Genomic DNA, 221,223 nt, shown 5'->3' on the forward strand with positions numbered 1-221,223 from the left:
CGCCGGGCCCCGGCAGGCCAGGCAGCGCCTCATCAAGCTCGGGGAACTGGAAGTGGACCTCGAACGCCGGGTGGCTGTGCTCGACAAGCAGGATCTTCCCCTGACAGCTACGGAATTCGACCTGCTCGCACTCCTGGCAAGCCATGCGGGTTCAGTGGTGACCCGGGAACAGATCCTGGATTCGTTGTGGGGCGACGCATTCGTGGCCTCCTCGCGGGCCCTCGATGTGCATCTGACCGGTCTCCGGGCCAAACTCAGGAAGCCCGGTTTCATCATCAACGTCCGCGGCGTGGGGTACCGGATTGAGGCGGACTCTTCGTGAGGCTGCGTGTCCTCGGGGTCCTGAGCGTCCTGGCAGTCCTTTTGGTCCTCGTCGCCTCTAACACCATCCTGGCTTCCGCGAGCAGGGAACTTACCCAGGAACTCCAGATCAGCAGGGCGGCTTCCCTGAACCGGCTCGCCCAGGTCGCGTTCGACGCCGGAGCCGAGGGCGGCGACGCCACGCAACTGCAGGCTGAGATGGACAGATACTCCGAGCTCTACGGCGAAGGGGTCCTGATCAGGCTGCAGCAAGGCACCCTGCGCTCCGGCGGCCTCAGCGAAGACAGGGCGGACGTCTGCGATGCCCTGGCCAGGGCCAGCCTGAACCTCAATGACACCGCCCTGGCGCCGCTCCAACCCTTCGGCGCTGGCACCGAGGTAATTTCCCGATCCTTCGGAAGTGCCAGCCAGGTGCTTGGGGCGGCAGTCCTTGAAGTCAACCCCGACGCTGCCCGCCAGAAACTGCGCGAGCGGTGGCTCGCCGTCGGACTCGCTGCCGCCGCCCTCGCCGCCATCCTCCTCATCGCCGCCTCCCGGGTGACGGGCTGGGTGCTGCGCCCCGTGCACCGGCTCAATGCCGCCGTCGCCGAACTCGAAACCACCGGCCGCAGCGGCAGGCTGCCGGAGGAAGGCCCGCCCGAGCTGAGGGAGCTGAGCCGTTCGTTCACTGCCATGGCGCAAAGCGTCAGTGACAGCATCGAAGCCCAGCGACAGCTCATCGCAGACACCTCCCATGAACTCCGCAACCCGGTGGGAGCCCTGCGGCTGCGGATCGACCTGCTGCAGCTGCAACTGAAGACAGCCGAGGGGCGGGCTGCTGCCGCCGCGGTTGTGGCGGAACTCGAACGGGTGGAGGAGATCCTCGACGACGTGCTGCGGCTTGCCGCCGCCGAGCACCGCGCCTCGCAGGACACCCTTGGCACTTCGATCCCCGGCGCGGACGTGACCCCCATCGATCCTTTCCCCATCCTGCAGGAGGAGACCGAACGCGCGGAACCTGCCGCGCAGCTCGCCGGCGCCTCCATCTCCCTCAGCGCCCCACCCCAATCGCCGGCGCTTATCGCCTGCCGCCCTGACGACCTGGCCCACATGGTGGGGGAACTGCTGGGCAACGCCATCAAATACGCCGGTCGGGCCAATATTTCCGTTGCCGCCCGGACACGCGGCAACAATGTAATCATCGAAGTGTCCGACGACGGGCCGGGGCTTTCACCCGAAGAACGGGCCCGTGCCGCCCAGCGTTTTTGGCGCTCACCGCGGCACGGAGCCGTGGCTGGCAATGGCCTGGGCATGACCATCGTGGACAAGCTGGCCGTAGCGAATGGCGGACGCCTCCTGCTTTCCGGAGCACAGCCCCATGGCCTGCGCGCCTGCCTGGAATTCCAGCGTGCCGCCGGCCTGCGCGGCGGGGGAGTTTCGGAGGAGGCGCCGCATGCGTGAGCTTTCCACCTCATCGACCGGGCGCTCCGTGTCCAGGCGGGGTGTCATTAGGGCCGGTATTGCGGCCGGGCTGGCCGGGGTGCTTCTGCCCTCCTTGGGAAGCTGCACTCCGGAAGACAAGGTTGATTCCCTCATCGTTGCCGGGGGCGAGCCGGGCGGGTTTTACCTCGAGTTTGCAACCCTGCTTGCCGCGTCGCTCCAGCGCAATGGCGTGTCCCGGCAGGCCACCGCGCTGCCCACTGGCGGCAGCCTGGACAACCTCGAGTACCTCCTCAACGGGCGGACCACGTTCGCCGTGGCCCTCGCGGATGCTGCAGCACAGGCGGCACGGGGAAGAAGCGCCTCCGAGGCGGGTATCGCAGCCCTCGGACGGGTCTACGAGAATTACGTCCACTGTGCCGTGCGGAAAGACAGCGGCATTTCCAGTATTTCCGGCCTTGCGGGCAGGACGGTGGCGGTGGGCGAGCCGGGTTCGGGAACGTCACTGACCACGCCGCGCCTGCTCGAGGCAGCCAGGCTCACCTCCATCAACGCACGTGAAAGTCCGGCCGGCAGTGGGGGACAAGCCGTGACCGTCCTGAATCTTGGACTTAACGACGGGCTGTCAGCACTCCGGGACGGATCGGTGGACGCCCTGTTCTGGTCCGGCGGTGTTCCCACCGCGGCCATCGCAGCCACCCATCACGACGTGGGGCTGAACTTCCTGGATCTTTCCGTGCTGCTTCCGGTGCTGCGTGCGGAGTACGGCGCCTTCTACGACCGGGTACTGATCCCGGCCGGAGCCTACGAAGGGCTTCCCGCCGTCTGGACGGTTGGGGCGACCAACCTTCTGTTGTGCCGGAGCGACTTGGCAGACATCACGGTGAAGCGGACTGTTGAGCTGCTGGTGGGCCATGCGCAGGAGCTCATTCCGCAGTCCAGCCTCGGGGTCCAGTTCCTCAGCCCCGAGTCCCTCATCAACACTGCGGGCCTGCCGCTGCACCCCGCCGCAGCCGCCGCCTACCGGGAGCTCCACGGGTAACCCCACGCCCCATCACCTCCCGCAGGAAAATCCCGAACGCACCATCACGTACTGCAGGAAAGCGGAAACGCTGTCCCACAGATTGAGAGGGCGCTCAGGACGCCGAGTGCGCCTGCAGGAAGCTGTACACCTCGGTTTCGTCCACGCCGGGGAATGCCCCTGGCGGCATGGCGGCCAGCAGGTGCGAGTGGGCCCGGGCGGACGGCCAGGCGTTCCCGGCCCATTCTGATGTCAAGGACTCCGGCGGGCGCTTGCAGCACGTGGGATCCGGACAGTTGGACGTAGCCCGCGCCGTCGTCTCCCGTCCGCGGAACCACTTCACGTGCTGGTACGGCACTCCGATGCTGAGCGAGAATTCCCCGCTTGCCGAGCGTTCGGTGCGGGCGGTGCACCAGTACGTGCCGGACGGCGTGTCCGTGTACTGGCTGTAGGCACTGAACTTGTCCGGCACATCGAACACCGCCCTGGAGGTCCAGGCCTTGCACGACGGCTGGCCCTCGATGGCGCCGGTGTGGTCCTGGGGGAAGTTCACACCGTCGTTCTCATACGCCTTGTAGATGATCCCGCTCTGGTGCGTCTTCTGGAAATGGGTTGTGATGCCCAGGTGCTTGGTGGCCAGGTTGGTGAAGCGGTGGGCAGCGGTTTCGTAGGATACGGCGAACGCGTCCCGGATATCCTCGACAGCGATTTCCTTCGCCGTCTTGGCTTTCTGCAAAAATTCCACAGTTGCCTGCTCTGGGAGGAGCAGCGCCGCGGCGAAATAGTTGGTGGCCACCCGCTGGGCCAGGAAGTCGCCGTAGTTCCGCGGCGTTTCATGCCCCAGGACGTAGTGGCCCAGGGCCTGCAGGAGCACTGAGCGAGGGTCGTGGTCCTGGCGCTGGCTTTGCGTGAGATAAATTCTGCGGTTCTTCAAATCCGTCACCGAGCGGGTGGAATGCGGCAAATCGCCCACGTGGTGCAGGGTGAAACCGAGGTGCGCAGCGATGTCCGCGATCACGTGCTGGCTCAGCGGCCCGGTGGTGTAGCCCACCTCCTTGAGGACCTTCTGCGCCTCGGCCTCGTACTCCGGAAAATAGTTGCCGCGCTCCCGCATCATCGCCCGAAGTTCACCGTTGGCGCGGCGGGCTTCCTCGGGGGTGGCCACCTGTTCGTTCATCTTCCGTTCAAGCTCGTGCAGCAGCCCCACCTGGGCCTCAAGCACATCCAGCGGAAGCCGCGAGCTGATGCGGATTTTGGGCAGGTCCAGGGACTCGTAGAGCGGGCCGCGCTGGTACCGTTCCAGCTCGATTTCCAGGGCGGCGCGGCGGCTGGGCGGCTCGGCCCCGAGTAGCTGGTCAATGCTGACGTTGAGTGCCGCCGCGAGGTGCTGGAGCAGGGTCAGTTTCGGTTCGCGCTTACCGTTTTCAATCAGGCTCAGCTGGCTTGGGGCGGTTCCGACGGCGGCGCTCAGGTCGTCGAGCGTCTGTCCAGCCTGCTTGCGCAGATGGCGGACGCGGCGGCCCAGGGAAATGACATCAAGGTCCGTGGACGAAGCGGACGATGGCTGGGAAACGTCCCTGTTCCAGCTTGAAGGCGGCATTTCTGAAGAATACGCGAAGAACTGCCTTTCTTTCCACCCTTTTAATCTGGAAAGGGGGTTGAAAGTGCTGAAAAGTAGTTCACACGGAAAGAAACACCGCACCGGACAAGCCGGTGGGAACCTCAACGACGCGGTTCCCACCTACCACCTCCGGAGCTCAATCAAGGAGATCAACGATGACTGCAGCATTTGAGCCCAACCAGCAGACGCCCGGCCAGGACGCAACACAGCAGGCCGCCGCCCTGGAGCTCGAGTGGGCCGCCAACCCCCGCTGGGAAGGTGTGACCCGGGACTACTCAGCCTCCGACGTCGTCCGCCTCCGCGGCCGCGTCTCCGAAGAACACACCCTGGCCCGCCGCGGCGCCGAGAAGCTCTGGAAGCAGCTCACCGAGGAGCACAAGACCGGCGGCTACACCAACGCCTTGGGCGCGCTGACGGGCAACCAGGCAGTGCAGCAGGTCAAGGCCGGGCTCCGGGCCATCTACCTTTCCGGCTGGCAGGTCGCGGCGGATGCCAACAACTCCGGCCACACCTACCCCGACCAGTCCCTCTACCCGGCCAATTCTGTGCCCACGGTGGTGCGCCGGATCAACAACGCCCTGCTCCGGGCCGACCAGATCGAATTCTCCGAAGGTGCCCAGACCGTTGAGGACTGGCTGGTCCCGATCGTCGCCGACGCCGAAGCCGGCTTCGGCGGCCCCCTGAACGCCTACGAACTCATGAAATCCATGATCCAGGCCGGCGCCTCCGGTGTTCACTGGGAGGACCAGCTCGCCTCGGAGAAGAAGTGCGGACACCTGGGCGGGAAGGTCCTGATCCCCACCCAGCAGCACGTCCGCACCCTGAACGCCGCCCGGCTCGCGGCCGACGTCGCCGGCACCCCGTCGGTGGTCATCGCCCGTACGGACGCCGAGGCAGCCACCCTGATCACCTCCGACGTCGACGAACGGGACCAGGAATTCATCACGGGCGAGCGTACGGCCGAGGGCTTCTACAAGGTCCGCAACGGCATCGAACCCTGCATCGCCCGCGCCAAGGCCTACGCCCCCTACTCGGACCTGATCTGGATGGAAACGGGCACCCCGGACCTGGAGCTCGCCCGCAAGTTCGCCGAAGCCGTCAAGGCCGAGTTCCCGGATCAGATGCTCTCCTACAACTGCTCACCGTCGTTCAACTGGCGCAAACACCTGGATGACGCCACCATCGCGAAGTTCCAGCGTGAACTTGGCGCCATGGGCTTTACGTTCCAGTTCATTACTCTGGCCGGTTTCCACGCCCTGAACTACTCGATGTTCGACCTCGCCCACGGTTACGCCCGGGAAGGCATGAGCGCCTACGTCGAACTCCAGGAAAAGGAATTCGCCTCCGAATCCCGCGGCTACACCGCAACCAAGCACCAGCGCGAAGTCGGCACCGGCTACTTCGACACCATCTCCACCGCGCTCAACCCGAACGCGTCCACCCTCGCTCTCGTGGGATCCACCGAAGAGGGCCAGTTCCACTAACAACTTACGACGGCGATCGGTCACCTTCGCCTTCGGAGCGGCAATGCTCTGCCTGCTATCCCCATGCCCGCCCCATGACCTCGTAGAACTCGGTCGGGGGCGGGCACAGGGCCCCTTTACGCAGGCTGCCGCATCACCGCTCCTTCTGCTTTGCGCGTTCCTCGCCCTTGGTGCCGCTTACCGCCGTCGAACTTCCCTTTCGTCTTTAAGGAGACTGAAATGAACAGCTTTACTGACAGCTTCACGATCAATGGCATTACTTTGACTGCCCAGCCCATTTGCCGGCAAAACGAGGTGCTGACTCCGGACGCCCTGGAGTTCATTGCCAGGCTGCACCGGGCAACGGCCGAGCGGAGGCAGGAACTGCTGCAGGCACGCCGGACCCGGCGGGCCGAAATCGCCGGCGGCGCTGATCCCCGCTTCCTGGCGGAAACTGAGCACATCCGCAATGACCCGTCCTGGCGGGTCGCTCCCCCGGCACCGGGCCTGGAGGACCGCCGGGTGGAAATCACCGGACCGGTGGATAAGAAGATGACCATCAACGCCCTGAACTCCGGCGCGAAGGTGTGGCTGGCGGACATGGAGGACTCCTCCACCCCCACGTGGCGGAACGTGATCAAGGGCCAGTTGAACCTCACCGACGCCCTGGAGCGCCGGATCGATTTCACCACCGAAGAGGGCAAGGAATACAAGCTCCGCCCCGCCGGCGAGCTGCCCACCATCGTGGTCCGCCCCCGCGGCTGGCACCTGCCCGAAAAGCACATGCTCATCGACGGCGCACCCGTCGCCGGCGGCATCGTGGACTTCGGCCTGTTCTTCTTCCACAACGCCCGCCGCCTCCTGGCCCAAGGCAAGGGCCCGTACTTCTACCTGCCCAAGATCGAAAACCACCTCGAAGCCCGGCTCTGGAACGACATCTTCATCCAGGCCCAGGACCTGCTCGGCATCCCCCAGGGCACCATCCGCGCCACCGTGCTGATCGAAACCATCACCGCAGCCTTCGAAATGGAGGAAATCCTCTACGAACTGCGCGACCACGCCGCCGGCCTTAACGCCGGCCGCTGGGACTACATCTTCTCCCTGATCAAAAACTTCCGCACCCGCGGGCCCCGTTTCGTCCTCCCCGACCGGGCCCAGGTCACCATGACCCAGCCCTTCATGCGCGCCTACACCGAACAACTGGTCCGGGCCTGCCACAAGCGCGGTGCCATGGCGATCGGCGGCATGGCAGCAGCCGTGCCCAACCGCAAGGATCCCGAAGCCAACGCCAACGCCTTCGACAAGGTCCGCGCGGACAAAACCCGAGAGGCCAACGACGGCTTCGACGGCTCCTGGGTGGCCCACCCCGACTTGGTGCCCGTCTGCCGTGAGGTGTTCGACGGCGTCCTCGGCGAACGTCCCAACCAGCTGGACCGGCTCCGCGACGACGTCACCCCGGATGACCGCGCCCTGATCAACGTCGCCGCGACCCAAGGCACCATCACCGAGCAGGGCATCCGGAACAACATCGAAGTCGGGATCCGCTACATCGAATCCTGGCTCCGCGGCAACGGCGCGGTGGCCATCCACAACCTGATGGAAGACGCCGCGACCGCCGAAATCTCCCGCTCCCAGCTCTGGCAGTGGATCTACGCCCGGGCCATCACCGACCACGGCGAAATCGTCACCCGTGAATGGGTGGAGGAACTTTTGGATGAGGAATTCGCCCGGCTGGAACGCTTCGACGGCGACCGCTTCGAAGACGCCCGCGACATCTTCGAAGAAGTCACCCTGGCACAGGATTTCCCGTCCTTCCTCACCCTCCCCGCCTACGCCCGCTACCTCACCGAAGCCCGCGAAAAAGCAACGGTGGAGGAACTGGCCGCGGCCTGAGTACCGCAAAAAACTTCCGTTTGCCGGGCCGGCACGCCCTTTCGCAACAAGCACCTCCGAAATCCGGAGGGCCGGCCCGGCAACGGAGCATATTCACCCCCTCATCCAGCGTTACCCAGCCTTCCCGCCTTAACGCCCTTTCGGCACCCGCCGCACGGACAGGGTGGAAGCGACGAAGAACGTCAGGACGGACGCCAGGATCACCAGCAAGGCCGGCGTCCAGGAACCCGAAACGTCGTGCACAAAGCCCACCAGCGGAGGTGCCACAGCACCGAAGCAGTACCCCAGTCCCTGGACGGTGGCGGACATCCGCCCCGCGGAAACCTGGTCCCGGGCCAGCTTGATGATGGCGATGAAGATCAGGGTGATCCCGCCGCCCTGGGCAACCCCGCCAAAAACGCACCACAGCCACCAGAGCCCTGGCGCCAGCAGGAGGCCGGCGGGCACCGAGGTCCACAACACGCCTAAGGTGACAGCCGCCGTCGTCGTACTGAAATACTTGGCCGCAAAGGGCACACCCAGCCCGCCTAGAATGGCGAACACCTGGAACAGCGAAGACCCGGCCCCCGCTGCCGAAGCGGACATGCCGAGTTCATCGTTGAGGTAGCTGGGCAGCCACGCCGTGACGGCGTAGTAGGAGAAGGCCTGGCCTGCGAATGCCGCTGTCAGCCCGGCGGTAGTCCATGCCGAACCGGCAACAGCCGCCGGCCGCTGCCCATCCGGGACCGGAGCGGAGGACGGCACAAAGGCGGAACGAAGTCCGATGGCGAGCACCCAGCACACGATGGCCGCGACTGCCAGGAGCGCTGTGGAGGCGAGCGCGAGCTGCCAGCCTGCGAGCTCGGCCAACGGTGCCGTGAGCATCGATGTCAGGAACGACCCTACGTTCAGGGCCGCCGTGTAAACGCCCATCGCCGTTCCCTGCCGCAACGGCGGAAAGTCCCGGCGGATGATGAGGGGTGCGGCGATGTTGCCGATGGTGATCGCCAGGCCGATGACCACTGTTCCGGCAAGCACCAGCACCGGGCCTCCGGCGGACCGGATGATGACGCCGGCCAGCACGCCCAGGATAGTGAGGGTCACCGCGAATTCGGCGCCGTAGCCGCGGGCCACCATGGAGGCAAGGGGTGCGGCCAGTGCGAAGCACAGCACGGGAATACTGGTGAGCAGGCCCAGCACCACCGGGGTGAACCCGAGGTCCGCCTGCATCACGTCCACCACAGGGGCAACGGCGACGAACGGGCCCCGAAGGTTCAGCGCCAGCAGCCCAATACAGGCCAGCAGGATCCAGGTGTTCGGAAAACGGGCGAGGAAACGGGCGCTCACCAGCGCGGTGCGGGGGTTGGATCTTTTTTCATTACCCCCATTGCTATCACGGGCGTTACGCGGCGCCGTCGCTCCCTGCCGTGCCGTCCTGCCATACGATGAACATCACTGCCGCGGAACGGGACGAAGGACACAAATATGCAGCACCGGCTTGCCATCCTCGACGACTACCAGGACGTGGCACACGGATTCGCCGACTGGTCCTCGGTGGAGGCCGACGGCGTCACGGTCACCTCGTACCGGGAGCCGTTCCCTTCCGCGGAAGCGCTCGAGTCAGCGCTGTCCGACGCCACGATCATCATTGCCATGCGGGAACGGACCGCCTTCCCCCGCGGGGTGCTCGAAAGGCTCCCTGCCCTGCGGCTCCTGGTAACCACCGGTATGGCGAACGCCTCCATCGACATCGCGGCCGCGGCAGAGCTTGGCATCACGGTCTGCGGCACGCCCGGGTCCCCCACGGCTGCCCCGGAACTCACGTGGGCACTGCTCCTGGCCATCGCCCGAAACATCCCTGCCGAGGAAAGTTCGGTCCGCGCCGGGGGTTGGCAAAGCACGGTGGGGTTCGAGCTGGCCGGCAAGACACTCGGGGTGGTGGGCCTGGGCAAGATCGGCAGCAGGATCGCCGCCTACGGCCAGGCCTTCGGTATGGACGTGCTCGCATGGAGCCAGAACCTGAGTGATGAGGCCGCCGCCGGGGCCGGGGTGCGGAAGGTATCCAAGGAGGAGCTTTTCAGGGATTCCGACGTCGTCACGCTCCACCTGCGGTTGTCTCCGCGTTCGGAAGGCATCGTGGGCGAGCCGGAACTGCGGATGCTGGGCCCGGACGGCGTCCTGGTGAACACTGCCCGCGGGCCGTTGGTTGACCAGGACGCCCTGGTCCGGGCGCTGGCGGAAGGCTGGATTGCCGGAGCCGCGCTGGACGTCTTCGACCACGAACCCCTCCCGGCGGGCCATCCCCTCCTGACCGCCCCCAACACCGTGCTCTCCCCACACCTTGGCTATGTAACCCGGGAGAGCTACCGGCAGTTTTATGGCGGGGCGATGGAGGACGTCAAGGCCTGGCTTGCGGGCTCACCGTTACGGGTCATTTCAGCCTAAGATCCAGGCTCAGCGTGGGCCGGGCTACAGGTGTGAGGCTAGCCGGTTGCCAGCAGGTTGGCTTCGATAGCCGCCGGAGACAATACGTGCTGCGTCACCATCTGACTGGCGCCCAGGATGGCAGCCCGGTCACCGGCCACGGACAGCGCAATCCGAAGGTGGGCCGTGGCCAGGGGCAGCGAGCGCCGGTAGACCACTTCCCGCACGCCGGCCATCAGGTGTTCACCGGCCTGGCCCAGGCTCCCGCCGATCACGATGACCGAGGGGTTGAGCAGGTTAACCACTGTGGCCAGGACGTCGCCCACGTCGCGTCCGGCCTGGCGCAGCACCTGGATGGCCTGCAGGTTCCCCTGTGCTACCAGCCGCAGCACGTCGCTGCCCTTACCAGCCGGCACTCCCTGCCGCTGCAGTTCCGCCGCAAGGGCCGGGCCTGACGCCAACGCCTCCAGGCAGCCGTAGTTGCCGCAACGGCACAGCACGTCATCGCCGCGCGGGACCCGCACATGGCCCAGGTCCCCGGCCGTGCCGTTGGCGCCACGCTGCAGCGTTCCGCTGCTGATGATCCCCGAACCCACTCCCGTAGCCACCTTGATAAACAGGAAATTCTCGTGTTCGGGCCAGTGCGCGGTCCGCTCCCCCAGCGCCATGATGTTCACATCGTTGTCCACCAGCACGGGCACCGGCAGCGAGCGCTGGACGTACGCGGCGACGTCGAACCCATCCCAGCCCGGCATGATAGGCGGCTTAACCGGCCGCCCGGTTGCGTGCTCCACGGGTCCCGGCAGGCCGATGCCGATTCCGGCCACGTCATCCACCGCCCGTCCCGTCGCAGCCAGGAGCTTCAGTCCTTCCGTCACCACGCGGTCCAGCACGGCCTCGGGCCCGTCCGCCACGTCCTGCACCAGGCGCTGCTCGGCGAGGACCTCGCCGCGGAGGTCCGTGACGGCGACGATCACATGCGTGGCCCCGACGTCGACCGCCAACACCACGCGGACGGCCGGGTTGAAGGCAAAGCGCGACGGCGGCCTTCCGCCGCTTGAGGTGGCCTCTCCGGCAGGGCCAACCAAACCGGAGGCCAGGAGCGCCTCGATCCGGGATGCCACGGTGGACCGTGCCAGCCCGGTGGTCAATGCGAGCTCAGCGCGGGTGCGGGCCTTGCCGTCGCGGAGCAGCTGGAAGAGCATCCCGGCTCCACCCTGGGCCAGGGCAGGCTCAGGGATGGCGTTGCTGCCCGCTGTCTGGCTCATAGGACATAGATAGCACGGCCACTTCTGCATGTCACGCCGCTAACTTTTGCTTGACCGGCAGCAAAAGTCACCCTAGCGTTGCAGTAGCCGAAAAATTGTGGCCGAGCCCACTCCCCGCCCTGGTCCGGATACCAAAGCCGCGTCCGGAACCGGGCACAGAACCCAGGAGACGCCAATGTCCTACTCGCTCCAGCTCTACACCTTGCGCAACGCCATCCAGGAGGATCTGCCGGGCACTATCCGGAAGGTCGCAGAGATCGGCTTCACCCAGGTGGAGCCGTATAACTTTGTTGCTACCGCGCAGGAACTTGACGAGGCGCTGCGGGCGAACGGACTGGCGGCACCGTCCGGCCATGCCCCGCTGCTGAGCCAGGACCAGGACCAGATCTTCGCCGCCGCCAGGGAACTGGGCGTCACTACCGTCATCGAGCCGTACATCCCGGCCGAGCGCTGGCAGACGGCGGAGGACGTGCAGTCCACAGCCGCAAAGCTGAACGAGGCGGCAAAGAAGGGTGCCGGGTACGGCATCCGCGTGGGGTACCACAACCACCAGTGGGAACTGGAGTCCATCATCGAGGGACGCACGGCGCTGGAGTACTTCGCGGACCTGCTGGATCCCGAACTGGTCCTGGAAGTGGACACGTACTGGGTGGCTGTGGGCGGACAGGACCCGGTGGACATCCTGGGCAAGCTCGGTGACAGGGTGAAGTTCATCCACATCAAGGACGGCCCCCTCACCACCGACACCAAAGCCCAGGTTCCGGCCGGCCAAGGGAAGGTGGCCGTACTGGACGTCATCGCCGCGGCCACGTCGCTGGAAGTGGGCGTGGTGGAATTTGATGATTACTCCCGCGACATCTTCGAGGGCATCAACGAGAGCCTTTCGTTCCTGACCGCATCAGGCGAAGGGATCAAGGCATGAGCACCCCTTCGTCCGCACCCGCAGCATCCGCTCACCGGGCAACAGGCAGCGGCCCGGTCGGCGTTGGGGTCATCGGCGCGGGAAACATCAGCAAGCAGTACCTGGACAACCTCACCGTCTTCCCCGACCTGAAAGTCCACGTCATCGCCGACCTCTTCGAAGAGGCCGCCGAGGCCCGCGCCAAGGAATACGGCATCCCGGAATGGGGCGGGCCCGGGAAGGCACTGAACCACCCCGACGTCGACATCATCGTCAACCTCACCATCCCCGCAGCCCACGTGGAAGTGGCCACCGCTGCCGTCAACGCCGGCAAGCACGTCTGGACCGAGAAACCCTTCAGCCTCGACCGGGAATCCGGCCTGGGACTGCTCAAGACAGCAGACGCGGCGGGACTGCGCCTGGGCTGCGCACCGGACACCTTCCTCGGCGCCGGTTTGCAGACCGCGCTGCGGCTCATCCAACGCGGTGATATCGGCACCCCGCTGACGGCCATCACCACGTTCCAGACCCCCGGCCCGGAATCCTGGCACCCCAACCCGGCCTTCCTCTTCCAGCACGGCGCCGGCCCCCTGTTCGACATGGGCCCGTACTACCTCACCACCCTCATCCAGGCCTTCGGCTCCATCCGCAAGGTGGCCGCCGTCGGCTCCAAATCCAAGGAAGTCCGCGTCATCGGCTCCGGACCCAAGGCCGGCGAAAAATTCACCGTGGAAGTCCCCACGCACGTCTCCGCGATGGCCCAATTCGAAAGCGGCGCCTCGTCCCACAGCGTCTTCTCCTTCGAATCCCCCCGCGCACGGATGGGCTTCGTGGAAATCACCGGCACCGAGGCCACCATCTCCCTGCCGGACCCCAACTACTTCACCGGCGACATCAAGCTCTGGCGGGCCGGGGACGAAGACTGGACCAGCATCCCCGCCACCGGCCCGGCCAACGGCCGCGGCATGGGCGTCCTGGACATGGCACGTTCCATCCGGGCCGGTGCCCCCCACCGCGCCACCGGAGAACTCGCCTACCACGTCCTTGACGCCATGGTCTCCATCAACGAGTCCATCGACTCCGGAACCTTCGTGGACGTGGCAAGCTCCGCGCCGGCCTCAGCCCCCCTCCCCGAGGACTGGGCACCGGAAACCTTGACGCTGGGAGAAGGCGCATGAGCAACGAACCAACACGACAGGCCCCCTTGGGCGTGGCCATGATCGGCTACGCCTTTATGGGCAAGGCACACTCGAACGCGTGGCGGAACGTTGCCAGCTACTTCGACGTCCCCGCGGTTGAGCAGAAGGTCCTGGTGGGCCGGGACGCCGCCGCCGTATCGGAAGCCGCCGCCAGGTACGGCTGGAAGGAAACGGCCACCGACTGGCGCACGGTACTGGACCGGGACGACATCCACATCGTTGATATCTGTGCCCCGGGCTGGATGCATGCCGAAATTGCCATCGCCGCCCTCGAAGCAGGCAAGCATGTGCTGCTGGAGAAGCCGCTGGCCAACACCCTGGCCGAAGCCGAAGCCATCACCGCCGCCGCACACAAAGCCCGGGCACAAGGCGTGCAGTCGATGGTGGGTTTCAATTACCGCCGCGTCCCGGCCCTGGCCCTGGCGAAGGAGCTGGTCAGTGAAGGCAGGCTGGGGTCGGTGCGGCAGGTCCGTGCGGCCTACCTCCAGGACTGGCTCGCCGATGAGTCCGCGCCGATGACCTGGCGGCTGAAGAAGGAGACCGCCGGTTCCGGGGCACTGGGCGACATCGCCTCCCACGCCATCGACCAGGTCCTCTTCCTGCTGGGCGACCAGGTCACCGAAGTCTCAGGCCGCCTCCAGACGTTCGTGAGCCGCCGCCCCGGTGCCGAGGGGATGGAGGACGTCACAGTGGATGACGCCGCCTGGGCAATACTGACGCTCGCCTCCGGCGCGATCGCCTCCGTGGAAGCTTCCCGGGTGGCCACCGGCCGGAAGAACTCCCTGCAGATCGAAATCTACGGCGATAAGGGCGCGCTCCGGTTCGACCTCGAGAACCTCAACGAACTCGCGTTCAGCGACGCCACCCTGCCCCCGCGCGAGCAGGGCTTCCGGCGCATCGTGGTCACCGAACCGGAGCACCCGTACCTGGACGCGTGGTGGCCGCCGGGCCACATCATCGGCTGGGAGCACACCTTCACGCACCAGATCCGGGACTTCCTGCTCGCCATCGACGGCGGAACAGCACCCTCGCCGTCGTTCGAGGACGGGCTGGAGGTCCAGCGCATCCTGGCAGCCTTGGAGGAGTCCGCCGCCGCCAAGAGTGCCCTCATCCAGCTGTCCAGCACTGAAGGAGCCTGACATGCCCCGCCCCTACACCCTGTTCACCGGCCAGTGGGCCGACCTGCCCTTCGAGGAAGTCGCCAGACTGGCGTCCGGCTGGGGCTTCGATGGCCTGGAAATCGCAATCTCCGGCGACCACCTCGATGCCTGGCGCTGGGACGAACCCGGCTATGTCGAGTCCAAACTCGCCGTCCTGGAAAAGTACAACCTCGAGGTCTGGGCCATTTCCAACCACCTCAAGGGCCAGGCCGTCTGCGATAACCCCATCGACTTCCGCCACGAAGCCATCGTTGGGCCCAAGGTCTGGGGCGACGGCGACCCTGAAGGCGTGCGCACCCGTGCTGCTGAGGAAATGAAGCACACCGCCCGGCTCGCCAAGGCACTCGGCGTAGACACGGTTGTGGGCTTCACCGGCTCCTCCATCTGGCAATACGTGGCCATGTTCCCGCCCGTCCCCGAAAAGGTCATCGAGGCCGGGTACCAGGACTTCGCCGACCGCTGGAACCCCATCCTGGACGTCTTCGACGAATGCGGCGTCCGCTTCGCCCACGAAGTCCACCCCTCAGAAATCGCCTACGACTACTGGACCACCGTCCGCACCCTCGAAGCGATCAACCACCGGCCCGCGTTCGGCTTGAACTGGGACCCGTCGCACATGATGTGGCAGGGCATCGACCCCGTCTCCTTCATCTGGGACTTCAAGGACCGGATCTACCACGTGGACTGCAAGGACACCAAGGTCCGCCAGACCGGCCGCAACACGGTCCTCGGCTCCCACCTCGCTTGGGGCGATCCGCGCCGCGGCTGGGACTTCGTCTCCGCCGGCCGCGGCGACGTCCCCTGGGAAGCGTCCTTCCGTGCCCTGTCCGCGATCGGCTACGACGGCCCTATCTCGGTGGAATGGGAAGACGCCGGGATGGACCGCCTCCACGGCGCCCCCGAAGCCCTCGCCAACCTCAAAAAGTACGACTTCCCGGCGTCGAACACCTCCTTCGACGCCGCGTTCAAACAGTGACCCGAGGGCGAACGTAGAATCCCTGCATGCCGCATTCCATCCGCACAGCAACAACGGACGACGCCGAAGCGCTTGCTGCCCTGGCGGCCGTCACATTTCCGCTGGCGTGCCCGCCGTCGGCGTCGTCTAAGGACATTGCTGCCCACCTGGCGAACACACTCAGCGAACGGCATTTCCAGGCCTACCTCGCCGACAGCGATGTGACGGTCCTTGTGATCGATGCCGACGGCGGACTGCGCGGGTACAGCCTGCTGGTCAACCGTCCGGCCGCCGACCCGGATGTGGTTTCCGCCCTGGAAATCCTGCCGTCGGTGGAACTGAGCAAATGCTACGTGCACCCGGAACACCACGGGCTCGGTGCCGCCGCCGAACTGATGCACGCCAGCCTGGCGGCGGCTGCCGGGGCCGGCGGGAAGGGCGTCTGGCTCGGGGTCAACAGCCAGAACGCCCGGGCCATCCGCTTCTACGAGAAGTCAGGGTTCCGGAAGGTGGGCACCAAGTCGTTCCGGCTGGGCAGCACCGTGGAGCACGACTTCCTGCTGGAGCGCGCCGTCCGCTGACGCCCTACGCCCCGGGTGGATGCAGTCCTGCAAGGCCTTGCCCGGCTACCAGGCTTTCCGGTGGATAGGCCAACGGTGGACGGGGTTCGTCGAGGTGCCTCAGCCCTGGCGGAAGCCCTTCGATAGACCCCTCCGTTCCGTGCGCCCGGATCGTGACGCGCGACGAATCCAGGAGCACGTTTTCCGCCCGGAATTCACCCAGGCTCTCGGGCAGGATCGGAGCAAGGTGCACCACCCCACGGGTGAAAACGGGGTCGAAACGAAGCAGGATCCGGGCCAGCTGCACCGGCGCCGCTGCAGCCCACGCCTGCGGCGAGCAGGCCGTGGGATAAGGCACCGGGCCCGGGAGCTCGCCGCGGTCAAAACCGCAGAACAGTTCAGGCAGGCGGCCGTCGAAATGCTCGGCGGCTTCGAAGATACCCACGGCCACCTGCCTGGCCTCTTCCACGAAGCCGTACCTCATCAACCCGGTGGCCACCAGGGCGGTATCGTGCGGCCAGACGGAGCCGTTGTGGTAGCTCACGGGGTTGTAGGCACCCATATCCGAGGCCAGGGTCCGGATGCCCCATCCTGTGAACATCTGGGGGGACATCAGGTGCTCCATGACGGACTGCGCCTTGTCCTCGTCCGCGATGCCCGTCCACAGGCAGTGGCCGATATTGGAGGTCAGCGCGTCAACCGGGCGCTTGTCCTTGTCCAGGGCCACGGCAAAGTAGCCCTTGTCGGGCAGCCAGAATTTCCGGTTGAACTCCTCCTTGAAGGCCGCTGCCCTGTCCTCCCAGTGATGCTCCAACGCAGTGTCACCGGTCCAGCGCGCAAGCAAGGACCTGCCCAGGTAAGCGGCGTAGACGTAGGCCTGAACCTCGCAGAGGGCGATGGGGGCCTCGGCTATGGTCCCGTCGGCAAAATTAATGCCGTCCCAGGAGTCCTTCCAGCCCTGGTTAATCAGCCCGTGGTCGTTGGGACGGAGATATTCCACGAATCCGTCCCCGTCACGGTCGCCGTAGTTTTGGATCCAGTCCAGGGCGCGGTCAGCGTGCGGGAGCAGTGGCTGGATGACATCACGGGACAGTCCCCAGCGGCTGAGCTCGCCCAGGACCGCCACGAAGAGGGGCGTGGCGTCAACGGAGCCGTAATAGGCTGAGCCGCCCAGGGACAGGCCCGCCGTGACACCGAGCCTTACTTCATGCGGGATGCGGCCCGGTTCTTCCTCCGAGTCCGGGTCCACCTTTTTGCCTTGGATGCCGGCCAGGGTCTGCAGCGTCCCTGCCGCCAGGTGGGGACTGACCATGAGGCTCATATAAGAGGTAATCAGGGAATCCCGTCCGAACAAAGCCATAAACCATGGGGCGCCGGCCGCAACCGCAGCCCTGTCCGGGTGGTGTGCGTCGAAAATCCGAAGGGCACCGAGATCACTTTGGCTGCGGTTGAGCAGGTGCTGGAGGCCGGCGTCTTCAATACTGAGGCGCGGGACGGCTTCCTCCCAGTCCAGGTGCCGGCGCACGCCTTCGCGGTGCCGCGGGAGCTGCCCTTCCTGGAAGGGCTTCTCAGGAGCCTGCCCATTCACCAACGGCACCACGATCACACTGGTGCCCCACTTCCCGCGGGCCGGGACAGTGATGTTGAAGCGCAGCCCGTCCGTGCTCACCTCTGCGTCACGGGCCCCGATCGCCGATCCGCGCTGTTGTCCGTGCCTGGCGGCCTCGATGATCAGTTTGCCGTCCACCACTTTGCGGAGCGCGTCATCGGGCCCGGTGGTGCGTCCACCTTTGACGTCGAAAAGATCCGCCTGGTCCGCGTCGACGAGAAGCTCGATCTGGCACTGCACGGGTTCGCCCGCGTAGTTCTCCAGGGTGATGTCATCCTGCAGCCCGGGACCGATGTGGCGGACCTGCCGGACCACCAGAGGGCTGTCGAACCTGCCGTCCGGCCACTTCGCCCGGCCCACAAACGTGGCCTCGAAGGGTTGGGGGCGCTGGGCCACCAGGGGTTCGCGCAGCGTTCCGTTGACACGCAGGGTCCAGCGGGAAACTATCCTGGTGTCCTGGAAGAAGGCGCCGTGCGTGCCGCCGTCGGGACTGATATCGCCGCTTCCGGAGGAAATGCAAAATGAGGAACCTTCCAGCACGGTCACGGAGCCGGTGTCGGACACGGAAGCCTCGTTGTCTGCGTTCCAGGCGGTCATTGAAAGGACTCCCTTCCCGGCAGCGGCGGGAAGCTGCAGGGGATTCGAAAACGGCCCGCCCTAATGATTCTGGTGCACGCGGGCGGCATCCGGAACCCCTGCGGGCAAGTCCCCTGCCACCAGTTTCCGGAAAAGCCGGAGGTGTTCGTCCACCATGCGTTCCTCACTGAAGCGGTCCCCGGCAACCTGGCGGCAGGTTGCACGGCTCAGGCCGGCCGCCTCGTGGACAAAGCCCGCAAGCTGCTCCGTGCGTCCCAGGAATCCTGTCCGGCCATGGTCAATGATTTCGGGGGCGGAACCTATCGGAGTGCCGATCACGGGCGTTCCTGTTGCCAGTGCCTCGATCATGACCAGCCCGAAGGGCTCCGACCACTGGATGGGGTTCAGGAAGGCGAGCGCCTCGCCCATCAGCCGGTACTTGATGGCATCATTCACTTCGCCGACAAAGTCCTCATTGGGCCCCAGCATGGGCTCGATGACTTCACGGAAATAGCGGATTTCATCGGGCTGGCGCATCTTGACCGCTATCCGCAGCGGAATCTCTGCCTCCCTGGCGATCATAATGGCCTCGAGAAGTCCCTTGTCCGGGCAGGCCCGGCCGACGAAGCACAGGTAGCCGCCCCTCCCCGAGCCCACCGGCACGGAGGCGACGTCCATGCCGTGATGGATGACCCGGGTCACCGGCACGTCAGGCGCGCGCGAGCACTGGTCCCGCGAGATGGCGATGACAGCTGCCGTCCGGCCAATGGCACGGTAAATGTCCACAGCTTCGGCGTTGAGCGGGCCGTGGATCGTCGTCACCACAGGAACGCCATTGGGACGCTGCAGGTACAACGGGCCGGCAAGGGTGTGGTCATGGATGACGTCCACTTCCCCCATGGCCTCGTAGGCCCGGGCCACCTGGCTCAGCTCGGAGATGGTGAACCCGAGCTCGTCGATTTGGGCCGGCCGCATGCCCGGAACCCGGGGCACAGGGCAGGTGCTGTCCGACGGCGCCGCCAGCACAACGTCATGCCCTGCCGCAACAAACCCCCTGGCCAGGCTGTCCACTACTCTTTCAATGCCGCCGTAAGTCACCGGCGGAACCGGAATCCATGGTCCGGCTACCAGTCCTATCCGCATGCCTGCCTCGCGAAGAATACAGGCCTGGCTCCCCAGTTCGCCGGGCAGTTCGGTCCACGGAACGATGCTTCGGACCGCGGTGTAATTCGGAATTGTTCCAACCGACGGCCGCTGCTTAACCGCCATTCCGACTATGGCCCAGGAACCATCCGTGATCAATACCCAGTGCGGACAGGAGCGCATGTGCGGCAACTAACACCCCGTTCCGGAATGGCGCGGCATGCCCCGCCGTTACGTCCAGCATGAAGATTGAGATCTGGTCCGATGTCGCCTGCCCGTGGTGCTATATCGGCAAGCGCCGGTTCGAGACTGCCCTGGCCGGCTTTGAGCACCGCGATTCGGTGGAAGTAAAGTGGCGCAGCTACCAGCTGGATCCCACCCTGCCCGGGCACTATGACGGGACCGAGCTGGAGTACCTGAGCACCCGCAAGGGTATTCCGGAGCAGCAGGTCGCGCAGATGTTCCAGCACGTCGCAGAGCAGGCCAAGGGTGAGGGCCTGGATTACCGCTTCGATGCGGTGGTGGTGGCGAACAGTTTTACCGCCCACCGCCTGATCCATCTTGCAGCCGGCCACGGCAAGCAGGACGACGCCAAGGAGCGCCTGCTCAGCGACCACTTCGAGCACGGCAAGGACATCGGGAGCCCCGAGTACCTGACCTCCCTTGCCCTGGACCTGGGCATCAACAAGGTAGAGGTGGAGGAACTGTTCACCACGGACAAGTACGCCGACGACGTCCGCTCAGACTTCGAGGAAGGCCGTGCGTTGGGCATCAACGGCGTGCCGTTCTTCGTTCTTGACCGCAAATTCGGCCTTTCCGGTGCCCAGCCTGCCGCGACGTTCACCGCCGCTCTCAACCAGGCGTGGGAGGCCGCCAATCCACTGGTGCTGGTCAACTCAGTGGACTGCGACGCCTGCGGCGCTGACGGCTGCCCGGTCTAACAGTCAGGCTCCAGCGGTCAGCGGCCTTTACTGACACATAGCGGTAAAGTGTCTACATGCCCAGGATTACAGCGGCCAGCAACGCCGAGCAGCGCGCCGAGACGCAGCGGCGCATCCTCACCGCGTTCGGCGAGCTCCTCTTTTCCCACGGACTGCCCGGGCTGACGATGACCGACGTGGCCCGCCATGCAGGGGTGGGCCGCACGGCCGTCTACAACTACTACGCGGACATCGAAGAGCTCCTCATTTCGTACGCGCTCGATGAGACCGAAAAGTTCCTGTCCGAGCTTCGCGAGGCACTGGGCCAACTGGACAATCCGGTGGAGCGGCTGGCGCTGTACGTCCGTGCCCAGGTGGTGGACCTCAGCCGCCGCCACCTCCCGCCGGGGCCAGCGATGGGGGCTGTACTGTCGCCGTCGTCCTTCGCCAAACTCGCGGACCACGTGGGCGAGCTGAGCGTCCTGCTGCAGGGCATCCTGCGCGACGGGATGGAGCAGGGCTATCTTCCCGTGGCTGATGTGGGCCAGCAGGCGCAACTGATCCTGGGCACCTTGTCCTCCAGTGCCGCCCGGGGCAGCGATGAGCCGGCGGAACTTGAAGCGCGTGTGGGCAGGACGGTGCGTTTCATCCAGCTGGGCGCCGGAGCAAGGTTCGACGACGCCGGCCGCCCTCTCCGCGTGGCTCCGCTTCCCGCCGTGGCCGGCTGAGGACTTTTCAGCGGGTAGGCGCCGCCGACGGCTTGACCGGCCGCTTGTCGTCGTCGGCCACGCGCCGGCTTTCACGGGGGCAGCTGAGCTTTCCCGGCGTCTGGTCAACGAGTTCCGGCGGAGCCAAAGCCTTGTAGTCCTGAGCCAGGATGACGTCCACGCTGCCGTCCGTCCTGCCGTCCTGGAAGTAGTCCGAGCCCGGCAGGTTGCGCTGGACGCTGAACGCAGCCGACTGTCCGGCAGGGCCAGAGATCACAGCGGCAGTACCCCGGTAGCCGGCCTCCACATTTGCCACGGCGCCCACCACGAACTTCCGGGCCAGGAATTCGTCGGCCACTGACCGCGCCAAGCCCGGCCTGCTCGTGGAGTTGTAGACGTTGAGGTTGATCTTGTCGTTCGGGGTGTAGTCGAAGGTGCCGGCCGGGCAAGTGGAAACGGTCTTCTCTGCCGATTCCGCGGCGGGGATCTTCAGGCGCCCGTCGATGACGGCCAGGGCAATGATGATGGCCGCGATGATCAGTGCGATGAGGAGCACCAGCACCACGCCGTGGAGCACCCGGCGGCGCACCTTGGCCGTGTCATCGGCGTCGCGCTCCGCTTCAAAGGCGGCCCGAAGCTCCGCGCCGGAAATAACGTGGTGGCCGTGGAGGACGCTCGCGTCCTGCTGCTTCTTCCTAGCCATCTATGACCAGCACACGGGCGTGGATCGCCGTGCGCTGGTGCAGGGCGGTCCGTACGGCGCGGTGCAGGCCATCCTCCAGGTACATGGTTCCCTGGTACTGCACCACATGCGGGAAAAGGTCACCGAAGAAGGTGGAATCCTCGGCGAGGAGCGCCTCGAGGTCCAGGGTGCGCTTGGTGGTCACCAGCTCGTCCAGCCTGACCGGACGCGGCGGGAGCGCAGCCCATTCCTTGGGAGTGTTGTAACCATGGTCAGGGTAAGGGCGGCCCTCGCCCACAGCTTTGAATATCACCATGCCACCCTAGGCACCCAACGGGCCCAGCGAAAGTATCCGGCCCGCCCGGGGGCAGGTTGTAGCCAAACAGTGACCAAGTGTCATCTGCGCCGATCCGGACCGCTCCGAGGCGGCAGTTCGCGGCCGTGCTGACAGAATGGAGCCATGACAGCAACCGAGCTCCCTGCTTCCCCCGCCACAGGCCTGCACCGGGCCGCCACGCCTCCCCTCGCGCTGCTGCTGGACGTGGACGGGCCGGTGGCAAGCCCCGTGACCCGCGACGTGAAACAGGAAATCATCCTTGACCTCGTGGCCCTGGCCGCTGCGGGAATTCCAGTCATTTTCAACACCGGCCGCTCTGACGCCTTTATCCGCGAACAGGTCATGGAGCCCATGATTGCGGCCGGGATTCCGGCCGGAACCCTCATCCATGCCATCTGCGAAAAGGGCGCCGTCTGGTTCAGCTACACGGCAGCCGGCCCCGGCCCCATCCACGTGGACCGTGAACTCGCCGTGCCCGCAGCCTACGGCGATGACATCCGGCGGATGGTGGCCGAGGACTACTCCGCGCACATGTTCTTCGACGAAACCAAGCGGGCAATGGTGTCCGTGGAACAGCACATCGAGGTCCCCAACGCCGAATACCTGGCCGAACAAAGGCTTTTCGACGCCGACGCCATGGACCTGATGGGCCGCCACGGCCTGGGCGTCGTCCGCCTGGACCACCACGCCCCCAACTCCGACGACGAAGTGGACTACCGGGTGGATCCCACCATCATTTCCACCGACATTGAGTCCGTGCGGCTGGGCAAGGACCTGGGCGCCAGCCGGGCTGTGGAACTGCTGGCGGCGCAGGGCATCACGCCGCAGGCCTGGCGGACCGTGGGCGACTCGCGGACGGACTACGCCATGGCCGACTGGCTCCACCACAACGACCACCAGGTAAAGCACGTGGACGTCCGTCCGGCGGATGGTGTTCCGGACAAGCCCTATGACATCCTGACCGCCGTGGACCTGGGACTGGAGGCCTCAGTGATCCATGACGACGCCGGCGGCGCATTCCTGCGCAGCTGGCGGGACGGGCTGGCGGCCTAACCCCTTTTCCTACCCCGGTTTGCCCTGCCCGAAACCTGCCGTTTCCACTGCGCGGCTATCATGCAGGTAGACATGCTTACTTTGACCAGCTCGGAGACCACCATTACAGAAGCACCGGTACAGGACGAGGTCTACTACGGCACCCAGGCGTCCGTAGAAGAACAATTCCACGCAGAGGTTACGTCTGCGGCGGCAGAACAGCGGCTCAGGCACCGCCCCGATGTGCTCAGGCACAAGGGCCGATACGCCCTGATCAACTACAACAGGACTCCCTACCAGGCCATGGTTGAGGACCTGCTGTTCCTGCGCAACGTCCTGGTCAGTGCAGGCATTGCCTACCTCCTGGTCCGCGGCAACAACGACCGGCCCGTCATCGCCCTGGACTGGAAGGATCGGAAGAAGCTTCGCGCTGCCTTGGTGGAAGCCTGCCGGGACGAGCCGTTCTACTCCATGACCGTGGATGCCAAAAAGAAGACCTCCGTACTGGTGGCCGACGGTGAGCTCTCCTCCAACCGGCAGGCACGCATCTTTCGCCTGTACCGCCCCCGGGTTGAGCCGGTAGGCGGCTTCGAGTTCGGGGCCTCGGCAGGGGTGCAGATCGAGCTGTGGTCCTTTGAAGGGGAGCAGCTGATCCTGCCGATCGAGAACTCCCTCACCCGCCGCACCCTGCTGCGGCAGGACGCGGTCCGCGGCACAGTGGAACGCTATGGCCACACCTGGCCAACCATCGAGAACATGTTCGCCGACCACGCCAGCGACATCAGCTTCGACATCGACCTCGTGTTCTCCTGGGTGGACGGCAGCTCCCCCGAATACATTGCAGCCCGCCGCTCACAGCAGCAGGGCGTGGTCCTGGGTGAAGGCGACGACCACGAAGCCCGGTTCCGCCAGATCAACGAACTGAAGTACGCGCTCCGCTCCGTGTACATGTTTGCGCCGTGGATCCGGCGCATCTTCATCGCTACTGACTCCCCCGCGCCTGCCTGGCTGGCGGACCACCCAGCGGTCACCATTGTCCGCAGCGAAGAGTTCTTCTCCGATCCGTCCGTGCTGCCCACGCACAACTCCCAGGCGGTGGAGTGCCAGCTGCACAACATCGACGGCCTGTCCGAGCACTTCCTGTATTCGAACGACGACATGTTCTTTGGCCGCCCCGTGGCCCCGGACATGTTCTTCACGCCGGGCGGCATCACCAAATTCATTGAAGCGGAAACCCGGATCGGGTTGGGCGAGAACGCGGTCGAGCGGAGCGGCTTCGAGAACGCGGCACGCGTCAACCGGAAACTGCTGTGGAACCGGTTCGGCCGGATCACCACCCGCCACCTGGAGCACACCGCGGCGCCGCTAAGGCGCAGCCTGGTGGCGCAGATGGAAGAGGAGTTCCCCGAAGAGTTCCGGAAGACGGCCGCGAGCCGGTTCCGCGCGGCGGACAACATCTCCGTCACCAACTCGTTCTACCACTACTACGCACTGCTCACGGGCCGCGCGGTCACCCAGACGGCCGCCAAGGTCCGGTACGTGGACACCACCATGCGCGCCGGGCTGAACTACCTGCCCAAGCTGCTGTCCAAGCGGAACATGGACTTCTTCTGCCTGAACGACGGCAGCTTCCCGGAAGTCGATGCGGACGAGCGGGCCGAACTGGTGACGGATTTCCTGGAAAAGTACTTCCCCATCAAGGCGCCCTGGGAGAAATAGGCGGAGGCGCGGTCCTACCGGCCCAGGCGCAGGCCGGGCTTCACACTGTTCCGCTGCTTCGCCTTCTCCGGGATCCGGATCCCGGCGGCTGCCAGCCGCCGCTCCGTCTCTTCCGGGGAAACATACTCTCCCACCGTCGTCGAACTTCCCAACGGGACCACCGAGTGCACGATTGTGTGCTCGTAGACGTGCACCAGGTTGAACGACTGTCCTCCGTCCTGCCCCCGCGTCCCACCCGCCGGAACGTTCAGGTCCTGGGTGTAGCAGCTGGCGGAGGCCACGGAGACGGGGACTCCGGCGAAGCTCGCCGTGGTGGAGTAGTGCAGATGGCCGGCGAGGATGGTCCGCACATCCGAGTTCCGGACCACTGCGGCCAAGGCTGCCTGGTCCCGCAGCTCCACCAGGACCGAAAGATCCAGGACGGAGGGAACGGGCGGGTGGTGGAGCGCCAGGATGGTCCCGTCCGGGGCCGGAGTCTCCAGTTCCTGCGCCAGCCACTCGAGCTGGGAGTCATCCAGCTCGCCGTGGTGGAAGCCCGGGACTGACGTGTCCAGGGTGATGACGCGCAGGCCTTTGACGAAGTAGCTGTGGTCCAGGGGGTCGTCATTGCCGGCCTGGTCCAGCAGGCCCTTCCGGAAGTTCGCCCTGTTGTCGTGGTTTCCCATCGCCCAGATGACTTCCGCCCCCAGTTCTAGGCAGGCCGGCTCAACGATGGCGCGAAGCTTCACGTAGGCTTCCGGGTCGCCTTTATCGGCGAGGTCCCCGGTAAAGATCACAGCCTCCGGCCGCGCCCCGGATGCCTTCACCTCTTCGAAGAGTTGGATGAGACGGGCTTCGCTGTCTACGACGCCGTAGAGGGGATCCGGACCTCCCAACAAGTGGGGATCGCTCAGGTGGAGTAGGAAGTGGCGTGGCCGGGGATGTTCGGCCTCGATGTGTTCCATTGCTACCTCTGTGGTCGGTGGGAAGCGGCTCTTCCCTTGTACCCTTCAGTAATCTTTATCCAATCAGACATTTGGCAAACTTTGGGTGAATCGCCCAAGCCCGTGTGGAAAAAGCTAAAAGAACTGCGTATTCCTCGAAATAATTCGGGAAAGCGCAGCCTCACCCCAAAGCGTCCTCGATGGCGTCGATGACTTCGGCCGATTCGGGCTCCACCGTCGGGGCGAAGCGGGCCACCACTTCCCCGTCCCGGTTCACCAGGAACTTCTCGAAGTTCCACTTCACCAGTCCAGGCAGCAGGCCAGTCCTGAACTTGGTCAGCTCGGCGTAGAGCGGGTGCTGGTCCTTGCCCCGGACGTCGGCCTTGACCGTCAGTGGAAAGCTCACGCCATAATTCCGCTCGCAGAACTCCGCGATTTCGCTGTCGCTGCCCGGCTCCTGGCCGGCGAACTGGTTACATGGGACGCCCAGGACCTCGAACCCGCGGTCGCGGAATTTTTCGTACAGCGCCTCAAGCCCGGCGTACTGGGGTGTCAGGCCGCAGTTGGAGGCAACGTTGACCACCATCACCACTTTCCCCTTGAACCGGCCCAAGTCAGTCTCGGTTCCATCGTTCAGGGTCAGCGGGATCGGGTACAAGGGTGTCACAGGCTGTGTCCTCAGGAAGTTGTTCATACGCGGGATTCGTTGCTGATGGATCAGGGTACTGGTCCGGGCTGAACGTTTCCTGTATCTGATTCCTGAGGCAGCGCTCCGGCCGCCTGGAGTCAGCGGCTTGTTGGCCGCGGTCATCGCCTGCAGGCCTGGAAAGTTCCTTCGCCGACGAGGGTGTGGCCGACGGCCGCGCAGCAGTGGCGGGGGTCGTCTCGGCCGGCGGGGTGGACGGCGACGGCGCAGCTTTCGTCGGTGCCGCATCCTTGGGAGAGGCTTCCTTGGGTGCCATTTCCTTGGGTGCCGCGTCCTTGGGTGCCGCATCCTTTGGAGACGCTTCCTTAGGTGCCGTTTCCTTGGGTGCCGCTTCCTTGGACGCTGCTTCCCTGGGTGCCGCGTCCTTGGGTGCGGCAGTCCGACTGGACGGCTGCCCCGGTGGCTGTTCGGGCTGTTGTGCCGCCGGCGCACTGGGCGTCGGCGAGGAGGCGGGCTCATCCTTATCCGGTGTCGGCGGGGACGGCCGGCTGGGTGGCGGTGAGCCGATCGGTTGAGCTGGCGTGAGGGACGGCTCACCCGTTGAGGGTGAGGAAGGCTGCTTACCCGGCGGCATCGTCGTCGGAGTCGGCGTCGGTGCCGGCTCACTCAGCGACGGGGACGGCGTCGGCTCACTCGGCGTCGGCTCAGGCGGTGCCGGGGACGGCGTCGGCTCAGGCGGTGCCGGGGACGGCGTCGGCTCACTCGGCGTCGTCGTCGGAGTCGGTGCCGGCTCACTCAGCGACGGGGACGGCGTCGGCTCACTCGGCACACGCACGCCCGCGGCCAAAGTCAGGGAGGGCGGCGGCGCAGGCTTCCCCGCAGCGATTTCGTCCTCGTGATGGTCCGGATCAAAGTCCACGGGAATGAGCCACGGCAGCCACCCCAGCGCGGAACCGTTGCCGGGCACGTAGCTTCGCAGCTCTTCGGCGCCCTTGCTGGCAAGGGGCCGCGCCGGCAGGATTCCCCACGTGAGTGGGCTGACGTGCCGTCCATTGAGGATGGTCTCGAAGTGCAGGTGGCACCCGGTGGACCATCCTGTGCTACCCACCTCCGCGATGAACTGTCCAACATCGATCTTGTCGCCCGTGCGCACCACAAGGGCTTCCAAGTGGTTGTAGGTGGTAACCAGGCCGTTGCCGTGGTCGATCTCAATCCGGTTGCCCCCGCCCCAGGGGTGCCAGCCGGCGGCCCGGACCACTCCCGAGTCGGCCGCGTAAACTTTCGTTCCGCACGGCGCGGCATAGTCCTGGCCGAGGTGGAAGTCGCCGGCGCCACCCGTCAGGGGGCTCACCCGGAAGCCGAAGGGTGAGCTGGGCAAAAGCAGCTCCAGCGGCGCCCTCAGGAACCCTGTGGCAGGCCTGCCCAGCCCGGCGGATCCCACGGACATGGGCGGGGAATTTTCGCTGCCGTAACTGCCCAGCGCCGGATGGGGAAAGGCAATCAGGGCCTGTGGATCGGTGACGATTGCTTCCTGCAAAGTGCCGGCACCAACGCTGTCCGACTGGACATCTTCTGGCGCCCCGGACAACTTCGCAGGCACATCAGGGCCGAACGGTAGTGAAGTCCTGCTGGCCAAGCCGGCTGCAGCTGACCATTCCTGCGGGGTTTCAGGGAGATTCAGTGCCCAGACCGAAAGTGCAAGGACTCCCGTAGCTGCCAAGGCGCGCATCAGGGAACCATGGGGACGGCGCAGCTCTGTGTGCTTGTCCGGTCTCTGATGAATCGCCAAAAGACTGACTCCAGAACATGATCAACCGCCCGCTGTCATGACGGTATCTCCCATGGGACCACACGGCACGAAGGCCTGGGAACCCCGTAATGCCCCCGTCCTCAAATAATTGAGCAAACCTTGCGGTACATGCCCGCTCCGGCTTCACCCGGGCCACAATGGGATATGCGCAGTTTCCTTCGCACATGGCAGGACGAGCTCAAAAAGACGTTCACTGGCAGGGCCGATACGGTGCCCGACTGGGTAATGAAGCTGGCAGAAGGCGCCGACCCCGGCTACCACCTTCCCGGCTCTGCAGTGTGGGCGGTGCACGGTTCCATGCCCGCCATCGTGGCCGGAATCCGGACGCTGCTGATGCAGTCCCTCCACCCCGGCGCCCTTGCGGGCGTGCACGAGCACTCGAACTTCCGCGAAGATCCCCTCGCCCGCTTGGCAGCGACCATCCGCTGGATCTTTACCGTGACGTACGGGTCCAAGGCCGCCGCCGAGGAAGCCTCCCGGCGCGTCCAGCGCCTCCACGAGCCCGTACAGGGCAGCTACGTGGACAACCAGGGGGAGTCCCGCAACTACAGCGCCAACGATCCCGAACTGGCCAACTGGATCCACATTGCCTTTACGGACGCGTTCCTCACAGCCCACAAATTGTGGGGCCGGGCCATCCCCGGCGGCCCGGATGCCTACGTCCGGGAATGGGCGCAAGCCGGAAAGCTGATGGGCGTGGAGGATCCGCCACTCAGCGAAGCTGAGATGCGGGCGCAGCTTGAACGGTGGCGCCAAAACGGCGAGCTGCGGGTGGATGACCGGGTTGCAGAGACGGTGGAATTTGTCCGCAATCCGCCACTGAGTCCCATGCTTCGGCCCGGATACCGTGTTTTGTTTGCCGGAGCGGTTTACAGCCTCGACCCAACGTACCGCCGGATGCTCGGCCTGTCCGTGCCACGGCTGGGCCCCCTTCCGCTGCCGGTAAGGCTGGCCACGAAGGTGGTGCTCGGCGTCGTCCGCCTTGCATTAGGCCGGCGCGGGCCGAGCGAGCTTGCAGCAAGGGAACGGCTTCGCCGGCTGGGCTTCGAAGCGTAAGCCGGGCGGACGGGAGCTCGGGGGCAAACGAAAGAACCCGGTCCCGGCGATGCGGGACCGGGTTCCAACCGGCGGAGAATGGGGGATTTGAACCCCCGAGGGCGTTAACCCAACACGCGTTCCAGGCGTGCGCCATAGGCCGCTAGGCGAATTCTCCAACTGCTTCTGAATCAAAAGCAGGTACTAGACTACCTGAAGTTTTCCGCTTCGCCCAATTGGCGGCTCGTCCCCTGATCTGGCGGCATTTCCAGCTGCTTCTGGAGATACCGCCCGGGGCTTAACCCAGAAATGGACGCCCCCAACGCGCCCATTCCATTGGGACACCGTTGAGCTGCCGGGTCCGGCCCCGTTCAGCCAGGCCTCGCAGCTCACAATCTTGAGATTGCCCCAATCGGTGTACATACCCATAATCGTGGTTTGCGCGCGGATAAGCAATGGATTTGCAGGCCTGCCTTGGCCGGATGGGGAACCATGGAAGGCATGAACGAACTGCACGCCCTGGTGTTCTACGTGCCGGCCACCCACACCGAACAGGTCCTGACGGCAGTTGGTGACGCCGGAGCGGGCCGGATCGGCAGCTACTCGCACTGCTCTTTCACATCACGGGGAACAGGCCGCTTCACTCCACAGGACGGTGCTGACCCCTACCTGGGCCGGGTGGGCGCGCCGGAAGAAGTGGCCGAGGACCGGGTTGAATGCGTGGTTGAACAGCCGCTGCTTGAGGCGGTGGTTGACGCGTTGCGGGCCGCGCACCCGTACGAGGAACCCGCACTGATGAGCTGGAAGGTTGAGGGCTGGCGCCCTTCGACGGCCGATTCGAGTCGCGCCTGAACTTCGGGTAAAGTAACTGGCGGCCCCTCATGTGGCGTCATCCTGTTGAACTCCCCCAGGACCGGAAGGTAGCAAGGGTAAATGGGCTCTGGCGGGTGCATGGGGGGTCTTTACTATTCCCCCACAGGGCGGCAGGATGTCAGCCCGGATTGGTAGGGTTTTCTCTGTGACAGTTACTACCGCCCTCTACCGCAGATACCGTCCGGACTCGTTCGCTGACGTCATCGGCCAGGAGCATGTCACCGAGCCCCTCATGACGGCCTTGCGGAAAAACCGCGTCAACCATGCTTACCTGTTTTCCGGGCCCAGGGGTTGCGGCAAAACCACCTCGGCCCGCATTCTGGCACGCTGCCTGAACTGCGCCAAAGGCCCCACGGACACCCCCTGCGGCACGTGCCCCAGCTGCGTTGAACTGGCCCGCGGCGGATCCGGATCGCTGGATGTCATCGAGATTGACGCCGCCAGCCATGGTGGTGTGGACGATGCACGGGACCTGCGCGAGCGGGCCACCTACGCTCCTGTCCGGGACCGCTACAAAATCTTCATCATTGACGAAGCCCACATGGTGACGTCCGCCGGGTTCAACGCGCTGCTGAAGATCGTTGAAGAACCCCCGGAACATATCAAGTTCATCTTCGCCACCACCGAGCCGGACAAGGTCATCGGCACCATCCGTTCCCGGACCCACCACTATCCCTTCCGGTTGGTGCCGCCGGAGCCTTTGATGGCTTACCTGGAACTTCTCTGCAACCAGGAGAACGTCCCGGTGGCACCGGGCGTGCTCTCGCTGGTGATCCGGGCCGGCGGCGGTTCCGTCCGTGATTCCCTTTCCGTCCTGGACCAGCTGATGGCTGGCGCCGGGCCTAATGGGCTGGATTACGAGCTTGCCGTTGCGCTGCTCGGATACACCCACGCTTCCTTGCTGGATGATGTTGTAGAGGCTGTCGCCGCATCAGACGCCGCCACCGTTTTCCGCGCCGTGGACAGGGTCATCCAGACCGGCCATGACCCCCGCCGGTTCGTCGAAGACCTCCTGGAACGCTTCCGCGACCTCATCATCGTGCAGGCCATGCCTGAAAGCGCGCAGACCATCCTTCGGGGTATGCCTGCCGACCAGATCGCCCGCCTGAAGAACCAGGCACACAACCTGGGCGCCGCCGAGTTGTCGCGTGCCGCAGACGTCACCAACACGGCCTTGACTGAAATGACCGGTGCCACCTCCCCCCGGCTGCACCTGGAACTCCTGTGCGCCCGGATCCTGCTGCCCAGTTCCGAGCAGAACGAGCGCGGCATGGCGGCACGGATCGACCGCGTGGAACGCCGGCTTAATTACTCCGGCAACGACGTCGGTGCTCCCGCCCCCATGGCGGCGGAACAGCAGAGTGCGGTACCGCCTGCAGTTCCTGCAGCAGCCAAGCCCGCCGCCGTGGCTGCTTCGTCCGAGGGCGAAAGCCCCGCTCCGCTGACCGCTCCTCGCGTGAGCACCAGTGACTGGCCGGTGGAAGCCTCCGCCGGGAATCGTCCCACCGCCGCTGGTCCGCGTCCTGAAACGACGGCTGCCGCCAGCGCCGCGCCCCCAACAACACCGTCAGCAACACCGTCCAAGCCAGCAGTACGCAACCCAGCAGCGCCCGGCACGGGAATCCCCCACGCCACTGCTCCTGCGGCCATCCAAAGCCATGATGCGCCGGAAACTGGCGCAAGGCAGGCGGCAACCAACGCAAGGGAAACTGCAGCTCCGGACCTCAGGAGAACTCCTGACGCCCAGACCGGCCCCTCCACTAGCCTGCGCCCGCAATCTGCTGCCGCTTCCGCCAGTCCCGGGGCTTCCGCTTCCGGCATGCCCGGGGGTCCTGCGGCTGCCATGGGGGATGTCGAAGTGTTGCGCCGCGCATGGCCGGACGTCCTGCAGACACTGGCAAAGATCAAACGGAGCACCTGGGCCCTTGTTGAGCCGAATGCCCAAGTGAGCGCCTTCGACGGCCAGACCCTCACCCTGTCGTTCACCACGTCCGGCCTCGCGGGCGCCTTTGGCCGGGCAGACCATTCGGAGAACCTGCGCCAAGCAATCCACAAGACTGTGGGTATTGACTGCCAGATCACTGCGGTCTCCGGCGGCGGCGGTCCTGCGAGCTCTGAGCCAAACCCAAAAGCACCCGCTAGCCGGCCCTCTCCGGCAACGCCGGCTGACGTTGCGTGGGGGCTGGCGTCCACACCGTCAGCTCCGCCTCAGGAAGCGGCCACCCCGTCCCCCGCTGACGCGGCTTCAACCGATGGGTCCACATTAGGACGCACCACCTCCGGCGACCGCAGCGCCCCGTCCTCTGCCGAACTCCCCCCGGGGAGTAATGCTCCCGGTCCAACTACGGCCTCCGATCCCGCTGCCCGGACGGCACCAGCCGCGCCGTCCCAGGCGCATCGAACAGCCACGGCTCCGGCGTCCCCTTCGGTTCAGGACCCGTCAGTCAAACCGGAAGCAGCCGCTCCCACGGCCCCGCCAGCTGAAGTTCCGTCAGCCCACGTTGTGTCAGCCCAGGTGCCAACAGTCCAGGTTCAATCGCCACGGGCTGCTTCGGCCAAGGTTCCTTCGGCAGAAGTTCCATCGGCCGAGCCCGAGCCCTACAGCAGCGCGGCCAGCGACTATTCATACTCCGATGACGACTGGGGCCCGCCCCGGGACGAGGACGCTCCTCCGCTGGATGAAGAGCCTCCCCTGGATTGGGACCCGTCCACGCGCGCCCAGAAGGGCTCCGCCGGGTCAAGCCGCAGTGGCCGGCAGAACGCCGGAGATTCCGGGGCATCCGGAATGGCCGGCCCGTCCGGCACTGGCGGTGCGCCGGCCACACCTACTGAATCCCCGGCAAACACCGGACAGCAGGCAAATGCCGGAAACGTATCCACTCACCCTGCAACAGGCGTGGGTAAGCCGCACGACCCATGGACCCGTGCCGTGGAGCAGGCGCCGGGCGTCTGGGTAGTTGGCGAGGAAAGCAATGTTGGCAAATTTGCAGGTCCGAGCCTTCCGGGGGAAACGGCCGCCCCGGTTCCGACCCCATCGGTACCAACGCCGTCGGTTCCCACTCACCACTACGAACCAGCGGCTGCGCAGATTCCTCCTTCCATCCCCGTTACCAGCGGGGCCTCCGCGGTGGACGCCGAATGGGGCCTGGCAGCACCTGCATCTTCAACGGCCGGACCGGGAGGCCAGGACATGCAACCTGTGCCCTCCGCTCCGCGCGGCATGGATGCACCTGCTTCCGATGCAGACCCCTTAAGCCCGGATCCCTCCGGATCCGCTCCAGCTCGGGTCCGCGAGTACGCCATGGCGTCGTCCGCCCCCGCTGCCGCCGCAGCTCCTGCAGTCTTGCCAGCTCCGGTTACCCGGCCGGCACACGTTCCTCCGGCCCCGTCCCCGTCCGCGGCCCCACCCCCGTCCGCTGCGCCGGCCCCGTCCGCTCCGCCGGCACAGGTGGAGGCTGCTCCGGCGGCATCCCCTGGCACGAACGGCGCACGGCAGAGTCTTTACCAGCGCCTGTCCAACAGTCCGGAGGCTGAGGCCGGCCGGGCCAAAGCTCCTGCCCGGGCCGTCCCGGCTGCAGCCACGTACGTCCAGGACATCCCGAGCCCGGACGATGAGACCATTGAGGCGTCCGGGGTATTCGGCCGCGCCGCGGTGGAACGCATCCTTGGCGGGAAGCTGATCGAGGAGCGTTCTCTCGATGGCAGCCCGGTCACGCCCCGCTACTGATCCAACCACTATCCACCCCTAGCTAAAGAGGAAAACGTGTACGAAGGTGCTGTCCAGGAGCTGATTGACGAGCTCGGACGCCTTCCCGGCGTGGGCCCCAAATCCGCACAGCGGCTGGCGTTCCACATCCTCGAAGCGGACCCGCAGGACATGAAGCGGCTGGTGGACGCCATCACTATGGTGAAGGAGCGGGTCAAGTTCTGCACCGTCTGCGGCAACGTCACCGAGCAGGAGCTCTGCAACATCTGCCGTGACCCCCGGCGCGACCCCGCCGTGATCTGTGTGGTGGAAGAATCCAAGGACGTACTTGCGGTGGAACGCACGCGGTCATTCCGCGGCCGGTACCACGTACTGGGCGGCGCCATCAATCCGATTGCCGGCATTGGCCCGGAACAACTGCGGATCCGCGAACTCCTCACCCGGCTGAACGACGGCGCCATCCAGGAAGTCATCATCGCCACCGACCCCAACCTCGAGGGAGAGGCAACGGCCACCTACCTCGCCAGGATGCTGAAAACCATTGGGATCGCGGTGACCAGGCTCGCCTCCGGCCTGCCTGTGGGCGGGGACCTGGAGTACGCGGACGAGGTTACGCTGGGGCGGGCCTTCGAGGGCCGCCGCAACGCCCTCACCTGAGCCTGGGTAAGAAAACCCGCCGCGCGGGGTTACGTCCGGGCGCCACATTCTGCGAACCGTTCGTCGCCAGCCACAGTTCAAGCCCCCCAGCCTCCGGAAACAGGCCCAGCCCCGGCGGGCCGGTCAACCCATCGTGACCCCACCGCGCCGGGCCTGTCCACGGGGCAGCTAAGCTATGCGGGTTCCCCGCGCCAGCCTGCGGGCAGGTGTGCGGAGTGCACGCCAACCCAGCCACATCAGCAGCGCGGCAACCAGGACCTGCAGCCCCAGGCCCAACGGCCACAGTGGGGTGGACTGTGCCAGGTACCGCGGCTTTACCTCTCCGTTGGCGCACGGAACCGTGCCCTCAGGACCGGCCATGGCATAACGCGCGCCCTGGCTGATGCCCTCGATTGCCCCCACCGATGAGTAGTTCCGCTCCTGCGAACGGTCCCTGTACGGAATCGCGTCGGCCACCACAACGTAAGGGTTCATGGCCAGCAGCCAGGCTACCCGTTCGGTCCGCATCGCCCTTTGCTCCAGCAATGGTCCGGAACACGTGTACTCGGGTTCCATGGGTCCCTGCTGTGACGCTTCGCCGGAGAGCGGCTCATACGCGCGGTACTGCGACTGGTTGGCCATAACGGTGCCTTGGGTTAGCCCCGTGCCGAGCCCAAAGGCAATCAGCGTGCCCACTGCAAGCCCGGCCACGGCCAGGTACGTGACCACGATGGAGAACAGCGGCCGCCCGGCGAGCGCAGAGATGCCAACACCGATGGCACAGACAACCCCCACCTCAACAGCGAGCATCAGCAGCGCCACCATCACGTGGCCCGGAGTCATTCCGCCCAGCGCCACACCGGTCACCAGGAAGGGTGTGCTGGCCACGAGGAAGGCCAGCGCTGCCGCCCACGCGGCAACGAACTTGCCCCACAGGATCTGGCCGGGCTGCAGCAGCGTCACCTGGAGGATGGCCAGCGTGCCGCCGGCCCGGTCTCCGTTGACGGCGTTGGCGGACAGTGCCGGGGCAACCAGCAGTGCAAACAGCAGGACAAAGGCCAGGACCACCTCAAAGATCATGGAACCCGGGCCGGTGGACTCTGGCGGCATATAGCCGCCATAGGCCTGCTGCGCCGCTTGGGAAGCGTTCCAGCTGGCCCAGGTCAGCCAGGTCACCAGCCCGGTCAGGGCAAACCAGATGGCCAGCATGATGTACCAGCCGCGGGACCGCAGCCGTTGCTTCAGCTCAAGCACCACCACGTCGCGGATGCCTGCCAGGTAGGCGCCCTTGGTCCTGCCGCGTACATCCTGGCGGTGTTCTGTCGCATGGGTCATTGCCGCTCCCCCTCAAGGCTCATGTACGTCTCTTCCAGGGCGCCTGTGGCGGGAGCGAAGGAGTTAACCCCGACGCCGGCAAGCACCAGGTCACGCAGCAGCCGTTCGGCGTCGCTGTCGCTGCCGAGCATCAGGCTGACCGCCTGGCGGCGTCCGTCCTCATGGCGGAAAGCCAGCCCCAGCTCAGCCAGTTTGGCGGCAAGGGCCGCCATGTCGGATGCGGTGACGGCGTATCTCCTTCCCGCTGCGGCAGCCTGCTCAGTGGTTTGCTGCCTGACGGTACGCCCCTTGTTAACGAACACCGCGCCGTCGGCAATCTCATCAAGTTCACTCAGCACGTGGGACGAAACCACCACGGCTTTGCCCTCGGCCGCGAGTTGCCGCAGCATGAGGCGGAGCTCCACGCGGGAGCCGGGATCCAGGCCTGACGCCGGTTCATCGAGCAGGAGGACGGACGGGTCGTGGATCAGGGCCCGGGCAAGGCTGAGCCGCTGCTGCTGCCCACGCGAAAGTACCCGGGCCGGCTGGTCCGCAAGATCATCCAGCCGGACCCTTTCGAGCAGCTCAGCAACGCGGCCGCCGATGGCCGGCGCGGGAAGGCGGTAGAACCGGGCCATCTGGGTGAGGATCTCACGCGCGGTCAGCGACTCCCACACCCCCAAAGTGTCCGGCATCCAGCCCAGCCGGCTGCGCACCTCTGCCCTGTCCCGGTTCGGATCCAGGCCACCCACACTGATACTGCCCTCGTCCGGCGCCAGCAGTGAAGCCAGCATCAGCAGCAGCGTCGTTTTGCCCGCCCCGTTGGGCCCGATCAGCGCCGTCACCTTGCCGGCCGGCGCGTGGAAGTCCATCTGTTCGACGGCGCGCACGGCGCCGAAGCTGCGGCTCACCGCCCGGGCCGTAATGCCGCCGTCGGGTTCCCGCCCGGCCGTGCCGTCGGGTAACTCAGAAATCATTGCCATGTAGTGCGCACCTGTCCCCCACAGTCTTGGATGCATGCTGACAGTTCGAGCGTACGCCCGCGGATCCCGCCGGCAGCGGCCCAGGTGGCGGAGATTCGGTCACAATTCAACCCCTGGCCGCGGGCGGCGATAAACTGGTGCGAAGAAGCCGCGCCAACAATGGCGTTAGTTCGCAGTGCCAGGGCCAATACAGCAGGACGGCTGCCTGGCCGGACTCCATTTTGATCCAGTGAAGGTTCGCGCATGAGTACGCCCACTAGAGAAGTGCACAACGCAACGCAGCAGCAGGAGCTGCCCGCCGGCGGCGCCGTCACCAAACAGCTCATTGTGCAGAAATTTGGCGGGTCCTCCGTGGCGGATGCCGATGGCATCAAGAGGGTGGCCGCGCGCGTGGTGGACGCCCATGCTGCCGGCCATGAAGTGGTTGTTGTGGTCTCTGCCATGGGTGACACCACGGACGAACTCCTGGACCTTGCCGCCCAGGTCACAGACTCGGCGCCCGCCCGCGAGATGGACATGCTGCTCTCCGCCGGTGAGCGGATCTCCATGGCCCTGCTGGCCATGGCCATTAACAAGCTTGGCGCCTCTGCGCAGTCCTTCACCGGTTCCCAGGCGGGCATGATCACCGACGGCATCCACGGCAAAGCCCGGATCATCGACGTCGATCCCCACCGCATCCGCACGGCCCTCGATAAGGGAAACATCGCCATCGTTGCGGGATTCCAGGGCATGAGCCGCGCCACGAACGAGATCACCACCCTTGGCCGCGGCGGTTCCGACACCACCGCTGTGGCGCTGGCGGCGGCACTTGAGGCCGACGTCTGCGAGATCTACACGGACGTGGACGGTATCTACACGGCTGATCCGCGCGTTGTCCCCTCGGCCCAGAAGATCGACACGATTTCCAGCGAGGAAATGCTTGAACTCGCAGCCTCGGGCGCCAAGATCCTGCACCTTCGCTGCGTCGAATACGCGCGCAGGTTCGGTGTCCCGCTGCACGTCCGCTCGTCATTCAGCCAGCATGAAGGCACGTGGGTCATCCCCAGCGCCGAAGACAAGATCACCACACAAGAGGGAGTTGCCTTGGAGCAGCCAATCATCTCCGGCGTCGCGCACGACCGATCCGAAGCCAAGGTCACCGTCGTTGGTGTTCCGGACATCCCCGGCAAGGCTGCCGCCATCTTCCAGGTCATTGCCGATGCCCACTCGAACATCGACATGATCGTGCAGAACGTGTCCACCCACGGCACCGGCCGCACGGACATCTCCTTCACGCTGCCCATCGTCGAAGGTGCCGACGCACTGGCGGCCCTGCACGCAGCGCAGGACCAGATCGGCTTTGAAACCATTGAATACAACGAGCAGATCGGCAAGCTGTCCCTGATCGGCGCCGGCATGCGCTCGCACCCCGGCGTCTCCGCCACCTTCTTCAAGGCGCTCTCGGACGCCGGCATCAACATCAACATGATCTCCACGTCGGAGATCCGCATCTCCGTTGTCACCCATGCCGACCTGTTGGACGAGGCCGTACGGGTGATCCACCGGGCCTTTGAACTGGACAGCGAGAGCGAAGCCACGGTGTATGGCGGCACCGGCCGCTGACTGCGCCCCCGGACACGAAAATGCACTGGTGAAGGACTCTGTCCGTCACCAGTGCATTTTTTTGTCTGCAGCAACCAACAACCACACCGCCGTCGGCTCTGGCTTCGCTCAAACCTCCTTTTCGAGGTCCTCGCGGCGTACAGCGTAGTGGTGGCCGGAGGAATCGGTCTCCACCACAAAGTGTGCGAGTTCCTCCTCCGAGGCCTGCTCGAACTCGTCATGCTTGTGCACCACCGGCAGATCAGAGTCCACCCGGGTGGCCGGTCCAAAAACGAAGCGGAGCCTGTCGGTTACGTTCATGAACCCGCTCAGTACATGTGCCACTGTTTTCCACCCCCTCCCTGTATTCAGGGAAAGAAGAGCCATAAGAAATAAGGCAACTGCCCCTTCCGGGGCCAGTGCCCTTATTTTACGCCCGGAGCCCTGAAAAGGATCGTGCCGGACGGCGCACCAGGGGCGCGGGCTGGGCTTGGGACGCTGCCCGCCACCGGGACTGCGGCAGGGTCAGCGGAGGGACTTGTCGTCGGGGTTGCGGGGCACCACGTAGGTGCTGCCGTCGGGGCGTGTGATGGTTTCCCACTGTTGGGTTTCAGCCTGGCGCTGGGCAAGGAGCCGGCGGTTTTCCTCTGTCATGTCATGAGCCAGTGAGGACCGGTTGGCAGGACCGAAAATGGCACGGAGTTTACCGGTTGCCCGCATGAAGCGCTGCGAAGCATTTTCCTTGCCTTCCGAGCTGGCCTTGCGCATGAATTGTTCCTTTCAGTAACCCCTTGACCAGCAACAGTGTACGCTAATTATTAGTACACTAACTATTGGAGGTCTCGATGAACCCTGCCACCGGCACTTCCGGCACAGCGAATTCCGCCACGGCCGGCGGAGCCTCTCCGGAGGAGAATGACCTGCTGCTCGAGCACCAGCTCTGTTTCGCCCTGACTGTCGCTTCCCGCAGCGTGGTAGGCGCCTATAAGCCTGTCCTGGAACGGTTGAACCTCACCCACCCGCAGTACCTGGTGATGCTGTGCCTCTGGGAATCCAGTCCTCGGACAGTGCGTAACATCAGCGATGCCCTGGCACAGGAACCAGCCACCATCTCTCCCCTGCTGCGCCGCCTGGAGGTGTCAGGACTGATCTCGCGACGCCGGATGGACGGCAACGAACGGGCCCTCGCCGTTGAGCTGACCCCGGCGGGTGCAGCCCTCCGGCAGGAGGCGCTTAAGGTCCCGGGGACCATGATGGAGCGGCTGGGACTGACCCGGGACCAGGTGGGTGAATTGCACGCGTCCATGATGGGACTCATCGCAGCCACCTCCCAGGGCCGGCAGGTTTAGCCGGCCCGGCAGGGATGCGGCAGTAGAATGGCACCATGACGGACAGGCCCGGGCGCAGGCACCATGAGCATGCCGGCAAGGTGCATTCAACGGCGCTGCTGCTGGCGGCGCTCCTGCTGTTGCCCGCCTGCTCGCCGGGCCAGGGCGGAGGCACTCCGTCCGGTGGCGCCTCTGCCGGCCCGCCGGCTTCACCGTCATCGCCGGCTTCGCAGGGTTCACCTTCCCCCTCCGGCAGCACCGCCCCCGATGCTGAATCAACCGTTCCTGCCCCCTCCCCGGAGCCACCCGCAGGGCTGCCGTCCGGCCCCGGGCAGGGCAATGCTGAACTGGCGGTCACCTTTACGCCATCGGCTGGCGAGCCGGAGGTCCATTACACGCTCGTGTGCGTCGACGGTGTCCCCGCCGCCGAAAGCCAGCACCCCGCCGCCGATGCCGCCTGCGCGGCCCTGAAAGACAACCCGGCCCTCCTGGCCTCCCCGTCCCTCCGCACTGACCAGGCGTGTACCGAGCAGTACGGCGGGCCCCAGGAAGCGACGGTTACCGGAGTGGTGGACGGTGTCCCCGTCGATGCCGCGTTCAAACGCACGAACGGTTGCGAAATCAGCGCCTGGAACGCCGCGAAGGACGTCATTGGTGCCACCGGTGGAGCAGCTTAGGGTCCTCGCGGCGGACGAATGGCTGGTGAGGGAGGAAGCCCACCAGCAGCGCGTCAGCCGCTATGCGGATCCCTACCTTGCCCGGCGGTCTGCGGGGCAAAAGCACCCGGTGGAGGATTTCCTCTTCACGTACTACACGCAGAAACCAGGCCAGCTGCGACGCTGGCACCCAGGTGCCGGCGTCGTCCTTTCCGGCAAGGAAGTGGCCGCCCGGCGGGGCTGGAAACACTACCGAATGCTCGACGACGGCGAGCTGGCGTCCCTGGGGCTGCCGGCGGGGAGTACGGCGGTCACCTTCGACCGTGCCGCTTTTCTTGCCGACCGCCAGGATGCTGTGGCCTTTGCCGGGATCATCCTGCGCGGCACAGCCGCCCGGCCCGCACAATTTGGCTGCTTTGGCCTGCACGAATGGGCCATGGTCTACCACCAGGACAGGTTCGACCTGCGGCACGAGTACCTGCAGCTGCGGCTCGGTTCTGCGGGGACGGACAAGGTGGTGGAGGACAACCGGATCCGCTGCACGCACTTCGACGCGTTCCGCTTTTACACCCCGGATGCCATCCCGCTCAATGAGCTGGCACCGAGCCGGGAGTCCCAGCGGCACCTGGAACAGCCGGGGTGCCTTCACGCCAACATGGACCTGTACAAATGGGCCTACAAGCTGTTGCCGGCCCTCCCCAGTGAACTGGTGATGGACTGCTTTGAACTGTCCTGGCGGATCCGGGTCATGGATATGCAGGCGTCTCCTTATGACCTTGCCGAGTGGGGCTACCCGGCCATTCCCATCGAAACTCCCCAGGGCAAGGCCGCCTACGTGGAACACCAGCGGTCCTTCGCGGCCGAGGCGGCCGGGCTGCGGGAAAAGCTTGCCCTGGAATTGGGCACCCTCTCCGGGAGCAGCGCAGCATGATCGCCCTGACCATCAGGCTGCGGGAGAACCCCGACGCAGATGAATACCTCTTCCGGCTCGTGAGCGTGGACGACGGCGTTTCGGTCGAGAGCAATCTGCCGGACCCGGACGCTGCCCTGGGCGCAGTACGGGAGCACGGAGAGGACGTCTTCTTCCCGAAGCCCGGCCCGCCCAAACTGTGCACCCAGCAGTATGGTGGCCCGCAGGTTGCCGTGGTCACCGGGACGTTCCACGGGCGCCCTGTTGAGTCGGTTTTCACGCGGATCGACGGCTGCGAAATTGCGAGGTGGAATGCCGTGGCACCCCTCCTTGGCAGCACGGGTGGCGCCTGGGGCAGCAACAGCTAAGGCATACCAGCAAAAAGCAGGATCCCCGGCGGTACAAGCCACCGGGGATCCTGCTTCTTGAAAACGCGGGCTGCTAGGCCGCGGGTACACCGTCCGCGAGGGCTACCTGCGGCGCACCGGACGGGGCATCCGAAGCTCCGCCCACCTGCACATTGACCCAGGTCCTGATGCCGTTATCGCCCAGGCTCAGGCGGGACAGGTATGCCCCTTCGAACAGGCCGCTCCAGGACAGCGTTGCCGAGGTGGCGGTGCCGTTGGGAGCCACGATCGGATTGGGATCCACGCTGAGGTTGCCGGCATCGCCGGCAAACGTTACGGCCTGGACCGTAGCTGTGGCCGCCCCGTTGTCCGGAGTGGAGTAGAGGTTGGCCACAATGTAGTAGGTGCCGGCCCGCGGCGCCTCGAGATCCAGGAACTCGCTGGCCGAAGCCGTCGCCACCTGCGTGGCCGTCAGTCCCCCCGCCCCATTGGGTCCGTAGACCACCATGTCCCAGTCAACGTCGTCGGACTGTGCCTGGACACCCAGGCGGGTGAAGGACGCCCCTTCCGGCACTGTCACCCGGAGGAGTGCGTTGTGCGCATCGTTGGCCGGTGCATACTCGCCCGGGGTCTTGGTGATGGCAGTCTGGCTCAGCGGAGCAAGACCTTCCACCCCTACCTTGATGGGGTTATCCGACCCGGAGACCAGCTCCATGGTCCCGCTGCCGGTTCCGGTGGCCGAGCTGAAGGAGAACGATGGTGCGATCTGGGCGTCCACCGGCCGGATGGCAATGGGCGAACTGACGGTGCGCGGGCCCTTCCAGGTCAGGCTGCCGGTGCTGAACTTGCCTACCGGGGCGCTGACGTTCCTGATGGTCAGGGTAACTTCGCGCGTCTGGCCGGCCTTGGCGAAATTCAGTGCTTTCGGTTCCACCTGGACGTTGAAGCCCGGGAGGTTTACTTCGGGCCGGTACATGCCCGGGACCAGTGCGGTCAGCTGGCGCTTGACCTGGACCTCGCCCACCAGGCTGCCGAGCGCGATGGAGGGCAGGTTCAGGTCCCGTGCAGCGATGGTGCCGGCCTGTGGAGCGCCGGTGTCTACGCCCTGGCCGTTGAGGAAGCCCAGCCAGTCCTTGATGCCGGAGTTGTAGACCAGGCCCGGATCCAGGACGCGGCTGGAGTCGATGTGTCCGGCCCCGCCCTGGAACGGATCTGTATTGGGCGAGCCGTCGGCGTTCACCAAGGGGTAGGCCGTGGTCATCATGGCCGACTTGACCATGGCCGGGGTCCACTGGGGCTGCTTGCTGAACACCAGTGCGCCGAATCCGGCAATGTGCGGTGCGGCCATGGAGGTGCCGGACATAAAGCCGAACTGGTCGCCGTGGTTGCCGATGGTGGAAACACCGGCCAGGACGTTGACGCCGGGCGCCGCGATGTCTGGCTTGAGCAGGTCGCCGCCGGAGGCAAGGCTGGGTCCCCGGGAGGAGAAGCCGGCAACCTGGGGTGCGGGGGCCGGGGGTTCACCGGTCAGGTCTCCCTTGACCAGGCTGACGGTCAGCGCCGGTTTGGCTTCCAGCTTGGACTTCAGTTCCAGGCTCTTCGGGGCGTTCACATGCACGGTGGGCAGGACGTGGTTGTCCGCGTCTTCGGAACTGCTGGTGAGGTTCACCAGGATCATGCCGACTCCGCCCTTGTCCTGGACCTCCTGGCTCTTGGCCGTCCTGTCCACAACGCCGCGGTCGCAGACCACCACCTTGCCCGCCACTTTCGCGGCATCAAGCGAACCGGGACCGCAGAGGTTCGGATTGGCGGCGCCGGCTGCGGCCGCGGCGGCGGCGACAACAACGGGCTTGTCGGCCACTTCGGACTTCATGATCGAAGCTCCGCGGTACAGCGAGCCGTCGGAGACCTTGACGGTTCCGAGCAGGTCACTGGGGAAGGTGGATGCGGCCACAGTGGTCAGCCAGGGTGAGGCGTGGTTGACGGTGGAAACAGTGGGGCCGGAGTTTCCTGCGGAGCCAGAGACGAACACCCCGGCGGCGGCGGCATTCAGGAAAGCCAGCGCTACGGGGTCAGTGGTGCTGTTGTTGTTGCCGGAGATGGAGTAGTTCAGGACGTCCACGCCGTCCTTGATGGCGGCGTCCACGGCTTCCACCGACGCGGACGAGTAGCAGCCACCGGTGTCAGGATTGGTGTCCTCCCAGCAGACCTTGTAGACGGAAACCTTTGCATTGGGGGCGACGCCGGAGCTCTTACCGAAGCCTGCGCCGTCGATGACCTGCTCCACGTTCGCATTGCCAGCTGCCGTGGTGGCGGTGTGGGTGCCGTGGCTGCCCACGTCCACGGGGGAAATGAGTTCTTCAGGGGCGCGGTTCTCCGGCGCTACGTACTGCAGGAAGGAATCTGCGAAGTACCTGGCCCCAATGACCTTTGAGTTGCACAGGCTTCCGTCGAACGACGCCCCGGTCCCCTGGCCCTTCTGGCATTCGCCCTCGAAGGTGGTGCCGTCGGATTTAAGCATGGCGATGGTGCCCTGCGCGGTGCGGTAAGGGACGCCCACCCGTGCCTTACCGGTCAGGGGCTGGACGGGTTCGCCCTGCAGGAAGGGGTTGTCGGGGGCGTAGCCGGAGTCGATGACGCCAACCACCACGCCCTTGCCGGCATTGGCTTCCCCGCCGAACTGCCTGGCCCAGGCGCCGTCGGGCCCGGTCAGCTTGAGGAAGTCCGTGGTGGTGTAGTCCGGGGCGTTCTCCACGTCCGGCGTCACCGCCAGAACCCTGCTGTCCTTGGACAGCTCCGTGGCTTGCCCTGCTGTCAGTTGCGCGGTGAAGCCGTTGAGGGCGGCGGTGAACTGCTTCCCGGGCGTGACGCCCTGGCTTGCGGCGACGTCCCGCTGCTGCTTGCGCAGGTGTGCGTCGTAGGCCTTGTAGTTGGGGCTTCCGGCGTCCAGTTTTCGTCCGTTCTGCGGCTTGGTGGCACCAAGTCCGGGGGTTTCGCCCTCATAGGCGGCAGCCGCTGCGCCGGCGAGGACCACGATGTACCGGCCGTCCTTGAACTCGGACGGCGCAGTCCTGTTGGAAGCCATGGCTTTGTCCTGGATGGCCGGCGCCGCGGTGGCGGGGCTTATGGCCATCTGTGTGAGGAGAAGCGGCAGTCCCACGGCCAGTGCCACGGCCTTCCGGAGTCCCCCGCCCCGGGTGGGGCTTTTACCAGTTGATATCACGTGCAACCCTTTCACGATGTACCGGCCCAACCACGTTTGGGGGCCGGAAACGACAGGCCTGGCACGCATAATTACAGATTCTGTCATTACGTGAGACCAGCCGGTTCATAGAGTACAGACTGATAGCCGAATATGACATAGGCCACAAATTGACAGTTTTAGCCAGTCACGTGGCCGGGCCCAAAGAGTGGCCGGGGCAGGAAAAGGGGCGCCCCATAGGGCGCCCCGATCACATCAGAGCTGAGGAGGAGCCGGTGCTATTGCCGTGGAGTGCGGACCACCTCGCTGATCCACTGCCGGGTCTTCTCATCAACCGGTCCGGCCACCCGGTGGTCCCGCGCGAGCCGGTCCGCCTTGATCTTCTGGAGCACCATGCGTCCCAGCCCGGCAAACACTGCAGCAGCAACTATGGGCAACAGCACGGATTTCGAGTTCTCAGCCATCCAGCAATCCTAGTGACGCCGCAGGTTCAACTCCAGAGCCCGCGCGGGAGCGTCCGCTGCGCCCCTTAGAACACCGGATTTTGGAACGGAATGTGCCTGGGATGGTCCGAATACAAGGTGGGGCGCTCCGGCCGGTAGAATGGACTAGCAAGCTCGCGGAGCGCCCGTCCACCATGTACAAAGCATGTCCCCCACTCGGTACGGCGTGAGACGGCACCACTCCGCTGCGCCCTTACCCAAGCTCACGCACAGGAGTTACCGGATGCCCCGGATCGTTGTTGACGTCATGCCCAAGCCCGAGATTCTGGACCCGCAGGGGAAGGCTATCGTCGGCGCTCTGCCCCGGCTGGGCTTCACCAGCTTCAGCTCTGTCCGCCAGGGCAAGCGGTTCGAACTGACGGTCGACGGCGAGGTGACCGAGGAGATCCTGGCCCAGGCACGCGATGCCGCAGAGACCCTCCTGTCCAACCCCGTGATCGAGGACGTCGTCAACGTCGAGGTCGTCGAGGCCTGACATGACTGAACTTCCCCTGATCGGCGAGCCAATCGCCGTCGCCGCAGACGCTTCTGGTGTTCGCGGGCTCACAGGCGCCCGGATCGGCGTCGTCACTTTCCCCGGGACCCTCGACGACCGCGACGCCGCCCGCGCCGTCCGCCTAGCCGGCGGCACCGCCGTCGAACTCTGGCACGCCGACACCGAACTTGGCGACGTGGACGCCGTCGTTATTCCCGGCGGTTTCTCCTACGGCGATTACCTCCGCGCCGGAGCCATCGCCCGGTTCGCCCCGCTGATGTCCAAAATCATCGACGCAGCCAACAGCGACGCCAAACTGCCCGTGCTCGGCATCTGCAACGGCTTCCAGATCCTCACCGAGTCGCACCTGCTGCCCGGCTCGATGATCAAGAACGACCACCTGAAGTTCATGTGCCGCGACCAGGTGCTGCGCGTCGAGAACAGCAACACCGCCTGGACGCTGGACTACCAGGCAGGCCAGGAAATCACTGTGCCGCTGAAGAACCAGGATGGCCAGTACATCGCGGACGAGAAGACGCTGGACGCGCTGGAGGCCGAGGGCCGCGTGGTGTTCCGCTACGTCGGGTTCAACCCGAACGGCTCGCGCCGCGACATCGCCGGCATCTCCAACGCCGCCGGCAATGTGGTGGGCCTCATGCCGCACCCCGAGCACGCCGTGGAGGCCGGATTCGGCCCCGAGTCACTGGATGGCATCGGCGGGTCCGACACCGACGGGCTGGGCTTCTTCACCTCCGTTTTGACCAAGATTGTGGGAGGCGACAAGTGAGCATCGAAACCACCAAGAAGTTCAACATCGACACTGTCGAGAACGCCGCCAAGACCCCGGACACCGAGTTGCCCTGGGCCGAGCTGGGCCTGAAGCAGAACGAGTTCGACGAGATCGTCAAGGTCCTGGGCCGCCGCCCCACCGGCGCCGAGCTCGCCATGTACTCGGTGATGTGGAGCGAGCACTGCTCCTACAAGTCCTCCAAGAACCACCTGCGCCAGTTCGGCGAAAAGGTGACCCCGGAGATGAAGAAGGACATGCTGGTGGGCATCGGCGAAAACGCCGGCGTGACCAACCTCGGGGACGGCTGGGCCGTGACCTTCAAGATCGAGTCGCACAACTCGCCGTCGTTCGTTGAGCCTTACCAGGGCGCCGCAACCGGCATCGGCGGCATTGTCCGCGACATCATCTCCATGGGCGCCCGCCCCGTTGCCGTGATGGACCCGCTGCGGTTCGGCGCCATCGACCACCCGGATACCGCGCGCGTGATGCACGGAGCCGTGGCGGGTATCGGCGGCTACGGCAACTCGCTGGGCCTGCCGAACATCGGCGGCGAAATGGTGTTCGACTCTGTATACCAGGGCAACCCGCTGGTGAACGCCCTCGCTGTGGGCGTGATGCGGCACGAGGACATCCGCCTGGCCAACGCCTCCGGCAAGGGCAACAAAGTGGTCCTGTTCGGTGCCCGCACCGGCGGCGACGGCATCGGCGGCGCGTCCGTGCTGGCTTCGGAGTCCTTCGACGACACCAAGCCGTCCAAGCGCCCCGCGGTCCAGGTGGGCGACCCCTTCGCCGAAAAGGTCCTCATCGAGTGCTGCCTTGAGCTGTTCAAGGGCTCCCTGGTGGAAGGCATCCAGGACCTCGGCGCTGCCGGCATCTCCTGCGCCACCTCCGAACTGGCGTCCAACGGCGACGGCGGCATGCAGGTTGAACTGACCTCCGTGCTGCTGCGCGACCCCACGCTGACCCCGGGCGAGATCCTGATGTCCGAGTCGCAGGAACGCATGATGGCCGTTGTCACCCCGGAGAACGTCGCGGCGTTCGAAGCCGTGATGGACAAGTGGGCCGTTGAGTATGCCTGGCTGGGCGAGGTGACCGATACCGGCCGCCTCATCATCACCTGGGAAGGCGAGGTGATTGTCGACGTCGATCCCCGCACCGTGGCACACGACGGTCCGGTCTACGACCGTCCGTTCGCCCGTCCCGAGTGGCAGGACGCGGTGCAGGCCGACACCTTCACCGGCTCCGTGCAGGACGCCGGCCGGCCCTCCGCCCCGGCTGAGCTCGCTGCCGCTGTGACTGAACTTGTGGCATCGCCGAACATGTGCTCCAAGTCCTGGATAACCAACCAGTACGACCGGTACGTGGGCGGCAACACCTCCATGGCGTTCCCTGATGACGCCGGCGTGGTACGCGTCGACGAGGAAACGGGACTGGGCGTAGCCCTGGCCACCGACGCCAACGGCCGCTACACCTACCTCGACCCGTACCACGGTGCGCAGCTGGCCCTGGCCGAGGCCTACCGGAACGTTGCCACCTCCGGCGCCGTTCCCATGGCTGTCAGCGACTGCCTGAACTTCGGTTCCCCCGAGGACCCGGACGTGATGTGGCAGCTGGCAGAGGCCATCCGCGGCCTGTCCGACGCCTGCCAGGTGCTCGGTGTGCCGGTCACCGGCGGCAACGTCTCGCTGTACAACCAGACCGGCACCACGCCGATCCACCCCTCCCCCGTGGTGGCAGTGTTGGGCAAGCTCGACGACGTCGCCCGGCGCACGCCGTCGGGCTGGCGTGAAGATGGCCAGGCGATTTATCTGCTGGGCACCACGGCTGCCGAGCTGGACGGCTCCGAGTGGGCCAACATGCGCGGCCACCTCGGCGGCCAGCCGCCCAAGGTGGACCTCGACGCCGAACGTGCCCTGGGCGAGATCCTGATCAATGCCTCACGCGACGGCATGATCGACTCCGCCCACGACCTCTCCGAAGGCGGCCTCGCGGCTGCCCTGGTCGAGTCCTCGCTGCGCTACGGCGTGGGTGCCCGGATTGCGCTGCAGGATGTCCTGGACCGGGACGGCGTGGACCTCTTCACGGCGCTCTTCTCCGAATCCCAGGGCCGCGCCGTCGTCGGCGTTCCCCGGTCCGAGGAAGTGCGCTTCACCGACATGTGCACCGCCCGCGGCTTCGCCCACACCCGGATCGGTGTGGTGGACGCGGCCAGCGGAACCGTGGACATCAACGGGGTGGAGAGCCTGTCCCTGGACGCCCTCCGCGAAGCCCATGAGGGTACCCTGCCGAAGTACTTCGGCTGACGGCCCCACCCCACCGCGATCCCGCGGCGGATTCGGACAAAAGCACCCTGTTTAGGGTGGGAATGTCCGGAACCGCCGCGGTTCGGCTTTAATCGTCCTATGGGCAAGGTGGCAAGGTGGCAAGGTTCCTGGCTCTGCTGCTGTTGCCGGTCCTGGTCATGCTTGCCGCCGCACCCACCCCGCCTCCAGCGGCAGAAGAGGCCTACCCACGCAGTATGGCGGCCCTGGGTGACTCCATCACGCAAGCCAACAACGCATGCTGCAGTCAGGGCGACCAACCGGAAAAATCCTGGGCAACAGGAGACGATACGGGGGACGGGGTGTCCAGCCACTACGAGCGGCTGCTGCAGCTGGCGCCAGGCATTCGGGAAAGGAACTTCAACCATTCCGTGAGCGGGGCGAAGGTCTCCGACCTTGCTCGGCAAGCGGCCAAGGCAGCCGAACAGCGGGTTGAATACGTCACCGTCCTGATCGGCGCCAACGATCTGTGTACGGCTTCCGTGGAAACCATGACCCCAGTGGAAGATTTCCGCTCGCATGTGGTCCAGGCACTGCAGACCTTGGAACAGATGCAGCCGCGACCGCAGGTCCTGGTCGCGAGCATTCCCAACATTTATCAGCTGTGGAATGTCCTGCATACCGATCCAGCCGCCCAGTCGGCCTGGTCTGACGGGAGTACCTGTCCTCCAATGCTGGGCGTCACTGCTACCGATGAGACGCGCCGGCGGGTGGTCCAGCGCCAGCTGGCCTTCAACGCTGTGCTGGCAGAAACCTGCGGGGAGCACGCCAGCTGCCGGACTGATGGGGGAGCTGTTTCTGCGCACGTGCCCGCCCCTGCCGAGGTGAGCACGCTGGACTACTTCCACCCAAGCCTTCGGGGCCAGTCCGTGCTGGCGGATATCACCTGGCAAGCGGCCTGTCAGCGCGGCTGGTTGGTCAGTCCTCGCTGTGCAGCTCCCGCTGCCTGGCGCTGAGCAGTTCGATTTCCGGGTGCCCGGCCACAAGGCGTTCGACGGCGGCCAGCACCTCCACGAGGTGCGCGCGGTCTGCTGCCACGAGGCCTACGCCCAGCTGGGTGCGCCGGTACTGGTCATGACCGCCCACCTCCGCGACGGAGACATCGAAACGGCGCTTGACGTCAGCTATCAGGGGCCGGACGACGGACCGCTTCTCCTTCAGGCTCTGAACGTCGCCCAGGAGGATATCGAATTCAATCCAGCCGATCCACATCAGATGGTGAGCTCCCCCATCATGTCCCAGCTGTCGCCGTCGAGCTGGCGGCTGATGATCCGCGGTGTTTCGGCCAGGGCCTGGGGCATGTCCTCCATGGCCTGCTTGAAGTGCCTGCTGTTGACGTGGTCGCCGGCGGCATCGTCCTTAAAGGCTTCCACCAGGACGTACTCGTTCGGGTCCTCGAGGCTGCGGGACCAGTCGAACCAGAGGTTTCCAGGCTCCTGCCGCGTGGCCTCGGTGAAGCCGGCCACCAGGCCGGGCCAGTCCTCCGACCATTCCGGCTTGACCTTGAACTTGACGACGATAAAAATCACGGGCGCAGTCCTTCCGCGGCGAGTTGGCGAGCACCTTCAATGTACCGGGACGTAACGTGGCGCTGCGCCGCCCGGGTCACCAGGCTGCCGGCCGCGTAGAACCAGTTGGCCGGTTTGCTGAACGCGCGGATCCGCAAATGCACGTCGGCCTCGCCGTTGATCTCCACTTCAAAGGATTCCTCTCCGCGCGCCGGGTGTCCGGGCAACGCTCCGTACCCAAAGCCTGCCGATTGCGGCACATCCGCCGGCAGTGGCTTGTGGACCCACACCACCTCACAGGGTGCATTCAATCGAAGAGGCCCGACGCCGAAGCCGCTCACCACCCGCGCCCCCGGCACCACCCGCGGTGAGTCCGTGCGTACGCGGAGGCCGGCACGCCGCTGCAGCTCCCAGGAAAAAATGCCGGCAGCCACCCGCCGGTATACCGCAAAGCCGGTGCCCAGGTGGACCTCTTCCAGGACGCAAACGTACCCCTCGGGCGCAAGACCCTGTTCCGTGCCGCCGATGCCCGGATAGTCCAGCTGCTCCAGCCTGCCCGGCGGTGACCCGCTGGCCTTCACTTGTTGATACCCCGGGAGCCTGCCAAGCGGGCCCAGCCAAGCTGCTCCTGCTGTTTCCTGGTCAGGCCCGCCACCACCAGGTCGTACGAGTCCTCCACCATGTCCCGGACCATGTCGTCCGGGAGGGTCCCGTCCAGGCGGACACCGTTCCAGTGGGTCTTGTTCATGTGCCATGCCCCGGTGATCTCCGGGTGCGCGGCACGGAGCTGGACGGCAAGCGTCGGCTCACACTTGAGGTTCACGTACCAGTCCCGGGGGTCCATGGTGGACAGCGCGAAGAGCTTGGCTTCGTGCCGGGCACCGCCGGCGATGTTGGCCCGGACCTTGAATACGGCGGTTTCCGGTCCGAAGGGGTAATCCTCATATGCGCCGGGAAACGAGAGGCAGATCTTCCTGAGTGCTGCGGGGTCCATGCAGGAAGCCTATAAAGCCGGCTGCCGCGGTGCTAGTCTGCGAGGATGTCACACGATCAGGGGGCCATTCCTGTTCTGGACCTGGGCACTGCCCGGCAGGCCGACGGTACATTCAGCCCGGACTTCATTGAGCAGCTGCGCCATGCGACCCATCATGTGGGTTTCTTCCAAATCACCGGTTACGGTGCGTCCCCCGGCCAGCCCGAACGCCTGCTGGACCTCATACGCCGGTTCTTTGCCCTGCCACTGGAGGAAAGGATGAAGCTGGACAATCGGCTCTCACCGCACTTCCGCGGTTACACCCGGATGGGCACCGAAGTGACCCAGGGACGCGCGGATGCCCGGGAGCAGATCGACTATTCGCCGGACCGCGAGCCGGTCACAGATTATCCGGAGGACCAGCCGTACTGGCTGCTCCAGGGCCCCAATCTGTGGCCGGATGACTCGTTCCCCGAGCTCAAGCCGGCCGCCATGGAATGGGCGGAGCTGATGTCCCGGGTAGGAATGGAGCTGCTCCGGGCCATCGCGGTCTCACTCAAACTGCCGGAAGACTATTTCGACGAGCCGTTCCAGGGTTCCCCCGCCTGGATGGGGAAGCTTGTTCACTACGTGGGCGGAGTTGTGGAGGCTGCCGGCGACCAAGGCGTGGGATCCCATGCGGACTACGGGTTCGTCACCCTCCTGCTGCAGGACAGTATTGGCGGGTTGGAGGTTCTTCCGCCCGGGGCAAACGACTGGGCGCCGGTAGAACCGATCCCGGGGGCCCTGGTGGTGAACCTTGGCGAGATGCTGGAAGTGGCCACCGAAGGTTACCTCGTGGCCACCATCCATCGGGTCCAGGCGCCACCGCCGAGAGTGGACAGGTACTCGGTTCCGTTCTTCTGGTCACCGCGCCTCGACGCCGTGATCGACCCCGTACCGCTTCCGCCCGAACTGAAGGCCGACGCGAGGGGCATCTCGGACGATCCCGCCAACCCGTTGTTGGCTTCCTACGGGATGAATATGCTCAAAGGCAGGATGCGCGCCCACCCGGACGTCACGGAACGGCACTATCCGGAACTCCTCGGGCGCTCACGCTAGAAAGCCCGGTCAGAGATTGTATTTCCAGGCCTGCTGGGCGGGACAGGTGTCCATCACCACGTCCAGCCCGGCGACTTTGGCACGCTCTGCGGCCGCCTCGTCGATGACGCCCAGTTGCAACCAGACTGCCTTCGCTCCCACTGCGATGGCTTCGTCGACTACGGCCCCCACCTTCTGCGAGTTCACAAAGCAGTCCACGACGTCGATGGGGTGCTTCTCCGCCGGAATGTCAGCAAGGCTCCGGTAGCCCGCTTCCCCGTGCACCGGTTCGCCCGGAAGGTTGACGGGGATGATCTCCATGCCGAGCCGGTCCCGGATGAAGAGTGACGTGTCGTAGGCAGCGCGCCACTCATTAGTGGTGAGGCCGACGATGGCCCAGCGGCCTTTGGTCCGCATCAGGCGTTCGACAACAGCAGGATCATTTTTGTGCCCCATGCGCTAAGCCTACGTTGCACGCACGTCACGCCGGCGCTGCAATCACCCTGCGGCTACCGGCTGAACTTCTGCAGCCATTTCGCCCCGGGTGCGGCCTTAGCGGCAGCCCCGGTATTATCCGCACCGTCCCTCAGGACTTCCGGCACTGGATCCGCCCGTACCCCCGGCAGCACTTCAGCCACAGCGTTTTCCTCGCGCTGATCGACAGTGCCGGCCGGACGGGCCGCCTGCCCGGGCAGTCCCCCGGCTGCCACCCCGTTTTTGCCCTCACCGGCCCCAGTGCCGGGAGCAACGTCCTGCCCGCCGTCCCATTGCGCCTCCCTGTTTCCTTGCATCCGTTGCCCGGGGGCGCCTGGTACCGGGACTTCCGGAGCCGGCCGCGGAACCGACGGATCCTCACCAGCGGAAGGGACGGCGACGCCACTGGCAGTGGTGCCGGCAACGCCAGGTTCCGGTGTGCCCTGCACCTCTGTACCCGAGTTGTGCCCGTTCACTCCGTCCGGCCCGGCCGAAACATGCAGCACGGGCAGAGTCCACGCCGGAGCCCAGTCTTCGAGCATGTGCCGGATTGAGGAACTGCCGACGTGTCCAGGGGCGGAGGAACTTGCCGCAACCCCTCCCACGCCAAGTCCCATTCCGGCTATCAGGGCAAGGCCCACAACCGTGGGCCGCTGTGCCCGAAGACGTCGGCGCCTGGCCAGTTCGTCCGGTCCGCTTACCGAGGTGCCGTCCGTGTCCCGTACGTCGGCAGCGGATCGGTTGCCACCTTCGGCCAGCAGCGCTGCAAGTTCGCCGGACGGAACCGGGGCGGGCAGTGATGCCAGGGACCCCAAGGACAGGAGTGCGGTGCGAAGCCCGTCGTCCTGGGCTAGTGCTGCGTCGAGGAGCATCTCCTCCACAAGGTCCGGCAATACATTGGCGTGAGGTGTCATGACCTCAGGTACTCCTCTACTGCCGAAATTTCGCGGAGTCTACCCAGCGCGCGACGCTGCAGCTGCTTCACCGCGCCGGGGCTTTTGCCCATGGCCTCCGCTGCCTGCTCCACCGTGAGCCCGGCCACGAGCCGCAGCGACAGGACGTCGCGCTGGTCCTGGGGCAACCCGTTAAGCAGTTGAAGGACCTCCTGCGGTGAGATGCGTTCGAGGGCCGCAGCCTCGGCTGAGGTGTCTTCCCGCTGGTCCAGTTCGGGCTCGAAGGGGAGCTTGGCGGGCGTCCGGCTTTGTCGCCGGTGGTCGTCAACCATCCTGGCGTGGGCCACGGAGAAGATCAACGTCCGGAGCCCGGCGGTGCCCCCATGAATGGCTCCAAGCCGAGGCAGCACGGAGAGGAACACTTCCTGCATGGCCGCCTCCGGATCCTCGACTCCCCGGGCGGTGAGATAGCCCAGGACCTGTGATGCATAGGTCCGGTAGACGATGCTGAAGACAGATGATCCCGCGGCCTGGTCTCCCAGGTCCCGGCCTGTCAGTGCATCGGTCACGGACGGAGTGCTTTCAGTCAAAGAAAGTGGCGGACGGGTAAGGGTGGATCCGACATGGAATGCCTTTTCCCCGCACTACTTTACCCCTCGGTAACCACTGCCCCGGTGCGCCACGCGTTACTTCGGTGGCAGGTGCGGCAGTGCCCGAAACTGAAAGAGCCGGCCTGGAACGTGATGGGGGACAAGTTCCAGACCGGCGCTACATAGAGGTAATCGTTGGGGGCAGGCAAAGGGTTACGCCCAGGAGCGAAAAATCTTGAAGAATCTGTGCGGCTCTCTAGCGGGCCGCTGCCGTGACCCAGCGGGGCCGGCTTCGCGGCACCTTGGCCAGGCTGAAAGTGTGCGCGGCGGCCGGCACGCGCCTGGCCTCGCAGTCGTCCTGGACGGCTGAAGCGGCCGACGCCGGAACCACCACAGGTGCCTGGCGCGCCACAGTGCCGGCGGGACAGAGATCGGTTACCAACCCCGTGCCTGCGCATTCCCGCACTGCAGCGATGCCGGCGGCGAGGGCGGACTTGCTGTCGAAGGGGCCGGAGACGGCCATGATGGTACCGTCCGGGGCAAGGAGGCGGAACCTGAAAAAGGAATCGCGGTCAACAAACGCTTCGAACTTTCCGGCCATAACAAATCCTTCCGTTCTGCGGGTCCTTCTCCGGGGGCGCCATTGCCACCGGCCGGTCCGGGCGCATCACTGCCCCTTATTCCCGCGGGTCTGGTCGAACGATTGGTGATCGTGTCACCGGGTGTACCAAGAAGTCTCGCCCGTAGGCCTGCAGCCCCGCAAGACCCGAGGCGTTAACCGTTTGTAAAATGCTGTAATTTCTTGGCAATTTTCTGGGAAACGCCAGCGGCGGGCCACCCGTAAAGGTGACCCGCCGCCGTCGCAATTCCTGCATCAGTCGTTGATGAGGTCGTTGACCACAATGGTCTGGTCCCGGTCCGGGCCAACTCCGATGGCGGAGAAACGGGTACCGGAGAGCTTTTCGAGGGCCAGCACGTAGTTGCGGGCGTTCTCCGGCAGGTCCGCCAGGGTGCGGGCCCCGGTGATGTCCTCGGTCCAACCGTCGAAGTACTCGAAAATCGGCACGGCGTGGTGGAATTCGGTCTGCGTCATGGGCATTTCATCGTGGCGGACGCCGTCCACGTCGTAGGCCACGCACACCGGGATCTGCTCGATCCCGGTTAGTACGTCCAGCTTGGTGACGAAGTAGTCCGTGAAGCCGTTGACGCGGGAAGCGTGCCGGGCCAGAACGGCGTCATACCAGCCGCAGCGGCGCGGCCGGCCGGTGTTCACGCCGAATTCGCCGCCGGTCTTTTGCAGGTACACGCCCATTTCGTCGAACAGTTCGGTGGGGAACGGTCCGGCGCCAACGCGGGTGGTGTATGCCTTGATGATGCCGATGGAGCGGGAGATGCGGGTGGGGCCGATGCCGGAGCCCACCGAGGCGCCGCCAGCGGTGGGGTTGGAGGAGGTCACGAACGGGTAGGTGCCGTGGTCCACGTCCAGGAAGGTGGCCTGGCCGCCTTCCATGAGCACTACCTTGCCTTCGTCCAGCGCGGTGTTCAGGACCAGCGTGCTGTCAATGACCAGCGGGCGGAGCCGCTCGGCGAAGGACAGGAAGTACTGCACGATCTCATCCACCACCACACCCCGGCGGTTGTAGATCTTGACCAGGAGTTCGTTCTTTTGCCGCAGCGAGCCTTCCACCTTCTGGCGCAGGATCGACTCGTCAAAAACGTCCTGGACGCGGATGCCCAGGCGGGCCACCTTGTCCATGTAGGCCGGACCGATGCCGCGCCCGGTGGTGCCGATGGCGCGGCTGCCAAGGTAACGCTCGGTTACTTTGTCCAGCACCTGGTGGTACGGGGCCACGAGGTGGGCGTTGGCGGAGACGCGGAGCTTTGAGGTGTCGGCGCCGCGTGCCTGCAGTCCCTCGATCTCCTGGAAGAGTGCCTCGAGGTTCACCACGCAGCCGTTGCCGATGATCGGGACTGCGTTGGGGCTGAGGATGCCTGCGGGAAGCAGCTTGAGTTCGTATTTTTCACCGCCTACGACGACGGTGTGCCCGGCGTTGTTCCCGCCGTTCGGTTTGACGACGTAGTCAACGCGTCCGCCCAGCAGGTCGGTCGCCTTGCCTTTTCCTTCGTCGCCCCACTGGGCTCCTACGATCACAATTGCTGGCATGGGATCCTCCCCCATTCGTTCGGGCTGCCCGCGCCCGGCCACCGAGTGGCAGGGCTTTGTACAGCGCCGTTCATGAGAATGCCCCGAATCGACCGGCCTTCGCTGGTCCGTGGGGGCACAGCGATGCAAGAGTTCCGGGGCTCTTACCACCCAAGTTTAGCCGATAGGGGACTTTATCCACCCGTTAGCCCGCCGCGGCCGCTCTTGCGGAGTAAACAGGACCCGCAACGGACGCGGCGGGCTGCCAGTAGCTGCCGGCAGGGGATTCCTGCGGTCCCCCGCCCGGCGTTTCGTTTCCCCGGGCTTGCTAAACTGGGAAAGGCCGACCCGGAATCGGCCCACCCCATTTCAACCACCTCGGATGTGTCGCGCCATCGTGCGCCCGTTTTCGCGGTGGCAGCAACACCAATCCCCGCAGGAGACCCAGCACTACATGACCGCCTTGGCACCCGAATCCTTCCATGAGCAGCTTCTGAGCCGCCGCTACGAACCCAATGTTGCCGCCGTCAACGAGCTGTGCGATTCCCTGCAGGAGGCAAAGCCGGGCACGCTGGTGCCCTATGTCGACCCGCTGCACGACGTCGAGGAGTGCCGGATCATCAGCCTGTACTCGAACATCGGCGAGGCCGACAAGTCCGGTTTCATCACGGCAGGGGACGCTGACGCGGCCACCCGCATGCTCGGCATCCAGTGGAAGCTGGGGCTCCGCCCCGAGTACGTCATGCCCTGGAACGTCCACCCGTGGCACATTCCCGGCGAGCCGAACGGAAAGTTCACTCCGGACCAGATCGCCGCCGGTCTGAAGCCGCTGCTGAAGTTCCTGGCCCTGGTCCCCCGCGCTTCGGTAATCGTGGCCCATGGCACCGAAGCCAACCGCCTGGCAAACCTGCTGCTGAAAACCGAAGTTCCGCTGCTCTGGCGCCGCGGCCTGAAGACCTACAAGGTCCGCTCCCTCAGCGGCCGCGCCTTCGCGGGTTCGCCCGCCCGCCAGGAGGAGTACCTCGAGGCCATGCGTGTGGCCTACGCCGATGCGATGGCACGCACGGGGCTCCAAAAGGCATAGAGGCCCCTAACCCCGCAAGTCCGCGCTGGCTTCCTGCCGACGTGGGCCCCTGCCACAGGGCTCACCGCTTACGACGGCGGTCGGCCACCTTTCCATTGAAAAGGTGGCCGACCGCCGTCGTTCGTTGCTGTTACTTCGCTTCGATGGCTGCTTTCGCCGCGGGGTCGGAGTCGTTCAGGAACTTCTCGATCCGCTCCGGCTCCTCAGCTTCGCCAATGGCCGATGCAGCGCGGCCGAGCGAATACAGTGCCCGGAGGAAGCCGCGGTTGGGCTCGTGCTCCCAGGGAATGGGACCCACGCCGCGCCAGCCGTTCCGGCGCAGCGAGTCCAGACCGCGGTGGTAGCCCACGCGCGAGTAGGCGTACGAATCAATGGTCCGCCCCTCCGCCCAGGCCTCTTCGGCAAGTATGGCCCACAGCAATGACGACGTGGGGTGCTTTGCCACGAGATCCAGGGGTTCCTGGCCCGCTTCGAGCTGCTGGTTGACCTCGGTCTCGGCAGGCAGGAGCGTGGGCTCCGGGCCCATGAGGTTCCGGCGGAACTCGTCCGACATTTAGAAGGTCTTCCCTGCCGAACCGAGCTGCTTGGTGGCTTCCACCACGCGGGCTGCCAGGCCGGCTTCGGCGGAGGCGCCCCAGACCCGGGGATCGTAGGTCTTCTTGTTGCCCACTTCGCCATCCACCTTGAGGACGCCGTCGTAGTTACGGAACATGTGGTCCGCCACCGGGCGCGTGTAGGCGTACTGGGTGTCGGTGTCGATGTTCATCTTGATGGTGCCGTAGGAGACGGCGTCCGCGATTTCCTGGTCCGAGGAGCCGGAGCCGCCGTGGAAGACGAGGTCGAAGGGGCTGTCCTTGCCGATCTTGGCACCCACCTGCGCTTGGATGTCCTTCAGGATCTCCGGGCGGAGCTTGACGCCGCCGGGCTTGTAGACGCCGTGGACGTTGCCGAAGGTCAGTGCGGTGATGTAGCGGCCGTTCTCGCCTGCACCGAGCGCCTCAATGGTGGCCAGGGCGTCCTCGACGGTGGTGTAGAGCTTTTCGTTGATCTCGTTTTCAACGCCGTCTTCTTCGCCGCCCACGGTACCGATTTCGACCTCGAGGATCATCTTCGCGGCAGCGGTGCGCTCCAGCAGTTCGCGGGCAATGCGCAGGTTCTCCTGCAGGGTCTCCGCAGAGCCGTCCCACATATGGGAGTTGAAGAGCGGGTTGCGGCCAGCCTTCACCTCAGCCTCCGAAGCTGCGAGCAGGGGCAGGACGAAGCCGTCCAGCTTGTCCTTGGGGCAGTGGTCCGTGTGCAGCGCAATGTTGACGTTGTAATTCTTCGCCACCTCGCGGGCGAAGGCCGCGAAGCCCAGGGAACCGGCAACCATGTCCTTGGTGGAGGCGCCGGACCAGTAAGCCGCACCGCCGGTGGAGACCTGGACGATGCCGTCGGACTCAGCTTCGGCGAAGCCGCGGAGGGCAGCGTTCAGCGTCTGCGAGGACGTCACGTTTACGGCAGGGAATGCGAAGCCGCCCGCCTTTGCGCGGTCGATCATCTCGGAGTAGATCTCTGGGGTTGCAATGGGCATGCTGACTCCTATGCTGAGGTTCGTCTGTGGGCTGGTAACCCTGGAGTACCGCTTACGGCTAGCACCATCCTAGTCATTTCCGCGCAGGGAGTGCTGTGGGTTACGCCCCACCGCCCGCACGCCGCATCACTCGCGAAGCTACACGTGCTGGTCGAAGACGTGGCGGCGGACCCACGCGTGCATCGCGATCGCCGCGGCCGAGGCTGCGTTGATGGACCTGGTGGACCCGAACTGCTCAATGGACAGGGTGGCGACGGCGGCCTCGTGGACTTCAGGAGTCAGGCCCGGCCCTTCCTGGCCGAACACCAGCACGCAGTCCCTGGGCAGTTCGTAGGTTTCCAGCGGCACGGAATCGGGGAAGATATCTATCCCGATGATCGCCAGCCCCTCCCCCTGCGCCCACGCCACGAAGTCATCAACAGTGGGATGGTGGCGGACGTGCTGGTAGCGGTCGGTGACCATCGCACCCCGGCGGTTCCACCGCCGTCGGCCGATGATGTGCACCTCTTTGGCCAGGAAGGCATTGGCGGTGCGGACCACCGTGCCGATGTTGAGGTCGTGCTGCCAGTTCTCGATGGCGACGTGGAAGTTGTGGCGCCGGGAGTCCAGCTCGGCCACGATCGCGTCGTGCTTCCAGTAGCGGTATTTATCCAGCACGTTGCGCCGGTCACCGTCGGCGAGCAGGTCGGGATCCCAATGGTCGCCTTCGGGCAATTCGCCTTCCCAGGGTCCGACGCCGACCTCGGCCTTCTCGGGCGTGGCCTCCTCCGGCGGTGCTTCCCCGGGCAACGGGAGCGGTTCGGAGGGCATACCGGGGGTTTGGTTCACCCCTCAACACTAGACTGGACCACTGGAGCATTTACACCGGTGGAGGAACACGTGGCAGAAGCAGACCAGGTAGCAGGCAATCCGGCGGTATACCGCAGCGGCCAGGAGATCGAGTGCTGGCTGACGGACATGGACGGCGTCCTGGTCCACGAGAACCAGGCAGTGCCCGGCGCGGCCGAGCTGATCCAGCGCTGGGTGGACACGTCCAAGCGCTTCCTGGTGCTCACCAACAACTCCATCTTCACGCCGCGGGACCTCGCCGCCCGCCTGAAAGCCTCCGGCCTGGAGGTTCCCGAGGAGAACATCTGGACCTCCGCCCTGGCCACCGCCCAGTTCCTCAAGGACCAGGTGCAGGGCTCCGGATCGGGCAACCGCGCCTACACCATTGGTGAGGCAGGACTGACGACGGCGCTGCACGAGGCAGGCTTCATCCTCACCGACCAGGACCCGGACTTTGTGGTCCTGGGTGAGACGCGCACGTATTCCTTCGAGGCCATCACCACGGCGATCCGCCTCATTCTCGCGGGTGCACGGTTCATTGCCACGAACCCGGACGCCACCGGACCGTCCAAGGACGGCCCCATGCCGGCCACCGGAGCTATAGCGGCACTCATCACCAAGGCCACGGACCGCGAGCCGTATATCGTGGGCAAGCCCAACCCGATGATGTTCCGCTCCGCCATGAACCAGATCGACGCTCACTCCGAAACAACCGCCATGATCGGTGACCGGATGGACACGGACATCATTGCCGGCATGGAAGCCGGCCTGCACACGGTCCTGGTCCTGAGTGGCATCACGCAGCGCGACGAGATCGGTTCCTACCCGTTCCGGCCCAACCAGGTGCTGAACTCCGTCGCGGACTTGAAGAACCAGGTCTAGGCCCTAGAAGACCGTTACCCGGGATCCGCCGCGGGGCAACGGGAAGTTTTCGTCCAGCAACTGCTGCAGGATGGGCCGGTAGACGCCGGGGTTCCAGCCGGGGCTGGCATGGGCCGGGGCGGCACCTTCGGTCTGCAGGTTGCTGGAGACCATATTGGCCTTGAATGCCACCGCCCAGGCCTCAACTGCAGTCTGGTAGCGGACGGTGCGGTCCCGGGGATTGCCGATGTAGGCCATCTTGGTGCCGCCCAGTCTGTCCGCGAACTGCATACCGTCGAAATGGTAGATGTACGCGGATTCCGACTGGATGAGCAGGTTGGACGGGGCAATGGGCGAGAGCTGCTCGAGCGTCTGGTCGACGATCTGGCGCCAGGTCCGTTCGTCCTTGTGGATGACCCGCTCCCCCAGTTCGTATCCGCCCCGGAGCGTGGACGGGAACCGGACGCCATGCTCGAAAAGGAACACTACGCCGTCGAACCAGCTCTGATCCAGCACGTCATGCTTGCTGTAAGGGGTGGAGTCCAGCACGATGAACTCCACCTCCACGCCGTGGACCTCCAGGAGCCTGGCAGCCACCTGGGTAGCCACCATCCCGCCGAAACTGTGCCCGTAAAAGTACAGCTTGGTGAGCTCCTGGGCGCGGACGTACTCCACCAGGGCAACGGCCAGCGCACCGATGTCCAGCCCTTGGTTGGAATAGCCGACGGCGGCCAGCCTGGCGCGTTTGTTCAGCGCCCCACGGAGGGAGTTCAGGATCCACTGCGCTTCTTCCCAACTGGTCTTGTAGCCGGGGAACAGGAACCAGCTGGCATCCGGGTAATAGACGTCGGCGAAATCGTCCGGGACAGCAAGGATCCTGTTGGACTGGCGCTGCGCCTGCACCTCCCGGGTGAGCAGCATGTCAGCGGCGAGCACGCCCGAGGCACCGGCTCCGGTCAGGAAGGCGCGGCGCGAAAACTGCTTGAGGGCAGCCGCTTCCCCCAGCAGGCGGGCTCCTGAAGCCCCCTGCCTGTCCTGCGAACCAGTGTCCCCCTCATACGGCACACCCCTACCGTAGGCACAACGGAAGACGCCGCCGCAAGACGGCGCCGGTAACCATTCAGTGACGTCGGATCACCGAACGGTTCAGCTGGCAGCCTGGCCTTCGGTTGCCGGCAATGGACTGGCACCATCCTGCTGGCGCCGCGTGATTTCCCGGCCGATGTCGTCGTACCGTGCCAGCAGGTCCGAGCCCGCGAAGGCTCCCGGGTTGTCCAGCAGTGCGAAGAGAGTGTCGCTGGCCAGCAACAGTTCCTCATCCGAATAATCCTGCAGCATCCGGCCGCCCCAGGCCCCCAGGCCCGGTACGTCCAGTGGCGGCACCCCGTCAAAGGCGGACAGGGCTTCTGCGGGTTCAAACGGATCCATGTCTGTAATGGACTCAGCGGAAAAGCCCTCGATAACCGACAGCCGTTCTTCGTCAGGAGTGGATACCCACGGGTCCCCGGCAGGCGAAAGGTCAAGGGACACCCCGCCGCCGAAGACTCCCTGGAGGTGGCCGGCATCAATGGCATTAAGGTCATTGCGAAGACCCGCGAGCGCGGCGGACTCCACCAGGGCTGCCCGTGACAGCTCAACGCGGATGTGGGAGCGGATCCCCATGCGCCGGATCCGGTGGATGATCTGGACGAGGCCAGGACGGGAACCCTGGTTGAGGGTTCCCTGGACGTCGATGCGGACAACGTCGGCAGGGACATCGAGGTTGACGAGGGCGTTCAGTACGCGGTCCATAGGTACTCCAAAAAAGGGTGTCTATGGCCGACGGCTCAACCTCGGTAAGCGTAACCTCCGGCGGGAGTCCCGCACAAGCCGCAACCTACGCTGGCTGGTCCGCCTGCAGCTGCCCGGGTTCCTGGAAGTGGGTACGCGTTCCGGCTCCCCCCACCGATTCCACCAGGGACTTGGCGATATCCCGCAGCTTGGTGTTGCTGTTGCTGGCAGCCTCGGTGAGGATATTCACCGCAGCCTCCTGGCTGCACCGGTTCTGGGCCATCACAATGCCTATGGCAATGTCGATGATGGTGCGGGATTGCAGGGTTGCCCGCAGGTTGGCTGCGCTGTCAGTGTGCAGCGAGAAGCGCACTGCCAGCCGCAGCGCCTGTGAAATTTCGCGCGTGAAGCCGCGTGCCTTGGCGGTAGCGCCTTCATCGAACTTGCGCGGGACGTCCGAATACAGGTTCAAGGCCGCTTTCGCGTCGCCCTGCAGGTTGAACGGCAGGGACAGCACGGACCGCAACCCGTGCGCGGCTACCGCGGAGGCGTAGTCCGGTCCCCACCGGTTCTCTTCGAACAGGTCGGGAACGTGGATCTCGCGTTCCTCTTCTGCAGCAGTAAGGCAGGGTCCCTGCGAAAGGGAATACTGGATCTCGTCCACTTCACGGGCCGCGTCGCTGCTCCAGCCGATGGTGGCGGCCTTCCGGTCCCGGAGCAGGGTGATGCCGCAGAGGGCGTCATCGCCGCTGCCAGCCACTTGGTGCGCCGAAAACCGGGCAAGTTCGTTCATAAAGTCCTCGAAGTCGGCACTGTCGAGGATAAGGTTCTGGACCTTCTCGGTGGCGCTCAAGGGCTGTTCAGGGGGGAGCATGATGCACGTTCTCCGTACGGGAATCAGGGGATACCGCAAATAATAGTGGACCCCCACCCCATATCCAACACCGCTGCCCGGGCCAGACGGTCCCGGGCAGCGGAGGGAGCATCGTCAGGAAAGGCCCAGTTCGTCCTTGCCGAACGCGAACAGGTAGGGCACACCGGTCTCCGCTTCGATCTTTTCCTTGGCTCCGGTGTCCCGGTCCACGATGACGGCAACAGCCACCACGTTGCCGCCGGCCTTCCGGACGCCCTCCACTGCCGCCAGGGCAGAACCGCCCGTTGTGGAGGTGTCCTCCAGGACCAGGACCTTGCGGCCTTCCACCGAAGGGCCCTCCACCTGGCGGCCCATGCCGTAGGACTTCTGGGCCTTGCGGACAACAAAGGCGTCAACGTTCCGGCCGGCGTCAACGGCGGCGTGCATTACAGCCGTGCCCACGGGGTCGGCTCCCATGGTGAGCCCGCCGGCGCACTCAAAGTCGATGCCGGCGTCGTCCGCCAGCGCCAGCATGACCTGGCCCACCAGCTTCGAGGCCTCGTGGTGCAGGGTGATGCGGCGCAGGTCGATGTAGTAGTCGGCTTCCGCCCCGCTGGACAGGATCACCTTGCCGCGGACAACGGCGAGTTCCTTGATCAGTTCCAGCAGGCGGGCGCGGGCGGCTGCAGTGTCTACTGCAGTGTCACTGGGGGAAGTCATGGTGCCAAGTTTAGTGTGGGCCGGCCGGTGTGGATGCTTGAGCGCTGTTGACACCCGTGGCTAGGCTGGACCACATGCGCGAACTCCAGGCCAGGATCATTGAAGAAATGGGCGTACAGCCCCGGATCGACCCCGCCGGGGAGGTGCGCAAACGCGTCACATTCCTCAAGGAATACGTCAAAGCCACCCATACCGGGGGCTTCGTCCTGGGCATCTCCGGTGGCCTGGACTCGTCCCTGGCTGGAAAACTCGCCCAGCTGGCCGTGGAGGAACTCGAGGCCGAGGGCGTGGACGCGAACTTTGTGGCCGTGCGGCTGCCTTATGGCGTCCAGCACGATGAGGAAGATGCCCAGGCGGCCCTGGACTTTATCCGGCCGAAGACTGAGTGGACGTTCAACATCTCGGCCGCCGTGGATGGCTTCGAGGATGAGTTCGAGAAGACGGTGGGCTCCGAGATTTCAGACTTCCACAAGGGAAACACCAAGGCCCGCACCCGGATGATCGCCCAGTATGCGCTTGCCGGAGAACACAACTACCTGGTCATCGGCACGGACCACGGCGCCGAGTCGGTCACTGGCTTCTTCACCAAGTACGGTGACGGCGGTGCGGACATCCTGCCGCTGTTCGGCTTGAACAAGCGGCAGAACCGTGCCCTGCTGGCCGAACTTGGCGCACCTGCGCGGATCTGGGAAAAGGTGCCCACGGCGGACCTGCTGGATGACAAGCCGGGCCGTACCGATGAGGACGAGCTGGGCCTCAGCTACGACCAGATCGACGATTACCTCGAAGGCCGCGACGTCCCGGACTCCGTGGCAGAGTCCATCGAGGAAAAGTACCTCCGCACCCGGCACAAGCGCACGGTCCCCGTTACCATCTTTGACACCTGGTGGAAGGGCGAGGGCCCGGAAGAGCCCCGCGCCGGCCTGTAGGAATGCACCTCCCGAACAGCTGAAAATCCCCATCTTTGGGAAAGGACGACGGCGCCCCGCACTTCAGAGGGCGGGGCGCCGTCGTCGTTCCAGGGCAAGGCCGGGGAGGCTCAGCGGGGCCGGCCGCTTTTCGCTTCTCCGCCCAGCTGCTGGCTGATGCGGTGCGCCTCGGCCATGAGGAGACTGCCCAGCTCTTCCTGCCGCTCCGCCTTGAACCGGGGTTCGATTCCGGTCAGTGACAGCGCCCACGCCGGCCGGCCGGACTGGTCGAACACGGCCGCGCCCATCCCCCAGCTCCCTTCCAGCACCAGCCCGGGATTCACGGAGTAGCCTGCCAGCCTGGCTTGCTCGAGGTTCGCCCGGACCAGCTCCTCCGGATGGCGCGCCGCAAACGCCCCGGCGTGCCCTGCCCAGTCCTGCAGGAAAGCCTCCTGCTCGGTTTCAGGCAGGAAAGCCAGAATCGCCGTGCCGGCGGAGGCCACGCCGAGCGGGAACCGGACGCCCTCGTGCAGCACAAAGGACCTCACCGGGAAGCTCCCCTCCTCCCGCAACAGGCATACGGTCTCGGAACCACGGCGGATGGAGAAGAACGCGCTCTCCCCCGTGGCCTCGGCAAGCCGCCGAAGGCTTGGCCGGGCGATATCTTCGAGCGGGAACCTCGCCGACGCCACGGACCCCATCAGGAGGATCTCCGGGCCCAGCACCCAGTTCCCGCTGCCGGGATCGTGATCCAGCAACCCTTCGGAGGCCAAAGAGGACAACAACCGATGGACGGTGGGGCGGGTGAGGCCGGACCCGCCCACCAGGACGGACAACGGCAGCCCTTCCGGGCTGCGCGCCACGAGGCGTAACAGTCCTGCGACGCGGCTGACCACCTGGGCTCCCGGCACTGGCGAATTAGTCACTTTCCTCCTTTTGAGTCCATATTATGGACACCACTAATGGTACCGTCCACACTGTAGAACAGGCGCCATTTGACCTCCTTGGACGTCTTGACAGCCCTTCCCACCCGCCCGTAGTGTCCATAACCAGATCCCCGGTCCATAAAGTGGACAAGAACGGCGGGACGCTCAACGAGGAGGCGCCATGTCCAAACTTCAGCCAACTGCCGGTGTTGCCCTCGAGGGGGCATTGCGGGACGGGATGACTCTTGCAGTGGGCGGCTTCGGCCTGAGCGGCATCCCCGCGGACCTCATTGAAGCCGTCCGGGATTCCGGCGTAAAGGACCTAACGGTTGTTTCCAACAACATGGGCGTGGACGGCAAAGGCCTGGGCATCCTGATCGAGGCGGGCCAGGTCCGGAAAGTCATTGCCAGCTACGTGGGCGAAAACAAGCTTTTCGCGGAGCAATACCTTGCCGGCCGCTTGGAGGTTGAGTTCACGCCGCAGGGCACTCTCGCAGAACGGCTGCGTGCCGGTGGCGCCGGGATTCCGGCCTTCTACACCAAGACCGGTGTGGGCACCTTGGTTGCCGAGGGCAAAACACACGAGGTGTTCGACGGCGAAACGTACGTCCAGGAGCGCGCCATCCGGGCCGACGTCGCACTGGTCCATGCCCACACGGCCGACACGGACGGAAACCTCATCTACCGCTACACCGCCCGGAATTTCAACCCGGTGGTCGCCACGGCCGGCGCCTTGACCATCGCAGAGGCGGAAGTCATCGTGGAGCCCGGCCACCTCGACCCAAACCACGTCGTCACCCCGGCCGTGTACGTCCAGCGCCTGGTCCAGGCCAGCAACAGGGCGAAGGACATTGAGCAGCGGACGGTCCGGCCGCGCCCTGTTTCCGCAGAAGCCCAGGCGCTGACCGTCTGACCCCGAATACCAAACGAAGAGGAGATTCCCATGGCCTGGACCAGGGATGACATGGCTGCCATCGCGGCTGAAGAACTGAACGACGGCGACTACGTGAACCTGGGCATCGGCATTCCCACGCTGGTGGCCAACAACCTGCCCGACGGCGTCCGGGTTGTCCTGCAGAGCGAAAACGGCCTGCTGGGCATGGGGCCCTTTCCCTACGAGGGCGAGGAGGACGCCGACCTCATCAATGCCGGCAAGCAGACCGTCACCGTCCTGCCCGGCGGGAGCATCTTTGACTCCGCCACCTCGTTCGGCATGATCCGCGGCGGCCATGTCAAGGTCGCCATCCTGGGAGCCATGCAGGTCTCCGGCAACGGCGACCTCGCCAACTGGACCATCCCCGGAAAGATGGTCAAAGGCATGGGCGGCGCCATGGACCTGGTGGCCGGAACACCACGGGTGGTGGTCCTCACCGAGCACAATGCCAAGGACGGCACTGCCAAGATCGTCCGGGAATGCACGCTGCCACTGACCGGCCTCAGCTGCGTGGACCGGATTGTCAGCCACCTCGCCGTCTTCGACCTTTACAAGTCGGACGAGGGCGGGCGGCAGCTCACGCTGACCCGCCTTGCCCCCGGGGTCACGGTGGAAGAGATCCGGGAGAAGACGGAGGCGGAGTTCGTCGTCGCTCCTTCCCTCACATCAACCGCCACCTTCGAAGGAGCCACGGCATGAGCCTCAAAGACCAATTCGGCAAGGACGTCCTGATCACCGGCTGGGGCCACAGCCGGTTCGGGAAACTGGCCGACGAGACCCTGGAGTCCCTGATCGTCCAGGTTGCCACGGATGCGATCAGCACCGCCGGTATCGAGCCGGGCCAGATCGACGAGATCTACCTGGGCCAGTTCAATTCCGGGATGATGCCGCTGGCGTTCCCGTCGTCGCTGGCACTGCAGGTATCCCCGGATCTGGCATATGTTCCCGCCACCCGAGTGGAGAATGCCTGTGCTTCGGGTTCCGCCGCATTCCAGCAGGGCACCAAGTCGCTGCTGGCCGGAACGGCGAAGACCGTACTGGTGATCGGCGCGGAGAAAATGACCCATGCCGGAGCCGAGGTGGTGGGCGCCGGACTGCTGGGCGCCGACTATGACATGGCAGGGAAAGCCTCCACCACCGGGTTCACCGGTCTCTTTGCCGAGGTGGCCAAGCATTACGAAAAGCGGTACGGACCCGTTTCCGACGTCCTGGGCAGCATCGCTGCCAAGAACCACCGCAACGGCGTGGACAACCCCTATGCCCAGCTGCGCAAGGACCTCGGCGAGGAGTTCTGCCGCACGGTCTCGGACAAGAATCCGATGGTCGCCGATCCCCTGCGCCGGACGGACTGCTCCCCCGTCTCCGACGGCGCTGCCGCCGTCGTCCTGTCCACATCCCCAACCGGCGGCGCAACTGCACCGGTGCGGCTCACCGGGTTCGGCCAGGCGAATGACTTCTTCCCGGCGGCGCGCCGTGATCCTGTGGCCTTCGCCGCCACGCGGGTATCCTGGCAGCGCGCGCTGGCGATGGCAGGTGTCGGCTTGGAGGGCGTCGACTTCGCCGAAGTGCACGACTGCTTCACCATCGCCGAACTGCTGATGTACGAGGCCATGGGCCTGACGGAGCCCGGCCAGGGCGCCCGTGCCATCGAGGAAGGCTGGGTGTACAAGGACGGCAAGCTCCCCGTCAACGTCTCCGGCGGGCTCAAGGCCAAGGGCCACCCGGTGGGCGCCACGGGCGTGTCCCAGCACGTCATCGCCGCCATGCAGCTGACCGGGACGGCCGGCGACATGCAGCTGGCGAACCCCCGCCGGGCCGCCGTCCAGAACATGGGCGGCGTGGGCATCGCCAACTACGTCAGCATCCTCGAAGCCGTCTAGGGCCGCCGTGCTTCCGCGGAAGTAGCCCGGTTTTCAGGCTTTAGGGCACGACAACCCCTCAGGGGTAGCCGTGCCCCCATCCAAAACCGGGCTACTTTGGTGCAGCCCCGGGCCTCAGCAAGAGTGCGATCTCCGCAAAGCCCAGCCTTTCAGCGTTCTGCAGGGCGGTCCTTCCGTCCGGGTCGCGGATGTCCGGGTCGGCTCCTGCAGCCAGAAGGAGCCGGACCACTTCCTGCTGCCGCGGCCCGCCGTTGTTCAGCAGGATCGCTTCCTGCATGGCTGTCCAGCCCAGGTTGTTCACGTGGTTCACAGGCACCCCGGCGGCAATCAGGATCTCCACCGTCTCAACGTGGCCGTGCTCGCTGGCAGGGATCAAGGCGGTGCCGCCATAGCGGTTGGTGCTGGCCACGTCCGCCCCGGCTTCCAGCGTCAACCGGAGCACCTCGTTGAACCCTTCGGCGCCGGCGTAGAGGAACGCTGAGTCCTGGATCGCGTCCTTGGCGTTGACGTTACCCCCGCGTGCGATCAGCTCGCCGACAAGGGCGGCGTTGTTGGCCTTGGCGGCGGCGATGAGTTCCTGGTCGAGCTGCGCCTGTTCCGCCGCGGACAGGGCCGGCGGAACGGTTGCCGGGGCAGGTGAGGGGTCAGTTGCGGCCCCGGTCACCTCCCCGTCCGCTTCCGCACTGACGGACGACGACGGAGCAGACGGCGCCGGTTGCGCCTCCCCCGGTCCCGCCTGGCACGCAGCCATCGACAGGGGTAAACAGAGGACCAGGCTCAGGGCGCCAAACCACCTCACGCGGGGAACCACCTCCAAGGCACCAGCCTACCGACCGGCGGCCAACGCGATGGCGTCAGCACCAGCGGCAGCGCAGGCTTCATCCAAGGCCCCATCGGGAGCACCGCCGACGCCGATTCCCGCCACGGAAACACCGTTCACTTTCAGCGGGACGCCACCTGCCAGGAAAAGGGTGCCCGGGAGGTCCGCGATGCTGGGGCCGGTTCCGTTGACCCGCTTGGCCAGTTCGCTGGTGGGTGTCCCAAAGGCTGCCGCGGTGTATGCCTTCTGCTTGGCGGCTTCAATGGTGTGCTCCGCGGCGTTGTCGCCCCGCAGGAGCGCCTGCACGGTGCCAAACCGGTCCACCAGCGCGACGGTGACGAACGGAAGTTTGTCCGCCTGGCACTTGGCGAGGGCGGCAGACACAGCCTTGGCGGAGGCGCCGACGGAAACACGGTTCTGCTGGACAACGTTCTCCGGGACGGGCTGGACATCAGCAGCAGGGACGGCTGTGGGAGCCGGACCGGTGCCGGCGTTCGCGGTGACAGTTGCGGCGGCTGTGAGGACAAGCGCCCCGGCGGCTGCCGCGGCGAATACTTTTGACGACTTCTTCATGCTGATTCCTTTGGTCAAAGCCCCACCGACGGTATCGGTGCCGGGTACGGTTCCATCCTTTCCGGAGTCCGGGCGCCTGCCATCGGGCCTTTGGCTGGAGCTTCCTGCTCCAAAAGGCCAGCCGAATCAGCCAAAAGGCTGAGAGACGGGGCATGGCCGCGGGCAATAGCATGGTGGATAACCAGCCCACCTCCCGAACCGGATTTTCCATGCCTGCCCGAGCCGCCGCCAACGAAGCATCTGCCCCAGACCCGCGCGCTGCCGGCGTGGCCGGGCCCGCCGGGACTGGGGCCTCCAACAGCACGGTCCCGGCACACCCGCGCCTCAAAGGCATTGACGCCGCGGTTCACGTGGGTTTCGCCGTGCTCCTGGTGGCCTCGCTGGTCCGTTACGTGATGCGGCACAGCCCCGCGGACAACGTCCTGGTCCTGGGCCTGGCCGCAGGCGCATGCCTGCTGTATCTCGCGGTCGCTATCCAGTCGCGGCGGGGCAGGCCGGGAGCACCATGGATGGTTGCCCTGGTGGGTGTCTGGGCCGTCCTGGTTTTCGCTGCTCCCAGCTTTGCCTGGTGCTCCTTTGCGCTTTTCTTCCTCTGCCGCAGCGCGCTCACGGGAGCAGCTGCCTACGCCGCCGCCGCCGTTACTGCAGGCGCCACCGCCGCGGGCCTGTTCAAGCTGAGCGACGGGACGGATCTGGCCATGCTCCTTGGTCCGCTCGCCGTAGGCGTGATGCTGACCTTGGTGTATGACAGGATCCAGCACGACGCCGAGGAACAGCGCCGCCTGCACGCGGAGGTATCACTTGCCCAAGGACAGCTCGCGGCCAGTGAACGCCGCGCCGGGACCATCGCGGAACGGGAAAGGGTATCCCGGGAAATCCACGACACCGTGACCCAGGGCCTGGCCAGCAGCCTCCTCCTTCTGGAAGCCGCCGGCAGGGCATGGCCCGACGATGGCGCCCGCGCGGACCTTGGCCGGGCCACCGCGCAGCTGAGAGCCAACCTGTCCGACACGCGGAGCCTGGTCCACGAGCTTGCCTCCCCCGGACTGGACGCATCTCCCTTGCCGGAGGCCCTGCTTTTCGCGGCCCGGCAATACGTCCCGGAGGCCCGGCTCCTGGCCACCGGCCAACCGCGCCCTGTCCCGGCCGAGGTGCGGCATGCGCTCCTGCGGGTGGTCCAGAGCGCAGCCTCGAACATCAAGCTGCACGCGCGCGCCGCCACGGCCACTGTGACGCTCGGCTTCCTGCCCGATGCCGTCACCTTGGATGTGTACGACGACGGTACCGGCTTTGAGCCGTCGGCGGCAGCACCGCCGTCGGACGCCGGAGGGTACGGCCTGCGGGCCATGCGGCAGCGGGTGGAGCAGTTGGGCGGCGTCTTCTCGGTGGAAAGCGCACCGGGTGAGGGCACTATCGTGGCAGCGCAACTGCCCCTGCCGGCAGAAGCGGAAGGGCTGGGAGAGTCTTCATGAGCGCCATCACCGTGTTGCTGGTGGACGACCACCTGGTGGTGCGCAGCGGGTTGCGGGCCCTGCTGAGCACCCAACCGGACATCACCGTAGTGGCCGAGGCAGCGTCTGGCGAGGAAGCGCTGCAGCTGCTGGACCAGGACCCGGTTTCGGTGGTGGTCATGGACCTGGCGATGGGCCCGGGCATGGACGGGATCGAAGCTATCCGCAGAATCCGGGAGCGCCACAGCGGCCAGGCCATCCTGGTGTTCACCACCTACGACTCCGACGCCGATATTGTCCGGGCCGTGGATGCCGGCGCCATGGGATACCTGCTCAAGGACGCCGCCCCTGACGAGATTTTTGCTGCGATCCGCGGCTCGGTCCAAGGAAAAAGCGTGATGAGCGCTCCCGTGGCGTCCCGCCTTTTCCAGCAGCTGCGCAACCCTGACGAGATCCTGACACCGCGTGAGGCGGAGCTGCTCAGCCTTCTCACCGAAGGCCTCAGCAACCGTGAACTGGGACAACGCCTTTTTATCTCCGAAGCCACGGTCAAGACCCACCTCGCGCACATTTACGCCAAGCTCGGGGTGGATACCAGGGCCGCTGCAATTGCCACCGCCATCCGCCGCGAGGGCATGCGCTGACCACTTGAAGTGCCGATACCCTTGCAAGCTGGGCCCCGGCCCCGTACGTTGGGGACTGCGGGGGACGTTCTCCGCGCACTTCGGGCCGATGGCCCGGGGAGAGAATCAGAGTCACACGAAGGAATGCAGCCATGGCAACAGGCACAGTTAAATGGTTCAACGCCGAAAAGGGTTTTGGCTTCATTGCCCCCGATGACGGGTCCGCTGACGTTTTCGCCCACTACTCCGCAATCGCCAGCAGCGGATACCGCTCACTCGATGAGAACCAGAAGGTTGAATTCGATGTGACCCAGGGTCCCAAGGGCCCGCAGGCAGAGAACATCCGCCCGCTCTAAGGCTTCGGCTTTCCTCCCGCACCGCAGGAGGGATCCCGCCAGGCAGCGGCCTCCCCAACACCCGTTGGGGAGGCCGCTGTTTTTTGTTGCCCCATTCCCTGCGACGCTCCATTACTTACTGCAGCTTTCCCGCCGCGCTCCATCACCTAATGCAGCTTTTTGTGGATCGCTCCATCGCCTGACGCGGGTCCTGGCGCATCCACCGTTCCCCATGCCACGCCGTGGTTTGGGATAATTCAGCTATGACCGGACAGCAGCCGGACAACGCTCCAGGCAACGATGCAGGCAAGGACCCTTGGGAGGAGTTTGACCAGCTCCCGCCTGCCGCGCCGGACCTTGTCCCGGGGCATCCCGGCGGGGAACCACTGGGGTTTGGGTTCCGCACGGGAGTGCGCAGTGCCCGTGTCGCAGTCGGGTTTGCCGTCTACGCCCTGGTCCTGGGAACCATCCTGGCGCTGGTGGGGTGCATAGTTTTTGTCGCCGAGGAACAGTGGCTGCTCGTGGGGCTGATGCTCCTGATCGAGGCGGTCTTCATCTTTGCGTTCACGCGGCTCGTTGCCCAAGCCCGCACCCGGTCTCCACGGCGCAGGTTCCCCGAAAAACCCGCTTGACCTTGACGCCGCGTCAACCCCTACGCTCGAAGCATGGAAGCAACCGGAGTGGAATGGTCCATCCAGGATGTTGCCCGGATGGCCGGTACAACCAGCCGGACACTGCGGCACTACCAGGACATTGGGCTGCTGAAGCCCAGCCGTGTCGGCAGCAATGGCTACCGCTATTACAACGGCACGGCACTCCTGCAGCTGCAGCGGATCCTCCTGCTCCGGGAACTCGGACTGGGCCTGCCGGCCATCGCCGAGGTCTTCCACCAGGAGACAGACGCCGTCAAGGCGCTGGGCCGCCACCTGGACTGGCTCCGCCAGGAGCAAGAGCGGCTGGCGCGGCAGGTTCAGTCTGTCCAGCACACGATTGAAACAATGGAAGGAGGGGGCGAGCTCATGGCCGGGAAGATGTTCGACGGCTTCGACCACACCCAGTACAAGGACGAGGTGGAGGAGCGCTGGGGCAAGGACGCGTACGCGAAAGGCGACGCCTGGTGGCGTGGGATGGGAACCGCCGAGAAACAGGAATGGAAGTCCCGCGTCCAAAAGCTCGGCAGCGACTGGACCGCCGCCGCGGAATCGGGACTGCGCGCGGACAGCCCGGAAGCGCAGGACCTGGCACGGCGGCACGTTGAGTGGCTGGCCTCCATCCCCGGCACTCCCGCCTCGGAAAGCGGCGGGGACATCAAGGGCTATGTAGTGGGCCTGGGCGAGATGTACGTTGCCGATCCGCGTTTCGCCGCGAACTACGGCGGCGAAACGGGCGCGGGCTTCGTGCGGGACGCCCTGCGTGAGTACGCCGAAAGAAACCTCTAGCCAGTCCCGCCACGACGGTGCCGCTGGCTATCCAGCGGCACCGCAGGCACGGCAAAGCCCGGCCGCAGTCACCCGGCGCCGATCAGCCCAGCCGCCTCCGCAAGACCACCACGGCTGCGGCGAGCGCTGCAGTGGCTCCGATGCGCCGCTGCGCCGTTCGCCGTCGTCCGTGCCATCCGCCTCCAGTGGAGCCCTTCCTGACTGCCTGAGAGGCCTGGCGCAGGTTCCCCGGCGTTGCGGGCGCCGCCCGCCGCCGGGACAGCTGGCGGGTATCAACTTGGCGGGCGGTGGTCCCTTCGACGGCGCCAGGGGTTACCTTGTGCTGCAGTACCAGAAGGCGGCCGGTCAGTCCTCCCGCAACTGTTTCCCTCCGCGGATGCCCGGCAAGCTTGACTATGGCTTTGGCTACCCGTCCGGCAGTGTAGACAGGAGGCATGGCCATGGGGCGGCGGCCGGTGTAGTTGGCGGCATTTTGGTAAAAGGGCGTGTCAATGGTGGCCGGGAGGAGGGTGCACACGTCCACCCCGGCCACGCCTTCGCGGGCGAGTTCTGAGCGCAGGCTGACGCTCAGGGCCCGGACGGCGGCTTTGGAGATGGAGTAGGCCGCGGAGTATGGCAACGGGATTTCGGCCACGATTGATGCGACGTTGATCAGCACACCCGACCCCTGGTGGCGAAGACGCGGCAGCGCCGCCCGGGCACCATTCACGAAACCGGAGATATTGACGTCAAGTACCCGTTGGAAATCCTGGGGCGGAATATCGGTCAGCAGGCCGAATGCTCCAACTGCGGCATTGTTGACCCACACATCCAGGCGCCCGAACTCCTTCACTGCACGGGCCGCCAGGTCCTCCATCCGGGCAACGTCGGTGACGTCAGTGGGAACGGCAATGGCCTTCGCGCCGCGTTTCCTGCATTCTGCAGCCACTTCTTCAAGGGATTCCGCTCCGCGGGCGGCCAGGACCAGCCGGGCTCCCTTTCGGGCGAAGCGCAGGGCCGTGGCTCTTCCGATCCCGCTGGATGCACCGGTGATCACCACAACTGCATTCTTGACGCGCATTCCGCATCCCTTCCCAGTGTGAACCGCCCAAGGCATAAAGCTAAGCAGGCTTAGTGTTTTGATGCTACCGACGCCGATTCCACGGGACAACGGCAGGAGGATAAAAGGATGCCGCCAAGGGTAATCAGTGGAAAGCGGACTTACCTGTAACAGCCCTGCCCACAATGAGCGAGTTGATCTCGTAGCTGCCCTCGTAGGTGTAGAGGATTTCGGCGTCGCCGAACAGCTTGCCCATCTCGTAGTCGCTGCTGATGCCGTTGCCTCCCAACAGGGACCGGCCCATGGCCACCGAGGACCGGGCCAACCGTGTAACGGTAGCCTTTGCCATGGCTGCCTGCACCATCTCCAGCTTTCCCTCCTCCTGGACCCGCGCCAGCTGCGCCATTAACGCCAACGAAGCGGAGGCGTTACCCAACATGTCGGCGAGTTGTTGCTGCACCAGCTGGAAGCGGGCCAGTTCCTTGCCGAACTGCCGGCGGCTCAGGGCGTAGGCCCGGGCGACGTCGAAGGCAGCGAGCTGGATTCCGGCGCCTTGCCAGCCCACCCACGCGCGGGAGTCCCTCAGAAGCTGGTTGGTACGGGCGAAATTCGTGGCCCCGGGCAGCAGGTTGGCCGCAGGGATCCTCACGTTCTCCAGTGCGATGTCCGCGTTCTGCATGATCCGCAGGCCGATCTTGTTGGAGATCTTGGTGGCCGTGTAGCCGGGCCTGTCCGACTCCACAATGAATCCCTTGATCTCTCCGTCTGCCCCGTCCCGCGCCCAGACCAACGCGAAATCGGCGATCGTGGCAGCCCCGATCCAGCGCTTGGCACCGTTGAGGACCCATTCGTGCCCGTCCCGCCTGGCAGACGTTTCCAGGCCCCCGGCAATGTCCGAGCCATGATCCGGCTCCGTCAGCGCAAAGGCGCCAAGGTGGCGGAAGGATTTGAGGCCGGGCAGCCACCGGGCCTTCTGCTCCTCTGACCCCAGCTCACTGATCATGCCGAGAATGAGCTCATTATGTATGCCGGCGAGCGCCGACAGGGATACGTCCGCCCGTGCCAACTCCACGTACATCAGGCCCTTGAACAGGATGGAGCTGCCGTCCAGCTGGAGCGCGCCGAGGCCGTGCTTACCCATGTCCGCAAGCAGCCCAAAGGGGAACTCTTCACGGTTCCAATACTCAATGGAGGGCTGCCGGACCGAGGATTGGAGGAACCTGCGGATACCGAAGTATCTCTCCCGTTCGGCAGGCTCCAGGAGGTCCACGACGTACATCAGGTCGGCATCAGGAAAAGGAGGTGCGCCGTCATGTCCTGCGGGCTGCACGGGCATAGGTCCCCTCGCTCTGCCGAAACGCTAACCAAACCGTTGGATGTCCCAGTGTAGGGCACTGGTCCGGGACAGAAGCGAGGGCCGGAGCAGGATCAGCGAGGCGCTCTTGCCCGCTTGATCTGCCGGGCCACAAGCAGCACGACCGTGAGGGCCAGGGCGGCATACACGGCGTAGTTCAGGAAGCGGGAGTACTGCTCGATCAGCCGGTACTGGGTGCCCAGCAGGTACCCGAGCCCCAGCAGCAGCCCGTTCCACAGCCCGCTGCCGGCCAGCGTGTAGATGCTGAACATGCCCAACGGCATGGCAGCAGCCCCAGCCGGAAGGGAAATGAGGCTGCGCACGCCGGGAAGCAGCCTGCCGAAGAAGATGGACGACCGCCCATGGCGGCGGAACCAGCCGGCAGCATGTTCAAAGTCCTCCCGGTCCACCAGTGGGAGCCTGGACAACCCGCGGATGGACCGCTCCAGTCCAAGCTTGGCTCCGAGCCAATACAGGAAAAGGGCACCCAGATAGGCGCCCAGCGTGCTGGTGAGGAATACGAGGACCAGGTTCAGCGAGCCCTGCCTGGCAAGGTAGCCGGCCAGCGGCAGGATCACTTCGCTGGGAATGGGCGGCACCACCGTTTCGGCCAGGGTGAAGAGCCCCACGCCCCATTCCCCCAACTGCTCGATGCCGCGGGCAGCCAGGCCAACCAGGCCGGTCAGGTTATCCGCTGAGCCGCCTGCGTCTGCTGCTGTTCCCCACATACAAGCTCCCCGTCCGTATCCACAGCTGCCCTGCCTTGTCTACCTTACGCACCTGTATGAGGCTGGGCGGCACGCGGAATCAGGGTGGTGCCGGGGCAGGTGGAGTCCGTCCGGGTGGCGGATGACCGCGTCCGCGGCGTCGTTATGGCAGGCGGCCCGGAAGTTGCGCTGGAAGCCGTAGTGATGGGGCGCCAGTCGCTGTCGCTCACCGGTGCCGGAACTCGGGCTGGCGTTTCTCCGTGAACGCCGCCATGCCTTCCTTTTGGTCCTCGGTGGCGAAGAGGGAATGGAAAAGCCGGCGTTCGAACACGACGCCCTGGGCCAGACCGGTTTCGAAGGCGGCGTTGACGGCCTCCTTCGCCACCATGGCCACCGGTTTGGACTTGGACGCGATGACTTCGGCGGCCTTGACGGCCTCGTCCACCACGTCCTCGGCCGGAACCACGCGGGACACCAGCCCGCACCGGTCGGCTTCCTCCGCCCCAATGAACCGTCCGGTGAGGATCAGGTCCATCGCCTTTGCCTTGCCCACGGCACGGGTGAGCCGCTGGGACCCGCCCATGCCGGGCAGCACGCCCAGGTTTATTTCGGGCTGGCCGAATTTGGCGTTGTCACCGGCGATGATGAGGTCGCACATCATGGCCAGTTCGCAGCCGCCGCCCAGCGCAAAGCCGGACACCGCGGCAATGGTGGGGATGCGGAGCCGGGTGAAGTCCTCCCAGCCGCGGAACCAGTCCGCAGCGTACATGTCCATGTAGCCCTGGTCAGCCATCTCCTTGATGTCGGCTCCGGCGGCGAAAGCCTTGCTGGAACCGGTGATGACCACCGCTCCGACGGCCGGGTCGGCGTCCATGGCTCGGACAGCCTGCACGAGTTCTTCCATGGTGGAGTGGTTCAGGGCATTCAGGGCCTGCGGCCTGTTCAGCGTCACCAGCCCTACCCGGCCCCGCTGCTCCACGAGGATGTTTGTGTATTCCGTCATTCCGGGCTCCCGTCGTCCAGCGCAGCCGTGTGCGCGTCGCGTTCCACGCCGCCGGACTGGTTCCCCGACTTGTCCCGGATGTCCGTAATAATCCCGGAGAAGTCCCGGCCGGCGCCGCCTTCCGCGGCAAACGTATCGTAAATTTCCGCCGCGAGCGGACCCACCCGCGCTGCCACTCCCGTGCTGTTCAGTGCGTTGACGGCAAGTTTGAGGTCCTTGGCCATCAGGGCTCCGGCAAAACCCGGCTGGTAATCGCGGTTGGCCGGACTGGTGGGGACCGGCCCGGGGACCGGGCAGTTGGTGGTGAGCGCCCAGCACTGCCCGGACGCCGCCGACGCCACGTCAAAAAGTGCCTGGTGGCTCAGGCCCAGTTTCTCCCCCAGGACAAAGGCTTCGCTGACAGCGATCATGGAGGCGCCCAGGATCAGGTTGTTGCAGATTTTGGCGGCCTGGCCTGAGCCGTGGGCACCACAGTGCACCGCCCGTTTGCCCATCACTTCCAGCAGCGGCCGGACAACCTCGAAGTCTTCCGGATCGCCGCCCACCATAAACGTCAGTGTCCCGGCCTCGGCACCCACCACACCGCCGGAAACCGGCGCATCCACAGAGCGTTGGCCGGCGTCGGTGGCAAGCCTGGCTGCTTCACGCGCTTCATCAACGTTGATGGTGGAGCAGTCAAGGAACATCGTTCCCGGGGAAGCCCCCGCCAGCAGGCCGGGGCCTCCGTCCCCGCCCGTGTAAGCGTCGAGCACGTGCCGGCCGCTGGGGAACATGGTCAGGACCACGTTGGCCCCCGCGGCTGCTTCCGCGGCGCTGGCCGCCACGGGGACGCCGTGCGCCCGGGCAGCGTCAAGTGCCGCGGGCACTACGTCGAATCCGGCCACGGTGTATCCGGCCTTCACAAGGTTCACCGCCATCGGCCCGCCCATGTGGCCAAGGCCCAGGAACGCGATGGTGTAGTCCTCAGGCATGGTCCGTCTCCTTTAGTCCAAGGTCCAGTTCCCTGCTGCCCAGCGGTTCGAAAAAGCGCTCCACCTGATCCGGCAGCACCTGGGAGAGGGTTGGCGGGCGCCAGCGGGGTGTCCGGTCCTTGTCCACCACCTGCGCGCGGATCCCCTCGCGGAAATCGGGCGCCGCCAGGAACCGCAGTCCCACCCGGTACTCCTGCGCCAGGGCTTCGTCCAGGGTCATGCCCCTAACCCGGCGCAGCGATGCCAGCGTGACCTTCACGGCGGTGGGAGATTTTGCCTCGATGGTATCGGCGGCCAGGGCAGCTTCGGCACCACCTTCGCCATCAACGGTCCGGAGCCGCCGGACGATCTCCTCGGCGTCGTCGGAGGCGTAGCAACGGTCCATCCACTGCCGCTGCTGGGCAAGGGCTGAGGGCGGCGCCTCCTGGCTGTAACGGACGACGGCGTCTTCCGCGGTTTCGCTTTCCAGTGCGGCCACCAGGTCGGCAAGGTTCGTGGACGGGACGTAGTGGTCCGCGAGACCGAGGTGTAACGCATCGGACGCGGCCAGGTGCCCACCCGTCAGCGCCGCATGGGTTCCTGCCTCCCCCGGCGAGCGGGACAACAGCAGGGTCCCGCCCACGTCCGGAGCAAAACCGATGGTGGTTTCCGGCATGCCCATCCGCGTCCGCTCGGTCACCACCCGCACAGAGCCATGGGCGGAGATCCCCACACCCCCGCCCAGCACCAGGCCGTCCATCAACGCCACGTAGGGCTTGGGGTAACGGGCGATCAGCGAGTTCAGCCGGTACTCCGTCTGCCAGAAGTCGGCGGTTTGCCCTCCGCCGGCGAGCATGTCCTCGTAGATGGCCACAATGTCGCCACCCGCGCACAGTCCCCGCTCGCCGGCCCCGCGCACCACAACCGTGGCAACGCCGTCGTCCGCCGCCCATGCCGTGAGCTGGTCCAGGAGTGCGCGCACCATCCCGGCGGTCAGAGCGTTCACGGCGCGAGGCCGGTTGAGGGTCACCAGTCCCGACTGCCCGCGGCGCTCGAACAGTACCTCGGGGCTGGTGTCCGTACCGGCTGCGCCGCTGTCCGTCATCAACTTCCTTCCGGCATCACGAAGCTGGCCCCGTGCCGTATTCCTGACGGCCACCGCGTAGTGACAGTCTTGGTCTTGGTGTAGAACCGGAAGGCGTCCGCCCCGTGCTGGTTCAGGTCGCCAAACCCTGACGCCTTCCAGCCGCCGAACGTGTAATAAGCCAAGGGCACCGGGATGGGGACGTTGATTCCCACCATCCCCACGTCCACCCGGGTGGCAAAATCACGGGCTGCATCGCCGTCACGGGTAAAGATGGCAACGCCGTTGCCGTACTCGTTCCTGCTGCAGAGCTGGAGGGCTTCATCGTAATCGGCCGCCCGCACCACACTGAGGACGGGGCCGAAGATCTCCTGCCGGTAGATGGCCATCTCCGGCGTCACGTGGTCGAACAGCGTGGGTCCCACCCAGAAGCCGTCCTCATAGCCGTCCACTGTGCAGCCCCGGCCATCCGCCAGGAGTGTGGCGCCCGCCTCCACCCCTGCCTGGATGCAGCCCTCGATCCGTTCCTTGGCAGCGGCGGTGACCACCGGCCCAAAGTCTGTGCCCTGGTCCAGGCTGTGGCCCACCGTGAGTGACCGGACCCGCTCCTGGAGCCTGGCCACCAGCCGGTCCGCCGTCTCCTGTCCCACCGGGACGGCCACGGAAACGGCCATGCAGCGCTCACCCGCGGAGCCGTACCCGGCGCCGATGAGCGCATCCGCGGCCTGGTCCAGGTCCGCGTCCGGCATCACCACCATGTGGTTCTTGGCACCGCCAAAGCACTGCGCCCGTTTTCCGTGGGCAGCAGCCGTGGCGTAGATGTACTGGGCAATCGGGGTGGAGCCCACAAACCCGATGGCCCTGACCGCGGGGTCCTCCAGGAGGGCGTCTACGGCTTCCTTGTCCCCATTGACCACGTTGAAGATCCCGTCCGGGACGCCCGCCTCGGAGTACAGTTCCGCCAGGCGGAGCGGCACTGACGGGTCCCGCTCGGAGGGCTTCAGGATGAACGCGTTGCCCGCAGCCAGTGCCGGGCCTGACTTCCACAACGGGATCATGGCGGGGAAGTTGAACGGCGTAATCCCGGCCACCACACCCAGTGGCTGGCGCAGCGAGTGGATATCTATGCCGGGTCCGGCGTCGGTGGAAAACTCGCCCTTGAGCAGGTGCGGCGCGCCGGCAGCGAACTCCACCACTTCCAGGCCCCGCTGGATATCTCCCCGGGAATCGGCCAGGGTCTTGCCATGTTCGGAGGACAGCAGCCGCGCCAACCTGTCCATGTCGCTATTAACCAGGTCCACGAACCGGAGGAGGATTCTGCCTCGGCGCTGAGGGTTCATGGCTGCCCATTCCTCCTGCGCCTTCGCAGCAGCAGCAACGGCGTTGTGCACTTCGTCGCGGCTTGCCAGCGGTACCCTCGACTGGACGGTACCCGTGCAGGGATCAAAGACGTCGCCGAAACGGCCGGACATTCCAGACGTGTGTTGGCCGCCGACGTAATGGGATAGTTCGCGCAGCATGAGCGGACGCTCCTTCGCATGTGACCCGGCTCATTTCTGATTGCGAATATACCCGCAACGTCGGACCAAACTCCATGGCACCGTTTCGGCTGCACCGCCCGCGTCCGCAACTCCGGCGGTCACGGTAAGTTAGGAACTGTGAAGATTGCTACCTGGAATGTGAATTCGCTCCGTGCCCGTGCCGACCGTGTGGAAGCCTGGCTTCAGCGCAGCGACTGCGACGTGCTGGCCATCCAGGAAACCAAGTGCAAGGATGACAACTTTCCCTGGGAGCTCTTTGAACGGATGGGCTACGAGGTGGCCCACTTCGGCGTCAACCAGTGGAACGGCGTAGCCATCGCCTCCCGGGTGGGGCTCGAGGACGTGGAGCGCACTTTCCTGGACCAGCCCTCGTTCGGCAAGGCCGGCAAGGACCCGGTGCAGGAGGCACGCGCCATAGGCGCCACGTGCGCCGGCATCCGGATCTGGAGCCTCTATGTTCCCAACGGCCGTTCGCTGGACGATGAACACATGCCGTACAAGCTCAAGTGGCTCGAAAGCTTGAAAACGCACGCCCAGGAACTGGTGACCCGGGATCCCCAAGCCCAGGTGGCGCTGATGGGTGACTGGAATATCGCGCCCTTTGATGAGGATGTGTGGGACATCGACCTCTTCATCAACAACCGCTCCACCCACGTCAGCCCGCCCGAGCGCGCAGCGTTCCACGCCTTCGAATCCGTCGGTTTCAGCGATGTGGTGCGGCCCTACACCCCCGGCCCGGGCGTCTACACCTACTGGGACTACACACAGCTGCGCTTCCCCAAGAAGGAAGGCATGCGGATCGACTTCGTGCTGGCCTCCCCCGCCCTGGCCGCACGCGTCACCGGCGCATCGATCGACCGCGAGGAGCGCAAGGGCAAGGGCGCCTCGGACCACGCCCCCGTGCTGGTGGAACTGGCTGACTGATGGCAGAATCCTGGACCCATTCAAGGAGACCGTGATGACGGGCAACCTCTACCGGGGCCAGGCCGGCCTGCCGTTCTCGTCAACCCTGCGCGTCTACGAACCGCTGGATGCCTTCCCGGAGGAGCAGCGCGCCGCGATCAAGGCAGCAGGAGCCCGCTCCGCCTCGCGTGCCGCCGTCGAAAACGCTGAACTGCTGGCCTCGCTGGGACGCATCACCCGGTCCGGCGGCGACCCCTTCCCCACCGGCCGCACCGACCTGGTGCGCGTCACCACCGCGCCGGCGGCGGCTGGAGGTTCGGACGACGACGGTGCTGACGCCGAGCCTGTGCTGCTGTACTGCCCCAGCCAGCTGGTTTTGCGTGCCGGCCTGGCTGCCAACGCACTGATGGAGGGCATTCATGGCCCCCTTGCGGAGCTGCTGATCCCGGAAGAGCAACGGGACAAGCACCAGGAGCGGATCGACCAGGTGAAAGCCCGCAACGGGTCTGTCCGCGTGCACACGCGCGCGTCCACCTGGGGCATCCCCTTCAGCTGGTTTTCGTTGTTTATGGAGTCGGACCACAAGGACGTGGTGGAGGCCGCGGGCCGGATTCTCACAGTGCGGGTGTGGACCCCCATCACCGAAGCCCTGGAGCGGGCCCGGTATGCTGTGGCCAACCTGGCGCTTGCGGCCCCGGACCTGGACATGCTCGATGACCTGGCCCAGCTCACGGAATGGCTGGAAACGTTCCACGTGGAGTCGATGGTGGAACTGGATTACGGGGCGGTGGCGGACAAGGTGTACCCGGACGATTCGCCGATGGACATCCGCCTTGGCATCGAATGCCTGGCAGAGGGAGATATGACCGGGGCTGCGGCGGCCTACCGCCGCCTGGCCTCCCGCTGGATCCCCATCCGGCAACTGGCCCGCGCATCCTGAAGCTGCGGGACACTGGACCTGAGCGCTAGGCCCGGGGCGGCGCCGTCGTCCTTCTGACAATCAGTTCGTGGGGCGCGACGGCGGAATGCACCGCTCCGGTCTCCCCGTCCAGCTCGTCAAGGAGCATCTTGGTGGCCATCTCCGCCTGCTCGTCGGGCCGCTGGCCCACCGTGGTCAGGCCCATCGCATCAGCGAAATCGTGGTTGTCGATGCCCACCACGGAAAGTTCCTCAGGCACGCGGACGCCCAGGCGCAACGCTTCAAAGATGACACCCATGGCCATCTCGTCCGAGGCACAGAACACGGCCGTGGGCTTTTCGCCCGGCTTGCCCCAGAGTCTGCGGAAGGCCTCCTGTCCGCTGCGGACCGTAAAATCCCCCCATTCGTCCCATTCGGGGCGGGTGTGGAGCCCGGCGGCCGTCATAACGTCTTTGAAAGCCAGGATCCGGACGCGGGGAACATCGAAGTTCAGGTCCGTTTCGTCGTCGCCATGCACCAGCGCTATGTTGCGGTGGCCAAGGTCGATCAGGTGCCGGACGGCGGTGGAGGCCGCGGCGTAGTCGTCGATGCCGATGTAGGCGCACTCTTCCACGTGGCCGCCCACCACTACCAGTGGGATGTCGATCTTCTGGAGGTGGTCGAGTTCCTCGTGGGACAGCGCCATACACAGGACCAGCAGGGCGTCGATCTGCTTGTAGACCATGGTCTTGCTGAAGAGCCGTTCCCGGTTGCTGCCGTGGCCGCCCAGGTTGAACAGCGAAAGATTGTAGTTCCGGGCGTGGAGTTCCCGGTCTGCGCCTTCGATGGCTTTGGAGAAGAACCAGCGGCTGACGAACGGGGCGAGCACACCGATGGTCCTGGTTCTTCCCGTTGCCAAACCGGAGGCGGAGCTGGAGGCTACGTAGCCCAGGTTTCCGGCTACCGCCAGGATCTTTTCCCGGGTGGCCGGCGATACCCGGGGCAAGCCCCGGACGGCCCGGGAAACTGTGGCAGTTGAGACTCCCGCCGCCGCTGCCACGTCTTCGATGCTGACACCGCTGTGACCGCCCCGTTGGGACCTTTCACTTGTGCGAGCCACGGTGCCCCCTCAATACTTCCTGCAGGCCTCCGCCATGCTTGGTGCGATGCCCCCACGCCATAGTATTTTGGGCGCCCGGGTATATCGCAGTGTTACCTGTGCGCCGGCTGGCCGACGCCGGCTGATCAGCCGGGTGCGCTACCTTCGTTCCGGCAGCTTCCGGCGCAGCCGCACCGTCCCATAAATTGCGAGCAGGCAGGCCAGCAGGCCCAATGCCCAGCCCAGTGCCGGCTGCGCCGTCACTTCCATCCATACCGTGACAACGAGCAGGACCAGCGCCCAAAAACCGAGGAATCCGATGATGATGTCGAAATCCTGCCCGGACCGCACCCGCCGGCGGTCGTTTCCCGCCCCCGTGGAGCGGGGGCGGGAAGGGCCGTTGGTCACTTGACCGCACCTGCCGTCAGGCCGGCGACGATCTTGCGCTGGAAGACCAGTACCAGGATCACCAAGGGAATGGTGACAATAGTGCCGGCTGCCATGATGGCGGTGTACGGGATCTGGTTGGGCTGGGCGCCCGCGAAGCTGGCAATGGCAACCGTGACTGGCTTGGTTGCCTCGTTCGACAGCTGGCTGGCGATCAGGAACTCATTCCAGGAGGAGATGAACGCCAGGATGGCCGTAGTGAAAATAGCCGGTGCGGCGAGCGGCATGATCACCTTCCGGAACGCCTGCCCCTGCGTGCAGCCGTCCACCCGTGCTGATTCCTCCAGTTCCCACGGCATCTCGCGGAAGAAGGACGTCAGGGTGTAGACGGTGAGCGGCAGGACGAAGGAGATGTTGGGAATGATCAGGGCCTGGTAGGTGCCCATCCAGCCGATGTTGGTGAACAGTTGGAACAGCGGGGTGATCAGGGCAACGCCGGGGAACATGGAGGCTCCGAGGATGAAGCCCAGCACCAGGTACTTGAACCGGAAGTTCAAGCGTGCCAGTGCGTACGCTGCGAAGACGCCGATCACCAGCGAGATCACCGTGACAGTCACACCAATGATGATGCTGTTGATCAGCGCTTGGCCGAACTTGTTGCCGAACGAGGTATCGAAGGCAGTGATGAAGTTGTCCAGCGTCACATGCGTGGGCCAAGGCGTCGTGTCGTACGTGAAGCCCACCTCGCGGAACGCCGTCACCACCATCCAGTAGGCCGGTGCCAGGCACCAGATCAGGATGACGGCGGCACTGATGTACGTGCGGACGCTGGCCCACTTTTCGCGGTTCTGGGCAGTCTTGCGTGCGGCACCCTGCTGGGGCCGCGCTACCGAGGGAGCACTTGCCGTGGTCATTTCTTCCCCTTACCGGTTGCGCCGCTTTGTTCCACAACGTTCGCCCCAAGGAACCGGACGAAGATGAACGCCACCAGGAAGATGATGATGAACGTGATGGTGGACAAAGCCGCCGCAGAGTTGAACCCTTGCCTGACTTGGTTGATCACCAGGATGGACAGCGTGGTGGTGTTATTGGCCCCGCCGGTGAGGATGTACGGCAGGTCGAACATACGCAATGCATCCAGGGTGCGGAACAGGATTGCCACCATCAGGGCGGGCTTGACCAGCGGCAGCGTAATCAGCCGGAACCGCTGCCACGCGCTTGCTCCATCAACTTTGGACGCCTCGTAGACTTCAGCCGGAATCATTTGCAGGCCCGCCAGGATCAGCAAAGCCATAAACGGCGTGGTCTTCCAGGTGTCGGCAATGATCACGGCCCACTTGGCGGGCCACTCGCTGCCCGTCCACAGTATGGAGACACTGAACAGCTTGTTGATGATGCCGTTGAAATCGAACATGAAGAGCCACAACTGGGCGGTGACCGCAGTGGGGATGGCCCAAGGGACCAGGACGGCAGCACGGACCAGGGCGCGGCCCTTGAAGGTGCGCGCCATGATCATGGCCATCCAGAAACCAAGCACTGTTTCAAAGGCCACCGTGATGACAGTGAACAGGAAGGTTGTTCCGGTGGCAGTCCAGAACTGGCCGCCCAGGGTGCCTGGCGGGCAGGCGACGGTGCCGCCGCCCGGGGCAGCACACTGCTGCCCCAGCCAGTTGACGTAGTTCTGGATACCGGCCGGCCCGCCGGCCGTAAACAGCCCGGTGGCCGGATCCAGTCCCGCGTCCTTCTGGAACGACATAACGATGGCGCTGATGATCGGGTAAACGATCACCACTGCCAGGGCCAGGATGGTGGGGGCCAACAGCCAGGACGCCCACTTGCCCTGGCTCAGGATCGCGTTGTCTTCACCCACACCCTTGGGTGCGTGGTGTACATCGGGCGTGCCCGACGCCGGCTTGACCGGCGTCGGGCCCAATTCGGTTGCCATGGCTAAACTACGATCCTGCGCCAGCGGACTCGATGGACTTCTGCATGTCGCTCAGCGCCTGCTTGGCAGGCTTCTCACCCTTGAGTGCCGCGTAGGCGTTCTCCTGGATGGCCTGGGTGACTGCGGGGTAGAACGGCGTTACCGGACGCGGCACAGCGTTCTCGATGGACGTCTTCAGGACCGGCAGGTACGGCAGCTTGGCCACCAGTTCCTTGTCCTCATACAGGTCACCAAGCACCGGAGCCAGCGAGCCCTGGGTTGCGAAGAACTTCTGCTGCTCGTCCGCGATCAGGAACTTCACGAAGTCCAGTGCTGTGGCCTTGTGGTCGGAGTAGACGCTGACAGCCGCGCTGTGGCCGCCCAGTGACGAAGCACCCGGACCGTCCTTGCCGGGAAGGGCAGCCATGCCCAGGACATCCTTGACCTTCGAGGAGCCCTCAGTAGTAGCCAGGTTGTAGACGTACGGCCAGTTGCGCAGGAACAGGAGCTTGCCGTCCTGGAATGCGCGGCGGCTTTCCTCTTCCTGGTAGGTGATCGCCTCGGCCGGAATGTTGCCGTCCTTGAAGGCTTCGACCAGGTTGTTCAGGCCTTCCTCTGCCTCGGCAGTGTTCAGGTTCGGCTTGCCCTCATCATTCAGGACGGAACCGCCGGCCGAGTTGATGGCCTCCGAGGCGTTGACGGTGAGGCCTTCGTACTGCTTGAACTGGCCGGAGTAGCAACCAATGTTGTTCTGCTTGGCGATGGAGCACATGTCCATCATTTCGTCCCAGGTCTTGGGAGCCTCAGGGACCAGGTCCTTGCGGTAGTAGAGTATGCCGCCGTCTGAGGAGACCGGAGCCGCGTAGAGATTGCCCTTGTAGGAACCGGCCTCAACCGTGGGCTCAAGCATCCCCTTGGTGTCGACTGCCATCTTGTCCTTGAGCGGTTGCAGCCAGCCCTTTGCTGCGAATTCTGCAGTCCAGACGACGTCGACGCTGGCTACGTCGTAGTCCGCGTTCTTGGCCTGGAAGTTCTGGACCAGATCATCGTGCTGCTGGTCGGCCTGGTCGGTCTGTTCCTTGAACGTGACCTTTTCATCAGGGTGGGCGGCATTCCACTTTTCGATCAGCGGACGTACAACGTTGCTGTTGTCCTTGCCCTGGACGTAGGTGATGGGTCCCCGGCTGTCGAGATTTGCTTCGGCGTCGCTGCCGCCGCCCCCGGTCCCGCCGCCACCACCACCGCCACAGGCGGTCATGGACAGGGCCAGGATACCGGCAGTTGCAGCCGGAAGTAGGAATCTACGGGTTTTCATTAGCTTGAAGCTCCTCGCTGAGTGACAAGTAAGTCGACAGTGCGCTTGCTAGGTGAGGTTGATGTGGTGACGCTCACACTAGTAAGGTAGCTGGGTGTAATGCAAGCGTTTACATCAAAAAGTTATCTGAGAGGAACCAAATGTCCAACCCGGACGTTCCCGATCGGCAAGCGGGAGCCCAATGGTGGGCGGACGCGGTGGTCTACCAGATTTATCCCCGCTCCTTCGCGGACGGCAACGGCGACGGCATGGGGGATCTTCGTGGCGTCGCCGCGCGCCTGCCCTATCTGCAGCAGTTGGGCGTGGATGCCCTGTGGCTCTCACCTTTCTACAAATCTCCCCAGGCGGACGCCGGATATGACGTGGCAGACTACCGCCAGGTGGACCCCCTGTTCGGTTCGTTGGACGATTTCGATGCCATGTTGCAGGAAGCTCACCAGCGGGGCCTGAAGGTCATCGTTGATCTGGTTCCCAACCACACCTCCGATGAGCATGTGTGGTTCCAGGAGGCCTTGGCGGCGCTGCCGGGCTCCCCGGAGCGGGACCGTTACATCTTCCGTCCCGGAAAGGACGAGGTCCCCGGATCCGGCGACGGCAACCGGGCACCCAACAACTGGAAGTCCATCTTCGGCGGAGCTGCGTGGACCCGGGTTACCGGGGCGGACGGGTCCGCCGGCGAGTGGTACCTCCACCTTTTCGACACCAAGCAGCCGGACTTGAACTGGGACAACGCGGAGGTGCAGGAGGAGATGCGCTCGGTGCTCCGCTTCTGGCTGGACCGCGGCGCGGACGGTTTCCGGGTGGACGTTGCCCATGGCCTGGTCAAGGAAGCGGGCCTGCCCGACTGGGAGGGTGTGGCCGCCATGGTTGAGGGCACGCCGGAAGTACGGCGGGAACCATCCCCTCCCGGCGACGCACCCGGCGCCCATACCGACGCCGAGGAACCGCACCGCGCCGTCTCGCCTGTTTATCCGCCCTCGCCGTTCTTCGACCAGGACGGTGTCCACGATATTTACCGTGACTGGCACCAGGTGCTGGCGGAGTACGACGGCGACCGGATGATGGTTGCCGAGGCATGGGTGGAGCCTGCCGAACGGCTGGCCCGGTACACCCGGGCCGACGAGATGCAGCAGGCTTTCAACTTCGACTTCCTGCTGGCCGGCTGGGACGCCGAGCGCATGGCGGAGGCTATAGAAGCCTCGCTGGAGGCGGCCGCCTCCGTGGGCGCCCCCTGCACCTGGGTGCTGAGCAACCACGACACCGTCCGCCACACAACACGGTTCGGACTCAAGGACCCCACCACATTTCCGAAAGGCATCGCCGCAGGCGACGAGCAGCCGGACCGCGCATTAGGGCTGGCGCGCGCCCGTGCAGCCACCTTGATCTCCCTGGCCCTGCCGGGTTCCGCATACCTGTACCAGGGTGAGGAGCTGGGGCTGCCTGAGCACACCACGCTGCCGGCCGAGGCGCGGCAGGATCCTACGTTCCACAGGACAAAGGGAGCAGAGACCGGGCGTGACGGCTGCAGGGTTCCACTGCCCTGGAAGCAGGACGCTCCAGGTTACGGTTTTGCGCTGACGGGCGGTACAGCAGCGAGTCCCTGGCTTCCGCAGCCGGACAGCTTCGGTCCGCTCGCGGCAGACCAGCAGGATGGCGTGGAAGGTTCCACCCTGGAGCTTTACCGGGCCGCCCTCGCCTTCCGGTCCGCCCGGCAACTGGGCAGGGGCTCCCTCTCCTGGGCTGAGGTCCATTCCCCGGAGAGCGGCTTGCTGGCCTTCCACAACGGGGAGGTCCTGGTCCTGGGCAACCTGGGTTTTGCCTCCGCACCCGTACCCGAGGGATACTCGGTGATTCTTTCGAGCGGCCCTGAGCCCGCCGCGGATTGGAGCGGGATGGACGAGGTGCCGGTGGATTGCACCGTTTACCTCACCAAGGACTGACGCCACTGCTGGTCAGCGGACGCGCTCTGCCCTGCCGAAGCGCGTCCGTGCACCGGCTCCGATGTGCACCAGCACCGGAATCCTCGTCCCCACCGCTGCTTCCAGCGCCGCCACCAGGGTGCACACCTCGTCAGCGAGCAAGTGCGGCGCCACCCCTTGGCGCGGCAGCAGGCGGACCTTCAGGGCAGGGGACCCTTTGACGTCGTAAGTGATCACTGCGGCCCCGGCCAGATCCGGACGGTTGGCCAAAGCGTGCTTGAGGGCCTGCTCCGCCACTCCTCCGCCGATCCGGATGTCACCGGGGACTTCACCGGGATCATATTCCATCGCCAGGAGATTGGCGCGGCCTTTCCCTTGCTGCGCTACCCAGGCCACCATGAGCCCGATCAGCACCAGCAGGGCCAGCGCCACCAGGATCCACAGCCAACTCTCGGACCGTCCCGGAAACCTCGTGGCGCTGAAGGCCTGGTTGATGCTGTCCCAGACCCCGCGGGACCAGGAATGCCACCAGGCAGCGATGGCGGGCACGGAAGCCAGCAGCATCAGCAGGACACCCACGGCCAGGAGTTTCAGCCCCAGGATTGTTATCAGGATCCGGTTCAGGAGAGTAGGGGTGCTGTTCATGCGCCGATTACTCCGGACGGGGCCACCCTTACCTGCACCTCAGGCGAGGGTTCGAGCGCCATGGCAGCGAGTTCGCTTTCAACGGCTTCGAGAACAGCCTCACGTTCCACGGGCACCCCGGATGTTGGCCGGACATTCACCACTGCCTGGCGCTGTGAGACAACCACCATGACCTGTTCGGGCGTCACGTTGGCGGCAAGACGGGCGCGGCGCGCCAGCGACGAAGCGATGACTTCGTCGTCCACCACCACGGCGGGGCTTCCCGCTTTTCGGCCGCCGGCCAGAAGGTGCCGGGCACGCCGTCCCGGCAGGATGCCGTTCAGGAGAAAAACGAGGCCGACCATGGCCAGCACGGCTCCGATGGCACCCAGCAGCAGCGGCGAAATTCCCGCGGGCAGCGCCACGAGGCGTTCCGCGGCCACTTGGGGCTCGATCAACCAAGCCGGCTGGCCGAGGGCGTGCACGCCCGCCTCGAGGAGCCCGTAAGCGGCGAAGACAATCACCAGGACGGCTGCGGCGGTGGCAACCACTGCACGGGTGGAATGGGTTTCACGCCGCAGGATCCGGCCCATGTCCGGCGTCTGGTCCTCCCGGTTCCGGCTCATCGAACCCGTCCCCCTTCGCTGATCCTTGCTCCGCTGATCCTGATGTCCACCCGGCTCAACTGTGCCCCGCTGAGCTCCGCCACGGTTGCCAGGATGTGCGCCTTCGCACGAACAGTACGCTCCCGGATGGAACCGCCGGCAGCGTCCACCCGCGAGGGGTCGACGGCCACCGCGTTCAGCGGCGGGATGCTGATAGGTGTGACGAGGGACAGAGCCAGCATGCCGTCGTCGTCCGCCCAATCAGCCCGGACGTTCTCCGCCTCCACCCCCAGGAACTGGGCGGCAGCGGCCTTCGCGAGACTGGTCAGCGCCTGGGTGCTGATGCGGTTGTGGCCGCTGAACTCCTGCGCCCGGACCAGCGGGGCGGCGGGGCTCATGAGGACGAGCGCCGGCCGATGATGGCGTCCAGGACGCCGCGGAGGTCCAGTTTTCCTTCCGCGGCGCGGCCCAGGAGTGCCCCGATGGCCATGAACAGCAGGGAAATGAGGAAGCCCCACAAACCGAACTGGAGGGACATAAAGGCTACGAAAGCGCCCATGGCAATTCCGGCGACGGTCAGGTTCACAGCAGCGCCTCCCGCTGGGCGGGGCCTGATGCTGTGGGCTTCACGGGAGCAGGGACGTAGACGTCCGTGATTTCGACGTTGACCTCGATCACCTGCAGCCCCACCAGCTCCTCAACTGCCCGGTAGACGGCGGCGCGGACCTCGTTGGCCAGCGAATGCAGTGGCGTTCCATAGCTGGCCACCAGGCTGATGTCCACGGCCACCTGCGTTTCGCCCACTTCAGCGTGGACACCGGCGGCATGTTCTGAACTTCCCACGGCGTCGCGGATGGCTCCCAGCGCACGTGACGGGCCGGAGCCCAGCGAGTAAACGCCGGGGACGGAACGGGCGGCGATTCCTGCCACCTTGGCCACCGCGGTTTCTGAGATCACCGTGCGGCCAATGCCGGGTACCGGAGCCGGCACCGGGGCCGGGGCCGGTACAGCGTGGCTGCCCTGGCCGGGTTGTGGTTTCTGGTATTCCATCAGGCACTCCCCCTTCTGTTGATCCCAACCCTATCCCCTGGCTGGGTGTTAACGGCAGCAGGCAGGAACGCCCGCACTGCGGGGCGTTCCTGCCTGTGGTGCTACTGCATGTGGTGATACTGCGTGCCCTGCAACAGTCCGTGCCGCCTGCTGCTCAGCTCGGGCTAGCTACTTGTAGAGCCCTTCGCCGCCAACCTTGACGTTGGTGGGCAGGTAACCGAACGGGCCCAGCCCGTTCTGGCCGAAGCTGCGGTCAACCTGGGTCACGCCGTTCTTGAAGTTGATCTTGACGGTCGGGGACAGGGATCCGCCGCGGACACCGTTGACGTTGTCAATGAACGACTGCACCAGGCCGTTGGGCTGCACGTAGTGCGAGTAGGCCTGGAACTGGCGGCCGTTCTGCTGCCCGGAGATGGAGCCGCTCGGGTTGTTGGCCGGCAGGTTGAGGTCCGTCGGGGAACCCAGGGCCAGGCCGCTGTTGTTGACGGGCTGGTAGTCGGAACGGACGCCGTCGCCCACAAAGCCGTAGACGCCGTCGGGACCGCGCATGCCGGCCGCGTACGTGAACTGGTGGCTGATGGTGTACAGGTAGTACTTGTTCTTGCCGTTTTCGTTCTGGATGAAGATCTGCGGGCGCTCAGTCTGGTCGTTCACGCAGTTGGCGGAGAGGATAGGCGGCAGGAAGGACCATTTGGTCAGGTCCTTGTTGTCAGCCACCGCGAGGCCCACGTTGGCGGTCTGGTAGTACGCGCCGGTGTTCTGGACCTCGTTGACGTTCTCTGCGTGCGGGTCGCCGGCCTGGTAACCCAGGTCCTCGCTGGTGCACTCGTATTCCCCGCGGTTGCCGCCGGTGTTGCCCTCGAAGACCATAAAGGTCTTGCCCGGGTGGGCGGGATCAGCGAACGTGTAGGGGTCGCGGAAAGCGAAGCCCGGGTTCTGCGCCTTGGTCTGGTACATCTTTCCGTCCGGCTCCAGCAGCTTGGTGTGCTCGAAGCCGTCGAAGGTTACGCCGTTCTGGTCGGCGTGGATGTTGCCCAGGGCCTTGGCGATCGCGGCGTCCGGGGCGATGCCGCCGCCGCCTGCGTTGCGCTCTGCCACGTCATGGAAGGTGGTGGCGGTGTAGAACACGTTCACGTGGTTGCCCTGCATCAGGCGGGTGGAACCGGACCATTCGGTGTTGCCGATGGAGGTGTTGTCCAGGAACAGGTGTCCGCCGTAGTTCCACTTGTCCTTGGCCGGGTCGGCGTTGGTCTTGCGGAAGAAGTAGCCAATGCGGGCGTTCCAGTGCCGCTGGTCAAAGCCGTAGCCGGCGTGCCGGTCGGCGACGAGGGAGAAGATGACGTCCCAGCCCTTGTAGCTGATCTGGTTGGCGTTCTCGTCCGTCAGGGACCAAGTGTCCCAGACCCAGACGTCGTCATTCATGGTGGGGAAATCCTCGGGGATTTCCGGCATGGTGACATCCGGGCTCATGGAGTTTTGGCCGGGTGCAACGCTGGGGTCGCTCTGCGCAATGATCTGCTTGGCATCAGCGCGGGTCCACTTGGACGTGAAGTCCGACGCCGGGTCGAAAGCCTCCTGCGTGTGTTCCGTGGGGAGCGCGAAGCCAGGGGTGGGGGCAGGCAGCTGCTGGCTGACCGGCGGATCAGCCGGTTCGTTGGCCTGCGCGGAGGGAACGGCCAGGAAGGCCGAGGCCGCTACGGCCGTCGCCAGTGCTGCGGCGGCAGGACGCCACCGCAGCAACCGGAAGGTTTGGGGGTGCTTGTGCATATTTTGCTCTTCTCGCGGAGTTGAAACTGTTCGTGGAAGACGGGCTGGTGCCCTGATCCTTCGAACTCCGGCGGCCCCAACAACACGGCAGGCGTCATGGGGGACGCCGTTGTATCGAGGGGAACGGGGTTGGGTAGTCCCCGTAGAAGTGGCCCAGGAGCGTGGTGCTTTCCTGGCCCGCCCTCCACGCTGACAGTCTTCCGGCGGCATTTCAAACCATGTTTCACAGCCGCCTTCGCGGGAGGAACTGCAATTGCGCAAGCGCTTACATCATCAAAGGCGCGCGCGTGCCACAACGGTTTGGCCTGCGTCAAATGTTTCATAGGTCAGTCAAATTTTTCTTGCTGACGGCCAGGCCGGAGAGATACGTCACTGCCGCTGATGTGGCCTGCGGCACTGCGGCGGGAGCGCATGCTGCAGCGGAACCCAGCTGCCATCCTGCAGATCGCAGAACTCCGGGAAACACCCTCCTACGGACAATTCACTCCGGAACGCCAGGGTGCGCTGTCCGGAGGAGGGTGTTAAGTCCTAAGGAGGGAACCAGGTTGGGGGAACCTGGGGGCCGCTAACCCGGAACCAGCGACCGCCGGCGGACCCTCGGAAGAAACAGCGTTAAAGAAGAAAAGCACCAGTTCCGAAGAACTGATGCTTCCCAGTGGTGGCTCCGACCGGCGTCGATCCGGTGACCTTTCGATTTTCAGTCGAACGCTCTACCAACTGAGCTACAGAGCCTAGGTGACTAGTCACCATGAGAGCCGGAATTGCTTCCAACAATCAGAGCGACCCTGACGGGACTTGAACCCGCGACCTCCGCCGTGACAGGGCGGCGCGCTAACCAACTGCGCTACAGGGCCTTGCGTTTCTTGCTTTCGCAGTATCTCTACCGCTTTTTTCAAGGCTTACAGCCTACCAGACTTTTTTAGCCTGCCTGACCAGTTCCTTGCGTACCCCCAACGGGATTCGAACCCGTGCCGCCGCCGTGAAAGGGCGGTGTCCTAGGCCGCTAGACGATGGGGGCCAGAACCCGTTCGGAACAAAATAAAAGGCGTAAAGCTTGGCTTTGCGTCTTTGTCCTTTGCGTTCTCCGAACCGGACTCAACAACTATAGGGCCTTGGTAGGAATTATCCAAAATTGACCAATCCAAGCCCAAAGACGGGCTGGAACAGGTGAAGATGGACTGATGGACGCCGTTGCAGCACTCAATGAGATTGCCTTCTGGCTGGAGCGCGGGCGCGCTGCCACCTTCAAGGTGCAGGCCTTCCGGAAAGCCGCGGCGGTGATCGCCCCGCTTGGGCCGGAAGAAGTGGCGGCCCGGGTCCGGAACGGCCGGCTGAAATCCATGAAAGGCATCGGGGACCGGACCTACCAGGTCATCCGGGACGCGGTGGAGGGCCAGGTCCCGGGCTACCTCGCCGATCTCCGGGAGAAGGGTGCCCAGCCGCTGGCTTCGGGCGGCTCCGCCCTCCGGGACGCGCTGCGGGGGGACCTCCACAGCCACAGTGAATGGTCCGACGGCGGATCCCCCATCGAGCTGATGGTGGCGGCTGCCGGGGTGCTGGGGCGGGAATACCTCGCGTTGACTGACCACTCCCCCAACCTCACCATCGCCAACGGACTCTCGGCGGAACGGCTCCTCCAGCAATTGGACGTGGTGGATGCCATCAACTCCGGAACCCACCCGAGCAGCGACGGACAGCCGGACCACAAAATACAACTGCTGACCGGCATTGAAGTGGACATCCTTGAGTCCGGTGAACTGGACCAGGATCCGGAGCTGCTGGACCGGCTGGACATCGTGGTCGCGAGCGTCCACTCCAAACTTCGGGCCGATTCGAAAACCATGACGCGGCGCATGCTGGGCGGCATCCAGGATCCGCACACAAACGTGCTGGGCCACTGCACCGGCCGCCTGGTGGAGGGATCGCGGGGGACGCGGCCGCCGTCGGACTTCGATGCCAAGGAGGTGTTCGCCGCCTGCGCCGAACACAACGTGGCCGTTGAGATCAACTCCCGGCCCGAGCGCCAGGACCCGCCGGATGCGCTGATCCAGCTCGCGCTGGACGCTGGGTGCCTGTTTTCGATCGACAGTGATGCCCACGCGCCCGGCCAGCTCGATTTCCTGCAGTATGGGGCTGAGCGGGCCGAGCGGAACGGTGTGCCCGTTGAGCGGATCATTACCACCTGGCCGGTGGAGCAGTTGCTGGAGTGGGCGGGAGCGAGCTAGCTTCTACTTGGCCGCGTCCGCGAGTTTTTGCCGGAACTCGGCCTCGGTTGTGAGGGTCAGCTTTTCCCCGTTGAGGAAGAAGGTGGGCGTCCCGTTCACACCCAAAGCCTCGCCGTCCGCGATGTCGGCCAGGATCCGCTCCTCCGTCGCCGGATCTGCTAAGACGGCGTCGAACCGGGGCAGGTCCAGCCCCAACTCCCCGGCGTAGGTGCGGAACAGCGGCGCCTGTGACTGCTGGCTGCCGGCCCACTGGGACTGGGTTTCAAACAATTTGTTGGCCATCTGCTGGTACTGCCCCTGCTGGGCAGCAGCCTCGGCCGCCAAGGCAGCCTGGCCGGAATTCGGGTGGGCTGACAGCGGGAAGTACCGGTGGACAAACGTGATCCTGTCCCCGAACTCGGCCTGAAACTCCGCCAAGACGGGGTGGACGGAGCCGCAGGACGGGCATTCGAAATCCAGGAATTCCACCAGCTGCGCTTTCTCCACAGCCGGACTGGTCAGGCGGTGGCTGTCGGCCCGGACGAGTTGTTCGGCCCCTGCGGCAGGCGGCGCTGCTTGCCGGGATGGCCCGAGAGTCAACACGGCGTACCAGGCCGCACCGCCCACCAGCACGGCTGCAAGGAACACCCAGATGATTCTCCGGATCAGGCGTGCGGTATCACGGGGAGCAGCAAGGTTTGAGACCATAACCCGCATCCTAGCCATCAGCAGAACAGGCCTTGAAACGGCCTGATTCAGCCGTGGCCGGTGTTTGGCAGGAACTTGGTTAGACGTGGCCGATTTCCGCCAGCCTGCGGTCCACCCGCCCGGCTAGATTGGCAGCATGGCATCAACCTCCCCCGTCAGCACAAGCGTTCCCCCCACCCGTTCCTCCCGGATAAGGACCCTCGGTGTCGCGGCCATGGCCACTACCGTGGTGCTGTGGGCATCTGCCTTTGTGGGCATCCGGGCCATAGGCCCGCACTTTTCCCCCGGCCCGCTGACGCTGGGCCGGCTGGCGATTGCCGCCGTCGTACTGTCCCTGTTGGTCCTGCCGCAGCTCCTGAGGAGCCGGCTCCTGCCCAAAGGACGCGAGTGGTGGCCCATCCTCGCCTACGGTGCCATGTGGTTCGGTGGCTACAACGTGGCGCTGAACGCTGCAGAACACGTGCTGGACGCCGGCACCAGCGCCCTGCTCATCAACGTGAACCCCATCCTGGTTGCCATCATGGCCGGCCTCGTCCTCAAGGAAGGCTTCCCGCGCTGGCTCATCATCGGGAGCCTGGTTGCCTTCGCCGGCGTGGCGCTGATCGCCGTGGCCTCCGGGGGGCCGTCTCAATCCGGGGAAAGTGCGACGGCGGATCTGGCGGGTGTGCTGCTATGCCTCCTTGCCGCCGTGCTCGCCGCAGTCAGCGTCATCATCCAGAAGCCTGTCCTGCGCAAATTTCCTGCCGCCCAGGCCACGTGGTTCGGGATCCTGGTAGGGGCGGTGTGCTGCCTGCCGTTCACGGGCCAACTGGTGGCGGAGGTACAGGAAGCGCCTCCACAGGCGACATTGGGCCTGGTTTATCTGGGAGTCTTTCCCACGGCGATTGCCTTCACCACCTGGGCGTACGCGCTCTCGCTGATCGAGGCCGGCAAGCTCGCCGCCACCACCTACCTGGTTCCCGGGACCACCATCCTGATCTCCTGGGTGCTCCTGGGCGAGGTCCCCGCCGCGCTGGGACTGGTGGGCGGCCTGGTCTGCCTGGTGGGGGTGGGCCTTACCCGGCGCAGGAGCCGGCCGGGTGGGCGCGCGGAAGAAGCACGGCAAGCCGCAGGAGCCGGGACCAAGCCGACTGCTTCTTAGCTAGAGTCGGAGTATGCCAGCCAGCCAGCCGCCGGGTCTGCCCATCATTCCCGAAGGCCCCAGCGAGCCCTTGGGTGCCCACGGGCTTGTCCACCGCTCCCCGCCGGATACATTCAGGCCGGATACATTCAGCATGTCCGCCGACGAGTTCGAGGCCGCAGTCCAGGACGCATTGGACAGCATCCCCGAAAAACTGGCCCAAGCCATGGACAACGTGGCCGTCTTCATCGAGGACGACTATGTGCCGCGGGCCGGGGAGGACCCTGACACCGTCCTGCTGGGACTCTACGAGGGCGTGCCGCTGACCGAACGGGACTCGTGGTGGGACGCCGGCTCACTGCCGGACCGCATCACGATTTTCCGCGAACCCATCCTTGAAATCTGCGGATCACGGGAGGACGTCATCCATGAAGTGGCAGTCACCGTGGTCCACGAAATTGCCCACCACTTCGGCATAGACGACCACCGGCTACACGAGCTCGGCTGGGGCTAGCCTTGTAGGCATGGGACACAACCACAGCCACACCCACGGCGTCACCGCAACCGGCCGGCACCGCAATCGGCTGCTGGCCGTCCTGGCCATCACCCTGGCCGTGGTCCTGGTCCAAGTGGTGGGTGCCGCCCTCTCGGGGTCGTTGTCCCTGCTGGCTGATGCCGGGCATATGCTGTCGGACGCGGCCGGGGTGACCATTGCGCTGCTGGCTGCCTGGATTGCCGGCCAACCCGCCAGTGACCAACGGACCTACGGGTACCAGCGGGCTGAAGTCCTCGCCGCCCTGGCCAACGCCTTGATCCTGATCGTGATCTCCGTGGTCATCTTCACCGAAGCCATCCGGCGGATCGGGGCGGCGCCGGAGGTGCAAACGGACATCATGCTTTTTGCCGCCATTTTGGGTGCTGCCGCGAACCTGGTGTCGCTCCTGATCCTCCGGGGCGGGCACAAGGACAGCCTCAACGTCCGCGGGGCCTACCTCGAGGTCCTGGGCGATCTCCTGGGCTCCTTTGCCGTGATAGCCGCCGCGGTGGTGATCATGGTCACCGGGTTCCAGGCCGCGGATACAATCGCCTCGGTGCTGATAGCCCTGCTGATCCTGCCGCGGGCGTGGAGCCTGCTGCGCGATGTTGTTGACGTGCTGCTGGAAGCCAGTCCCAAGGGCGTGGAAGTGCAGATGATCCGCGAACACATCCTGTCCGTGGAAGGCGTCTCGGACGTGCACGACATCCATATCTGGACCATCACCTCGGGTGTCCCCGTCTTTTCGGCGCACGTGGTGGTGGAGGACGGCGTCCTCACCGCCCGTGGTGCCGACCAGTTGCTGGACAAGTTGGTCACCTGCCTGGGCTCGCATTTCGATACCGACCACTGCACCTTTCAGCTGGAGCCGGCAACACACTCCGAACACGAAGCTCATCAGCACGCCTGACCGGCGTATCTGCTGGAGTCTGGCCATTCTTCGGACGGATTCCCTTTCGACGCCCAGGTACGGGCCGAGGACTTCCTCCTGCGACACGCCGCCCCGAATCCCCCGCTCGCTCACCGCTTGTTATTACTGTTACTGAGGTGACTGCTGTTGCCAAAGTACAGTGGCGTCACGTAGCCTCGGACTGCTGGGGAGCAGGCCAGGGGCATCGCCCTGCCACGGTCAGGACCTCCCGGCACTACCGTTTCGAGGTTTCTGCAGATGGTTTTGACTGGATCCGGGCGCAAGGCTGCCGTGCTGGGCGCCGCCGTCGTACTGATGTCAGCGCTGGCAGCGCCTGTGGTGGCTGTTGCGGCACCGCAGCGGCCGTCTATTGCCGTTCCCGCGGCTCCTGCCGCTCCGGCAATACCATCCCCGGAGGACATTGCCGCAGCAAAAGCCAGCGAAGCCGCCACAGCAGACCAGGTGGGCAGGATAGAACGGATCCTGGACGCCGCGGCCGGCGCCCAGCAGGCCGCCTTCGCGGTGTCGATGCAGGCCAACAACGCCTACAGCGAAGCGCTGGTGGAACTGGAGCAGCGTTCCTCAGCCGCGGCTGTCGCCTCCGCGAAGGCCGCATCCGCCCGTGAACAGCAGGACAAGGCCCGGCAACAAGTGGGACACCTCGCCGGTGACCTCTACCGCAACGGCGGGCTGAACCCTTCACTGGGTACTTTCGTGAGCGGCGACGGCGAAACCCTGCAGCAGGCCGCCACGCTCCAGGCCATTTCTGCAAGCCGGAGCCGCACCTTTGCGGCCGCGGATGCCGCCGCACAGGCATCGACGTCACTGACAGCTACCGCGGAGGATGCCACGCGAGCGGCCGACGACGCGGCCCGGACGGCCCAAACCCGCAAGGCCCAGGCCGAGGAAGCAAACGCGGCACAGACTAAAGCCGTGGCGGATGCCAAGGCACAGCGCACCGTTTTGGTGGACCAGCTGGCCGAGCTCCGGAACACTACGGTGGAACTCGAATCGGCCCGCGTGGATGCGCTGGACCGGCAAGGCGAGGAGGCCCGGCTGGCGGCCGCCTTCGCCGCTGCGGCACAACGGGCGGCCCAGGAACAGCCGGCCGCCCCGGGGAACCTTCCTGCCGCAGCAGCTCCGGCTCCGGCTCCAGCTCCCGCTCCGGCGGCAGCTGCTCAGGCGCCCGCACAGGCCGCCCCCGCGCCGGCACCCGCCCCAGCGCCGGCACCCGCCCCCGCACCTGCCCCTGCCCCTGCCCCTGCCCCTGCCCCAGCAGTTCCCGCACCGGCGCCCGCTGTTCCTGCTCCTGCACCTGCTCCCGCGCCGGCACCCGCGCCCGCGCCGCCGTCAGGGAGCGGGACCTATGAGGCTGCCATCTCGGTTGCCCTCAGCAAGGTGGGCGCTCCCTACTACTACCAATACGGCGGCACCGGCCCCTACGGCTTCGACTGCTCCGGACTGGTGCAAAACGCCTTCGCTGCCGCTGGAAAGTACCTCCCGCGAACCGCCGCCCAACAGTACGCTGCCGCTCCCGTCCACGTTCCCATCTCGCAGGCACGGCGCGGCGACCTGCTGGTGTGGGGCTCGCCGTCGAACTTCTACCACGTGGCTATCTACCTCGGTAACGGCCAGGTGGTCCAGGCGCTCAACCCCCAGGAGGGCATAGCCGTGACCCCGCTCAGCGCGATGGCGGGAATGGAACTCTATTCCTACGCGGCCCGCTACTGATCGCGTAGGGGCCCGGGATCAGCTGAGGACGTCCTTGGTGGCGAACCGCCCATAGGCGAGCGCACAAAACACACCCACATAGCCAGCTTGGAGCCAGGCATTGTCCGCGAACGAGTCCCACAGCACCGGTTGGCGGAGCAGGTCCCCGAAACCCAACCAGTAGTGGCTGAAGAGCCACGGATGCAGCCACTCCAGCTGTGGCAACTGGTCCAGGACCTGGGACACCACTGAGACCACCACTGTGGCAGCCATGGCGCCCACGGGGACCACGGTGAGCGTGGAAAGGAACAGCCCCACCGCTGAGAGTCCAGCCAGGGAAACGGCCAGGTAGGCGGCGATCAGCAGGATCCGGAGGGCGGCTTCCGGTGGCTCGATCACGTTTCCGGACAACAGCGTCACAGGGCCCACGGGGAAAAGAGCCGCTCCGATCGCAGCACCCGCCAGTCCAACGGTGAGGGGCGCGGCAAGGCAGAAGGCCAGCGCCGCCGCGTACTTCACCAGGAGCAAGCGCACCCTGCCCGTCGGTGCGACCAGCAGGTACCTAAGAGTTCCCAGATTGGCCTCGCCTGCGATGGTGTCCCCTGCCACCACGCCTACCGTGAGCGGCAGGAACAAGGGAACGGACACCAGCATCGCGGTAAAGGCGACGAACAGGCCGTTCTGGCTGATGCGGTCCAGGAATGCCGGACCCCGCCCGGCAGGAACCGCCGACGAGATCCTCACGGCCACCGCAATCAGCACCGGGATCGCAGCGAGCGCCAGCAGCAGGGCCCAGGTGCGCCGGCGCCCGAACAGCACCCGGAGTTCGGACCACAGGAGGGAGAGCCCGGGCCCGCGCTGCACGGCAGCCACCGCCGTCGCGCCGGTCAGCCCGGCACTCTCCGAATGTGTGCTACTGGGCAACGTCGAACCCCTCCCCCGTCAAGGCGACAAACCGGTCCTCAAGGCTTTCCCGTTCCACCGCAAACCCCCGGACCCGGACACCGGCCTCCACGAGCCGCGCCACAATCTCCTCGGGGCTAGTGGTTTGAGGGGCTTCGTCGTAAGAATTCGGGTCTTCAGTGAATGCACCCAGGGCCGCCGTCACCACGATGCCATCGGGCTGCGCCGGCGCTGCCTTCGGCACCAGTCCCAGGCGGGCCAAAACCGCCATTGCTGCTCCTGCATCGGGCGTGACGACGCGGACACCGGCACTTCCGGAGCGGCGCAGTTCCGGAAGCGGGCCTTGGGCCACCAGCCGTCCGGCGCTCATCACGGCTGCATGTGTACAGATCTGTTCCACTTCAGCCAGCAGGTGGCTGGACACAAAAACGGTGGTTCCATCCGCGGCGAGCGACCGGACGAGGTTGCGGACTTCCCGGGTGCCTTGCGGGTCCAGCCCGTTGGTGGGTTCGTCGAGAACCAGCAGTTCGCGGGGAGAGAGCAAGGCGTTGGCGATGCCGAGCCGTTGCTTCATGCCCAGCGAATAGGCGTGAACCCGCTTGCCCGCTGCGTGACTGAGGCCCACCCGTTCCAGCGCCCGCTCAACCCGTGCCGTTCGGGTGGCGGGGGCACCGTGCCGGGTGGCGGCATCGAGGCGGTGAAGGTTCGCGGTGCCGGATAGGAACGGGTAAAACGCGGGGCCTTCCACCAGTGCCCCCACGTGCGGAAGGACGTCCCGGAACCGGCCCGGCATGTCCATCCCGAGCAGCCTGACGCTTCCCGCGGAGGCGGCAGCGAGACCCAGCAACATCCGGATGGTGGTGGTCTTGCCCGAGCCGTTGGGGCCAAGGAAACCAAAGACGGCGCCCTGCGGCACCGCAAGATCCAGGCCGTCCACGGCCAACTGATGCCCGAACCGTTTGGACAGCCCCTGCGTCTCGATGGTCAGGCCGTACGTCCAGGTTCCGTGGCCCCGCGCGGCCCCGGTCACGGAGCCGCGGAAGCGGCTTGCAGCCTCTCCGGTGGGACCATGCCCGCGAAGATCCGGCCGTCATCGGTGAGCAGGACGTTGAACAGGGCGGTGGAGATCAGCCGGCCACCAGGGACCACCACGGCTGCCTGGGCAAGCAGCGGATTGCTGGCCAGGAGGCTGTTGAGGCGTTGGCCTGCAGTGCTGCCCGCGGGGATTTCCGCTACCGTTTCCCAGCCGGAACCGGACAGGTAGTGCTTTGCGTTGTTGTGGATGTCCTGGGCCAGGCGGTCCGGGGTGATGAAGGTTCCCGGCGCCTCGGGGAATCCTGAACCCGGCTGCAGGTTGCCGGAGTGGTTGTACTGCAGTTCCTTAACGCTGCTGCCCGGTGGCGGCGTGAAGGTGAACAGCGCCTGATCCGGCGCTTCCAGTGAAAGGCTGGTGAAACCGGCGCTGAAGGCAGGTTGGGCCGCGCCGCGTGCAGTGACCTGCACTGAGAGCGGCATGCCGTTCTCAGCGTCGACGGCGACGGACACGTTGCCCACGAGTGTGCCGTCAGTGCGGGGTTCAAGCAGCAGGTTGTATGCCCGCCGGCCCGCCGTTTCAACATCAGGACCGACAGTTACTGCGGTGGTGCTGTCCGCTACCGCCAGGAACTTTTCCGCCAACTCCTGCGGCGTGCGCGGGACGCGCATGTCTTCGTGGGAGGGGCCTGTCTGGCTCGGATCCGGCTGCGATGGGCCTGGCTGGGAAGGGTCGGTCAGCGGCAGGTCGTGGGCGTGGGCCGGCAAGGTCAGGTGCGCCGTTGAGTTGTCTTTGGACGAGTAGAACCACACGTCGGCGTCGTGGCGGATAACGTCCCGCTCGGCAAGCCGGTCCACCACCTGGATGCGGGCGTTGGATGTGCCGTCCATAAAGACCCGTGCTGTGTGCTCGCCGGTCAGGAACTCCAAGACTCCCGCGACGCCGCCGGCTGATGCGGGGCCGGACGTGGGTGGTGCTGCCGGCAACTCGGGCAGCCCCAGCTCTGATGCCTGTTCAACGGTGCCTGAAAACGTGTGTGTTCTGTGCGAGGCGAGAAGGGCGATCACTTCTGCCGGGGTCTTGGCCGGCAGGGGGTCGCCGGCCCGTGCCGGAATGGTTCCCGCCAGCAGCCCGGCGGCAATCATGGAAGGTACTGCCACCGCGGGCACCCAGCGCAACCAGGATCGCTGGATTGGCTGCTTCGGGCCGTGCTTCGGGCCGCGGTCCCTCATCCCGGGGTTGGTGCCGGGGGTGGTTCCGTGGTTTGTCGGGTCGTTGGTACTCCGGTTCATCGCCGGCCGTCTCCGTCGTTGGAGCCCATAGTCCAAGGGTACGCCTCGGGGACCCTCTCCACACCTTGCCGGACCATCCGCCGGGGGTTACCCGGGCACCACGGTTCCCGCACCGCCGTCGACCGTAATTTCCTGTCCGGTGGCAAGCCGGACAGTGGCATCGGGGACCCCCACTACGGCCGGGATGCCATACTCCCGGGCCACCACGGCACCGTGGGAGTTGGGCCCGCCCATCTCCATCACCAGGCCTCCGGCAGTGAGGAACAACGGGGTCCAGCCGGGATCGGTAGATGGCGCCACCAGGATCTCCCCGGGTTCCAGATGGGCACCTACCGGGTCCAGGATGACCCGGGCGGCAGCCGTGACCGACCCGGCTGATGCCGGGCTCCCGGTCAACGCGCCGTCCGAGGCTCCGGCATTACCGGAAAGCACCACTTCGGGCTCGGTGCCGTCGGAGAGCAGGACCCTGGGGATGTGGCGCCGGCCGGCTTCCCTGGCGTAGGCGGCGCGCCGCTCCAGGACGAGGTCGCGTACCGGCTGGCCTGCCCCGTTGGCCTTCGTGCCGCCCAGGGCCTGGCGGACCTCATCAAAGTCGAGGAAAAACACGTCGTCCGGGCTTTCGAGCCGGCCATCGGCGGCCAGCGCGGCCCCCACGAACGCCAGTTGCTCCCGCACTTGGGCAAGCCCCAGGACCAGCTGGTACTTGGGCAGTTCCCGCAGGCCGGCGAACAGCCTGGTCCGGCGCAGGGCGGCCGCAACAAGCAAGGCCCGCACCCTGCCCCGCTTACGGGCCTCGGCCACCAGCCGATCCAGTGCCGCCCCAGCCTCCGCCTCGGCCCGGCTGAACTGTGCCTCCGGGGCCATGGCGGGATCTTCCAGCCGGAGGTAATTGGCCAGGACGCCCAGGATATGGGTGGGGTCATCGGACCACCGGGGCATCCCCACATCGATTTCGGCCACGGCCCGGTGACCGTAGCGTTCCAGGAACCGCACCAGCCCTGTGTGCAGGGCGGGCGGCAGGTTTCCGTCGGAAAAATCGGCCGCCAGCCGGGCCGGCTCCCGCGCCCCCAGTGCCTCGCGCGCTTCGCGGTCGTCCCTCATGGCCGACGCCAGGCGCCACAGGTCGAGGTCCATTTCAGTGGTCACGTTCTGCGGCAGGCCCCGGAGCACCTTTTGCAGGTCCTCTCCCCGGTTCGGGCCGCCAACCAGTTTTCCCGCCGCCCAGAGAGTCGCGAATCCCAGCGCGGGCAGGGGCAGGATGGCCGGAACGATAGCAAAAAGCCGGCTTCCCAGAAGCTGCTCGGCGTGGTCCAGCCGTTCAAGGGGGCCCGAATCTGCCGCCACCTCCAGGCCATCGGCAAACTGCCGGGTGAAACGGTCAAGGCGGCGGAGCGCCGCCCCGGGCGTCAACAGCCCGCGGAGCACCGTTTCCGGAGCCCGGGCACGCACCGCGGCGGGCAGGACGTGGCGGAGGAGCCCCAACGGGGACTTGCGGGTCACAGAGAACCTGGGGTCGGTGAAAACCTGGCGCAGCACCGTGGCGGACCGGGCCTCCATAACGTCGAACACACGCGGCAGGATCCGGCGGCCCACGGTACTCCGGACCGGTGTGGTGAGGTCGAAGTAGATGCGTTGCGCCGCCTCAGCATACGGCGATGGGCCGCGGCGCGGGTCCGGAACCGGAAACCCTGCTGCCTTGGCCACGGAGGAACCGACCAGGCGCAGTGACGCCAGCCCCATGGGAGTAAGAGGCCGGGTCAGCCCCTGCGCCAGGCTGAAACACAGGTACACCCGTGCTCCCCCGGCGGCGGCGGAACGGCTTTCCGGTACGGGATACAGGGTGGTAATGGGCCGTGACTGCGTCAGCCAGAGCGCACCACCGGCGTCGATGGCCCACTCCGTGTCCTGCGGCGCTCCGAAGTGCCGCTCAGCCTGCATGCCCATGGCGGCGAGCTCCAGCACCTGACCGTCCGTAAGGCTCGGAGCCTCCGCCACGCCCTGAACGCTGTGGGTTTCCGTTCCGCCGCCGGGCTTTGCCTTCACAGCGACACGCTTATCACCAAGCTTCCGCTCAAGGACCCGGCTTGTTGCGGTGTCCACCACGAAGTGGTCCGGATTGACTGCCCCGGACACTACCGCTTCGCCCAGCCCGGGAGCGGCATCGATAACCACTTCCCTGCGCCTTCCGGTCAGCGGGTTGGCGGTGAACATCACCCCGGCCGCAGCTGCATCCACCATCCGCTGGATGACGACGGCGAGGGCTACTTCGTGGGGCGCAATCCCCAGTGCGGCACGGTAGGCCACTGCGCGGTCTGTCCAGAGGGACGCCCAGCAGTTCCGCACTGCGTCAAGGACGGCATCGGCTCCGATGATATTCAGGTACGTGTCCTGCTGGCCGGCGAAACTCGCGAAGGGAAGGTCTTCAGCGGTGGCGGAGGAACGCACCGCCACCGGTGTTTCATGCCCCAGCGCCGGGTAGGCCTGTTTCACCGCAGCGGCGATCTGCGGCGGGACCGGCGTGGCGCGGATTGCCTCACGAACCAGTCCGGCCGTCGCGGCCAGTTCAGCGGCCTGGGTTGCCTTGCCCTGCAGTGCCTTTTGAAGGTCGCCGAGCTGCCGGAGGCTGCCCTCACGCACCGCGGCGGTGGCCTGTCTGTAGGCCTCTGTGGTCAGGCAGAACCCGTCCGGTACGGGCAGTCCACCTGTTATCAGTTCGCCAAGATTGGCAGCCTTGCCGCCCACCAGCGCCAGCATGCCGGCGTCGAGATGGGCGAGGCGGACCACCACAGCGGGTTCGCTTTCCCCGCCTGGCCGGCGGGGCTCCTGCCCCGCTTCTTCCGGGTAGTTGGCAGCCACGGTGCCGCTCCGAAGTGGCGGAGCCGGTTCAGGCTGCGCCGAGGATGGGCCCGAAACGTGCCCTGTCGGCCAAGCGCGGGTCCTCACGGTCCGGGACCACCATCACCGGGCCCTTCGCGTGGTGGAGGACGCCGTCCGAGGTGGAACCCAGGAGCATGCCGGTAAAGCCGCCACGGCCGCGGGTGCCCACTACTACCAGCTCCACGTGCCGGCTGGCTTCCACCAAGACATCCACCGGAGAGCCGTCCACCAGTTCGGATTCAGCCATAAGGTTGGGGTAATGGCTCCGCAGCCACGCCATGCCTGCGTCAAGGGTGACCTGGATGTCCGCGAAGAGCGCCTTGCGGTCCATGGGAGCAGGCACCCATGCCAGCGAGCCGCTGTACTGCGGCACAGCGCAGACCACACGGAGCGATGCGCCCAGCCGTTCGGCCTGATCCGCGGCTTCGAGGACCGCTACCCGCGCCTGTTCGGAACCGTCAACGCCTACAACCACCACGTTCTCCACGCGCTGGTGGCCGGCTTTGGCCTGCTCGGCCCTGATGCGCTTGTCCTCGGTGGTTTCCCCCAGCCGGTCAGAGCACACAAGCGGCACGGTGACCGTGGGGCATTTTGCGTGGGCGGGCAGCGCGCTGCTGACCGAGCCCAAGAGTCTGCCCACGAATCCGCCCCTGCCCCGGGTACCGAATACCAGCAGCTCAGCGGTCCGGGACATCTCCAGCAACACTCCCGAGGCATCCCCGTTCTCCACGGAGGCGCTGACGTCAATGTCGTAGGTGGAAACCTTCTCTACAGCCTGCTTGACCACCGCTTCCGCACCCTCGCGGATCACGGAATCATCCACGGTGGCGTATCCGCCGTCCAGTCCGGAGGCTGCAAAGATGGGCACGGAATAGGCCGTCACGATGTGCAGGGGGCGGCGGCGGCGCTGGGCCTCCCGGGCCGCCCAGACCAAAGCGCACTGGCCATGGTCTGATCCGTCCACGCCAACAACGATCCCCTCGGGTGCGGCAGGGGTCCCACCGCTGTCCCGCGCCGGGTCCGGATGCAACTCTTGTGCGCCCATCGGGCCGCCTCCTTGCGATACTGCCGTATGTTGCGGCTATTCTGCCAGAAACCGGACCGTTCCCCGTTCACCCGATCCGCAGCAGCAGTTCCGCGGGAAGGCCTGCCTCCAGTTCTCACTATTCTCCGTCCACCGTTCCATAGCAAGCCTGTTCAGGGGCGGAAAGGGCAGGTTATCCACAGGCTTCGACCGCTGTCTTCGGGGCGCTTCCGGCGGCGCCAACAGAGGCCCTGCGGCAGGACCCGGCGGGCTCTTTAGGGGGCGGAGTGGAAAGCGCGTTCACCCGCAGGAGAATGTTTCCGGATTGGGCTATCCACCATTGAAATTGTTCTGTAGTCTTCAGGACATTGTTGGTCCGGGACGCCAGCTGCCATTCCAGTCAGAGCTGCCCGCCAATGCACTGCGGCCGGACTTTGGGGGTAAAGGGACGCGCGCAGGCGACGACGCCTGCACCTGCCGAATCTTCGAAGGAGGGAAACCTGTAGTGTCAACCATGCCTGGGAATGCCGGGACCGAGCAGACCACCACTGTGATCATTGGCACGGGCCTGTCCGGTCTGGCCGTGGCCGCCGAACTGTGCCGCCGCGGAGTTGATTCAATTGTGGTTGACGGACTGGACATCCTGGGTGCAGCGCAACCGGCCAACACAGCTTCCCTACAACGCTGCGACGCCGCGGATCCCGCCACCCTGCGGGAACGGAATGAGATCCTGCGCCACCTCCGCAACTATGCCGCCAGCCACGAAGTTGATGTCCGAAGCACCACCCGCGCTGTCCAGTTGACCATGGTGGAGCGGACTGGCCCGGGCGCCACCGGTTCCCAATGGGAGGTGCACACCCCCACCGGCATCCTGGTGGCCGATCACATCGTTCTGACGCGCTGCGCGCACAGCCAGTTGCGGCGGATGATCAATGACTTCGGCATCGCGGTGGGACGCAACCTCGTTGCTGCCATGCGTGCCATTGGCATCTACCTGGTAGGCGTGGGCGAACTGATCACCCCGTCCCCCAAAGAAGTGCTGCGCCAGGCCAAAACGGTAGGCCACGCCATCTCCGCCAAGGTCAACGGGGACAGCGTTCCGTCCCCGTTCACCGGAAGCCTGACGATCCTGCCCTGCTAGCGCCGCTTAGGGCTCGTCGTCCGTGCCCGTAGTCAGCCGGCGGCGGGCCAGGACGGCGAGCGCGACCAGCAAACCCACCGCAGCCGCGGCGAAAATGACGATGCTCCACTGGAACGGCTCGCCGGAGCCTGCCGGATCCGCCGACGCTGTCTGTCCCGGCTGGGCGGTGCCGATGGCCGGGACTGTTGCCGCCGCCGTCGTACCGGCTGCCGGAGCAGCCCCTCCGGCAGCCGTAGCGGCAGTGAAGGTGAATGTCCCCTCGATGGGGTGCGAGTCAGAGCTGACCACCCGCCAGGCAACCGTATATTTCCCGGCGGGCGCTCCGGCCTTCAGCTTCTGGCTGGCCACGCTGTCCACGATCTGCACGGCCCCGTCAGCCCATTCCGTCCCCGAGGCGTCCTTGATGGAGAAGGAGGAACCGATTCCCAGCGGGTTGTTACTGAAAGTAACCGAGACCTGCTCCGGCACCACGGCCACCGAGGCCCCCTGGGCGGGGCTGCTGGACTCGGCGGCGTCGTGCGCCCCGGCAGGACCGGCCAGTCCCAGGACAGCGGCGGCACAAACGAAGGACCCGAGCACAAAACTCAGTAACTGGCGGCGGATGGAACCCATGCTTGGACTGCTCCCTTGGTGTTGGCTTCCTAACAGACTAGGCGAAATTGACGGGCAGCCAGCCGGAGCCCCCATAGGATTCAGGTATCCCCACAGATTCCCCGGAGGACTAATGCTTAAGCAAGGCTCTGCCCTGGACCGGTATTTCAAGCTCACCGAGCGCGGCTCCAACCTGTCCCGCGAAATCCGCGGCGGCTTCGCCACCTTCTTCGCCATGAGCTACATCGTGGTGCTGAACCCCCTCATCCTTTCCGGCCCGGACTCCAGCGGCACCACACTCGGGTTTCCCGCCGTTGCCGCCGTCACCGCCTTTGTTGCCGGGATCCTCACCATCCTGATGGGGGCATGGGCCAGGCACCCGTTCGCGCTGGCCACCGGGCTGGGGGTCAACGCCTTTGTGGCGGTCACCGTTGCCACCAATCCCGGCCTGACCTGGCCGGACATGATGGGCCTGGTGGTGATGTCCGGTGTCACCATGCTGATCCTGGTCCTCACCGGGTTCCGCACCGCCGTGTTCAAGGCCGTCCCGGAGGGCCTCAAGACGGCGATCGTGGTAGGCATCGGGCTGTTCATTGCGCTGATCGGGCTGGTCAACGCCGGATTCGTCCGCCGCATCCCGGACGTCGCCGGCACCACGGTCCCGGTGGGCCTTGGCTTTGAAGGCAAACTGTTGGGCTGGCCCACGGCCGTGTTTGTGTTCGGACTGATCCTGACCATCGCGCTGGTGGTGCGGAAGGTCAAGGGCGCCATCCTGATCGGCATCATCACCTCCACCGTGATTGCCGTGATCGTGGAGGTGACGCTGCACATCGGTCCCAGCGTCCAGCCGGGCAAGCCCTTCAACCCGCAGGGGTGGTCCCTGGTGGCTCCCACCTTCAGCGAATGGGCTGCACCGGACCTTTCCCTGATCGGCAAGGCCAACCCGTTCGGCGCCTTCGAACACCTGGGTTTTGTGGCCGCCACCCTGCTGGCCTTCGTCATCCTCCTGAGCATCTTCTTCGATGCCATGGGCACCATGGTGGGCCTGGCCAACGAGGCCGGAACCGTGGACGAGCACGGCAACATCCCCGACGTCGACCGGGTCCTGCAGGTGGATGCCCTGGGCGCGATCGCCGGCGGCGGCGCGTCGGTGTCCTCCAACCAGATCTACGTTGAGGCCGGTGCCGGCATCGGCGAAGGTGCCCGCACGGGCATCGCCTCGATCGTCACAGGGCTGCTGTTCCTCGTGGCCATGTTCTTCACCCCGCTCATCAACCTGGTTCCCTTCGAAGCCGTGGCTCCGGCCCTGGTGGTGGTGGGCTTCATGATGGTCTCCCAAGTGGGCAAGATTGACTGGCAGGACTGGGGCATCGCCATCCCCGCCTTCCTGACGTTCACGCTGATGCCGTTCACTTACTCCATCGCCAACGGCCTGGGCGCAGGGTTCATCGCCTACGTCCTGATCCGCACCGTCCAGGGCCGGGTGAAGGACATCCACCCCCTGATGTGGGCAGTGGCCGGGGCGTTCCTGCTGTTCTTCGCGATCGGCCCCATCGAGGCCGCGGTCGGCATGTAGCAGCCGGCCGCCCACCGCTTAGACCGGCGTGTTGGGAGCAAGCCCCTCATCGCCGGACACGGCGCGGGCCTTTTTCACCCGGAGCCTGTCCAGCCGGTTCATCAGCGGTGAAGTGGTGGCGCCATGAATCACGATCGAGAGCGCCACCACCAGCCCCACAAAAGCCCACAGCCACTCCGCCTGGCCGCCGAACTCGCCCTTGCCCAGCGCGTAGGAGAGGTAGTACAGCGAGCCGATTCCCCGGATCCCAAAGAACGAGAGGGCAATCCGTTCCCGTGGGCCGGTCTTGCCGCCCAGCAGCCCCAGCCATCCTGCCAGGGGACGCACCACCAGCAGGAAGGCGAGGGCCACCAGCACCTCCGCCCAGCCGATTCCGTCAAGCAGTCCCCGAGCGATGGCGCCGCCCAGCAGGACCAGGATCACCACGGTGAGCAGCCGTTCCAACTGCTCCACGTAGGAGTGCAGGATCCGGTGGTAGCCGTGCGTGCGTTCCGCGGCACGGATGGTTACAGCGCAAACAAACACTGCGATGAATCCGTAGCCTTCAACCATCTCGGTGACGCCGTAGGCCAGGAACGTGGCGGCAAGTGCTACGAAACCCTCAGAGTGGTTGGACAGCCGCAGGCTGTCGGCACGGGCAGAGAAGAAGAGCCTGGCCAGGACCTTGCCGGTGATAAAGCCCAAGAGCAGCCCGATGGCGAGCCGCCACAGCACATCCACAGCGAACCATTGCGGAAACCAGGCCGACGGGGAAGCCCCGACGATACTGATGGCGATGGCAAGGTAGACGAACGGGAACGCCAGGCCATCGTTAAGTCCTGCCTCCGATGTCAGGCCAAAGCGGACCTCGTCCTCCTTGTTGGCGCCGCCGTCGTCGTCGGCCGGCTCACCCACCTGCACCTCGGAGGCCAGGACCGGATCCGTGGGCGCCAGGCTGGACGCTATCAGCAGGGCGGCGCCAAGGCCCAGGCCGAGGAACCACAGCCCGAGCAGGGTCAACCCGATGATGCACAGCGGCATCGCGATCCCCAGTAACCGCCATGTGGTGGACCAAAGCCGCCGCCCCACGGGCCGGTCCAGGGCCAGCCCCGCGCCCATCAGCGAAATGATCACGCAGACTTCCGAAAGGTGCAGGACAAAGTCGGCGTGGGCTATCGGGTCCGGATCGGGAAGGGTGGGGATCAGCGCAAAGGCCCCCATGCCCGCCCCCAGGAACACCATGGGCATGGAGAAGGGCATGTCCCGCAGCAGCTTGGGCAGCACTGCGGCGATGAACACGGCAAGTCCAGCAGCGGCAAACAGGACGTTGGGGGCTTCAAACACGGTGCTGGTCTCCGGCCTGGGTTGACTGCGCATTGCTGGCGCGAGATGGCTCTTCGGTCCCCGATGGGCTTCGCTCCACCTTAGCCTCTCCGGTTCGGGTTTCCGGTGGCCAGGTTCTTGAATTCCGGACACCACCACGCCGGCCTTGCTGGTTTTCGCCGCCGCGATGCGGTGAGCTTGGAACATGCCTGCCTTCCTGCCTGCCGTCGACGTCCCGCCCCAGCCCTGGACCGGAAGGTTCGACGGCGACGGCGCGGAGCACCGCCGCTGGTGGCAGGCGGTTGAGGCGTACGACGGCGGCGCTCCCGCAGGGTTCGAAACGAAACCAGCCGCGCTGCTTGGCTTTTGCAGCGACGAGGGAGTGCGCAGGAACAAGGGCCGGACGGGCGCTGCCGCTGCACCCGCCGCACTGCGCGCGGCCCTGGGCCCACTGGCATTCCACCTGGACCGCACCGTTGCGGATGCCGGTGATGTAGTGGTCTCCGGCTCCGGCCTGGAAGACGGCCAGGAACGTGCCGGCCGCGCAGTGGCGGCAATGCTCGACGCCGGCCGGCTCACCGTGGTGCTGGGCGGCGGCCACGAGACCGCCTATGCCAGCTACTCCGGCGTCGCCGCATCCTCGGCGGTGCGGGAGGGCCTGCGGCTGGGAGTCCTGAATCTCGACGCCCACTTCGACCTGCGCGACGAGCCCGTCCCCAGCTCGGGCACGCCGTTCCTCCAGATGGCCCGCGCGGAGGCGGCCGCAGGGCGCGACTTCCGCTACGCCGTCGTCGGAATCTCCGAGCCCAACAACACCCGCGCCCTGTTCGACACGGCGGGGAAGCTGGGCGTGCGGTACCTGCTGGATGAGGACTGCGGCGAGGAGCAGGTGCGGGACTTCGTGGCAGGATTCCTTGCGGGCATCGACGTCCTCTACCTCACCATCGATCTTGATGTGCTGCCGGCGGCGGTCGCACCGGGCGTCAGCGCACCCGCAGCGTACGGTGTGCCGCTTCCCGTCATCTCTGCCGTGTGCTGCCAGGTGGCCCGGTCCGGGAAGCTGCTGCACCTCGACGTTGCCGAACTGAACCCCGACTTCGATATTGACGGCAGGACAGCGAAGGTTGCCGCGCGCCTGATCGACACCCTGCTGCGCTGAGCTGCCCTTTCGGGGCTACTGGCCTGAACGACTACTGCCCTTTTAGGAGGTAGCGCCGTTCCGGGCGGCCCACCCCGTATTTGAGCCGCACGTCCAGCGTTCCTTCGTCATGCAGGTACTCGAGGTAGCGGCGTGCGCTGACACGGGAGGTCCCCAACTGCTCCGCAACCTCGGCCGCGGACAGGTCACTTTCAGCGGCCTTGAGCGCGGCTTCCACCAGCTTCAGCGTCTCGATGCTGCAGCCCTTCGGCAGCGGCCGCTCCGTCCGGTCCAGGCCGAACACCCTGTTAACGTCCGACTGCTCCGCCACGTCCTTGGCCGAATCCAGGCCCTGGTATGCGCTGCGGTAATGCTCCAGCCGCTCCTGCAGGTCCGACTGGGAAAACGGCTTGATGAGGTAGTGCACAATGCCGCCACGCAGCGCTTTGCGCACGGTTTCCACTTCGCGGGCTGCGCTGATCACCAGCACGTCCAGGTCCGGGGCGACGTCGCGCAGCTTATGCATCAGGTCCAGCCCATTGATGTCCGGGAGGTGGATGTCCAGCAGCACCAGGTCCGGCTGCAGCCGTTCTGTTTCGATCACGGCCTGGGCGCCGTTTTGTGCCACGCCCACTACTCCGAAGCCGGGCGTGCGCTGGATGAAGCCGGCGTGGACCTTGGCCACCATAAAGTCGTCGTCGACGATCAGCACCTTGATCATGGCTTCGTTCTACCTCTTTTGGGTTGGGTTGCGCCTCGGGTGAACCGGGCGGTAAAAACTGCTCCGTTGTCATTGGCTACCGTGAGATCGCCCCCGGACCTCCGGCAGACCACCCGGGAGAGGGCCAGGCCGAAGCCCCGCCCGTCTGCGGTGCCCGCTTCCTTGGTGGTGAACCCTTGGCGGAAAATCTCCTCCCGTGCTTCGTCCGGGACGCCAGGGCCGGTGTCGCGGACGGTGACGGTGACCTCGTCCCTGCCCTCCTCCACCAGCACCCTGACGACGGCATTCGGAAGTCCCGTGACGGCGTCGAACGCGTTGTCCACGAGGTTCCCCACCACTGTGGTGAGGTCGCGGGAGAGGTCATCGCTGACCGGGTGCAGGGCGGACTCGGGGTCCAGCTGCAGCGCCACCCCGCGTTCCGTGGCAAGGCTGGATTTGGCAATCAGCAGGGCGGCGAGGGCGGGGTCCTGGATCCGGCTGGTGACTTCATCGTTGAGCCTGGTCCGGTCCACGGTGGCGCCGTTGACGAACTGCACCACCGAGTCGTATTCGCCGATCTGGATCAGGCCCGAGATCACATGGAGCTGGTTGGCGAACTCGTGGGCCTGGGCCCGCAACGTGTCCGTGGCGGTGCGCGTGGCGCCCAGCTCCCGCTCCAGCGACGACAGCTCGGTCCTGTCGCGCAGCGTGGTGACAGAGCCGATTTCGCGGCCACGGGACCTGATGGGAACCCGGTTCAGCACCACCAGCCGCTCCCCCACCAGCACCAGCTGGTCCGAACCTGGTTGTTCCCGGGTCAGGACCACCTTCAGCGCCGGGTCCACCGGAAGCGACGCCACCTTCTTGCCCACGCAGTCTGCCGGCAGCCCCAACAGCTCACGGGCACTGTCGTTGGCCACTGTGATCCGCTCGTTCGGATCCAGTGCCACCACACCTTCCTTGAGCCCGTGCAGCATGGCTTCCCGGTTCTCCACCAGCCCGGTGATCTCGCTGGGCTCCATGCCCAGGGTCTGGCGTTTGACGCGCCTGGACAGCAGCAGGGAGCCTGCAACTCCCAGGACACTGGCCACGCCAAGGTAGGTGAGCAGATTGGGAACGGCATCCCCCAGCCGCTCAAGGGTGGTGGGATAGTTCCTGCTGATGGCGGCGATGCCGATCATCTTCCCCTCGTCATTGAGGACGGGCACATGCGCGGACAGGACCGCGGCGCTGCTTTCCGCCACCACACCGGTCCAGGCGCGGCCCTCCATGACCCGGCTCGGGCCAATCTCCAGCTTCCCGCCCAGCAGTCCCGGGTCCGAGGAGGCCACTACCGTGCGGTCGAGTTTCGCCAATGCCACCTGGGACGATCCGGACAGCGTCCGGACGGCCTCTGCCACGGCCGGAAGGGCTGCGCCCTCCCGTGGTTGCGCAGTAGGGAGCAATTCGCGGACCGCCGGATTGTTGCCCAGGGCCTCGGCAGCAGAGAGCGCGCGCCGGCCCTCCACCCGCTCGAACGTGGCGGCGGACTGCGCCAGGGAGATGGCCACCACGGCCACAAGGACCGCCAACACGATCAGCAACTGCAGCACGAGGTACTGCCCCGCAAGGGACATCCCTCTTCGTCGAGTCACTGTTGTTGGTCCTTTGGATGGTTCAGAAAAGTAGTTCCGGCCAGCCGACGGCATTTTCGGCCGCTGCGCGGAGGTACGGGAACTATACCGCAGCCAGCGCCGGAGCCGGCGATTGCAGGCTTTTCAACGCCGGAGAAGAGCGCCGGTTGGTTCCGTGAAACGTGAACGCAATGAACTTAACTTTCTCTGCGTACATAAGAGTGACCGGCATCACCGCGGAACCTAGCATCGAATCACCAAGTCAGTCTTGCTGATCATTTTCATGAGAAGAGGAACACCATGCGCCAGATCCGCGCATTGCGAATTGCCGCCGTCGCCGCCGGCATCGCCCTGATGGCCACCGGCTGCGGGGCCACCGGAAAGAGCTCCACCGGTTCGGAAAGCTCCGGCGCTGCCGCCGGACCCATTACCGGACTGCAGATCATGGTCCCCAACACGCCGGGCGGCGGCTATGACACCACCGCCCGCGCAGCAGCGAAGGTCCTCGACGACGAGAAGATCTCCACCAACACCGAGGTCTTCAACCTCGCCGGCGCCGGCGGCACCGTTGGCCTGGCCCGCGTGGTGAACGAAAAGGGCAACGGGGACCTCACCATGCTGATGGGCCTTGGCGTGGTGGGCGCGAGCTACACCAACAAGTCCGAGTCAAAGCTGACCGAGACCACCCCGCTGGCCCGGCTCATCGAGGAACCCGGCGCCATCATGGTCAGCAAGGATTCCCCGTACAAGACCATCGATGACCTCGTGAAGGCCTGGAAGGCCGATCCCGCGTCCATCTCCGTAGGCGGCGGCTCCTCCCCCGGCGGCCCGGACCACTTGCTCCCCATGCAGCTCGCGGGCGCCGTGGGCATCGATGCCACCAAGGTCAACTACGTCGCTTACGACGGCGGCGGCGACCTGCTCCCGGCGATCCTGGGCAACAAGCTTGGCTTCGCGGCCTCCGGTGCAGGCGAATACCTGCAGCAGATCCAGTCCGGTGAAGTGCGGGTCCTGGCCACCAGCGGTGACAAGCGGCTGGAGGGCGTGGATGCTCCCACGCTGAAGGAATCCAACATCGACCTCGTGTTCACCAACTGGCGCGGCGTCGTGGCCCCTCCGGGCATCAGCGACGAGGACAAGACCAAGCTGATTGCCGCCCTTGAGAAGATGCACGGCACCGAGGGCTGGAAGGAAGCGCTGAAGACGCACAGCTGGACCGACGCCTTCATCACCGGCGACGAGTTCAAGTCCTTCCTCACCGAGCAGGACAAGCGGGTGGCGGATGTGCTGACCAAGCTTGGGTTGGCGTGAGCTCCCTGACCACAGGCCTTAAAGGCCGCGCCGAGCTGGGAGTTGCACTCCTGCTCGGCGCGGCCGGCGTCCTGGTCTTCGTGGACGCCAACCGCCTGGTAACCCCGTATTCCCAATCCGATCCGGTCGGTCCCAAAACCGTTCCCTACATCGTGGCCGGCCTGCTGGTGGTCTGCGCCATCCTGCTGGCCATCAACGTGCTCCGGGGCGGCCAGGGCGAAGCCGAAGGCGGCGAAGACGTGGACCTCACCCACCCCGCCGACTGGAAGACCGTCCTGCCCCTGGCCGGCGCTTTTATCCTGAACATCCTGCTCATCGACTGGGCCGGATGGGTCATCTCCGGCACTGCCCTGTTCTGGGGCTCCGTCCTGGCCCTCGGGAGCAGGCACTACATCCGCGACGGGATCATCTCCGTGGCCCTGTCCCTGCTGACCTTCTACGGCTTCTACCTCGGCCTCGGCATCGCACTGCCCGCCGGACTCCTGGAAGGAATCCTTTAATGGACGTCTGGTCCTCCCTGATGGACGGTTTCGCCACCGCCCTGACTCCCATGAATTTCCTCTACGCCGTGATCGGCGTCATCCTGGGCACCGCCGTCGGCGTCCTCCCCGGGCTCGGCCCGGCCATGACCGTGGCACTGCTGCTACCGGTCACGTACGCACTGGAACCCACCAGCGCGTTCATTATGTTCGCGGGCATCTACTACGGCGGCATGTACGGCGGCTCCACCACCTCCATCCTGCTGAACACGCCAGGCGAATCGTCGTCAGTGGTGACGGCGATCGAGGGCAACAAAATGGCCAAAGCCGGACGGGCCGCCCAGGCGCTCGCGACGGCGGCAATCGGCTCGTTCGTTGCCGGTACCATCGGCACCGCCCTGCTGGCAGTCTGCGCACCGATCGTGGTCCAGTTCGCCGTCAGCCTGGGCGCCCCCAGCTACTTCGCCATCATGGTCCTGGCATTGCTGGCTGTCACCGCGGTCCTGGGGTCGTCCCGGCTCCGCGGCTTTGCCTCGCTGGCGCTCGGCCTGGCCATCGGCCTCGTGGGCATCGACTCCGTGACCGGACAGCGCCGCCTGACCTTCGGCCAGCCGTTGCTTGCCGACGGCCTGGACATCGTGGTGGTGGCAGTTGCCATCTTCGCCGTGGGCGAGGCCCTATGGGTGGCGGCCCATCTGCGCCGCACCCCGCTGCACGCTATCCCGGTGGGACAACCCTGGATGGGCAAATCGGACTGGAAGCGTTCCTGGAAGCCATGGCTTCGCGGAACCGCGTTCGGCTTCCCGTTCGGCGCCCTTCCCGCCGGTGGTGCGGAGATCCCCACTTTCCTCTCCTACGTCACGGAAAAGCGCCTCAGCAAGCATCCGGAAGAGTTCGGCAAGGGTGCGATCGAAGGCGTCGCCGGCCCTGAGGCAGCCAACAACGCTGCCGCCGCCGGCACGCTGACTCCAATGCTGGCCCTCGGCCTGCCCACCAACGCCACCGCAGCCGTGATGCTTGCAGCCTTCACCTCCTACGGCATCCAGCCTGGCCCTCAGCTGTTTTCGAGCCAGGGACCGCTGGTGTGGGCACTGATCGCAAGCCTCTTCATCGGCAACTTCCTGCTCCTGATCATCAACCTGCCACTGGCACCCCTGTGGGCCAAGCTCCTGCAGCTGCCCCGGCCGTACCTGTACGCAGGCATCTTGTTCTTCGCCACCCTGGGCGCATACTCGGTTAACCTGCAGTCATTCGACCTGGCGATCCTGCTGGTCCTCGGCGCACTCGGGTTCATGATGCGGCGCTTCGGACTGCCCGTCCTGCCCCTGATCCTGGGCGTAATCCTGGGCCCGCGCATCGAAGGCCAGCTCCGGAAGACCCTGCAGCTCAGCGCCGGTGATCCGGCCGGGCTCCTCAGCGAGCCGATCGCCATCGTTGTTTACATCATCGTTGCGCTCATCCTGCTGTGGCCGCTGCTCTTCAAGCTGATCCGGCGGAGCCGCCCGGCAAGGGCGAGGGCAACCGCAGTGCCCGCAGCTCCAGCCGCTCCGTCAGGAAGCTCCGCAGCCGCAAAACCGCCAGTCGCGGAGGATCACCCGGTCCACTCAGCCGGCCCTGCCCACCGGGACAATGAAGCCGTCCACGCAGACAAGAAGGAGCAACCATGACCATCGTTGTGGGATACGTCCCGACCCCCGAGGGTGAAGCAGCCCTGACCCAGGCGATCACCGAAGCACGTAAGAACAATACGAGACTGTTGGTCATCAACTCGTCCAAGGGCGACGCGCTGGTGGACAACCGCTACGTCCAGGAGCCGGAGATCCAGAGCATTGAGGACCGCCTGGCCACCCAGGGCATCGACCACGTGATCAAGCAGCCGGTCCGTGGCCACGATGCCGCCGCCGAGGTCCTGGATGCCGCGGAGGAGACCAACGCCGAGCTGATTGTGATCGGCCTGCGGCGCCGGACCCCGGTAGGCAAGCTCATTATGGGCAGCGTGTCCCAGCGGATCCTGCTGGAGGCGGATTGTCCGGTCCTGGCGGTGAAGGCGGGCTAGCTGGACTGAAGCTGTTCCGGTGACTGCTGCTCCGGCACCGCACCTGGCAGGCCTGCCCGGTACAGTTCCTGGCGCTGGCGTCCGAGGCCTTCAACCTCAACCTCGACGACGTCCCCCGGCTGCAGGTACGGGAAGCGGCCGCTGAGCGCAACACCTTCTGGAGTCCCGGTGATGATCACATCACCGGGCTCCAGCTGCATGTACTGGCTGCAGTGGTGGACCAGGGTGGCGGCGTCGAAAATGATGCCGGAGGTGGACGAGTCCTGCCGGCGTTCGCCGTTGACCCAGCTGCGCAGGCGCAGGTTGCCGGCGTGAATCTCCTCCGCCGCAACCAGCCACGGACCAAGCGGCGTGGAACCGGGCAGGGACTTCCCCTTGGTCCATTGGCCCGCCGCTCCGGGAATCTGGTATTCACGCTCGGAGAAGTCGTTGGCGGCGAGATAACCGGCGATGCAGTCCCTGGCTGCCTCCACGGACTCCAGGTAGCTGGCCTCCTTGCCGATCACTACGCCCAACTCCACCTCCCAGTCGTATTTGCTGGACCGGGGCGGAATGGGGGCGGGGTCGTACGGCCCGGTCACGGTGTTGGTCGGCTTGAGGAACACCACAGGAATCTCAGGCGGCGCGGAGCCTGACTCAGCCGCATGGGCAGCGTAGTTCATGCCGATGCCCACCACTGCTCCGGGACGGGCCACCGGAGCGCCGATGCGCAGGCCCGCTGCTCCGTCCAGGACCGGCAAAACGCCCGCCTCCAAAGCGTCCCGCACCTTCCCGAAACCTCCTCCGGCCAGGAAGGCACCGTCAACGTCCCCGGTCAGGGGCAGCAGGCTGAAGTACTCTTCGTTCCCCTCTCCGTCCGATGCCAGGACGGCCGGCTGCTCCTTGCCGATTTCCCCGAGGCGCATAATCTTCATAGGGATTTCCTTCTGTTTGACGTCCCGTTATAAGTGCTTACACCTATGGTGTCGGAGGCCGGAGGGAGTTCGCCACCGCGCCGATTGTGACTGCGCCTGCAGAGGCCATCGCCGCCCGCCTGTTTGCGCCGGGCGCCTATGGCTCTCGCACAAACAAAGTCCCCACCCTGCAGCACGCAGGGCGGGGACTTTGGTTTGCAGTACCGCAAAACTATCAGCCGCGGCGCACCTGAACGCCGTCGGACTTCAAAAAGAGCTGCTTCTCAGTCGGACCAGCCGGTACAAGCCAGAGGACGTTGCCGCTCTGGGATACTTCTTCCACCTCCCCGGTGGCTACAACATGCGCCTGCTTGATGATCTCGACGTGTTCCCCGGCCTGGAGGGCCCTCCAGTCGGAAACGACGGCGGAATGGGCATTGCGCCTTGATAGGACTGCCCCACGTGCTTTCATGTGAACTTCTACCCCTTTGTATATGTTCTTCCGCCACAGCCTCTTTGATGTGACTTTCACTACACCTTCAGTTCTACTACACTCCCCGTCCGCCCGATGTCCGTGTCGTCGGAAATTTCACCAGGCGGACGGTTAGCGCTTTGAGACTGAAGATTCTTCCGCTTTACGCGAGGTGGCCGACGGCGGATTCGGCTGCCCTGCGTACCTCTCCTTCAGCGACCAGCCGGTCAGCCGCCTCCAGTTCCGGCGACAGGAAGCGGTCCGTCCCGGGGCCGTCCACCACACCGCGGAGGGCAGCGACGACGGCGCCACCCACGGGCCCGGGGGTCAGCACGCCGCCCGAGAGCTGCGTGCGGATGTCCAGGGCCCTGGCGGAGGTCACCAGTTCGATGGCCAGGACGCGGCGCAGGTTCTCCACTGCCTTCCGCAGTTTGCGGGCAGCGTGCCACCCCATGGAGACGTGGTCCTCCTGCATGGCCGAACTCGGAATGGAGTCAACGGAGGCCGGGACAGCAAGCCGCTTGTTATCGGACACCAGGCCGGCCTGGGTGTACTGGGCGATCATCAGGCCGGAATCCACACCGGGATCAGCCGCCAGGAATGCGGGGAGGCCATGGGAGCGGGCCGGATCCAGCATCCGGTCCGTCCGCCGCTCGGCTATCGAGCTCAGGTCCGCGACGGCGATGGCCAGGAAATCCAGGACGTATGCCACCGGGGCGCCGTGGAAGTTGCCGTTCGAGCTTACCCGCCCATCGGGCAGGACCACCGGGTTGTCGATAGCGGCGGCCAGTTCGCGGGAGGCCACCAGCTCTGCGTGGTCAACGGTATCGCGGACAGCGCCCGCCACCTGCGGGGCGCAGCGGAGCGAGTAGGCGTCCTGCACCCGCGAGTCCCCCACTTTATGGGAGGCCACGATCGGCGAGTTGGACAGTACGCGGAGCATGTTGTCGGCGCTGGCGGCCTGCCCGGGGTGGGGACGCAATGCGGCATGCAGCTCCGGAAGGAACACCTGGTCGGTGCCCAGCAGGGCCTCGACGCTGAGCGCGGCGGTGATGTCCGCCGTCGTCAGCAGCTGGCGAAGGTCGGCGATGGCCATGAGGAGCATGCCCAGCATGCCCTCAGTGCCGTTGACCAGTGCCAGGCCTTCTTTTTCGGCGAGCGTGACGGGCTCGATGCCATGGTCGGCGAGGAGTTCGGCGACGGACGGTCGGCCGGGTACGCCGTAGGGTTCGCCGTCGGGGCCTTCGGCCTGGCCCTCACCCATGAGCACCAGGGCGCAGTGGGACAGCGGGGCGAGGTCACCGGAGCAGCCGAGCGATCCGAACTCGCGGACCAGCGGCGTGATTCCGGCGTTGAGTACATCCACCATGGTCTGCAGGACTACGGGACGGACGCCCGTGCGGCCGGAGGCGAGGGTCTTGGCGCGCAGGAACATGATGCCGCGCACCACTTCGCGTTCCACGGCCGGGCCCATGCCGGCGGCGTGGCTCCGGATCAGGCTCTTCTGGAGCTGGGTGCGCAGTTCGTTGGGGATGTGTCGGTTGGCCAGCGCGCCGAAGCCGGTGGAGATGCCGTAGGCCGGGACCTCACTGGACGCGAGGTCGTCGATGTGGGCGCGGACCTTGGCAACCGTTTCGAGGGCTTCCTCGGAGAGTGCCACCTTGGCATTGTGGCGTGCGACGGCGACGACGTCCTCGGGCGTGACCCCGCTGGAGCCGAGGGTGACGGTGAGCGGTTCGTGGGTTATGGCAGTCATTTGAAGTTCCTTGTTGAGGGGTTTCCATCGATTGCTCCGTAGATGCCCTTTCCAGAGCTCAAAACGGCGGTTACGGAGCAATCGATGAGAGATCAGGCCTGGGTTAGCGGGACTCTTGCATGGGGATGCGGACGCCTCGTTCTTCGGCGACGTCGAGGGCGCGGTCATAGCCGGCGTCGGCGTGGCGGATGACGCCCATGCCGGGGTCGTTGGTGAGGAGGCGTTCGAGCTTCTGCGCCGCGAGGTCGGTGCCGTCGGCGACCGAGACCTGGCCGGCGTGGATGGACCGGCCGATGCCTACCCCGCCGCCGTGGTGCAGCGAGACCCAGGTGGCACCGGAAGCGGTGTTGAGCAGGGCGTTGAGCATGGGCCAGTCGGCGATGGGATCGGAACCGTCGGCCATGGCCTCAGTTTCGCGGTAGGGGGAAGCGACGGAGCCGGAATCAAGGTGGTCGCGGCCGATCACGATGGGTGCCTTGACCTTGCCTTCCTTGACCAGCTGGTTGAACAGGAGTCCGGCCTTGGCGCGTTCGCCGTAACCCAGCCAGCAGATCCTCGCCGGCAGTCCCTCGAATTCAACGCGTTCCTGCGCGGCGTCGATCCAGCGGTGCAGGTGCTTGTTCTCCGGGAAGAGTTCCTTGATGGCCTCATCAGTGACCCGGATATCCTCGGGATCGCCGGAGAGCGCCACCCAGCGGAACGGGCCCAGGCCTTCACAGAACAGCGGGCGGATGTAGGCGGGAACGAAGCCGGGGAACTCGAAGGCCCGGGTGTAGCCACCCTTGCGGGCTTCGTCGCGGATGGAGTTGCCGTAGTCGAAGACCTCGGCGCCGGCGTCCTGGAATTCGACCATGGCCTGGACGTGCTTTGCCATGGAGGCCTGGGCCTTCTTGGTGAAGCCTTCAGGATCGGCTTCTGCCTCGCGGTGCCATTCGTCCACGGAGATGCCTTCGGGCAGGTAGGACAGCGGATCGTGGGCGCTGGTCTGGTCGGTGACGATGTCCACGGTGAGTTCGCCGGCCTTGTGGCGGCGCAGGATCTCGGGGAACACTTCGGCGGCGTTGCCCACGTAGCCCACGGACCAGCCGCGGCGCTCTTCCTTGGCCGCCAGGACCTTGGCGATGGCGGCGTCGAGATCGGTTTCCACTTCGTCGAGGTAGCGCTTGCCGGCCCGGCGACGGAGGCGGGTCTCGTCGACGTCGACGATCAGGCACGCGCCGTCGTTCAGCGTGACGGCCAGCGGCTGCGCCCCGCCCATGCCGCCGCAGCCGCCGGTGAGGGTCAGGGTGCCGGCCAGTGTGCCGTTCTCGTCGCCGGTGAGCTTGCGGGCGATTGCCGCGAAGGTCTCGAAGGTGCCCTGCAGGATGCCCTGGGTGCCGATGTAGATCCAGGAGCCGGCGGTCATCTGGCCGTACATCATCAGGCCCTCGGCCTCGAGCCGGCGGAATTCGGGCCAGGTGGCCCAGTCTCCGACGAGGTTGGAGTTGGCCAGCAGCACGCGCGGTGCCCATTCGTTGGTGCGGAACACACCCACGGGCTTGCCGGACTGGACCAGGAGCGTCTCGTCCTTTTCCATCGTTTCGAGGGTGCGGGTGATGGCGTCGAACGCGGCCCAGGACCGGACAGCGCGGCCGGTGCCGCCGTAAACCACCAAGTCATCCGGGCGCTCGGCCACCTCGGGGTCCAGGTTGTTCATCAGCATGCGCAGCGGGGCTTCGGTCTGCCAGGACTTCGCGGTGAGCGCGGTGCCGCGGGCAGCTTTGACCGGGCGGGCACCGGTGGTGAAATCGGCGGGTGCCATGGTGGCTCCTATTCGTTGGTGTCTGTGGTTTGAAAGAAGTTCTGTATCAACTAAAACCCTTGGGAACGGGGCTTCACAGGGGTTTCCGATGGGTGCTGTCCGGTATTCCAGACGTCCGCCCGCCCGCACGTTGCGCTATCACTATTGGTTGCCAAAAGGCCCGGATGACGACCAGAAGTGATAGGGCAACGTGCGGGGTAGGCGCTACTTGCCGGGGCGGCCGTGGAGTCGGAGCGAGAGTTCGTCGGCGGCTTTTTGGACGCGGCCGGCAAGCACCGGCCATTCCTCCGCGGGCACCTTGTCCTCGAGGAACGTCACGGCGACTGCCGCCGTCGGCCACCCCAGGTGGTCTGTCACGGCGGCGGCGATGGAGCCGAAGCCGGGGGTCACTTCGCCGTGTTCGGTGGCGTAGCCGCGCTGCCGGACCTGGTCCAGGTGGGAAGACAGCGCCGAATACTTCATGATGGCGCCCTGCACTTCGTGCCGGGCCGTGAAGGCGGCGGCGTTGGGGTACAACGCGCGCACCTGGGATTTGGGCAGCGCGGCCAGGATGGCCCGGCCGCTGGCGGTGAGGTGGCTGGGCAGCCTGACGCCGACGTCGGTCACCAGGGACGGGCGGTTCTTGGCCCGCTCCTCCACGATATACAGCACGTCCCGGCCATGGAGCACGGCCAGGTGGGCGCTCTCCCCGAGGACATCCACGAGGCTCGCAAGCAGGGGCCGGCCGAGCCGGGACAGCGGCTCCTGGCGGGAGTACGCGGAACTGAGTTCGAAGGCGCTGATGCCGAGCCCGTACCGCTGTTCCTCGTGCAGGTGCAGCACGAACCCGTTCGCCTCCATCACACCAAGAAGGTGGTAGACGCTGGACCGGGGCAGGCCAAGGGTGGAGGCAATTTGTGACGCCGCCATCGGTCCCCTGCGGGAAGCCAGCAATTTGAGGATGCGCAGCGTGTTTTCGGCAGCGGGGACCTTTGACGCCGCCTTTGAAGCCGCTTTTGGCTCGACCCCGGCCTGCGGCCTCGCTTCGGTAGCTAACACCGGACCCTCCTTCGGATGTGGTTCTGAATCCCGGCGCTATCCGGGATCCCGTACTTAAGCATGCGTCCTCCTGCTCCTCCGGACGCGCAGGAGGTGGCACCCGTTGTCTCTAATACCAGACAACTGCCGGCTACCGGACCCCGGGTCAAAAGTTGGATCAGGAACAACCAAAGACAGGAAACAGCAGATCGTCTGGCATGAAAGACACCAAGCCCCCGTGAGGCTCATCACGCCGTGCCCGGAAGTGGTCTGCTGGTTACCGGCCCACCTCCCAAAGACGAGAAGGTATTTGTATGCAACCAGCACCAACCCCAACCAGGAACGATAGCGCCGCCGAAAGGCAGACCCCCGCTGCCGCCGTCGGAAGCGTCCTGAACCGGGGGCTGAACGTGCGCCACATCCGGTTCATGGCCCTGGGCTCGGCGATCGGCACAGGGCTCTTTTACGGCTCAGCCTCCGCGATCCAGAAAGCCGGCCCGGCCGTCCTGCTCGCCTACATCATCGGCGGCGCTGCGGTATTCATGGTGATGCGCGCGCTGGGCGAAATGGCCGTGCGCCATCCGGTCTCCGGCTCCTTCGGCCAGTACGCCAGCCGCTACCTTGGCCCGCTGGCCGGCTTTGTCACGGGCTGGACGTACGTTTTCGAAATGGCCATCGTGGCCATCGCAGACGTCACGGCGTTCAGTATCTACATGGGTTTTTGGTTCCCGCAGGTGGAGCGCTGGGTGTGGATCCTGGCGATCATTTTCTTCCTGGCCGCACTGAACCTGCTGAGCGTGAAGGTCTTCGGCGAACTTGAGTTCTGGTTCTCACTCATCAAGGTCGCGGCAATCATCGCCATGATCGCGGGCGGCGCGGCCATCATCACCTTCGGCTTCCAGGCTGCCGGTTCCACTGTCACGCCCGGCCTGGGCAACCTCGTGGAGCACGGCGGGTTCTTCCCATTCGGCTTCGAAGGACTGCTGGCTTCCTTCGCTGTGGTGATGTTCGCGTTCGGCGGGATCGAGACCCTGGGCATCACCGCCGGCGAGGCCGCCGATCCCAAAAAGGTGATCCCCAAGGCAGTCAACACCGTCCCCGTCCGCGTCCTGCTGTTCTACGTCCTCACCCTGGGTGTGCTCATGAGCCTCTTTCCCTGGAATGAAATCGGCAGCAGCGGCAGCCCCTTCGTGCAGATCTTCAGCGGACTGGGCATCCCGGCCGCCCCGCACATCCTGAACGCCGTGGTGATCACCGCAGCACTCTCCGCCATCAACAGCGATATCTTCGGCGCCGGACGCATCCTCTTTGGGCTCTCCCGCCAGGGCCACGCCCCCGCCGCTTTCGGCAAGGTGTCCCGGCACGGCGTGCCCTGGATGACGGTGGTGATGATGGCGGCGATCCTCCTGGTGGGTGTGGTCCTGAACGCTGTCATCCCCGAGGACGTCTTCATCCTCATCGCATCGATCGCAACGTTTGCCACCGTGTGGGTCTGGGTGATGATCCTTGCTTCCCACGTAGCCATGAAGCGCGAAATTGCGCGAAGCGGCCTGCCGGCGTCGGAATTCCCTTCGCCCTGGTGGCCTGCAGCCTCGGTCCTGACCATTGCCTTTATGGCGCTGGTGATCGCCGTCCTCGGCGCCTTTGAAGACACCAGGATCGCCCTCTATGTGGGCGGTGCGTGGCTGGCGCTTCTCGTCCTTGCGTACCGTGTGTGGATCAAGGGTGACGGACGACGGCGGGCCGAACTGGTGGACGAAACGTCACCACTGCCGGTGGTTGCCACGGCAGGGGCAGGTTCGCGGGCTGCGAACGCGGTGCCCGGACGGGACTGAGTCACGCCGGCTGCATCCCGCCGGCTGCGTCCGGCAAACCGGGTCCCGCGAACCGGGTCCAAGGGCAGGGAGCCCCAGGCAGTGCCCGGTGCTCCCTTCCGGGGTTAGGATCAGGCATGGTTCCACTGTCCAACCTGATGGCGTTTGCCCTGGCAGCGGTGATCCTCATCGCAGTTCCCGGCCCAAGCGTCCTGTTCGTGATCGGCCGGTCCCTGGCCCTCGGCTGGAAGGGCGGCGTCCTTACCGTACTGGGAAACGCGACCGGGCAGTTGGTGCAGGTTGCAGCGGTGGCACTCGGCGTTGGCCTTGTGGTGGCCCAGTCCGTGGTCCTGTTCAACACGGTAAAGCTGGCGGGCGCCGCGTACGTTATTTACCTGGGCATCAAGGCCATCCGGCACCGGCGGGACCTTAGCTCGCCCGGCCACCGGCCCGTTGACCCGCGGCCCCTGCGCCTGGTGGCTGAGGGCCTGGTGGTGGGTGCCACCAATCCGAAATCGGTGGTGTTCTTCGTCGCCGTGCTGCCGCAGTTTGTCGATTACCCGGCCGGCGCGATTCCGTTCCAACTGGCGCTGCTGGGCCTGGTCTTCCTGCTGATAGCGCTGGTTTCGGACAGCCTCTGGGCCGTAGCCGCCGGTTCGGCCCGGCAGTGGTTTGCCCGCTCGCCCCGCCGGATTTCGGCCATAGAGGCAACCGGCGGGGCGCTGATGATCGGCCTGGGCGGCACCCTGGCCCTGACAGGAACCAAGTCCTAGCTGCCCGGCCCGGATGGCCGGGCAGCCAGGCGTGCCAGCAAGGTCAGGCAGAGGCGGCGGCGGTCTTTACAGCCTCGCCCAGGGAAGTGGCCGGGCGGCCTATCAGTTTGCGCAGGTCCCCGCTGCTGACCAGGAGGTCGCCGCGGGCAATGCCGAGATCCGAGTCGGCGAGGATGTCGGCGAACGCCGCCGGCACGCCAAAGCCGGCCAGCATTCCGGCGTATTCCTGTGCCGGGAGGTCCTGGTAGGAGATGTGCTTTCCTGCGGCGGCGGTGATCTCGGCAGCCAGCTCCGCCATGCTGAACGGCTCGTCGCCGCCCAGCTCGTAAATCCTGCCGGCCTGCCCGTCGGCAACCAGGACAGCGGCAGCCGCGTGGGCGTAGTCGGCACGGGACGCCGCGCTGACGCGTCCCTCCCCCGCACTTCCGGCGATGGCGCCCTGGGCAAGCGTTCCTGCCAGCTGGTCCGTGTAGTTCTCCAGGTACCAGCCGTTGCGCAGGAGGACGAAAGGAACACCGGATTCCCGCAGGATGGCTTCCGTTGCCCGGTGCTCGGCAGCAAGCTTCATTTCCGTGGTGTCCGCGTTGGCGATGCTGGTGTAGCCGAGCAATTCCACACCCTCCGCCTTGGCGGCCTCGATAACGGTGCGGTGCTGCTCAACCCGCTGGCCCACCTCACTGCCGGAAATGAGGAGGACTTTAGTGGCGCCCTTCAGCGCCTCGGCCACCGAGGCGGGATCCGCGTAATCCATGGCCTTGACCTGGACGCCGCGCTCCGCGAAGTCTGCGAGTCTCCCAATCGAGCGCCCGGCGGCCACGATCTCCTGCGCGGGAACATTGCGCTCCAGCAGTGCCTGGACTACGTGGCGGCCCAGCTGGCCGGTTGCTCCGGTAATAACGATGCTCATGATGTGCCTTCCGTTCGGGTTTGTTCATGGGGCACAACCACGGTGCACGGCAGATGCTTCCCGAAAGAGAGTACGCACTTTAAGGTAAGGTACTGACATGGAAGTGAGTACTGCCAATCCCGGGCATTCCGCACTCCTTCCCGCGGCGCTGGCCGACGGCGTTTTCCCGGCCGGATGCCCCAGCCGGACAGTGTTGGACCACATCACCAGCAAATGGGGAGTGTTGATCCTCCTGGCGTTGTCAGAGCGTGAGCAGCGGTGGAGCGAACTGCGCAGGCGGGCCGAGGGCATCAGTGAAAAGATGCTGGCCCAGACCCTCAAGACCCTCGAGCGTGACGGCCTGGTCAGCCGCAAAGCCCAGCCTGTCATTCCGCCGCGGGTGGATTACAGCCTGACTGAGCGCGGCTATGAACTGAGCGGCCTGCTGGTTCCGCTGGTCGCCTGGGCGTTCGAGAACGCCGAAGAGATCGTCAACGGCCAGCGCTGATTGTCAGCGACCAGCGCCGATCCGGCCGCAAGGACACTCGAACCATGGCAGGTGCAGAAGCAAGTATGCCTGCCCTCAAAAAGCGGGTACATGTTACTGGTGTTACTGGTGTGAATAGCGCCTAGCTTTGGCGTAAGGTGCCAACCGGAATGGGAGGGCCGCCCTCTGCTGGGAGCGTTCCGGTTACCTGCACCGCCAGTGGGCAGCTGCGCTGCCGCCCGCAAGGAGTTGGTTCGCATGGTCAGAGCGTTCGTGAACGACCCGGCAGGCATGGGCCGGCCCATCAGCCTCGCTACTGCCGCGGGGAAGGCATGGAATCGGGCAAGGTCCGCCCTGGCGCCGAGGTCACCCTACAAGATCGGGGAAGCTGTGGTGGGGGACGATCCGTTCAGCGGCCGGATCGAGGGAATAGTGGTGTTCCGGGAGAGAAACTCCGTGGGCGTGAAAACCGCCCACGGAGTGGTGTTCTGCGACCACCGGCAGCTCCGGCAGCTGGATTGAGTTCCTACCGCGCCGACCAGCCGCCGTCCATGGTGTAGCTGGCTCCGGTGACCATGCCGGCGTGGTCGGAGGCCAGCCAACCAACCAGGGACGCGATTTCCTCGGGCTCCACCAGGCGCTTGATGGCCGACTCCGTGAGCATCACCTTCGCCAGCACCTCCGATTCGGGAATGCCGTGTACCTGGGCCTGGTCCGCGATCTGCTTCTCCACAAGCGCGGTGCGGACGTAGCCGGGGTTGATGCAGTTGGACGTCACGCCGTGGTCGCCGCCTTCGAGCGCCGTCACCTTGCTCAGCCCTTCCAGGCCGTGCTTCGCCGAAACGTAGGCGCTCTTGAACGGCGAGGCACGGATCCCGTGCACGGACGAGATGTTGATGATGCGCCCGAACCCGTTGGTGTACATGTGTGGCAGGGCGGCCCGGATCAGCAGGAACGGCGCCTCCAGCATTAAGGCGATGATGCGGCGGAACTGCACCGGATCGAACTCCTCGATGGGGCTGATGCGCTGGATCCCGGCGTTGTTCACCAGGATGTCGCAGTCCAGGCTCAGGGTGGCGAGCGAGTCCACGTCCAGCAGGTCAACCGCCCAGGAGGTGCCCCCCACCTGGTCCGCGAGGGCCGCGGCACCGGCGGCGTCGACGTCGGCCACCACCACTTTCGCACCGCGTGCGGCAAGTTCACGCACGCATGCTGCGCCGATTCCGCTGGCTCCGCCGGTGACCAGCGCCTTGCGTCCGTTCAAAGTATTTTCCATTGCAGTTCCTTTGCGCTCGTCCATCAGGGTGTCCAGCCGCCTCGGCAGCTCATCGGATCCTGGCGGGCAGGGATACGCCGTAGCAGCGCATCCGGGTGGGGAACAATCCGGCCATGACGGCGGGCTGGCCGGCGTACATCAACGCATGCAGGCTCATGGGGGTCTCTCCTTGGTGTCCACGATGACACGTGCCGTGGTTGCCGGCACTTACTGGCTTCCCTGAGTATTGCTGCACGAACACGGACCATCAATGCCCAATCGGGCACGAAGTATGTGCAGAATTGCAGACATGAAAGCGAACCCGGACGACTTGCTGGTCCTCCTCGCCGTGTCCCGTTCGGCTAAATTTACGACGGCGGCACAGGCCTTGGGACTCAACCACACCACCGTGTCACGGCGGATCGCCGCACTGGAGAAGTCGCTCGGCGGCAGGGTCCTGGCCCGGGCCACCGGGGGCTGGGAGCTGACCGACCTCGGTGCCCGGGCGGTGCAGGTCGCCGAACAGGTGGAGGCTGCGGTGGGCACGCTGGGAGCTTCGGGACAGGCACCCGACCCCATCACTGGCGTCGTCCGCATGACGGCCACCGACGGGTTCAGCGCCTACATCGCAGCTCCCGCCGTGGCTCGGCTTCGGCGCGCCCATCCGGGGCTGAGCGTCGAGGTGGTCACCATGACCCGCCGGGCGCTGCAGCAGCGCTCCGGGCTGGACATCGAAGTGGTGGTGGGCGAACCGCAGGTGCATCGGGCCGAGGCCGTGCGGCTGGGCGAGTACATGCTGGGGATGTACGCCTCCCGTGCCTACCTGGCCGAGCATGGAACGCCGGCCACCGTGGAGGACCTCAACCAGCACCCCCTGGTCTATTTCGTGGACTCCATGCTGCAGGTGGACGACCTGGACGCACCCCGCCGGTTGGTCCCCGCCATGCGCGACGGCCTGACCTCCACTAACGTCTTTGTCCACGTGGAAGCAACCCGCGCCGGAGCCGGGATCGGTTTCCTGCCCTGTTTTATGGGCGACCTGCACGAGGACCTGGTCCGCCTGCTGCCCACGGAGATCGCCGAACTGCTGCCCTACTGGATGGTGCTGCGGCCGGACTCACTCCGCCGTCCGGCGGTGGCTGCCGTGGTGCACGCGCTGCGCAAGCAGATGGCGGAGCACCGGAATTGGCTGCTGGGGCGGGGCCCCGGAACGTGAACTACTCCCCCGGCGGGTCGTGGCGGACTGCTGAGCCGGCAGCGAAGGCCCGGACCTGGTCGTCGTCCCAGAGGTGGGCCGGCGCGGCTCCGCCCAGCAGGCGGCGGTGCAGCTGGGGGTCGTCGCCGAAGGGCACGTCGCTGCCGGCCATCACCATGTTTCCGTAGCGGCGGCCCTTGAGCATGGCGGGGTCCGCGATGATCACGGTGTATTTGAAGGCAGCGGCGATGGTGGCGGCGTCCTCGCGGGCGTTCCTAAGATCGGGGGCGTCGCCGGAGTTCACTACGTAGAGCCCGCCGGGAGCCAGGACGCGCTTGACGTGCTGGTTGAACTCCGCCGTGGTCAGTGGACGCGGAGTGAGGGAGCCGGCGAAGACGTCACGGATGATGAAGTCCCGCGTTTCAGGGGTTAGCGTTTCCGTGACCTCGCGGGCCTCCCCCATCCGCAGGCGCAGCAGCGGCGCTTTGGGCAGATCGAACCAGCCCCGCACATACTCCGCCAGCTTGCCGTCCAGCTCCACCACCACTTGCCGGGCTTCGGGGTAGACGGCGTGGAAGTAGCGGGCCAGCGAGCAGGCGCCGCCGCCCAGGTGCAGGCCGCGGAGCTTGTGCCTGGTGCCGGAAACGCCCGACGCCGGCCAGCGCGACTCGATGAGCGCCGCCATCCAACGCATGTACTCGAAGTCCAAAAACAGCGGGTCCGCAAGGTCGATGTGCGAGCTCATCACACCGTTGATCTTCAGGAGCCAGCCGGTGGAGTTGTCCTGGTCCGCGATCAGCTCGCAGTCGCCGGTGTCGATGTAGTACACGCCTTCAACGGGTCCGCTGGGCCGGGAACCTGCAGGTACCTCCACCACGCCGGCGACCGCGCGGATGCTGTTCCGGCCTCCTGACCTTCCGCGTTTTGCCATTACCCGTGCCGCAATTCAGTCATGCTTCAACCTTAGTTGCCGGGCACGGCCCCTTCGCCCTCGCGGATCCGCTTCACCACGGCGCTGGTGGACCGCTCGGCCACGTAGTCCAGGATGGCTACCCGCCCGCCGTATTCCTCCACAGCGGGTGTCTCGGCCAGCATTTCCGGCGTGTAGTCCCCGCCCTTTGCGTAGACCTCGGGCCGGAGCTGCCGGATCAGCGGCGCCGCCGTGGGGGTATCGAACACGGTGACGTAGTCCACGCAGCTCAGGGCTGCCACCACTGCGGCGCGGTCCGCCATCGAGTTGATGGGCCGGCCGGCGCCCTTGAGTGCGCGTACGGAATCATCGCTGTTGAGTGCCACCACCAGGACGTCGCCCAACTGCTTTGCCTGGTTGAGGTAGCGGGTATGGCCGCTGTGCAGTACGTCGAAGCAGCCGTTGGTGAGCACAATGCGCTGGCCCTGCGACCGGTGCAGCTCCAGCTGCCGTTCCAGTTCGTCGGCACCCAGTGCAGTGTCGGCGAACGCCTTCAGGTAACGGCTGAGCTGGCCCGTGCTGCAAACGGAAGTACCAGGCTGGTGCACCACCACGTCCGCGGCCGACTGGGCAAGGTCCAGGCTCGCCGTCAGCGGCAACCCGGCCGAGCGCGCCAGCGTCAGCGCCGCCACGAACGTATCGCCGGCACCGGACGCCTGCTTTTCAGCTGCGGGGCGGGCCCACGTCCGGTGGGTGGCGCCGTCGGGCCTCAACAGCACCGTGCCGTCACGGTCCAGGGTGACCACCACGGCAGCCGCGCCTGTGGCTTCCAGCAGCGCCTCAGCATGCCGGCTGACCGTTTCCGCGCGGTCCTGGCCATCCGGAAGCCGGAGGTCCAGCATCCGCGCCGCTTCCTGCGCGTTGGGCGTCACCAGGTCCGGGTGGAGCGGTGCCCAGGGACGGGGATCATGCGAGTCAACCACCAGCAGCGGACGTTCCGCACCGGGAACGGTCCCAGCTCCCAGCGCTTCGATCAAACCGATGCGGACGGGGTCGGCCAGTACGCCGTTGCCGTAGTCGCACACCAGCACAGCGTCCTGGCGTTCGACGGCGGCACGCACCGACGCAGCGAGCCCGGCCAGCGCCTCGGCCGGCACCGTTGTGGCGGAGTCGTCGAGGCGGAGCATCACCTGGCCGCCGCTGCTGATCCGGATCTTGGTGGTGGTCACCATGTCCGGGTGGCTGTGCAGATGCGTCACATCGATGCCTGCGGCGACAAGCTGGCCGCGCAGGTCCACACCGGCGTCGTCCGTTCCGATAATCCCGGCCACGGAGACGCGGGCGCCGAGGGCCGCCAGGTTCATGGCAGTGTTGGCCGCCCCGCCGGGAACTGATTCACGGGCCTGGATATCCACCACAGGAGCGGGGGCTTCCCGGCACAGCCGTTCGATGCTGCCGCTCCACCAACCGTCCAGCATCAGGTCCCCGATCACCAGGATGGCGGGTTCTTCCGCTGCCAGCCGCCCGGGCAACCACTCGGACAGCGCGCGCTGGCTCGAAAGGTCCACGGAGGCCGGGTCCATCGGCAGGTTCTCCGGGTGCAGGCTCATGACCCGTCCCCTTCCCCGGCCGCTGATTCCTCAACGCCCGCAAGCTCCTCGCGCGCCGCAGCTGCTCCATAGGAAACGGCCGGCGGCGCGGCAATGTGCACCACTTTCACCCGGCTGAACTCGTCCAGCAGCTCCGGGCCGTAACCGAAGCCGGCGCCGCTTTCGCCGCGGGGCTGGGCCGCACCGCCGGGGGCGCCGCCGAACACCTCGTTGACCTTGACGGTGCCCACGGGGAGGGCGGCCACCGCCTGCTGGATGTGCGCGATGTTGCTGCTCAGGACCGTGGCGGCCAGCCCATACCTGCCGCTGCACGCGAGCCGCAGGCCGTCGTCGAACGATTTCACCACCTGCACCGGAGCGACCGGCCCGAAGGTCTCCTCGGTCATGATCTGCATCCGATCGGTGCAGCCGAGCAGGACGGTGGTGGGGTAGAAGGAGCCTGGCCCCTCAGGCAGGGCACCGCCCTCCACGGCGTGGGCGCCCTGGCCGAGTGCGTCGGCCACCTGGGCGTGGACCTCGTCCCGCATGCGGAGATCCACCAGCGGGGCCACGCTTCCGTTGTTGTTCCGGAGCGCTGCTTCGGCTTCCAGGGCCCTGCAGAACTCCGGTGCGATGTCCTCATGGACGTAGATCCGCTCCACTGCCACGCAGATCTGACCGCTGTTGCTGAAGGCGCCGATGGCTGCCTGTTCAGCGGCCCACACCGGATCAACATCGCGGTCCACCAGCAACGGATCGTTGCCGCCGTTCTCCCTGATGACGTGGGCGCCCGTGAGCGCCCCGGCCCTGGCGATCCGGGTGCCGGCAGCGCTTGAACCGACGTGTGCGATCACGTCCACCTCGGACTGGGCCAGGAGCGCGCCCACACCGGCGCCGCCGGAAAGGGTCTGGAACACCCCGGGCGGAAAGGCGGGAGCCAGGACTTCGCCCAGTGCCTCACCCAGCCGCGGGCATCGCTCGCTGGGCTTGTGCACGGCGGTGTTGCCGGTCACCAGCGCGGCCCCGATCAGGCCGCACGCCACCGCAACGGGGTCGTTCCAAGGGGTGAGCAGGACGGCTACTCCCCGGGGTTCGGCTACTGTGTAGTCGGCGGCGAGCCGGTTGCCGCGCAGGCTGTGGCCACGGTGGACAGGGCCCAGTTCCGCGTACTGCTCCAGCGTTGAAACCCCGGCGCCGATGCCGCCGAGCGAGTCCTCCACCGGCTTGCCCGTTTCGCTGAAGTTCAGTTCCGCGAGCTCCCTGGCTGCCGCCGCCAGTGCTTTGGCTGCTTTCCGGAGGGCGGCCCCGCGCTCTGCCGGGGCAGTGGAGGCCCAGTCCGCAGCTGCGCTCCGGGCCACCTCTACGGCGTGGGTCACTGCAGCCGGTTCGGCTTCCGGCACTGTCCACAAAACCTCGCCGGTCCGTGGATTCCGGATGGTGATGCCGTTGTCAGTTTCCCCCGGCTGTGCCGTGGAGTCCTGTGCGGTGGAATCCGGTGCGGTGGTGTCTATTGCAGTGGTGTCTGTTGCGGTGCTGGGCATGATGTTCCTCCCGTCGGTTCCGGCCTGGACTTTTGGCTTTAGGGCCAGGAGCCCTCTTCCTCGTGGCAGATCAGCATTTCGCGGACTTCGCAGCCGGTGGGCTGGGACAGTGCAAAAAGGATGGCCTGCGCGGTGTTGGCGGGGTCGTTAAGCCGTGAATCGTCCTGCGGCTTGTACTGCTCCGTGCGGTCGTCGAAGAAGCGCGTCTTCATACCGCCGGGGATCATGGTGGTCACGCCGATTTCGCCGCCGGTCTCAGCGGCCAGCGCGTGGCTGAACCCCACCACGCCGAACTTGGACGCGCAGTACGCGGTGGCGTCTGCCACGGCACGCTTGCCAAGCGTGGAGGCTACGGTCACCACACGGCCGTGCGAGGACTTGAGGTATGGCAGGGCCGCACGCACCACGGAGACGGTACCCATCAGGTTGACCCCAATGACCTTCTCCCATTCAGTGGCCTCCACGTCGGCCAGCTTGCCGCACCGGTCGATGCCCGCCGCCGTCACCACCGCCTCCAGCCCGCCGAGGGATTCGGCGGCTTCCTTGACGGCGGCCTCGACGGCGAGCCGGTCCGAGACGTCCACTTCGAAAGCCTTCACGGCCGAGACGTTGCTGATGTCGCGGTCCAGCACCACGGGGGTGCCGCCTGCCTTTAGGACGGCGTCGACGACGGCGGCCCCCAGTCCGGAGGCACCTCCGGTCACGAGCACGCGTCCGGGTGATTTCGAATCTGCAGTCATGGTGTTCCTTTCGATCGGGGAAAAACAGAAGTTCTTGGCTAAGGTGCTCAGCTCACCTTGGCGAGGGCGTCGGCCAGGCCGGTGGTGGAACGGGCAGGATGGTAGGGAACCGTGAGGCAGCGCCCGCCCCAGCTCTCCACCAGCGCGGCCTCGGGCAGGCTGGCACCCTTGTAGTCGCCGCCTTTGACCCAGATGTCGGGGCGAAGGCGTTCCAGGGCGGCCTCGGGGGTGTCTTCATCGAAGACCATCACGGCGTCCACGCACTCCATGGCCAGGAGCAGCTCGGCGCGGTCGTGCTGGCCGATGATGGGCCGCTCCGGGCCCTTGAGCCGCCGCACGGAGTCATCCGAGTTGAGGCACACGATCAGGCAATCCCCCAGCTCGCGGGCCGCCGCCAGGGACCGCACATGCCCGGCATGCAACAGGTCGAAGCACCCGCCGGTGGCCACCACTTTCCCGCCGCTTTCCCGCACGGCGCGGGCCAGCAGCAGCGGATCGCTGATACGGGGCTGTGGAGGGGTGGGCTCCACCGCATCGGGCAGGGCCGACACCCCGCCGTTGGCCAGGAAGTCCGCGGCGTCGTGGACAGCCAGCACCGCAGCTTCATCCAGGCCACGGCCGGCGAGGAGGTGCACGGCAAGGCTGGCGGCGAGCCGGTCACCGGCCCCGCACGGATCACCCGCTTCCACGCGTGGAGCTGGAACCGGTTCCGGGCTGTGGTCCCGCCGGCACAGGACGGCGCCCTGCTCGCCCTTGGTGACCAGGACGGCCTGGCTGCCCCATTCGGCCAGCAGCATAGTGCCCGCCTCGGCAGCAGGATCGGCGCCTGGATCTGCGGCGGTACCCCGCGCAGAGGCCTCCTGCGTCTTGGCCACGCGTGGAGTGACCCGCCGGGCAGTGGCCGGCTGACCGGCGGGCTGCGGCCGGGTTTCCCTCGGTCCGCGTGACTGCACGGCCTTCTGTGCCTCGGCCAGGTTCGGCGTGACGACGGCGACGCCCGGCACCGGATCCGGCCCGGCAGGGTGCGGGTCCCACACAATGGGCACAGTGTCCGCCATCCGTGCCAGCAGTTCGCGCAGTTGCGGGTTGGCTGCCAGGCCGCGGCCGTAGTCGGCCACGATGATCACGCCCGCTTTTTCCACCGCACGGAGCATGGCCGGGCTCACCTCCGGGACGGGCGTCTTTTCGCAGCCCTGGTCAAACCGGACCACGGGATGCGATCCTGCCCTGACCCGGGTCTTGACCGGCGAAGGGTAGCCACTGGGACCCGAGACGAGGCGCACCCCGGCGAGCTGTGCTTCCAGCTGGCGGCCGGCGTCGTCATCCCCCAGGACCGTCACCAGCGTCACCGGCCAGTTGTCCTCGGCAAGCATCCGGGCCACGAGCCCGGCGCCGCCGGCACGGCGCTTGACGCCGGAGACGTCAACCACCGGCACCGGCGCATCCGGGCTCAGCCGTGTGGCCTCCCCGGACAGGTCCACGTCCAGCATCACATCGCCCACCACCACGATCCTCATGCCTCACCGCCCCGCTTCCGCAGGCCCTGGCTTTGGGCGCCGAGGTTCGTCAAGGGAAGTGCCTCGGCGGAGCTGCGCCGGCCCACCTCGAGGTCGAATGCCCGGCAAACGGCGTGCAGCGCGATGAGATGGCCCTCCTGGGCATTGGCGTTGAGGGCGTCAACCATCACCGCTTCATCGCACGCATCCGCCAGGGGGTTGGGACCTGCCCCCGTGAGCGCCCAGGTGGTGATGTTCAGGCGCGATGCGGCTTCGGCAGCCCGCAGCAGGTTGGGGCTCTTGCCGCTGGTGGACAACAGCATCAGCACGTCGCCGGACCGGCCGTGGGCGCGCACCTGGCGGGCAAAGACGTCGTCGTAGCCGTAATCATTGGCGATGGCCGTCATGGCGGAGGACTCCGCATGGAGGGAAATGGCCGAAAACGGAACCCGCTCGCCGTCGAACCTGCCCACGAGTTCCGCCGTGAGGTGCTGCGCCTCAGCCGCTGAACCACCGTTTCCGGCGGCAAGGAGGCGCTGGCCGCGGAGCAGGCGCTGCGCCAGCTCCACTCCCCAGGCCGCCAGCCGGCCGGACTGGCTCCGCAGCGACTCGAGGGCAGGCACCACATTGTCCAGATGCGTGCGCACGGCCTCCGCGCTGTCCGGATCCACAAAAGTGGCGCCGGGCAGTACCGCAGGCAGTGGGGCCGGCCTTGCCAGGACCGGCAAGTCGGCTTCACGAAGGGACCATTCAGCAGTCACAAGGCCGCTCCTTCCATGGGGACAACGCCGGCCGCAGCTCCCGCCACCGCCAGCTGATAGGCCTTTTCGGTTTCCGCCGCCACCCGGTCCCAGGAGTACCTGGTGCGGGCACGCTTCTTGCCGGCGTTGCCGAGTTCCGTCCGCAGGGCCGGGTTGTCCAGCAGCAGGGCAAGCGCGGACGCAATGGCTTCGGGGTCCCGCGGCGGCACGTGCAGTCCGGTGCCGTGGTCAACCACCGTGTCCCGCAAGCCGCCCACTGCGGCCGCAACCACGGGGACGCCGCAGGCCATGGCCTCCAGCGGGACGATGCCGAACGGCTCGTACCAGGGGGCGCACACCACGGCATCGGCGCTGCGGAAGATCCCGGGCATCTCGCCGCGTGACACCTGGCCCTGCAGGTTCACCTTCTCCGAAACGCCCAGTTCCTCCGCAAGCTCCAGCAGGCGGCGGACCTCCGGGTCGGCGTGCAGTACCCCTGAGTCTGCGCCGCCGCCCACAATCAGGAGTTCGACGTCGTCAAATCCCGCGTCCTGGAGGTAGGGCAGCGCCCGGATCACGAGGTCCACGCCCTTGCGCGGCACCAGTCGGCCCACGGAGAGGATGCGGTGCTTGCGCGGCCTGGCGGCAGCAGGACCGTCGGCGGAAAAGAAGCCGAGGTCCACGCCGCAGGGGGCGATGGAAATTTTGCCCGTCTTGATGCCCATCGCCTTGAGTTCAAAGACTTCGTCCGAGCAGGTCGCAACGATCCTGTCGACCGACCGTCCAACTCCGGGCTCCAGCCAGCGCCGCTCCTGGGGGCTGGTGTCCTCCGCTCCCTGGTGCCGCCGCTTGACGGTACCCAGCGCATGGAAGGTCTGGACGACGGGAACCCGGTAACCCTGCTCCGGCCGCCGGGCAGCATCCAGTGCGGCCAGGCCGGACATCCAGAAATGCCCGTGCACCACATCCGGGGGCCGCTGGCTCCAGTCCCGGGCAACACCGATGGCCAGCTCGCCCATGTAGGGCAGCAACTCGTCCTTGGGAACATGGCGCGCGGGTCCGGCGTCCACGTGCACCACTTCAAACCGCGGGTTCACGCGGACCCTAGCCGGAAGCTCCGTTGCATCCCGGCGGGTGTAGACAGTGACATCGTGGCCGCGCTTGGCAAGCGCTTCGGACAGCGCGGCGACATGTACGTTCTGCCCGCCGGCGTCCACCCCTCCCAACGCCGCCAGCGGACTGGCGTGCTCGGAAATCATCGAGATCTTCATGGGGTTTTCCTCTCTCGCGCCGGAACAAGGATCTTCTCTTCCAAGCGTCCGTTGTCGGAGTGCCGGGGCCGGCCGCCGAGGTCCGCGAGGAGCTCGTCCCAGCGGTCCTGGAACCTGCCCAGGCTGTAGCGTTCCAGTGCCGCCTCGCGGGCGGCAACGCCCCGCCGTCGGGCTTCATCCGGGTTGGCGACCAGCCGCTGCGCGCAGCGGAGCAGCTCGTCGATATCGGCGGATACGGCGCCGGCCTCCGGCGGCACCGCCCGCGGCGCTTCGGTGGTGGCCAGGGCAACTACCGGCATTCCCAGGTGCATGGCTTCCAGCAGGGACAATCCCAGGGAGGTCCAGCGCATCGGGTGCACATAGACGCGGCAGCGGGCCAGTTCGCGGTGCAGCTGCGCGGTCTGCAGGTCGCCCCGGGCCGTGAGCCTGGAGCCGTCGATGCCGGCGGCAGCCGCCAGCCCGTCGGTTTTCATGCCGAAGACCTGGAGCGGGGCAACTGACGCGAAAGCCGGCAAGAGATCCGTGCCCGTGACGCGTCCGCGGCGGATGGGTTCGTTCACCACCACGCCCAGCTCCGGCAGCTCCCCGGTGTAAAGCTGGCCGGGGTCCGGAATCCCGTGTTCAATCACCAGGCTGCTGGCAGATCCGTTGTCCCAAGCCAGCTTATTGAAGTGGGTCACGTGCACCAGGGGGATGTCCCGCTGGTCTGCCAGCGGGTGGCGGGTGAACGGGAAGTCGCCTTTAGGGGTGTTGTGCTCCACGTACACCGCCGGCAGGTCCACACCGGGCCTGCGGCGCAGCAGCCGGGCAACTTCATCGATTTCCTCCGGCCGCTGCAGGACGACGGCGTCAACAGCGTCCGCGTCCAGCGCACCGAGGTCCACCTCCCGCACTGAGTCGGGCCAGTCCCTGCCGGCACGGCCCAGTCCCCACGCACCACCTCCCGGCAGGACCGGAAGGAGGTACTCATGACGGCCGCGGACGAAGGCGTCCGTCCAGGAACCGTGGACATGCCAGAGCAGGATTCTCATCTGTTGCGGGCCTTTCTACGGGTACTGACATGGGTGCTGAAGGAGCTCACTCCGCCGATGAGGCGTTCCACGGCGGCCACCACTTCCTCAGGTGAGACGGAGTCAAGGCACGGGTGGCCCGGAACGGGGCAGACCCTGGCCCGGCTCATCCTGCAGGCGGCGTTCTGGTCGCCCAGCAGTTCCAGTGAGACCCCGTACGGCGCCCAACGGATGGCGGGCACCACCGGCGAGAAGAGGCAGGCCACCGGAGTGCCCACCGCCGCGGCGAGGTGCGCGGGGCCGGTGTTGCCGGTGACGACGGCGTCCGCTCCCGCCATCACGCCGGCGAGGGTATGGAGGTCCGTGCGGCCGCCGAGGTCAAGTGCCGACGGTCCGGCGACGGTAGCGGTCAGCGACGTCTCGCCCGGACCGCCGGTCACCACCACGCGGTGCCCCGCGCCCTGCAGGAGTTCGACGGCGGCAGCGTGGTGCAGCGGCGGCCACGCCCTGGCAGGGACCGCAGCTCCGGGGTGCACCACCACATAGGGGTCGTCGCCCACGAGGTTCCGGACGTCCGGTACGGATGTCAGCCGGAGCTTGCCGTCATCCCCGGCAGGGAGCCGGAAACCTCCCGCTTCAGCAATGCCCAGTGCCCTTTCGGCTTCCGGCTGGTCTTCGGGAAAGTCTTCGCCCGGTTTGAGCCGGACATCCAGCAGGGAGCCGGCGTAATCGGTGGAGGCCCCGGTGATGCGTTCCACACCGGCCAGCCGGAGCAGCAGTGCCAGCGGCAGCGGCGACTGGTGGAAGGAGGTGAGAATGACCGCTTCGGTGATCCTGGAGTTCCGGACATACTCGATGAGCCGGTCGGCGTGGGGGCCGGTCATCCGGGGAGCGGGGTTCATGATCCACGGGCTGTCCCAGCTGTAGACCTCTGCCGCGCCGGGCAGCATTCCTGCCGCCGCCTCGCCCTGCCGCCCGCAGAGCATCACCACGTGGTTCGGGCTGCTTCCGTCCGGGAACCGGCCATTGGCGACCGCGCGGACCGCCGGACCGGCCAGGAGCACGTCTCCCATGCTGTCCAGGCGTGCCACCAGGACCCGGCCCATCAGGGCTGCCCCACAAGCAGCGAGACAGCCTCTGCCAGGTCCCGGGCCACCAACCGGGACTCTTGCACCTCTTGGGCGCGCGTCACAGGCGTTGGAACGAGGACACCCGTCGCTCCGGCTGCTTCGGCGGCGCGGACGTCAGCGCCGATATCGCCGATCAGCGCTGCCTCCGATTCCGTGATGCCGAGCTTGCGGCACGCACTCTGCACCATTCCCGGTGCAGGCTTGCGGCAGGCGCAACCGTCCTGCTCCGAATGCGGGCATACCTCCCACACGTCGAAGGGGCCCAGCAATTCCTCCACCCGGGCATTGACATCTGCCACATCGGCGGCAGTGATCAGGCCCCGCGCAATTCCGGACTGGTTACTGATCACTCCGGTGGCAATCCCGTCGGCCCGAAGGGCGTCCAGGACTGCTTTGGCGCCCGGCATTGGCGTTACCCTGGCGGGGTCCCCGTTGTAGGGCACGTCGACCACCAGTGTCCCGTCCCGGTCGAACAGGACAGCGCGGAACTTCGAGGTTACGGAGCTTCCCATATCCTCTCCGTTCCCCACTGCTGCTGCTCCTAAACACGGGCTGCTGCTTTTCTCCCCTTTCGATGGGCAACAGGAGGGGCCTTTGAACAGGCAAGATAGGAGTGCTCCGGGCTCTGGGCGGGTGCCGGCGCTCCGGTCGGAACCCCTGGGGGCTACCTGTTCCTGCTCCCCAAGGTGGTCTTGGCAGCGGCCCTGGCTGAGGTCCGGCCCGGTGAGGCATTGCTGGAAACTGTGCTTGAAACTCCAAGGCGGCCCGTGCTCCGCACCGCCCTGAAGGAGCCCGCGGAACCCGCCGCGCGCTCCGGTTCCGTCAGGGCACTGTCCACCTGTCCGCTGCTCAGGAGCCGGCGCTGGAGTTCCACGAGCACCCGCGCCAGGCGCCGCGACACCTGCATTTGCGACATCCCCAGCCGCTTGCCCAGCTGGACCTGGGTTTCCTCGCAAAAATAGCGGCGGTACAGCAGTTCGCGGTCCGCCTCGTCCAGGTCCTGCATGGCCTCCCGCAGGCAGGCCAGGTCCTCGAGCCGCTCCAGGGGCGTTTCCGGACAGGCGAGCAAGTCACCGATGGAGGGGGCATCGCTGTGCGGGTTGGCTGCGTCCAGGGAGTCCGGGTGCATGCTGCTCGACGCCGAGATGGCCTCCTGGACATCCGCGGCATCCGTGCCCAGCTCGGTTGCCAGTTCCGCCACACTCGGGGTCCTGCCCAGGGCCTGCACCAGCTCGGGTTCCACACGGAACATCCTGGTGCGCAGATCCTGGATGTGCCTGGGGGGCCGGACCACCCAGGTGCGGTCGCGCAGGTATCTCTTCAACTCCCCGGCGATGGTTGGGGCGGCGTAGGCGGGAAAGCTTTCCCCCTTGGACTGGTCGAAGCCGCGGGCAGCCTTGACCAGTCCAAGGTAGGCCACCTGGTTCAGGTCGGCACGTTCCCGGCCACGCGCCTCGAAGCGGGCAGCCAGGGCCTCGGCGAGGTCCAGGTATCCCAGGACCAGGTCGTTTTCGAAGGTCTCGCGGAGCCGCCCCTGTTTGCTGGCGAACCGGTTTTCCCGCGCTGGTTCCGGGCATGGCGGTTGGACGGGCGTAGTATCCACGGCAAGCGCGGCGAATGATTCGGGCATTGTCGTTGGTTCCCTCGGTCGGGTCCGAAAGCCTGCGGCAAGACTTAGCAGTAGGAAATCATAAGGTTGCTTATAAAACAATCCTTTGCGGGATTAGGCTCAGCATGTAAGACGAAACCGCGCCCCTCTGCCAAGGAGTTCCCGCCATGCGCATCGCCATCACCGGAGCCAGCGGAAATGCAGGGACGGCCCTGCTTCGCAACCTCCAGGACCAGCTCTCCAGCAAGCCGGGAAGCCTGGAGCTGACAGGGATCAGCAGACGCCTGCCGGACATTACCCGGGCTCCCTACGCCGGAGTGGAATGGCATACGCTCGATGTTGGCCTGGAGGGTGACCGGCCCCGGCTGGAAGCTGCGCTGGCGGGTATGGATTCCGTAGTGCACCTGGCGTGGCAAGTCCAGCCGAACCGGGACCTTGACCAGCTGTACCGGACCAATGTCACGGGCACCGCAAACGTTCTGGAAGCAGCCCGGAAAGCGGGCGTCAAACAGGTGGTCTGCGCTTCGTCCGTGGGCGCCTACAGCAAGGGCCCGAAAGACCGGCGGTCCGATGAATCCTGGCCGGCCACCGGCATGGCCGGCTCCCACTACAGCCGGCACAAGGCCGCCCAGGAAGACCTCCTGGACCGGTTTGCGGCAGCGGAGCCGGGCATAGCCGTGGCCAGGCTCCGGCCGGCACTGATCTTCCAGCGGGACGCGGGGAGCGAGATCGGCAGGTACTTCCTGGGGCCAGCCATCCCGCGGCTCCTGCCCAGGCGGCCATGGATTCCCCTGTTGCCGGCCCCGGACGACCTCGTTTTCCAGGCCGTCCACGCCGATGACGTGGCCGAGGCCTACTGGCGCGTCATCGACCAGCGGGCCTCCGGAGCTTTCAATATCGCGGCGGAGCCAGTACTTACGCCGCAGGAACTCGCCCGGATCGTTCGGGCGCGGAGAATCCTCCCCATTTCCATGGAACTCCTCCACAAGCTTGTTGGCTTGGCCTGGCAGCTCCGCCTTCTTCCCACAGACTCCGGGTGGGTTGAGATGGCAGCAGGTGTCCCCATCATGGACACAGGCCGGGCGTGGCGGGTTCTTGGGTGGGAAGCACATCAGTCCTCAGTGGAGGCCGTTCTGGACGTACTGGAGGGCATGGCAGCGGGGAAAGGAGTAACTCCCTCCCCCGCCTTGAAGCCGCGGCACGGCATTTCGCGCAAAGGCGAGGTTACGTCCAGCTCTGAACTGGAGGCCGCCGAGCCTGCGGACTAGATGCCTGAGCGGGGATTATCACGATCCACGTGTGAACCGCCCTGGCCAGGGTTGGCACCATCGTGGCGGCGGTCATCGTGGGCGCCTGCACCGCGGGCAGCGTCGGCAGCGTCGCGTGCGGCATTACCGGAGTTAGTGGTACCGGAGTTAGTCGCGGCACGATTGGTGCCGTCACGGTCCTCCCGGACGTCGGGGTCGAGCTCGTCCGCTTTCCGGGTCCGCTCGTTGACGTCGTCACGCAGGGTCTTTGCCTCGTTTGCCTGGTGTTCCGCATGCTGACGCAGCCGTGCAGCCTCAACCTGCGCCTGCTCTGCGTCCGCCCTGGCGCGTGCTGCCTTGGCCTCGCGCTCACGGGCGTCGAGTTCCCTGTTCTCGGCCTCACGCCGGATCTCGGCGGCCTTTTCCCGGTGCGCATCGTCCCGCTTCTGCTGTATCGCCTTCCGCCGCCGCCCTGTTGCCAGCAGCAGCAGCACAATCAGCACCACCACAACTACGGCAATGACTACCCAAACCCACGGAGCTATTTCCAAAGCACCCACCTCTTCCACTTCGACGGACCGGGCCGGCGGAGCCATTCCGGCTGATTTTTTTGGAACTGTTTATAACTCGCTTAGCAAGCGTACTTACCTTTTATTAGTAATCATGCTTATTATTTTAGGGCCAGTATCGCTGGTTCTTGATCAACAACCGGCCTTCTTGGAAAGAGAGAGCGAAGATGACAGAGAACCAATGGCCCGAGGATCCCGCCTACACGGCTCCGCCGGCCTCTACAGGAATTCCGGGCGAGCGAAGCGCCACCACTTTCCCGTCCGCCGCCAATTCCCCCTATGGAGATGACGCCCCGATCGGTGATACCTCCGGGTCATCCCGTAAGGAAGCGGCGAAGGAAGAAGCAGCAGATGTAGCACGTACCGCCAAGGGCTCCGCCCAAAATGTCGCCCAGACGGCCAAGGAAGAAGTCGCCAACGTAGCCGCCGAGGCGAAGTACAGCGCGCAGGATCTGTTGTCGCAGGCGAAGTCTGGATTGACCAGCCAGGCCGGTACCCAGCAGCAGAAGGCCGCCGAGGGCATCCGGACGATTTCCAGCCAGCTGCAAAGCATGGCGGACGCCCCGGACCAGCAGGGCATGGCCAGCGACCTGATCCGGCAGGCTGCCCAGCGCAGCGAATCGGTCGCTTCCTGGCTTGAGAACAGGGAGCCGGGCGACTTGCTCGGCGAAGTCCAGCGGTTTGCACGGAACCGGCCCGGCACCTTCCTCCTGCTCGCAGCAGGCGCCGGTGTCCTCGCCGGCCGCCTCACCCGAGGCCTCACCGGGGGCACGCAGGAAAGCCAGACCGGCACCGGCAGCAGGGGACTTACAGGGCAATATTCCAGCCCCTACGGCGACCAGTACGGTGAGGGCTACGCTCCGGTGGCGGGATCAGTTCCGCCTCCTCCGGTCCAGATGCCGGGTCCGGCCACCACTACCGCCGGCTATGGTGACGCCGCCGGCACCACCTACCCCGCAGGCACGTCCGGTTACGGCGCAGGCACCGGTTACACGGAAGACACCTCCGGTTACGGCGCAGGCACGGCGGGTGCCGGCCCCCTCGGCAGCCCTGAACTGGTGGAAGAAGAACCATGGTCCGGCAACCGTACGGCTGAGGACCCCCTTGGAGACCGCGACCTGGCTGATGAACCCATGCCCGGCGATCCCCTCACCCGGGACCGCTCCAGGGACGGTCAGTCCGGTGGGCTGTGATGAGTAGCGAGATTCCGGAGACGCCGCCGAGTGCGGCGCATGTGAAGGCGGACAACGCGTCGCTGGGTGAGTTGCTGGGTGATGTGACCCGGGACCTGTCCACGCTGATGCGCCAGGAAGTGGAGCTGGCCAAGGCCGAACTGAAACAGTCCGCCACCAAGGCCGGCAAAGGCGGCGGGATGCTCGCCGGCGCCGGCGTGGCCGGGCACTTCGTCCTGGTTTTCCTGTCCCTGGCGTTGATGTTCGCCCTGGGCGCCCTGATGCCGCTGGGCTGGGCCGCCGTGATCGTGGCCGTGATCTGGGCCATCGTCGCCGCGGTCCTGGCCTCGATGGGCCGCAAGGAACTCAAACAGGTCCAGGGCATGCCCCAAACAGGCGAAACACTCTCAGAAATTCCCCCAACCCTAAAACCAGGTGAGGTAAACCGATGAGCGAAAACCCGGACGCAATCCGTGCAGACATAGAAGCAACCCGCGCCCGCCTGGGCACCAACGTGGACGCGGTGGCGGACAAAGTCACCCCGTCCAACATCGTCCACCGCCAGACGGACAAAGTGAAAGACGCCGTCAGCGGAGTGAAGGAGCGCATCATGGGAGCAGCAGACTCAGCAACGTCCTCGGTCCAGGACAAGGTCCACTCCGGCGCCGGGCACACCTCCGGGGCCCTGCATTCCACCGGGGACACCCTGCACGGGGCCAAGGACACCGCCGCCGCCAAACTCTCCGACGCCGGCACCGCGCTCTCCCAGGCACCGGACCAGGTCAAGGCCAAGACCCAGGGCAACCCCCTGGCCGCGGGCCTGATCGCGTTCGGCGCCGGGATGCTCGTCTCGTCCCTGATCCCGGCAAGCCAGAAGGAACGCGAAGCAGCCCAGCAGCTTAAGACCGCCGCCGAACCCCTGGCCACCCAGGTCACCGACGCGGCCAAGGACATGGTCCAGGACCTGAAGGAACCGGCCCAGGAAGCCATGGAAAACGTCAAAGCCACCGCCACCGACGGCGTCCAGAACGTCAAAGCCGAAGGCCAAGGCGCCGTCACCGACGTCAAAGACCGCGCCACCGACGCCAAAGACAACGTCAAAAACACCTAAGCATCCGACGCGGCACCCCAAGGCATGAGCAACACCCTGACAGGCCGGCCCCGCGATCACGCGGAGCCGGCCTCTCAGTTTTGCACCCTTAGCGAGAGGACAGCCCCATGGCCACTCAAGACTCTTCCGAAACCAGCACAGCGAAAGCAGGCCAGGCTCCGGATCCGAACGACTCCCGTAAGCCGGATGGCCCCACCGACCTGGACAAACCGTCCTGGAAATACATCCTTAAGAAAACCCTGCGGGAGTTTTCGAAGGACCAGTGCCCGGACCTCGCGGCAGCCCTCACCTACTACGGGGTGTTGTCCCTGTTCCCAGCCATCTTGGCGCTGGTTTCACTGATCGGGCTCTTCGGAGACCCACAGAAAACGACCGATGCCCTGCTCCAGATTGTGCAGGGATTTGTCCCGGCCGAGACGGTCGGGACCATCGGGGGCGTTGTCTCCGATCTCGCCAACGCACCGGCTGCCGGACTTACCCTGGTCCTCGGTCTCGCTACTGCCCTCTGGTCCGCCTCCGGCTATGTCGGGGCCTTCGGGCGGGCCATGAACCGCGTTTACGAGGTCGATGAGGGCAGGCCATTCATTAAGCTGCGCGGCACCATGCTGGTGGTGACGCTCTTCGCCGTTGTCGTCGTCGCCATCCTCGCCGGCATGCTGGTCCTGAGCGGCCCGGTTGCCGAGGCGGTTGGAGGCCTGATCGGGCTCAGCGGTGTGTTCCTCGCCATCTGGAATATTGCCAAATGGCCGGTGATGGTGGTCCTGATTATCGTGATCATTGCCGTGCTGTACTACGCGACCCCCAACGTCAAGCAGCCCAAGTTCAAGTGGATGAGCATGGGTTCAGGCATTGCCCTGTTCGTTTTCCTGCTCGCATCCCTGGGTTTTGGGTTCTACGTCGGCAACTTCGGTAACTACAACAAGACCTACGGTGCCCTGGGCGGCGTGATCGTGATGCTGCTGTGGCTGTGGATCCTGAACATGTCCCTGCTTTTCGGTGCCGAGTTTGACGCAGAGACAGAGCGTGGCCGCCAGCTCCAGGCCGGCATCGAGGCAGAAGAGACCATCCAGCTTCCGCCGCGGGACACCAAGAAGAGCGAGAAACTGCAGAAGCAAGAGGACGAAGACATCAAGCACGGGCGCGAACTTCGAGAAAAGTACAGTGCGGCGAACGGCGGGAACGACGACGGCGGGAACGGGGACACGGGCCAGAACGGCAACGGTAGCGGGAGCCAGCGTTCCAGCGAGTCCGCCGAACGCCACCGGGACAGGGTCCGCGACAAGCTGCGCGGACGCGATACAGGCAACGAGTAGGTAGCAGACGCCCCGGGCAAGCGGCGGAACGGACAAGAATGGCTGCCGCCTCCCGGGGCTAGGCAGGACCTGCAAGATGGGGGAAAATTGTCCTAAAGGTCCTGTTGAGGTTTCCCGGGTCAGCAAAGGTGGTCCGGGGACAAAGCGGGGCCGGCGGTGAGATGGCCTCTTCTGAGACCGAGGCCAGTCCCCCCAGTCGCCGTCGGCCCCCTCGATCTTGAGAACTGATACGGCGACTGGACAAAGTGAACCGCCCTGCCATAGTTTCGTGTTTACTCTGCTCGGTATCCCAAGAGCCGCGCAGGGCCGCTGAAGCAGATACGGCGGCATCACGGTCGACCCCGAATGAGCAAACATGCCCGCCACCCATTTTGACCAATTTCTCGCTGAAGCAGTTGTCGCGGACAGGGAGCCCGGACTCGGCCTTCGCCGGGACGAGCTCTATGGCCTGTACACCAGCTGGTGCCTGCTCCAGAAGGAACAGCTTCAGGCCCCGGAAGCCTTGTGGGAAGCGCTCCAGGGCCGCGGAATCAACCCGGACAGCAACAATCTGTCCATGACCGGCCCCGCCGCCGCCGACTACATAGTGGCCAGCGCTCCCGACCTGGTCTGAGTTCGTTTCCAGACCTGTTGAAGCCGCCTTCGGCTGGTTAGCATGAGAGCATGACCGGCGCATTACCGTTCCGCCGGCCACCGGCCGAAGGGAGAATCACCATGGGTTTGGATGACAAGATCGAAAATGCCGCAGAGAAAATGGGCGGCAAGGCCAAGGAGACTACGGGTGCGGCCACTGACGACGAAAGCCTGCGGACTGAGGGTCGGATGGACCAGTCCAAGGCTGACCTGAAGCAGGCCGGCGAAAAAGTCAAGGACGCTTTCAAGAAGGATTAGGTTCCGGAAACTGAAAAAGGGGCTGCTGCGGATTCCGCAGCAGCCCCTTTTCCGTTGGTCCCCGGCTCCAGTTACTCGGGCAGTTCCTTCGGGCAGTCCCCGGGCTTAGTCCCTGCCGGCCACGGCCAAACGCTTATGCAGGCTCGGTCACTGATTCCGTCGCCGCCATGGTTTCGGCATTGACCATCCAGGCCAGCTGTTCCAGCCGCTCAATGACGGCGTGGAGCAGGTCAGCGCTGGTGGGATCTTCCTCGTCCACCTCGTCGTGGACGTCGCGCATGGTTTGCACAGTCCGTTCCAGCCGCGCGGTGACAAGTTTGACAGTGTCCTTCGTGGTGACCAGCCCCTGCGGAAACTCCTCCAGCCGGCTGCCGGAAGACACGGTGCTGCTGCGGCCGTCCGGCAAGGCGTGCAGGGCCCGCATCCGCTCCGCCGCCTGGTCCGCGAAGAGCCTGGCTGCGGTAATAATCTCGTCCAGCTGCAGGTGCAGGTCACGGAAATTGGTGCCTACAAGGTTCCAGTGGGCCTGCTTCCCCTGAAGGTGCAACTCGATGAGGTCTGTGAGCACCATTTGCAGGTTGCTGGCGAGGGTGGGTGACGCTTTCATATTTTTCCTCCACTTCGGCTGATCCGGCTGGCGGCTTCGCGACAATACTATAAGCATACTTACCAGTTAACCGGCGGGCGGGAGTCAGCGGCCGGGCCACGGGCGGGCTACCTGATTCGAGCCAGCGCGAACCCGTCCCAGCCCTTGGAGCCCACTGTCTGGATGACGGTGGCGTCGAGCCGGGGATGCCCGCCCAGCAGCTTGAGGGCGTCAACGATTCCAGGCGCGTTCACGGGGTCCATGTCAGGGTCCAGGACCGCGCCTTCCCAAATGGTGTTGTCCAGGACAACCGTGGCCCCCGGCCGGCCCAGGCGCACCGCCCATTCCAGATAGCGGCTGTTGTTCTCTTTGTCGGCATCGATGAAGATGAAATCGAAAGGCTCCCGGTCCTCCTCCGCCAACGCTGCGAGGGTGTCCAGGGCAGGACCCAGCCGGATCTCCACCTTCTGTCCCAGTCCTGCAAAGTCGATATTTGCCCACGCCACTTCCGCGTGCTGAGGGAGGAATTCGCACGTGACCAACGTGCCGTCGTCGGGCAGGCCCTGCCCCATCCAGATAGTGCTGAAACCGGCAAGCGTGCCGATCTCCAAGACCCTGCGGGCACCGGAAAGCTGGACGAGCAGCTTGAGGAGCTTCCCGGCATTGGGGGCCACCTCGATGGCCGGCATACCGGCCTCAGCCGCGGACTGCACGGCGCGGAGGAGCGAGGGATCAGGATGGACCACGACGTCGGACAGGAACTCTTCGGTGGCAATCCACTCCGGACGGGGCTTGTGCTCAAACATGGGCACAGTCTGGCACGGGGGTCCGCGCGGGTCCAGAGACGCGGGCTGTTCCGAAGACCAGGAGGCAGAAGGGCAGTTACCCGTCACGAACCGTCGGTGAGTGCTTCTTCCAGGCGGTCCACCTTGGCTGTCAGCTCGCCGGAATACCCGGGCCTGATGTCCGCCTTGATAACCAGGGAGACGCGGCTGCCGTAGCGCCCCACCGCCTCCGTAGCCCGCTTCACGACCTCAAAAACTTCATCCCATTCACCCTCGATGGTGGTGAACATCGAATCGGTCTTGTTCGGCAGGCCCGATTCCCTGACGATCTTAACGGCTGCGGCGACGGCGTCATGGACGGAGGCATCAGCGGGCCTGGACCCTTCCGCGGGGGTACCTGAGGGGGCAACAGAAAAGGCAAGCAGCATGATGCCAGTGTGCCATGGCAAGGAGGCGGGACGCAGACGGAGAGCGCCATGGCCGCCGTCACAAAACCCCCTACCCTCCAGTAACGGTGAACGGCAGGATCTCCATTGCTAACCTTTTGGCATGAGCCTCGCAGTCGCCCGCAAGCCCCTCCGCGCCGACGCAGCGCGGAACGTGGACAAGATCATCACGGCGGCGCGCCAATGCTTCCGCGAGTTCGGCCCCGAAGTTCCCCTCCAGACCATCGCAGCAACCGCAGGCGTTGGACCGGCCACCCTGTTCCGCAATTTTTCGGACAAGGAGGAGCTGGTCCTTGCCGTGCTTGACCGGCAGCTCCGGCTCAACGTTGACCCCGTGGTGGAAACCGCCCTCGCGGATATCGACGCAACGGCAGGACTGCTCCGTGTCATGGAAGCCCTGATGGCGGCCGCCAGCGACGACGCCAACCTCCTGGGCGCTGTTGCCGGCCGCCGGGAGTTGCTCACCGGCATCACGGGCTCCTTGATGGAATCGATCAGTGTGCTGCTGGTGCGCGGGCAAGGCCAGGGAAGCCTGCGCGAGGACATCTCAATGACGGACATGTTCCGGTTGCTGGCGATGCTCATTGGAGTTGTGGACACCATGGAACCGGGATCTGACGCCTGGCGCAGGCCGTTGGCGCTGGTGGAGGATGCCATCAGGACAGTTCGGCCCAGCCGTCCGCTTCCGGTCCATGTGCCGGTACCGGCCCTCCCCTGACGCCACTTCCCTGGCAGCCTGCAGCTGGCCGAATGCTCCACCAGACGGTTCCACAGAGCCCGGAAGACCCCGTTTTAGCACTGTGGATCTCCCCATTGTGGGCGCCCAGTGGGTGCAATACACTTCAAGTGGGTTACGCAGCCAGCCTCTCTGATCCTTCAGGTTTGATCCTTCGAGATGGAGCGATCCATGCCCCAGTTTTTGCTCCTCCAGCCCGTGGCCACATCGTGATGAACACGTCCAGGCTTCTGCACTACATCAATGATCCGCGCGGACCGGAGGAAGTACTTCCCACCCTGCCGCCCGGGGAACTCGCAAAACTGTGCGATGCCCTTTTCCAGAACCTGGATACTCCCGAGCCCGAGTACGGCGCCCAGGCCTGGTATGAGATGGCCGTCGAAGAATGCTTGCGCCGTGCAAATTCAACCGGCCCACTTACAGCCGGTTCACGGGCAACCAACGGCGCTGCCCATGGAGTTGCGTGACCGGCTCCAGTTGGCAGCGGCGCTGCCCGCTGCTGGGGGTAGCCAGCCGGCCTCGTAGTAGCCGCGTGCCGCTCCCCGCCAGCTTCTCCCAGCGCTAGTCGTCGCCTGCCGCTCCCCGCGCCCGCAACTCCTCGTGGACCATTGCCTGGAGCGCCAGGACCTGCGACGCCGGATCGAGGTCCATGGCCCTTTGCAGGCTCTCCGACAGGGACTGGAGATCTTCGGCCGGGACATCGGACAAGCCGGCAAAACGACTGAAGAAACGTTTGGCTGGGAGCCCGGCCCGGCGTCGGACGTTCTTCTGGAGGTGGGGCCGCCCGGCTCTTTCCCCGGCAGCATGCAGTTGATTGTCCATCGTCGCCGTTCATGAGGATTCTGCGTGGCCAACTGCATAGCCGCTTTTATAGTACAACTCACGGCCTCCAGCACCAGTGACGAATCTCACTTAGCGGCGGCGGCTCAGTTCCAGCCGAGCATCCTCAGCAGGGCGGCCGTTCCCGCGCCCACCACCACAACCAGCAGGAACGGCGCGCGCAGCGCCAGTGCGATGACTGCGGCCGCGAGCGCGCCCAGCCGGGCGTCGGCAACCAGGGACTGCCCGGATGCCACGGCGTTCACCAGCGTGAGGGACGCCAGCAGCCCGATGGTCATGGTTCCTGCCACCCTGGAAACCCGGGGGTTCTCGAGGATCCTCGCGGGGACGAAGTAGCCCACCAGCTTCCAGGCGTAAGCCAGTGCGCAGGCAATGAGCAGCCAGATCCAGAGGCTCACGAGTCCGCTCCCGGTAAACCCTTGCCGTGCTGCGGGATGTCATGGTGTTGGTGGACGCCGCCGTGCCCGTGATCTTCATCGTGCCGGTGATCCACAGCATGGTGGCGGTGTTCCCGGTACGGCTCAACGTCCGGCTCCAGGCCCTCGTCGCTCCGGCCGTGGCTGTACCAGCCGATCACAGCGGCCACGACGGCGGCCACCAGGATGGGTACGCCTGCCGGCACGAACGGCACGGCCACCACCGTGGCAAGGGCGCAGGCCACCGCGATGGCGATCGGTTCGCGGCCTTTGAGCCGGGGCCAGAGCAAGGCCAGGAAGGCGGCCACTGCGGCGCCGTCGAGTCCCCACTGCTTGGGGTCCCCCAACCCGCTGCCGGCCAACGCCCCCACCGCAGTGAAGAGGTTCCACAGCACATAGATGCCGATGCCCGCCGCCCAAAAGCCGCGGCGCTGCTCCGCGGGATCGGTCTGGCCGGTGCTGGTGGCGGTGGACTCGTCGATGGTCACCTGGGCGGCAACGTACCTGCGCCACCCGGTGGGGTGGAGCAGTGCGTTGAGCTGCATGCCGTAGATTCCGTTGCGCATGCCCAGCAGTGTGGCAGCGCTCATGGCTGCGATGCCCGAGCCCCCTCCTCCCACCACGCCGATGAATGCGAACTGCGACCCGCCGCTGAAGAGGAGCAGGCTCAACGCCATGGTCTGCCAAAAATCCAGGCCGGACGTGACGGACAAGGCACCAAAGGAGACTCCATAGAGCCCGGTGGCAACACTGATGGAGAGTCCCACCCGGACGGCAGGGGAGGACAGCAATTTCACGTCCCTGCTCCCAGTGCAGGCTTCCGCAGGGTCCAGGCCCACAGGATGAGCGGAGCCTGCAGCGGCAGGCGCACCGTATGGACTGTGCGCTGGCTGCGGGTTCCTTCGGGGCCGTAGGCACGCCGGAGCGCGTCGATGTGTCCGGCCAGGAAGACGGCGAACATGGCGGTGAGGGCGGTGGCAGTCGCCCTGCGGACCGGCGGGACAAGGATTCCGACGGCGGCGGCCAGCTCCAGCAGGCCGCTCAGCGCGATCCATTCCTCCCTGGTCATCACTGCGAACGGCCGACGGCGGTCCGGTTCCGTGCCGCTGGCCCTGCCCTCCAGGCAGAGGTAGTCCGGCACCACCTGCCGGTAAAACCCGGGGTCGCGGACGTGTTTCATGGCGCTGGCCGCCAATAGGGCGCTCATGGCTGCGGCGGAAAGGCTTTGAAGGGCCCGGCCGGACCGGGAAAAAGACATGCCCCCACTCAATCACAAGCGCGGCAAGCCGCTAAAACAGGTCAGGCCCAGCCGAGCGCGGAACTCCCGTAAGGTGGCGGTGGGCCTGTGTAGTCAAGCGGCTGCCCGTCCACCAGGAGGGGCGGCCCCACGTAGCGCAGTTGGCCGTAGCTGCTGGCCATGACCCGCAGATCAGGTACGGGCAATTCTGGTTCTGGAACATCCGTTTCTGGATTACCGGTGGGAAGGGCGAACAGCTCCTCTGCCGTGCGGACCAGGGACAGCCGCGCCGCTCCCCCCAGGCCGTTGTGCCGGCGCCGCGCAAGCAAGGCGATGGCTGCTGCCGCCAACCCGTACCCTGTTGCGTGGTCCAGGGCCTGGACGGGCAGCGCACCCGCCCGCCACCCGGCGTCATGGTCCTCCGCCCCGTAAAGATCGGCGATTCCGGTGGCCGCCTGGACAATGCTGTCGAAGCCGCGCAGGCCGCTCCATGGGCCCGTGCCGCCCCAGCTGTCCAGCGAGGCCACCACCAGCTCCGGGCGGGCTGACAGCAGCACCTCCGGCTCCAGCCCGAAGCGGTTCAGGGACCCCCGCCGATAACCCGTGATGACAACGTCCGCGGTGGCCTGCAGCTCGTGGAGGAGGTGGCGGTTCAGCGGGTCTGCCAGGTCCGCCTCGGCGCTCTTCTTGCCGAACCCGGTGTCCACGAACTGATCGGAAATTTCGGGAAGCTGAGGCGGATCGATCCGCAGGACGTCGGCGCCAAGCGCCCCCAGGAGCCGGGTTGCTACCGGCCCGGCAATAACGCGGGTCAGGTCCAGCACGCGCACCCCGGCAAGGGGAAGGCGGGGGTTGTCGCGGGACAGGCGGAGCCGCCGGGCGCCGGTGGTTCCTCCCCCGGCAAGACTGAATTCTATCCAGGGTCCCGTTCCGGCAGCCCCTCCCAGGCCCGAGCCCAGCCATTCGCCGCGGCTTCGGACAGCCGCGGCCACCCCGCCGCGGGCTTGGATCGCTGCTTCTGCTTCGAGCGAGGTCATAGCGGCGAGGGCTGCCCCCACGCCATCCACGCTGGTGGCATCGAGTGCCTGCATCAGCCGCCGCTCATGGTGCGGGTAGTTGGCGTGGAGCCTGATCCACCCGTCGCGGGTGCGCCGGAAGCCGGACAGTGGGGCGAATCCCTGAATGGTGCGCCCGTCAATCCGAAGGTGGCCATAGGAGTCGAACGCGGCGGCGGTCAGGGCCGCCGTGGTGGCAAACCGGCCCGGAGTTCCTGACAGGAGGTCCAATGCCGCAGCCGCGGCCCCTACAGAACCCAATGCCAGGCCTTCCACGTCCAAAGCACCGCGCCACCAACGGCGGGGCCCGGACCAGGACGAGGCCGGATCATGCAGCACCAAACCCGTATCGCTGGAGACGGCTTCCAGGCAACGGAACAGCGGGGGAACACCGCTGGCAGCCAGTCCGGCCATCTTCCTTCCTACCTTCCCTGCGGCGACGCCGCGTGCAGCTGCCCCAGCACGCGGGCAGGCACGTTGGTGGTGATCTCGTGGATGCCCAGGTCTTGGCAGAGTGCCACATCCTGGTCCGTGTCCACGGTCCACACCCGGAAGCGCCTGCCCAGGTCCATCCACCGACGGACGGTGTCCGGATGCCGGCGGACATAAGCCATGCCGGGGCCTGCCAACCCGGCTTCGCCGGCATCCAGGATCCGCTCCCCTTCAAGCTGGGCAGCTTTCATCAGGTTGGCGATGGCTCCCCCGGTGATCAGTCCCAGGCCCAGTTCCCCGCGCAGCTCCCGCACGTCCACATCGTCCACCAGTTGGCAGACATACTGTGCCGGAACGGACCGCAACAGCCGGCGGACGGATTCAGGGCTGAAGCTCATGAAGGTGACTGACACGTTATCCACGGAAGAACCGGCAGCCTCCCAACCCTCGGCCCGCAGGACCTCGAGGACCCGGTCCTCAAGCTTCAGCTGGTACGGGCTGGGATGCTTCAGTTCAATGGCCAGTCCCATGGGGCGGCCGGCACCCCGAAGAATCTCCAGCAACTCCGGAAGGGTCAGGAACTGCCCGGACCGCGCCCCGTACATCTCGGGGATGCGGACACCCTTCCAGGACGAGAAGTCGAGTCGGCGGAGTTCATGCAGCGTGCGCTCCGCCACCGGCCCGGTTCCGTCAGACGTGCGGTCCAGGTTTGCGTCGTGCAGGAGGACCACGTGCTGGTCGCGGGTCAGGTGGACATCGCACTCCACCCCGTCCGCCCCGTCCGCCAGCGCCTGCAGGTAGGCTGCGCGGGTGTGTTCGGCGAACGCCGCGCTCGATCCGCGGTGGGCGAAGACCAGCGGCCTCTGCGGCAGTGACCCGTCAGTAGTCATGCAGCCACGGTAGCCGACCCCGCCCGGGCGCGGGACTAGGCTTGGCACATGCAGGTGAACTCTGAACCAACTACCCGCGAAGCACCCACCAGGCCCGCGCCTTCCCCGCCGCCCGGGGCAATGGCAAGTGCCGCCGTCGTCCATCAATTTGCTGCCGGTGACGCCGAAAAGGCGGCAGCGCTGAGGAAAATGAAGCTCGTGGCGCTGGGGCTGCTGATTGCCATGGCCGTGATTTTTGTGTTCGCGTTCGCGCTGCAAAAGGAGTACCCGTGGCTCCAGTACGTGCGTGCCGCGGCTGAGGGCGGCATGGTAGGTGCTCTGGCCGACTGGTTCGCCGTCACTGCGCTCTTCAAGTACCCCATGGGCATCAAAATCCCCCACACCGCGATCATTCCGCGCCGCAAGGACCAGATCGGCGCCTCGCTGGGCGAGTTCGTGGAGACAAACTTCCTGTCCGAGCAAGTGGTCCAGGACAAACTGGCGAGCGTGAACATCGCCCGCCGGGCAGGCGAGTGGCTGGCCACGCCCGGCGGCGCCGACCGGGTGGCCAAGGAAGGCGCCGCAGTGATCCGCGGCGTGTTCAAGGTCCTGAACGACGACGACGTCCAGGCAGTGATCGAAGGCATGGTCCGCAAGCATCTGCTGGCTCCGCCGTGGGGACCTCCCGTGGGCAAGTTGGCCGAGCGTATTTTCCACGACGGGCATCACCACAAGCTGGTGGACCTGCTGGTGGACCGGGCGGCGGACTGGGTCAGCGAAAACCATGAGACGGTGAGCCGGCTGGTCTCGGAGCGTTCCCCCACGTGGGTACCCCAGTTCGTGGACGGGCTCGTGGGAGACAAGGTGTACATCGAGTTCCACAAATTCGTGCGGGCCGTTCAGGCGGACCCCAACCACCAGGTGCGGCAGTCCATTGACAAATACCTGAACGACCTTGCCCAGGACCTGCAGCACGATCCCGTGATGATCGCGCGCGCCGAGGACATCAAGGCACAGGTCCTGGGTGATCCCGAGGTGCGCGAACTGGCTTCCCGCACGTGGGGCACCGTGAAAAAGACCCTGTTGGATGCCGTGGATGATCCGGGCAGCGAGCTGACCATCAAGTTCAAAGCTGCGGTCCGCGACTTCGGCTCCAGGTTGGTGAACGACCCCGAACTCGCCGGGAAGGTGAACGCCTGGATCGGCGACGCGGCCGGCTACCTGGTGAGGACCTACCGCTCGGATATCGCCGGGGTGATCACGGATACGGTGGCGCGGTGGGATGCGGAGGAAACCTCACAAAAAATCGAACTCCAGGTGGGCAAGGATCTGCAGTTCATCCGGATCAACGGCACAGTGGTGGGCTCCCTGGCCGGGCTGGCGATCTTTACCGTGGCGCACCTGATCTTTGGTTGAGTGCCGTCAGGCGAAGGCTTCCAGTTCGACGCCGGCGGCCTCCAAGCCGGCACGGACTGCTGCTGCCATCCCCACCGCGCCCGGGGTGTCGCCGTGGATGCACAGGGAGTCCGGCTGCACCTGGACCAGGGTTCCGTCGACGGCCAGGACTTCGCCCTTGCTGGCAAGGCGCACGGCCCGCTCGACGATTGCATCGACGTCGTGCAGGACAGCACCTTCCTGCGACCGCGGCACCAAGGTCCCGTCAGCCTGGTAGGCGCGGTCCACAAAGGCTTCGATGAAGACCGGGTGCCCGGCTTCCTTTGCCTGCTTCAACAGCTCGGATCCAGGCAGGCCCAGGATGGGCAGCCCTGGATCGTAGGAGTTCACGGCAGCAACCACCGCGGAGGCCTGGTCAGCGTCGTGGACCAGCCGGTTGTACAGCGCACCGTGCGGCTTCACGTAATCCACGGAGGCGCCCACGGCGTGCGCCACGCCGTCGAGCGCGCCCAGCTGGTACAGCACGTCGCCGAACAGTTCATCGAAGGACATGTCCAGGGAGCGGCGGCCGAAGCCGGCAAGGTCGCGGTAGCCCACATGGGCACCGACCGTTACGTCCAGCTCGTAGGCGGCGCGGCAACTGTCCAGCATGGTTACGGGGTCGCCGGCGTGGAAACCGCAGGCAACGTTGGCGCTGGTGACCAGCTGGAACATCGCGGCGTCGTCACCCATGCTCCAGGAGCCGAACGATTCGCCGAGGTCAGCGTTGAGATCCAAAGGTGTTGCCTTCCAGCGTCAGGTGGTCCGGTGCGGCTGCATTCAGCTCGCCGGGGATGGTATCCGGCATGGGACCAAACGCCTCCTTCGCGTTGGCCACCACTGCCCGCCCCATCATGAGGTTACCGGCTCCACCCATCACCGCCCCGATGCCGAACGGCAACGCCCGGCCGAACAGGGCAGTGCCCTGCCGTTTGAGGAGGTTCTTGAGGAAAGCTTTCTGGATCCGGTTGCGGACCGAGCCGAAGCCGGGCACGGACACGGATTTGGACAGCACGTTGCCCCATGCCCTGGTGGCGTTCATGCCGTTGCCGGCCGCCTGCCCGCTGAGCGTTCCGAGCAGCGCTGTCCCCTCCTCGCCCAGCATGATGGCCATCACCATGGTGCTGGCCTTCTCCGGGTTCGTGAGGCGGATGCCGTGCAGTTCGGCGAGGGAGGTGGCGTAGAGTGCGGTTGCTTCCAGGAACCCGACAGTCGCCGCAGCGGAGAGTCCCAGGGATGCCACGGTGCCGACGCCGGGCACGACGGCGGTTGCGCCTACCAGGGCCCCGCCGCCTGTGACGGCACGCAGGTAGTCGCGCTCCAGGATGTCTGCCAGCTGGGCGGCGGTGGCGCGCGGATGCTTCTTCTGCAACCGGCGGACGTACGCCACCACCAGCGGACGCTGGATCTCCACCGCCCGCAGGAGGGCGTTGTGGACGCCCGGCTTCGGCTTGCCGTCGGCATCGAACACTGCGTTGTGGGCGGTTTCGGTTGCGATTCGTACTGCCGGGTTGCTGCGCCTGGCCATGGTCACCTCTGTTGGTCTCGACGGCCGCGTGGTTGCGGCTTTCCTCATACTAAGGGTGCTTATTACTAGGGTTGCTTAATACTAGGCCACCGCAGCCCCTGCCCCTGCCCGCGCATGACGACGAACCGGCCCACCCGCTGGACCGGTCACCCGAGGTGGAACGGACGACAGCGAGGGGAGACTAGGCCGCCGGGAGCGGCGCGTCGCTGGCGGCACGCACGACCGGAATGCTCGCCGTCGGATGTCCGCTCGGGAAGACGGTGGGTTCCGGAACCCGGACTGGCGCGAGGGGTACCTGGACGGGCTCAGCGCCTACGGTGAACAGCTGGCCTCGAACGCTCACCTCCAGTGCTTCGCCTTCCTGCATGGTCAGCGTGATCGCCCCGGCATCGAGCTGAACCAGCAGCAGGCGTCCGCGGATCTTCAAGTGGAAGGTGAGCCCCTCCCACTCGCCGGGAAGACGCGGGTCGAAGAACGGAACAGGGCCCTGGTCCCGCAGCCCCGCGAAGCCGCAGACCAGCGAACTCCACACCCCGCCGGTGGAGGCGATGTGCACGCCGTCGATGGTGTTCCCGTGGGTATCGTCCAGGTCAATGAACGCGGCGTTGGTGAAGTGCTCCAGCGCCTCCCGGGAATACCCCACCTCGGCGGCCATAATCCCCTGGACGCAGGCCGAAAGCGTTGAATCGCCGGTGGTCAGGGGGTCGTAGAAGTCGAAGGCCCGGTGCTTTTCCTCGGCCGTGAAATCCTGCCACTGCAGGAACATCGCCAGGACGGTGTCCGCCTGCTTCAGGACCTGGTGGCGGTAGATGACCAGCGGGTGGAAGTGCAGGAGCAGGGGGTACTTGGAGCGGGGCGTGGTCCAGTCCCACGGCTCCAGGGTCATGAAGTCGTTGTCCTGCGAGTACACCTCCATGCGTTTGTCGAAGGGCAGGTGCATGCGGCTGGCCGCCGCCTCCCACAGTTGCCGCTCTTCCTGCTCGATGCCGGCGTGTTCCAGGGCAGCGGCGGCGCGCAGGTTAAAGCGGGCCATCACGTTGGTGTAGAGGTTGTCGTTGACCACCGCCGTGTATTCGTCCGGCCCTGTGACGCCATGGATGTGGAACATGCCGTCCTTGCCGAAGAAGCCCAGCGAAATCCACATCCGGGCCGTCTCAATCAGCAGTTCTGCACCAATGCCGTCACGGAATGCGATGTCTCCCGTGGCCCAGACGAACCGGTTGGTGGCGAAGGCAATGGCGGCGGCGATGTGGAACTGGGCGGTACCGGCGGCGTAGTACGCACTGGCCTCAAGCCCGTTGATGGTGCGCCACGGGAACAATGCGCCTTCCATGCTCAGTTCCTTCGCCCGGATCTTGGCTTCCGGGAGGATGGCGTGGCGGAACTCCAGGACCCGGCGCGCGCCTACAGGGTTGGTGTAGGTCAGGTACGGCAGGAGGTAAACTTCCTGGTCCCAGAAATAGTGGCCTTCATAGCCCGAACCTGTGACGCCCTTGGCGGGGATGCCGGCCACGTCCGCGCGGGCCGTCGCCTGGGCAAGCTGGAAGAGGTTCCAGCGGATGGCCTGCTGCAGTTCCGGCTTGCCGCCGGCAACCACAATGTCAGACGTAGCCCAGTGCTCGCGGTAGTGCGCTTCACTTTCGGCGAAGATATCGGCGACGGGCCGCAGTCCCTCTTCGGCTACGGCTGCTGCGTCAACGGACTGGTCCTGGATGGCGGCGCCGGCGGAGTAGCTGACGGACTTTTCGAGGCGGAACGGCTCGTCCGCGCTCACTGCCAGCACGTAGCGGACGCTGCTCTCGTCCTGGTCCACGAGAGTATCGAACGGCTGGTGGCCTGCAGAAGTCCAGTGGTCCACTGCAACGCCCACGCGCTGCTTGGATTCTGCCGCCTCCCAGGCCAGGCGGAGCGAGCCGTCGCCGCCATCCAGGCGCAGTGGCAGCAAAACGCGTCCGGCGTGGCGGCCCGCCCTGCGGGGATCGTGGACCGAGTGGTCCTCCACCGGCTGGTCCTGGCGGTTGATCACCGCGGAAGTCACGTCCACGGAAATCTCGCGGTCCGTGGCCACCTCCAGGGAAATGCCGAGGGCTCCTCGGGAAGCGAAACCGACGGCGCGGCGCTCCGTGGTGGTGACAACGGCACCGGAGCGGCATTGCCACGTAATCCGGCATTCATAGGCGCCGGTGGCGAAATCCACCGAACGGCGGTACTCGAGCACCTCGGATTCGGACAGGCTGAGGGACTCGCCGTCGATGACCACGGTGAAGTTGTTGGCGTCGGGGATGTAGAGGATGCGCTGGCCGGTGCGGGCAAAGCCGAAGGCGTTCTCGGCGTGCTTGATGTCCCAGATCTCATGCAACCCGTTGATGAAGCTGCCCGGCAGGTCGGAATCTGCCGCCGCCCAGTGGGCGCCGCGGATTCCGAGGTGACCGTTGCCAAGGGCAAAAAGGGTTTCCAGTGTCCCTTCAGCGCCCGGCTCGTGGCGTGTTTCGACGAGTTGCCAGGGGGTGTTGGGAAACCGCTCGCGGTCTGCGGTGATGAGAGCCATGGTGTTGGGGTCCTTAGGCGTGTGCTGGGGCAGCTGTCATTGCCCTCGCGGGCGCGGCAGCTTGGGGTGCTGCTTACTTAAGTAATTCGTTGAGTTGGCGCGCCGGGATGGGGGACGCGGCCGGGTGCGGGCCTGCTAGAGGAGCTCGGCAAGGTCGTTGACCACCACTGTCGCTCCGGCATCCAGCAGGGTTTGGCGTCCGGCACCGCGGTCCACCCCGATCACAGAGTGGAATGAGCCAGCCTGTCCTGCCTGCACACCGGAAACGGCGTCCTCCACCACCACGCATTCTTCACTGGGAAGGTCCAGCAATTGCGCGGCGTACTCGTAGGTGGCGGGGCTGGGTTTGCCCGGCAGGCCTTCACCGGCTGCCACCACGCCATCCACAACCACCGGGAAGAGGCGGCGGAGGCCCGCTGCTTCCAGGACTGCGGGGGCATTCCGGGAGGAGGAGACGACGGCGACCTTCAGTCCGCGGTCCAGCACGGCTTCCAGGAAGCGGACCGAGCCCTCAAAAGGTTCCACACCTGTGCTGACAATGTGGTTGAAGATCCGGTTTTTGCGGTTGCCCAGGCCCTGCACGGTGGTGTTGCCGGGGTCGTCATCGGTGGGGCCTTCCGGAAGGACGATCCCGCGCGAGGCCAGGAAGTCACGGACGCCGTCGAATCGCGGCTTGCCGTCGATGTGGTCGAAGTAGTCGCTCTCGCTGTAGCCCGCAACCTCCGGCCGGGAGGAGAGGTAGCTTTCGAACAGCTCCTGCCACGCCTGCTCGTGAACCGTTGCGGTGGGGGTCAGCACGCCGTCCAGGTCAAAAAGGATGGCAGAGGCGCCGGTCCAGGCGGTGAGGCTGTTCACTGTATGGTGCGTTGCGGTGTTTTCACTCATGCGTGGTGCGGTGTCCTTTCAGACGGCGGGCAGCCTCGAAGGCGGATTTGGGAGTGTGGTGGCTTCGGTGCCCGGATCATCTGCAGTGCCGACGGGCCGGCCGGCGTTAACTGTGCAGCGCCGTTATCCCGGCGGGGGCCCTGCTGATCCATCTGTCCCTACCATCATGGGCCTGTTGCGGGCTGCCGGACAAGCCAGCCGGAGGTCCCGCACTGGCGCAGGAGCCGACTGCGACGCAGCCAAGCCTGCTCCCGTGAAGCATCCGCACTGCACCGCCCTCCTTGTCCGCCCAGCTCAGGACCGCAATCGCGGCCGAAGTAGAGTGTAAGCGCTTACAAATTTGGCTGGCAACTGTTTTTTCTTCAAGCCTCTTTGTGACGTACGTCTCGCTGCTGCACTCGGAAAGTGCTAGGACTCCTTGCCGCGAAGCACATAGTGGCGGAGGAAGGCGCTGACATCCACCATTTCAGTCTTTGACATCGCATGGCCCATACCCGGATAGGTCCTGGCCGTAAGGAGCGTGTTCTTTTGCAGCCATTCCTCGGTGTAGGCCACCGCGTCGTCATTGATCACCAGGTCAGCCTTGTCCCGTCCCCAGAAGAAGGGCGGCGGGGCATCGAAGGACTCAGTGAGGGACAGGAGCTCGTTTTCGAGTACAAAGCCGGACAGCCCTACCACCGCCGCGTAGTCCTTGGGATGCAGGCGCAGCAGCGTGCTGGCCATGGCCATGCCTTGGGAGTAGCCAAGCAGGCTGACACTGGTGTGCTGCACCTTGGCGGTGTTAATCCACGTCTGGACAGCATTGGTTGCCTTGATCACGTCGGCGAAGTCGTTGGCCAGGAAGTAGTCCAGGAGGAACCAGCCATAGTGGTCGCCAATGGCCATCGGGGCCCGCAACGCCGCACAGGTAAATTCGGCCGGGAGATACTCAAAGAGGCGGACCATGCGGGACTCATCGGTGCCATAGCCATGCATCATGACCAGCAGCGGAGTGCCCGCCCGTTCAGCCTCAGGTTTGGACCACACAACAGTTTCCATCGGATCAGCCTAGCCAGCAGGAACGCCAGCCCCTTCGAGCCGTGCCGTCCAACAGCAGCCGAAAGTGTTACCCATTTGAAACGGCCCGGGGCAGGCCAAAACCATTGAACAGGGCACCTGCCCGCTGTAGCGTGACGAATAACGGACAGCATACTTAGCATCCGCCGCGGGCTATGACAACGCCCCATCCGCCACCAGCAAGGAGCAGCACATGAGAATCGGTTCTTCCATCTTCCTCATCGCACTCGGCGCCATCCTCGCCTGGGCGGTTGCTCCAGGCCTGATCCCCTTCGTTGACCAGGTACTCATCGGCTACATCCTGATGGCCGTGGGCGTGATCGGCCTCATCGCGTCGCTGATCCTCGCCTCACCGGGCCGCAGCCGCCGGATCAGTGAATCCCGGTCAGTGGTGGACCCGAACACCGGAGAGCGCATCACAAGGAACGAAAGCCGGGACGGCGGACTCTAGCCAAGGTTGAAAGAAAGCCGGGACAGCAGGACCCGCCGTGAACCCGAGGATGCCGGGCCGGACCGCTTTGGTCCGGCCCGGCTTTTCTTTGCCCCGACTGCCCCGACTCCCGGCCGGGAACCGCTGCACAGCGAGGGCCTCGATCCGGCTGACAGTGCGAGTAAGCACCTCGCATTTTGTTTCATGTGGGTTTCCATTGACAAACCAACAGAAGCAAAGATAAAGTCAAGTAACTCAACATCATGTGATGCCAGTCACTGACAGTAAGCCTTACGCAACGGAGGGTATGTGTTCGCCGAGGAGCGCCAGCAGCAGATTGCCGAGCTTGTAGCCGGCACCGGCCGGGTCAGCGTGACCCACCTGGCCGAGCGCTTCCGCATCACCACCGAAACCGTCCGGCGCGACCTTGCCACCCTCGAAAACGCCGGCACCGTCCGGCGGGTACACGGCGGTGCTGTAGCTGCGGACCGGTTCAGCACCACCGAGGAAAGCGTCACCGAGCGTGCCATCCAACGTCCGGACCAGAAGATCCGCATCGCAGAGGCGGCTCTGGCCCTTATTCCCCGCACGTCCCCTGGCAGCGTCCTGATTGACGGCGGAACCACCACCGAAGTGCTGGCGGACCTGCTCTCCCGGCGCACCGCCATGGAACCTTCCGACGGAACAGGACACGCGGCAGAACTGGTGGCCATCACCCACGCGTTGCCAATCGCCGGCAAGCTGTCCAGCATTCCCGGAATTGCCCTCGATGTCCTGGGCGGACGGGTCCGGGGACTCACGCAGGTGGCCGTGGGCCAGGCAACCGTGGAGGCCGCAGGCAGGATCCGGCCCGACATCGCATTCATCGGTACCAACGGCATCCATGCATCGTTCGGCCTTAGCACGCCGGACCCCGAGGAAGCCGCCGTCAAGGCAGCTTTCGTCCGTTCGGCCCGCCGCATCGTGGTGCTGGCCGATTCCTCCAAGCTGGACACGGAAACCCTGGTCCAGTTCGCCTCCCTGAAAGATCTGGACACCTTGATTACAGACAGCGAACCCGGCCCGGAGCTGGCGGCCGCCCTTGAGGACGCCGGCGTAGACGTGGTGATCGCATGATCGTCACCTTCACAGCCAACCCGAGCCTGGACCGTACCGTGGCCCTCCCCGGCCCGCTCGAACGCGGCGAAGTGCAGCGCGCAGTCTCCGTCAGCCAGGAGTCCGGCGGCAAGGGCGTCAACGTTTCCCGCGCGTTGGTAGCTTCCGGCCTCGAATCCCTGGCAGTCCTCCCGGGCGCCGACAGCGATCCCGTCCTCGCCGGCCTGCGGGAAAGCGGGGTGCCCTTCGTTTCCCTGCCCATCGATGAACCGCTGCGCACCAACGTTGCGCTCACAGAGCCCGGCGGCATCACCACCAAGATCAACGAACCCGGCCCGCTGCTGGACGCGGACCAGCAGGAATCCCTGATCAAGCTGCTGGTGGAAAGCTCCCGCGGGGCCAGCTGGGTGGTCCTGGCCGGTTCGCTGCCCCCGGGATTCCCCGCCGATTTCTACGCCACGGTGGCCCGCCGGCTGCGCTCCGCCGCAGACGGCACCGCCCCGCAGATCGCCGTGGACTCTTCCGGCGCCCCTCTAGCCGCCGCCCTGTCGGACGTGGGGTCCTCAAGTGACCCGCTGTCCACTGATGCCCTCTCCACGGGCGGGGCGGCACATGGTTCGGGAATACCGGACCTCCTCAAACCCAACGCCGAAGAATTGGCGGAGCTGGCTGCCGCAGCCGGTTTCACTTCCCCGGCCACCGCTGACGAACTGGAAGCGGACCCTGCTGCAGCCGCAGCAGCAGCCGCCGCCGTCGTACGTTCCGGTGTGGGTGCTGTGCTGGCAACTCTCGGATCCAAGGGAGCTGTCCTGGTAACGGCCGACGGCGCGTGGCTGGCCACGCACCCGCCGGTCGCCGCGGTCAGTACTGTCGGTGCGGGCGATTCCGCCCTGGCCGGCTACCTGCTCGCCCAAGGCCAGGGCGCCGCCCCGGCCGATTGCCTTCGTCAGGCGGTGGCCCACGGTGCCGCAGCCGCCTCCCTGCCGGGTTCCACCGTCCCGGCAGTCCACCAAACCACCCCGGATGCCGTAACCATCACGGCCCTTCGAAAGGATTGACAGTGACCCAGCTCATCACCACGGAACTGGTCGAGCTCGACCAGAACCTGGGCAACTCCCCCGAGACGGTGATCCGGCACCTGGCAAGCAGAGTAGCTGCCACCGGACGCGCAACAGAAGTTGAAGGCCTCTTCGCCGACGCCTTCGCCCGCGAGCAGAAGACCGCAACAGGCATTCCCGGCGGGATCGCCATCCCGCACTGCCGCTCTGCGGCCGTCACGGAGCCCACCCTGGCCATGGCCCGCCTGGAGCCCAAGGTGGACTTCGGTGCCAAGGATGGCCCCGCGGACCTGATCTTCTTCATCGCAGCCCCGGACGGTGCCGACCAGGCCCACCTGAAGCTGCTGTCCAAGCTCGCCCGGTCCCTGATCAAGAAGGACTTTACTGCCGCCCTGCGAAACGCCTCCTCCGAGGAGGAGATCGTGGAACTCGTGGACGGCGCCCTGGCTGAGAAGCCGGCCGCGCACGCTGCTGCAGCCCCGGCGGACGCCGTCCCCGCAGGGGTCGGCGCGGGTACCCTGAATGCTGCCGGCCAGTCCGGCGCATCCGCTGTAGCCGGCCGAACTGCCGGCGGACCGGCCGCCGGAAATGGTGGTGGCCCCAAGCGCATCGTCGCCGTGACCGCGTGCCCCACCGGCATCGCCCACACCTACATGGCCGCAGATTCGCTGGTGGCCGCAGCCCAGGAAATGGGCGTCGACCTCCAGGTTGAAACCCAGGGTTCCTCCGGTGCCAAGCCGCTGGACCCCGCCGTCATCGCCGCCGCGGACGCCGTCATCTTCGCCGTGGACGTGGACGTGCGCGGCAAGGAACGCTTTGCCGGCAAGCCCGTCATCAACGCCCCGGTCAAGCGCGGCATCGACGAGCCCGCGAAGATGGTCCAGGAAGCGCTCGCTGCCGCCACCGATCCCCACGCCCGCCGGGTTCCGCACTTTGGTGCCGAGGAGCAGGCCGAACGGGCCGAGGCCGAAAAGGGCGAGCACATCGGCCAGAAGCTGAAGCGCGCACTGCTCACCGGCGTCAGCTACATGATTCCGTTCGTTGCCGGCGGCGGCCTGCTGATCGCTTTGGGCTTCCTCCTGGGCGGTTACAACATCACCTCCGTGGCAGACAAGGTGGTCCTCGCCAACAACTTCGGGAACCTCCCCGAAGGCGGCCTGGCCATTTACCTGGGCGCAGTCCTGTTCAAGATCGGCGCCCTGTCCATGGGCTTCCTGGTCCCGGCGCTGGCAGGCTACATTGCTTACGCCATCGCCGACCGCCCCGGCATCGCCCCCGGCTTCGTTGCCGGCGCCGTCTCCGGATTCATGGGTGCCGGCTTCCTCGGCGGCATCGTGGGCGGCCTGCTGGCCGGCTACATCGCGCACCTCATCGGCACCTGGCAGGTACCGCGCTGGCTGCGCGGCCTGATGCCCGTGGTGATCATCCCACTGCTCGCTTCGATCGTTGCCTCCGGCCTGATGTTCCTGGTGCTCGGCGGACCCATCGCCGGCCTCACCAATGCGCTCAACGGCTGGCTCACCGGCATGACCGGCGCCTCCGCCGTCGTCCTGGGCATCATCCTGGGCCTCATGATGTGCTTCGACCTCGGCGGACCCGTGAACAAGGTGGCCTACGCCTTCGCGGTGGCAGGACTGAGTGCCGGCAGCGCCACGAACCAGGCACCGTGGCAGATCATGGCCACCGTTATGGCCGCCGGCATGGTGCCCCCGCTTGCCATGGCCCTGGCCACCGTCCTGGACAAGAAGCTCTTCAGCCTGGCCGAGCGCGAGAACGGCAAGGCCGCCTGGCTGCTGGGTGCATCCTTCATCTCCGAAGGCGCCATCCCGTTCGCCGCAGCCGATCCGCTGCGCGTCATCCCCGCCAGCATGGTTGGCGGCGCCCTAACCGGCGCACTGTGCATGGCATTCAACGTCACGTCGCAGGCACCCCACGGCGGCATCTTCGTGTTCTTCGCGATCGGCAACCTGCTGATGTTCGTCCTGTCGATCATCGCCGGAACCATCGTCAGCGCCCTGGCCGTGGTGGCCCTCAAGCGCTGGGCAGCCCCGAAGACCGCTGCTACCGTGGAAACCGTTCCAGCAACCGTCTGACCCTGCCTCACCCATTACCTCTACCCGGCAATAACCAGCCCGCCGGGAAGCCAAAGGAGCAAAAATGCCAGAACGCACAGCAACCGTCGCCAGCCGCGTGGGCCTGCACGCCCGCCCCGCCGCCATCTTCGCCGAGGCAGCAGGAGAGTACGACCTTGACATCACCATTGCCCGGGAAGGCGAGCCAGCCGACGAGGCAATGGACGCAGCCAGCATCCTGTCCCTCATGAGCCTGGGCGCCTCACACGGCGACGTGGTGGTCCTCCGGGCCGAGGGCGACGGCGCTGATACGGCACTGGACCACCTGGTGCAGATCCTGGAAACGGATCACGACGCCGAGTAGCAGCAACACTGCCCAGCCACCAGCTGTTGAGGCTGCCTGGTTCGTGGGGCAACAAAGCCCGCGGCCGCCGTCGGACCTTCCCTTCATGGGAGGCATCCGACGGCGGTCGCCCGCGTTAACTCGCTACCCAGTTGGCGGTCAGGGGCGCTCGGAGAGCCTCTTGACGTCTGCCACCAGCCGGTCCCACATGGCCTGGGAGTGCTCGGCCGCTTCCGTCGTGGGGTTGTTGTCCTGGGTCAGCGTCAGCAGCGTCCGCCCGCCCTGGTCCTGCAGCGTCCAGGCCAGGGTGTGGTAATTTTCCGGTTTGTCCTCCTGGCCACCGAGCGGGCTGAAGTGTGTGTAGACCAGCCTCCGGCCCGGCTCCACCTCAAGGACCACACCCTTGTCCTCATACTCCTTGCCTTCCCAGTTTCCCCGCCAGCTGATGGGGCCGCCCACGCTCCAGTCCGTGGTGAGTTCGGTCCCAAACATGAACTCCTTCGCGGCTGCAGGGTCCGTGATGACATCCCACACCCGGCGCGGCGGGGCCTCGATGGTGACGGACGACGCCGCCACAAAGTCATCCGGCATTGTCCTTGGCCTTCTTCGCCGTGAACAGAAGGTACTCCCACTCCATCTGGAACGGGGAGTCGCCATGGGCATCGCCGAAGGACTCAGCCAGCTCCGTCAACGCACTGTCCAACGCCTTGACCTTGTCTCCGTCCTCGGCAATGAACTTGTACACGGAAATGGTGGGACCGTAGTGGGACTTGAAGTAGCGCACAAAGTCCTCCGGCTGGTGGAAACTCCGGACGGCCAGGGACTGTTTGCGGGCCTGGATATCCGTGACCCTGCCGCCGAACAGTTCGCGTACGTGTTCCTCGCTCCCCCACAGCGGCGCGGGTTGGGCACCGGGTGGAGGCGGCGGGGCGAAAGGCTTCATGGCGGCGAACATCCTGCCGATGAACCCTTCCGGAGTCCAGTGCAGTAGCCCGATGGTGCCGCCCGGCTTGCAGACGCGCAGGAGCTGGTCCGCTGCGGCCTGGTGGTGGGGCGCGAACATCACGCCGAGGCAGGACATCACGGTATCGAACTCGTCGTCGCCAAACGGCAGGGCCTCCGCGTCCCCCTCTTTCCATTCAAGCTCGACGCCGCGGTCGGCAGCCTGGTGCCGGCCGGCGTCGAACAGTTCCGGGGTGAGATCACTGGCCACCACCTTCGCACCCATCATGGCGGCGGGAATGGCGGCGTTTCCGGCTCCGGCCGCGACGTCCAGGACGCGCTGCCTTGACGTGACGCCGCAGGCTTCAACGAGGATAGCCCCCAGCTCGGGAAGCAGTTCGCCCGCCAGTGCCGGGTAATCCCCGGACGCCCACATGGCCCGGTGCTTTTGCTTGAGCGCCCGGTCCGCCTCCAGAACATCAGCCTGCTCATCCATGACTGCGCCTCCCTGCTGCGATGCTTCCCGGTGAGTCAACAGCCCGCTGGCGGCCAGCGGAGGCTGCGATGCGACTCATTGTGGACGCGCCCGCCTGCGGTGTAAAGAGTGCGGCACCACAGCGACTATCGAAAAGCAAGCAAGCTTAGTAGTTTCGTAGGCATGGCAGTCAACAGCACGGCGCTCCCGCCGGCCCCAGGACCATCACGCAGGCTTGCGCGCCCTGGTGCCCGTTGCCTTGCCGGCGGCGGTTTTCGTGGCAGGTTTGTCCGCCGTTTTGCCTGCCGTGGACTTACTGGCCGTGGATTTGGTGGGCGCGGACTTCGCAGTGGACTTCGTGGTGGTGGACTTGGCGGTACCAGTCTTGGCAGCGGTGGTCTTCGTGTCCGTCGCCTTGGCAGTAGCGGATGTGGACTCCGAAGACTTGCCCGCCGCCGCTTTGCCAGCCGCGGCCCTCTTGCGCGCGGGCTTGGCGGCCTCCTCGTCGTCAGACTCCGCGCCCTCATCCCCGGAGCCGCCGGCTGCAGCTTCGGCCCCGCCCCCGCGCTTCCGGTCCAGGCTCCGCTTCAGCGCCTCCATCAGGTCGATCACCTCGCCCTTGCCGCCTTCACCGGCTTCCACACCGAAGGTCTCGTCCGTGTCCAGCGCATCGCCCTGCTCGAGTTTGGCCTCGATCAGCTGCCGCAGCTGCACCTGGTAGTCGTCAGTGAAGTGCTCGGGATCGAAATCGGCCGCCATGGACTCCACCAAGGCCGCGGACATGTCGCGCTCCTGCGGGGAGATCTTGATGGATACGTCCAGGGACGGGAAGTTGGCTTCGCGCACCTCGTCGGGCCAGAGCAGGGACTGCAGCACCAGGACGTCGTCCTTGATCCGCAGGGCGCCCAGCCGCGTCTTCTCGCGCAGCGCGAACTGGACGATCGCCACCCTGTCCGTGTCCTCCAGTGCACGCCGGAGCAGCACATAGGCTTTGGGCGATTTGGAGTCGGGCTCCAGGTAGTAGCTCTTCTCGAACATCATCGGTTCAAGCTGCTCGGACGGGACGAACTGCACCACTTCGATCTCGTGGCTGTTCTCTGCGGGAATGGCCTTCAGCTCATCCTTCGAGAGGACCACCGTCTTGCCGTCCTCCTCATAGGCCTTCTCAATGTCCGAGTAATCAACCACCTGGCCGCACACTTCGCATTTGCGCTGGTAGCGGATCCGTCCGCCGTCGGCATTGTGGACCTGGTGCAGACTGATGTCATGATCTTCGGTTGCGCTGTAGACCTTCACGGGCACGTTGACCAGGCCGAACGCGATGGCACCTTTCCAGATGGCTCTCATTCCCTAAGTCAACAGCACGGAGCGCCGGAGGTGAAGACCTGTGGCCGCAAGTAAGGAACGTGTCCGGGTTGCAGGCCGGGAATTGACCCTCACCAACCTGGGCAAAGTGATCTATCCGGAAACCGGCACCACCAAGGCGGACGTCCTGGCGTACTACGCCGCCGTGGCACACGTCCTGATCCCGGCAGCAGCCAACAGGCCCGCCACCCGGAAAAGGTGGGTCAACGGCGTTGGAACTGCAGAGAAACCCGGCGAGGTCTTCTTCCAGAAAAACCTGGAGGACTCCGCACCCGGATGGCTCCCCCGCGCCGCCATCACCCATAAGGACCGGACCATCCACTACCCGATGGTGAACGACCCTGCCACGCTCACCTGGTTCGGCCAGATCAACTCGCTGGAAATCCACGTCCCCCAGTGGCAGGTGGATTTGCACGGCAACCAGTTGAACCCGGACCGGCTGGTCCTGGACCTGGACCCGGGCACGGGCGCCGGCCTCGAGGAATGCGTGGAAGTGGCGTTGCTGGCACGCGGCATCCTCGAAGACGTGGGGCTGGACCCGGTCCCGGTGACCAGCGGCAGCAAAGGCATCCATTTATATGCAGCCCTGGACCGGAGCCAGACCTCAGACCAGATCTCCGCGTTTGCGCGGGAACTGGCACGTGCCCTGGAAGCCGATCATCCCGACCTGGCCGTCAGCGACATGAAAAAGACCCTGCGCACCGGCAAGGTGCTGGTGGACTGGAGCCAGAACAACGCGGCCAAAACCACCATCGTGCCCTACTCTCTGCGGGGCCGCCCCACGCCGATGGTGGCCGCGCCCCGCACCTGGGAAGAAATAGGCTCCCCCGGCCTGCAGCACCTGGACTACCAGGCGGTGCTGCAGCGGGTGCAGGACCGCCCGGACCCCTTCGCCGCCGTCGTACGCGCCTCGAACCTCAACGCTTCCCAGCAAGGCAACGCACCGGAGCATGACGACGGCGACCCGCGCCTGGGCAAGTACCGCTCCATGCGGGATCCCCGGAAAACGCCTGAGCCCTTCTCCGGCCTGGCCGGCAGTGGGGACGCGTTCGTGATCCAGGAGCACCACGCCAGCCGCCTCCACTTCGACCTCCGCCTGGAGCACGACGGCGTCCTGGTGTCCTGGGCGCTGCCCAAGGGCGTGCCGGAATCCGGCGGCAAAAACCACTTGGCTGTCCAGACCGAAGACCACCCCCTGGACTACCTCACCTTCCACGGGACCATCCCCAAAGGCGAGTACGGTGCAGGCGAAATGACCATCTGGGACACCGGCACCTATGAACTGCACAAGTGGATCAACGGCAGGGAAGTAATCGTCACGCTGCACGGTTCCGACGGCGGCGGGCTGGGCGGGACCAAAAAAGTAGCACTGATCCACACCGGCCGTGGCCAAGGCAGGGACGCCGAAGGGCAATGGCTCATCCACCTCATGGACAGGGACCACCACAGCAGCCGGCAACGGCCCGCGGCGGCGTCTGTGCCCGACGATGGGGAGCAAGACACCGAAGGTGGGGAGGAGGCGGAGGCCGTTGCGCCGGCCGCCCCTATTGCGCTGTCCCCCGAGGATTTTGCTCCGATGATGGCCACGTCCGGGACACCAGCAGACCTGCAGGGCAGCAACTGGCAGTTCGAACTCAAGTGGGACGGGGTACGCGCCATCCTCGTGGCCGACGAGGAAAGTATCCGCATCTTCAGCCGCAACGGGAACGACGTCACCAGGACCTACCCCGAGTTCACGGACAGGGAATGCTGGCCGGCCCAGCCGTTCGTCGCCGATGGCGAGATCATCGCCGTCGGACCTTCAGGCAGGCCTGACTTCGGCCTGCTCCAAGGGCGCATGAAGCTCACCCGGCCGGCCGACGTCGCCAAAGCGCGCAAGGCCATCCCCGTGCGGCTGATGCTTTTCGACCTGCTGCACCACGCCGGCACGGACCTCCGCGCGCAGCCGCTCGCCAAGCGGCGGAGGCGGCTGGAAGAGTTTTTCACGCCGTCGGACTGCCCTGTGGACCTGTCCCTGGTCCTTGAGGAACCAGTGGAACACCTCCTGGAGAGCGCGGAGGAACTGGGCCTGGAAGGCGTGATGGCGAAGCGGACGGACAGCCGGTATGTCACCGGACAACGGACGCGGACCTGGATCAAGCTCAAGCTCGACCAGACCCAGGAGGTCGTGGTGGGCGGCTGGCGGCCCGGGAAGGGGGGCCGCGAGGGTTCCGTGGGGTCGCTGCTCGTTGGCATCCCGGAGGGCCGGAGCCTGCGCTACGTGGGCAGGGTGGGCAGCGGCTTCAGCTTTCGCGAACTCACCGAGCTTCGGCAGACTGTGGACCGGCTGGCCCGTAAGACGTCCCCGTTCCAGGACGTTCCGCGCGAGGACGCCGCCGATGCGCATTGGGTAAGCCCCCAATTGGTGGGCGAGGTGACGTACAGCGAGTGGACCGGGACCGGGCGGCTCCGGCACCCCGTGTGGCGCGGCTGGCGGCTGGACAAGGATCCTGCGGACGTGGTCCCCGAAGCCTGAGTTATCCGCCTCCCGGGTAACCTTCCAGGACGCTGAAACGGCCCAGCGACACCCAAAATCCGGGTATCACCAGGCCGCTTCCCTTTTATCTGACTGGGTGCGCGTGGCTTATGCACGTGCCCTTAGGACGAGTGCGGCAGCTGCGGCCGGCTGGTCCGGTGGACGGCCGTAACGGCAGCCCCCAGCCCCATCCGGCCGTGCCCCGATCCGCGATCCTTGGGGTGCCGCCGCTTACCGTTGCCGTCCGGCCATGCGCCGGGCCCGCCCGCCCCCATGGGCGGGATCGGAGCGGCAACCCCTGGCAGGGCCGGGGCGTTCATAGCCTCCGCCAGGTGGTCAGCGACTTCAGGGGCCAGTTTCTTTCCGGTGGCGTCGTCAGCCATGTGTTCTTCCTTTCCGCGATGAAATGAAGTGCTGCAAGAGAGAGGGCCGCCCGGGCCCTCTTGCGACTGTAGGAGTGGCCGGCTGTTGCCCGGCCGCAGGCGTCCGCCTACTCGAAAGAAAGTGTTTCCATGGCACCACCTTAGGGATGCACCGGGCACCTGTGAACCCCCTCAAAACGACGGGACAGAAAGGCGCGGCGGACATGGCGTGCAAAGGTCAGGACGACGGCGCGCTGTCCAGCGGGGAGCGCCGGGCACGGAACGCCAAAAAGAAGTGGGCGCTGTCACCTTTTGGATGCCATGGCTTTCCGATAGCGGCCAGGAAGCACACCTGCGGGAAAAAATTCGGTAACGATTGCGCCGTACCGCGCCCATCCCTGTGCTGGCGCGGGAAAACCGGGAAAAAGATCAACGTCAAAACGTGTGACAATGCACCAAAAAAGCTTGAGCTTACGGCATTAAGCCCGGGGGCGCCATAGATCTCGCGTAAAATTGAAGGCCTGCCCGGAGCGGGGCAGCCACAAGTCGCAAGCAAATGACCTCCACAGGAGTTGCCCAAATGCCCACAGACCGAAGCATCACCGACTCTTCCGCAGGCGCCGACACCGCCTTCGGAAGCAACCCAGCTACACCCCCCGGCACCCCACCCGCGGCTGCCAAGGAGCCACGGAAACCCAGGAAACTTGGGCGGCGCCGGCTCAAGGAGTCCGATGTCAATGTGGTGAACCAGCCCATGCTCAAGAAAGCACTGGGCGGAACCATCGTGGGCAACACCATGGAGTGGTACGACGTAGGCGTCTTCGGTTACCTCATCACCACCATGGGACCGGTCTTCCTGCCGGAATCGGATCCCACCACCCAAACGCTGTTCCTGCTCGGAACTTTTGCCGCCACCTTCATCGCCCGTCCCCTGGGCGGAGTCATCTTCGGCTGGATGGGCGACAAGATGGGACGGCAGAAGATCCTGGCCGCCACATTGATGCTGATGGCCGCGAGCACGTTCGCCATCGGGCTGCTTCCCGGCTACGCGCAGATCGGGCTGTGGGCCGCCGGCCTGCTGGTGCTCCTGAAGATCATCCAGGGCTTCTCCACCGGCGGTGAATACGCCGGCGCCACCACGTTCGTCAGCGAGTACGCCCCGGACAAGCGCCGCGGCTTCTTCGCCAGCTTCCTGGACATGGGCAGCTACCTCGGCTTCGCCCTCGGCGCCGCCCTGGTGTCCGCGCTGCAGCTCACCCTGGGCCAGGCCGTCATGGAGGAATGGGGTTGGCGTATCCCGTTCCTGGTGGCCGGTCCGCTGGGCCTGATCGCCATCTACTTCCGGAGCAAGATCGAGGAATCGCCCCAGTTCCAGGCCACCCTCGACGCGCAGGAGGACCTCGCCAAGCATGCCGCCGCCTCTGATGAAGCCACGGTAAAGGGCCCGGTGGGAATCGTGAAGGCCTACTGGCGCTCCATCATCGTGGCGATGATCCTGGTGGCTGCCGCCAACACGGCGGGCTACGCTCTGACGTCCTACATGCCTACCTACCTCACCGAATCCAAGGGCTACGACGAGGTGCACGGCACCCTGCTGACCATCCCTGTCCTGGTGGTGATGAGCCTCTGCATCCCGCTGACCGGCAAGCTGTCCGACCGCATCGGCCGCCGACCCGTGCTGTGGATCGGCGCACTGAGCACCGTTGTCCTGGCGGCCCCGGCCTTTATGCTTATCGGCGTCGGCGAGATCTGGTCCACCCTGACCGGCCTTGCACTGATCGCGTTCCCCGTGACGTTCTACGTGGCCAACCTGGCCTCGGCCCTGCCGGCCCAGTTCCCCACCTCCAGCCGCTACGGCGCCATGGGCATTGCCTACAACTTCTCGGTGGCCATCTTCGGCGGCACCACCCCGTTCATCGTGGCGGCTCTCATCAGCGCCACCGGCAACGACATGATGCCTGCGTACTACCTCATGGGCACCTCGCTGGTGGGCGCCGTGGCCATCTATTTCCTGAAGGAATCGGCCCAGCGGCCCCTGCCCGGCTCCATGCCGAGCGTGGATACCCAGGCAGAGGCCCGGGAACTGGTAGCCACCCAGGACGAGAACCCGCTGATCGACCTGGACGAGCTCCCGTTCGAAACCCAGGACATCACGGATTCAAGTGCCGACAAGGTTCCCGCCCAGGTTTAGCGATCCGGGTTCAGCCGTTCTGGCCGGCGGAGTCCGGGCCCGGCAGACCTCAGCAGCCCACGCTCCCAAAGGCCCGTCCTGCGCAGCTTCCACGGAAGTGCGCGGGGCGGGCCTTCGCAGTACCCCGGTGTCGTTTTGTTTCCCCGTGATGCCTCCAAGATGCCTTCGGGCGGGCCCCGGTGATACTTTCCAAAGGGCCCTCAAGGGATCGGGGAATACAGGCAGGGAAGGTGTGGCATGAGGCTTCTGGTGGAGCAGATGCGTGCCCTTCACCGGCTGGAACCGGCAAACCGCGACCACCTCGCCGCCCTGCGCGTGGCCCTTAGCGTCGCCGTCCCCTCGCTCCTGCTCCTGGCGGCCGGCCGGACCGACCTCGTCATGTACGCCGTCTTCGGCGCCCTGACCGGAATGTACGGCCGCTCCGAGCCGCATCAGCTCCGCCTCCTGCACCAAGGCCAGGCCGCGGTGGTCCTGCTGGGTGGCGTGGCGACGGGGGTGTTCCTGTCAGTCAACCACCTCCAGTCCTGGTGGCTCGTTGCCGTCGAGGCAGCCCTGGCAGGCATGGGCTCCGTCTTCGCAGACCGGGTGCGGCTCCAGCCGAACGGGCCCTTCTTCGGAATCCTGGCGCTCGGCGCCTGCGCCTCGGTGCCCTTGGTGGTTCCCTGGTACGTGGCGCTGGCCATTGCGGCGGGTTCTGCCGCGTTTTCCATAGTGGTGGGTTTCGGCGGCTGGATCCGGCGCAGGTCCTGGACGCGGGGTGCGGTCCGGACCAATGCGGCCCTGCAACCCGCCGGCCGCCGGGAACTGCTGGTACACGCCGCCAGGTACGTGCTCGCCGTTGGTGCTGCAGGCACGCTGGGGGTCCTCAGCGGCAGCGGCCACCCGCATTGGGCCATGGCCGCCGCGGCTGTTCCCCTTGCCGGCGCGGACCTGCCCAGCAGCGTCCGGCGAGGTGTCCACCGCATTGTCGGAACGTTTGTGGGATTGGCCGTCACCGCCGTCGTCCTTGTTCCCGGGCCGTGGACCCTGGCGGGGCTGTTCCCGGGGCAGCAGGCGCTGCTCCTGTCGCTGCTGGTCATCGTGTTCCAGTTCACCACCGAGCTGTTCATGGCCCGCCACTACGGCCTGGCCATGGTTTCCTTTACGCCGGTGATCCTGCTGATGACACAGCTTGCCGCGCCCAGCGATCCTGGGGTCCTGATCCTGGAGCGGGGAGTGGAGACGCTGGTGGGCGCACTCATGGGAATCGTGGTGGTGGTGGCTGTCCGCCGGGCAGGGTCACGGACCGCTGCTGCCCTCCTTGGGTTTCCGCGGCGGGCCCGCCACTAGTTTGGCCGGGGCGATCCGGGCCACCGCGGCGAGCAGCTTGTAGCGCTTGGTGGGGATGGAGACGGCCCGGCCCCGTTCATTGTCCGCCAAACCTTCCCTGACCACCCGCCCCGGACGCAGCCAACTCCATGACGGAGCCACTGACTTGTCCATGCCCATGCGGTCGTGGAATTCCGTGTGGATAAAGCCGGGGCAGAGCGCCGTGACTTTGACGCCGCGCGCACCGTAGGCGAGGTTTGCCCACCGGCTGAAGCTCACCAACCACGCCTTCGCCGCCGAGTACGTGCCGCGCGGTAGGAACGCGGCGATGCTGGCCACGTTGATGATCCGGCCCTCGCCGCGTTCCAGCATGCCCTTCAACGCGGCGTGGGCCAGCACCATGGACGTTTCCACATGCAGCTTCAGGTGCTTTTTCTCCTCGGAGACGGGGTTGTCCTCGAAGTTGTGCAGGAGCCCGATCCCGGCGTTGTTAACCAGGATTCCCACCGGCCGCCGGGGGTCGGACAGGCGTTCGACGACGGCGGCAACCCCGGCGTCCTCGGTCAGGTCCGCGGGGAGCACCTCAGCGGTGATCCCGTAACGCCGCTCCAGGCCCGCCGCTGCTTCCTCCAGCCGGGCCTGGTTCCGCGCCACCAGTACGAGGTTGGCGCCCTGGGCGGCTAGCTCGCGGGCGAACTCCGCCCCGAGGCCGGCGCTGGCCCCGGTGATGAGTGCAGTGGTTCCGGCGATGTTTGGCGTCATGCTGCAAGCCTAGCCACGGGCAGCCGTGTTTTCCTGGCCCCTGTTGTCCCGTCGCCCGGTTACTGCCCGTTTACTGCCCGAACCGGGGCCAGCGGGTTCCTGAGCCGTCCGGCCATCTGCAGGCCGCCGGAAGGATCGGCCAGGTCCAGCATCTGCTGGTTGTTGCGCAGCTGGAGCCGGTTTAGGCAGGACAGTTCAAAGTCCTCCGCGAAGAGGTCATGGCGGGCAAACTGGGCGGCAAGTTCCGGGTGCTGCGCCTGGTAATCCCTGATGCTGGCGGCAGCGGTGCGCCAGAACTCCTCCTGGCTGACCTTGCCGTCCTCCGCCAGGAGCGCTGCGAGGAAGCGGAAGATGCAGTCGAAGATGTCCGTGAAAATGGCCAGCACCTTCTCCCCATCCGGGATGGCCGCCTTGATCCGGGACACCTCGTCCGGAAGGTCCAGCCTGTCCCCCATCACCACGATTTCCTCGGCAATGTCCTTCATGATGGCCCGCACCGGAACGCCGTCTTCAAGGACCAGGATCACGTTCTCGCCGTGCGGCATAAAAGCCAGCTCGTATTTGGACAGGCAGTGCACCAGCGGAACCAGGTAGGCCTCGAAGTACCGCCGCAGCCATTCCCCGGGGGCCAGCCCGGACCGTTCAATCAGGGCGGACACCATCGGCGTTCCCTCGCCATCCACGTGCAGGAGCGCGGCCATGGTGCACAACTGCTGCCCGTCCTTCAGCAGCGGCAGAGGGCTTTCGCGCCACAGGGCAGAGAGCATTTTCCGGTACGGCGAACCCTTGGCGGAGGCGGCCTCGTAGTACGCGTTGTGGTAGCCGAGGGCAGCGAGCTCGCCGATCATGGTGAACCCCCGGCTTTGAAGGGCAGCGTCGGACCCGATCAGGTTCCGCAGCCAGTCGTTGATGGCCGGCGTGGCCTTCATGTACTCCGGCGACAGCCCGCGCATAAAACCCATGTTCAGCACGGACATGGCCGTTTTGACGTAGTGCCGGGTTGGGGCAGTGGTATTGAAGAAGGTCCGGATGGACTGCTGCGCCTGGTAGCTGTCCGTCCCGGTACCCAGGTGCACAATGCGTTGCCGGGCAATCTCGGCTGCAAAGGTGACGGTGAGCTTGTTCTGCCACTGCCACGGGTGAACCGGCATCAGGAAATACTGGTCCGGGCTGAGGCCCTGCTCCCGGAGCCCGGCGTCGAAATCCCCCAGCAGCGGACCCAGCTCAGCGTCCAGGTGCGCCCGGTAATCCAGCCCTTGCGTTGCCGTGAAGACAGCATGGCTGCGATGGACGGCAATCCACTCCAGCTGCACAGGCGCGCCGGTCTCCGGCGCGAAGGCGTGGTAGTCATCGATGCCGAAACCGAGGCGCCCGTTGTTGGCCACAAAGCAGGGGTGGCCTTCGGTCATGCTGCGTTCGATGGCCTGGAAGTCCACCGCCGGGTCCAGCCCGCCGGTGACTCCGGCCGCCAGCTCGGCGGCGGAGGGTTGGCCTGCCCACTGCTTGTAAGCGTGGCTGGCCAGGGTGCTGCTGATCTCCTCCAGGTAGACCGGGAGCATCTGGAGGTTGATGCCAAGGGTGCCGTGGAACACCGTGATGAACTCCAGGACGTCCAGCGGCTCTTCGACGCCGTCACGGAAGCAGTGGATGGAACCGGCGTCGATGGACCAGTGGTCGAGTTCCAGGATGCGGGCGTTGAAGCGGTATTCGAGGATGCCGTCGTCGCTGCAGACCCGGTAGTTCCCGGCCTTTTCGTCCAGGGGCTCCGGGGCAAGGATCCGTTCGTGCGAGAACTCGGCGAGCGCCTTCCGAAGCAGATGCCGGTTCGCGTTGTCCCACAGGTGGCCGGTGAGGTGCGGGGCAGCGACTCTTGCGGGGAAGGCTGCGGCAGGAAAGGCGGTGCTGCCAACAGTGGCGGCGGTTTCGAGGTGGACAGTCACAGTGAGGCTCCCTGGGCGATGGGTGTGGAAAGAGTGTCAAGTGCGGCGCGGGCGGCAAGGTAGCCGGAGCGGCTGCAGAAGCTCAGCAAGGCGTCCTTGTCCGGGAGGGTGACCACCCCGGCAGGCTGGAAGCCAAGCCGTTCATTCAAGGCCTGGATCCTGGTGTTCCGCGCGTCGGGCTCCACCACGATCCGGTCTACATCCGGTTTGGCGAACAGGTGGTCCAGGACTGCGTCCATTACAGCGGTGGTGTAGCCGGGTACCGGGGCGTTCGGCGGCGGCGCCACCAGCAGGTGCATCCCCACGTCCCCGGGCAGGACTGGATATACCGCGGCCAGCGGCGAGGACGCGGGAAGGTACTCCTCCATCAGGAAGGCGGGGACGCCGTCGTCGAGCCCCAGCAACGCCTGGTGGTGGCCGCTGGACTGGATCTTCGTGTATTCCTCCTCCACGTCCTCCACGCTGGCGGAGAGCATGCCCCAGAACGAGGCGTACGGCCGGGTCACCCAACTATGGAGGAGCGGAGCGTCGGTTCTGGCGTCGAGGTGCCGGAAGCTAAAGCTCATGCCGGCACCCCCGCCGGCGTCTCCGTTGGCGCAACAGGGGCCGCAGCGGCCTCCGCCGTTGCCGGGACGTTTGCCGGCGCCCCGAACTGCTGGAAGGCAATTCTGCGCTCCACGGGGTACACCTCGCGGCCGGTGACGCCCCGCAGGATGCAGGAGTTGCGGTAGGCGCCCATGCCCAGGTCAGGGGTGGCGAATCCGTGGGTGTGCAGCTCCGCATTCTGGACGAAGATTTCGCCGGGTTCGACGCCGGTGCTGTAGTTCCGGTCCACGGCGAACCTTCCTGCGCTGTCCCGGGCGATGCGGTCCTGTATACCGGCCAGGAATTGGGGTTCCCGGTAGCTGTAGCCAGTCGCCAGCACCACGGCTTCGCTGTCCAGCGTGTAGGACGCCCCCTGTTCCCCGTGCTGCAGGTGGAGGGTGTGGGTCCGGGCCTCAGGTTCCCACCGGGCGCCGGTCAGCGTGGAGTGCGTCAACAGCCGGGTGTCCACCATGCCGGAGATACTCCTGGCGTAGAGCAGGTCATAGATGGCGTCGATCAGGTCTGAGTTGATGCCCTTGTAGAGGTTTTTCTGGGTCTTGTTGAGGTGGTCACGCTGCGTCTGCGGGAGGCCGTGGAAGTAGTCCACGTACTCGGGCGAGGTCATCTCGAGGGTCAGCTTGGTGTACTCCAGCGGGAAGAACCGGCCCGAGCGGGTCACCCAGTTCAGCTGGTACCCATGGGCGTCCGCTTCCTGCAGCAGCTCGTAGTAGATCTCGGCAGCGCTCTGGCCGCTGCCCAGGATGGTGATGCTGCGCTGCTGCTGGAGTTCCGCCTTCCGTGGCAGATAGTCGGCGTTGTGGAGGACCACTCCCCCTTGGCCCGCTGCTGCGTCGGCCATGATGCCTGCCGCAGCCTCCGGCACATACGGAGAGGTGCCCGTCCCCAGCACCAGCCTCCGCGCCAGCAGTACGTCCGGCCCCTCCGGGCCGGAGACGGAAAGCCGGTACACGCCGTCGTCGTGCGTTATCTCCAGCACAGCTGTGCCAAAACGGACGTTGGGCAGCTGCCCGGCCACCCACTGGCAGTACTGGTTGTACTCTGCCCGGAGCGGGTAGAAGTTTTCCCGGATGTAGAAGCGGTACAGCCTCCCGGTCTGCTTGAGGAAGTTCAGGAACGAATAGGGCGAGGTGGGGTCGGCCAGGGTGACGAGGTCCGCCATAAAGGGAACCTGCAGGTGGGCCGGCTCCAGCATCATGCCCGGATGCCAGTCAAAGGATTCCCGGCGTTCCAGGAAGACGCCATCCAGCCCTTCCACCGGCTCCGCTAGTGCGGCCAGGCCCAGGTTGAAGGGCCCGACGCCGATGGCGGCGAAGTCATGGATCCTGCCGCTGCCTGTAGTTCGGTTATCGGTGCTCACGCGGATACCTCGCTCTGCAGCAGCCCGGCGCCAGTGGAACGCAGGATGTCGATGATCTGGGCAATGTCCTCGAGCGTGGCCTCGGCGTTGAGGAGGGTGAACTTCAGGTAGTGGCGGCCGCCCACTTTAGTGCCCGCAACCACCGCTTCCCCGGAGGCGAAGACGGCGGCGCGGATGGCGGGGTTGAGGGCATCGGCCGCGTCTTCGGAGAGGCGCTCCCCGCCTTCCAGCCGTGGCCGGTACCGGAATACCAGGGTGGACAGCTGCGGCGCTGCAGCGAGTTCAAAGTCGTGGTCCGCGGCGAGGAGCGAGCCCACGCGGCCGGCGAGGTCGATGGCTTCATCGAAGAGGGCGCCGATGGCGTCCGCTCCCATGATCCGCAGGGTGAGCCACAGCTTTAACGCGTCGAACCGGCGGGTGGTCTGGATGCTTTTGTCCACCTGGTTGGGGATGTCCGCGAGCGCTGCGCTTTCCGGATTAAGGTAATCGGCGTAGTAGGTGATGTGGCGCAGCATGGTCCGCTCGCGGACCAGCAGCGCGCTGGAGCTTACCGGCTGGAAGAAGGTCTTGTGGAAGTCCACCGTGACCGAGTCCGCGAGCCGGGTTCCCTCCAGGAGATGCCGGTAGCGGCCGGAGACCATCAGGCCGCCGCCGTACGCGGCGTCGATGTGGAACCACGCGCCGTAGGCCCTGGCAAGCGCTGCGAGTTCTGCGAGCGGGTCCACCGCGCCGAAGTCGGTGGTGCCTGCGGTGGCCACCACGGCCATGGGGGTAAGGCCGGCGTCGCGCGCTTCCGCCATGGCTTCGGCGAGGGCGGCGGGGTCCATGCGGTGGTCGCCGGTGCAGGGGACGGTGATGACGGCGTCGAATCCCAGGCCCAGCATCGATGCCGACTTCTGGATGCTGAAGTGGCTGTCCTCTGAGGTGAAGATCCGCAGGGTGTCCAGCAGGGCCGGCAGCCGGAGTCCGGTGCGGGCAGGATCCCGTCGCAGTCCTGCGACGGCGTGGTTGCGGGCAATGAGCAGGGCCTGGAGGTTGGACTGGCTGCCGCCGGAGGTGAAGATGCCGTCGGCCGCATCGCCGAGGTGCAGCCGGGCGGCCGCCCAGTCGATGAGGTGACGCTCGATCATGGTGGCCCCGGCGCTCTGGTCCCAGGTGTCCAGCGAGGAGTTCACGGCGGAGAGGATGGCCTCGCCCACCAGCGCCGGAATCACCACGGGGCAGTTGAGGTGGGCGGCGTACTTGGCGTCGTGGAAGTAGATAGCGTCACGCAGGTACACGTCTTCGAGTTCCTGCAGCGCTGCTGCCGTGTCCGGCAGGGGTGCTTCCAAATCCACCGCTCCCACGCGGGCCTTCAGCTCCGAAGGTCCGACGCCGGTGAACGGCCGGGTGGTCCGCTCCAGTTTGGTGGCCACAGCCGTGACGCCCTGCAGCACCTGGGCCACGTAGCGGGGTGAGTTGCGCGCGTTGAGCAGGTGGTTGCTGGCCGCGAGCGCGAGTTCGACCCGGGAAGCGAAATCGTGGTCCCGGGGGTCCTGCCCGCCTCGCGGTTGGTCCACGTCCAAATCAACAAGGTGGGGCATCAGCGGCACTGGTCAGTCCTTCGGTCGGAGATTTCACGTCAGTTGCAAAGGTAAGCCTTACTTAGGCGAGCCTTTTAATCAAACTTTTGTGATGTATTTATCCGAACGCGCGGAATCCCGCGGTTTTGCCGGCCCCTACCACGTCATTGACTGGCGCCGCGCGCTCCTCCTGCTGCACAATGTCCGCCCATAAACCGTCCTGGAGCTTCGGAGCGGGACAGTAGAACGTGGGGCTAGGGTGGGGTTACGGACAAACGGGCAGGCCGCAGGTCCACAAGGGGGAAGATGGAACAGCCAGGGGGCACGATCGGATTCCGGGAAGTGGACCGGGACGGCAATCCAGTGAGCACTGAACTGCAGGTGGCAGCGGGAGATCAACCGCAGAGCCGGTTCACCGATGGCGTGAACCCGTTCATCATCGTGCTGTGGATCCTTGCCGCCACCCTGGTGGCCGGCGGAGTCGGGAGCTTCCTCAGCGCCAACGTCGCAATGGGGCCCTCAGGCGGATCAATGCCGCTGTCCTTTGTCGTTTTCACCTTTGCTCCCCATGCGGTTCTGAGCGGAATCATCGCCGTCATCGGCCTGCTGTTCTGGCACGCGCACCAGTGGCAGCGCCGGCGCGGCCAGGAGCCACGGAGGCCCGTTTGACGGGGCGCTCATGTGACCTGGGGAACATCCGGATTTGTTTCCCGATTAGTAAGCATGCTTTTCTTATGGGGTAAATGAACCTCCGCAAGCAGCTGCGGCGGGGCTGCCAACGCCGGCAGGACCGTAAGAAGCCCAAGGACCGACCATCATGACCACCGCTACCGAAGACCAGCTCCAGGCCGCCCTCGAAACGGCAGCAGGGGGAAGGGCGTCCGCGAGCTCCTTCCGCCCGGTGGACGTGGGTCTGCTGGAAACGCTGAATTCAAAAGTGCATTGCCGGACGCCGATGAAGCGCGTGGATCCGAATGAGACGCCCCTCTTCCAGCCGGTCCAGGTTGATGGTGCAAAGATGGTCGCCACCGGCTCCTCGTCCGGTGTCGGACTGTTGCCCGCCAGCGTGGAGACCTACCGCTGTGCCTGCGGCTTCACCATTGATGTCCCGGCAGCAGCGGAACACGCCCTCGCCAGCTAACCTGCGGGCGCCCTCGCCGCCTCCACCGCCTGCCGGGTATCCTCCAGCACCAGGTCCGCGTTGATGGCGGCGGCCGCTTTCAGTCCGGCGGCCGCCGCCATCATCACCTGGGCTGACACATCCGTGGCATTCCCCGCGGCCCACACCCCCGGGCAGGACGTCAGCCCTGATTCATCGGTCTGCAACCGGGTGCCCGGCCCCTCCTCCAGACCGTCCGGTTCCAGCCCAAGGGCCTGGAGCATATTTGCCCTGCTGACAGTCGCCGGGCTCACCACCAGCACCTCCAGCGGTACCGCCGAGCCGTCGTCGAGCATGACCGCCCCCAGCTTGTCGTCCTGCACCACCAGGGAGCGGACCTTGCCGGCCACCACCTTCACGGACCGGGCGTCCAGCTGTTCCCGCTGGCCAGGGGTGGGCGTCAGTTCGCCGTTGAGCAGGAGCGTCACGTCGCTGCTCCACTGCCGGAAGGTCAGGGCCTGGAGCACGGCATGGGAGTCGGAAGCGAGCACTCCCACCGCCTGGTTCCGGATCTCCCAGCCATGGCAGTAGGGGCAGTACAGGACGTCCCGGCCCCAGCGCTCGCGCACGCCCGGCAGGTCCGGAAGCTCATCCTCAATGCCCGAGGTAATCAGCAGCCGGCGTGCTGTGCAGGTGGAGCCGTCGTCCAGCGAGAGCACAAAGTTGCCTTCCGCACGGGCCGCGGACGTCACCAGGCCGGTCACAGCGGTGCCGCCATAGCCCTCCAGCTCCGCGCGTCCGGCAGCGAGCAGTTCCCGGGGACTCACCCCCTCGCGTGTCAGGAAGCCGTGCACGCCATCCGCCGGCAGGTTCCGCTGCGCGCCCGCGTCAATCACCAGCACTGAGCGCAACGCCCTGGCCAGGGCCACTCCGGCGCTCAATCCGGCCGGCCCGCCGCCGATGACGGCGACATCAAACAGTTGCTCGAGGTGGTTCATCCCCGATTCCTTCCCGGTGTGCGCAGCAGCCCAGAAGCGTGCGCGGTCACGAATGCGCGCGCCTCCTGCAAGACACCGCTGGGAAGGAATTACCCGGCTCCGGCGCACAATAACGCCTGGCCCGGGCCTGGACTGGATGGCAGGCCGGAAGGAGCAGAAAATACCGGTCCCGGCCTAGGCTCCCAATCCCGTCCTGGCAGGCCGCTCGGGCCAGTCGACGCACTGTTCGTAGCCCTCATGCTTGCGCAGGTACGCGGAGATGAAGGGGCAATGCGGGATGATCCGCTTTCCTGCCGCCACCACGTCATCCAGGGCGAAGTGGGCGAGCACCTTGCCCAGGCCCTGGCCTTCGAACTCGGGAGAGGTTTCGGTGTGGCTGAAGTCGATGTGGCCGGGCAGGTCCCGGTAGAAGGACTGGACGGCAAGTTTGCCGCCCACATGCAGCTCGTAGCGGCTTTGCGCATCGTTTCGCCGCATTGAGACGTCGGGGGTGAACCTATCCTCGGCGGACATCATGTTCTCGGTCATGGTTCGACACTGGCACTACTTCACGCCGCTGGCAATGCCCGGCTGCCCCCTCCTGCGGCTTCCCTTCGGCGTGGACCCGGCAGGGCTGCCCGTCCTGTCCCCCCTTCCATCCAGCAACAGGACTGCCGCGGCAAAGGACAACGCCCCGGCCCCCAGCAGTCCCGGCGTGAGCCCGCCCAGGGCCGCGGCAGTGGCGGGAAGGAAAACCAGCACGACGGCGGCAGATACGGCAGGCCGCCGGCCGCGGAAGGTGGTGGTCGGCGTTGGCCGTTCCTCAAGGCGCCCGACGGCGGCCACCACCGGCAGCAGGAGGAGGATCAGCGCCAGGAGCACCACAGGCCTGGACCACCACCACGCGGCGGTACCGGAGGCGGGCTGCGGAAGGGGGGTGAGGAGGAGCAGGCCGGACATTCCCACCAGCAGCGGAAGGTGCCAGAGGTACACAGTCAGCGAGCGGGCTCCAAGGGCGGACAGCAGGGCCTGCACCCACCCCAGCGAGCAGAACCGCGCCAGCGGGGGCCTGGCACATTCCAGGATGGCAGCCTGCGCAATGCCCAGCAGGAGCAGGGTCAGGTTTGGTGGATTAAGGTTTACGAGCATGTTTCCCGGGTACAGCCCGAGGCCCGTTACGAGACCCAGGACAAGGTTCGCCGATACCGCGATCCCCAGCAGCCCCGAACGTGAAATCCTGCCCCAATATCCGTCCGCTGTGAAGAAGCCGATCTGCTGTACGGCGCACCACAGCAGCACCAGGTTGCCGTACGCCAGAGAAGGCAGCACGCCCCGCAAACAGTCCACCGCCACCACCAGCGCCGTCAGGGCTCCCATGGTGAGCCACGGCGCGCGGGTGTGGCAGGCGGCCAGCAGCGGGATGTTCACCTGCGCCGCAAGATAGGCGGCCAAAAACCACAGGGGCATCGCGGCGCCCGCCGCCATCAGCTGCACTGCCTGCGGATGCACTCCCAGCAGCCCGGCGCCCCAGAGGGCCAGGAACATCACCGCGAGCAATACGGTGGCGGGCCGGACCAGCCGCAGCAGCCGCAGCCGGGCGAACTGCGCTGCCGTGCCGCCCCGTGCCTTGAGCCGCCGCCAGGACTGCAGGCCGGTGGCGCCACCGGCAACAAAAAACAGCGGCATCACCATAAATATCCAGATGACGGGCACAAACCAGTCCTGCTCGGCGAGGGTGTTGTGCGTGGTCACCGTACCGTCCGGATGCTGCACCGGGCTGACCATCATGCAATGGCCCACCACCACCAGGGCCAGGCAAAGGAACCGGGCAAGGTCTATGACGGGGTCACGGCCGGTTGCCGTACCGGGCAGAGGGGATGTCCCGTCCCTGACGCCGCTCACCATGCCACCTCACGGAAGTCGTCGCTGCTGACAGCTCCATTGTCCCCCCGTGGCGGTTCCTGATTAAGGCTGCCCGGGGACGTCAGGACATCAGGAGGGCGGCAATACCGAGTACGACGGCGAGCAGGGGCGTGGCGCCTTGGACCGCTGCGGGGCGGAGGTACTTCCTGCCCGTTCCGGCGAGGACTGCGGCGGCCAGCACCATGGATCCGCAACTGCTGAAGACCAGCGTCCAGCCGGCCACGGACTGGGCCGATCCCTCAGCGCCCAGCGCAGCACAGCCAACCCCAATGAACGCTCCGATAGCCAGGAAGAGGTTGTAGAAGCCCTGGTTGTAGGCGAGCGGCCTGGTGGTTTCGGCGTCGGCCTGCGAATTTACGCCAAAGCGCTTCCACGTGGCCGGCCTGGTCCACGTGACCGACTCCATGGTGAAGATGTAGACGTGCAGCGCGGCGGCCAGGAAGGCAAAAAAGAGGGAGGCCAGGACCATTGCCTGATCCTAGCCTCCCCTGCGGGGGTCTGCGGCCTTAGCGGGTGAGCGTGGCCAGCGTGGCGCTGGCGAAGCTGCCCGCGGACTGTTTCCAGTGGGCCAGGAGCCCTTGGAGGTTTTCACCATCGGCCCGATGCGCCGGCAGCTGGTCCTGAAGCGTGGCCAGGACGCCGGTGCGGAGCTCGGTGTTGAAGTTGACCTTGCCCACGTTCATGGACGCCGCCTTCACCAGCTCCCCGGCAGGAATGCCGGAAGCGCCATGCAGCACCAGCGGGAGGTGTGTGCGCACGGCGATGTCCTGCAGCACGTCCCAGCGCAGTTGCGGCTCGCCCTTGTACTTGCCGTGGACATTTCCGACGGCGACGGCCAGCAGTTCCGCGCCGGTCCGGGACACAAAATCCTCCACCTGTGCCGAATCGGTCAGGCCGGCCGTTGATACGCCGGACAGGTCGGCGCCAAAGGCGCGGTCTTCGTCTCCGGCCAGGCCGCCCAGCTCTGCTTCCAGCACCACACCGGGTCCCAGCAGCCTGCGCGCTGCCAGGACCAGCGCAATGTTCTCCTCAGAGGGAAGGGACGAACCGTCGGCGAGGACGGAGTCCGCCCCCGCCGCCACGGCGTCGGCCATAACCTGCAGGTCCATTGCATGGTCAAGCTGCACGGCAACCGGCACGGCTGCGGCGTCCGCAAGGCCGCGGAGGGCCCCAATGAGGCGCAGCCCGTTGGAGGTGGCGGCTGTTTTCGGGGCTACCAGCAGGATGACTCCGCGGCCGGCTTCCTCCGCCGCGGCCACCACGGCCAGGGCAGTGGTGAAGTCGTAGCAGGTGAAGGCCGGTACAGCAGAGCCCTGTTGGAGGGCGGAGGTGACCAGGTGGTCGAGTCGGGTGCGCATCAGACGCCCAGGCCTCCCACCAGCATCCAGGCCACGAAAGTCAGCGCGAACCCGGCCAGGCCCAGGATGGTGGTGAGTACCGTCCAGGTTTTGAGGCCGTCGGAAACGGTGAGTCCGTAGTAGCGGACCACTGTCCAGAATCCGGCATCGGTGACGTGGGACAGTCCCAGCGAACCGAAGCCGATGGCGATCACGATGACCGCGATCTGCGCCGGGGTGTACCCGCCTTCCGCCACGGCGGAGGTGAGCAGGCCCGTAGTGGTGACGATGGCAACCGTGGCCGAACCCTGCGCGGCGCGAAGTGCCAGGGAGATGACGAAACCCAGCGCGACGACGGGCAGGCCCAAGTGGTCCAGGGTCTGGGACAGGGCGGCACCGATGCCGGAGGTGCGCAGGACTTCACCGAATACGCCGCCTGCAGCAACCACCATCAGGATGGACGCGATGGGAGGCAGCGCGCCTTCGAAGATGTCACCGGTTTCCTTCAGCGACCAGTTCCGGCGGACTGCCAGCAGGAAGAAGGACAGGGCTACGGCCATCAGGAGTGCGAAGAACGGGTTGCCCACAAAAGCGGCCAGGCCGTACCAGGAGTTGTCCTTCGGAATGGTGAGCGTGCCGAGGGTGCCGAGCAGGATCTGCACGATAGGGGCAGCAATCAGGAAGATGATCAGTCCGGGACGCGGCGGTGCGATGGCGGCAGCACCGGGGCCATCGTGGCCCACCTTGATCAGGGCGTCAGAGCCGAACTCCTCAACCTGGGCCCTGACGGATGGGAGCAGCTCGTAGTCCCTGCGGTTCATGATGCCGGCTACCCAGTAGGACAGGAAGCCGAGGGGGATGCAGATGAGCAGCGAAATGAGGGTGATGAGTCCGATGTCCGCGCCAAAGACGCCCGCGCCTGCCACGATGCCGGGATGCGGCGGGACGGCAACGTGGATGGAGAGCATGATGCCGGCCATGGGCAGGCCGAACTTGACCGGGTGCACCTTGGCGATCTTGGCGAAGGCGTACACGATGGGGACCAGGACGATGACGCCGACCTCGAAGAACACGGGGATGGCTACGAGGAAGCCGACGGCGGTGAGGGCAACGGCCACCCGCTTGGCACCGAGCTTCGCGGTGAAGTGGGCGGCAAGCGACTGGACGCCGCCGGACACCTCAATCATGCGGCCCAGGACGGCACCGAGGGCGATCAGCAGCGCAACTTTACCCATGGTGCTGCCCACGCCGTTGGCCACAACGGTGAAGACGTCCTTGAGCGGGATCTGGGCGGCAACGGCCACCAGGATGCTCACTGTAAGCAGGGCAACGAAAGCCTGAATCTTGAAGCGGATGATCATCACCAGCAACACGGCAATGCCAAGGGCGGCGATGGTCAGCAGCAGCGGGGTGCCCAGCTCCACTGCGGGTTTGATGGCTGGAGCATCAGCCGCCCGCACTATGAGGGGGTTGATCAGGTGATTCATGACGGGTGTCTCCTTTGACGGGCCAGTCTTCCGGAAGACGGGCAATCAGGCGCTGTTTTTTCCAGGGGGAAACGCTGGAGGTACGACGACGGCGGAGGGGGACCGCCGTCGTCGTACGTTTTCGGGGTGCTTGCTACTTGGTCCGCTTGCTGGGGGCGACAACCTTGATGACGGCTGAGTCATCGGCGGCTGCGAGGCCCTGGGCCTGGCCCAGGAGGTAGAGCTGCTCCGCCGCGGCAGCAACGGGAGTTGCGAGGCCGGCGGCGCGGGTGGCTTTGCCTACGATGCCCATGTCCTTGACGAAGATGTCCAGGCGGGACAGGACCTCAGCGCCTTCCTCCTTGTAGGCCTCGAGGATGCGGGGGCCGCGGTTGGAGAGCATGAACGAGCCCGCGGCCCCGGCTTCCAGGGCGGCGAGGGTTTTGGCCTGGTCCAGTCCCAGCGCATCGGCGAGGGCCATGGCCTCGGCGGCGGCTGCAATGTGGACGCCGCAGAGGAGCTGGTTGACGGTCTTGAGGGCTTGGCCGTCGCCGGGCTTGTCGCCCACGACTGTCAGGGTGGAGGCCAGGAGCTCCAGTGCGGGGGCTGCCTTTTCCCGGGCTTCCGGGGAAGCGCCGACAACGATCAGAAGATCGCCTTCACCGGCGCGCTTGGGGCCGCCGGACAGCGGGGCGTCCACGAGCTCAACGCCGTATTCGGCCAGCTCGGCGACCGTTGCCGGGATGGCTTCGGTGCCTACGGTGCTGCCGAGGATGACGACCGCCCCGGCTTCCAGGACGGAGGCCACGCCGTTCTCGCCGAAGAGGACATCGTTGAGCTGTTCGCCGTTGCGGACGGCCAGGAGCACGGCATCGGCGCCCTTCGCCGCTTCGCGGGCGGAGGCGAACGTGGCGATGCCTGCTTCTTCAGCAAGCTTCAGGCGGGGTTCGGCGATGTCGAAGCCGTGGACGGTCAACTGGGAGGCCAGGCGGGTGGCCATGGGCAGGCCCATGGCCCCAAGGCCCAGGACGGTCACGGTGTAATTGCTGGTCATGGTGTTCTCCTTGAAATTGGCTGGGCCCACGCGGGCGAGGGCCCAGCCGGAGCTTGCGAGGGTTGGGAGCCGGTGGGGTACTAGAAAGTGGTGCTGAGCTTGCGGGTGACGTCGGCGAGGGACTGGTCATCGCCCACGTTGCCGGCGAAAACGATGTACGGAATGCCCTTGGCGAGTCCGTCCACCGGTTCCCAGAGCGAAACGATGCCCGGGAGCATGGGCCCGCGGACGATTGCGTGTCGGATCTCCAGGCCGTGGGCGGCAACGTCGGAGGAGGTGATCCCGCCCTTGGCGATGACGAACCGCGGCGGGAAGGTCTTGAGCGTCCGGTTGACCACGGCCACGACGGCGGCCGAGACGGTGCGCGCGATCCGCAGGCTCGCGGCGGGACCGTCGGTCTTGATGAGCAGCCGGCTGGTGTGGACGATGACCTCGCCGCCGCGGAGGGCTTCGACGACGCCGTCCACGATCTGGTCCAGGTAGGCGTCAGCGGCGGTCTCGGTTTCGGCGGCAAGCAGCTTCTCGACGTCGATCTCCACAATGCGGGCAGCGCTGTGCTGTTCAGTCAGGGCCTTGAGCTGGCGGGTGGTAACGCCCACGTGCGAGCCGACGACGATGAGGCCGCCCGCCTCCGACGGGGTGTTGCCGGCGTAGGCTTCGGCACCGCTCAGTTCTGTCCGGATTTCCTGGCCGATCCGGGCCCGCACGAACGGCGGACCCACGCGGTAGAGGAGCTTCTTGCCGCGGCGCTCGGATTCTTCCAGACCAAGGGAAAGGGCGCGGAGGTCGTTTTCGGTGACGATGTCCGCCACGATCGGATTGGAGTCCGTGGCGGCTTCGATGGCGTCGGCGATGGCGTTCGCGCTGATCCTCGCGGCGGCTGCGGCATCTCCGGCAACTTCCGCCGCCGCTCCGGCGCGGATGGTGTTCAGATCCAGGACAATCACGGACTCGGCGGCGAAGCGTCCACGGGACTTCTCTGCCACGTAGTCAGCCATGACGGAGGTGGTGAAGCCGAAGGTGGCGTCCTTGGCGAATTCCGTCTCGGACACCCGGGTGAGCGTGCCGGCTGCCTCGCCCGTGCCGCGCATGTAGTGGATACCGCCGATGGTGACCCGCCCGGCGTCGGGGAAGGCTGGAACCAGCACCACGCCGTCGGTCTTCTCTCCGCTGGCATCTGCAACGGTGGCGGTGATGACGTCCGGCTCCAAAGGATAGTGGCCGCGGAGGGTGGAATCGCTGCGGCTGACAAAGCCCAGCCGCAGTTTCTCAGGGGACCCGGCGGCGGCGAGGGCGTTGCGCACCACTTCCTCATTGCGGGCGGCGGCTTCTGCGGGGTCGAGGCTGCGGGTGTTGGTCAGCACGTACACGGCAGGCCCGGCTTCGGTCTGCTGGATGTGGCCGAAGGCCCAGATGAAGTCCTCAACCTCCCAGCGGGTGAGCACCGGCAGATCTGCCACGGACTGCGTTCCGGTGGGGTCGTCGTCGAGCACCACCAACACGCGGGGAGTCTCCGCGTTGGAGGCAGCCAGGGTATTGGCCACCAGTTCGGCGGGAATTCGGACTTCGGCCGGATAGGCGGCCAGAACGTCTGCTTCAAGCGTCACACTGCACTCCATTGTGTATGAATCCGGGCAGCGGATTCTGATGTAATAGCAACTGTAAGATGTCTGACATCTTGCATCTGAAAGCCAGTGTGGCACAGGACATAAAGACGCGCAAGTAGACTTGTCTGACATATCCGCAAGGGCAATCATGGGGGCAGCAATGGCAAGGAAGTCGCTGGTAGGACAGGTGGCCGACGAACTCCTCGACCGCATCATTGCGGGGGAATTTCCGCCCGGTGCCACCGTTCCCGGTGAGCACGAGCTCAGCGCCAGGCACGAAGTCAGCCGGATGACCGTCCGCGAGGCCATGAAAACGCTTGAGGCGCAGCGGATCCTCAGTGTGGAGCGTGGCCGCGGCACCTTCGTGAACCCGCTCAACCGGTGGGCTTCACTGGAGGCTGTCCTGAGAGCTGCTTCAGAGGGCAAAAACGAAGCAGAGGCTTCAGTCCAGCTCATCGAACTGAGGCGCATGCTGGAAACCGGGGCCTGTGAGCTCGCGGCCGGACGGATCGCTGACGCTGATATCCAGGTGCTCTTCGGCCATGTGGCCGCTATGCGCGCCGCCCACGAGGTCAATGACGTTGCCGCGTTTGTGGAAGCGGACCTCGCTTTCCACGACCTGATCCTGCACTCCTCCGGGAACGTTTTTGTGGCCGTCCTCTTTGAACCGCTCCACCGTGTCCTGGAAAAGCGGCGGACCGAAACGTCAGCCGTGCCCGAGATCCAGGTGCACGCCATCGGTCATCACCAGAACATTGCCGAGGCGCTGGAATCGCGTGACGCTGCCCGGTCGCGGGAGGCCATGGACGCGCACATGCAGCAGACCCTGGACGACCTCAAGAGCCTGGTCCTCGAGGCGAAGTAGCACTCAGCTGTCGCGCGGAACATCGCGATAAAGGCTGGTCAACGCAATTGGAGTGCCATTAGTCTTCAAGAACGGCCCGCAACCGGGAGCCCGAAAGGCAATCACGAGGAGCGAACTTGTCCAACCACACATACAGCATTTCCGAAATTGTCGGCACGTCTGATCAGGGGGTGGACGACGCCGTCCGCAACGGTATCGCCAAGGCCTCCCGGACCCTGCGCAACCTCGACTGGTTTGAAGTCAAGGAGATACGCGGGCACCTGGAAGAGGGCAAAGTTGCTGACTGGCAGGTAACCATCAAGCTCGGTTTCCGGCTCGAAGAACAGTAGTTCCCGCCCAACTGACTCGCAGCAGGCGTCGCCAAATCGTATTTTGACGACGTTAACTGCGAGTCAGTTGGCGTTTAAGCGGGGCTAGTTGGCCGAGACAGTGCCTGCTGAACGCCGCCGCCATACGGTGGGGACGCCGTCGAACGCCGGAAACACGTGGCCTTCGAAGAAGGACAGCACTGTGTGCGGGTCCTGGTCCGGGCTCCAGAGGCCGGACACCGGGCAATGCGAGCCGGTGGCGGTGGAGGGAGTGCCGGCCGGCGCTGCCTGGCGTTCCTTGAGCAGTGCGATGCGTTTCATCGTTGAGACCATCCTTGGGTAAGCAGTTGTGCCTCCAGCCTAGGAAGGCGGCCGCAGCTTCCCAATGGGCTCGTGGCCAGAATCAGCGCCCCCGGCTGGCCAAATGTACAGCCTGAGGCCAGGGCATTTACTCCCCGCCCTCCACCACGGCGGCCGGAGTGTCCGCAGGAATAATGTGCGGCTCCCCAGCTGCCCCCGCTGCGCCGAGGCTGCCCAGCAAAGCAAGGGCATCCGACGACGGCGAACCGGGCCGGGCGGAATAGACCCTGAGCATCTGGTCGGGGTCGTCCGGGAGGACAAGGCTTTCAAAGTTCAGTTCAAGGTCCCCGACGGCGGGGTGGTGCAGGCGGACTGTCCCCGCCGACCGGCTCGCCACGCGGTGGCCCGCCCACCATTGCCGGAAGTGCTCGCTGTTGACTGCCAGTTCACCTACCAGCTGGTTGGCCTGGGCGTCATTGGGGTGCCGGCCCACGTCGAGGCGCAGTGCCCCTGCAGCTTCCGCTGCCACGGTCTTCCAGTCGCGGAACAGCTCCCGCGCAGCGGGGTCGAGGATCAGCCAGCGGGTCAGGTTCCTTTCCGCCGGCGGCAGTGCGGGGAAATCAGCGAAGAGCAGGAAGGCCAGCGGGTTCCCGGCCAGCACGTCACTGCGCCGCCCCAGCACCATGGCCGGCACATGGCCCACGGCTTCCAGCAGATGGCGCAGTGCGGGGCGGACTCCTTGGGCCGGTTGCCCCGCGGAACGCGGTGCCGCGGCGCAGTGCTCCAGCAGGTCCATCATGTGCGCGTGCTCGCTGCTGCTCAGCCGAAGCGCCCCGGACACGGCGTCCAGCACCGTGCGCGACGGGTGGATATTCCGTCCCTGTTCGAGCCGGACGTAGTAGTCCGTGCTGACTCCGGCCAGCCGGGCCACCTCCTCGCGCCGCAGCCCCGGCACCCTGCGCGAGCCGGACGGGGCTCCGGCACCAACGTCCTCCGGACTCAACCGGGACCGCATGGCTTTGAGGAATTTTCCGAACTCGGCGCTTTGACCCATGCACACCATTGTGACCCGCCCGGGACGCCGGGTTCTACAACGAAGGTAGGACTGCCAGTCCTAGGAAAAACAAGATCAGCCAGACTTACTGACATCCCGGGCGAAAGTGCATAGGCTCAATAGCAAGCTAAGCGGAAACCGCTTTCTTATGGTCGAGCCCACGGCACCCACTCCGCACTTCCACCCCTGCACTTTTCAAGGAGCCACCCCATGTCAGAGCTGACACTGAACAACGGCATCACCATCCCCCAGTTGGGTTTCGGCGTATTCCAGGTACCGCCGGAGGAAACCCAGCGGGCCGTGGAGGACGCACTCGAGGCGGGTTACCGCCACATCGACACCGCAGCCGCCTACCGCAATGAGGCCGGGGTGGGAGCAGCGCTAGCAGCTACCGGCATTGCCCGCGGGGACATCTTCGTCACCACCAAGCTCCGCAACGGTGAACAGGACCGGGCCCAGGCAGCATTCCAGAACAGCCGCAAGGCACTCGGCCTGGATTACGTGGACCTGTACCTCATCCACTGGCCGGTCCCGTCCCAGGGGCTGTATGTGCAGGCCTGGAAAGAGCTGGAGCGGCTGTACGAAAACAACGAGATCCGTGCCATTGGTGTCTCCAACTTCCTCGCCGACCATCTGGACCATCTGCTGGAGTCTGCCGAGATCGTCCCGGCCGTCAACCAGATCGAGCTCCACCCCAGCTACCAGCAGGCAGAGTTGGCGGACAAGTGCAGGAACCTGGGCATCGCCGTGGAAGCCTACAGCCCGCTGGGCCGCGGCGCCGACTTGAACGGGAACGCGGTAACCGCTATCGCCAATGCCCACAACGCCACCACTGCCCAGGTAGTCCTCGCCTGGCACCTGGCGGCCGGAAACATCGGTATTCCCAAGTCCAGCCAGGCTTCCCGGATCCGGGAAAACTTCGCGGCCTCGACCCTGACGCTTTCCAGCGACGAGATCGCGGCCATCACAGCCCTCGAATCCGGCGCCCGCCTCGGCTCCGATCCCGCTGTCGCCTCCTTCACCCAGATGTAGCCGGTTTAGGCCAGCCGGGTCGGTATCGACAGGCTCAACCACCGGCCAGGCAGGCTCAACCACCGGCCCGGCAGCTGTAACACCGAAAGGATCCACCAATGCAGTACACGCACCTTGGCCGCTCAGGCCTGAAAGTCTCCCGGCTCTGCCTGGGCACCATGAATTTCGGCCCCCAGACGGAGGAAGCCGACGCGCACAGCATCATGGACTCGGCGCATGGGAACGGCATCAACTTCTTTGATACCGCGAACGTGTACGGCGGCGCCGGGCACCGCGGCTGGACCGAAGAGATCATCGGCCGCTGGTTCGCCAAGGGCGGCGAGCGCCGTGAGCACACGGTGCTGGCCACCAAGCTGTACGGCACCATGACGGACCGTCCCAATGAATCGAAACTCTCCGCGCTGAACATCCGCCGCGCCCTGGATGCCAGCCTGAAGCGCCTGCAGACGGACTACATCGATATCTACCAGTTCCATCACATTGACCGGGACACTCCCTGGGACGAGATCTGGCAGGCCATCGACGTCGCCGTACAGCAGGGCAAGATCCTGTATTCGGGCAGCAGCAACTTCGCCGGCTGGCACATCGCCCAGGCCCAGGAAGCTGCCCGGCGGCGGAACTACACCGGCCTGGTCAGCGAGCAATCCATCTACAACCTGTTTATGCGCCAGGTGGAACTGGAGGTCATTCCAGCCGCCCAGCAATACGGGCTCGGACTGATCCCCTGGTCCCCGCTTCAGGGCGGACTCCTGGGCGGGGTGCTGAAGAAGGAGCGGCAGGGTGTCCGGCGGACCGAGGGCCGCGCCGCCGAAACGCTCAAGAAGCACCAAGACCAGATCCAGCAGTTCGAGGACTTTGCCGATGACCTGGGCCAGGAACCCGGTGACATCGCCCTGGCCTGGCTGCTGCACCAACCCGCGGTCACGGCACCCATCGTCGGGCCGCGCACCCAGGAACAACTCGACGCCGCCATCCGGGCCCTGGACGTCACGCTCGACGCCGATGCCCTCAAGCGGCTCGATGGCATCTTCCCCGGGCACAAGCCGGCACCGGAAGACTACGCGTGGTGAACCCACTCGCCCGCGAAGCCAATACAGTGGCGCCGAAAAGCTTCCTTTTCATCGGCGGCACAGGCGTCATCAGCGCGGCGGCCGCACAACGCGCCGTCGCGCTGGGACACCGGCTGACCATCCTCAACCGGGGCCACTCCACCAGGCCGGTCCCGGATGGGACAGAAGTGCTGCACGCGGACGTCCGTGATGCGGCAGCCGTCCGGGAGGTACTGGGCGGAAGGGAATTCGACGCCGTCGCAGACTTCATCTCCTACACCCCGGAGCAGGCGCAGACCAGCCTGGAGCTGCACCGGGACCGGGCTGCCCAGTACGTCTTCATCAGCTCGGCGTCCGCCTACCAGAAGCCGCCCACCCGGCTGCCGATCCGGGAATCCACGCCGCTGAAAAACCCCTTCTGGCAGTATTCACGGGACAAGATCGCGTGCGAGGAGCTTCTCTTCCGGGCCTACCGCGAGCAGGACTTCCCGCTCACTGTGGTCCGCCCGTCGCACACCTACGACCACACCAAGATCGCCATGGTGGGTGGCTGGACGGACATCCACCGGATGCGCAGTGGTCTACCGGTCATGGTCCACGGCGACGGAACCTCACTGTGGACGCTCACGCACACCAAGGATTTCGCCAAGGCCTTCGTCGGCCTGCTTGGAAGGCCGCAGGCGGTGGGCGAGAGCTACACCATTACCTCGGACGAATACCTGCCCTGGAACCAGATTTATCGGCTCTTTGCCCGGGCAGCGGGCGTCCGGGAACCGGAACTTGTGCACGTTGCTTCCGAAACCATTGCAGCCCATGACCAGGAGTTGGGTTCCAACCTCTTGGGCGACCGGTCCCATTCGGTGGTCTTTGACAACACCAAGATCAAATCCCTGGTCCCGGACTACGCCGCCACCATCCCGTTTGCGGACGGGGCCCGGGAAATCGTCGAGTGGCACGACGTTCACCCGGAGCTGCAGCAGGTAAACGAGGCTTACATGCAGCTCTCCGATAAGCTCACCAGCTGGGCGCGGCAGGGCGCCTGAGGCCCTCCAGCGCGCGGACCGCAGGTGACCGACGGCCTGCTGCCCCTCGAAATCACCGGAATGGTGTGGGGACGCTGATCCTGATCAGCCTCCCCCCCACCATTCCAGAGTCTCCGGCAGCGAACGTGTTTTACAACGTTCTAAATACCCTTCGCAGCACCTAAAAACAAGCCTTGCGCCTACCCCTACCCCACCCCTAAGTTGTTGGGGAAGCGTTTTCCCGTTCCAAAATTGAAAGGATTCACTGATGAGTCCACGCCGTATCCCTGTGCGCCTACTGTCCGTCGCCGCTGTCAGCGCCGCCCTCACGTTTGGCTGCCTGGCAGCCCCGGCCACCGCCGTCGGCCCTGCTCCCAAGCCGGGAGCTCCCGGCGTCCAACTGGACCACCTGGACCGCGGCCTTGTGGCTGCCAAAACGTCAGAAGGGGTGTTCCTCAGCTGGCGCCTGCTCGGCCATGAGGCCACCGGATCCTCCAGCACCGGCCTCACCGGTACCGACTTCACCGTCTACCGGGATGGCCAGAAGCTGGCAACCGTCACGGACAGCACCAACTTCCTGGACACCGCCGGAACTGCAACCTCGGAGTACCAGGTGCGTGCCGTCGTCGGCGGCGTTGAGCTGGACCGCAGCGCCACAGCCACGTCCTGGGGCGGCAACTTCAAGGACATCCCGCTGAAAAAGCCAGCCGACGGCGTGACCCCCGCCGGCCAGGCCTACACCTACGCCGCCAACGATGCCTCCATCGGCGACGTGGACGGCGACGGCCAGTACGAATTCGTCGTCAAATGGGACCCGAACAATTCCAAGGACGTCTCCCAAGTGGGCTACACCGGCAACACCTACGTGGATACGTACAAGGCGGACGGGACACTGCTGCACCGGATCGACCTGGGCGTGAACATCCGCTCCGGTGCCCACTACACCCAGCTCCTGGTCAATGATTTCGACGGCGACGGCCGCGCCGAGATGATGATGAAGACCGCCCCGGGAACGAAGAGCACCAACTTCAACGCCGACGGAAGCGTCGCTGCGGAGAACTTCATTTCCCTGCTGCAGTCGGACATTGATGCCGGCTTCTCCAACTCGGACGACTACCGGATGAGCGCCGGCGACTACTACCAGCACATGGTGAAGACCTTCCAGGGCTGGACCGAGCACCCGGAAGTGAAGTCGGGCAAATGGCCGGCCACGCTGGAGGAAGCGTTCGGCATCGCGCCGAAGTACACATACCCGTTGTCCCAGGCGGATGCGGAGGCCCTGACCGACTACTTCATGGACGTCTATGCGCCCTCCCGCAGTGCCCGAAACAATCTGCGCGCTTTTGAGGGCTTCATTGTGTCCGGCCCGGAGTACCTCACGGTCTTCGAAGGTGCCACAGGCAAGGAATTGAAGACTGTCGCGTTCACGCCGGACCGGCACGACGACGGCCTCATGTGGGGCGATTACGCCATGGCCCGCATCGAGCCGGGAAACCGCGTGGACCGATTCCTGGCCGGCGTCGCCTACCTGGACGGCAAGAAGCCGGCCGCGGTCTTCGCCCGCGGCTACTACACCCGCAGCACCCTCGCCGCCTACACCTGGGACGGATCCAACCTCTCCCCCGAGTGGAACGTGGACTCCGGCTGGACGCCCATGACCAACCCGTTCAACGACAGCCCGCATGGCCGCGACGGCACTGACACGGAGTTCGGCAAGCTCACTACGCAGGGCTTCCACTCCCTCAGCGCCTCGGACGTGGACGGTGACGGCAAGCAGGAGATCGTGTACGGCTCGGCAACCATCGACGACGACGGGTCGCTGCTGTACAGCTCCTTCGACACCCTGCCCGCAGGCAGTGCCGCACCCGGCGAAGAGGTGCGGCTGGGACACGGCGACGCCATGCACGTGACCGATATCGATCCGGCCCGCCCGGGCAAGGAAATCTTCAGCGTCCACGAAGGAGCCGCCTACGCACCCTACGGCTACGCCATGCGCGACGCCGCCACCGGCGAGGTCCTGTTCGGCGCCTACTCCGGCAAGGACACCGGCCGGGGAATGATCGGTGACGTTGATCCCGCTGTCCCGGGCATCGAAAACTGGGCCATCGGCATGCAGTCCGCTGCCGGCGACCGGCTCTCCGCCACTGCTCCCGGCACCAACATGAGCATCAAGTGGGCCGCGGACATGACCACGCAGATCGTCAACGGCTCCGGCGACCAGACGCCCACCATCGATGACTGGAAGCGCAGCCGGCTCCTCACGGCCACTGATACGCGCACCAACAACGGCACCAAGGGCACCCCCAGCCTCGTGGCGGATGTGGTGGGCGACTGGCGCGAGGAATTGCTGGTACGGACCGCCGACAGCTCTGCGCTGCGCATGTATCTCAGCACCGAAGTGACCCACCACAAGCTCTACACCCTGATGCACGATCCGCAGTACCGCGCGGAGGTTGCCCGGCAAAACACTGCCTACAACCAGCCCGCCTACACGGACTTCTACTTCGCCTCGGACATGGACTTCGGCGACGTTCCCTTGCGGGCGGCATGGCTGCCCGGCAGTGTGAAGGCGCTGCAGCACGTGCTGGAAGACCTGGTGGAGTCCGGAGACGTGTCAGGGCCTGTTGGCAGCCAGCTGACGGCGGGAGTGCAGCAGGCAACGAAAGCCGTGGAAGACGGTGACGCCGGCAAGGCAGCGCAGGCGCTGCAGCGTTGCGTCGATTTCCTCGGCCAGCAAAAGGGCCCGGACAAGGTGTCTGATGCTGCCCGGGTATCCCTGACGTACAACGCCGAAAATATTCTGTGGGCGTTTGAGGGCCAGGACCGCCGATAAAGGAGAGACTGTTGGAATGACACTTGCACCGCTGATCAGACTCAACGACGGTTACTCCATCCCCCAACTGGGCCTTGGCACCTGGCCGCTGGACGACGATCAGGCGGCCACAGCCGTCGTACAAGCCTTGGAATCCGGGTACAGGCACATCGATACTGCCGTGAAGTACGGCAACGAACGCGGCGTGGGGAACGGGGTCCGGGCCAGCGGCGTGGACCGTGGAGAACTGTTCATCACTACCAAGCTTGATGGGCAGTACCAGGGCAAGGACCGCGCCATTGAGGGGCTGGACGGCGGACTGGAACGGCTGGGGCTCGACTACGTGGACCTGCTGCTGATCCACTGGCCGCTTCCGCAGCGCGATGAATATGTGTCCACGTGGAAGACCTTCGAGCGGTTGCAGGCGGAGGGCAAGGTCCGTTCCATCGGTGTTTCCAACTTCAAGCCGGCCCACCTCGAGCGGCTGATGGCCGAGACCGGGGTGGTGCCGGCGGTCAACCAGATCCAGCTCAGTCCCGCCATTACGCGGGTGGCGGAGCGGGAGTTCCATGCAAAGCATGGAATCGTCACGGAGTCCTACAGCCCGCTGGGAGGTTCCGGGGCCAGCCTGCTGGGCGCCCCTATCCTCACCCAACTGGCCGAAAAGCATGGGAAAACACCCAGCCAACTGGTGCTGCGATGGCACATTCAGCAGGGTCTTGTAACAATTCCGAAAACCTCTGATCCGGACCGGATGAGGGAGAATCTGGACGTCTTTGATTTCGCCCTGGATCCGCAGGATCTAGCGGAATTAGCCATCCTCGACGAAGGGCTTGGCGCGGGCAATGATTCCGATGTAACCGGGCACTGAAAAGGGCCTGAACTGCGCTTTTCGTTATCTTTGGGGTTGGCAAACGGATAGTAAGCATGATTACTATTGAGGCAGAAGGATGAAGTGCTTCCGGGATCCGGAGGCCTCCTTTACTTAGGAAGAGGAACGAAAAATGGGATTTATTGCATTCTTGATTCTCGGACTTATCGCTGGTGCGATCGCTAAGGCGATCCTCCCGGGCAGGCAGGGTGGCGGCTGGCTCATCACCCTGGTCCTGGGCGTCGTGGGAGCACTCCTCGGCGGATGGATCGGTGGAATGATCTTCGGCAGCGGCCTGCAGGAGTTCTTCTCCCTGCAGACGTGGCTGCTGGCCATCGGCGGCGCGCTTATCGTGCTGCTGGTTTACGGCCTGGTCACGAACCGCGGCGCGCGCCGCTAAGCGGAGCGAAGCCAGGGAAGCCGGCCTGGGGACACCATCCCCGGGCCGGTTTTCCCTTTCCCGGCCCTAGGATTGTCCCGGGGCCGGAACTGAAAACCTTCTCACGGAGCAGGAGTTCATCATGAAAAACAAACTTCTTTTGGGCGTCGGAATCGCCGCCGGGTACGTTCTCGGCTCGCGCTCCGGCCGGGCAGCCTACGACAAACTCAAAGCCCGGGCTGCCGGAATTTGGGATAGCAAGCCTGTCCAGGACAAGGTAACCGTAGCCACTGAGGCCATCAAGGAAAAAGCACCGGAAGTGGCCGATCAGCTCACTGAGGCGGCACGCCGTGCAGGCACCGTCATCGGCTCCGCAATGCACCGCGACGGATCCTCCGGCGATGGCAAGCCTTCAACGTCCGACGGCGGCAGTGCCGCAGGTGCCTCTGGCGGCACAGGTTCCCCGGGGGCCGCATCGGGTACTCCGTCCTCGGCGGCAGGCCTGGACGACAGCCATATCCCGGCACACAGCACGCACCCCGAGACCGTCAACCTGGATACGTCCATCAGTGATTCGGACTCTAAAGCGTAGCTAGTGCGTCAGCTCGTTACACTGCATTCCCCGTGTGACAAGGCGCTGCCGCGCTAATGTGCTACAACTTGATAGTTTTGCTGGCCGTCGCGATCCTTGGGGGACGCGGCGGCCGGCGGCGTTTTAACCAACTGCTGTCTACTGAATAGCCTCTCCAGTGGCCAGCAACTTGGGCTGACACGTGCTGCTGTTGCCAGCCGGCCGGGTTTTCCACATAGCTTCTGTTGCAGCCACTTTTGTCAGTGCCCTTTGGCAGAGTTGACCTATGGAAGCCATTGGGGAACAGTTCGAGGAGTTCGGCGGTAACGTCGTGGTGCTCGGTCGAGCGGGTGTTGCCACCCCACCGGGCCCTTCGGGATTCGACGCTCCGGCAGCTGGCGCCTCCGGCTCTATTTCCGGCTCCGATTCTTACGACGACGACACCCGGCTTAGTCCCCGATGGCCCCTTCGCGCCGTACCCACCGAGCCCTCGCATGCTGGCACTGCGTCAGCCACGTCGGCACAAGGGCCCGACGAGACTGAATCCGCGCCTATCGGGCTAACAGAGGCTAAATCCGATTCAGCCGCGTCTGCGCCGGGGGCGGTGCGGTCAGATTCCGTGGGTGCCGGGGAGCCCCTGGGTCTGGCGGAGATCGGCAGGCTCGTGGGGCAGGCCGCTGCTGCCGCGCCGTCCATGCTTGCCGGGGCCAGCTACGTTGAAGCCGCCACCTACGCTGCTGGAGTGGAGGATCTCTCCCGGACCGTGGAGTATCTGCAGGTCCTGTCCGCCGGGACCGTGGACCGGACCCGGACCGAGGCCATCGCCGCCGCGGACGCCGCACGGGCCAGCCGCTCCCGCGCGGGCAAGGGCTGGGTTACCGGCTGGGACAACGGGGTCGAGACCTTGGACGAAACAGATGCCAACTGGCCCGGCCCACCAGCAGCACCCCTCACCTCACCGGCCGATGACGGCTGCGCCAACACCGCCGAGTTCCTCCGGCTCCTCCTGCGGATCGGCAAAAGCGAAGCCAACCGCCGCCTCGCCCTGGCAAGAGACATCCTGCCCACCCCAACGCTCACCGGCGACAGCATCCCCGCACCCCGCGAACACCTCGCCGCCGCCCTCACCCCCATACCCACATCCGCCAACAACAGCGCCGGCGCCGAAGACCCGGCAGTGGCCCAGGCCCCGGACGCCCCGGTGGTGTCGTCCCGCGCTGGGACGATCATCGCCCTGACCCTGAACCGGCTCCAGCACCTCACCACACCCGAGAAACTGTCCCTGATCGAGCAGCACCTCACCGCCACCGCAGCGGCATCAGATCCGGACTTCCTCAGCCGCGTCGCCCGCCGCTGGGCCGACACCATCGACGCCGACGGCACCGAACCCAGCGAAGAAGCCCTCCGCCACAGCCAAGGCGCCTTCATCCGCAAACCCCGCCACGGACTCCACCACCTCGAAATCTTCGCCACCACCGACCAATACGAACACCTCCTCACCGTCATGAACACCGCCACCAACCCCCGCACCACGGGCCCCGCCACCAGCACCACTAACCAACCCGCCAGCACCGGCGGCGGCAACGGCGGCAACGGCGGCAACGGCGGCAACGGCGGCAGCAGCAAAGGCGTCAATGAAGACACCACCGACAATGCGGGAGCTGACGGGAGCGCCGGCAACCCAGCCGGGCCGGACCTGGACCGGCGCACCCGGCCGCAAAAACAACTCGACGGACTCGTTGGCGCCGCCAAAGTAGCCCTAGCCACCGACAGCCTGCCCAGCACCGGCGGCAACCGCCCCCAGATCATCGCCACCATCAACTACCAAGACCTCCTCCCCCACCACCCCGGCACCGTGAACACCGACGCGGGCATCGGCAGTGGCACAGGCGCCGCCACGGGCGCAGGGACATGCCCCGGCACGGGCATAGGGATGGGGACAGGCTCCGGCACCGGCACCGGCAATTTTGTGTTCACCGGGCCCGTCGCCGCCGCCACCCTGCGCAAAATCGCCTGCGACGCCGACATCATCCCCGCTATCCTCGGCACTCACGGCGAACTCCTGGACCTCGGCCGCAAAACCCGGCTCTTCAGCCCAGCCCAACGCACCGCCCTCATCGCCCGCGACCAAGGCTGCGCCTTCCCCAACTGCACCATCCCCGCCCCCTGGTGCGAAGCCCACCACATCACCTACTGGTCGCACGGCGGACACACCACACCGGACAACGGCGTCCTGCTCTGCAGCGGCCACCACCACCTCATCCACAAAGAACAATGGACCATCACCACCACCAACGGCACCCCCTGGTTCACACCCCCAAAACACCTCGACCCCCACCAAAAACCCCACCAAAACCACTACTTCAAACCACCCCCACCACCAACACCCCGCCAATGACCAACGGACCTAAAACGCGGTGCAGTTCGCCGCGGGCAGCACCAGAAAAGCCCGACGGCCGAATCAGGACTCAACAGCCCGATCCAGCGCCTCTCCCCTAACCTGGCAGCACCCGCTCAGGCCTGTCCGACGGGACATAACAGGCATGAGGTTGCCGAATACCGCGAGGAGGCGCCAAGAGTGACAGCTACTGAACTCGTGGAGTGCCCACCACGACCGTTCCGTCCAGCTCCTCCGAGTGAACCGTTCGTGGGGCCAGTCCTGCAGCAGCCATAATCGCGGCAGTCCCGGCTGCCTGCCGCTCACTGGTTTCGATGACGAGATGACCTGCCGGGCCCAACCACTCAGTGGCTTCGCCGATAACCCGGCGGTGGAGGCTTAGGCCGTCCGGCCCGCCGTCGAGCGAGATCCGTGGTTCGTAGATCCTCGCTTCCGGAGGCATAGTGGGCAGCACCTCTGTGGGAACGTAGGGAGCGTTTACGACGATGAGCTGGACCTGCTCCCTAAGCCGTGAGGGAAGCGCTGAATAGAGGTCGCCCTGGTGGACCTGTCCGCCTACAGCTGCCAGGTTCCGGCGTGCGCACTCCACCGCTGCGGAATCGATGTCCGCCGCGTGAAGCTCCATGACCGGCACTTGAGAAGCAACGGCCACACCCATGGCTCCCGATCCACAGCAAAGATCAACAACGATGCCGGGTTCAACACCCGCAGCCCTACTTTCCCGCAGCAGTGTCACCGCCTCCGAAACAAGGAGTTCCGTACGTCGGCGCGGAACGAAGACACCGCGATCAACAGCAATGCGAAGTCCACTGAACCCCGCCCAACCAAGAACGCATTCAAGCGGCTCACCTGCAACGCGACGCCCAATCCATCGGGTCAACTCTGCAGGATTTGGCGCTTCAACCAACAGCAACTGCGCTTCTTCTTCGGCGAAAACGCAGCCCGCCGCCCGCAACAGGTTAACAACGTCAGCAAAAACGGGACGGGCAAGGGGTCCGGGACGCAGCATGGAAACGCCCTTCGGTGGGCCAGCGGGCATTCGCGGGTCTTCCAGCGGTTCGTCCCCCACTAGCCCTGGCGGCCCGGACGGCACCGGGAGAAAGTGCCCGAAACAGATGAAACAGGAACCGGAGTCACCTCCTTTTGGCGTGGCTGGAATCCAATGCTAAACCGTAATTCCACCGAATGATGGGAGTTTCTTGGCAGGATTGACCTATGACTTCCCACGCCCAGCAGCCCATCATCTGGACCGGCACCTACACCCCCGACGGAGGCGGCAGGGCAGAAGGGATCGGAGCCGTGTCTGCCCGCCCTGACGGGACATTGGAATGGTTGGGCACTGCAGCCACGGCTGATTCGCCCTCGTTCATCGCTGTCCACCCCACTTTGCCCGTGGTGTATGCAGTGGCCGAGCAGCGCAAGATGGTACGGGCCTTCCGCCGCACGGGTGATTTCGGCCTTGAGCCGCTTGGCAGCCCGGAACGCGCCGGGGAAGCGACATGCCATGTGGCCGTGGATCCGAAGGGACGTTTCCTCACCGCAACCTGCTGGGGCGATGGGCAGGTGCTGTTGTACGAGCTGGATTCCGACGGCGGCATCACGGCACGCTTCCCCGCTGCCCCGTCAGTGGATCCACACGCCGCCCAGGTCCCGGGCGAGCCTCGGCAGAGCCGCGCCCACGCCAGCCTCATGCTGCAGGACGGCAGAATCATGACAACCGACCTGGGGCATGACACCCTGCGCATCTGGAACTATGTGCGGGGATCAGGACTGGAAGCAGACCATGTGGTGGCCCTCCCCTTCGGCTGCGGGCCGCGCCACTTGGTGCAGCATTCCAATGGCAACGTCTTTGTGGTTTCCGAATACTCCATCGAGGTCTTCGTCGTCAGGCCCGAAGCAGGAACCTTCGAACTCGTTTTCCGCGGTCCGGCAACCTCGGGCGGCAGCGTGCCTGATGACTCGGCTGCAGAAATCTGCCTCGACCAGGAGGAACGGCACGTGTACGTAGGCGTCCGCGGTTCCAACCTCCTGAGCGTGCTGGAGGTCGCCGCCGACGGGACGGAACTGCTCCCCGTCCAGGACTTTCCCAGCGGCGGAAACTGGCCGCGCCACCACATTGTCCGGGGAAAGTGGCTCCATGTTGCCCACGAACGCTCGGACAACATTGCCACCTTCGAGCTGGATCCGGCCACCGGGTTGCCCGGGCCTTTGGTCCACAACCTCCAGGCACCTTCACCAACCGCCCTGGTACCGGCCCTCAGCAATGAGGGCGTCTGATGTAGGGCTCCTCCAGCATCAAGACCCGGTGCAGAGGCTTTTCCTAAACGCTGGAGTAATCCCGTGCAAGCGCTTACAGTTGTGACGTGGTTCACAAAGTCGATCCGGCTTTACTGAGTCCGGCGTTCTCGCGCCACACCCCTTGCCCCCAAGCAAGCCTGTACAGCAGCGCAGCTACCAGGAAAGGTCTCATTCCTTGATATTCCGCACCCTCCCCGGCGCATTCCCATGCTCCGGAACGAACACCGCCACAAAACACACATCAACCATCACAGCTCAACAGACCGCCTGCCAGCTGGAGAAGAGCGCCCGGACCCCGATAGCAGCCAGGGGCACGGCACGCACAGCCGCTGCCCTCGTGGCCGCCATAGTCGCCGTGTCAGCCTCGGTTCTCCCCGTGCATGCGGCCCCGGGTGGAAAAGACCCAGTCGGCAACGGCCAGGGCAAGAAAACCCAGGCCTCGACGTCGGCCCTGCACAGCCTGCGGGCGCCCGTCACGGACGAGAACTTCTATTTCGTCATGGCAGACCGCTTCAACAATGGGAGTACCAGCAATGACGACGGCGGCCTGGGCAGTGAGCCCATGGTGTCCGGCTTCGATCCCACCAAAAAAGGGTTTTACAACGGCGGCGACCTGGCTGGCCTGCTCGACAAGATCGACTACATCCAGGGCCTGGGCACCACGTCCATCTGGCTGACTCCCAGCTTCAAAAACAAGGCAGTGCAGCCCGAGGATAAGTCAGCCGGCTACCACGGCTACTGGGTCACGGACTTCACCCAGATCGATCCCCATCTTGGCACGAATGCCGAACTTAAGGCCCTCATTGATGAGGCCCACAGCCGCGGCATGAAGGTGTACTTCGACATCATCACCAACCACACCGCGGACGTCATCGGCTACGAGGAAGGCGCCCGGAAGGGATATGTCTCCAAGGATGCCGTGCCGTACAAGACGGCCCAAGGCAACGAGTTCGATGACCGGGACTATGCCGGCACCGAGAGCTTCCCCGAACTGGACCCGGCCACCTCCTTCCCTTACAAACCTGTGCTTGAAGCAGGCGAAGAGAACCTGAAGGTTCCGGCCTGGCTGAACGACCCCACGCTCTACCACAACCGCGGAGACACCACCTTCGTGGGCGAGGACTCTTTCTACGGTGACTTCTTCGGCCTGGATGACCTCTTCACGGAACACCCCAAGGTGGTGGACGGGATGAAGGACATCTACAAAAGCTGGATTGGCGACTTCGGCGTGGACGGCTTCCGGATCGACACCATGAAGCACGTGAACAACGAGTTCTGGCAGGAATTCGGCCCGGACGTGCTCAGCTATGCGAAGGCACAGGGCAAGGACGAGTTCTTCATGTTCGGCGAGGTCTTCGACACCACCAAGAGCTTCACCTCGCAATTCACCACCCGGAACAAGATGCAGGCAGTCCTGGACTTTCCCTTCCAGGACGCAGCCCGTAACTTCGCCTCCAAGGGCCAGGACGCCACAGCCCTGGAAACCTTCTTCGCCGGCGACGACTGGTACACGGACGCGGATTCGAACGTCTACCAGCTCCCCACGTTCCTGGGCAACCACGACATGGGCCGCATCGGCAGTTTCATCGCCGCTGACAACCCCGGATCAACCGACGCCGAGCAGGTGGCCCGCGACCGGCTGGCCCACGAGCTGATGTACTTCTCCCGCGGCAACCCCGTGATCTACTACGGTGACGAACAGGGTTTCACCGGTCCCGGCGGCGACCAGGATGCCCGGCAGACACTCTTTGCCAGCCAGGTGCCGGAGTACCTCGACGATGACCTGCTGGGCACTGACGCCACCCACGCGTCGGACAACTTCAATACCGCACACCCGCTCTACGCCAAGATCAGCCAGCTCGCGGAACTGACCAAGGAGCACCCCGCACTGCGTGACGGCGCCCATCAGCACCGCTTTGCCTCGAACGGCCCCGGCATCTATGCGTTCTCCCGCACCAATGCGGAGGACCAGCGTGAGTACGTGGTGGCATTGAACAACAGCGAGCAGCCCCAGACTGCGGAAGTGCCCACCTACATCGCCAAGCGCTCCTACACCAGGATTTACGGCGACGGCGCGGACGAGGCCAAAACGGCCGAAGACGGCAAGCTCACGGTCACCGTTCCCCCGCTGTCCGCCGTGGTTTACCAGTCCTCAGGCCGGATTCCGCACTCCAAGGAGGCGCCCGCCGTCGGACTCCAGGAGCCGGCCGCCGCCCAGGGTGACAACGGGCGGCTTAAGGTGACGGCCGACGTCGACGGATCCTCGTTCTATGAGGTCACCTTCGAGGCAAGGACGGCAGGCGGCGCGTGGGAGGCCATCGGCACGGATGACACCGCACCGTACCAGGTGTTCCACGACGTGGCGGCCCTGGATGCCGGAACTGCCGTGGAGTACCGGGCAACCGTGCTGGACAATGGCGGGCACACTGCTGCTTCCAAGCCCCGCTCCGCCACGGTTCCTGCTCCTGTACTCACGCTTCAGAAGCCCGTCGAGGGCAGCAGCGTGAAGGGCTCGGTGGAGCTCAGTGCTACGGCAGACCCGGAAAAGGCCAGCCACGTGGTGTCCTTCGAACGCAGCGTTGCCGGCGGGGACTGGACCGCTGTGGGTTCGGACGACTCCTCACCGGTGTACTCCGTGACCGATGACGTGTCGGGTGTCCCGGACGGCACCCAGGTGCGGTACCGCGCCGGCATGGCTGGCCCAGGTTTCGCTGTGACGAGCGAAGTCCGGACCGTCACCGTCGGCGACGCTCCGCAGCCGGAGTCGGTCACGGTGGCAGGCTCCTTGAACCAGGCCATGGGCTGCGCCGCACTGTGGGACCCAGCATGCACCCAGGCCATGATGGTCCTGGATCCCGCGGACAACATCTGGCGCCTCACCACTGACCTTCCTGCCGGAACGTACGAGTACAAAGCCGCGCTGAACGGCAACTGGGATGTGAACTACGGAGCTGACGGCGCCTTCAACGGGTCGAACATTGTGCTCGAGCATCCGGGCGGGCCGGTCACGTTCCGCTACGACAACAGGACACACCTACTCAGCAACGTGTATGCCTCGCAGCAACCGCAGGCCGTTTCCGTTGCCGGCAGCCTGGACTCTGAGTTGGGCTGCGCCGGCGACTGGCTGCCTGAATGCGACCAGGCCCAGTTGGCACTGGATCCCGCCGACCTGGTGTGGAAGCTGGCCGTGCCGGACCTGCCGGCCGGCAGCTATGAATTCAAGGCTGCGCTGGACCGGTCGTGGAACGTCAACTATGGCGCCAACGGCGTGCCCAACGGCGGCAACATCTCATTTGTGCACGACGGCGGAGCAGCAACCTTCCGCTACGACCACTTCACCCACCTGATCACAGCGGACTAACAGCAGCGGTGGGCCCCGTCCGCAGGGTTCCCTGGCCGAGCTTGCGAGGCCAGGGAACCCTGCCCGTCCCCGCGTTGTGGCAGGCAACCCGTCCGCTAGCTTCGAACAGTGTGCCCGAGGGTGGTGACGAGCCGCCGCACGGCATCCTCCGCTGTGGGGGGCGTTCCAAAAACCTCGGCCTGCCGGCTTGTGTCGGCAACGTAGCGGCCCGTTTGAAACCAACCGATCATGGCAGCCAGGTCCTTTGCCATCGGGTTGACCGGCCCCAGCAACGCTCCCGCTGCCCGCAGCAGGCCAACCGGAACTGACTGCGCACGGATCTCCTCACCGGTCAGCCGTTCGGCAATGTCGGCAAACTCCTGCATCGAGATGGGCCTGTCCCAGCCGATATCGATCCGTTGGCTCTCCACGCCGGGAGCATCCACCGCGGCGGCGAGGTATCCGGCGAGATCCGCCGTGAGCACAAAGGTGAGCGGGATTCCTGCCGAGCCGAACCACCTTATTTTGTGTTTGGTGATGGGGTCTCCGCCAAACCGGGTCACCTGGTCCAGGAAAGCCCCGGGACGCAAAGCCACAAACGGCACCCCGAGGGCCTGCAACCGGTCCTCCATCAGCCGTTTATGCCAAAAATGCGGGACGTCAGGGGTCTGGTCACACGTGAGGATGCTGGTGAGGACGAACCGGCGTACCCCGGCACGCCTGGCAGCATCAGCGAGGTTGGAGTTGCCCACCGTGTCGATCTGCGGGTTGTCTCCCTTCCGGTGCCTGGTGTAGCCCGCGGCCGAGGTAACCACGGCATCGGCACCGGTCATGGCACGAAGCAACGAATCGGGGTCCATCATGTCCCCACGCGCAATCTCCACGCCCGAGGACTGCAGCCGGGAGGCATCCGACCCCGGACGCACCAGGGCACGCACCGGCTTCCCCCGATTCATCAGTTCGGTGACCACCTGGCTGCCCAGCATGCCGGTACCGCCTACAACGAGTACTGGTCCTTCACCCATCGTCCTCTCCTGACTGTTGGCCCCACTGTCGGGCAGGACCCTGACCCGGCGGCCTGGGTTGGCCACCTGCCCTAACTGCGCAGGGCTGCCTCCACCGCCGCGAGCAGCGAGTTGAACCGCGCGTTGACGGGAAGATCGTCAAGGAAGACGGGCCGGCCGTCCGGTCCGCCCAGCGGGACCTGCCAGTTCGGGTAGAGGGCCTCGGTGGTGCCGGGCTGGTTCTGGACCCGCCGCTCCCCTACTGCGTCCACCAAAGCAACACCCAGCAGGACCGATGGGGCCTGGGCCAGCAGCAGGTGCAGCGCCTCGATGGTCGCTTCTTCACTCCCGGCGGCGGCGCCCGCACCGCTCTCCGGCAGGTAGCCGCGCTCCCGCAGCAGGGCGAACATCTTTTCCAGCGATGCGTTGTGCTCGGCCCGTTCCTCGGCTTCGGAACGCTCCAGCAGGCCCAGCCCGCTGCGCAAGGCCACGTGGTCCCCTGCAAGGTAGCCGGCGGTGGGCGGAAGGTCGTGCGTGTTGACACTGGCGAGTGCCTGCGTACGGTACTTTTCCGGCGCAAGGGGCGAATCGCCGTCGTACTCGAACCACAGGATGGACGTGCCCAGGATGCCGCGGGCGGCCAGGTAGTCCCGGACCCAGGGCTCGAAGGTGCCCAGGTCCTCCCCGATAACCACGGCACCGGCCCGCTGGGCCTCCAGGGCGAGGATGCCAATCAGTGCCTCATGGTCGTATTTCACATAGGCGCCGTTGCCGGGAGTGTTTCCGGCCGGGATCCACCAGAGCCGGAAGAGGCCCAGGATATGGTCCACGCGGACCCCGCCGGCATGGCGCAGCACGGTGGCGAGCATGTTCCGGAACGGGATGTAGCCGGCCTCCGCCAGCTTGGCAGGGTGCCATGGCGGCTGGCCCCAGTCCTGGCCCTGCTGGTTGTACATGTCCGGCGGCGCCCCCACGCTGGTGCCCTGCGCCAGTACGTCGCGGAGGGTCCAGGCATCGGCGCTGCTGTGATCCACGCCCACCGCAAGGTCGTGGACCACACCAAGACGCATGCCGGACCGCAGCGCGGCACGCTGGGCGTCTTCGAGCTGCTCGTCGCAGATCCATTGGAGCCAGCGGTGGAAGCCGATCCGGTCTGCGAGCCTTTCCCGAAGCGCCTCGGTCTTTGGCGTGCCGAGGGTGGTGGCGGGATCGGACCAGAAGGGGTCCCCAGCCGGCACGTCCTCGCGGAGGGCGGACCACAGGGCAAAGTCATCGAGCCCCTGGCCGGAGATGCGGCAGAATTCGTCGAAAGCAGCCTGCCGGGCCGGCGAGCGGCGGGCATGATAGAGCAGCTCGAGGGCCTGGAGCTTGGCTGCGTAAACAGCATCGCGGTCCAGCCGGTGGCCCTCTTTGTTCAGCCCGGACACCTCTTCATGGAGCTTCTCCACCACGGCGCGCCTGCGGGGTTTGAGGTACGCCACTTCGGGGATCGCTTCAATGCGGATGTAGAGCGGGTTGAAAAACCGCCGGGTGGACGGCGAGTACGGCGATGGCTGCACGGGCGGAACCGGCTCAGCGGCGTGCAGCGGATTGACCAGGACGTAGTCCGCCCCGCGGGTGCCGCTGAGGGCGGCGAGGTCGGCCAGGTCTGAAAAATCACCGATGCCCCAGGACCGCTTGGAGCGTACCGAATAGAGCTGGGTGGCCAGTCCCCAACCGCGGCGCTCCTCCAGGGGTGCCGCGGTGGTCAACCGGGTGGGCACCACTACCAGGGTGGCGGATGCGGTGGCACCTTCGGATTCGGCATGCAGGGTGTGCCATCCCAGCGGCAAGTCCAATGGGAGCGCGAAGGTGGCACGTCCGGTGGCAACGCCGTCGACATCCTTGGGCTGCATCCAAACGTCCTGTTGGACAGCATCCACGGACCCGGCACCGCCCTCAAGCGTGATGGCCAGCCGGGCGGTGGCGCCGTCGCGCACGTGAACAGGTACCTGCGCGGGCTCGCCCTGCTGGATTACGACGGCGGGCGGCAGCATCCGCCGCCAGGGCGCCATTTCCGCTTCCACCAGCGCCTCTTCGATGAGCTGGTTGGTGTGCGCCTGCACGCCGAGGGAAGCGAGGACCTTGATCAAGGTTTCTTCTGCAACAGTGTGCGGCAGCCCATCCCAGCCCTGGAAGGAGGTTCCCACGCCGTGCACATCCGCCAGTTTCTGCAGGAGGTGCGGATCCACGGGCGCCCCGGCGGCAGATTCACGGGCAGCGGGCCGAAAGCCCGGCGCGTCCGCGGGCGCGTGCGGTGGTGGAAACTGCTGCTGGTCTGAAGCCGTCATTCGTGTCCGCCTCGTCTGGTGTGATGTGGCCCGAACTTAAAGTGCTGCCTGTTGCACCGGGCGTCTGCACCCCCGCGCACAATCGTTGGTTCAGATTATTGCAGGCCGGGGCACAGGCGAAACCCAGCTTGGTGTGAGTCGGAGTTCAGGGCTCGAAGTGCGTGCTGACTGCGCCCGTGCTGACCTGGTTCAGGATGTCCGCCGCGAGATCACGGAGTTTCCGGTTCCGGTGGCTTGAAGCCTTGGTGAGGACCTCCATCGCTTCTTCCTGCGAGCATCTGTTTTGGGCCATCACCACCCCGCAGGCCAGGTTGATCACCGTGCGGTGTTCCAAGGCCGCTCCGAGGTCCTCGGCCAGGTTTTGGGCATCGGCAATCCTCAGGGCAAGCCGCAGTGCCCGTTCCGCAAGCGCGGCATGAGCCTGCGCCGTGTGGACCACCTTGTCCCTGAACACCCCTGGCTCGCTGGCGAAGAAGTTCAGCGCCGCGGCCTGGCTGTCATCCAGTGCCAGGGGGACACCCAGCACGCTGCGGCAGCCGTTAGCGGCCAGGAGTTTCTGGTATTCAGGCCACCGGTGATCCGTCTCCACATCGGCGAGGATCACGGGTTTCATCGTTTCCAGTGACGTCAGGCAGGGCCCCTGTCCCAGCTCCTGCTCAAGTTTGTCCAGCAGCAGTGCGTGCTCGCTGCTCCCGGCGACGGTGGCACTGTGCTTTCGCCGCCGGAGGGTGACGCCGCATTCGATCAGAGTGCCTGCGGTCTCTGTCAGGGTGGCGGCCGCCAGGACGGACAGATCGGTAAGGAAGCCGCTCACGCTTGTGCTGCCGATAATCATGTCGTGCAGCTTCGCGAACTGCTCGTCGCTGCTGGGAGTGTCCATGCCTCAATATATGCGACTTCGCACCCTTCCGGCCGCTCCATAAAACGTCACACCCGGGCCGGTGCATTACTCCAAAAGTCGAAAAGAGAAGCACTAAGGCGGAATTCTGCCGGGTCGCAACCGATCTGTGTAGCGTCGTGACGACCAAGGGCGCTTGCCAGAAGAGCGTGCGGAAAAGTCGTAAGGAGACAGGGAAGATGAGCCTCAGCGAACTGCGGCTGTTCGGGCGATCAGGGACGCCGATCAGCCCGCTGACCCTGGGCACCATGAACTTCGGCGAGGGAACCGGCGGGGCACCGGGCGCACCCACCGGAGCTGAGGAGAGCATCCGGATCATCCACTCCGCGCTGGACGCAGGCATCACCTCGATCGACACTGCCGACGTCTACTCACAGGGAGAATCGGAACAGGTTGTAGGGCGCGCACTGCGCGGCCGCCGGGACGACGTCTTTCTGGCCACCAAGTTCCACGGCCAGATGAGCCCCAATCCTGCCCATTCAGGGAACTCCCGGCGCTGGATCACCCAGGCAGTGGAGGGCAGCCTCCGCCGGCTGCAGACGGATCGGATCGACCTCTACCAGGCGCACCGGCCGGACTACAACACCGATGTCCTGGAGACCATCACCACCCTCAACGACCTGATCCGGCAGGGGAAAATCCTCTACTACGGCACCTCGGTGTTCACCCCGGCCCAACTGGTGGAGGCCCAGTGGCTTGCCACCACGAACCACCTCATTCCGCCGCTCGGCAACCAGGTGCCGTACTCCATGCTGGTGCGGGCCAACGAACGCGACGTATTCCCCATTGCCCAGCAGTACGGGCTCGGCGTGCTGGCTTACGGTCCGTTGGCCGGCGGCTGGCTGTCCGGCAGCTTTGTCCTGGAGTCCGGGAAAACGTCCGCCCGGGTACATTCGCTCCCCGGCCGCTATGACATCTCCGGCCCCTCGAGTGAGCGGAAACTGCATGCAGCGGACGCCCTGGCGCGGCTGGCGGACAAGTTGGAGCTCCCGCTCGTGGATCTCGCCATCGGCTTCGCCCTGACTCACCCGGCCATCAGCAGCGTGATCATCGGCCCGCGCAGCGAAGAGCACCTGGCAGCTTACTTGAACGCGGCCGAGGTCCAGCTGGGAGAGTCGGTCCTGGACGCGATCGATGACGTTGTGCCGCCGGGCACCAACTTCGTGGAGCGGGACGCGGGCGCCATCGTTCCCTCGATTGAGTTCGCGGAATTACGACGACGATAATTGAGTCCCGCGGCGGGCCTGCCTGGAATGCCTGTGGCAGGACGCCGTTGCCATGGTTCCCGCCGTGCCTATCATGGCTTTTGTGGGAGCTCTCTACACGGTGGGGCACGGGACCGCTTCGCAGGAAGAGTTTGAGGCGTTGCTGAAAACTGCGGGAGTGGTGTCCCTGGTGGACGTCCGCATCGGGCCGGGCAGCCGCAAGCACCCGCATTTCGGCAAGGACCTGATGGCAAGGTGGCTTCCGGCCGCCGGCGTCAGCTACCGCTGGGAACAGCGTCTGGGCGGATTCCGAAAGCTTCCACCGGAGTCACCGGACATGGCCTTGCGGAATGACTCCTTCCGGGCCTACGCGTCCTACATGCGCAGCGAAGCGTTCCGTGCCGCTGCGGCAGCGTTGGTGGCTGACGCACAAGATGTTCCCACCGCCATCATGTGCAGCGAAACCCTATGGTGGAGATGCCATCGAAGACTGATCGCCGACCATTGCGTCCTGCTCGCGGGCTTGCCGGTGGAACACCTGATGCCCCGGTCCCGGCCGGCCGCGCACGTGCCGACTGCAGGCGTCAGGGTCCTGGAAAGCTCCCTGCTCTATGACGTGATGGGATGACCAGCTACTGAGCCGCGCCCTGGGCCGAAGTGATGCCCTTGACTGGAAAGGGCAAGGCTCCTACGGTCAATATCGATAGTCCGCAATGAGATTTCAAGGCGTCCAATGGCAATGTCCGAAGAGGAGCGGAGGCTCCTCAAGGAGCTGGAGCTCGGGCTGATAGCCGACGATCCCCACCTGGCGATGGAACTGCTGTCCGGTTACCCGTCACGCCGGTTCCGCTCAGGCGTCTACTACGGTTCAGCCGCGGGCCTGCTGGGCCTTGTGCTCCTCATTGCCGGCGTAAGCGGCCACAGCATCGGCGCCGGCGTCACCGGATTCCTTCTGATGGCCCTTGGCACCTGCCTCGCCCTGGGCAAGCGCGCGGTCAACCGCAGTCGCCGGCACGGGCAGGCGGGGTAGCCGTCGTCCATCTGCTGGCTCCGTTTGCCCTTCAGCACGCGGAAGCAGGAAGGCCAGGCCGGCCAGGACAGCGGCAGTTCCGATCCAGCCCGCGGCCGGAAGGCGCTCCCCCACCACCAGGACAGCGAGCACCGCTGCCACTACAGTTTCCACCAGGGAAAGGCCGGTGGCCGTGCTTGCGCGGATACGGGCCAGGCCCCAGCCGAACAGGACGTACCCGGCAAACATGGGAACGAATGCCATGTATGCGCCGACACCGAAATTCGTCCAGGACTCGACGAGCGGGCGCCCGGTGAGGAAGAGAACAGGCATCAGCAGCACTCCGCCGGTTCCAAAAACTGCCCCCATTGTGGCCCGGGAGGACAAACCGTCGCGGATCAGGCGATGCGCAGCCCATGAGTAGAGCGCGTACGTGGTGCCCGCAACCAGGCCCAGGACGATTCCCACAGGTGCCGACCAAGAGCCCATGGCAAAACCAAACCCGGCATCGC

At 65.8% G+C, this 221,223-nt stretch carries 214 protein-coding genes, 4 tRNA genes, 1 other RNA gene and 3 pseudogenes (2 of these 222 only partly in view); 98 read left to right on the plus strand and 124 right to left on the minus strand.

Features of this window, described 5'->3' with window-relative positions:
- The 3 genes in view from AC5RVY_RS06245 to AC5RVY_RS06255 are tightly spaced (each overlapping or abutting the next) and all read left to right on the plus strand, a layout consistent with a single transcriptional unit that may run on beyond the window.
- On the plus strand, nt 1-322 hold the 3' portion of the coding sequence (locus tag AC5RVY_RS06245) for a response regulator transcription factor (RefSeq protein WP_493954259.1). The gene continues 347 nt to the left of window position 1, outside the view; only the last 322 of its 669 coding nucleotides appear in the window; its start codon lies off the left edge, out of view; its stop codon occupies nt 320-322.
- Nucleotides 319-1,761 (plus strand): sensor histidine kinase, encoded by a 1,443-nt coding sequence (locus AC5RVY_RS06250; RefSeq protein ID WP_493953853.1) that lies wholly within the window; start codon nt 319-321, stop codon nt 1,759-1,761. The genes AC5RVY_RS06245 and AC5RVY_RS06250 overlap by 4 nt, the downstream gene beginning before the upstream one ends.
- Nucleotides 1,754-2,782: a TAXI family TRAP transporter solute-binding subunit gene (locus tag AC5RVY_RS06255; protein WP_493953854.1), complete on the plus strand. Its 1,029-nt coding sequence runs from the start codon at nt 1,754-1,756 to the stop codon at nt 2,780-2,782. Before AC5RVY_RS06250 ends, AC5RVY_RS06255 begins: the two co-directional genes overlap by 8 nt.
- 94 nt (nt 2,783-2,876) lie before the next feature.
- Here the strand turns inward: AC5RVY_RS06255 and AC5RVY_RS06260 are convergent, their stop codons facing one another.
- Nucleotides 2,877-4,361 carry a helix-turn-helix domain-containing protein gene (locus AC5RVY_RS06260; RefSeq protein WP_493953855.1) on the minus strand — a complete coding sequence of 495 codons (1,485 nt, stop codon included), beginning with the start codon at nt 4,359-4,361 and terminating at the stop codon, nt 2,877-2,879.
- A gap of 176 nt (nt 4,362-4,537) precedes the next feature.
- Between AC5RVY_RS06260 and aceA the strand changes: the two genes are divergently transcribed.
- Nucleotides 4,538-5,866: an isocitrate lyase gene (gene aceA, locus AC5RVY_RS06265; protein ID WP_493953856.1), complete on the plus strand. Its 1,329-nt coding sequence runs from the start codon at nt 4,538-4,540 to the stop codon at nt 5,864-5,866.
- Nucleotides 5,867-6,085: 219 nt separating this feature from the next.
- The gene (gene aceB / locus AC5RVY_RS06270) at nt 6,086-7,738 is read left to right on the plus strand and encodes a malate synthase A (protein ID WP_493953857.1); all 1,653 of its coding nucleotides are present in this window, start codon (nt 6,086-6,088) and stop codon (nt 7,736-7,738) included.
- Nucleotides 7,739-7,867: 129 nt separating this feature from the next.
- On the opposite strand, the gene AC5RVY_RS06275 is transcribed toward aceB, so the two are convergent.
- On the minus strand, nt 7,868-9,064 hold the full coding sequence (locus AC5RVY_RS06275; RefSeq protein ID WP_493953858.1) for an MFS transporter: 1,197 nt from the start codon (nt 9,062-9,064) through the stop codon (nt 7,868-7,870).
- A 138-nt stretch (nt 9,065-9,202) separates the two neighbouring features.
- On the opposite strand from AC5RVY_RS06275, the gene AC5RVY_RS06280 reads away from it, so the two are divergent.
- Nucleotides 9,203-10,162: a D-2-hydroxyacid dehydrogenase family protein gene (locus AC5RVY_RS06280; protein ID WP_493953859.1), complete on the plus strand. Its 960-nt coding sequence runs from the start codon at nt 9,203-9,205 to the stop codon at nt 10,160-10,162.
- Nucleotides 10,163-10,200: 38 nt separating this feature from the next.
- Here the strand turns inward: AC5RVY_RS06280 and AC5RVY_RS06285 are convergent, their stop codons facing one another.
- On the minus strand, nt 10,201-11,409 hold the full coding sequence (locus AC5RVY_RS06285; RefSeq protein WP_493953860.1) for an ROK family transcriptional regulator: 1,209 nt from the start codon (nt 11,407-11,409) through the stop codon (nt 10,201-10,203).
- Between the two features lie 175 nt (nt 11,410-11,584).
- On the opposite strand from AC5RVY_RS06285, the gene AC5RVY_RS06290 reads away from it, so the two are divergent.
- The 5 genes from AC5RVY_RS06290 to AC5RVY_RS06310 are packed head-to-tail and all read left to right on the plus strand — an operon-like array spanning nt 11,585 to nt 16,205.
- A complete protein-coding gene (locus AC5RVY_RS06290) occupies nt 11,585-12,331 on the plus strand; it encodes a sugar phosphate isomerase/epimerase family protein (RefSeq protein WP_493953861.1) in 747 nt (248 codons plus the stop codon).
- A complete protein-coding gene (locus AC5RVY_RS06295; protein ID WP_493953862.1) occupies nt 12,328-13,488 on the plus strand; it encodes a Gfo/Idh/MocA family protein in 1,161 nt (386 codons plus the stop codon). Before AC5RVY_RS06290 ends, AC5RVY_RS06295 begins: the two co-directional genes overlap by 4 nt.
- On the plus strand, nt 13,485-14,648 hold the full coding sequence (locus AC5RVY_RS06300) for a Gfo/Idh/MocA family protein (protein ID WP_493953863.1): 1,164 nt from the start codon (nt 13,485-13,487) through the stop codon (nt 14,646-14,648). Before AC5RVY_RS06295 ends, AC5RVY_RS06300 begins: the two co-directional genes overlap by 4 nt.
- 1 nt (nt 14,649) lies before the next feature.
- Nucleotides 14,650-15,645 (plus strand): sugar phosphate isomerase/epimerase family protein, encoded by a 996-nt coding sequence (locus tag AC5RVY_RS06305; protein ID WP_493953864.1) that lies wholly within the window; start codon nt 14,650-14,652, stop codon nt 15,643-15,645.
- A gap of 26 nt (nt 15,646-15,671) precedes the next feature.
- A complete protein-coding gene (locus AC5RVY_RS06310) occupies nt 15,672-16,205 on the plus strand; it encodes a GNAT family N-acetyltransferase (RefSeq protein ID WP_493953865.1) in 534 nt (177 codons plus the stop codon).
- A 4-nt stretch (nt 16,206-16,209) separates the two neighbouring features.
- On the opposite strand, the gene AC5RVY_RS06315 is transcribed toward AC5RVY_RS06310, so the two are convergent.
- Nucleotides 16,210-18,390, minus strand: coding sequence for an amylo-alpha-1,6-glucosidase (locus AC5RVY_RS06315; RefSeq protein ID WP_493953866.1), 2,181 nt, complete (start codon nt 18,388-18,390; stop codon nt 16,210-16,212).
- A 60-nt stretch (nt 18,391-18,450) separates the two neighbouring features.
- Nucleotides 18,451-19,512 (minus strand): glycosyltransferase family 4 protein, encoded by a 1,062-nt coding sequence (locus AC5RVY_RS06320; protein ID WP_493954260.1) that lies wholly within the window; start codon nt 19,510-19,512, stop codon nt 18,451-18,453.
- Nucleotides 19,513-19,754: 242 nt separating this feature from the next.
- Here AC5RVY_RS06320 and AC5RVY_RS06325 point away from each other — a divergent pair, with 242 nt between their 5' ends.
- Both AC5RVY_RS06325 and AC5RVY_RS06330 read left to right on the plus strand, forming a co-directional pair.
- Complete coding sequence (locus AC5RVY_RS06325) at nt 19,755-20,453, plus strand: DsbA family oxidoreductase (RefSeq protein ID WP_493953867.1); 699 nt, start codon at nt 19,755-19,757, stop codon at nt 20,451-20,453.
- Between the two features lie 56 nt (nt 20,454-20,509).
- Nucleotides 20,510-21,160 carry a TetR/AcrR family transcriptional regulator gene (locus AC5RVY_RS06330; RefSeq protein WP_493953868.1) on the plus strand — a complete coding sequence of 217 codons (651 nt, stop codon included), beginning with the start codon at nt 20,510-20,512 and terminating at the stop codon, nt 21,158-21,160.
- A gap of 7 nt (nt 21,161-21,167) precedes the next feature.
- Here the strand turns inward: AC5RVY_RS06330 and AC5RVY_RS06335 are convergent, their stop codons facing one another.
- Together AC5RVY_RS06335 and AC5RVY_RS06340 are read right to left on the minus strand one after the other, a co-directional pair.
- Nucleotides 21,168-21,842, minus strand: a complete 675-nt coding sequence (locus AC5RVY_RS06335; RefSeq protein WP_493953869.1) for a LytR C-terminal domain-containing protein — start codon at nt 21,840-21,842, stop codon at nt 21,168-21,170.
- The gene (locus AC5RVY_RS06340; protein WP_493954261.1) at nt 21,835-22,134 is read right to left on the minus strand and encodes a type II toxin-antitoxin system VapB family antitoxin; all 300 of its coding nucleotides are present in this window, start codon (nt 22,132-22,134) and stop codon (nt 21,835-21,837) included. The genes AC5RVY_RS06335 and AC5RVY_RS06340 overlap by 8 nt, the downstream gene beginning before the upstream one ends.
- Nucleotides 22,135-22,281: 147 nt before the next feature.
- Here AC5RVY_RS06340 and AC5RVY_RS06345 point away from each other — a divergent pair, with 147 nt between their 5' ends.
- Both AC5RVY_RS06345 and AC5RVY_RS06350 read left to right on the plus strand, forming a co-directional pair.
- Nucleotides 22,282-23,211 carry a hypothetical protein gene (locus AC5RVY_RS06345; RefSeq protein WP_493953870.1) on the plus strand — a complete coding sequence of 310 codons (930 nt, stop codon included), beginning with the start codon at nt 22,282-22,284 and terminating at the stop codon, nt 23,209-23,211.
- Between the two features lie 60 nt (nt 23,212-23,271).
- On the plus strand, nt 23,272-24,909 hold the full coding sequence (locus tag AC5RVY_RS06350; protein ID WP_493953871.1) for a stealth family protein: 1,638 nt from the start codon (nt 23,272-23,274) through the stop codon (nt 24,907-24,909).
- Between the two features lie 14 nt (nt 24,910-24,923).
- Here AC5RVY_RS06350 and AC5RVY_RS06355 read toward each other — a convergent pair whose 3' ends face one another.
- Both AC5RVY_RS06355 and AC5RVY_RS06360 read right to left on the minus strand, forming a co-directional pair.
- Nucleotides 24,924-25,853, minus strand: coding sequence for a phosphodiesterase (locus AC5RVY_RS06355; protein WP_493953872.1), 930 nt, complete (start codon nt 25,851-25,853; stop codon nt 24,924-24,926).
- Between the two features lie 160 nt (nt 25,854-26,013).
- The gene (locus AC5RVY_RS06360; protein ID WP_493953873.1) at nt 26,014-26,499 is read right to left on the minus strand and encodes a glutathione peroxidase; all 486 of its coding nucleotides are present in this window, start codon (nt 26,497-26,499) and stop codon (nt 26,014-26,016) included.
- Nucleotides 26,500-26,681: 182 nt separating this feature from the next.
- Here AC5RVY_RS06360 and AC5RVY_RS06365 point away from each other — a divergent pair, with 182 nt between their 5' ends.
- The gene (locus AC5RVY_RS06365; RefSeq protein ID WP_493954286.1) at nt 26,682-27,053 is read left to right on the plus strand and encodes a hypothetical protein; all 372 of its coding nucleotides are present in this window, start codon (nt 26,682-26,684) and stop codon (nt 27,051-27,053) included.
- A gap of 6 nt (nt 27,054-27,059) precedes the next feature.
- Nucleotides 27,060-27,377, plus strand: coding sequence for a hypothetical protein (locus tag AC5RVY_RS06370; protein WP_493954287.1), 318 nt, complete (start codon nt 27,060-27,062; stop codon nt 27,375-27,377).
- Nucleotides 27,378-27,571: 194 nt separating this feature from the next.
- On the opposite strand, the pseudogene AC5RVY_RS06375 reads toward AC5RVY_RS06370, so the two are convergent.
- Nucleotides 27,572-28,207 (minus strand): annotated as a pseudogene (locus AC5RVY_RS06375) (M23 family metallopeptidase); the annotation flags it as partial.
- 225 nt (nt 28,208-28,432) lie between these two features.
- Between AC5RVY_RS06375 and AC5RVY_RS06380 the strand changes: the two are divergent.
- The gene (locus tag AC5RVY_RS06380) at nt 28,433-29,344 is read left to right on the plus strand and encodes an oxygenase MpaB family protein (RefSeq protein ID WP_493953874.1); all 912 of its coding nucleotides are present in this window, start codon (nt 28,433-28,435) and stop codon (nt 29,342-29,344) included.
- 72 nt (nt 29,345-29,416) lie between these two features.
- Here AC5RVY_RS06380 and AC5RVY_RS06385 read toward each other — a convergent pair.
- Nucleotides 29,417-29,501 (minus strand) — tRNA-Ser (locus AC5RVY_RS06385).
- Nucleotides 29,502-29,824: 323 nt separating this feature from the next.
- Here AC5RVY_RS06385 and AC5RVY_RS06390 point away from each other — a divergent pair.
- The 4 genes from AC5RVY_RS06390 to recR all read left to right on the plus strand — a co-directional run bounded on the left by AC5RVY_RS06390 (nt 29,825) and on the right by recR (nt 34,559).
- On the plus strand, nt 29,825-30,175 hold the full coding sequence (locus AC5RVY_RS06390) for a hypothetical protein (RefSeq protein WP_493953875.1): 351 nt from the start codon (nt 29,825-29,827) through the stop codon (nt 30,173-30,175).
- Nucleotides 30,176-30,193: 18 nt separating this feature from the next.
- Nucleotides 30,194-30,290, plus strand: an RNA gene (ffs, locus tag AC5RVY_RS06395) — signal recognition particle sRNA small type.
- A gap of 21 nt (nt 30,291-30,311) precedes the next feature.
- Nucleotides 30,312-33,923, plus strand: coding sequence for a DNA polymerase III subunit gamma and tau (locus AC5RVY_RS06400; protein WP_493953876.1), 3,612 nt, complete (start codon nt 30,312-30,314; stop codon nt 33,921-33,923).
- A gap of 36 nt (nt 33,924-33,959) precedes the next feature.
- Nucleotides 33,960-34,559: a recombination mediator RecR gene (gene recR / locus AC5RVY_RS06405; RefSeq protein WP_493953877.1), complete on the plus strand. Its 600-nt coding sequence runs from the start codon at nt 33,960-33,962 to the stop codon at nt 34,557-34,559.
- A 168-nt stretch (nt 34,560-34,727) separates the two neighbouring features.
- Here the strand turns inward: recR and AC5RVY_RS06410 are convergent, their stop codons facing one another.
- Both AC5RVY_RS06410 and AC5RVY_RS06415 read right to left on the minus strand, forming a co-directional pair.
- Nucleotides 34,728-35,873: an ABC transporter permease gene (locus AC5RVY_RS06410; protein ID WP_493953878.1), complete on the minus strand. Its 1,146-nt coding sequence runs from the start codon at nt 35,871-35,873 to the stop codon at nt 34,728-34,730.
- Entirely contained in the window at nt 35,870-36,835 is a 966-nt protein-coding gene (locus AC5RVY_RS06415; RefSeq protein ID WP_493953879.1) for an ABC transporter ATP-binding protein, read from the minus strand. Before AC5RVY_RS06415 ends, AC5RVY_RS06410 begins: the two co-directional genes overlap by 4 nt.
- Before the next feature lie 243 nt (nt 36,836-37,078).
- On the opposite strand from AC5RVY_RS06415, the gene AC5RVY_RS06420 reads away from it, so the two are divergent.
- On the plus strand, nt 37,079-38,437 hold the full coding sequence (locus tag AC5RVY_RS06420) for an aspartate kinase (RefSeq protein WP_493953880.1): 1,359 nt from the start codon (nt 37,079-37,081) through the stop codon (nt 38,435-38,437).
- Nucleotides 38,438-38,545: 108 nt separating this feature from the next.
- On the opposite strand, the gene AC5RVY_RS06425 is transcribed toward AC5RVY_RS06420, so the two are convergent.
- On the minus strand, nt 38,546-38,761 hold the full coding sequence (locus tag AC5RVY_RS06425; protein WP_493953881.1) for a hypothetical protein: 216 nt from the start codon (nt 38,759-38,761) through the stop codon (nt 38,546-38,548).
- 180 nt (nt 38,762-38,941) lie between these two features.
- Nucleotides 38,942-39,184, minus strand: coding sequence for a hypothetical protein (locus AC5RVY_RS06430; RefSeq protein ID WP_493953882.1), 243 nt, complete (start codon nt 39,182-39,184; stop codon nt 38,942-38,944).
- A gap of 77 nt (nt 39,185-39,261) precedes the next feature.
- Here AC5RVY_RS06430 and AC5RVY_RS06435 point away from each other — a divergent pair, with 77 nt between their 5' ends.
- From AC5RVY_RS06435 to AC5RVY_RS06450, 4 genes are read left to right on the plus strand one after another with little or no spacing between them, the layout of a single operon-like run.
- Nucleotides 39,262-39,765 carry a MarR family winged helix-turn-helix transcriptional regulator gene (locus AC5RVY_RS06435; RefSeq protein WP_493953883.1) on the plus strand — a complete coding sequence of 168 codons (504 nt, stop codon included), beginning with the start codon at nt 39,262-39,264 and terminating at the stop codon, nt 39,763-39,765.
- Nucleotides 39,766-39,800: 35 nt separating this feature from the next.
- Nucleotides 39,801-40,421 carry an SSI family serine proteinase inhibitor gene (locus tag AC5RVY_RS06440; protein ID WP_493953884.1) on the plus strand — a complete coding sequence of 207 codons (621 nt, stop codon included), beginning with the start codon at nt 39,801-39,803 and terminating at the stop codon, nt 40,419-40,421.
- A complete protein-coding gene (locus tag AC5RVY_RS06445) occupies nt 40,399-41,331 on the plus strand; it encodes a 3-methyladenine DNA glycosylase (protein ID WP_493953885.1) in 933 nt (310 codons plus the stop codon). Before AC5RVY_RS06440 ends, AC5RVY_RS06445 begins: the two co-directional genes overlap by 23 nt.
- On the plus strand, nt 41,328-41,678 hold the full coding sequence (locus tag AC5RVY_RS06450) for a serine protease inhibitor (RefSeq protein WP_493953886.1): 351 nt from the start codon (nt 41,328-41,330) through the stop codon (nt 41,676-41,678). The genes AC5RVY_RS06445 and AC5RVY_RS06450 overlap by 4 nt, the downstream gene beginning before the upstream one ends.
- A gap of 73 nt (nt 41,679-41,751) precedes the next feature.
- Here the strand turns inward: AC5RVY_RS06450 and AC5RVY_RS06455 are convergent, their stop codons facing one another.
- Together AC5RVY_RS06455 and AC5RVY_RS06460 are read right to left on the minus strand one after the other, a co-directional pair.
- On the minus strand, nt 41,752-44,880 hold the full coding sequence (locus AC5RVY_RS06455; RefSeq protein ID WP_493953887.1) for a S8 family serine peptidase: 3,129 nt from the start codon (nt 44,878-44,880) through the stop codon (nt 41,752-41,754).
- 257 nt (nt 44,881-45,137) lie between these two features.
- Nucleotides 45,138-45,323 carry a hypothetical protein gene (locus tag AC5RVY_RS06460; protein ID WP_493953888.1) on the minus strand — a complete coding sequence of 62 codons (186 nt, stop codon included), beginning with the start codon at nt 45,321-45,323 and terminating at the stop codon, nt 45,138-45,140.
- 262 nt (nt 45,324-45,585) lie between these two features.
- Here AC5RVY_RS06460 and purS point away from each other — a divergent pair, with 262 nt between their 5' ends.
- The 4 genes from purS to AC5RVY_RS06480 all read left to right on the plus strand — a co-directional run bounded on the left by purS (nt 45,586) and on the right by AC5RVY_RS06480 (nt 49,904).
- Nucleotides 45,586-45,837 carry a phosphoribosylformylglycinamidine synthase subunit PurS gene (purS, locus tag AC5RVY_RS06465; protein ID WP_015935902.1) on the plus strand — a complete coding sequence of 84 codons (252 nt, stop codon included), beginning with the start codon at nt 45,586-45,588 and terminating at the stop codon, nt 45,835-45,837.
- A 1-nt stretch (nt 45,838) separates the two neighbouring features.
- The gene (purQ, locus tag AC5RVY_RS06470; protein WP_493953889.1) at nt 45,839-46,624 is read left to right on the plus strand and encodes a phosphoribosylformylglycinamidine synthase subunit PurQ; all 786 of its coding nucleotides are present in this window, start codon (nt 45,839-45,841) and stop codon (nt 46,622-46,624) included.
- On the plus strand, nt 46,621-48,930 hold the full coding sequence (purL, locus tag AC5RVY_RS06475; protein WP_493953890.1) for a phosphoribosylformylglycinamidine synthase subunit PurL: 2,310 nt from the start codon (nt 46,621-46,623) through the stop codon (nt 48,928-48,930). Before purQ ends, purL begins: the two co-directional genes overlap by 4 nt.
- Nucleotides 48,931-49,046: 116 nt before the next feature.
- Entirely contained in the window at nt 49,047-49,904 is an 858-nt protein-coding gene (locus tag AC5RVY_RS06480; protein ID WP_493953891.1) for a GDSL-type esterase/lipase family protein, read from the plus strand.
- Here the strand turns inward: AC5RVY_RS06480 and AC5RVY_RS06485 are convergent.
- The 4 genes from AC5RVY_RS06485 to AC5RVY_RS06500 are packed head-to-tail and all read right to left on the minus strand — an operon-like array spanning nt 49,867 to nt 51,450.
- On the minus strand, nt 49,867-50,160 hold the full coding sequence (locus AC5RVY_RS06485) for a DUF503 domain-containing protein (RefSeq protein WP_493953892.1): 294 nt from the start codon (nt 50,158-50,160) through the stop codon (nt 49,867-49,869). The genes AC5RVY_RS06480 and AC5RVY_RS06485 overlap by 38 nt on opposite strands.
- A complete protein-coding gene (locus AC5RVY_RS06490) occupies nt 50,160-50,477 on the minus strand; it encodes a putative quinol monooxygenase (protein WP_493953893.1) in 318 nt (105 codons plus the stop codon). Before AC5RVY_RS06490 ends, AC5RVY_RS06485 begins: the two co-directional genes overlap by 1 nt.
- Nucleotides 50,474-51,037 carry a DUF1990 domain-containing protein gene (locus AC5RVY_RS06495; protein WP_493953894.1) on the minus strand — a complete coding sequence of 188 codons (564 nt, stop codon included), beginning with the start codon at nt 51,035-51,037 and terminating at the stop codon, nt 50,474-50,476. The genes AC5RVY_RS06490 and AC5RVY_RS06495 overlap by 4 nt, the downstream gene beginning before the upstream one ends.
- The gene (locus AC5RVY_RS06500; RefSeq protein WP_493953895.1) at nt 51,034-51,450 is read right to left on the minus strand and encodes an MmcQ/YjbR family DNA-binding protein; all 417 of its coding nucleotides are present in this window, start codon (nt 51,448-51,450) and stop codon (nt 51,034-51,036) included. The genes AC5RVY_RS06495 and AC5RVY_RS06500 overlap by 4 nt, the downstream gene beginning before the upstream one ends.
- 45 nt (nt 51,451-51,495) lie before the next feature.
- Here AC5RVY_RS06500 and AC5RVY_RS06505 point away from each other — a divergent pair, with 45 nt between their 5' ends.
- The gene (locus tag AC5RVY_RS06505) at nt 51,496-52,530 is read left to right on the plus strand and encodes an isopenicillin N synthase family dioxygenase (RefSeq protein ID WP_493953896.1); all 1,035 of its coding nucleotides are present in this window, start codon (nt 51,496-51,498) and stop codon (nt 52,528-52,530) included.
- A gap of 9 nt (nt 52,531-52,539) precedes the next feature.
- Here AC5RVY_RS06505 and AC5RVY_RS06510 read toward each other — a convergent pair whose 3' ends face one another.
- The 5 genes from AC5RVY_RS06510 to AC5RVY_RS06530 form a co-directional block, all read right to left on the minus strand.
- The gene (locus AC5RVY_RS06510; RefSeq protein WP_493953897.1) at nt 52,540-52,965 is read right to left on the minus strand and encodes a CoA-binding protein; all 426 of its coding nucleotides are present in this window, start codon (nt 52,963-52,965) and stop codon (nt 52,540-52,542) included.
- Nucleotides 52,966-53,018: 53 nt separating this feature from the next.
- Nucleotides 53,019-53,897, minus strand: coding sequence for a hypothetical protein (locus AC5RVY_RS06515; protein ID WP_493953898.1), 879 nt, complete (start codon nt 53,895-53,897; stop codon nt 53,019-53,021).
- A complete protein-coding gene (locus AC5RVY_RS06520; RefSeq protein WP_493954262.1) occupies nt 53,894-54,445 on the minus strand; it encodes an RNA polymerase sigma factor in 552 nt (183 codons plus the stop codon). Before AC5RVY_RS06520 ends, AC5RVY_RS06515 begins: the two co-directional genes overlap by 4 nt.
- Before the next feature lie 277 nt (nt 54,446-54,722).
- The gene (locus AC5RVY_RS06525) at nt 54,723-55,067 is read right to left on the minus strand and encodes a YegP family protein (RefSeq protein WP_493953899.1); all 345 of its coding nucleotides are present in this window, start codon (nt 55,065-55,067) and stop codon (nt 54,723-54,725) included.
- Between the two features lie 273 nt (nt 55,068-55,340).
- Entirely contained in the window at nt 55,341-56,630 is a 1,290-nt protein-coding gene (locus AC5RVY_RS06530; protein WP_493953900.1) for an adenylosuccinate synthase, read from the minus strand.
- Between the two features lie 433 nt (nt 56,631-57,063).
- On the opposite strand from AC5RVY_RS06530, the gene AC5RVY_RS06535 reads away from it, so the two are divergent.
- Complete coding sequence (locus AC5RVY_RS06535) at nt 57,064-57,693, plus strand: uracil-DNA glycosylase family protein (RefSeq protein ID WP_493953901.1); 630 nt, start codon at nt 57,064-57,066, stop codon at nt 57,691-57,693.
- 130 nt (nt 57,694-57,823) lie between these two features.
- Here AC5RVY_RS06535 and AC5RVY_RS06540 read toward each other — a convergent pair whose 3' ends face one another.
- The 3 genes from AC5RVY_RS06540 to AC5RVY_RS06550 form a co-directional block, all read right to left on the minus strand.
- On the minus strand, nt 57,824-58,246 hold the full coding sequence (locus tag AC5RVY_RS06540) for a DUF3151 domain-containing protein (protein WP_493953902.1): 423 nt from the start codon (nt 58,244-58,246) through the stop codon (nt 57,824-57,826).
- A complete protein-coding gene (gene fbaA, locus AC5RVY_RS06545; RefSeq protein ID WP_163164703.1) occupies nt 58,247-59,266 on the minus strand; it encodes a class II fructose-bisphosphate aldolase in 1,020 nt (339 codons plus the stop codon).
- 138 nt (nt 59,267-59,404) lie between these two features.
- Nucleotides 59,405-60,076 carry a TrmH family RNA methyltransferase gene (locus tag AC5RVY_RS06550; RefSeq protein WP_493954263.1) on the minus strand — a complete coding sequence of 224 codons (672 nt, stop codon included), beginning with the start codon at nt 60,074-60,076 and terminating at the stop codon, nt 59,405-59,407.
- Between the two features lie 69 nt (nt 60,077-60,145).
- On the opposite strand from AC5RVY_RS06550, the gene AC5RVY_RS06555 reads away from it, so the two are divergent.
- On the plus strand, nt 60,146-60,976 hold the full coding sequence (locus AC5RVY_RS06555) for an HAD-IIA family hydrolase (RefSeq protein ID WP_493953903.1): 831 nt from the start codon (nt 60,146-60,148) through the stop codon (nt 60,974-60,976).
- A gap of 3 nt (nt 60,977-60,979) precedes the next feature.
- Here the strand turns inward: AC5RVY_RS06555 and AC5RVY_RS06560 are convergent, their stop codons facing one another.
- The 4 genes from AC5RVY_RS06560 to pyrE form a co-directional block, all read right to left on the minus strand.
- Nucleotides 60,980-62,020, minus strand: a complete 1,041-nt coding sequence (locus tag AC5RVY_RS06560) for an alpha/beta fold hydrolase (protein ID WP_493953904.1) — start codon at nt 62,018-62,020, stop codon at nt 60,980-60,982.
- 81 nt (nt 62,021-62,101) lie between these two features.
- On the minus strand, nt 62,102-62,746 hold the full coding sequence (locus AC5RVY_RS06565) for a hypothetical protein (protein WP_493953905.1): 645 nt from the start codon (nt 62,744-62,746) through the stop codon (nt 62,102-62,104).
- A gap of 85 nt (nt 62,747-62,831) precedes the next feature.
- Nucleotides 62,832-63,599: a GAF and ANTAR domain-containing protein gene (locus AC5RVY_RS06570; RefSeq protein WP_493953906.1), complete on the minus strand. Its 768-nt coding sequence runs from the start codon at nt 63,597-63,599 to the stop codon at nt 62,832-62,834.
- Between the two features lie 114 nt (nt 63,600-63,713).
- Nucleotides 63,714-64,298: an orotate phosphoribosyltransferase gene (gene pyrE / locus AC5RVY_RS06575; RefSeq protein ID WP_493953907.1), complete on the minus strand. Its 585-nt coding sequence runs from the start codon at nt 64,296-64,298 to the stop codon at nt 63,714-63,716.
- Nucleotides 64,299-64,372: 74 nt separating this feature from the next.
- Here pyrE and nadE point away from each other — a divergent pair, with 74 nt between their 5' ends.
- Complete coding sequence (gene nadE, locus AC5RVY_RS06580) at nt 64,373-65,227, plus strand: NAD(+) synthase (protein ID WP_493953908.1); 855 nt, start codon at nt 64,373-64,375, stop codon at nt 65,225-65,227.
- 110 nt (nt 65,228-65,337) lie between these two features.
- On the opposite strand, the gene AC5RVY_RS06585 is transcribed toward nadE, so the two are convergent.
- The gene (locus AC5RVY_RS06585; RefSeq protein ID WP_493953909.1) at nt 65,338-66,132 is read right to left on the minus strand and encodes an IclR family transcriptional regulator; all 795 of its coding nucleotides are present in this window, start codon (nt 66,130-66,132) and stop codon (nt 65,338-65,340) included.
- Between the two features lie 181 nt (nt 66,133-66,313).
- On the opposite strand from AC5RVY_RS06585, the gene AC5RVY_RS06590 reads away from it, so the two are divergent.
- The 3 genes from AC5RVY_RS06590 to AC5RVY_RS06600 are packed head-to-tail and all read left to right on the plus strand — an operon-like array spanning nt 66,314 to nt 68,946.
- Nucleotides 66,314-67,045, plus strand: a complete 732-nt coding sequence (locus AC5RVY_RS06590; protein WP_493953910.1) for a CoA transferase subunit A — start codon at nt 66,314-66,316, stop codon at nt 67,043-67,045.
- A gap of 30 nt (nt 67,046-67,075) precedes the next feature.
- On the plus strand, nt 67,076-67,765 hold the full coding sequence (locus tag AC5RVY_RS06595; protein ID WP_493953911.1) for a CoA transferase subunit B: 690 nt from the start codon (nt 67,076-67,078) through the stop codon (nt 67,763-67,765).
- Nucleotides 67,762-68,946, plus strand: a complete 1,185-nt coding sequence (locus tag AC5RVY_RS06600; RefSeq protein WP_493953912.1) for an acetyl-CoA acetyltransferase — start codon at nt 67,762-67,764, stop codon at nt 68,944-68,946. The genes AC5RVY_RS06595 and AC5RVY_RS06600 overlap by 4 nt, the downstream gene beginning before the upstream one ends.
- A 91-nt stretch (nt 68,947-69,037) precedes the next feature.
- Here AC5RVY_RS06600 and AC5RVY_RS06605 read toward each other — a convergent pair whose 3' ends face one another.
- Together AC5RVY_RS06605 and AC5RVY_RS06610 are read right to left on the minus strand one after the other, a co-directional pair.
- Nucleotides 69,038-69,745, minus strand: a complete 708-nt coding sequence (locus AC5RVY_RS06605; RefSeq protein WP_493953913.1) for an ankyrin repeat domain-containing protein — start codon at nt 69,743-69,745, stop codon at nt 69,038-69,040.
- 27 nt (nt 69,746-69,772) lie between these two features.
- Nucleotides 69,773-70,339 carry a GlcG/HbpS family heme-binding protein gene (locus AC5RVY_RS06610; RefSeq protein ID WP_493953914.1) on the minus strand — a complete coding sequence of 189 codons (567 nt, stop codon included), beginning with the start codon at nt 70,337-70,339 and terminating at the stop codon, nt 69,773-69,775.
- Between the two features lie 209 nt (nt 70,340-70,548).
- On the opposite strand from AC5RVY_RS06610, the gene AC5RVY_RS06615 reads away from it, so the two are divergent.
- The 5 genes from AC5RVY_RS06615 to AC5RVY_RS06635 all read left to right on the plus strand — a co-directional run bounded on the left by AC5RVY_RS06615 (nt 70,549) and on the right by AC5RVY_RS06635 (nt 74,187).
- Complete coding sequence (locus AC5RVY_RS06615; RefSeq protein WP_493954264.1) at nt 70,549-71,811, plus strand: sensor histidine kinase; 1,263 nt, start codon at nt 70,549-70,551, stop codon at nt 71,809-71,811.
- Entirely contained in the window at nt 71,808-72,434 is a 627-nt protein-coding gene (locus AC5RVY_RS06620; protein WP_493953915.1) for a response regulator, read from the plus strand. The genes AC5RVY_RS06615 and AC5RVY_RS06620 overlap by 4 nt, the downstream gene beginning before the upstream one ends.
- A gap of 131 nt (nt 72,435-72,565) precedes the next feature.
- Nucleotides 72,566-72,769: a cold-shock protein gene (locus AC5RVY_RS06625; RefSeq protein ID WP_013599688.1), complete on the plus strand. Its 204-nt coding sequence runs from the start codon at nt 72,566-72,568 to the stop codon at nt 72,767-72,769.
- 242 nt (nt 72,770-73,011) lie between these two features.
- A complete protein-coding gene (locus AC5RVY_RS06630; protein ID WP_493953916.1) occupies nt 73,012-73,380 on the plus strand; it encodes a hypothetical protein in 369 nt (122 codons plus the stop codon).
- Nucleotides 73,381-73,413: 33 nt separating this feature from the next.
- Nucleotides 73,414-74,187, plus strand: a complete 774-nt coding sequence (locus AC5RVY_RS06635; protein WP_493953917.1) for a MerR family transcriptional regulator — start codon at nt 73,414-73,416, stop codon at nt 74,185-74,187.
- Nucleotides 74,188-74,269: 82 nt separating this feature from the next.
- On the opposite strand, the gene AC5RVY_RS06640 is transcribed toward AC5RVY_RS06635, so the two are convergent.
- The 7 genes from AC5RVY_RS06640 to AC5RVY_RS06670 form a co-directional block, all read right to left on the minus strand.
- Nucleotides 74,270-75,247 carry an SDR family oxidoreductase gene (locus AC5RVY_RS06640; protein ID WP_493953918.1) on the minus strand — a complete coding sequence of 326 codons (978 nt, stop codon included), beginning with the start codon at nt 75,245-75,247 and terminating at the stop codon, nt 74,270-74,272.
- Between the two features lie 124 nt (nt 75,248-75,371).
- On the minus strand, nt 75,372-76,562 hold the full coding sequence (locus AC5RVY_RS06645; RefSeq protein WP_493953919.1) for an acyl-CoA dehydrogenase family protein: 1,191 nt from the start codon (nt 76,560-76,562) through the stop codon (nt 75,372-75,374).
- Between the two features lie 92 nt (nt 76,563-76,654).
- Nucleotides 76,655-77,308, minus strand: a complete 654-nt coding sequence (locus AC5RVY_RS06650) for a DedA family protein (RefSeq protein WP_493953920.1) — start codon at nt 77,306-77,308, stop codon at nt 76,655-76,657.
- Nucleotides 77,309-77,513: 205 nt separating this feature from the next.
- Nucleotides 77,514-78,290: an enoyl-CoA hydratase gene (locus tag AC5RVY_RS06655; protein WP_493953921.1), complete on the minus strand. Its 777-nt coding sequence runs from the start codon at nt 78,288-78,290 to the stop codon at nt 77,514-77,516.
- Entirely contained in the window at nt 78,287-79,261 is a 975-nt protein-coding gene (gene mmsB / locus AC5RVY_RS06660) for a 3-hydroxyisobutyrate dehydrogenase (RefSeq protein WP_493953922.1), read from the minus strand. Before mmsB ends, AC5RVY_RS06655 begins: the two co-directional genes overlap by 4 nt.
- Nucleotides 79,254-80,345 (minus strand): enoyl-CoA hydratase/isomerase family protein, encoded by a 1,092-nt coding sequence (locus tag AC5RVY_RS06665; RefSeq protein ID WP_493953923.1) that lies wholly within the window; start codon nt 80,343-80,345, stop codon nt 79,254-79,256. The genes mmsB and AC5RVY_RS06665 overlap by 8 nt, the downstream gene beginning before the upstream one ends.
- Nucleotides 80,345-81,844: a CoA-acylating methylmalonate-semialdehyde dehydrogenase gene (locus AC5RVY_RS06670; protein ID WP_493953924.1), complete on the minus strand. Its 1,500-nt coding sequence runs from the start codon at nt 81,842-81,844 to the stop codon at nt 80,345-80,347. Before AC5RVY_RS06670 ends, AC5RVY_RS06665 begins: the two co-directional genes overlap by 1 nt.
- 138 nt (nt 81,845-81,982) lie before the next feature.
- Here AC5RVY_RS06670 and AC5RVY_RS06675 point away from each other — a divergent pair, with 138 nt between their 5' ends.
- Nucleotides 81,983-82,789 (plus strand): exodeoxyribonuclease III, encoded by an 807-nt coding sequence (locus tag AC5RVY_RS06675; protein WP_493953925.1) that lies wholly within the window; start codon nt 81,983-81,985, stop codon nt 82,787-82,789.
- Nucleotides 82,790-82,823: 34 nt separating this feature from the next.
- Complete coding sequence (locus tag AC5RVY_RS06680) at nt 82,824-83,708, plus strand: DUF8083 family protein (protein WP_493953926.1); 885 nt, start codon at nt 82,824-82,826, stop codon at nt 83,706-83,708.
- A gap of 25 nt (nt 83,709-83,733) precedes the next feature.
- Here AC5RVY_RS06680 and AC5RVY_RS06685 read toward each other — a convergent pair whose 3' ends face one another.
- The 5 genes from AC5RVY_RS06685 to AC5RVY_RS06705 all read right to left on the minus strand — a co-directional run bounded on the left by AC5RVY_RS06685 (nt 83,734) and on the right by AC5RVY_RS06705 (nt 88,391).
- On the minus strand, nt 83,734-84,786 hold the full coding sequence (locus tag AC5RVY_RS06685; protein ID WP_493953927.1) for a LacI family DNA-binding transcriptional regulator: 1,053 nt from the start codon (nt 84,784-84,786) through the stop codon (nt 83,734-83,736).
- Between the two features lie 138 nt (nt 84,787-84,924).
- Nucleotides 84,925-85,173 (minus strand): hypothetical protein, encoded by a 249-nt coding sequence (locus tag AC5RVY_RS06690; RefSeq protein ID WP_493953928.1) that lies wholly within the window; start codon nt 85,171-85,173, stop codon nt 84,925-84,927.
- On the minus strand, nt 85,170-86,066 hold the full coding sequence (locus AC5RVY_RS06695; protein ID WP_493953929.1) for a carbohydrate ABC transporter permease: 897 nt from the start codon (nt 86,064-86,066) through the stop codon (nt 85,170-85,172). The genes AC5RVY_RS06690 and AC5RVY_RS06695 overlap by 4 nt, the downstream gene beginning before the upstream one ends.
- Nucleotides 86,063-87,097: a carbohydrate ABC transporter permease gene (locus tag AC5RVY_RS06700; RefSeq protein ID WP_493953930.1), complete on the minus strand. Its 1,035-nt coding sequence runs from the start codon at nt 87,095-87,097 to the stop codon at nt 86,063-86,065. The genes AC5RVY_RS06695 and AC5RVY_RS06700 overlap by 4 nt, the downstream gene beginning before the upstream one ends.
- A 7-nt stretch (nt 87,098-87,104) precedes the next feature.
- The gene (locus AC5RVY_RS06705) at nt 87,105-88,391 is read right to left on the minus strand and encodes an ABC transporter substrate-binding protein (protein WP_493953931.1); all 1,287 of its coding nucleotides are present in this window, start codon (nt 88,389-88,391) and stop codon (nt 87,105-87,107) included.
- Between the two features lie 140 nt (nt 88,392-88,531).
- Between AC5RVY_RS06705 and AC5RVY_RS06710 the strand changes: the two genes are divergently transcribed.
- A complete protein-coding gene (locus AC5RVY_RS06710) occupies nt 88,532-90,331 on the plus strand; it encodes a glycoside hydrolase family 13 protein (RefSeq protein ID WP_493953932.1) in 1,800 nt (599 codons plus the stop codon).
- A 12-nt stretch (nt 90,332-90,343) separates the two neighbouring features.
- Here the strand turns inward: AC5RVY_RS06710 and AC5RVY_RS06715 are convergent, their stop codons facing one another.
- The 9 genes from AC5RVY_RS06715 to AC5RVY_RS06755 form a co-directional block, all read right to left on the minus strand.
- Nucleotides 90,344-90,955 (minus strand): hypothetical protein, encoded by a 612-nt coding sequence (locus AC5RVY_RS06715; protein ID WP_493953933.1) that lies wholly within the window; start codon nt 90,953-90,955, stop codon nt 90,344-90,346.
- Nucleotides 90,952-91,560, minus strand: coding sequence for a hypothetical protein (locus AC5RVY_RS06720; protein ID WP_493953934.1), 609 nt, complete (start codon nt 91,558-91,560; stop codon nt 90,952-90,954). The genes AC5RVY_RS06715 and AC5RVY_RS06720 overlap by 4 nt, the downstream gene beginning before the upstream one ends.
- Nucleotides 91,557-91,937, minus strand: coding sequence for a hypothetical protein (locus tag AC5RVY_RS06725; RefSeq protein WP_493953935.1), 381 nt, complete (start codon nt 91,935-91,937; stop codon nt 91,557-91,559). The genes AC5RVY_RS06720 and AC5RVY_RS06725 overlap by 4 nt, the downstream gene beginning before the upstream one ends.
- Nucleotides 91,934-92,125, minus strand: a complete 192-nt coding sequence (locus AC5RVY_RS06730; protein ID WP_050056533.1) for a hypothetical protein — start codon at nt 92,123-92,125, stop codon at nt 91,934-91,936. Before AC5RVY_RS06730 ends, AC5RVY_RS06725 begins: the two co-directional genes overlap by 4 nt.
- Nucleotides 92,122-92,589 (minus strand): Asp23/Gls24 family envelope stress response protein, encoded by a 468-nt coding sequence (locus AC5RVY_RS06735; RefSeq protein ID WP_493953936.1) that lies wholly within the window; start codon nt 92,587-92,589, stop codon nt 92,122-92,124. The genes AC5RVY_RS06730 and AC5RVY_RS06735 overlap by 4 nt, the downstream gene beginning before the upstream one ends.
- Before the next feature lie 168 nt (nt 92,590-92,757).
- Nucleotides 92,758-94,356 carry a glycoside hydrolase family 68 protein gene (locus tag AC5RVY_RS06740; protein ID WP_493953937.1) on the minus strand — a complete coding sequence of 533 codons (1,599 nt, stop codon included), beginning with the start codon at nt 94,354-94,356 and terminating at the stop codon, nt 92,758-92,760.
- Nucleotides 94,357-95,012: 656 nt separating this feature from the next.
- Nucleotides 95,013-95,088: transfer RNA gene (locus tag AC5RVY_RS06745), tRNA-Phe, on the minus strand.
- A 48-nt stretch (nt 95,089-95,136) separates the two neighbouring features.
- Nucleotides 95,137-95,210: transfer RNA gene (locus tag AC5RVY_RS06750), tRNA-Asp, on the minus strand.
- A gap of 91 nt (nt 95,211-95,301) precedes the next feature.
- Nucleotides 95,302-95,374 (minus strand) — tRNA-Glu (locus AC5RVY_RS06755).
- A gap of 163 nt (nt 95,375-95,537) precedes the next feature.
- On the opposite strand from AC5RVY_RS06755, the gene AC5RVY_RS06760 reads away from it, so the two are divergent.
- A complete protein-coding gene (locus AC5RVY_RS06760; RefSeq protein WP_493953938.1) occupies nt 95,538-96,581 on the plus strand; it encodes a PHP domain-containing protein in 1,044 nt (347 codons plus the stop codon).
- Nucleotides 96,582-96,584: 3 nt separating this feature from the next.
- Here the strand turns inward: AC5RVY_RS06760 and AC5RVY_RS06765 are convergent, their stop codons facing one another.
- Complete coding sequence (locus AC5RVY_RS06765) at nt 96,585-97,268, minus strand: DsbA family protein (RefSeq protein WP_493953939.1); 684 nt, start codon at nt 97,266-97,268, stop codon at nt 96,585-96,587.
- Between the two features lie 136 nt (nt 97,269-97,404).
- Here AC5RVY_RS06765 and AC5RVY_RS06770 point away from each other — a divergent pair, with 136 nt between their 5' ends.
- From AC5RVY_RS06770 to AC5RVY_RS06785, 4 genes are all read left to right on the plus strand, one after another.
- Nucleotides 97,405-98,409, plus strand: a complete 1,005-nt coding sequence (locus AC5RVY_RS06770) for a DMT family transporter (RefSeq protein ID WP_493953940.1) — start codon at nt 97,405-97,407, stop codon at nt 98,407-98,409.
- A gap of 13 nt (nt 98,410-98,422) precedes the next feature.
- The gene (locus tag AC5RVY_RS06775; protein ID WP_493953941.1) at nt 98,423-98,902 is read left to right on the plus strand and encodes a metallopeptidase family protein; all 480 of its coding nucleotides are present in this window, start codon (nt 98,423-98,425) and stop codon (nt 98,900-98,902) included.
- Nucleotides 98,903-98,912: 10 nt separating this feature from the next.
- The gene (locus AC5RVY_RS06780) at nt 98,913-99,833 is read left to right on the plus strand and encodes a cation diffusion facilitator family transporter (protein ID WP_493953942.1); all 921 of its coding nucleotides are present in this window, start codon (nt 98,913-98,915) and stop codon (nt 99,831-99,833) included.
- Between the two features lie 258 nt (nt 99,834-100,091).
- Nucleotides 100,092-101,564 carry a C40 family peptidase gene (locus AC5RVY_RS06785; RefSeq protein ID WP_493953943.1) on the plus strand — a complete coding sequence of 491 codons (1,473 nt, stop codon included), beginning with the start codon at nt 100,092-100,094 and terminating at the stop codon, nt 101,562-101,564.
- 18 nt (nt 101,565-101,582) lie between these two features.
- Here the strand turns inward: AC5RVY_RS06785 and AC5RVY_RS06790 are convergent, their stop codons facing one another.
- The 5 genes from AC5RVY_RS06790 to AC5RVY_RS06810 form a co-directional block, all read right to left on the minus strand.
- Nucleotides 101,583-102,380 carry an ABC transporter permease gene (locus AC5RVY_RS06790; protein WP_493954265.1) on the minus strand — a complete coding sequence of 266 codons (798 nt, stop codon included), beginning with the start codon at nt 102,378-102,380 and terminating at the stop codon, nt 101,583-101,585.
- A gap of 76 nt (nt 102,381-102,456) precedes the next feature.
- Complete coding sequence (locus tag AC5RVY_RS06795) at nt 102,457-103,476, minus strand: ABC transporter ATP-binding protein (RefSeq protein WP_493953944.1); 1,020 nt, start codon at nt 103,474-103,476, stop codon at nt 102,457-102,459.
- Complete coding sequence (locus AC5RVY_RS06800) at nt 103,473-104,771, minus strand: LolA family protein (RefSeq protein WP_493953945.1); 1,299 nt, start codon at nt 104,769-104,771, stop codon at nt 103,473-103,475. The genes AC5RVY_RS06795 and AC5RVY_RS06800 overlap by 4 nt, the downstream gene beginning before the upstream one ends.
- An 87-nt stretch (nt 104,772-104,858) precedes the next feature.
- Nucleotides 104,859-107,525: a PEP/pyruvate-binding domain-containing protein gene (locus tag AC5RVY_RS06805; protein ID WP_493954266.1), complete on the minus strand. Its 2,667-nt coding sequence runs from the start codon at nt 107,523-107,525 to the stop codon at nt 104,859-104,861.
- 130 nt (nt 107,526-107,655) lie between these two features.
- Nucleotides 107,656-108,693 (minus strand): universal stress protein, encoded by a 1,038-nt coding sequence (locus tag AC5RVY_RS06810; protein WP_493953946.1) that lies wholly within the window; start codon nt 108,691-108,693, stop codon nt 107,656-107,658.
- Between the two features lie 493 nt (nt 108,694-109,186).
- Here AC5RVY_RS06810 and AC5RVY_RS06815 point away from each other — a divergent pair, with 493 nt between their 5' ends.
- Complete coding sequence (locus tag AC5RVY_RS06815) at nt 109,187-109,813, plus strand: NAD(P)-binding protein (RefSeq protein WP_493954267.1); 627 nt, start codon at nt 109,187-109,189, stop codon at nt 109,811-109,813.
- 6 nt (nt 109,814-109,819) lie between these two features.
- On the opposite strand, the gene AC5RVY_RS06820 is transcribed toward AC5RVY_RS06815, so the two are convergent.
- Entirely contained in the window at nt 109,820-110,425 is a 606-nt protein-coding gene (locus AC5RVY_RS06820) for a copper resistance CopC family protein (protein WP_493953947.1), read from the minus strand.
- Between the two features lie 112 nt (nt 110,426-110,537).
- Here AC5RVY_RS06820 and AC5RVY_RS06825 point away from each other — a divergent pair, with 112 nt between their 5' ends.
- Complete coding sequence (locus AC5RVY_RS06825; RefSeq protein ID WP_493953948.1) at nt 110,538-111,980, plus strand: NCS2 family permease; 1,443 nt, start codon at nt 110,538-110,540, stop codon at nt 111,978-111,980.
- 18 nt (nt 111,981-111,998) lie between these two features.
- On the opposite strand, the gene AC5RVY_RS06830 is transcribed toward AC5RVY_RS06825, so the two are convergent.
- The gene (locus tag AC5RVY_RS06830) at nt 111,999-113,303 is read right to left on the minus strand and encodes a cation:proton antiporter (RefSeq protein WP_493953949.1); all 1,305 of its coding nucleotides are present in this window, start codon (nt 113,301-113,303) and stop codon (nt 111,999-112,001) included.
- Between the two features lie 184 nt (nt 113,304-113,487).
- On the opposite strand from AC5RVY_RS06830, the gene hutG reads away from it, so the two are divergent.
- A complete protein-coding gene (gene hutG, locus AC5RVY_RS06835) occupies nt 113,488-114,441 on the plus strand; it encodes a formimidoylglutamase (RefSeq protein WP_493953950.1) in 954 nt (317 codons plus the stop codon).
- A gap of 31 nt (nt 114,442-114,472) precedes the next feature.
- On the opposite strand, the gene AC5RVY_RS06840 is transcribed toward hutG, so the two are convergent.
- Entirely contained in the window at nt 114,473-115,141 is a 669-nt protein-coding gene (locus AC5RVY_RS06840; protein ID WP_493953951.1) for a response regulator, read from the minus strand.
- On the minus strand, nt 115,138-116,736 hold the full coding sequence (locus AC5RVY_RS06845; RefSeq protein WP_493954268.1) for a sensor histidine kinase: 1,599 nt from the start codon (nt 116,734-116,736) through the stop codon (nt 115,138-115,140). Before AC5RVY_RS06845 ends, AC5RVY_RS06840 begins: the two co-directional genes overlap by 4 nt.
- Nucleotides 116,737-117,033: 297 nt before the next feature.
- On the opposite strand from AC5RVY_RS06845, the gene AC5RVY_RS06850 reads away from it, so the two are divergent.
- Genes AC5RVY_RS06850 through AC5RVY_RS06865 form a run of 4 tightly spaced genes read left to right on the plus strand, consistent with a single transcriptional unit; the run spans nt 117,034 to nt 120,579 of the window.
- Nucleotides 117,034-118,044, plus strand: a complete 1,011-nt coding sequence (locus tag AC5RVY_RS06850) for a Bug family tripartite tricarboxylate transporter substrate binding protein (protein WP_493953952.1) — start codon at nt 117,034-117,036, stop codon at nt 118,042-118,044.
- Nucleotides 118,041-118,544, plus strand: a complete 504-nt coding sequence (locus AC5RVY_RS06855; RefSeq protein ID WP_493953953.1) for a tripartite tricarboxylate transporter TctB family protein — start codon at nt 118,041-118,043, stop codon at nt 118,542-118,544. The genes AC5RVY_RS06850 and AC5RVY_RS06855 overlap by 4 nt, the downstream gene beginning before the upstream one ends.
- Complete coding sequence (locus tag AC5RVY_RS06860) at nt 118,544-120,190, plus strand: tripartite tricarboxylate transporter permease (protein WP_493953954.1); 1,647 nt, start codon at nt 118,544-118,546, stop codon at nt 120,188-120,190. Before AC5RVY_RS06855 ends, AC5RVY_RS06860 begins: the two co-directional genes overlap by 1 nt.
- Nucleotides 120,187-120,579: a universal stress protein gene (locus AC5RVY_RS06865; RefSeq protein WP_493953955.1), complete on the plus strand. Its 393-nt coding sequence runs from the start codon at nt 120,187-120,189 to the stop codon at nt 120,577-120,579. The genes AC5RVY_RS06860 and AC5RVY_RS06865 overlap by 4 nt, the downstream gene beginning before the upstream one ends.
- On the opposite strand, the gene AC5RVY_RS06870 is transcribed toward AC5RVY_RS06865, so the two are convergent.
- The 5 genes from AC5RVY_RS06870 to AC5RVY_RS06890 form a co-directional block, all read right to left on the minus strand.
- Nucleotides 120,576-121,493 (minus strand): fumarylacetoacetate hydrolase family protein, encoded by a 918-nt coding sequence (locus AC5RVY_RS06870; RefSeq protein WP_493953956.1) that lies wholly within the window; start codon nt 121,491-121,493, stop codon nt 120,576-120,578. The genes AC5RVY_RS06865 and AC5RVY_RS06870 overlap by 4 nt on opposite strands.
- 214 nt (nt 121,494-121,707) lie before the next feature.
- Nucleotides 121,708-121,944, minus strand: a complete 237-nt coding sequence (locus AC5RVY_RS06875) for a hypothetical protein (protein ID WP_493954269.1) — start codon at nt 121,942-121,944, stop codon at nt 121,708-121,710.
- A 163-nt stretch (nt 121,945-122,107) separates the two neighbouring features.
- Nucleotides 122,108-123,700 carry a histidine ammonia-lyase gene (gene hutH, locus AC5RVY_RS06880; protein ID WP_493953957.1) on the minus strand — a complete coding sequence of 531 codons (1,593 nt, stop codon included), beginning with the start codon at nt 123,698-123,700 and terminating at the stop codon, nt 122,108-122,110.
- Nucleotides 123,701-123,803: 103 nt separating this feature from the next.
- The gene (gene hutU, locus AC5RVY_RS06885) at nt 123,804-125,501 is read right to left on the minus strand and encodes a urocanate hydratase (RefSeq protein WP_493953958.1); all 1,698 of its coding nucleotides are present in this window, start codon (nt 125,499-125,501) and stop codon (nt 123,804-123,806) included.
- 204 nt (nt 125,502-125,705) lie between these two features.
- Nucleotides 125,706-126,539, minus strand: coding sequence for an IclR family transcriptional regulator (locus AC5RVY_RS06890; protein WP_493953959.1), 834 nt, complete (start codon nt 126,537-126,539; stop codon nt 125,706-125,708).
- Nucleotides 126,540-126,832: 293 nt separating this feature from the next.
- Here AC5RVY_RS06890 and AC5RVY_RS06895 point away from each other — a divergent pair, with 293 nt between their 5' ends.
- Complete coding sequence (locus AC5RVY_RS06895; RefSeq protein WP_493953960.1) at nt 126,833-128,353, plus strand: amino acid permease; 1,521 nt, start codon at nt 126,833-126,835, stop codon at nt 128,351-128,353.
- 116 nt (nt 128,354-128,469) lie between these two features.
- Nucleotides 128,470-129,105, plus strand: a complete 636-nt coding sequence (locus AC5RVY_RS06900; RefSeq protein ID WP_493953961.1) for a LysE family translocator — start codon at nt 128,470-128,472, stop codon at nt 129,103-129,105.
- Nucleotides 129,106-129,148: 43 nt separating this feature from the next.
- Here AC5RVY_RS06900 and AC5RVY_RS06905 read toward each other — a convergent pair whose 3' ends face one another.
- Nucleotides 129,149-130,012, minus strand: a complete 864-nt coding sequence (locus tag AC5RVY_RS06905) for an SDR family oxidoreductase (RefSeq protein WP_493953962.1) — start codon at nt 130,010-130,012, stop codon at nt 129,149-129,151.
- Nucleotides 130,013-130,109: 97 nt separating this feature from the next.
- Here AC5RVY_RS06905 and AC5RVY_RS06910 point away from each other — a divergent pair, with 97 nt between their 5' ends.
- The gene (locus AC5RVY_RS06910; RefSeq protein WP_493953963.1) at nt 130,110-130,499 is read left to right on the plus strand and encodes a winged helix-turn-helix transcriptional regulator; all 390 of its coding nucleotides are present in this window, start codon (nt 130,110-130,112) and stop codon (nt 130,497-130,499) included.
- Nucleotides 130,500-130,736: 237 nt separating this feature from the next.
- Nucleotides 130,737-131,000 (plus strand): hypothetical protein, encoded by a 264-nt coding sequence (locus AC5RVY_RS06915; RefSeq protein ID WP_493953964.1) that lies wholly within the window; start codon nt 130,737-130,739, stop codon nt 130,998-131,000.
- Nucleotides 131,001-131,004: 4 nt separating this feature from the next.
- On the opposite strand, the gene AC5RVY_RS06920 is transcribed toward AC5RVY_RS06915, so the two are convergent.
- Nucleotides 131,005-131,754, minus strand: coding sequence for a 3-hydroxybutyrate dehydrogenase (locus AC5RVY_RS06920; RefSeq protein ID WP_493953965.1), 750 nt, complete (start codon nt 131,752-131,754; stop codon nt 131,005-131,007).
- Between the two features lie 289 nt (nt 131,755-132,043).
- On the opposite strand from AC5RVY_RS06920, the gene AC5RVY_RS06925 reads away from it, so the two are divergent.
- A complete protein-coding gene (locus AC5RVY_RS06925; protein WP_493953966.1) occupies nt 132,044-132,949 on the plus strand; it encodes a LysR family transcriptional regulator in 906 nt (301 codons plus the stop codon).
- 1 nt (nt 132,950) lies between these two features.
- On the opposite strand, the gene AC5RVY_RS06930 is transcribed toward AC5RVY_RS06925, so the two are convergent.
- From AC5RVY_RS06930 to AC5RVY_RS06980, 11 genes are all read right to left on the minus strand, one after another.
- The gene (locus AC5RVY_RS06930; RefSeq protein WP_493953967.1) at nt 132,951-133,859 is read right to left on the minus strand and encodes a spermidine synthase; all 909 of its coding nucleotides are present in this window, start codon (nt 133,857-133,859) and stop codon (nt 132,951-132,953) included.
- A gap of 32 nt (nt 133,860-133,891) precedes the next feature.
- On the minus strand, nt 133,892-135,448 hold the full coding sequence (gene rfaE2, locus AC5RVY_RS06935; protein WP_493953968.1) for a D-glycero-beta-D-manno-heptose 1-phosphate adenylyltransferase: 1,557 nt from the start codon (nt 135,446-135,448) through the stop codon (nt 133,892-133,894).
- Nucleotides 135,445-136,968, minus strand: coding sequence for an aldehyde dehydrogenase family protein (locus tag AC5RVY_RS06940; RefSeq protein WP_493953969.1), 1,524 nt, complete (start codon nt 136,966-136,968; stop codon nt 135,445-135,447). The genes rfaE2 and AC5RVY_RS06940 overlap by 4 nt, the downstream gene beginning before the upstream one ends.
- A gap of 38 nt (nt 136,969-137,006) precedes the next feature.
- Nucleotides 137,007-137,708, minus strand: coding sequence for an SDR family oxidoreductase (locus AC5RVY_RS06945; RefSeq protein ID WP_493953970.1), 702 nt, complete (start codon nt 137,706-137,708; stop codon nt 137,007-137,009).
- 47 nt (nt 137,709-137,755) lie between these two features.
- Nucleotides 137,756-139,225, minus strand: a complete 1,470-nt coding sequence (locus AC5RVY_RS06950) for a PfkB family carbohydrate kinase (RefSeq protein ID WP_493953971.1) — start codon at nt 139,223-139,225, stop codon at nt 137,756-137,758.
- Nucleotides 139,222-139,965 (minus strand): D-sedoheptulose-7-phosphate isomerase, encoded by a 744-nt coding sequence (locus tag AC5RVY_RS06955; RefSeq protein ID WP_493953972.1) that lies wholly within the window; start codon nt 139,963-139,965, stop codon nt 139,222-139,224. The genes AC5RVY_RS06950 and AC5RVY_RS06955 overlap by 4 nt, the downstream gene beginning before the upstream one ends.
- The gene (locus AC5RVY_RS06960) at nt 139,962-141,215 is read right to left on the minus strand and encodes a glycosyltransferase (protein WP_493953973.1); all 1,254 of its coding nucleotides are present in this window, start codon (nt 141,213-141,215) and stop codon (nt 139,962-139,964) included. The genes AC5RVY_RS06955 and AC5RVY_RS06960 overlap by 4 nt, the downstream gene beginning before the upstream one ends.
- Entirely contained in the window at nt 141,212-142,246 is a 1,035-nt protein-coding gene (locus tag AC5RVY_RS06965; protein WP_493953974.1) for a glycosyltransferase, read from the minus strand. Before AC5RVY_RS06965 ends, AC5RVY_RS06960 begins: the two co-directional genes overlap by 4 nt.
- Nucleotides 142,243-143,331 carry a glycosyltransferase family 9 protein gene (locus AC5RVY_RS06970; RefSeq protein ID WP_493953975.1) on the minus strand — a complete coding sequence of 363 codons (1,089 nt, stop codon included), beginning with the start codon at nt 143,329-143,331 and terminating at the stop codon, nt 142,243-142,245. Before AC5RVY_RS06970 ends, AC5RVY_RS06965 begins: the two co-directional genes overlap by 4 nt.
- Entirely contained in the window at nt 143,331-143,867 is a 537-nt protein-coding gene (locus tag AC5RVY_RS06975) for a D-glycero-alpha-D-manno-heptose-1,7-bisphosphate 7-phosphatase (protein WP_493953976.1), read from the minus strand. The genes AC5RVY_RS06970 and AC5RVY_RS06975 overlap by 1 nt, the downstream gene beginning before the upstream one ends.
- Before the next feature lie 152 nt (nt 143,868-144,019).
- Complete coding sequence (locus AC5RVY_RS06980; RefSeq protein WP_493953977.1) at nt 144,020-144,985, minus strand: sigma-70 family RNA polymerase sigma factor; 966 nt, start codon at nt 144,983-144,985, stop codon at nt 144,020-144,022.
- 146 nt (nt 144,986-145,131) lie between these two features.
- Between AC5RVY_RS06980 and AC5RVY_RS06985 the strand changes: the two genes are divergently transcribed.
- Complete coding sequence (locus AC5RVY_RS06985) at nt 145,132-146,232, plus strand: NAD-dependent epimerase/dehydratase family protein (RefSeq protein ID WP_493953978.1); 1,101 nt, start codon at nt 145,132-145,134, stop codon at nt 146,230-146,232.
- Here AC5RVY_RS06985 and AC5RVY_RS06990 read toward each other — a convergent pair.
- Nucleotides 146,229-146,807 carry a hypothetical protein gene (locus AC5RVY_RS06990; RefSeq protein ID WP_493953979.1) on the minus strand — a complete coding sequence of 193 codons (579 nt, stop codon included), beginning with the start codon at nt 146,805-146,807 and terminating at the stop codon, nt 146,229-146,231. The genes AC5RVY_RS06985 and AC5RVY_RS06990 overlap by 4 nt on opposite strands.
- 140 nt (nt 146,808-146,947) lie before the next feature.
- Between AC5RVY_RS06990 and AC5RVY_RS06995 the strand changes: the two genes are divergently transcribed.
- The 6 genes from AC5RVY_RS06995 to AC5RVY_RS07020 all read left to right on the plus strand — a co-directional run bounded on the left by AC5RVY_RS06995 (nt 146,948) and on the right by AC5RVY_RS07020 (nt 151,267).
- Complete coding sequence (locus tag AC5RVY_RS06995; RefSeq protein ID WP_493953980.1) at nt 146,948-147,973, plus strand: hypothetical protein; 1,026 nt, start codon at nt 146,948-146,950, stop codon at nt 147,971-147,973.
- Entirely contained in the window at nt 147,973-148,404 is a 432-nt protein-coding gene (locus AC5RVY_RS07000; RefSeq protein ID WP_493953981.1) for a phage holin family protein, read from the plus strand. Before AC5RVY_RS06995 ends, AC5RVY_RS07000 begins: the two co-directional genes overlap by 1 nt.
- Entirely contained in the window at nt 148,401-149,063 is a 663-nt protein-coding gene (locus AC5RVY_RS07005) for a DUF3618 domain-containing protein (RefSeq protein ID WP_493953982.1), read from the plus strand. Before AC5RVY_RS07000 ends, AC5RVY_RS07005 begins: the two co-directional genes overlap by 4 nt.
- Nucleotides 149,064-149,170: 107 nt before the next feature.
- Nucleotides 149,171-150,376 (plus strand): YihY/virulence factor BrkB family protein, encoded by a 1,206-nt coding sequence (locus AC5RVY_RS07010; protein WP_493953983.1) that lies wholly within the window; start codon nt 149,171-149,173, stop codon nt 150,374-150,376.
- Nucleotides 150,377-150,731: 355 nt separating this feature from the next.
- Nucleotides 150,732-150,989, plus strand: coding sequence for a hypothetical protein (locus tag AC5RVY_RS07015; RefSeq protein WP_493953984.1), 258 nt, complete (start codon nt 150,732-150,734; stop codon nt 150,987-150,989).
- A 101-nt stretch (nt 150,990-151,090) separates the two neighbouring features.
- Nucleotides 151,091-151,267, plus strand: a complete 177-nt coding sequence (locus tag AC5RVY_RS07020; RefSeq protein ID WP_493954270.1) for a CsbD family protein — start codon at nt 151,091-151,093, stop codon at nt 151,265-151,267.
- A gap of 133 nt (nt 151,268-151,400) precedes the next feature.
- On the opposite strand, the gene AC5RVY_RS07025 is transcribed toward AC5RVY_RS07020, so the two are convergent.
- From AC5RVY_RS07025 to AC5RVY_RS07035, 3 genes are all read right to left on the minus strand, one after another.
- A complete protein-coding gene (locus AC5RVY_RS07025; protein ID WP_493953985.1) occupies nt 151,401-151,874 on the minus strand; it encodes a Dps family protein in 474 nt (157 codons plus the stop codon).
- Nucleotides 151,875-151,981: 107 nt separating this feature from the next.
- A complete protein-coding gene (locus tag AC5RVY_RS07030; protein ID WP_493953986.1) occupies nt 151,982-152,659 on the minus strand; it encodes an O-methyltransferase in 678 nt (225 codons plus the stop codon).
- Nucleotides 152,660-152,742: 83 nt separating this feature from the next.
- Nucleotides 152,743-153,066 (minus strand): thiamine-binding protein, encoded by a 324-nt coding sequence (locus AC5RVY_RS07035; RefSeq protein ID WP_493953987.1) that lies wholly within the window; start codon nt 153,064-153,066, stop codon nt 152,743-152,745.
- Nucleotides 153,067-153,187: 121 nt separating this feature from the next.
- Here AC5RVY_RS07035 and AC5RVY_RS07040 point away from each other — a divergent pair, with 121 nt between their 5' ends.
- Both AC5RVY_RS07040 and AC5RVY_RS07045 read left to right on the plus strand, forming a co-directional pair.
- Nucleotides 153,188-153,802: a TetR/AcrR family transcriptional regulator gene (locus tag AC5RVY_RS07040; protein WP_493953988.1), complete on the plus strand. Its 615-nt coding sequence runs from the start codon at nt 153,188-153,190 to the stop codon at nt 153,800-153,802.
- Between the two features lie 230 nt (nt 153,803-154,032).
- Nucleotides 154,033-154,287, plus strand: a complete 255-nt coding sequence (locus AC5RVY_RS07045; RefSeq protein WP_493953989.1) for a hypothetical protein — start codon at nt 154,033-154,035, stop codon at nt 154,285-154,287.
- A gap of 94 nt (nt 154,288-154,381) precedes the next feature.
- On the opposite strand, the gene AC5RVY_RS07050 is transcribed toward AC5RVY_RS07045, so the two are convergent.
- The 6 genes from AC5RVY_RS07050 to AC5RVY_RS07075 all read right to left on the minus strand — a co-directional run bounded on the left by AC5RVY_RS07050 (nt 154,382) and on the right by AC5RVY_RS07075 (nt 158,690).
- Nucleotides 154,382-154,528 carry a hypothetical protein gene (locus AC5RVY_RS07050; protein WP_493953990.1) on the minus strand — a complete coding sequence of 49 codons (147 nt, stop codon included), beginning with the start codon at nt 154,526-154,528 and terminating at the stop codon, nt 154,382-154,384.
- A 218-nt stretch (nt 154,529-154,746) separates the two neighbouring features.
- The gene (locus AC5RVY_RS07055) at nt 154,747-155,058 is read right to left on the minus strand and encodes an AzlD domain-containing protein (protein ID WP_493953991.1); all 312 of its coding nucleotides are present in this window, start codon (nt 155,056-155,058) and stop codon (nt 154,747-154,749) included.
- Nucleotides 155,055-155,873, minus strand: a complete 819-nt coding sequence (locus AC5RVY_RS07060; protein WP_493953992.1) for an AzlC family ABC transporter permease — start codon at nt 155,871-155,873, stop codon at nt 155,055-155,057. Before AC5RVY_RS07060 ends, AC5RVY_RS07055 begins: the two co-directional genes overlap by 4 nt.
- Nucleotides 155,870-156,334 (minus strand): DoxX family protein, encoded by a 465-nt coding sequence (locus tag AC5RVY_RS07065; RefSeq protein ID WP_493953993.1) that lies wholly within the window; start codon nt 156,332-156,334, stop codon nt 155,870-155,872. Before AC5RVY_RS07065 ends, AC5RVY_RS07060 begins: the two co-directional genes overlap by 4 nt.
- A 41-nt stretch (nt 156,335-156,375) precedes the next feature.
- The gene (locus tag AC5RVY_RS07070; protein ID WP_493953994.1) at nt 156,376-157,782 is read right to left on the minus strand and encodes a CoA transferase; all 1,407 of its coding nucleotides are present in this window, start codon (nt 157,780-157,782) and stop codon (nt 156,376-156,378) included.
- A gap of 8 nt (nt 157,783-157,790) precedes the next feature.
- Nucleotides 157,791-158,690: a glycerophosphodiester phosphodiesterase gene (locus tag AC5RVY_RS07075; protein ID WP_493953995.1), complete on the minus strand. Its 900-nt coding sequence runs from the start codon at nt 158,688-158,690 to the stop codon at nt 157,791-157,793.
- Between the two features lie 48 nt (nt 158,691-158,738).
- Between AC5RVY_RS07075 and AC5RVY_RS07080 the strand changes: the two genes are divergently transcribed.
- Complete coding sequence (locus AC5RVY_RS07080; protein ID WP_493953996.1) at nt 158,739-160,085, plus strand: DUF445 domain-containing protein; 1,347 nt, start codon at nt 158,739-158,741, stop codon at nt 160,083-160,085.
- 6 nt (nt 160,086-160,091) lie between these two features.
- Here the strand turns inward: AC5RVY_RS07080 and AC5RVY_RS07085 are convergent, their stop codons facing one another.
- The 5 genes from AC5RVY_RS07085 to AC5RVY_RS07105 form a co-directional block, all read right to left on the minus strand.
- Nucleotides 160,092-160,841, minus strand: a complete 750-nt coding sequence (locus tag AC5RVY_RS07085) for a LamB/YcsF family protein (RefSeq protein WP_493953997.1) — start codon at nt 160,839-160,841, stop codon at nt 160,092-160,094.
- Nucleotides 160,825-161,631 carry a hypothetical protein gene (locus tag AC5RVY_RS07090; protein ID WP_493953998.1) on the minus strand — a complete coding sequence of 269 codons (807 nt, stop codon included), beginning with the start codon at nt 161,629-161,631 and terminating at the stop codon, nt 160,825-160,827. Before AC5RVY_RS07090 ends, AC5RVY_RS07085 begins: the two co-directional genes overlap by 17 nt.
- A gap of 181 nt (nt 161,632-161,812) precedes the next feature.
- Nucleotides 161,813-164,179, minus strand: a complete 2,367-nt coding sequence (locus AC5RVY_RS07095) for a glycoside hydrolase family 65 protein (protein ID WP_493953999.1) — start codon at nt 164,177-164,179, stop codon at nt 161,813-161,815.
- Nucleotides 164,180-164,314: 135 nt separating this feature from the next.
- A complete protein-coding gene (locus tag AC5RVY_RS07100) occupies nt 164,315-165,064 on the minus strand; it encodes an HAD family hydrolase (protein WP_493954000.1) in 750 nt (249 codons plus the stop codon).
- Nucleotides 165,065-165,472: 408 nt separating this feature from the next.
- A complete protein-coding gene (locus tag AC5RVY_RS07105) occupies nt 165,473-166,102 on the minus strand; it encodes an alpha/beta hydrolase (RefSeq protein WP_493954001.1) in 630 nt (209 codons plus the stop codon).
- Nucleotides 166,103-166,313: 211 nt separating this feature from the next.
- On the opposite strand from AC5RVY_RS07105, the gene AC5RVY_RS07110 reads away from it, so the two are divergent.
- The 5 genes from AC5RVY_RS07110 to AC5RVY_RS07130 all read left to right on the plus strand — a co-directional run bounded on the left by AC5RVY_RS07110 (nt 166,314) and on the right by AC5RVY_RS07130 (nt 171,139).
- Nucleotides 166,314-166,571 carry a DUF6458 family protein gene (locus tag AC5RVY_RS07110; RefSeq protein WP_142043120.1) on the plus strand — a complete coding sequence of 86 codons (258 nt, stop codon included), beginning with the start codon at nt 166,314-166,316 and terminating at the stop codon, nt 166,569-166,571.
- A gap of 288 nt (nt 166,572-166,859) precedes the next feature.
- A complete protein-coding gene (locus AC5RVY_RS07115) occupies nt 166,860-167,666 on the plus strand; it encodes a DeoR/GlpR family DNA-binding transcription regulator (protein ID WP_493954002.1) in 807 nt (268 codons plus the stop codon).
- A complete protein-coding gene (locus tag AC5RVY_RS07120; protein ID WP_493954003.1) occupies nt 167,663-168,703 on the plus strand; it encodes a 1-phosphofructokinase family hexose kinase in 1,041 nt (346 codons plus the stop codon). The genes AC5RVY_RS07115 and AC5RVY_RS07120 overlap by 4 nt, the downstream gene beginning before the upstream one ends.
- Before the next feature lie 2 nt (nt 168,704-168,705).
- Nucleotides 168,706-170,796 (plus strand): PTS fructose transporter subunit IIABC, encoded by a 2,091-nt coding sequence (locus tag AC5RVY_RS07125; RefSeq protein WP_493954004.1) that lies wholly within the window; start codon nt 168,706-168,708, stop codon nt 170,794-170,796.
- A 64-nt stretch (nt 170,797-170,860) separates the two neighbouring features.
- Nucleotides 170,861-171,139 carry an HPr family phosphocarrier protein gene (locus AC5RVY_RS07130; protein ID WP_013599585.1) on the plus strand — a complete coding sequence of 93 codons (279 nt, stop codon included), beginning with the start codon at nt 170,861-170,863 and terminating at the stop codon, nt 171,137-171,139.
- A 138-nt stretch (nt 171,140-171,277) separates the two neighbouring features.
- Here AC5RVY_RS07130 and AC5RVY_RS07135 read toward each other — a convergent pair whose 3' ends face one another.
- The 3 genes from AC5RVY_RS07135 to ku form a co-directional block, all read right to left on the minus strand.
- Nucleotides 171,278-171,709, minus strand: a complete 432-nt coding sequence (locus AC5RVY_RS07135; RefSeq protein ID WP_493954005.1) for an SRPBCC family protein — start codon at nt 171,707-171,709, stop codon at nt 171,278-171,280.
- The gene (locus tag AC5RVY_RS07140; protein WP_493954006.1) at nt 171,699-172,556 is read right to left on the minus strand and encodes a class I SAM-dependent methyltransferase; all 858 of its coding nucleotides are present in this window, start codon (nt 172,554-172,556) and stop codon (nt 171,699-171,701) included. Before AC5RVY_RS07140 ends, AC5RVY_RS07135 begins: the two co-directional genes overlap by 11 nt.
- A 204-nt stretch (nt 172,557-172,760) precedes the next feature.
- Nucleotides 172,761-173,882: a non-homologous end joining protein Ku gene (ku, locus tag AC5RVY_RS07145; protein WP_493954007.1), complete on the minus strand. Its 1,122-nt coding sequence runs from the start codon at nt 173,880-173,882 to the stop codon at nt 172,761-172,763.
- A 40-nt stretch (nt 173,883-173,922) separates the two neighbouring features.
- On the opposite strand from ku, the gene AC5RVY_RS07150 reads away from it, so the two are divergent.
- Entirely contained in the window at nt 173,923-176,415 is a 2,493-nt protein-coding gene (locus AC5RVY_RS07150; RefSeq protein WP_493954008.1) for an ATP-dependent DNA ligase, read from the plus strand.
- A 122-nt stretch (nt 176,416-176,537) separates the two neighbouring features.
- Here the strand turns inward: AC5RVY_RS07150 and AC5RVY_RS07155 are convergent, their stop codons facing one another.
- Nucleotides 176,538-176,798 carry a hypothetical protein gene (locus AC5RVY_RS07155; RefSeq protein WP_493954009.1) on the minus strand — a complete coding sequence of 87 codons (261 nt, stop codon included), beginning with the start codon at nt 176,796-176,798 and terminating at the stop codon, nt 176,538-176,540.
- A gap of 559 nt (nt 176,799-177,357) precedes the next feature.
- Here AC5RVY_RS07155 and AC5RVY_RS07160 point away from each other — a divergent pair.
- Both AC5RVY_RS07160 and AC5RVY_RS07165 read left to right on the plus strand, forming a co-directional pair.
- Nucleotides 177,358-178,968: an MFS transporter gene (locus tag AC5RVY_RS07160; RefSeq protein WP_493954010.1), complete on the plus strand. Its 1,611-nt coding sequence runs from the start codon at nt 177,358-177,360 to the stop codon at nt 178,966-178,968.
- Between the two features lie 237 nt (nt 178,969-179,205).
- Nucleotides 179,206-180,297 carry an FUSC family protein gene (locus tag AC5RVY_RS07165; RefSeq protein ID WP_493954011.1) on the plus strand — a complete coding sequence of 364 codons (1,092 nt, stop codon included), beginning with the start codon at nt 179,206-179,208 and terminating at the stop codon, nt 180,295-180,297.
- Here the strand turns inward: AC5RVY_RS07165 and AC5RVY_RS07170 are convergent.
- From AC5RVY_RS07170 to AC5RVY_RS07190, 5 genes are read right to left on the minus strand one after another with little or no spacing between them, the layout of a single operon-like run.
- Complete coding sequence (locus AC5RVY_RS07170; RefSeq protein WP_493954012.1) at nt 180,247-181,038, minus strand: SDR family NAD(P)-dependent oxidoreductase; 792 nt, start codon at nt 181,036-181,038, stop codon at nt 180,247-180,249. The genes AC5RVY_RS07165 and AC5RVY_RS07170 overlap by 51 nt on opposite strands.
- 59 nt (nt 181,039-181,097) lie before the next feature.
- A complete protein-coding gene (locus AC5RVY_RS07175) occupies nt 181,098-182,978 on the minus strand; it encodes an IucA/IucC family protein (protein WP_493954013.1) in 1,881 nt (626 codons plus the stop codon).
- Nucleotides 182,975-183,544, minus strand: a complete 570-nt coding sequence (locus tag AC5RVY_RS07180; protein ID WP_493954014.1) for a GNAT family N-acetyltransferase — start codon at nt 183,542-183,544, stop codon at nt 182,975-182,977. Before AC5RVY_RS07180 ends, AC5RVY_RS07175 begins: the two co-directional genes overlap by 4 nt.
- Nucleotides 183,541-184,941 carry a lysine N(6)-hydroxylase/L-ornithine N(5)-oxygenase family protein gene (locus AC5RVY_RS07185; RefSeq protein WP_493954015.1) on the minus strand — a complete coding sequence of 467 codons (1,401 nt, stop codon included), beginning with the start codon at nt 184,939-184,941 and terminating at the stop codon, nt 183,541-183,543. The genes AC5RVY_RS07180 and AC5RVY_RS07185 overlap by 4 nt, the downstream gene beginning before the upstream one ends.
- Nucleotides 184,938-186,524 (minus strand): pyridoxal phosphate-dependent decarboxylase family protein, encoded by a 1,587-nt coding sequence (locus AC5RVY_RS07190; RefSeq protein WP_493954271.1) that lies wholly within the window; start codon nt 186,522-186,524, stop codon nt 184,938-184,940. Before AC5RVY_RS07190 ends, AC5RVY_RS07185 begins: the two co-directional genes overlap by 4 nt.
- A gap of 285 nt (nt 186,525-186,809) precedes the next feature.
- Here AC5RVY_RS07190 and AC5RVY_RS07195 point away from each other — a divergent pair, with 285 nt between their 5' ends.
- Together AC5RVY_RS07195 and AC5RVY_RS07200 are read left to right on the plus strand one after the other, a co-directional pair.
- Nucleotides 186,810-187,172: a hypothetical protein gene (locus tag AC5RVY_RS07195; RefSeq protein WP_493954016.1), complete on the plus strand. Its 363-nt coding sequence runs from the start codon at nt 186,810-186,812 to the stop codon at nt 187,170-187,172.
- Nucleotides 187,173-187,320: 148 nt separating this feature from the next.
- Complete coding sequence (locus tag AC5RVY_RS07200; RefSeq protein WP_493954017.1) at nt 187,321-187,644, plus strand: hypothetical protein; 324 nt, start codon at nt 187,321-187,323, stop codon at nt 187,642-187,644.
- On the opposite strand, the gene AC5RVY_RS07205 is transcribed toward AC5RVY_RS07200, so the two are convergent.
- From AC5RVY_RS07205 to AC5RVY_RS07240, 8 genes and pseudogenes are all read right to left on the minus strand, one after another.
- Nucleotides 187,641-188,600, minus strand: coding sequence for an NAD(P)/FAD-dependent oxidoreductase (locus tag AC5RVY_RS07205; RefSeq protein WP_493954018.1), 960 nt, complete (start codon nt 188,598-188,600; stop codon nt 187,641-187,643). The genes AC5RVY_RS07200 and AC5RVY_RS07205 overlap by 4 nt on opposite strands.
- 174 nt (nt 188,601-188,774) lie before the next feature.
- A complete protein-coding gene (locus AC5RVY_RS07210) occupies nt 188,775-189,128 on the minus strand; it encodes a GNAT family N-acetyltransferase (RefSeq protein ID WP_493954019.1) in 354 nt (117 codons plus the stop codon).
- 15 nt (nt 189,129-189,143) lie between these two features.
- Nucleotides 189,144-190,484, minus strand: a complete 1,341-nt coding sequence (locus AC5RVY_RS07215; RefSeq protein ID WP_493954020.1) for an acyltransferase family protein — start codon at nt 190,482-190,484, stop codon at nt 189,144-189,146.
- A gap of 79 nt (nt 190,485-190,563) precedes the next feature.
- On the minus strand, nt 190,564-190,971 hold the full coding sequence (locus AC5RVY_RS07220; RefSeq protein WP_493954021.1) for a DUF1304 domain-containing protein: 408 nt from the start codon (nt 190,969-190,971) through the stop codon (nt 190,564-190,566).
- A gap of 37 nt (nt 190,972-191,008) precedes the next feature.
- Nucleotides 191,009-191,860 carry a class II fructose-bisphosphate aldolase gene (locus AC5RVY_RS07225; RefSeq protein ID WP_493954022.1) on the minus strand — a complete coding sequence of 284 codons (852 nt, stop codon included), beginning with the start codon at nt 191,858-191,860 and terminating at the stop codon, nt 191,009-191,011.
- A complete protein-coding gene (locus AC5RVY_RS07230; RefSeq protein ID WP_493954023.1) occupies nt 191,860-193,326 on the minus strand; it encodes a GntP family transporter in 1,467 nt (488 codons plus the stop codon). Before AC5RVY_RS07230 ends, AC5RVY_RS07225 begins: the two co-directional genes overlap by 1 nt.
- Nucleotides 193,327-193,546: 220 nt before the next feature.
- A pseudogene (locus AC5RVY_RS07235) lies at nt 193,547-194,359 on the minus strand (NAD(P)-dependent oxidoreductase); the annotation flags it as partial.
- Nucleotides 194,360-194,439: 80 nt separating this feature from the next.
- Nucleotides 194,440-195,966, minus strand: coding sequence for a four-carbon acid sugar kinase family protein (locus tag AC5RVY_RS07240; RefSeq protein WP_493954024.1), 1,527 nt, complete (start codon nt 195,964-195,966; stop codon nt 194,440-194,442).
- 160 nt (nt 195,967-196,126) lie between these two features.
- Here AC5RVY_RS07240 and AC5RVY_RS07245 point away from each other — a divergent pair, with 160 nt between their 5' ends.
- Both AC5RVY_RS07245 and AC5RVY_RS07250 read left to right on the plus strand, forming a co-directional pair.
- The gene (locus AC5RVY_RS07245; protein WP_493954025.1) at nt 196,127-196,831 is read left to right on the plus strand and encodes a FadR/GntR family transcriptional regulator; all 705 of its coding nucleotides are present in this window, start codon (nt 196,127-196,129) and stop codon (nt 196,829-196,831) included.
- Between the two features lie 116 nt (nt 196,832-196,947).
- Nucleotides 196,948-197,160, plus strand: a complete 213-nt coding sequence (locus tag AC5RVY_RS07250) for a dodecin (RefSeq protein ID WP_493954026.1) — start codon at nt 196,948-196,950, stop codon at nt 197,158-197,160.
- Between the two features lie 84 nt (nt 197,161-197,244).
- Here AC5RVY_RS07250 and AC5RVY_RS07255 read toward each other — a convergent pair whose 3' ends face one another.
- Nucleotides 197,245-197,460, minus strand: coding sequence for a hypothetical protein (locus AC5RVY_RS07255; protein ID WP_493954027.1), 216 nt, complete (start codon nt 197,458-197,460; stop codon nt 197,245-197,247).
- A 127-nt stretch (nt 197,461-197,587) separates the two neighbouring features.
- On the minus strand, nt 197,588-198,493 hold the full coding sequence (locus tag AC5RVY_RS07260) for a helix-turn-helix domain-containing protein (RefSeq protein ID WP_493954028.1): 906 nt from the start codon (nt 198,491-198,493) through the stop codon (nt 197,588-197,590).
- A 210-nt stretch (nt 198,494-198,703) separates the two neighbouring features.
- On the opposite strand from AC5RVY_RS07260, the gene AC5RVY_RS07265 reads away from it, so the two are divergent.
- From AC5RVY_RS07265 to AC5RVY_RS07300, 8 genes are all read left to right on the plus strand, one after another.
- Nucleotides 198,704-199,525 carry an aldo/keto reductase gene (locus tag AC5RVY_RS07265; protein WP_493954029.1) on the plus strand — a complete coding sequence of 274 codons (822 nt, stop codon included), beginning with the start codon at nt 198,704-198,706 and terminating at the stop codon, nt 199,523-199,525.
- A gap of 98 nt (nt 199,526-199,623) precedes the next feature.
- Nucleotides 199,624-200,595 (plus strand): aldo/keto reductase, encoded by a 972-nt coding sequence (locus AC5RVY_RS07270; protein WP_493954030.1) that lies wholly within the window; start codon nt 199,624-199,626, stop codon nt 200,593-200,595.
- On the plus strand, nt 200,589-201,617 hold the full coding sequence (locus AC5RVY_RS07275) for an NAD-dependent epimerase/dehydratase family protein (RefSeq protein ID WP_493954031.1): 1,029 nt from the start codon (nt 200,589-200,591) through the stop codon (nt 201,615-201,617). The genes AC5RVY_RS07270 and AC5RVY_RS07275 overlap by 7 nt, the downstream gene beginning before the upstream one ends.
- A gap of 247 nt (nt 201,618-201,864) precedes the next feature.
- Nucleotides 201,865-204,429, plus strand: a complete 2,565-nt coding sequence (locus AC5RVY_RS07280; protein WP_493954032.1) for a rhamnogalacturonan lyase — start codon at nt 201,865-201,867, stop codon at nt 204,427-204,429.
- Between the two features lie 16 nt (nt 204,430-204,445).
- Nucleotides 204,446-205,279, plus strand: a complete 834-nt coding sequence (locus AC5RVY_RS07285; RefSeq protein ID WP_493954033.1) for an aldo/keto reductase — start codon at nt 204,446-204,448, stop codon at nt 205,277-205,279.
- A 133-nt stretch (nt 205,280-205,412) separates the two neighbouring features.
- Nucleotides 205,413-205,679, plus strand: coding sequence for a GlsB/YeaQ/YmgE family stress response membrane protein (locus AC5RVY_RS07290; protein ID WP_285250152.1), 267 nt, complete (start codon nt 205,413-205,415; stop codon nt 205,677-205,679).
- Between the two features lie 121 nt (nt 205,680-205,800).
- Nucleotides 205,801-206,250: a YtxH domain-containing protein gene (locus AC5RVY_RS07295; protein WP_493954034.1), complete on the plus strand. Its 450-nt coding sequence runs from the start codon at nt 205,801-205,803 to the stop codon at nt 206,248-206,250.
- 265 nt (nt 206,251-206,515) lie between these two features.
- On the plus strand, nt 206,516-208,627 hold the full coding sequence (locus tag AC5RVY_RS07300) for an HNH endonuclease signature motif containing protein (protein WP_493954035.1): 2,112 nt from the start codon (nt 206,516-206,518) through the stop codon (nt 208,625-208,627).
- A 187-nt stretch (nt 208,628-208,814) separates the two neighbouring features.
- Here AC5RVY_RS07300 and AC5RVY_RS07305 read toward each other — a convergent pair whose 3' ends face one another.
- Entirely contained in the window at nt 208,815-209,666 is an 852-nt protein-coding gene (locus tag AC5RVY_RS07305; RefSeq protein WP_493954036.1) for a putative protein N(5)-glutamine methyltransferase, read from the minus strand.
- Nucleotides 209,667-209,842: 176 nt separating this feature from the next.
- Between AC5RVY_RS07305 and AC5RVY_RS07310 the strand changes: the two genes are divergently transcribed.
- Nucleotides 209,843-210,904, plus strand: coding sequence for a lactonase family protein (locus AC5RVY_RS07310; protein ID WP_493954037.1), 1,062 nt, complete (start codon nt 209,843-209,845; stop codon nt 210,902-210,904).
- A gap of 358 nt (nt 210,905-211,262) precedes the next feature.
- Nucleotides 211,263-214,286 carry an alpha-amylase family glycosyl hydrolase gene (locus AC5RVY_RS07315; protein WP_493954038.1) on the plus strand — a complete coding sequence of 1,008 codons (3,024 nt, stop codon included), beginning with the start codon at nt 211,263-211,265 and terminating at the stop codon, nt 214,284-214,286.
- A 95-nt stretch (nt 214,287-214,381) separates the two neighbouring features.
- Here AC5RVY_RS07315 and AC5RVY_RS07320 read toward each other — a convergent pair whose 3' ends face one another.
- The 3 genes from AC5RVY_RS07320 to AC5RVY_RS07330 form a co-directional block, all read right to left on the minus strand.
- Nucleotides 214,382-215,290: an SDR family oxidoreductase gene (locus tag AC5RVY_RS07320; protein ID WP_493954039.1), complete on the minus strand. Its 909-nt coding sequence runs from the start codon at nt 215,288-215,290 to the stop codon at nt 214,382-214,384.
- A gap of 71 nt (nt 215,291-215,361) precedes the next feature.
- Nucleotides 215,362-217,599: a 4-alpha-glucanotransferase gene (gene malQ, locus AC5RVY_RS07325; RefSeq protein WP_493954040.1), complete on the minus strand. Its 2,238-nt coding sequence runs from the start codon at nt 217,597-217,599 to the stop codon at nt 215,362-215,364.
- 145 nt (nt 217,600-217,744) lie between these two features.
- Nucleotides 217,745-218,479, minus strand: a complete 735-nt coding sequence (locus tag AC5RVY_RS07330; protein ID WP_493954041.1) for a GAF and ANTAR domain-containing protein — start codon at nt 218,477-218,479, stop codon at nt 217,745-217,747.
- 197 nt (nt 218,480-218,676) lie between these two features.
- Here AC5RVY_RS07330 and AC5RVY_RS07335 point away from each other — a divergent pair, with 197 nt between their 5' ends.
- From AC5RVY_RS07335 to AC5RVY_RS07345, 3 genes and pseudogenes are all read left to right on the plus strand, one after another.
- Nucleotides 218,677-219,723, plus strand: coding sequence for an aldo/keto reductase (locus tag AC5RVY_RS07335; protein WP_493954042.1), 1,047 nt, complete (start codon nt 218,677-218,679; stop codon nt 219,721-219,723).
- A gap of 73 nt (nt 219,724-219,796) precedes the next feature.
- The gene (locus AC5RVY_RS07340) at nt 219,797-220,330 is read left to right on the plus strand and encodes a DUF488 domain-containing protein (RefSeq protein WP_493954272.1); all 534 of its coding nucleotides are present in this window, start codon (nt 219,797-219,799) and stop codon (nt 220,328-220,330) included.
- Between the two features lie 111 nt (nt 220,331-220,441).
- A pseudogene (locus AC5RVY_RS07345) lies at nt 220,442-220,615 on the plus strand (DUF3040 domain-containing protein); the annotation flags it as partial.
- On the opposite strand, the gene AC5RVY_RS07350 reads toward AC5RVY_RS07345, so the two are convergent.
- Nucleotides 220,571-221,223, minus strand: the 3' portion of a protein-coding gene (locus AC5RVY_RS07350) for a DMT family transporter (RefSeq protein ID WP_493954273.1). Its footprint extends 454 nt past the window's final position; only the last 653 of its 1,107 coding nucleotides appear in the window; its start codon lies beyond the right edge, outside the window; its stop codon occupies nt 220,571-220,573. The pseudogene AC5RVY_RS07345 and the gene AC5RVY_RS07350 sit on opposite strands and share 45 nt — an antisense overlap.

Source organism: Arthrobacter sp. Ha26 (assembly GCF_059091705.1).

What these genes read in the sequence shown, in the direction of transcription:
- AC5RVY_RS06615 (WP_493954264.1), top strand. Translation starts at nt 70,549, where the DNA reads ATGCCTGCCCGAGCCGCCGCCAACGAAGCATCTGCCCCAGACCCGCGC.
- AC5RVY_RS06285 (WP_493953860.1), bottom strand. Translation starts at nt 11,409, where the DNA reads ATGAGCCAGACAGCGGGCAGCAACGCCATCCCTGAGCCTGCCCTGGCC.
- AC5RVY_RS06985 (WP_493953978.1), top strand. Translation starts at nt 145,132, where the DNA reads ATGCGCATCGCCATCACCGGAGCCAGCGGAAATGCAGGGACGGCCCTG.
- AC5RVY_RS06765 (WP_493953939.1), bottom strand. Translation starts at nt 97,268, where the DNA reads ATGGTCTCAAACCTTGCTGCTCCCCGTGATACCGCACGCCTGATCCGG.
- AC5RVY_RS06845 (WP_493954268.1), bottom strand. Translation starts at nt 116,736, where the DNA reads ATGTCCCTTGCGGGGCAGTACCTCGTGCTGCAGTTGCTGATCGTGTTG.
- AC5RVY_RS07195 (WP_493954016.1), top strand. Translation starts at nt 186,810, where the DNA reads ATGGAACAGCCAGGGGGCACGATCGGATTCCGGGAAGTGGACCGGGAC.
- AC5RVY_RS06315 (WP_493953866.1), bottom strand. Translation starts at nt 18,390, where the DNA reads ATGACCGCCTGGAACGCAGACAACGAGGCTTCCGTGTCCGACACCGGC.
- hutH (WP_493953957.1), bottom strand. Translation starts at nt 123,700, where the DNA reads ATGACTGCCATAACCCACGAACCGCTCACCGTCACCCTCGGCTCCAGC.
- AC5RVY_RS07205 (WP_493954018.1), bottom strand. Translation starts at nt 188,600, where the DNA reads ATGAACCACCTCGAGCAACTGTTTGATGTCGCCGTCATCGGCGGCGGG.
- AC5RVY_RS06965 (WP_493953974.1), bottom strand. Translation starts at nt 142,246, where the DNA reads ATGAGAATCCTGCTCTGGCATGTCCACGGTTCCTGGACGGACGCCTTC.
- AC5RVY_RS06380 (WP_493953874.1), top strand. Translation starts at nt 28,433, where the DNA reads ATGCGCAGTTTCCTTCGCACATGGCAGGACGAGCTCAAAAAGACGTTC.
- AC5RVY_RS07095 (WP_493953999.1), bottom strand. Translation starts at nt 164,179, where the DNA reads ATGGCTCTCATCACCGCAGACCGCGAGCGGTTTCCCAACACCCCCTGG.
- AC5RVY_RS07070 (WP_493953994.1), bottom strand. Translation starts at nt 157,782, where the DNA reads ATGGCCGGACTGGCTGCCAGCGGTGTTCCCCCGCTGTTCCGTTGCCTG.
- AC5RVY_RS06710 (WP_493953932.1), top strand. Translation starts at nt 88,532, where the DNA reads ATGTCCAACCCGGACGTTCCCGATCGGCAAGCGGGAGCCCAATGGTGG.
- AC5RVY_RS06895 (WP_493953960.1), top strand. Translation starts at nt 126,833, where the DNA reads ATGCAACCAGCACCAACCCCAACCAGGAACGATAGCGCCGCCGAAAGG.
- AC5RVY_RS07255 (WP_493954027.1), bottom strand. Translation starts at nt 197,460, where the DNA reads ATGAAACGCATCGCACTGCTCAAGGAACGCCAGGCAGCGCCGGCCGGC.
- AC5RVY_RS06715 (WP_493953933.1), bottom strand. Translation starts at nt 90,955, where the DNA reads ATGAACAGCACCCCTACTCTCCTGAACCGGATCCTGATAACAATCCTG.
- AC5RVY_RS06825 (WP_493953948.1), top strand. Translation starts at nt 110,538, where the DNA reads ATGCTTAAGCAAGGCTCTGCCCTGGACCGGTATTTCAAGCTCACCGAG.
- AC5RVY_RS07155 (WP_493954009.1), bottom strand. Translation starts at nt 176,798, where the DNA reads ATGGCTGACGACGCCACCGGAAAGAAACTGGCCCCTGAAGTCGCTGAC.
- AC5RVY_RS06995 (WP_493953980.1), top strand. Translation starts at nt 146,948, where the DNA reads ATGACAGAGAACCAATGGCCCGAGGATCCCGCCTACACGGCTCCGCCG.
- AC5RVY_RS06820 (WP_493953947.1), bottom strand. Translation starts at nt 110,425, where the DNA reads ATGGGTTCCATCCGCCGCCAGTTACTGAGTTTTGTGCTCGGGTCCTTC.
- AC5RVY_RS07040 (WP_493953988.1), top strand. Translation starts at nt 153,188, where the DNA reads ATGAGCCTCGCAGTCGCCCGCAAGCCCCTCCGCGCCGACGCAGCGCGG.
- AC5RVY_RS07000 (WP_493953981.1), top strand. Translation starts at nt 147,973, where the DNA reads ATGAGTAGCGAGATTCCGGAGACGCCGCCGAGTGCGGCGCATGTGAAG.
- AC5RVY_RS06640 (WP_493953918.1), bottom strand. Translation starts at nt 75,247, where the DNA reads ATGCGCGTCAAGAATGCAGTTGTGGTGATCACCGGTGCATCCAGCGGG.
- AC5RVY_RS07230 (WP_493954023.1), bottom strand. Translation starts at nt 193,326, where the DNA reads ATGAATCACCTGATCAACCCCCTCATAGTGCGGGCGGCTGATGCTCCA.
- AC5RVY_RS06770 (WP_493953940.1), top strand. Translation starts at nt 97,405, where the DNA reads ATGGCATCAACCTCCCCCGTCAGCACAAGCGTTCCCCCCACCCGTTCC.
- AC5RVY_RS06735 (WP_493953936.1), bottom strand. Translation starts at nt 92,589, where the DNA reads ATGGAATACCAGAAACCACAACCCGGCCAGGGCAGCCACGCTGTACCG.
- AC5RVY_RS06435 (WP_493953883.1), top strand. Translation starts at nt 39,262, where the DNA reads ATGAACCCTGCCACCGGCACTTCCGGCACAGCGAATTCCGCCACGGCC.
- AC5RVY_RS06990 (WP_493953979.1), bottom strand. Translation starts at nt 146,807, where the DNA reads ATGGCTCCGCCGGCCCGGTCCGTCGAAGTGGAAGAGGTGGGTGCTTTG.
- AC5RVY_RS06550 (WP_493954263.1), bottom strand. Translation starts at nt 60,076, where the DNA reads ATGCCCTCCGAACCGCTCCCGTTGCCCGGGGAAGCACCGCCGGAGGAG.
- AC5RVY_RS07215 (WP_493954020.1), bottom strand. Translation starts at nt 190,484, where the DNA reads ATGGTGAGCGGCGTCAGGGACGGGACATCCCCTCTGCCCGGTACGGCA.
- AC5RVY_RS07280 (WP_493954032.1), top strand. Translation starts at nt 201,865, where the DNA reads ATGAGTCCACGCCGTATCCCTGTGCGCCTACTGTCCGTCGCCGCTGTC.
- AC5RVY_RS06760 (WP_493953938.1), top strand. Translation starts at nt 95,538, where the DNA reads ATGGACGCCGTTGCAGCACTCAATGAGATTGCCTTCTGGCTGGAGCGC.
- AC5RVY_RS06635 (WP_493953917.1), top strand. Translation starts at nt 73,414, where the DNA reads ATGGAAGCAACCGGAGTGGAATGGTCCATCCAGGATGTTGCCCGGATG.
- AC5RVY_RS07100 (WP_493954000.1), bottom strand. Translation starts at nt 165,064, where the DNA reads ATGAGTGAAAACACCGCAACGCACCATACAGTGAACAGCCTCACCGCC.
- AC5RVY_RS07300 (WP_493954035.1), top strand. Translation starts at nt 206,516, where the DNA reads ATGGAAGCCATTGGGGAACAGTTCGAGGAGTTCGGCGGTAACGTCGTG.
- AC5RVY_RS06295 (WP_493953862.1), top strand. Translation starts at nt 12,328, where the DNA reads ATGAGCACCCCTTCGTCCGCACCCGCAGCATCCGCTCACCGGGCAACA.
- AC5RVY_RS06420 (WP_493953880.1), top strand. Translation starts at nt 37,079, where the DNA reads ATGAGTACGCCCACTAGAGAAGTGCACAACGCAACGCAGCAGCAGGAG.
- AC5RVY_RS06500 (WP_493953895.1), bottom strand. Translation starts at nt 51,450, where the DNA reads ATGGACCCCGCAGCACTCAGGAAGATCTGCCTCTCGTTTCCCGGCGCA.
- AC5RVY_RS06540 (WP_493953902.1), bottom strand. Translation starts at nt 58,246, where the DNA reads ATGTCGGACGAGTTCCGCCGGAACCTCATGGGCCCGGAGCCCACGCTC.
- AC5RVY_RS06400 (WP_493953876.1), top strand. Translation starts at nt 30,312, where the DNA reads ATGTCAGCCCGGATTGGTAGGGTTTTCTCTGTGACAGTTACTACCGCC.
- AC5RVY_RS07190 (WP_493954271.1), bottom strand. Translation starts at nt 186,524, where the DNA reads ATGCCCCACCTTGTTGATTTGGACGTGGACCAACCGCGAGGCGGGCAG.
- AC5RVY_RS07330 (WP_493954041.1), bottom strand. Translation starts at nt 218,479, where the DNA reads ATGGACACTCCCAGCAGCGACGAGCAGTTCGCGAAGCTGCACGACATG.
- AC5RVY_RS06260 (WP_493953855.1), bottom strand. Translation starts at nt 4,361, where the DNA reads ATGCCGCCTTCAAGCTGGAACAGGGACGTTTCCCAGCCATCGTCCGCT.
- AC5RVY_RS06695 (WP_493953929.1), bottom strand. Translation starts at nt 86,066, where the DNA reads ATGACCACGGCAAGTGCTCCCTCGGTAGCGCGGCCCCAGCAGGGTGCC.
- AC5RVY_RS07245 (WP_493954025.1), top strand. Translation starts at nt 196,127, where the DNA reads ATGGCAAGGAAGTCGCTGGTAGGACAGGTGGCCGACGAACTCCTCGAC.
- AC5RVY_RS06700 (WP_493953930.1), bottom strand. Translation starts at nt 87,097, where the DNA reads ATGGCAACCGAATTGGGCCCGACGCCGGTCAAGCCGGCGTCGGGCACG.
- AC5RVY_RS06430 (WP_493953882.1), bottom strand. Translation starts at nt 39,184, where the DNA reads ATGCGCAAGGCCAGCTCGGAAGGCAAGGAAAATGCTTCGCAGCGCTTC.
- AC5RVY_RS06870 (WP_493953956.1), bottom strand. Translation starts at nt 121,493, where the DNA reads ATGAAGATTATGCGCCTCGGGGAAATCGGCAAGGAGCAGCCGGCCGTC.
- fbaA (WP_163164703.1), bottom strand. Translation starts at nt 59,266, where the DNA reads ATGCCCATTGCAACCCCAGAGATCTACTCCGAGATGATCGACCGCGCA.
- AC5RVY_RS06505 (WP_493953896.1), top strand. Translation starts at nt 51,496, where the DNA reads ATGTCACACGATCAGGGGGCCATTCCTGTTCTGGACCTGGGCACTGCC.
- AC5RVY_RS07130 (WP_013599585.1), top strand. Translation starts at nt 170,861, where the DNA reads ATGCCAGAACGCACAGCAACCGTCGCCAGCCGCGTGGGCCTGCACGCC.
- AC5RVY_RS07005 (WP_493953982.1), top strand. Translation starts at nt 148,401, where the DNA reads ATGAGCGAAAACCCGGACGCAATCCGTGCAGACATAGAAGCAACCCGC.
- AC5RVY_RS06650 (WP_493953920.1), bottom strand. Translation starts at nt 77,308, where the DNA reads ATGTGGGGAACAGCAGCAGACGCAGGCGGCTCAGCGGATAACCTGACC.
- AC5RVY_RS07160 (WP_493954010.1), top strand. Translation starts at nt 177,358, where the DNA reads ATGCCCACAGACCGAAGCATCACCGACTCTTCCGCAGGCGCCGACACC.
- aceA (WP_493953856.1), top strand. Translation starts at nt 4,538, where the DNA reads ATGACTGCAGCATTTGAGCCCAACCAGCAGACGCCCGGCCAGGACGCA.
- AC5RVY_RS06440 (WP_493953884.1), top strand. Translation starts at nt 39,801, where the DNA reads ATGACGGACAGGCCCGGGCGCAGGCACCATGAGCATGCCGGCAAGGTG.
- AC5RVY_RS07170 (WP_493954012.1), bottom strand. Translation starts at nt 181,038, where the DNA reads ATGACGCCAAACATCGCCGGAACCACTGCACTCATCACCGGGGCCAGC.
- AC5RVY_RS06815 (WP_493954267.1), top strand. Translation starts at nt 109,187, where the DNA reads ATGCCTGGGAATGCCGGGACCGAGCAGACCACCACTGTGATCATTGGC.
- AC5RVY_RS06860 (WP_493953954.1), top strand. Translation starts at nt 118,544, where the DNA reads ATGGACGTCTGGTCCTCCCTGATGGACGGTTTCGCCACCGCCCTGACT.
- AC5RVY_RS06255 (WP_493953854.1), top strand. Translation starts at nt 1,754, where the DNA reads ATGCGTGAGCTTTCCACCTCATCGACCGGGCGCTCCGTGTCCAGGCGG.
- AC5RVY_RS07220 (WP_493954021.1), bottom strand. Translation starts at nt 190,971, where the DNA reads ATGGTCCTGGCCTCCCTCTTTTTTGCCTTCCTGGCCGCCGCGCTGCAC.
- AC5RVY_RS06390 (WP_493953875.1), top strand. Translation starts at nt 29,825, where the DNA reads ATGAACGAACTGCACGCCCTGGTGTTCTACGTGCCGGCCACCCACACC.
- AC5RVY_RS06630 (WP_493953916.1), top strand. Translation starts at nt 73,012, where the DNA reads ATGACCGGACAGCAGCCGGACAACGCTCCAGGCAACGATGCAGGCAAG.
- AC5RVY_RS07180 (WP_493954014.1), bottom strand. Translation starts at nt 183,544, where the DNA reads ATGAGCTTTAGCTTCCGGCACCTCGACGCCAGAACCGACGCTCCGCTC.
- AC5RVY_RS07290 (WP_285250152.1), top strand. Translation starts at nt 205,413, where the DNA reads ATGGGATTTATTGCATTCTTGATTCTCGGACTTATCGCTGGTGCGATC.
- AC5RVY_RS06945 (WP_493953970.1), bottom strand. Translation starts at nt 137,708, where the DNA reads ATGACTGCAGATTCGAAATCACCCGGACGCGTGCTCGTGACCGGAGGT.
- AC5RVY_RS06410 (WP_493953878.1), bottom strand. Translation starts at nt 35,873, where the DNA reads ATGACCCATGCGACAGAACACCGCCAGGATGTACGCGGCAGGACCAAG.
- AC5RVY_RS07010 (WP_493953983.1), top strand. Translation starts at nt 149,171, where the DNA reads ATGGCCACTCAAGACTCTTCCGAAACCAGCACAGCGAAAGCAGGCCAG.
- AC5RVY_RS06920 (WP_493953965.1), bottom strand. Translation starts at nt 131,754, where the DNA reads ATGGAAAATACTTTGAACGGACGCAAGGCGCTGGTCACCGGCGGAGCC.
- AC5RVY_RS06610 (WP_493953914.1), bottom strand. Translation starts at nt 70,339, where the DNA reads ATGAAGAAGTCGTCAAAAGTATTCGCCGCGGCAGCCGCCGGGGCGCTT.
- AC5RVY_RS07210 (WP_493954019.1), bottom strand. Translation starts at nt 189,128, where the DNA reads ATGACCGAGAACATGATGTCCGCCGAGGATAGGTTCACCCCCGACGTC.
- purQ (WP_493953889.1), top strand. Translation starts at nt 45,839, where the DNA reads ATGACTGAACTTCCCCTGATCGGCGAGCCAATCGCCGTCGCCGCAGAC.
- AC5RVY_RS06595 (WP_493953911.1), top strand. Translation starts at nt 67,076, where the DNA reads ATGGCCTGGACCAGGGATGACATGGCTGCCATCGCGGCTGAAGAACTG.
- mmsB (WP_493953922.1), bottom strand. Translation starts at nt 79,261, where the DNA reads ATGCCTGAGGACTACACCATCGCGTTCCTGGGCCTTGGCCACATGGGC.
- AC5RVY_RS06960 (WP_493953973.1), bottom strand. Translation starts at nt 141,215, where the DNA reads ATGAAGATCTCGATGATTTCCGAGCACGCCAGTCCGCTGGCGGCGTTG.
- AC5RVY_RS06525 (WP_493953899.1), bottom strand. Translation starts at nt 55,067, where the DNA reads ATGGCCGGAAAGTTCGAAGCGTTTGTTGACCGCGATTCCTTTTTCAGG.
- AC5RVY_RS06865 (WP_493953955.1), top strand. Translation starts at nt 120,187, where the DNA reads ATGACCATCGTTGTGGGATACGTCCCGACCCCCGAGGGTGAAGCAGCC.
- AC5RVY_RS07225 (WP_493954022.1), bottom strand. Translation starts at nt 191,860, where the DNA reads ATGCGCACCCGACTCGACCACCTGGTCACCTCCGCCCTCCAACAGGGC.
- AC5RVY_RS06325 (WP_493953867.1), top strand. Translation starts at nt 19,755, where the DNA reads ATGAAGATTGAGATCTGGTCCGATGTCGCCTGCCCGTGGTGCTATATC.
- AC5RVY_RS06725 (WP_493953935.1), bottom strand. Translation starts at nt 91,937, where the DNA reads ATGAGCCCCGCCGCCCCGCTGGTCCGGGCGCAGGAGTTCAGCGGCCAC.
- AC5RVY_RS06910 (WP_493953963.1), top strand. Translation starts at nt 130,110, where the DNA reads ATGGAAGTGAGTACTGCCAATCCCGGGCATTCCGCACTCCTTCCCGCG.
- AC5RVY_RS06810 (WP_493953946.1), bottom strand. Translation starts at nt 108,693, where the DNA reads ATGGGCGCACAAGAGTTGCATCCGGACCCGGCGCGGGACAGCGGTGGG.
- AC5RVY_RS06355 (WP_493953872.1), bottom strand. Translation starts at nt 25,853, where the DNA reads ATGGAACACATCGAGGCCGAACATCCCCGGCCACGCCACTTCCTACTC.
- AC5RVY_RS07305 (WP_493954036.1), bottom strand. Translation starts at nt 209,666, where the DNA reads ATGCCCGCTGGCCCACCGAAGGGCGTTTCCATGCTGCGTCCCGGACCC.
- AC5RVY_RS06930 (WP_493953967.1), bottom strand. Translation starts at nt 133,859, where the DNA reads ATGGCAAAACGCGGAAGGTCAGGAGGCCGGAACAGCATCCGCGCGGTC.
- AC5RVY_RS06800 (WP_493953945.1), bottom strand. Translation starts at nt 104,771, where the DNA reads ATGAACCGGAGTACCAACGACCCGACAAACCACGGAACCACCCCCGGC.
- AC5RVY_RS07020 (WP_493954270.1), top strand. Translation starts at nt 151,091, where the DNA reads ATGGGTTTGGATGACAAGATCGAAAATGCCGCAGAGAAAATGGGCGGC.
- AC5RVY_RS06310 (WP_493953865.1), top strand. Translation starts at nt 15,672, where the DNA reads ATGCCGCATTCCATCCGCACAGCAACAACGGACGACGCCGAAGCGCTT.
- nadE (WP_493953908.1), top strand. Translation starts at nt 64,373, where the DNA reads ATGCGCGAACTCCAGGCCAGGATCATTGAAGAAATGGGCGTACAGCCC.
- AC5RVY_RS06625 (WP_013599688.1), top strand. Translation starts at nt 72,566, where the DNA reads ATGGCAACAGGCACAGTTAAATGGTTCAACGCCGAAAAGGGTTTTGGC.
- AC5RVY_RS06305 (WP_493953864.1), top strand. Translation starts at nt 14,650, where the DNA reads ATGCCCCGCCCCTACACCCTGTTCACCGGCCAGTGGGCCGACCTGCCC.
- AC5RVY_RS06850 (WP_493953952.1), top strand. Translation starts at nt 117,034, where the DNA reads ATGCGCCAGATCCGCGCATTGCGAATTGCCGCCGTCGCCGCCGGCATC.
- AC5RVY_RS07270 (WP_493954030.1), top strand. Translation starts at nt 199,624, where the DNA reads ATGCAGTACACGCACCTTGGCCGCTCAGGCCTGAAAGTCTCCCGGCTC.
- AC5RVY_RS07335 (WP_493954042.1), top strand. Translation starts at nt 218,677, where the DNA reads ATGAGCCTCAGCGAACTGCGGCTGTTCGGGCGATCAGGGACGCCGATC.
- AC5RVY_RS07340 (WP_493954272.1), top strand. Translation starts at nt 219,797, where the DNA reads ATGGCTTTTGTGGGAGCTCTCTACACGGTGGGGCACGGGACCGCTTCG.
- malQ (WP_493954040.1), bottom strand. Translation starts at nt 217,599, where the DNA reads ATGACGGCTTCAGACCAGCAGCAGTTTCCACCACCGCACGCGCCCGCG.
- AC5RVY_RS07310 (WP_493954037.1), top strand. Translation starts at nt 209,843, where the DNA reads ATGACTTCCCACGCCCAGCAGCCCATCATCTGGACCGGCACCTACACC.
- AC5RVY_RS06705 (WP_493953931.1), bottom strand. Translation starts at nt 88,391, where the DNA reads ATGAAAACCCGTAGATTCCTACTTCCGGCTGCAACTGCCGGTATCCTG.
- AC5RVY_RS06670 (WP_493953924.1), bottom strand. Translation starts at nt 81,844, where the DNA reads ATGCTGCGCGAACTATCCCATTACGTCGGCGGCCAACACACGTCTGGA.
- AC5RVY_RS06980 (WP_493953977.1), bottom strand. Translation starts at nt 144,985, where the DNA reads ATGCCCGAATCATTCGCCGCGCTTGCCGTGGATACTACGCCCGTCCAA.
- AC5RVY_RS06720 (WP_493953934.1), bottom strand. Translation starts at nt 91,560, where the DNA reads ATGAGCCGGAACCGGGAGGACCAGACGCCGGACATGGGCCGGATCCTG.
- AC5RVY_RS06740 (WP_493953937.1), bottom strand. Translation starts at nt 94,356, where the DNA reads ATGCACAAGCACCCCCAAACCTTCCGGTTGCTGCGGTGGCGTCCTGCC.
- AC5RVY_RS07090 (WP_493953998.1), bottom strand. Translation starts at nt 161,631, where the DNA reads ATGGCCAGGCGCAGCAACCCGGCAGTACGAATCGCAACCGAAACCGCC.
- AC5RVY_RS07065 (WP_493953993.1), bottom strand. Translation starts at nt 156,334, where the DNA reads ATGTCTTTTTCCCGGTCCGGCCGGGCCCTTCAAAGCCTTTCCGCCGCA.
- AC5RVY_RS07030 (WP_493953986.1), bottom strand. Translation starts at nt 152,659, where the DNA reads ATGTTTGAGCACAAGCCCCGTCCGGAGTGGATTGCCACCGAAGAGTTC.
- AC5RVY_RS07080 (WP_493953996.1), top strand. Translation starts at nt 158,739, where the DNA reads ATGCAGGTGAACTCTGAACCAACTACCCGCGAAGCACCCACCAGGCCC.
- AC5RVY_RS06975 (WP_493953976.1), bottom strand. Translation starts at nt 143,867, where the DNA reads ATGGGAAGCTCCGTAACCTCGAAGTTCCGCGCTGTCCTGTTCGACCGG.
- AC5RVY_RS07015 (WP_493953984.1), top strand. Translation starts at nt 150,732, where the DNA reads ATGCCCGCCACCCATTTTGACCAATTTCTCGCTGAAGCAGTTGTCGCG.
- AC5RVY_RS06350 (WP_493953871.1), top strand. Translation starts at nt 23,272, where the DNA reads ATGCAGGTAGACATGCTTACTTTGACCAGCTCGGAGACCACCATTACA.
- AC5RVY_RS07295 (WP_493954034.1), top strand. Translation starts at nt 205,801, where the DNA reads ATGAAAAACAAACTTCTTTTGGGCGTCGGAATCGCCGCCGGGTACGTT.
- AC5RVY_RS07045 (WP_493953989.1), top strand. Translation starts at nt 154,033, where the DNA reads ATGAACACGTCCAGGCTTCTGCACTACATCAATGATCCGCGCGGACCG.
- AC5RVY_RS07025 (WP_493953985.1), bottom strand. Translation starts at nt 151,874, where the DNA reads ATGAAAGCGTCACCCACCCTCGCCAGCAACCTGCAAATGGTGCTCACA.
- AC5RVY_RS06510 (WP_493953897.1), bottom strand. Translation starts at nt 52,965, where the DNA reads ATGGGGCACAAAAATGATCCTGCTGTTGTCGAACGCCTGATGCGGACC.
- AC5RVY_RS06905 (WP_493953962.1), bottom strand. Translation starts at nt 130,012, where the DNA reads ATGAGCATCGTTATTACCGGAGCAACCGGCCAGCTGGGCCGCCACGTA.
- AC5RVY_RS06840 (WP_493953951.1), bottom strand. Translation starts at nt 115,141, where the DNA reads ATGATCAAGGTGCTGATCGTCGACGACGACTTTATGGTGGCCAAGGTC.
- AC5RVY_RS06485 (WP_493953892.1), bottom strand. Translation starts at nt 50,160, where the DNA reads ATGTGGATCGGCTGGATTGAATTCGATATCCTCCTGGGCGACGTTCAG.
- AC5RVY_RS07200 (WP_493954017.1), top strand. Translation starts at nt 187,321, where the DNA reads ATGACCACCGCTACCGAAGACCAGCTCCAGGCCGCCCTCGAAACGGCA.
- ku (WP_493954007.1), bottom strand. Translation starts at nt 173,882, where the DNA reads ATGAGAGCCATCTGGAAAGGTGCCATCGCGTTCGGCCTGGTCAACGTG.
- AC5RVY_RS07135 (WP_493954005.1), bottom strand. Translation starts at nt 171,709, where the DNA reads ATGCCGGATGACTTTGTGGCGGCGTCGTCCGTCACCATCGAGGCCCCG.
- AC5RVY_RS07075 (WP_493953995.1), bottom strand. Translation starts at nt 158,690, where the DNA reads ATGACTACTGACGGGTCACTGCCGCAGAGGCCGCTGGTCTTCGCCCAC.
- AC5RVY_RS06535 (WP_493953901.1), top strand. Translation starts at nt 57,064, where the DNA reads ATGACCGCCTTGGCACCCGAATCCTTCCATGAGCAGCTTCTGAGCCGC.
- AC5RVY_RS06515 (WP_493953898.1), bottom strand. Translation starts at nt 53,897, where the DNA reads ATGACACCTCACGCCAATGTATTGCCGGACCTTGTGGAGGAGATGCTC.
- pyrE (WP_493953907.1), bottom strand. Translation starts at nt 64,298, where the DNA reads ATGACTTCCCCCAGTGACACTGCAGTAGACACTGCAGCCGCCCGCGCC.
- AC5RVY_RS07260 (WP_493954028.1), bottom strand. Translation starts at nt 198,493, where the DNA reads ATGGGTCAAAGCGCCGAGTTCGGAAAATTCCTCAAAGCCATGCGGTCC.
- AC5RVY_RS06915 (WP_493953964.1), top strand. Translation starts at nt 130,737, where the DNA reads ATGGTCAGAGCGTTCGTGAACGACCCGGCAGGCATGGGCCGGCCCATC.
- AC5RVY_RS06680 (WP_493953926.1), top strand. Translation starts at nt 82,824, where the DNA reads ATGACGGGCAACCTCTACCGGGGCCAGGCCGGCCTGCCGTTCTCGTCA.
- AC5RVY_RS07105 (WP_493954001.1), bottom strand. Translation starts at nt 166,102, where the DNA reads ATGGAAACTGTTGTGTGGTCCAAACCTGAGGCTGAACGGGCGGGCACT.
- AC5RVY_RS07035 (WP_493953987.1), bottom strand. Translation starts at nt 153,066, where the DNA reads ATGCTGCTTGCCTTTTCTGTTGCCCCCTCAGGTACCCCCGCGGAAGGG.
- AC5RVY_RS06600 (WP_493953912.1), top strand. Translation starts at nt 67,762, where the DNA reads ATGAGCCTCAAAGACCAATTCGGCAAGGACGTCCTGATCACCGGCTGG.
- AC5RVY_RS06460 (WP_493953888.1), bottom strand. Translation starts at nt 45,323, where the DNA reads ATGGCTGAGAACTCGAAATCCGTGCTGTTGCCCATAGTTGCTGCTGCA.
- AC5RVY_RS06620 (WP_493953915.1), top strand. Translation starts at nt 71,808, where the DNA reads ATGAGCGCCATCACCGTGTTGCTGGTGGACGACCACCTGGTGGTGCGC.
- AC5RVY_RS07140 (WP_493954006.1), bottom strand. Translation starts at nt 172,556, where the DNA reads ATGGATGAGCAGGCTGATGTTCTGGAGGCGGACCGGGCGCTCAAGCAA.
- AC5RVY_RS06970 (WP_493953975.1), bottom strand. Translation starts at nt 143,331, where the DNA reads ATGGGCCGGGTCCTGGTGGCACGCCTGGACAGCATGGGAGACGTGCTC.
- AC5RVY_RS06570 (WP_493953906.1), bottom strand. Translation starts at nt 63,599, where the DNA reads ATGCTCCCCCCTGAACAGCCCTTGAGCGCCACCGAGAAGGTCCAGAAC.
- AC5RVY_RS07120 (WP_493954003.1), top strand. Translation starts at nt 167,663, where the DNA reads ATGATCGTCACCTTCACAGCCAACCCGAGCCTGGACCGTACCGTGGCC.
- AC5RVY_RS06320 (WP_493954260.1), bottom strand. Translation starts at nt 19,512, where the DNA reads ATGCGGATAGGACTGGTAGCCGGACCATGGATTCCGGTTCCGCCGGTG.
- AC5RVY_RS06780 (WP_493953942.1), top strand. Translation starts at nt 98,913, where the DNA reads ATGGGACACAACCACAGCCACACCCACGGCGTCACCGCAACCGGCCGG.
- AC5RVY_RS06775 (WP_493953941.1), top strand. Translation starts at nt 98,423, where the DNA reads ATGCCAGCCAGCCAGCCGCCGGGTCTGCCCATCATTCCCGAAGGCCCC.
- AC5RVY_RS06655 (WP_493953921.1), bottom strand. Translation starts at nt 78,290, where the DNA reads ATGACGGAATACACAAACATCCTCGTGGAGCAGCGGGGCCGGGTAGGG.
- AC5RVY_RS06940 (WP_493953969.1), bottom strand. Translation starts at nt 136,968, where the DNA reads ATGCCCAGCACCGCAACAGACACCACTGCAATAGACACCACCGCACCG.
- AC5RVY_RS07320 (WP_493954039.1), bottom strand. Translation starts at nt 215,290, where the DNA reads ATGGGTGAAGGACCAGTACTCGTTGTAGGCGGTACCGGCATGCTGGGC.
- AC5RVY_RS06925 (WP_493953966.1), top strand. Translation starts at nt 132,044, where the DNA reads ATGAAAGCGAACCCGGACGACTTGCTGGTCCTCCTCGCCGTGTCCCGT.
- AC5RVY_RS06875 (WP_493954269.1), bottom strand. Translation starts at nt 121,944, where the DNA reads ATGAAAGCACGTGGGGCAGTCCTATCAAGGCGCAATGCCCATTCCGCC.
- purS (WP_015935902.1), top strand. Translation starts at nt 45,586, where the DNA reads ATGCCCCGGATCGTTGTTGACGTCATGCCCAAGCCCGAGATTCTGGAC.
- AC5RVY_RS06450 (WP_493953886.1), top strand. Translation starts at nt 41,328, where the DNA reads ATGATCGCCCTGACCATCAGGCTGCGGGAGAACCCCGACGCAGATGAA.
- AC5RVY_RS06300 (WP_493953863.1), top strand. Translation starts at nt 13,485, where the DNA reads ATGAGCAACGAACCAACACGACAGGCCCCCTTGGGCGTGGCCATGATC.
- rfaE2 (WP_493953968.1), bottom strand. Translation starts at nt 135,448, where the DNA reads ATGAGCCTGCACCCGGAGAACCTGCCGATGGACCCGGCCTCCGTGGAC.
- AC5RVY_RS06290 (WP_493953861.1), top strand. Translation starts at nt 11,585, where the DNA reads ATGTCCTACTCGCTCCAGCTCTACACCTTGCGCAACGCCATCCAGGAG.
- AC5RVY_RS06785 (WP_493953943.1), top strand. Translation starts at nt 100,092, where the DNA reads ATGGTTTTGACTGGATCCGGGCGCAAGGCTGCCGTGCTGGGCGCCGCC.
- AC5RVY_RS06565 (WP_493953905.1), bottom strand. Translation starts at nt 62,746, where the DNA reads ATGGACCGCGTACTGAACGCCCTCGTCAACCTCGATGTCCCTGCCGAC.
- aceB (WP_493953857.1), top strand. Translation starts at nt 6,086, where the DNA reads ATGAACAGCTTTACTGACAGCTTCACGATCAATGGCATTACTTTGACT.
- AC5RVY_RS06330 (WP_493953868.1), top strand. Translation starts at nt 20,510, where the DNA reads ATGCCCAGGATTACAGCGGCCAGCAACGCCGAGCAGCGCGCCGAGACG.
- AC5RVY_RS06345 (WP_493953870.1), top strand. Translation starts at nt 22,282, where the DNA reads ATGACAGCAACCGAGCTCCCTGCTTCCCCCGCCACAGGCCTGCACCGG.
- AC5RVY_RS06665 (WP_493953923.1), bottom strand. Translation starts at nt 80,345, where the DNA reads ATGACGGACAGCGGCGCAGCCGGTACGGACACCAGCCCCGAGGTACTG.
- hutU (WP_493953958.1), bottom strand. Translation starts at nt 125,501, where the DNA reads ATGGCACCCGCCGATTTCACCACCGGTGCCCGCCCGGTCAAAGCTGCC.
- AC5RVY_RS06415 (WP_493953879.1), bottom strand. Translation starts at nt 36,835, where the DNA reads ATGGCAATGATTTCTGAGTTACCCGACGGCACGGCCGGGCGGGAACCC.
- AC5RVY_RS06530 (WP_493953900.1), bottom strand. Translation starts at nt 56,630, where the DNA reads ATGCCAGCAATTGTGATCGTAGGAGCCCAGTGGGGCGACGAAGGAAAA.
- AC5RVY_RS06805 (WP_493954266.1), bottom strand. Translation starts at nt 107,525, where the DNA reads ATGCTGGCGCTGGTGGGCGGCAAGGCTGCCAATCTTGGCGAACTGATA.
- AC5RVY_RS07110 (WP_142043120.1), top strand. Translation starts at nt 166,314, where the DNA reads ATGAGAATCGGTTCTTCCATCTTCCTCATCGCACTCGGCGCCATCCTC.
- hutG (WP_493953950.1), top strand. Translation starts at nt 113,488, where the DNA reads ATGCCTGCCTTCCTGCCTGCCGTCGACGTCCCGCCCCAGCCCTGGACC.
- AC5RVY_RS06280 (WP_493953859.1), top strand. Translation starts at nt 9,203, where the DNA reads ATGCAGCACCGGCTTGCCATCCTCGACGACTACCAGGACGTGGCACAC.
- AC5RVY_RS07265 (WP_493954029.1), top strand. Translation starts at nt 198,704, where the DNA reads ATGTCAGAGCTGACACTGAACAACGGCATCACCATCCCCCAGTTGGGT.
- AC5RVY_RS06900 (WP_493953961.1), top strand. Translation starts at nt 128,470, where the DNA reads ATGGTTCCACTGTCCAACCTGATGGCGTTTGCCCTGGCAGCGGTGATC.
- AC5RVY_RS06335 (WP_493953869.1), bottom strand. Translation starts at nt 21,842, where the DNA reads ATGGCTAGGAAGAAGCAGCAGGACGCGAGCGTCCTCCACGGCCACCAC.
- AC5RVY_RS07165 (WP_493954011.1), top strand. Translation starts at nt 179,206, where the DNA reads ATGAGGCTTCTGGTGGAGCAGATGCGTGCCCTTCACCGGCTGGAACCG.
- AC5RVY_RS07285 (WP_493954033.1), top strand. Translation starts at nt 204,446, where the DNA reads ATGACACTTGCACCGCTGATCAGACTCAACGACGGTTACTCCATCCCC.
- AC5RVY_RS06645 (WP_493953919.1), bottom strand. Translation starts at nt 76,562, where the DNA reads ATGCCCGTGCAGCCCGCAGGACATGACGGCGCACCTCCTTTTCCTGAT.
- AC5RVY_RS06950 (WP_493953971.1), bottom strand. Translation starts at nt 139,225, where the DNA reads ATGAGGATCGTGGTGGTGGGCGATGTGATGCTGGACGTGGACCTGTCC.
- AC5RVY_RS06590 (WP_493953910.1), top strand. Translation starts at nt 66,314, where the DNA reads ATGTCCAAACTTCAGCCAACTGCCGGTGTTGCCCTCGAGGGGGCATTG.